The organism is Rhodoferax sp. (genome assembly GCF_034520025.1).
GTDB lineage: Bacteria > Pseudomonadota > Gammaproteobacteria > Burkholderiales > Burkholderiaceae_C > Allorhodoferax.
In genome coordinates, this window is the sequence record NZ_JAXHNZ010000002.1 from 915,430 (window position 1) to 1,142,652 (window position 227,223).

Consider the following 227,223-nt stretch of genomic DNA (forward strand, 5'->3'; position numbering starts at 1 on the left):
CGTCCAGCAGGCGCTCGTAGTCTTCGTTGGGGAACTTGGCGTCAATCGGCAGCCACAGCGGCTCGCCGTTCTCCGACTTGCCGGGCAGCTTGATGGCGAAATCCACCACGTTTTTGCTGCCGGGGCGCGTGGCGACCTGCGTGGCGTATTGGTCGGGCACAAACACCTGCTCCAAGAGAGATGCCAGCTGGGCTTCGCCGAACATGCCACGGGTTTTGACGTTGGTGAGCAAGTGCTTCAGGTCGCCCACGCCTTGCGCGAGCGACTGCATTTCGCCCAGACCTTTGTGCACCTGCTCCAGTCGCTCAGCCACCTGTTTGAAGCTCTCGCCTAAACGGGCTTGCAAGGTGGTCTGCAACTTCTCGTCCACCGTGGCGCGCATTTCGTCGAGCTTGGCAGCGTTAGTGGTTTGCAGCTGGGCCAATTGGGCCTCGAGGGTCTGGCGCACTTCGGCCATGCGGCGGGCGTTGGATTCGCTCAGGGCACTAAGTTGATTGGCCAGGGTGTCGGACAGGGTCTTCTGCAAGAGCGCGAGTTGCTGGCCGAAGGCGTCGATCTGGGTGTTCTGTGTGCGGGTGGCTTCGGCGGCTTGCTGTACCAAGCTTTTTTGAAACATGGCCAGGTTTTGCGCTAACTCTTGGCGACCACTGCGAGCGCTCTCCTGCACCTCGCGACGCAGCTCGCGCTCCACGCGTTCGCTGCTGGCTTGCAGGCGCGCCAGCAGCTCTTGGCGCTGGGCCTCGAGTTGTGCAATCTCCTGGGTCCGGGCCTGCGGATCATTGTCCGTGCGACTGCGCAACAACAGCAACAGCAACACGAGTTGCAAGATGCCTAAAACCAACCCCGCCACCACCATCCACTCCGCCATAGATTCCTTCTAGTTATGCATCATTTAGGCCACCAGCGCTCATTGAATATGCGCGAGTAGCTATGAATTCAATAGCAAACTGTCACACAAGGCCTATTGCGCACTTGCATGAACGTGCCCCTCCCGTAGCGCTTTAGCGCCGCACTGCGCCCAGTGTGTTCACGGGGGTGAGCACCTCGCCTGTCGCAAAAAAGCGCAGCAGGTTGTCAGCGGCCAACTGGGCCATGGCACGGCGCGTCGCCAGGGTCGCGCTGGCGATGTGCGGAGTCAGCACCACGTTGGGCACGGTCAGCAAGTCCGGGTGCACTTGGGGTTCGCCTTCAAACACGTCCAGCCCGGCCGCAGCAATCTGCCCGCTGCGCAGGGCGCGGGCCAGCGCCGCATCGTCCACAATGCCGCCGCGCGCAACATTGGTCAGGGTGGCGGTGGGCTTCATTTGCGCCAACTCCGCAGCACCGATGGTATGGTGCGACTCCGCCGAGTACGGCACCACCAGCACCAGATGGTCAGCCTGTGCGAGCAGCGTCGCTTTGTCTACATACTGCGCGCCACACGCCACTTCTAGCCCTGCATCGAGCCGGCTGCGGTTGTGATAGATCACCTTCATGCCGAAGCCATGGAAGCCGCGCCGCGCTATGCCCTGCCCGATGCGCCCCATGCCCAGAATGCCGAGCGTGGCGCCATGGATGTCGCCGCCGCAAAACATGTCGTGACTCCAGCGCTTCCACAAGCCGGCACGCAAAAAATGTTCACTCTCGGCCATGCGGCGGGCGGTGGCCATCATCAGCGCGAAGCCGAAATCGGCGGTGGTCTCGGTAAGCACATCCGGAGCATTGGTGCCCTGCACGCCGCTGGCGGTCATGGCCGGCACATCAAAGTTGTTAAAGCCCACGGCCATGTTGGCGCAGATTTTGAGCTGCGGGCAGGCCTGCAACAGCTCGGCACTGATGCGCTCGCCACCCGTGGTGAGCACGCCGTCTTTGCCTTGCAGGCGGGCGGTCAAGTCCTGAGGCGTCCACACGGCATCCGCTTGGTTGTGCTCGACCTCAAAGGCCGTCTCCAGCTGAGCGATCACCTCCGGGAAGATGGCCCGGCTGACCAGAACGCGAGGCTTGGTAGTTGATGTTGTCATGCTGAAGCAGAGGTTTGGGTGGAGGGCACAACAGATGTCTCCGCAGGGTTCGGAATTTCAAACACCTGGCGCAGATAGGCCAAATATTTCTCGTCATCGCACATGTTCTTGGATGGCGTGTCGGAGAGCTTGGCCACCGGCTGGCCGTTGCAACGCACCATTTTGATGACGATTTGCAGCGGCGTGTAGCCCAAGTCGTTGGTCAGATTCGTGCCAATGCCGAAGGCCAGTTGGCAGCGCCCACGGAACTGCTGGTACAGCTCGATGGTGCGCGGAATGGTCAGCCCGTCGCTAAAGATCAGTGTTTTTGTGCTCGGGTTCACCCGGTTGCTGAGGTAGTGCGCAATCATGCGCTCACCCCAGGTGAACGGGTCGCCGCTGTCATGGCGCGCGCCATCGAAGAGCTTGCAGAAGAACATGTCGAAGTCGCGCAGAAACACGTTCATGCCGTACACATCGCTGAGCGCAATGCCGAGGTCGCCGCGGTACTCCCGCGCCCATGACTCGAAGGCAAATATCTGGCTGTCCCGCAAACGCGGGCCCAAGGCCTGCGAGGCCTGCAGGTATTCGTGGGCCATGGTGCCCAGGGGCGTGAGCCCCAGCTTAATAGCCAGCAACACATTGCTGGTACCCGCCAGCTGGCCGGGGCGGCCTACGGCATTGCCTGGGCTTTGCACCGTGCCGAGCTTGGCGCTGAGCACTCGCAGCACTTCGTCGTGCCACGCTCGGGAAAACCGGCGGCGGGTGCCATAGTCGGCAATTTTCAGGTCCTCCAGGCCCTCTGCACGCAGCTGCTCAATCTTGGTTTCCAGACGCTTGCGCCCTTCCACAAAGTCCGGCACCCGCTGGGTGTTGCGGAAGTACACCTCGTTCACGATGGCCAACACCGGAATTTCAAACAAGATGGTGTGCAGCCACGGCCCGACGATGCTGATGTCCAGCTCGCCGTTGGCCAAGGGTGTGACGGTGATGTACTTTTCATTCAGGCGGAACAAGCCTAGAAAGTCCACGAAGTCGCTCTTGATAAAGCGCATAGACCGCAGGTAAGCCAGCTCGCTTTCCTGGAACTGCAGGCTGCAGAGGGAGCGGATTTCCTCGCGAATTTCCGCCGCATGCGCTGCCAGATTCATGCCCGGGTTGCGGCACTTGAAGCGGTACTCCACCTGCGCCCCCGGAAACTGGTGCAGCACCACCTGCATCATGGTGAATTTGTAAAGGTCGGTGTCCAGCAGGCTGGTGATGATCATGAGGCGTTCAGGCTGCCATGAAAGGCCGCCCAGGAAATTGCTATCAATTCAGGAGCTACTTGCGCTTATTTATAGAGCGCCAGCAGCCGTTTTCGTTCAAATGACGATCATTCCACCCAGCGGGTGAAGTCTGCCACAGGCACGCGCGGCGTGTGGAAGGTATTGACCGGCGCATCGGGGTCGGCATAGCCAAGCGACATGCCGCAGACCAGCATTTCGCCCTCGCCCGCGCCGATGTGCGGAAGGATGATGCTGGAGAAGCCGTTCCACGCCGCCTGCGGGCAGGTGTGAAGCCCACGCCCCCGCGCTGCCACCATGATGTTCTGCAGAAACGCGCCGTAATCCACCAACGAGCCGCGCCCCATGACCTTGTCAAGGGTGAACATCAGGCCGACCGGCGCATCAAAGAAGCGGAAATTGCGCTGGTGCTGCGCGTGCATTTTGTCCTTGTCGGCCTTGCCGATGCCCAACAAGCCATAGAGCCCCCAGCCGTTCTCGCGCCGGCGGTCGATATAGGGGCTGACCCATTGGGCGGGGTAGTAGTCGTATTCCTCTTGGTACTGCGCAGCCAGCTCGGGGTTGGCGCGAATGGCGCCATGCGCGGCACAGGTTTTGTCCACCAGAGCATCGCGGCTCGCACCTTGCAGTACATAGACCTTCCAGGGTTGGCAATTGGTACCGGAAGGAGCGCGGCTGGCTACGTCCAAGATGGCTTCAATGTCTTCCCGGGCAACTGCCTGGGGCAGAAAGGCCCGGGCGGACATGCGGGAGCGGATGGCGTCATCGACGATGGCTGCGGTCATTGCAAGGTCTCCAGTAGTTGTCTCAAGGCATCAGGGAGCGGGACCGGCTTGCGGGTGAGCCTGTCCACATAGACATGGATGAAGTGGCCTTTGGCGGCAGTGGTATCACCCTCGCCAAAGATACCGATCTCGTAGCGCACGCTCGAAGTGCCGAGTTTGGCAACCCGAATACCGGCCTGCACCACCTCGGGGAAGGACACAGAGGCGAAGTAATTGCACTGGGTTTCCACCACCAAGCCGATGGTGTCGCCGGCATGGATATCGAGCACGCCCTGCTCCATCAGGTAGGCGTTCACCGCGGTATCAAACCAGCTGTAATACACCACGTTGTTCACGTGACCGTAGACATCGTTGTCACTCCAGCGGGTGGGAATGGTGCGCAGTACCCGGTAGGCACTTCGCGGCTCGGCGTGGGGCTTCAGGGGCACGTTTTGCTGCATGCAAACTATTTTGCCAGCGATAGTGACACGGGCTAGCGGCACGCCCGATATAAGGGAGTGCGAAGTGGATTTATCTGAGTTGCCCCACTTGCGGTTGATGACACGCCTGCGAAAAACAGGCCTGTAGTCGCTGATTTAGGAAAAATACCTTAATTTGCTGCACCGCAACAAAAAGTGCTTGCATTGATACCAGGGCTGCCTATAATTCAATCCATGCTGCACTGCAACATAACGTCCACGGGGACAGATGATGACGGCGCAGATGGTGATTTTTACCTTAACTCTTGGAGATCTCTATGCTGACCGTTGAACAAGTTATCGCTTCCCACAAAGCCAACATCGAAACCCTGTTTGGTTTGACTACCAAGGCTTTCGAAGGCGTGGAAAAGATTGTCGAGCTGAACCTGACTGCATCTAAAGCAGCCATGGCCGAAGCCGCTACCCACACACAAACTTTGCTGAGCGTGAAAGACGCCCAAGAGCTGTTGGCCTTGCAATCCGGCCTGCTGCAGCCTTTGGCTGAGAAGACCGCTGCTTACAGCCGTCACCTCTATGACATCGCCACTTCCACTGGTGCTGAATTCACCAAAAACGCTGAAGCTCAAGCTGCTGAAGCCCAGAAGAAGTTTTCTGGTCTGGTCGACAGCGCTGCCAAGAACGCTCCTGCAGGTTCCGAATCTGTGGTCGCCATCATGAAGAGCTCTGTGGCTGCTGCTAACAATGCCCTGGAATCGGTGCAAAAAGCAGTGAAGCAAGCGACTGAAGTTGCCGAAGCTAACTTCAACGCTGTGGCTGCTACTGCAACCAACGCCACCAAGGCTGCGACTGCGAAAAAGCGCTAATTTGGGTACGGGGCACTAAAACAATTTTGGTTTTTTTGTCCCTACCACTAGCTACCAAGGGAAAACCCTGAGATAATTCCTTCAACAGAAACTTCCTTGTTTCTACCGTTTGTCTCCTCGGGTCCTTTCGAAACCTTCAGGTTCAGGGATCCCTTCAAGGCCTCGTTGTAAAACGGGGCCTTTTTTTACCTCTCTCGTGCGGCAAGTGCCGCCTTGAGCTCAGGAATCATCTTGAGCATAGCTTGCCGGCCTGCCTCGATGGAGCGTTTGCGGGCACTGAAATCTGAACTTCCAATCCCTTGCAACGCAGGGCGCACCACGACCTCAGCGTCCCGGAGTTCATAGCGGTTGATGCTTTTGCCCATGATCGAGAATGTTTGCATCAGGATATCCAGGGTGCCCCCAGTCAGACTGCCTTCAGGCGGGCTGGAAATGTCGACCGCGATTACAAAATCAGCCCCCATGCGGCGTGCTGCACCCACAGGCACCGGGGATACGAGGCCACCATCGACATACTCGCGCCCCGCGATTTTTACCGGCTGAAACACGGCCGGCACCGCGCTGGAGGCCCGCACCGCAGTACCGGTATCCCCTCTTTGGAACAACACGTCATTACCAGTGTTGAGGTCGGCAGCCACGATGCCCAAGGGCATGGGTAGGTCCTCGATCAATTTGCTGCTGACCTGCGCATTGACGTAGCGCGCCAAGGCATCACCGCGCAACATGCCACGGCTGAAGATGGGTAGGGTCCAGTCGGCAATAGCAGCTTCCTCCATCGTCTCCGCCACACGCTGCAGCTGGGCTCCATTCTTGCCACTCGCGTAAATCGCCGCAACCAGACTACCGGCGGATGTACCAGTCACCAAATTGGGTTTGATCCCGTTTTCTTCCAACACCTGAATCACGCCGACATGGGCAAAACCACGCGCAGCGCCACCACCCAAGGCCAAGCCGATTTTTGGAGGCGGCTTGGGTGCTGCGACTATCGGGGGCACGGACTCCAGCGCTGCGGAGCCACTGTTTTTCGACACGCCAGGTGCTGTAGAGCACGCCGCGATCAGCGCGGCTGCGGCGAGCACCAGTGGTCCTCGCACTAGATTCAAAAACTTCATCACCATCCCTATTAAAAAACTGTTGACTCTCAATGTCGCCTAGCCGTCACACACAAGTCAATCGCTCCAAACTTTGACCTACCATCTCCGCATGCAACATTCGCCCAAAGGAATATTCATGAAAACTTTATGGTTCGTCGGCCTGGTAGTGATACTGCTGCCTGCTGTGGTCTTCTTCGCAGGACAGTTCGGCATGCTCAAAGGCAAATCACCGGGTGACCTCGGCGTTCACAACGGTCGCCTCAAGCCCCCTTCCAGCACACCGAATAGTGTCAGCAGCCAGGCCGGGCTATACCCCGAACATCCTCAGCGCGAGTACGCTGATATTTCTCCCCTGCACTACCAAGGCGACGGCGCGTCTGCGCTGCGCAAGCTAGCCGATATTGTCCGCGCTTTGCCAGCGACTACGGTAGTCACGGAGACCAGCGACTACCTGTACGCTCAGAGTACAACTCCAACGCTGAAGTTCACAGACGACGTTGAGTTTTGGTTGAACCCTGCAGAACAGGTCATCCATGTCCGCTCGGCAAGTCGTATCGGACGCAAGGACTTCGCCGTCAACCGGGCCCGTGTAGAAAGCATAAGGGCCCAGTTCGAGAAGAACTGAGCCCTTGAAGGCCTGCAACACTTAGGAGTTGCAGGCTTGGTAGGCATTTCAATCAGCCTGCCGTGGCCTCTTCCGACTTGGACTTGCCTTCCTTTTTGGGGATAGGCTGGATATCCAAAGACACCTCATCCTTGTCGTCTAGGTCCACCGTCAGGCGACCACCGTCGACCAAGCGTCCAAACAACAACTCGTCGGCCAGTGCACGACGAATCGTGTCTTGGATCAAACGCTGCATGGGTCGGGCGCCCATCAAGGGGTCGAAGCCTTTCTTGCCCAGATGCTTGCGCAGCTTGTCAGTGAAAGTCACCTCGACCTTCTTCTCGGCCAATTGGGTTTCAAGCTGCAAGAGGAACTTGTCAACCACCCGCAAGATCACAACCTCGTCTAGAGCTTTGAAACCGACGATCGCGTCCAAACGGTTGCGGAACTCGGGGGTGAACAAGCGCTTGATGTCCGTCATCTCGTCACCGGCTTCCCGCGGATTGGTGAAACCAATCGTGGCCTTGTTCATCGTCTCGGCGCCGGCGTTGGTGGTCATGATGATGATCACGTTGCGGAAGTCGGCCTTGCGTCCGTTGTTATCGGTCAAAGATCCATGGTCCATCACCTGCAACAGCACATTGAAGATGTCCGGATGCGCTTTTTCGATCTCATCCAGTAACAACACAGCATGGGGCTTCTTCGTGATAGCTTCAGTCAGCAAACCACCCTGGTCAAAGCCCACATAGCCAGGAGGCGCACCAATCATGCGGCTCACCGCATGCCGCTCCATATACTCGCTCATATCGAAGCGAATCAGGTCGATGCCCATGATGTAGGCCAGCTGCTTCGCGGCTTCGGTCTTGCCGACACCGGTGGGGCCGCTGAACAGGAAAGAGCCGATCGGCTTGTCGCCTTTGCCCAAGCCTGAGCGAGCCATTTTGACCGCAGAGGCGAGCACATCAAGCGCTTTGTCCTGACCGAATACCACGCTCTTGAGATCGCGCTCCAGCGTTTTCAACTTGCTGCGGTCATCGTTGGAGACGTTGGCAGGGGGAATGCGTGCGATCTTCGCCACGATCTCCTCCACCTCGGTCTTGCTGATGGTCTTTTTGCGTTTGCTGGGCGCCAAGATGCGCTGTGCAGCACCCGCCTCATCGATCACATCGATGGCCTTGTCCGGCAGCTGCCGATCGTTGATGTACTTGGCACTCAACTCTGCTGCGGCCTGAAGTGCAGCAACCGCGTATTTCACGTTGTGGTGCTCTTCAAAGCGTGACTTCAATCCTTTCAGGATCTCAACCGTCTGGTCAATGGTGGGCTCCACCACATCCACTTTTTGGAAGCGCCGTGACAGCGCAGCGTCTTTTTCAAAAATGCCGCGATATTCAGTAAATGTCGTAGCACCAATGCATTTCAACTGGCCAGAGCTCAGGCTCGGCTTGAGCAAGTTTGACGCATCCAAGGTACCCCCAGAGGCTGCACCGGCTCCGATGAGCGTGTGAATCTCGTCAATGAACAAGACGGCATTGGGCTTTTCCTTCAAGGACTTGAGAACCGCTTTCAAGCGCTGTTCAAAGTCTCCGCGGTATTTGGTACCAGCCAAGAGGGCGCCCATGTCAAGCGAATACACCACCGAGTCGGCCAGAATCTCAGGCACGTTATTTTGAGAAATGCGCCATGCCAGTCCCTCCGCGATGGCAGTCTTGCCCACACCAGCTTCACCAACCAGCAAGGGATTGTTCTTGCGCCGGCGGCACAGGATTTGAATAACCCGCTCCACCTCATAATCACGACCGATCAGGGGATCAATCTTGCCCTCTTTGGCCAACTGATTCAGGTTCTGCGTGTACTGCTCCAGCGGAGACGCTTTTTCGTTCTTCTCGCTCACGCCCTCTTCGCCATCCGAAGGCGCTTCATTCGATTTGGCAGCTTCGGGCGGGTCGGTTTTCTTGATGCCATGCGCAATGAAGTTCACTACATCCAAGCGGGTCACGCCTTGCTGGTGGAGATAGTAGACCGCGTGAGAATCTTTTTCGCCAAAGATGGCTACCAGCACGTTGGCGCCAGTCACCTCTTTCTTGCCACTGCCTGTGCTCTGCACGTGCATGATGGCGCGCTGGATCACACGCTGAAAGCCAAGCGTCGGCTGCGTATCGACTTCATCAGACCCTGCCACTTGCGGCGTGTTGTCCTTGATAAAGTTGGTAAGAGATTTGCGCAAATCATCGATGTTGGCGGCGCAAGCTCTGAGCACTTCTGCCGCACTGGGGTTGTCCAACAGAGCCAACAACAAGTGCTCCACGGTGATGAATTCATGGCGCTGCTGACGGGCTTCCACGAATGCCATGTGCAAGCTGACTTCCAATTCTTGGGCAATCATGTGAATTCCTTTTTCTGCCTTGGTGATGAATGACTGTAATCCGATTTGATTGCTGAGTGACCGAAGTTTCAGCTTTCCCCTACAGATCTACGGGCTCACTGACACATTTCAATGGGTGACCTGCCTTGTGTGCAGCGTCCAGCACTTGGTCCACTTTGGTAGCGGCAATATCTTTCGGGTAAACGCCACACACTCCACGTCCATCCAAATGGATTTTGAGCATGATGGCTGTGGCAGCCTCCAGGTCTTTTCCAAAGAACTCCTGAATCACAACCACTACAAACTCCATCGGTGTGTAGTCGTCATTGAGCATGATGACTTGGTACATCGAAGGGGGTTGTACCTTCTGTGCCAGGCGTTCGAGGACGACAGTACCGTCGTCGCTGCCTGCGGGCGGTGGCTTGATTGCGGGTGGTTTGGGAGTATTTGTAGCCATGAAATGATTCTATCGGGAGGCACAAAGCCGCAAATGCGAAGATCAACTGGGGGACGATGCCTGAATTTCAAGCACCGCATAGAAAAAGCCGCACAAGCTTTCGCTTAGGTGCGGCTGGTTAACTCAAAACACGGGGTTTCAAGCGGCTACATGTTGTCGATCATGATCTGCCCAAAGCGTGAACAGCTGACCTGCTGAGCGCCATCCATCAGTCGCGCAAAATCGTAAGTGACCTTTTTGCTCGCGATCGACTTTTCCAAAGAGCGGATGATCAGGTCGGCGGCCTCTTTCCAGCCCATGTGACGCAACATCATTTCTGCGGACAAGATTTCGGAGCCGGGGTTGACGTAGTCTTTGCCGGCGTATTTGGGTGCCGTGCCATGGGTCGCCTCGAACATGGCAACCGTATCCGACAGGTTGGCTCCGGGCGCTATGCCGATGCCGCCCACTTGGGCAGCCAAGGCATCAGAAATGTAGTCCCCGTTCAAGTTCAAAGTGGCGATCACGCTGTACTCCATCGGGCGCAAGAGGATTTGCTGCAAAAACGCATCCGCGATGCTGTCTTTGATGATGATGTAGCGGCCCGTGTTGGGGTTTTTGAACTTGCACCATGGCCCACCGTCGATCAGCTCGGCCCCGAACTCTGCCATTGCCAAGTTGTAGGCCCAATCACGGAAGCTGCCTTCCGTGAACTTCATGATGTTGCCCTTGTGCACGATGGTGACATTGGGCTTGTCATTGTCGATAGCGTATTGAATGGCCTTGCGCACCAAACGCTCAGTGCCTTCGCGCGAAACGGGCTTGATACCCAGACCGGAGGTCTCCGGGAACCGGATTTTCTGAATCCCAAAATCGTCACGTAGCACCTGGATCAAGCGAATCGCTTTTTCAGAGCCGGCTTCAAACTCAATGCCCGCATAAATGTCTTCAGAGTTCTCGCGGAAAACGACCATGTTGGTCTTTTCCGGTTCCTTCAACGGGCTGGGAACGCCTTTGAAGTATTGGATCGGCCGCAAACAAACATAGAGGTCCAACTCCTGCCGAAGCGCCACATTCAAAGAGCGAATACCGCCACCTACCGGCGTCGTGAGAGGGCCTTTGATGGATACCAGATAGTCGCGCACCACATCCAGAGTTTCTTGTGGCAACCAGACATCAGGGCCGTACACCCGGGTAGCTTTTTCACCTGCAAAAATTTCCATCCATTGGATTTTTCGGACCCCGCCGTAGGCTTTCTCCACGGCTGCGTCAACGACCCTCAACATCACCGGCGTAATGTCTTGGCCAACGCCATCGCCTTCAATGAAAGGGATGATGGGCTGATCCGGAACATTCAATGATTTGTCCGGGTTGGCCGTTATTTTTTGGCCCTGCTGAGGTATTTGAATGTGCTGGTACATAGAAAAACAAAACTCCAATATCCAAAACGCACAACCGCAGAGTGTTGAAAAACTGTGGGCTCCGGCGCGGTATGCCTTGGAATCATTCTAGTTGTAAAGTCACAAGCTCCTACTTGCGAAGCGGTGACAATGCGCCTCGCAACCCGTTATCCCGCAAAGCTGCCCGCATGACTTATTTCAAAACACTGTTTCTTTCTGTTGTGCTCTTGGGAGTACCCTGGGCACACGCCCAAGAAAGCGCCCAGATGGACCTACCCAGGATCAAGATGAGTGCTGGCATGTACCAAATCGAAGCGCAGGTAGCCCGCACCCCCGACCAGCGATCCATCGGCTTGATGTTCCGCAAGGAAATGCCGACCCATGAAGGCATGCTATTTGTGTTTGAACAACCTTCCGGCTTGTGCTTTTGGATGAAAAACACACTCATCCCGCTGACTGCGGCCTTCATCAGCGACGATGGCACTGTTGTGAACCTTGCCGACATGAAACCACAAACGACCGACTCACACTGTGCGTTGCGCCCCGTTCGATACGTGCTGGAAATGAACCGGGGGTGGTTTGAAAAGCGAGGCATTAAGGCAGGTTCCAAGATCAGTGGAGCGCCTTTTGATTCGGCAAAATGAATACACTTGCACCATGTAAAAAGGGTTGCCGGAATCTCCGGCAACCCTTTTTTATGGGTCACAGCCCGAAGGCTGCGGTGCGTCTTTAGACAGCGACAGACCCCAAGGCAGCGTTCAAAGTTGCACTCGGGCGCATGATGGCCTCCAGCTTAGCGGTGTCTGGCAGGTAGTACCCACCGATGTCCACTGGCGCACCTTGCACTGCAGCGAGCTCGGCAACAATGGTTTGCTCTTTAGCAGCCAACTCCTTGGCCAATGGTGCGAACTGGGACGCCAACTGGGCGTCGTCTGTCTGGGCTGTAAGCGCTTCGGCCCAGTACAAGGACAAGTAAAACTGGCTGCCACGGTTGTCGAGTTGACCTGTTTTCGGAGATGGGTTCTTGTTGTTATCCAACAATTTTCCAGTCGCCGCATCCAATGTTTTCGCCAACACCTTGGCCTTGGCATTGCCGGTCTTCAGACCCAAGTCCTCCAACGACACTGCCAAAGCGAGGAACTCGCCCAACGAATCCCAACGCAAGTGGTTCTCTTCCACCAGCTGTTGAACGTGCTTCGGGGCAGAGCCGCCGGCACCGGTTTCGTACATGCCGCCACCGGCCATCAAAGGCACGATGGACAGCATCTTTGCAGAGGTGCCGAGTTCCATGATCGGGAACAAGTCCGTCAGGTAGTCGCGCAGAATGTTGCCCGTAGCGCTGATCGTGTCTTGACCGCGAATTACGCGCTCCAAGGTGTAGCGCATGGCGCGAACCTGACTCATGATCTGGATATCCAAGCCTGTGGTGTCATGCTCGTGCAAGTACATTCTGACTTTGGTGATCAGCTGCGCCTCGTGAGGGCGATAGGCGTCGAGCCAAAACACAACAGGCATTCCGGAGTTGCGGGCGCGGTTAACCGCCAGCTTCACCCAATCGCGAATCGCAGCATCCTTGACCTGGCACATGCGCCAGATATCACCCGCTTCCACGTTCTGGCTCAACAGCACTTCACCAGTGGCCAGGTCAGTAATGTTCGCAACGCCGTCTTCGGAAATTTCGAAGGTCTTGTCGTGCGAGCCATATTCTTCGGCCTGCTGAGCCATCAAACCTACGTTGGGCACGGTGCCCATGGTCTTGGGGTCAAAGTTGCCGTGCCATTTGCAGAAGTTGATCATCTCCTGGTAAATGCGGGCGAAAGTGGACTCAGGCATCACTGCCTTCACGTCTTTCAGACGGCCGTTAGCATCCCACATCTTGCCGCCGTTACGGATCATGGCGGGCATGGACGCATCCACAATGATGTCGTTGGGTGAGTGGAAATTGGTAATCCCCTTGGCGGAATCCACCATGGCCAGCTCAGGGCGGTGCTCATGGCAGGCGTGCAGGTCGCGCTTGATCTCGTCTTGTTTGGACTGGGGCAATGTCGCGATCTTGCCGTACAGATCCGCCATGCCGTTGTTCACGTTGACGCCCAATTCCTTGAACAAGGCACCGTGCTTTGCAAATGCGTCTTTATAGAAAATCTTGACGCAGTGGCCGAACACGATGGGGTGCGACACCTTCATCATGGTGGCCTTGACGTGCAAGGAGAACATCACGCCGGTTTTGCGAGCGTCTTCAATTTCCTTCTCGTAGAACTCCAGCAAGGCCTTTTTGCTCATGAACATGCTGTCGATCACTTCGCGGTCGAGCAAAGAAACCTTGGGCTTGAGCACCAGCGTCTGGCCGCTCTTGGTGATCAACTCCATCTTGACATCACGCGCACGGTCCAATGTGATGGACTTTTCGCCATGGTAGAAGTCACCAGCATGCATGTGAGACACATGCGAGCGAGAGGCTTGGCTCCACTCGGCCATGCTGTGCGGGTTCTTGCGGGCGTATTCCTTCACCGCCTTGGGTGCACGACGATCCGAGTTGCCTTCGCGCAAAACCGGGTTGACCGCGCTACCTGTGCACTTGGAGTAGCGGACGCGAATCGCCTTCTCTTCGTCAGTTTTGGGAGTCTCAGGATAGTCAGGGATCGCGTAGCCTTTGCTCTGCAGCTCTTTGATACAGGCAACCAACTGGCCTACCGAAGCACTGATGTTGGGCAGCTTGATGATGTTGGCGTCCGCTTGAAGCGTCTTTTTACCCAGCTCAGCCAAGGTATTGGGGACCTTTTGGTCTTCTGTGAGGAAGTCAGAAAACTCGCCCAACACACGCGCAGCCACCGAAATATCCGACTCCACTACGTTGATGCCTGCAGGCGCAGTGAATGTGCGGATCAAAGGCAGGAACGAAGCAGTGGCCAAACGGGGGGCCTCGTCGGTCAGTGTGTAAATAATCGTCGGTTGCTGGGTACTCATCGCTTATCTCCAAAAATGAGGTGTTGTTGACGCAGAACTGTTTCACGCACAGGCAGCGGTCTCCGGATAGTGCGTAATTGTGCTTTCAGTGGTCTGACCCGAAATGCATTTTTCTCAATGCATTACCGCAATATGAAATTTAAAACCACTTCAAGGAAATATTTTTATAGGTGCAGTGCAGCAAACGCATAAAAAAAGGCCCGGAGGTTGCCCGCCGAGCCTTTTTATTGCACCAAAACTCAGGCGAAGTTTGCTGCAGCGAAATCCCAGTTCACCAATTTATCGAGGAAGGTTTCCACGAACTTGGGGCGCATGTTGCGGTAGTCGATGTAGTACGCGTGCTCCCAGACGTCCACGGTCAACAAAGCCTTGTCAGCGGTTGTCAGAGGGGTACCTGCAGCGCCGGTGTTGACGATGTCGACAGAACCGTCAGCCTTCTTGACCAACCATGTCCATCCGGAACCAAAGTTGCCGACTGCCGACTTGACGAAGGCTTCCTTGAACGCCGCGTAAGAACCCCATTTCGCATTGATGGCATCAGCCAACGCACCAGTTGGCTCGCCGCCGCCTTGTGGCTTCATGCAGTTCCAGAAAAAAGTGTGGTTCCAGATTTGGGCTGCGTTGTTGTACACACCACCGCTGGACTTTTTGATGATTTCCTCGAGCGTCATGCTCTCGAACTCTGTGCCTTTTTGCAGGTTGTTCAGGTTCACCACGTACGCGTTGTGATGCTTGCCATGATGAAACTCCAGAGTTTCCTGAGAGTATGCGGGGGTCAATGCATCAATGGCGTAGGGCAGCGCGGGCAGGGTATGTTCCATGAGATCCTCGTAGTGGGTGGGTTGTTAACAAAACTTATTGTAGAAACTAATTTTCGTGGGCTGCGCACACGGCCATATCAACCGTACCGTCTGCGAGGGTGGCCGTGATCGCATCCCCGGGCCCGGCTTGTCGAACCGAGGTCACAGTGGCGCCTCGGGCATCCGCAAGCCAAGCGTAGCCCCGTTGCAGCACCAACGTAGGGTCAAGCAACCGCAATCTCAGGGCGGATTGATCCAAGCGCTCATGCGCTTGCCGCCCCAAGGTATGTACCCTACCCGAAAATTTAAGCACCAATGCCTCGTGCTGGCGGCGGGCCTCTAGCAAGCGGGCTTGTTGAGCCCCCTGTAGCTTATGCGCCACTTGCTGCAGCCGCAGGGAGTGCCCGACCACCACACCGGATGGGCGACCGGCTCTGGTGGCAACGCGGTCCAAACGTTGCGCCTGGGTATTCAGCTGACGCTGGACAGCAGCACTCAAACGCTCTTGCATCAAATCGATGGCAGCTAAGCAGGTGGTAGTGGGTGTCGCTACCAATTCAGCAGCGGCAGTTGGCGTCGGGGCGCGAACATCCGCCACAAAATCAGCAATCGTGAAGTCGGTCTCATGCCCGACGCCAGACACCACCGGAATGGGCGACTCACTCAACGCAATGGCCAGTGCCTCGTCATTGAAGGCCCACAGGTCCTCCATAGAACCGCCGCCGCGCACCAACACAATCACATCCAGAGGGGTGCCCGCGCCGTCTATATCAGCGGAGCGGGCCAGCAAGGCTTGCAAAGCGCGGGTGAGCTCGGCCGGCGCATTGCCACCCTGTACCGAAGCAGGAGCCAGCACCACAGGAATATGGGGCACACGGCGACGGAGCGCGGTGGCTACATCATGCAGCGCAGCCGCCCCCAAAGACGTAATCAGGCCGATTCCGCGGGGCATCAGGGGAAGCGCTCTTTTGCGCTCCTGCGCAAAGAGGCCGCGGGATTCAAGCCGATTTTTGAGGCGAACAAACTCTTCGAACAGATTGCCCTGCCCTTGCTTGCGCATGCTCTCCACAATCAGCTGCAGATCTCCGCGCGGACCATAAATATCCAGGCGCCCCGACACCTCAACCAACTCGCCGTCACGGGGAGCAAAGTCCAGCTGAGAGGCCGCGCGCTTAAACATGGCGCACCGGATCTGGGTATCGTGATCTTTGAGCGAAAAGTAGCAATGGCCGCTCGCAGCCCTGGAAAAGCCAGACAGTTCGCCAGTCACCCGCACGGCGTTAAAGCGTGCATTCAGGGTGTCTGCCAGCGCACGGCAGAGCGCGTCTACCCGCCAGACACGGGGCGCGGCCTCGTCATGGTTGATCATGGGGCTGTCCGGCTTGCAATGCTGCAAACACTGCCAAAAATTGCGGGGGAATCATTCGGTATCAAATCCTTTGGGGCGGAGTATGCCTCTTGCAAACGACCCATGCGGGGCTAACGGTTTGAAACGATTCCAGAGACGCCCGCGCGCCACCGGATAACCGGCAGTGGGCCATAATCCCTCTGCTTTTTAACTGCGCGGAGATCTGCATTTGTTTTCCATCATCCAAGCCGCCGGCTGGCCCATCTGGCCCCTGATTGCATGCTCCATTGTGACTCTGGCCATTGTCATTGAGCGGTTTATCAGCCTCAAGACCGCTAAAGTGGCGCCACCCCGCCTGCTGGATGAAGTCTTGAGCGTGACCAAAAGCACGGTCCCCGGCCCCGATGTGGTTGCGCAGCTCGAAAAGAACTCTGCACTGGGGCAGGTTTTGGCCTCCGGACTGCGTGCTGTGAACGCAAACCCGCATTGCACCGAAGATGATCTTCGCGCCACGATGGAAGGCAGCGGTCGCTTGGTTGCCCAGCGGCTCGAACAATACTTAAGCGCATTGGGCACCATCGCCTCAGCCGCGCCCATGTTGGGATTGTTTGGCACCGTGATCGGCATGATCGAAATTTTTGGCTCCCAAGCCCCTGGCAGCACAGGCGGAGGCAACCCGGCACAACTGGCCCACGGCATCTCGATTGCGCTGTACAACACGGCCTTCGGCTTGGTGGTCGCCATCCCCGCTTTAATTTTTTGGCGCTACTTCCGGGGCCGGGTCGACGCCTATCTGCTGACACTGGAGCTGAGCTCTGAGCATCTGGTGCGCCACCTCAAAGCACTGCGCAAGTGAAGAAGGACGCATCCATGAACTTCCGGCGTCGTCATCAGGAAGAGCCTGAGATCAACCTGATCCCCTTCATTGACGTGTTGTTGGTGATCCTTATTTTCTTGATGTTGTCGACCACCTACAGCAAGTTCACCGAGCTCCAACTCCAGCTGCCTGTTGCTGATGCAGATGCGCAGCGCGATTACCCCAAAGAACTGATCGTAGCGGTCAGCGCAGATGGCGCCTACAGCATCAACAAACAGGTGGTAGCAGGCCGCAGCACAGAGGCCCTCTCCATGGCCCTCATCGAGAATGCAAAGGCGGGCAAAGACACCGTCATCATCATCAGTGCGGATGCGAGTGCACGGCACCAAGCGGTAGTAACTGTGATGGAAGCCGCCCGCCGCTCGGGAATGAATCAGATCACCTTTGCCACCCAGTCGTCCGGAAACGGCGGCAAATAAAGCATGCTGCCCGCAGTCCAGGCGGCCATCACCCGGGCCTGGGTTTCCGGTGGCTGGGTGAGTGGGGCCCTGGTCCCTTTCTCCCTGATTTATGGCGTGCTCACGGGCCTACAGCGCTTCGCCTACCGCGCAGGCCTGCTCCAGAGCAGTGCGCTGCCCGTCCCGGTGATCGTGGTGGGTAACGTGATTGCGGGTGGCGCAGGCAAAACCCCCTCCGTGCTCGGAGTGGTAGCCCACCTGCTGGCGCAAGGACACCAGCCCGGCATTATTTCGCGGGGCTATGGTGGAAGCCTTCAGGAGCCAACGCCTGTCACCCCCAACAGCCCCGCAAAGCTCGTGGGCGACGAGCCTTTGCTGATGCACCGCAAAAGTGGCGTGCCAGTGGTGGTGGGCCGCGATCGCGTGGAGGCCGGGCGCCGCTTGCTCGACCTGTACCCCGACACGACCCACTTGGTGTGTGACGACGGATTGCAGCATTACCGCCTGCGCCGGGATATCGAAATCTGTGTGTTTGATGCCCGCGGCCTCGGAAACGGCGGCCTGCTGCCAGCGGGCCCGCTACGTCAGGCCTGGCCTCGCGCGTTGGTAGCCACTGCAGGTCAAACCGAGAGAAGGACACTGACGCTCCATACCGGTGCCAACACTCTGCCTGGTTTTTTGGCCCAGCGGTCTTTGGCGACCACGGCCATCAACGCCACCGGGCAGACAATGCCCCTGACTTCGCTGCAGCACAGTCAGCTGCCGTTGCATGCGGTGGCAGGCATTGCACAACCCGAGAATTTTTTCAGCATGCTGCGCGCCCAAGGGCTCACGCTGGCAAGTACTGACGCGCTGCCGGATCACTATGATTTTCATAGCGACTCGCGCAATAAATACGAGGGCAAAGTGCTTATTTGCACAGAAAAAGACGCCACCAAACTCTGGCAGCACTGGCCGGACGCGTGGTCAGTCCCGCTGATTCAAACCTTGCCTCCTGATTTTCTGGCTGCGCTGGACACAGCGCTCCAAGACATGACCCACGCCTCGGTATCATTCCCCCATGGACACACGACTCATTGAACTGCTGGTTTGCCCCGTCACCAAAGGGCCCCTTGAATTCGACCGCGAGAAACAAGAGCTGATTTCCCGGAGCGCTCGCCTTGCCTACCCAGTGCGGGACGGCATTCCGGTGTTGCTGGAAAACGAAGCCCGGGTGCTGAGCGACGCAGAACTGGAAGGCTAATATGGCCTACACAGTGCTGATTCCAGCGCGTCTGGCTTCCACCCGTCTGCCCAACAAGCCCTTGGTAGACATCGGCGGGCTGCCGATGGTGGTCCGCGTTGCGGAACGGGTAAAGGCCGGGTTATCGGCCGACGTGCGCGTGGTCGTTGCGGCTGACGACGCCAGCATCCTCAGTGCCTGCCAAGCGCATGGCATCGAGTGCCAGCTCACCCGGGTGGACCACCCCTCAGGCAGTGACCGTCTGGCAGAAGCCTGCAGTCTCTTGGGTCTGGCGGATGACGATATTGTGGTCAATGTGCAAGGGGATGAGCCCTTGATTGATACCTCGCTGGTGTCTGCGGTTGCAAGCCTGCTGGAAACCCACCCGGTTGCCACAATGGGCACCGCCGCACATCCCATCCATGAGGTGGCGGACTTTACGAACCCCAATGTGGTCAAAGTCGTCACCGATTCCGCCGGGTTGGCGATGTACTTCAGCCGCGCACCGATTGTTTGGTGGAGAGATGGATTTGCCCAAGGCATCCACACCCTGCCCGACCCGGCGCCGCTACGCCACGTCGGTATTTACTCCTACCGTGTAGGCTTCTTGCGGACATTTCCTTCCCTGCCACAAGCCCCCATCGAGGTCACCGAGGCCCTGGAGCAGCTCCGCGCCATGTGGCACGGTCACCGCATCGCGGTGCATGTCAGCAAAACTGCGCCAGGCCCCGGTGTTGACACCCCGGAAGACCTCGAACGCGTAAGACGCATCATCCTCGCCAACTGACCGCCCGATACGGTGGCGCGCTGTAAGTTCCGCACCGGTTAGGGCGTGATATTCTCCGAGGCTAATTGCCCGTCCATAAAAAGTGCGCTGACACAAGCGCCCACGGAGACGCGCTGGCTTTTCTTTCAATCCGAGGTATTCATGAGACTGATTCTGTTGGGCGCACCAGGCGCTGGTAAAGGTACGCAAGCGACTTTCATCTGCCAAAAGTACGGAATTCCCCAAATTTCCACCGGCGACATGCTGCGTGCTGCCGTGAAGGCCGGCACACCCTTGGGCCTGCAAGCCCAAGCGGTCATGGCATCCGGCAGACTGGTCAGCGACGAGCTCATCATCAACCTGGTGAAAGAGCGCCTGACCCAGCCCGATTGCGTCAACGGTTTCTTGTTTGACGGATTCCCACGGACCATCCCCCAGGCAGACGCCATGAAGGCCGCTGGCGTTGCTTTGGACTATGTGGTGGAAATCGATGTGCCGTTTGAGGCCATCATTGAGCGCATGAGCGGTCGCCGCTCGCATCCCGCCTCCGGACGTACCTACCACGTGAAGTTCAATCCGCCCAAAGTCGAAGGCCAGGACGACCTCACCGGCGAACCCCTGATCCAACGTGACGACGACAAGGAAGAAACCGTGAAAAAGCGCTTGGAGGTCTACAGCGCCCAAACCCGCCCACTGGTGGAGTACTACTCAACCTGGGCGCAGAACGAGCCTGCGACCGCGCCACGCTACCGTGCCATCAGCGGCATGGGCGATGTGTCCGACATCACCTCACGGGTGCTAGAAGCATTGTCCAAATAAGGGCCGCAAACCTCACGAAAAAGCCGCTTCAGCGGCTTTTTTTACGCCAGTAAGTCGCACATCAATTGCACGCGCGCCTTCACTGCCGAGAGGCCGGGATAAACACGCAAGCCAGTGCCCGGTGCCTCGCTGCGCACCACACCGCCCTGCGCACAGCGACTGGCCAACACAAGCTGCACGCCCAAGCCCGCAGCGCGCACCAGCGCGGCCTGTAGGGCTTCGTTCACTGTTCCGTTACCAGTGCCTGCCACTACCAAGCCTGCCAAGGGCACTGGATCGGTGTCACGGGCATTCAGCACCGCTTGGATCACGTGCGCGCCGGCACCTGCGTAGTTCATCACCACCTCCACTCGGGGGGGGGTGGCATCAACCCACACAGGCAAACGCTGAGCCAGCGAGCTGGATGAAGCGTCTGGCGCGAAAGTCCAACGCACGGCGCCCTCCTCCACCCATCCCATGGGGCCAGCATCGCCTGAGTCAAAGGCATCGACGCGGTAGGTGTGCGCTTTTTGTACATGTTGGGCCGCATGCACAGCTCCCGCACACACAACCATCACACCCCCGGCCGCAGGATGGAGGGCGACAGACACAGCATCCAGAACGTTCTGCGGTCCATCGGGTGTCGAGGCGCTGGCAGGGCGCATGGCACAGGTCAGCACTACGGGCTTGCCATTGAGGCAATCGGCCAGCGCGAGTTGCAAAAAGTAAGCCGTCTCCTCGATCGTATCGGTGCCATGGGTAATGACAATGCCCGCCACCTCATCGTCTTGAAGGTTGCGTTGACACGCATGGGCCAGTGATTGCCAAACACTCCAGTCCATATCCTTGCTATCGACTTGCGCAATCTGTTCGCTGCCTAACGCGGCCCCTTGGAGTCGCTCAGGCATACCGGCAATTGCGGCCAAGATATCTGCCACAGGAACCTCACCGGCACGGTACCCCACGTTATCGTTTGCATTGCCTGCGCGCCCTGCAATCGTTCCACCTGTGCCCAAAAAAACGACTCGCTTTGTTGCCATTTCCACTGCCCTTGCCAAATTCAAAAAACTGGTTGAAAATACAGTTACTGGATAAGAAAACAGTGTGTATGCACACACAGCCTCTACAGTTACCAAGGAGTCAGTATGCTTGAAAGTCCTAAACTCACAGCCCGGCAACAACAGATTTTTGATCTGATTCAAAGTGCCATTGCGCGTACAGGTGCGCCACCCACGCGGGCAGAAATCGCCAGTGAGCTAGGCTTCAAGTCTGCCAACGCAGCCGAAGAGCATCTGCAGGCCTTGGCCCGCAAAGAAGTTATCGAGTTGGTGAGCGGCACCTCCCGCGGGATTCGCCTCAAAAGCGATGCTCTTCGGTCTATTCAAGAGTCACGGATCAAGCAGTTCTCCCTCCCCCTGCCCGGCCTCGCACAGCTAGCCCTGCCCTTGGTCGGGCGTGTTGCCGCAGGCTCCCCGATCTTGGCGCAAGAACACGTGGACCAAACCTACTACGTAGAAAACAGCCTCTTTCAGCGGCAACCGGATTACTTGCTGAAAGTGCGCGGCATGTCGATGCGGGATGCAGGCATCATGGATGGAGACCTACTGGCGGTTCAGGCGACCAAAGATGCAAAAAATGGTCAGATCATCGTGGCCCGCTTGGGCGAAGAAGTCACCGTCAAGCGCTTTCGCCGCAACAAGCACTTGATCGAGTTGCATGCAGAGAACCCGGATTACCAGACCATTGTGGTGGAGCCCGGTGAGCCTTTCGAAGTCGAAGGTCTTGCCGTTGGCCTGATTCGTAACACGATGTTGATGTGAACAGGAGCACCGTATGACCATCAGCACGCTTGCACTCAGTCTCCTGAGCCAATGGGCTCCGAATCACTGGTTTTCTGCCCCTTCTACGTCACGCTGCATTACCAGCACAAGACGCCCCTTCGCGGCGTCATCCAAGGTGGCTAATACTATCAATTCGATAGCATCCACCGCAACCGTAGCGTGCGCCAGGGCTCCAAAACCTGCACAAACCAGACCATTGCGAATCGTGCGACTTGTCGAACAAGGTCAACCGAGAGCGCACGTCGGAAGAATGGTGATTTCGGGACGCATGGCAGACGTTTGCGCTGAGCTAGATCGGCTAGCAGCCGCTGAAGCTCCATAAATCACACGCTCAGCCGAGCGACTAGGCAGCGTGTCAACAAGGCACAATGTTGGGTATGAACATTGTGATTCTTGACGATTACCAAGATGCGGTTCGCAAATTGGATTGCGCTGCCAAGCTGGATGCCTATCAAGCAAAGGTTTACACCAACACCGTCAAAGGAATTGGCCAGCTCTCAGTGCGCCTCAAGGATGCGGATGTCATTGTTCTGGTGCGAGAACGCACCCAGATTACGCGTGCCCTGGTGGAGAAACTGCCTAGGCTGAAACTGATTGCCCAAACGGGCCGTGTGGGTGCGCACATCGATGTCCAAGCTTGCACTGAGAGAGGCATCGCTGTATGCGAAGGTGTAGGCTCGCCGGTTGCCCCTGCCGAGTTGACCTGGGCCTTGATCATGGCCTCGATGCGGCGCCTGCCCCAGTACATCGGTAACCTCAAACATGGCGCGTGGCAACAATCGGGGCTCAAGGCCGGATCGATGCCGCCGAGCTTTGGGCTCGGAAACGTATTGCGCGGCAAGACCTTGGGAATTTGGGGCTACGGGCGAATCGGCCAACTGGTCGCCGACTTCGGCAAAGCGTTTGGAATGCAGGTAAGCGTCTGGGGGAGCCAAGAGTCTCGAGACAAGGCGGTTCAAAATGGCTACTTGGCCGCCGCAGATAAAGAGTCGTTCTTTGCTGGCAGCGACGTTTTGTCCATCCACCTCCGGCTGTCTGATGCGACTCGGAACATCGTCACAGCGTCAGACTTGGCGAACATGAAGCCCACCGCATTGTTCGTGAACACCTCTAGGGCTGAGCTGGTTGAAACTGACGCACTCACTGGTGCTTTGAATCGAGGACGGCCCGGCCTGGCGGCGGTCGATGTGTTTGAGGCGGAACCCATCCTTCAAGGCCACGCATTGCTTCGGCTGGAAAACTGCATCTGCACCCCCCACATCGGTTATGTGGAGCAAGACAGCTACGAAATGTATTTCAGTGCAGCTTTTGACAACGTCATCAATTACATCAAAGGCACACCCAGCAATATCGTCAACCCGGGCGCCCTTCAAGTTCGACGCTGAACACCGCCCCTCACGACCGCGGGAGGGAAATCACGGACCGCTTTTTTTTCCATCCAGCGGAGGCAGATCAAAGTCGATTAAGTTGTCGACCTCTGAAGCAGCTGCCTTCTGAAAGTCCTCTGTGATGTCGAGCTCGAAATCTACAGAGTTGCCCGATTGATACGCCGAAGGAATGCCAAACGAAACGGGGCCCGGGCCCGTGGGAACTTCGAACGCATTTTCAGACGACAACCTGTTCGCACTGAATGATAGTGGAGCGCCATCCAACGCATGCACCAAGCGATTGCAGACAGCATGCAAGAGCAAGAGTTCTTTGAAGGCTTCCAACTCAAACCGCATATCTGCCTTTGAACCAGACGTGCGTACGAGGTAAGACTCGATGAGCGACAGTGCCTCTTTCGATGGCCAAAGCTTTACGAGCTGGTCACAAATTTCCGGGAAGTTTTCTAAACTGCCTTCGCCCTGATTGAATGACTGGTACTCGGGCACATAGCCTGTAAACACCGCATTGAACTCCCCTCGATAGTGATCGAACTTGTCCTTGCGGCTCAAGGTATGGAATATTTTCAGCAGGTCGATATGAACCATAGGGTTCAAATCAATGGAGTCATTGACGTGCCCCTCCAGCAGGGAGATGGCCTCCTCATACTGCCCAAGAGCCATGAAAAACTCCGCCTGCTGGCGAACGTCGATCATTTCATGGCTGTTCACCGCTCGCAGACTGGAGGGCATGCTCACCGAAAAATCACGCGGATCAGCATAAGCAGATGCTTGGTCTTTGTGCCCATACGCGCTCACCGGCTCGTTGGCGGAAGAAGGGTGTGCTCCAATGTCCAAATCAATATCGACACTGCTGACAGATCCCAGAGAGGTCTGGCTTTCCCCCTTTGGCAAGTGGGACTCGGCACGCTCTTGTTCCGACAAGGATTGGAGGAAGGACGGGGACACCTCCACCGTCTCTGGAATAACCTCAGTCGTCCCGTTGCCGCTCCACCATGCACTACCAGCGTTCGCTTGCTGCGCCTGCCGGCGGAAAAACCATCCGCCGCCTGCCAACAGAAGAAGCAATAGGCCAGAAAGTCCAATCACTACCGGGTTGATGTATTTTTCGCTTTCGGCTCGCTCGACTCGCATCACCAAATCTTGCATCTGCTTTTGGTTCGCCCCGGACGCGTTGCGCAGACTGAGAATGTCAGCCTCCATGCTTTTCAAGCGCGCAGCGTCCTTCAGGATATCTTCAGGCGTCAGGTTTAGAGCGCGCCAAAGAGCCACCGCCTCAGCCCTCTTTTGGGCATCTTCAGTGGGTGTACTCAAAAGCTCCTGCGAAGAGACGAGCACTGGATCACGCTCAACCGTGAGATCCAAGAGCGCCAATTTCAATCTCGGTTTGCTCTTTACAACAGGAGGCTCAAAGACCTGTTTGGCTTGAACAGACGGTGGCGTTCGCGGCGCCTTTGCAGGGCTATCTGCCTTTTTTTCTCTGCTCGGAACGGACCTGACGCTATCCGCATCTGGGATGGAGCCGAGCGCTCCTGGTCGGTTTAAAGCAGAGGGGGCAACCGGCGTCACTTGTGCTGCGACAACCTTGGCGGTTTCACTCACCACGTCCGCGAGTAATACATAGCGGCGTGATGTCTTGGCGCTACATACTGAACGCAAGTTGACGGTCACAACAGGCTCATCGACAGGCAAACGGGCTGCGATGCGCACTTGCCATGTGCGGCCGGCCGCAGGCTCCTCGGAGACCAGCGCTACCTTGCTTTGTTCAACCTTGTTTTCGCCATAAAAAACATCGGCCTCGAAGCAGACGTCGCTAACGTCTTCATCGGCGGCCGCTGAAACCGAAATTGACAAATTGAAGGGCTGCGAAATCAGCGCTGTACCACTCGCACGGCCCAACGTCAGGGCCTCGGAGCCCAGCGATGCAACAAGCAACATGGCGCCAAGCGCACAGCTTTTAATTTTGAAAACAGATTTCATTGTTACAAATGATTCTCGCACAAGTCCTACAAACGACGGAGGCCCGCTCCACCTGCTGAGTCGCTAGACACACAGGAGACAACGGCCACTCCAGCGATCGCAATGACAAACGACAATCTGACCCTCGGCATTCGCTCCCCTGCCCACTCAAGACACCTTATGGACGAACCCATTCTTACGATTGAAGAACGATCTGCCATCAATGCAGGCCGGTGGTTTTCGAGCCTCTCGCCTTCGCTCAAGCATGATATTTTGCGGTGCGCCTATGTAAAGCGCTACCGCGATGGGGATTTGATAGCGGCGCGCGGTGAGCCACCCGAGGAGTGGATCGCATGCGCCAAAGGCGCAGTGAGGGTCAGCTCCACCTCCATTTCTGGAAAGCAAATAACGCTCACCTACGTTGAGCCGGGCATCTGGTTCGGTGACGTTGCTATTTTTGATGGCGACCGCCGCACTCATGATGCCTATGCGCATGGAGACAGCACCGTGCTGTGCGTCGCCAAAGCGGATTTCAAGAAAATACTCGCCACGCATGTCGAACTCTACGAGGCAATGCTCCGCTTGCATGCCCGCCGCATCCGCCAACTCTACGGGCTTGTCGAAGACCTCAACACCCTGCCACTCCGCGCTCGCCTTGCCAAGCAGCTTCTACACCTCGTACGAAGCTACGGAGTTCCTTCGTTGAGCGATGGCAGCGAAGTTCGAATTGGCCTGCAACTGGCGCAAGAAGAGCTGGCCCAATTGCTTGGGGCATCCCGTCAGCGCGTCAACCAGGAACTCAAAGCGATGGAGCGTGAAGAAGCGATTCGCATTGAACCAGGTGGTTTGGTAATTCGCGACCGTGCGGCACTGATGCGCATCATTGATTCCGACCTATAGCCCGAAGGGAGCCATCCGCCATGACCCAGTTTGACCAATTTGTGGGAACACGAAGCGTGGGGGTAGCCCACACCATCGACGAAGCTGCGCTGGAACAGTGGCTGTTCGGCCATGTGGGTGGCTATCAAGGCCCGCTGAGGGTGGAAATGTTCAAAGGTGGGCAGTCCAACCCGACTTATAAGCTGATCACGCCCTCGCGAAGCTATGTCATGCGGGCCAAACCGGGTCCGGTGGCCAAACTCCTTCCCTCCGCCCATGCCATAGAGCGCGAGTTCGCCGTGATGCAGGGACTACGGGGTAGTGAAGTCCCCGTCCCCGAGATGATCTGTCTGTGCGAGGACGAAAGCATCATCGGCAGAGCCTTCTATGTCATGGAGTTCATCCAGGGTCGGGTCATGTGGGACCAGTCCTTACCCGGAATGACAACCGGCGAGCGGGCCGACATTTACGACGAAATGAACCGGGTGATTTCTGCCCTGCACACTGTCAAATTTCAAGAGCGCGGCTTGGCCGCGTATGGAAAGCCGGGTAACTACTTCGAGCGACAAATCGGACGCTGGAGCAAGCAATACATTGCTTCCGTCACCCAGGCAATTCCCGAAATGGACCGCCTGATGGAGTGGTTGCCAGCCAACATCCCGGCGATGGCGCGAAACGACAATATGGTGAGCGTGGTGCATGGAGACTATCGGCTCGACAACTTGATGTTCGAAAGCGACGCGCCCAAGGTCATTGGTGTACTCGACTGGGAACTGTCCACGCTCGGCCACCCCTTGGCGGACTTCAGCTACCACTGCATGGCTTGGCATATTCCACCGGGCGACTTCCGGGGAATAGGAGGTCTCGACCTGAAGGCTTTGGGCATCCCCTCTGAACATGATTACATCGCTAGGTACTGTGATCGAACGGGCTTGGCTACGCCTGCGCAGTTGCAGGACGACTGGAGCTTCTACATGGCCTACAACATGTTCCGCATCGCTGCCATCCTCCAAGGCATTGCCAAACGTGTCGAAGCGGGTACCGCATCCAGCCCTCAGGCCATGGCCTCTGCAGCCGGTGCGAGGCCCCTTGCACAAATGGCCTGGAAATTTGCGGCTCGCGCCTGATACCTGCCCCCAACTCACTCAGCCACAACCCAACGGAGAACCCCATGGACTTTGACTACTCGCCGAAAACCCAAGCGCTGCAAAAACGTCTGCTTCAGTTCATGGAGGACCACATCTATCCTGCTGAGACCGCGTACCACGAGGAAATCGCGGCCAATACGGCGGCAGGCAAGCGCTGGACGCCTCTGCAAACCATTGAGGCGCTGAAGCTCAAGGCTCAAGAGGCAGGCCTTTGGAATCTTTTCATGCCAGTTGATAGTGCCGAAGCGGCCGGCTTCCACGGTGCAGGACTAACCAACCAGGAATACGCACCACTTGCTGAGATCATGGGTCGGGTGATGTGGTCGAGTGAGGTATTCAACTGCTCAGCACCCGACACCGGCAACATGGAAACGATTGCACGCTACGGATCGGAAGAAGCCAAGCAACGGTGGCTAAAGCCGCTCATGGCAGGACACATCCGGTCCGCCTTTGCGATGACTGAACCCGCTGTTGCCTCGAGTGATGCCACCAACATTGAAACAAGCATCATGCGGGACGGCGATGATTACGTCATCAACGGTCGCAAATGGTGGATATCCGGCGCTGGTGATCCACGTTGCGCGGTCTACATCACCATGGGTAAGACTGACCCGACAGCGCCGCGCCATTCACAACAAAGCATGATTTTGGTACCGGCGGACACCCCTGGCATCAAAATCATCAGGCCATTGAACGTCTTTGGCTATGACGATGCACCACACGGCCATATGGAAATGGTCTTTGAGAATGTGCGAGTGCCCACAAGCAGCATCCTCTTGGGAGAAGGTCGCGGGTTTGAAATCGCACAGGGTCGCCTCGGCCCCGGCCGCATCCACCACTGCATGCGCCTCATCGGTCTTGCAGAGCGCGCCTTGGAGTTGATGTGCAAGCGGGCTAGTTCACGCATTGCATTTAGCAAACCCGTCGCTGCCCAAACGGTGACGCAAGAACGCATCGCGGAAGCCCGGTGCAAGATCGATATGGCGCGCCTGCTGACACTCAAAGCCGCGTGGATGATGGATATGGGCGGAAACAAGTTCGCAAAAACAGAGATCGCCATGATCAAGGTGGTAGCACCCAATATGGCCTGCGAAGTCATCGATTGGGCTATGCAGGCCCATGGCGGCGGCGGCATGTGCGACGATTTTCCGTTGGCTTACTCTTACACCTGTGCGCGTACGCTGCGGTTTGCCGATGGCCCAGATGAAGTCCACCGCAACGCCATCGCAAAGATGGAGCTGGGCAAGTACTCGGTTGCGAGCGCACCCGTAGAAATGCCGATCACTCGCGGCTGCTGATAACAACAGAGCGCGGCAACCGCCGCGCTCTGTTATTGATAGCAAGACCCGCAATATTTGCCAGAGCTAGGCACCGAAATTACGTAATTCTTAGTAGTTCCCTGATGTTCCCGACCAGAGCTCATCCAGATCAGCGAACTTCCATTTGGCAGGCTCTTCTCTGCTCACAATCTTCTCGGTAGTCCCGGGCCTCGACAGATCGACAACCTCTGGCAGGATGCGCATTTGGGACTTGGTTGAGTAAAAAACCTTCACGCAAGGGGTTGTCAACGATTTGGCGGTTTGCTCTACTACCACCCCTAAGCGCCCGGAGCTGAGCCTCACCAGCGACCCAATCGGATAGATACCAAGGCTTTTCACAAACGCCTGAAACACTTTGCCGTCAAAGTGCCCGCTCGCCCACTCCGCCATTTTTCGAAGTGACTCAGCAGGATCCCATCCCGCTTTGTAGGGACGGTTGGAAGTAATGGCGTCATACACATCACACACGGCGCCCATTTTTGCAAAAAGGCTGATTTCATCGCCTTTGAGGCCATGCGGATAACCAGATCCATCCATTTTTTCGTGATGGTGGAGACACACATCCATCACAACCGGGTCTGCCCCGCCACCGTTTTGCAATAAACGATAGCCCTCTTCGGGATGCGTTTTGATAATGGAAAACTCTGCCTCGGTCAGCTTGCCCGGCTTGTTCAACACGCTCATGGGCATGGCTGCCTTGCCGAGGTCGTGCATCAGGCCGGCAAGGCCTGCGGAGCGGGTCTCTTCTTCACTCAGGCCGAGCTGCTTTGCCAAGGCCACCATCATTGCGCAAACCGCCACCGAGTGCATGTAGGTGTAGTCATCGGCTGTCTTAAGGCGAGCCAAGCTGATCAGTGCATCTGGATTGCGCGACACCGAATCAGCAATCTCTTGTACGAGCTGCTTTGCACCGCCACTATCCACCGTCTTGCCCATACGGGCTTCCTCGAACATCGACAGGACAGCAGCCCGCGACTGGTTGCATATCTTCGCGGCCCGTGCTAACTCCTGCTGAGTAGACACCGGTGCGATGTCCCTGTGCACGGCTACTTCCTGCTGGAGTTCAGCATCTACGGCCTCCTCAGTCTCCACCTCAGAGGCGACCGACTCTCCGGGCGCCACATCCAGTCCTTTGCTGCAGTCAATCCAGACCTCACGGATGGCGCTCGCACGGATCGTAACCAAGTCCTTGGGGTCGGTGATAACAAACCCGGTGCGCCAAAAAGGATGGTCCATCCAAGAGCCGCAAAACTCTTTCAGATGCATGCCAATAACCAACTGATCGACTGTAATTTTTTTTAGCATAGGAACCTATAGCCTACCGCTTTCCAGCGAATCCAGTTGGGGAATTTAGGCGCCAAAAACAGTCACACCGCAGCGCGAAGTAAGCGCACCCAGAACCTCTAGCGTGGCCTGTTAATGCAAGTGCCGCGGCTTTCTGCCGCCCCCATGACCGGAGGATGAGCCTCCCGAGCCGCGGGGCGGTTTCCCGATTTCCAAAGAATTCACGAGATCATCGAACCTCTGGGCAAACAACTTGTCGATTTCAGAAACGACACCGCCCAATTCGGCGCCGTCAAAATGACGTTCCATCAAATTGACCATGTCCTGCACTAGGATGTCGCGCTGAACTTGCATGATGGCAGCAGGGTCCGGCCCCACAAAAAGCATCACAAAATCATCTCTCGACTCGGAGCCGGGCGGGCCCTCTTCCTCGTCGAACTCCGCATCATAAAAAGTAACCTCTATAGCCGCGCCGGCCGAGGCGAGGTCATTCAGATTCATGCACACCTCATCCAGAGTCTGCCGAAAATCATCATCACCAGGCACCGTCCAGCACATTTGCAAAATATGTTCGTGCGGATTGAGATGAATACCGGGCTCGTCCTCGTAGCTGCTCTTGGCAGCATCGGCGAGTGATTTTGAACCCGCGTAACGCCAAAGTGGCTTGAGAGCATCTTGGAGTTGGAGGTAAGTGACCTCCGGCCGCAACACGACTTGGCCGTGGACGTGAATTTCAAACGAGGCGTTGAATCGTGACATAAGACTTGAATGAAATGGTGCCTGAGACCGGAATCGAACCGGTACGCCCGTTATCCACGAAGCGGCGGATTTTAAGTCCGATGTGTCTACCTATTTCACCACTCAGGCACAGGTGTCTATTGTCAAACAAAAATGCCCTACCAACCGGGGTTGACAGGGCATTTTGACCAGATAAATCTGGAGGCGCGGTCCGGAGTCGAACCGGACTAACCGGATTTGCAATCCGGGGCATAACCGCTTTGCTACCGCGCCACTAACCGATTCTGCTGGCTAACAACAGAATAAAAAAGGGAAGCTTGTGCTTCCCTTTTTCGGAATTGGAGCGGGAAAAGAGTCTCGAACTCTCGACCTCAACCTTGGCAAGGTTGCGCTCTACCAACTGAGCTATTCCCGCGTTTCAAGCCTCAAATTATAGCGTGATTTTTTACATCAAGTCCAAAACCGAAAACTTTTTAAAGAGGAACTGCCTTCAATGCTTCACCGGAGTTGCCAGAGCATCATTTGACACTTCCGCAACCGCAGGGGACACAGGCTCTTCGTCCGGTAGCGGCACTGGTTGAGATACCAAGGCCAACTCAAGAACCTTATCAATCCATCGCACAGGCACGATTTCCAACCCGTCTTTGACATTCGCGGGAATATCCTGCAAGTCTTTAGCGTTTTGCTCTGGAATCAGCACGGTCCTAATTCCGCCGCGCAGTGCAGCAAGCAGTTTTTCTTTCAAGCCGCCGATCTCTGTCACTTCGCCGCGCAGTGTAATCTCGCCAGTCATGGCGACATCACCGCGGACGGGAATACCGGTCAACGCTGAAACAAAGGCAGTCGCCATGGCCGCTCCGGCGCTGGGCCCGTCCTTGGGAGTCGCTCCATCGGGTACATGGATGTGAATGTCTTTTTTCTCAAACGTTTCATCCTTGATACCCAACCTGCGTGCCCTGCTGCGAACCACCGTGCGAGCAGCTTCCACAGACTCCTTCATGACGTCACCGAGTGAACCCGTCCTAGTAATAATGCCCTTACCAGGTGTCAGTGCAGCCTCGATCGTCAACAAATCGCCACCGACCTCCGTCCAAGCAAGACCGACCACTTGACCCACTTGATCTTGCTCTTCGGCTCGACCGTAGGTGTAGCGACGAACACCTAGAAAATCGTTCAAGTTGTCGGCGGTTACGACGACTTGTGCTTCCATCTTCTTGAGCAAAAGACCCTTGACCACTTTGCGGCAAATCTTGGAGAGTTCGCGCTCCAAAGAACGCACCCCGGCCTCGCGGGTGTAGTACCGGACGATGTCGCGCACCGCACTCTCGGCCACCGAGAGCTCGGTCTCCTTCACACCATTGTTCTTCATCTGCTTTGGTAGCAGGTAAGTGATGGCAATATTGGTCTTTTCGTCTTCGGTATAGCCCGACAGTCGGATAACTTCCATTCGGTCCAGCAGAGCCGGAGGAATGTTCATGGAGTTAGACGTCGCGACAAACATCACGTCACTCAAGTCGTAGTCCACTTCGACATAGTGATCGCCAAATTTGCTGTTTTGCTCAGGATCCAACACCTCGAGCAAGGCGCTACTCGGGTCACCGCGGAAGTCAGTTCCCAGCTTATCGATCTCGTCAAGCAAGAACAAGGGATTGCGGGTTCCGACTTTGGAGAGGCTTTGCAGGACTTTCCCAGGCATCGCACCAATATAAGTCCGACGGTGACCGCGGATTTCGGCTTCGTCACGCATGCCACCCAAGGCCATACGAACGTACTTACGTCCTGTTGCTTTCGCAATACTCTGCCCCAGCGAGGTTTTACCGACCCCAGGAGGGCCTACCAAGCACAAAATCGGCGCCTTGACCTTGTCGACCCGTTGTTGAACTGCAAGATATTCCAGGATGCGGTCTTTGACCTTGTCGAGACCATAGTGGTCTTCGTTCAGCACATTCTCTGCATTGAGCAGGTTGTGCTTGATCTTTGTCTTTGCAGACCAAGGCAATCCTGTCAAAACCTCAATGTAGTTCCGGACTACCGTGGCCTCTGCGGACATAGGCGACATAAGCTTGAGCTTTTTGAGCTCAGCTTCTGCTTTCTTCAAAGCTTCTTTCGGCATTTTTGCCGATTTGATCTTCTTCTCGATCTCTTCGATGTCCGCACCGTCTTCGCCTTCTCCAAGTTCCTTTTGGATGGCTTTGACCTGCTCGTTCAGGTAGAAATCCCGCTGGTTTTTCTCCATTTGCCGCTTGACCCGGCCGCGGATCTTCTTGTCCACATTCAATATGTCGACCTCATGCTCGATTTGCTCGAACAAACTCTCCAAACGATCCTTGACCTCCGGCAAACCTAAAATGGCTTGTTTGCTATCCAGCTTTAACGGGAGATGAGCCGCAATCGTGTCAGCCAGACGCCCCGGGTCATCGATGCTGGAAATCGACGTGAGTATTTCGGGCGGAATTTTTTTGTTGAGCTTCACGTATTGGTCAAACTGCTGCATCACCGCGCGGCGCAGTGCCTCTACCTCACTGCCGGCTTTGCGGCTGGCGTCTGTCACTGCCGCAGGCATCTCTATGGGGGTGATGTTGGCGGTGAAGTGGGACTCACCTTCGGCAATGCTGTTTACCGTAGCACGTTGATGGCCTTCCACCAGCACTTTGACGGTGCCGTCGGGCAGCTTCAGCATCTGCAAAATAGTGGACACACAGCCCACATCGAACATATCCGACACTAACGGATCGTCTTTGGCGGCCGCTTTCTGGGCCACCAGCATGATGCGACGCTCTGCCTCCATAGCGGCCTCAAGCGCTTTGATACTTTTCGGGCGTCCTACAAATAGAGGGATCACCATGTGCGGGAAAACCACCACGTCCCGCAGAGGCAGGAGAGGAAGCTCTAGAGGGGAAGCAGGCAAGGGAATATGGCCAGACATAGGAAAACCTTTACGTTACCTGTTGAATATGGACCGGATTGCCCGGATTACAAGTACGAGCCCATTATGAAAACGCATTGCTCACACCAAGCGGTCTTGAATGCCCCCAAACACCTCACTTATCCGATGAATGGGGGCAGATTCCGGTTTACGCCTTCTTGGCAGTTTCGCGGTAGACCATCAACGGAGGTTTATTTTCTTCAATGGTCGATTCATCGACCACGACGCGCTCTACGTTGCCAGCATTGGGCAGTTCGTACATGGTGTCGATCAACGATTGCTCCAAGATGGAGCGCAGACCTCGGGCACCGGTTTTGCGCACCAGTGCACGCCTGGCAATCGCCTTCAAAGCAGCCGGGCGGATCTCCAACTCAGCACCTTCCATGGCCAGGAGCTTGGCATATTGCTTAACCAGCGCATTTTTGGGCTCAGTCAAAATCTGCACCAAGGCATCTTCCGTCAGTTCCGCGAGCGTCGCCACGACGGGCATCCGCCCCACTAGCTCAGGAATCAAACCAAACTTGATCAAATCTTCAGGTTCAACTTCCTTGAACACCTCAGTCAGGGAACGCTGCTGCTTGCTCTTCACTGCCGCTCCGAAACCGATACCCGAAGACTCAGTCCGGTTACCGATCACTTTTTCAAGCCCAGCAAACGCGCCGCCGCAAATAAACAGGATGTTGGTAGTGTCAATTTGCACAAAATCCTGGTTCGGATGCTTGCGTCCGCCCTGGGGAGGAACGCTTGCCATGGTGCCTTCAATCAGCTTCAGCAGCGCTTGCTGGACGCCTTCACCCGACACATCTCGCGTAATCGAAGGGTTGTCCGACTTGCGGGAAATCTTGTCGATCTCATCGATGTACACGATGCCACGCTGTGCCCGTTCGACGTCGTAATTGCAGCTTTGCAGCAACTTCAACACGATATTTTCAACGTCCTCACCGACATAGCCGGCTTCGGTGAGCGTGGTAGCGTCGGCCATAACGAAGGGCACATCCAACATACGAGCGAGCGTTTGCGCCAGCAGCGTCTTGCCGGAACCGGTAGGCCCAATCAGCAAGATGTTGCTTTTTGCGAGTTCGACATCGTCCTTTTTTGCCTTTTCTTTGTGCTTCAGACGTTTGTAGTGGTTGTAAACCGCCACTGCCAAGGTACGCTTTGCCGGCTCTTGACCGATAACATAGTTATCTAGGTTAGCTTTGATATCGGCCGGAGTGGGCAGATCAGACTTCGACTCTTTATTCTCAGTAGTCGCTGGCAACTCATCACGGATGATTTCATTGCAAAGGTCAATGCATTCGTCGCACACAAATACAGACGGTCCAGCAATGAGTTTCTTCACCTCATGCTGACTCTTCCCGCAAAAAGAGCAGTACAGGGTTTTTTCGCTGGTTGAGCCTTTTTTCTCGGCCATGGATGTGTGCCTTTTTTCGCTAAGTTAAGCAATGATAACCAAATGAAAACGGTGCATCTCCGCAGGAGAGGCACCGTCTTGGAGGGAACTGCGCCGGCCGTATCAGGGGCGCTTGGCGATCACTTGATCGACCAGGCCGTATTCCTTGGCCTCGTCTGCCGACAGGTAGTAGTCACGCTCTGTATCGCGCTCAATCTTCTCCAAGGGCTGACCGGTACGCTCGGCCAAAATCTTGTTCAACTGCTCGCGGGTCTTCAAAATCTCGCGGGCGTGAATCTCGATTTCCGTAGCTTGACCCTGGGTTCCACCCAAAGGTTGATGGATCATGACCTTGGAATTGGGCAAAGAGAAGCGCTTGCCTTTGGCACCAGCTGCCAACAGGAAGGCACCCATGCTCGCCGCCATGCCGGTACACAAGGTGGACACGTCAGGCTTGATGAAATTCATGGTGTCATAGATCGCCATACCGGCGCTCACAGAGCCGCCGGGGGAGTTGATGTAGAAAGAAATGTCCTTGTCAGGATTCTCGCTTTCCAGGAACAGCAACTGCGCCACTACCAAGTTGGCAGTCTGGTCATTGACCGGTCCGACCAGAAAAATAACGCGCTCTTTCAGCAGACGGGAATAAATGTCGTATGAACGCTCGCCACGTCCCGATTGCTCGATGACCATGGGCACCATACCCAAAGCCTGGGTTTCCATTGCGCCGGACATTCCGTATTTGACGTTCATAAGCTCTCCAAAATGTAGGGGGTAACTGTACCGAAAAAGACAAGCCCAAAAAGCAAATGGGGCTTAGCCGCAGGACTGCAAGTCCCGCGCAAGCCCCATTTCGCTGCGACGCACAGAATGCGCCTGCGCCTGCCCTTAGTTCTGGCCCATCAATTCGTCGAAGGACACAGCCTTGTCAGTCACTTTGGCCTTGGCCAAGATGTACTCGGTCACGTTGTTTTCAATCACAACCGCTTCCACTTCCGCCATACGACGGTTGTCGCCGTAATACCAACGGATCACGTCGGCTGGCTTCTCGTAGCTGGCTGCCAGTTCTTCGACGTGGGCCTTGATTTGCTCAGGCTTGGCGGCCAGGTCATTGGAGCGAACCAATTCAGCCACTACCAGACCCAAACGCACGCGACGCTCGGCTTGTGGTCGGAAGATGTCGTCAGGGATCGGCGCCTTGTCGGCATCCTTGATGCCGCGCTGCTTGAGGTCTGCACGAGCGCTTTCAACCATGCGGTCCAACTCAGCTTGCACGCTGGACTTGGGCAAATCGAGCTCAGCCTTGGCGACCAATGCGTCCATCGCGGCTTGCTTGTTGCGAGCCAGCAAGCGATGCTTGACTTCACGCTCAAGGTTCTTGCGGATGTCAGCGCGCAGCGCCTCCACGGTGCCTTCGGCGATACCCAAGGACTTGGCCAAGTCTGCGTTAACTTCAGGCAGGTTGGCGGCTTCGAGCTTCTTCAGGGTGACCAGGAAGTCGGCTGTCTTGCCAGCCACGTCTTTACCGTGGTAGTCCGCAGGGAAAGCCAAGGGGAAAGTCTTGCTTTCGCCGGACTTCATGCCACGGGTTGCGTCTTCAAATTCCTTCAGCATCTGGCCATCGCCCAGAATGAACTGGAAGTCAGAAGCCTTGCCGCCGGCGAAAGGTTCGCCGTCGATCTTGCCTTCGAAATCTACCGTCACGCGGTCTGTATCTTGGGCTGCGATGTCCTGTGCGCGCTGCGCAAAGGTACGACGCTGCTTGCGCAAAATTTCAATGGTCTTGTCGATGGCCTCGTCGGTCACATCGGCAGTCAGCTTTTCGACTTCGGCACCTGCCAAGTCAGCGATTTTGACTTCTGGGAAAACTTCGAAAATCGCGTCAAAAGCCATTTGGCCTTCAGGCGAAGTTTCGCTCTCAGAAATTTTGGGCTGGCCCGCAACGCGCAGCTTGGCTTCGTTAGCTGCGGTAGCAAATGCCTCGCCCACTTTGTCGTTCATCACTTCGTAGTGAACCGAGTAGCCGTAACGCTGGGACACCACGTTCATTGGCACTTTGCCAGAACGGAAACCATCCATCTTGACGGTGCGCGCCAACTTGCGAAGACGGCTGTCAACTTCGGTCTGGATCACGCCCACAGGCAGTGTCAGCGTGATCTTGCGCTCCAGCTTCTCCAGAGTCTCTACAGTAACGGCCATCGTCTACTCCTAATATTTGATTGGCAGGACTTTTACCTGCGGGCATCGCATCGATGCATTTCTAAGTTGGTGCGCGGGGGGGGACTCGAACCCCCACAGTGTTGCCACCGTCAGGACCTAAACCTGGTGCGTCTACCAATTTCGCCACCCGCGCAAAAAACAAAACTCGGGGGCCGGACTCATTCGTGAACATTGCTCACAACAACCCAGCCACCCGTTTGAAATCAGTAAGCCCGCTATTTTAACCTGCAAGCGGGCCCCACTTTCAGGTCAGCGCAGGATTCTCGCGTTTTACCCGGAACCACGCGGCATACATGGCGGGCAAAGCCAACAATGTCAGGACCGTTGCCACGATAAGGCCGCCCATGATCGCCACGGCCATCGGCCCCCAGAAAACCGAGCGAGACAGCGGGATCATAGCCAGCACAGCCGCCGCAGCGGTGAGCACAATGGGGCGCAACCGTCGCACCGCAGACTCCACAATCGCGTCCCACGCAGGAATGCCTGCCGCCCTGTCCTGCTCAATCTGGTCGATCAGGATCACCGAGTTGCGCTGGATCATTCCCATCAGGGCAATCACCCCCAGCAGCGCAACAAAACCAAAGGGCCGCCCCATAAGAATGAGTGCACCGGCCACACCGGCAATACCCAGGGGACCGGTAATGAATACCAGCAATGACCGGCTAAAGCTTTGCAATTGCAGCATCAACAAGGTGAACGTCAAGAACAACATCACAGGCACACCGGCCACGATGGACGCCGAGCCTTTGGAACTCTCTTCTACCGCGCCCGCCACTTCAATGCGGTAGCCGTTGATGCCCTTGGCGGCCCATTGCGCTTCCAGCTCTTTCATCTTGGGCTGCAGTTCGGCGGTCACAGTGGCGCCTTGCAAGCCTTCGACCATATCGCTTTGCACGGTGATGGCGTAGTCGCGGTTTTCACGCCACATCACGCCGGGCTCCCAGGTGAATACCGGTTTGGCGATCTGGGTGATCGGGATCGACTTGCCGCTGCTCGTTGGCAGATACGCATTGGCAATATCGGTGATGGCGTTGCGCTCATCCAAAGGCTGGCGCAACACAATGTCTATCAGTTTGTCGCCTTCGCGGTACTGCCCCACTGTGGTACCCATGGACAGGGTTTTGGCCGCTTGCGCAATGCTCTGGCTGCTAACGCCCAAGGCGCGTGCTTTGTCTTGGTCCACCTCCAAGCGGAGCACCTTGACTGACTCATTCCAGTTGTCGTTCACCCCGCGGGTGTTGCTACTCTGGCGCATGACGGCTTTGACCTCGTCTGCGCGGTCGCGCAAAACCAATGGATCCGAACCCACCACTCGGAACTGCACTGGGTAAGGCACCGGTGGCCCGTTCGGCAGGAGCTTGACGCGGCCCCGCACCTCGGGAAACTCTGCTGCCAGCAAGGCCGGGAGCTTTACACGCAAAGACTCACGCACCTTCAAGTCCACCGGCATGATGATGAACTGGGACACGTTGGTCTGCGGGAACACCTGGTCGAGTGGCAAGTAGAACCGCGGCACGCCGGACCCGATCCAGGTGCTCACCGCTGACACGCCGGGCTCTTGCATCAGGCGGGCTTCCACCCGTTGGGTCACGGCCTGGTTATTGGCAAAGGAGGTCCCTTCCGGGAACCAGATATCCACCAAGACCTCGGGTCGACTGGAATCCGGGAAAAACTGCTGCTGCACCTTGCCCATGCCCACGATACCAAGCGCGAACACCAGAATCGTCCCACCAATCGTCATCCATCGGTGCTGTACACACCAGTTCACCGTGCGGCGGAAGGTGTTGTAGAACGGCGTGTCAAAGTGCTCCTGGTGTGCGGATTCACCCCCATGGTGGTCGTGGCTCTTGAGCAGCAGGGTTCCCAAATAGGGCACAAAGTACACCGACACAAACCAGCTCAAAATCAGGGCCAGCACTGTCACCGCAAAAATGGCGTAGGTGTACTCGCCAGTCACTGACTTAGCCATACCGATAGGCAGAAAGCCCACGGCAGTGATAAGCGTACCGGTCAGCATCGGCATGGCGGTAACTTCGTAGGCAAAGGTCGCGGCCCGCACCTTGTCGTAGCCCTCTTCCATCTTGCGGACCATCATTTCCACCGCAATGATCGCGTCATCCACCAGCAAGCCCAGCGCAATGATGAGCGAGCCGAGTGAAATCTTGTGCAAGCCGATGCCCCAGTAATACATGCCCAAAAAGGTCACGGCCAACACCAGCGGAATCGTGATGCCGACCACCAGGCCAGGGCGCACATCCAGCGTCCAGCGCTTCCAGAAAGGCTGCCCGGCCTTGGTGTGCAGACCCAAGGCAATAAAGCTCACCGCCAGCACGATGACCACCGCTTCAATCAACACCTTGACGAACTCGTTGACCGAGCTGGACACCGATTTGGGTTGGTCTTGCAACTGCACCAACTTGATGCCCGCGGGAAGCGTTTTCTCAATACCAACAAAGGTTTTTTCTAGCGCGCGGCCCAAGGCAATGATGTCGCCGCCCTTGGCCATGGAGACCCCGAGTGCAATCACCTCTTTGCCCTGGTGGTGCACCTTCACGGACGGCGGATCCACATAGCCTTTACCGATCGTGGCAATGTCTTTCAGGCGGAACTGGTTGCCACTGGCGCCGCGAATCGGCATGTCTGCCAATTGCTGCACCGCATTGAACTGGCCACCCACCCGCACTTGCACGACGTCCAAGGGGGTTTGCACCGCACCCGCGGACTCCACCGCGTTCTGCTGGCCGAGCTGGGCCAGCACCTGGTTGAAATCCAGGCCCAACTGGGCCAAGCGCTTTTGCGAGATCTCGATGTACAGCTTTTCGTCTTGCGCGCCGAACAACTCCACTTTGGCCACGTCCGGCACCCGCAACAGGCGCTGGCGCACATCGTCGGCCAGCGTTTTGAGTTCCGCGTAGTTAAAGCCTTCGCCTTCCAGGGCATAGATCACGCCATACACATCGCCGAAGTCGTCGTTAAAGAATGGACCCACCACGCCTTGGGGCAAGGTGCCCCGCATGTCGCCGATCTTTTTGCGCACGCTGTACCAGACGTTGGGCACCTCGCTGCCCTTGCTGGAGTCTTTGATCTGGAAAATGATCTGCGACTCGCCGGGCTTGGAGTAGCTGCGGATTTTGTCGGCGTATTGCACCTCTTGCAGGGTGCGCTCCAACTTGTCGGTAACCTGCTCGGCCACCTGCTGGGCTGTCGCCCCCGGCCAATAGGTGCGGACCACCATGGCGCGGAAGGTAAAGGGCGGGTCTTCATCCTGCCCAAGCTGAAAGTAAGCCGCAGCCCCCAAGAGCATGAGCACGATCATCAGGTAGCGGGTCAGCGCCGAATGCTCCAGCGCCCATTTGGAGAGGTTAAACCCCTTGCTAGGTTCTTGCATCATGGTCGCCTCACTTGGCCACAGCGGCGCTGGCAGCTGCAGCAGCGGGCGCTACAGAATCCATAGCTGCTGGCGCAGACGCTACGGGCGCTACAGCACCTTTTGGCTGATAAACAGTGACCTTCTGGCCGGGCGACAGCACATGCACACCGGCAACTACCACCTGCATACCCGGGGTCAGGCCCTGGGTGATGACCGCATCGTTCCCGTCGGCCGTGGCTACCACCACCGGCTGGGACTTCACCGTCATGCTGGCGGTATCCAGCACCCAGACACTGCTACCGGAGCCAGACTTCAGCAAGGCGGTGGTTGGCAGCTTGATGACCTGCACCGCGCCACGATCGAGCGACTTGGGCACGACCGACACCGTCGTACCCAAGGGCAAAGCGTCTTTTCCATCCAGCGCCACCTTGACGGTAAAGGTGCGGGTCACCGGGTCGGCGCTGGCCGCGACTTCGCGCACCGAGCCCTCCAATACCGACCTGCTGGCCCAGACACGAACCTCCACTTTGGAGCCGGTCTTAATCATAGCCACCTTGTCTTCCGGCACCGAGAACACCACATCGCGCGGGCCGTCCTGGGCAATCTGCACCACCGGCGTACCGGCTGCCACCACCTGGCCGACCTCTGCAGTCACTGCAGTCACGACACCGGACACGTCTGCTACCAGCGTGGTGTAGCCGGCTTGATTGCCTTGGCTATTGAGCTGGGCTTGCGCTTGCTCCAGCTGGGCTTGGGCCGCTTTGAGGGCGGCATCGCGGCGCTCCAGCTCCGCACCACTGATGAAGTTTTGGTCGCGCAACTCCTTGTAGCGCTTGTGGTCCGCAGCTGCGAGATCGCGGTTGGTTTGGGCCGCAGCCACCTGGGCGCGGGCTGCATCGGCCGCGAGTTTGTAGTCTTGGGGGTCCAGCTGGGCGATCACTTGGCCCGCTTTGACTGTTTGGCCGAGATCGACCGCACGGCGCACTACCTTGCCACCCACCCGGAAGCCCAGGCGCGATTCCACGCGGGCGCGCACATCGGCTGAAAACTCCAGGCTCGACTGAATGCTGCCCGCCCCTACCGTCATCAACTTGACGGCGCGAACGGGCTCCTCAGGAGGCGCAGGTTTGGAGCACGCAGCCAGCAACAAGGCACTGAGCAAAACCGGCGTCGCTTTCAGGATGAATCGTGGAGACATGGTGACAGGGTGGGGGTAAGGTTGAAACGGAGAGGCCCCAACCCCGCGCACGAAGTTAATGACCAGTTGGTTAGTAATTTAAGCGGCACATGGACCTTTGTCAAGCCGTTACAGAAGAAGCCAGCACCGCCGCCGCACCGTGCGGAAGGCACAATGCCGCCCATGCCCTCACTGCACGACCCCGCCAACGCACCGCCCGCGGCCGCCCAGCCCATCACCCACTATGAGAATTTCCCGGTGGCATCGGTGCTGTGCCCACCCCACCTGCGCCCGCCGATCGCGGCGATCTACCACTTTGCCCGCACCGCAGACGACATCGCCGATGAGGGCAACGCCACACCCGAGGAGCGCCTGGCGGAGTTGGCGCTGTTTCGCACCGGCTTGAGCGCTGCACCGGAGGCCGTGGCCCGCTGGCCCCAGGTCTTCGGGCCCTTGCAGGTGCAGCGCCGGGCACATGCCTTGCCCGACCCGCTTTTGCATGCACTGCTGGACGCGTTCGTCCAAGACATCGAGAAAACCCGCACAGGCACCGGCTACCGCAGCCACACCGAGCTGCTGGACTACTGCAGCCGCTCCGCCAATCCGGTGGGGCGCCTGCTGCTGCACCTCTATAACGTGCACGACGCTCCCTCGCTGGCCATGAGCGACCACATCTGCTCGGCCTTACAACTCATCAACTTCTGGCAAGACCTGAGCACCGACATTCCCCGGGGCCGCTTTTACCTCCCCCAGGACGAATGTGTCCGTTTCGGCGTCAAGCAAGCCGACATCTTGGCGCAGCAAGACACCGAAAACACTCGCAAATTGATAGCAGCTTGCGCAAGCATCGCAAGGGCTAACATGCAAAATGGCATGGAATTGGTGCACCGCCTGCCCGGGCGTACCGGCTGGGAGCTCAGGCTAGTAGTGCAGGGCGGACTCCGGATTCTGGACAAGATTGCCGCACTGGACCACGCCACCCTCCAACGCCGTCCCAAACTCTATGCGTGGGACTATGCCGTCATGCTGTGGCGCGCGGTGTGGATGTAGCGACAATACCGCCCATGACCCCAGAGCAATACGTCCAGGAAAAAGCCGCTGCGTCCGGCAGCAGCTTTTACTACGCCTTTCTTTTTCTGCCCGCCCCGCGCCGCGCCGCTATCACCGCCTTTTATGCCTTTTGCCGCGAGGTGGACGATGTGGTGGACGACATGGTCGACGCTGGCGTAGCCGCCACCAAACTCGCCTGGTGGCGCAATGAGGTGCAGCAATCTTTCAAGGGCACCCCCAGCCACCCGGTGATGAAGGCGCTAATGACGCACGCCGCTACTTATGCCATCGAGGCCCGGCACCTGCTCGCGGTGATTGACGGCTGCCAGATGGACCTGGAGCAAACCCGCTACCTCGACTACCCCGGCCTGCAACGCTACTGCCATCTGGTGGCCGGCGTAGTGGGTGAAGTGGCGGCCGGCATCTTCGGCCAGACCGACCCGCAAACCACCCAATACGCCCACAAGCTAGGCCAAGCCCTGCAGCTCACCAACATCCTGCGCGATGTGGGCGAAGACGCGATGCGCGGCCGCATCTACCTGCCGGTCAACGAACTGCAGCAGTTCGATGTGAAGGCACACGAAATTCTCAAACGCACCTACTCCGACCGCTTTGTAGCGCTCATGCGCTTCCAGGCCCAGCGCGCTCAAGGCCTGTACGACGAGGCCCTGGCCTTGCTGCCCGCAGCCGACCGCCGTGCCCAGAAGCCCGGTCTGATGATGGCCAGCATCTACCGCGCCCTGCTCACCGAAATTGAGCGCGACAACTTCCAGGTGCTGCACCAGCGCGTCAGCCTCACCCCGCTGCGCAAATTCTGGCTCGCTTGGAAAGTGCAGGCGCTGGGTCGTTTGTGAGGGTCGCCATCGTCGGCGCCGGCTGGGCCGGAATGGCGGCTGCAGTGACGGCCACACGCGCCGGGCACTGCGCTATTGTTTTTGAAGCATCTCGCGCAGTTGGCGGGCGGGCTAGAGCCCTCCAGGGCACCTTGCCGGACGGCATACCGGTGGTGCTGGACAACGGCCAACATATCCTGATCGGCGCTTACACCCGCACGCTAGAGCTGATGCGCTCGGTGGGCGCCGACCCCGTAACCTGCCTGAAGCGCCTGCCGCTGGACCTGCGCCTGCCTGACGGAGCAGGCATCGCCCTGCCCCTGTGGCCCAGCCCCTTGGATGCGGTGGCCGGTATTGCCACCGCGCAGGGCTGGACCTGGGCGGACCGCTGGAGTCTGGTGCGAGCGTCCATCGGCTGGCAGGTAAGCCGCTTTCGCTGCGCGCCCGGCACCACGGTGACCGATTTATGCCATCACGTGAGCCCCACCGTCCAGTCCACCCTGATTGATCCCTTGTGCGTCTCGGCGCTCAATACCCCAGCGGACCGTGCCTGCGGCCGAGTGTTCCTGACAGTGCTGCGCGATTCGCTATTCGGCGGCCGCGGCAGCTCCAACCTGCTGCTGCCCACCACCGACATGGCGCGCCTGTTCCCGGCCACGGCGGCTACTTGGCTGCAGGCACGCGGAGCCGAGGTCCGCACCAGCGTGCGGGTCACGCGCTTAGAGGCCGCTGCACAGGGTAGCGCCGGCCGGTGGCAGGTCAACGGGGAAGTGTTTGACGCAGTGATCTGGGCCACTTCATCATCAAATGCGGCCTCTGCCCTCATGGAATATGCGCAACACGCTACTGAAACCATAGCAAACCATCTGCGTATCTGGGCGGCTACTGCGGGTGCACTGCAGTTTGAATCTATTGCCACCGTCTACGCCCATGGCCCAACAGCCCGCCTGGCGCGCCCCATGGTCGCTCTGCGCAGCGATGCCACCTACCCTGCCCAGTTTGTGTTTGACCGCGGCCAGCTCGACGGCACCCAAGGCCTCTTGGCGTTTGTGGTGAGTGCCAGCAGCGGCGACAAAGACACCATCGAACAACAGGTGTTGGCCCAAGCCCGCGCCCAACTGGGCCTGGAGTTGGTGGCGGTGCAAACCGTGATCGAAAAGCGCGCTACCTTTGCCTGCACCCCCGCGCTGCAGCGCCCGCCAGCGACGATTGCACCCGACTTGTGGGCTTGCGGCGACTATGTGGCTGGGCCTTACCCGGCGACACTGGAGGGTGCGGTGCGTAGCGGCACAGAGGCCGCGAGCCTGCTGGCAGCGCTAGACTGATATTCACGGTATTTGGAGACGAATTTGAAATTCATGGTCAAACTCATAGCGGGCCTGCTTGCTCTGGTTTTACTGGCGATCGCCGGCGTGGGCGGCTGGTACTTGTACAAAAAGCAACCGGTCCGCAGCGGCGTGGTGGAGCTGCAAAATCTGCAAGGGAGCGTCACCGTCCGGTATGACGAGCGCGGCGTTCCGCACATCACCGCAGACAACGAGGCAGACCTATACCGCGCCCTAGGCTATGTGCACGCGCAAGACCGGCTATTCCAACTGGAGATGGTCCGGCGACTGGCCAACGGCGAGTTGGCCGAAGTGCTCGGCCCTAAGCTACTGGAGGTAGACAAGCTATTTCGCACCCTGGGCTTGCGCGAACATGCCAAAAAGGTGGTTGCCGCCATGGACCGCAACGCACCGGAAAGCCAGGCCCTGCTGAACTACATCGACGGGATCAACCAGTGGCAAGACAGCCACCGCGCGCCTTTGGAATTTGACATTTTGGGTATCCCCCAGCAGCCGTTCACCCCCGAAGACACCTACGCCGTGGGCGGTTACCTCGCTTACAGCTTTGCCGCCGCCTTCCGCACCGAGCCGGTCTTGACGTTCATCCGGGACCGCCTGGGCGCAGACTATTTGCGGGCTTTCGATACCGAGTGGCACCCTGAGGGTGTCTTGACCCCGATCGCCGGCATGACACCGGACGCGTGGAACAGCCTCCAACGCGTGGCCGGCGTGAGCCTGCAGGCCCGTGAGCTGGGTGGCATCCCGCTACTCGAGGGGAGCAACGCCTGGGCGTTGTCGGGCAGGCGCACCGCGTCTGGCAGCCCGATGCTGGCCGGTGACCCGCATATCTCGTTTTCTGCACCGTCAGCTTGGTACGAGGCGCATCTGAGCACGCCGGAGTTTGAGCTTTTCGGGCACTTTCAGGCCCTGAACCCGATGGCGCTGCTGGGTCACAACCACGACTTCGGCTGGAGCCTGACGATGTTTCAGAACGACGACATCGACCTCATCGCCGAGCAGGTTAACCCCGACAACCCCCAACAAGTTTGGCACCAAGGCAACTGGGTAGACATGGCGAGCCGGACCGAGGTGATCGAGGTCAAGGGGGCGCCACCGGTGCGCATGACCGTGCGAACTACACCGCAAGGGCCCGTCATCAATGACGCGTTCAAAGAGAGCCTAGGCACACGGCCCATCTCCATGTGGTGGGCGTTTTACGCCACTGAGAACCCTGCAATCCAGAGCTTCTATGCGCTCAACCGGGCAGATACCTTGGACAAGGCCCGCGAAGCGTCCAGCAAAATTCACGCGCCCGGCCTCAATATCGTGTGGGCCAATGCAGAGGGCGACATCGGGTGGTGGGCCGCAGCCAAGCTCCCCTTGCGCCCGCAAGGCGTGAACCCGACGTTTATCCTGGATGCGGCCAAAGGCGAGGCGGATAAACCTGGCTTTTACGCCTTCCGGTTCAACCCTCAAGAAGAGAACCCGGCGCGCGGCTACATCGTATCGGCCAACCACCAGCCTTTACCCAAGAGTGGCGTGCCCGTACCGGGCTACTACAACCTGCCCGACCGGGCGCAACGGCTCGACGCCGTGCTCAAAAACCCCGACACAAAGTGGACCAGTGTCGAGACCCGTAAGCTGATGCTGGACGTCAACAACAACTACGGCCCCCGCATTTTGCGCAACCTTTTGCCGGCCTTGAATGCGGTCGTCACCGACCCCAACGAAAAAGCGTTCATGGAGCCCCTGACCAACTGGGACGGCACCTACGACGAAGGCAGCATTGCAGCAACACTCTTCACCCAAATGATGTACGAGTTGGCCAAAGCGGCGTTTGCCGACGAACTCGGTCCGGTGCAGTTTGAAAACTTGCTGGAAACCCGCGCCCTTGATTTCGCCCTGCCGCTCTTGGTGGCGGACAACAATTCACCGTGGTGGGATGATGTCAGTACGGCGGCCAAGGAAAGCCACTTCGAGACGACCCGCATCGCTTGGTCCAACACCTTGGCGCATTTACAAGGCCTGTATGGCACCAGCCTCTTGGACTGGCGCTGGGGTGTGGCCCACACCCTGACCCACAAACATCCGCTGGGGCTTCAAAAGCCACTGGACAAGATTTTCAATGTGGGGCCCTTTCAAGTGCCCGGCGGCCGTGAAACACCCAACAACCTGTCAGGCCCGCTGGGGCCCGCACCTTGGGCTGTCGTTTCCGGCCCCTCGACACGGCGGGTGATTGACTTTGCAGATGCGGGCAAGGCCGTAGGCATCAACCCGCTGGGGCAAAGTGGGGTTTGGCCGGATCAGCACTACGCCGATCAGTCTGAAAAATACGCCAAAGGTGAGTTCGTGCGCATGTGGCTGGACGAGGCCGACGTCACCGCCCGCACCAAGAGCACCCTTACGATGCGGCCGGCCCGCTGAGCACGTCTTGCAGCTCCCGCAAGCTGCCCACGGTGACGTGCGGGTGCTGCTCGAAAGACCACAGGTGCTCCTCCCGGTTCACCCACACGGTTTGCATGCCCACCCCGAGAGCTCCCAACACGTCCAGTGCTGCGTCATCCCCGATGTGCAACACCTCCTCGGCCTGGACGCCGACTGCCGCACAAGCCGCTGCAAAAATACGCGGATCCGGCTTGCCCACGCCAGCATCCCGCGCGCTCACACTGGCCGCAAAGTAGCGGCCAATGCCCACGCGGTGCACATCCGCATTGCCATTGCTCACTGCAACGATCGGCCAACGGGCCGCCATGGCGTCGAGCAAAGGAATCGCATCCTCAAACAGCTCCACCTGCATCCGGGCATCAAAAAACACCTCAAACGCCGGCTCCGCCAAAGCCGTGTCATCGCCACTGCGTTGCAGGGCCAGCCGGATGGATTCACGCCGCAGCACGCTGAGGTCATGGGCATGGTCTGCCCATTGCGCCTCAGTGTCTGCGCGTAGCAATTGGCGCTGATGGGGGTCGGCGTACATCACGGCAGTTCGGGGCGCATGGGCGGTGAGCCATTCGCGCAAAAGGTCTTCGGCCCGGTGAATCGCGGGCCACACGGGCCACAAGGTGTCGTCCAGATCAAGGGTGATGGCGCGGATACGGCTCAAGTTCAGCATGGGACAGTGCGCGACTCGCAGGAGCCACGAAAACAGGTAAGGAAGCTGTGAGGGTACACACAAACGACGCCGCATCGGTGCACGCGGGGCGCTACCATCGGGCCTGTTGTTTTCACTATCCACTCCCCATGCCTGCCATCACGCTTGATATGCCCAGCCCATCGGGCGAACGACTCAAGGCCGCCCGCTTGGCGGCCGGTCTGAATCAGGCCCAGGCCGCTGAACTGCTGGGCTACTCCTTGCAAGCCGGAAGCCGTGGCGGCCTGCAGTCCCGCACCTGGCAGGCGCTAGAGAGCCCGACCGACGACCGCAACATGCAGGGCCCGGTATTTGCCATGTTTTTGCTGCTCACCGGGCAACACCCCACACTCCAATTGGTAGACAAAGAGCTCAGCGATACGCCCCCGCCCTCCAGCACCGAAGCCGACTGACACTCACCGCGACTGAATACTTCCCTCATGGCACTCCCCTCCCCCTTTGCTCCCGAGCCCTCTTACACCCATGGTCAACCCGCACGCACCGCCGTGCTGTTGTGCAACCTGGGTACGCCGGATGAACCCACCACCCCGGCTGTGCGCCGCTACCTCGCCGAGTTTTTGAGTGACCACCGCGTGGTCGAGATTCCGCGGCTCCTGTGGTTGTTGATCCTGCACGGCATCATCCTGCGTTTCCGGCCGGCCAAGTCGGCCGCAAAATACGCCAGCATCTGGACGCCTGAGGGTTCGCCGCTCAAGGTGTGGACCGAGCGGCAGGCCAAAATGCTGCAGGGCTGGCTGGGCCAGCGCAACCACCACGTCAAGGTGGCGTGGGCCATGCGCTACGGCAGCACCAATATTGCCTCCCAGCTCACCGCCCTCAAGGCAGACGGAGTCACCCGCGTCCTGATCGTGCCGGCCTACCCGCAATACAGTGCCACTACGACTGCCAGTGTGTTTGATGCGGTCTACACCTGGGCCTCGAAAACCCGCTCGATTCCCGAGTTGCGTTTTGTCAACCACTACCACGACCACAGCGGCTATATCGCCGCGCTGGCTGCCAGCGTGCAGCGCTACTGGCGTGCCAATGGCCGGCCTGACAAGCTGGTGATGAGTTTTCATGGCGTGCCTGAGCGCACCCTGCACCTGGGCGACATTTACCACTGCGAGTGTTTCAAGACCGCACGGCTGCTGTCCGAAGCTTTGGGCCTGTCCAAAGACCAGTTCAAAGTGACTTTCCAGTCCCGGTTGGGCCGTGCCAAATGGCTGGAGCCCTACACCGAGCCCACCCTGATTGACATGGGCAAGGCCGGTGTGGAGAGGGTAGATGTGATCTGCCCGGGCTTCACCAGCGATTGCCTAGAAACCCTCGAGGAAATCAACATGGAAGCCCGCGAAGCGTTTTTGCATGCAGGCGGCAAAGAGTTTCACTACATCCCGTGCCTGAATGATGACCCGGAGTGGATTACCGCACTCTGCCAGCTCACGGAAACCCACCTCGGTGGCTGGCGGACCCAGGAAGCCCCCGACACCGCGGACCAACAGGTCTCGCGCGCCGCTGCGCTGGCACTGGGCGCGAAACAATGAGTACCCGCATGGAACAACGGCTCCATGACCTCGAGGTCAAGGCCAGCTACCTCGAAGACACGGTGGACCAGCTCGACAGCATCATCATCCGGCAACAAGCGCAAATTGAGCTGTTGATCCGGGAGGTGACCCACCTCAAGCAGCAGACCCCGGATGCCGGTGTTGCGCGGAATCTGCGTGACGATTTGCCACCCCACTATTGACTCCGGAAACTGATATGTCGCTTCACACCTGGTGGTTGTTTGTCATGATGACGTTTGTGGTGTCGGGCACGCCCGGCCCGAATATGCTGTTGGTCATGAGCACCAGCGCCCGTCAAGGCATGCGCGCGGCCATTGTCAACATGGCGGGATGCATGACCTCTTTGATGTTGATGCTGGGGCTTTCTGCCGCCGGCTTGGGTGCGCTGTTGCAGGCATTCCCGGCCGTGTTTGATACGCTGCGTTTGGCCGGTGCGGCTTATCTGGCCTACTTGGGTGTGCAGTGCTGGCGCGCGCCGGTCAAGGACACTGAAGACACCGCAAACAACCCCACAATACCGGCGGTCAGCCCTGGCACCAGCCTCTGGAGCCATTACCGCCAGGGCGCCCTTGTAGCGGCCAGTAACCCCAAGGCCATTTTGTTTGCGGCCGCTTTCTTTCCCCAGTTTCTGAACCCTGAAGCGGCGCAACTCACCCAGTTCGCGATTCTGCTGGGTACTTTTGCGGTCGTCGAAGTCGCTTGGTACTTTGTGTATGCAGCCAGTGGAAAGCAGCTCGCGACCTACCTGCGCCGTGCCACGGTGATGCGCGCTTTTAATCGCTTGACTGGCGGCGTTTTCGTGGGCTTCGCAGCACTGATGGCGGCTGCCAAAAGCTAGACCAACGCTCGCTGCCGCACCTCAAGCGAGGTCTTGGTAGCGGGAGTCTTTCTCGACGTACATCTGCAGATCGCAGCGGTGGAGCCAACTGGCGAGAGTGTCTTGGCTATCGGCCAGTGCAAGCCCAGCGCTGGCAGAGACGCTCAGCCCCGGGTGCACACTGTGCCAGTCAAATTCGTTCACCGCTTTGTGGATGCGCGCGACCACCGAGGTGCTGCTCTGAGCCTCCACGTGGCTGAAGAGGACCACAAACTCATCACCCCCGAGCCGGACGGACACATCGCCTTCCCGCACAAAACCACTCAGAATCCGCCCCACGGTCCTGAGCACCTCGTCACCCACCAAATGGGAAAAGCGATCGTTGATTTGCTTGAAGTGGTCGATATCGACAAACACCAAGGCAGGGGCACGCTGGCGCTCGGTGGCATCGCTCAGCAAAGCCGGCACGATTTGCTCTAAATAACGGCGGTTGTAGAGGCCGGTCAGGGCATCTTGCATGGCCAAGCGCTCCAGATGGCGCGTTTTTTCTTCCAAATGACGGCTGGCTTGGCGATCTGCCCGCACCCGCATTTGCCATTCCACACGTTCTTCGCGGCTGTGCAAGGCCTCTTTGCGAAGGTGCATTTCCTGCATTTTCCAGAGCCGTTGCTGCGCTTGTGCCTGCAGGTCTTTGCCCTGGGCAGAGTAGATCTGGATCAACAACAAATACGCAGTGGCCCGCAAATGCTCGTTTTCAGCCCGCGCCGCAGATTGCAGCAAGCGCTGGGCATGGGCCTCGGCGGACATCCAATCCTCGGCAGCCCATGCAATTTCGGTCCTCAGCCACATCTCAAGCAAGATCACCGCCGGTTGGCGCATGCCCTTGGCCACGCTGGCCGAAATCGTGTCTGCCCTGCGGCTAGCCTCGTCTAGGTCGCCCTGCCAGCACAACTCAAATGCATGTGTCAGGTCCAGCAGCGCGCGGGTTTTGCGATAAGGGCAGAGCAAGGAGCGCACACTCCCGGGTTGCGAGGTGACTTGTTCGGGCAGGCCTGCGATTTGCGTCAACCGGTCGAGCGACAAAAAAGTGCCGTGGTAATACCGGTCCAGAAAACAGCGGTGCATCTCGGCATACCGCTGGTGGTAGCGCGGCAAGCAGGATTCAGCCCACAGGCCCTGGGCTTCAAACATCCGGACGGAGCGCTCCAGTAACTCGGCCGCATTGTCAAAACTCTGACTGCAGGCATAGGCAACGCCGAGGTAGTTGCAGGCCATAGCCTCTGCAAGCGGCTGGCGGGCTGGGCTGGACTGGCTGAGCTTCAAGGCCAGCATGGCGGCCTCCAATCCATCGGCACTGTGGCCCATCAGGCTCAGCACGTTGGCCAGGGTGGTGAGGGCCTCGGCCTCGCCAGCGGCGTCTCCATGGGTTTGAAACATCTGGGCGGCGCGCTCCGCCGTCTCACGGGCACGGCGCAGGTGCGATAGCTGACGGTCTCCCTGCGCAAGGTACAACAGGGCGCGGGCCTGGCCTGCGGCGTCGTTCTGCCGTTGGGCATGCAGCAGTGCGCTTTTGGAGAGCGTCTGGCTGAAGTCCACATCGCCGCGCGTCAAGGCAGCCTGCGCTTGGAACAGCAGGGTGACGTGGGTCGGCTCAGAGGACAAAAGCGGCGCGTCGGGCATGGGAGGGAGACAAGTAATCAACCCCACAGGTTAGGCGGACGCACCGGCGCTGTCATCACCCGAACGGGTGAAATTTGCAAGTATTTGCAACACGTTTGCGTTACTGCGTGAGCGCCATGGCTTTCACTTGCGCCCAGACGTGCATGCCCGGCTGGAGTTGCAGCTGTTGCACTGCGCGCCTTGTCAGGCGGGCCCAAAGCGCTGTACCGCTCACATCCAAGCGCACCAGGGCCTGGGCGGGTTGCTGGTCGGGCAGGATTTGCGCCACGGTGCACGCCACGGTGTTTTGAATGCTGCTTCCCGATGGGGCTTGGGTTGCAATGCTGACATCGCGAGCCAACACCCGCAAACGCACCCACTGCCCGGTTTGCAACTTGGCATCAGGCACCCAGAAGGTGCCGCCATCAAACGCAATTTCGCTCAAATGCCACTGCGGATCGTGGGATATCACGCGCCCCGTCACCAAGCTGGCGGTTTCGCCACCGAGGCGGATCACAGGCTCTACTTGGGACAACACGGTATCCGCTGGGCCTATGGCCATGACACGCCCTTGTTCCAGGACCACCAAGGTATCGGCGAGGCGGGTAACCTCCTCGGTCGCGTGCGACACATAGACCATTGGAATTTGGAGCTCACTGCCGAGTTGCTCCAGCCACGGCAAAACCTCGCGCCGGCGGGCCTCGTCTAGAGACGCAAGGGGCTCGTCCAAAAGCAAAATCTGCGGGTTAGTCGCCAGCGCCCGTGCAATCGCCACACGTTGTCGCTCGCCACCGGAAAGGTCAGTAGTGCGCCGGTGCAAGAGCCTAGACAAGCCCAAGGTCTGGATGGCGAACTCAGGCGTCAACAACGGGCTGCCATCCACGCGGGGCGCAGCGCGCCGGCGGGCAAATTCAAGATTACCCGCCACGTCCAAATGGGCGAAGAGACTGGCCTCTTGAAACACATATCCCAAGGAGCGCCGGTAGGTCGGCAAAAAAACACCTGCGGACTCGTCTTGCCAGGTATGCCCGCCCACCTGCACCAGCGCTTGCGGCGAGCGCTCGAGACCTGCGATGCACCTCAAAACCGTCGTTTTGCCCGAGCCCGACGGCCCATGCAGAACCGTGATGCCCTTTGACGGCAGCTCCATATCCACCACCAGGCTGAAGCCAGGTTTGGAGACATTCAATTGGATGCGGTTGAAAATGCGGTTAACCATGGCGCTCAAGTCCGCAAACGGCTGCCACGCGGGTTGAGCCACCCCAGTGCTAGCAGTACCACAAAAGAAAACAGCACCATGCCCCCCGACAACCAGTGCGCCTGGGTGTATTCAAGTGCTTCCACATGGCCATAAATTTGGGTGGACACCACCCGGGTGCTCTCGGGGATATTGCCCCCCAGCATCAACACCACACCAAACTCGCCCACCGTGTGGGCAAAGCTCAGCACCGCAGCGCTCACCACCCCGGGGCGGCACAGCGGCAGGACCACATGCCAGAAGGTATCCCAAGGAGATGCCCGCAGTGTGGCGGCGACCTCCAGAGGGCGCGGCCCCAAGCTTTCAAACGCATTCTGCAATGGCTGCACCGCAAACGGCAGGGAGTAAATCACCGAGCCCAGCACCAGTCCCGCAAAAGTGAATGGCAGCAGACCGATACCCAACCACTGGGTGAACTGACCACCCCACCCCTGTGGCCCCAAGCTCACCAACAGGTAAAAACCCAATACCGTCGGTGGCAACACCAAAGGCATGGCCACCAGTGCCCCTACAGCGCGACTCCACCAAGAGCCGGACCGGGCCAGCCACCAGGCCAACGGGGTAGCCACACACAGCAACACAAGCGTGGTGACACTGGCCAGCTCCAAAGTGAGCCGGATGGCCGAAAAATCGTCCGCAGACAGCGGAAAGGCAGCCACTGGCATGCTGCTACTCATAGCCCACCGCACGCATCACCCGGCGGGCCGGCTCAGTGCGCAGGTAGGCCAAAAAAGCCAAGGCCGCTGCCTGGCCTTGCCCAGGGTTGAGGAGGACCGCATCCTGACGCAAAGCCTGGTGCAAGTGGACGGGCACCTGCCACGCAGAGCCATCCGCCAAACGCCCATCCCTCATCACTTGGGAGAGCGCAACAAACCCCATGGGCGCGTTACCACTTGCGACAAATTGGTAGGTCTGGGCGATGCTTTCACCCTGAATCAGCCGTCCTTGCAGGCCCTGCCACACCCCCCGCTGCTGCATCACCTGCATGGCGGCAGCGCCATAGGGCGCGGTTTTGGGGTCGGCCATGGCCACCCGCAAACCAGCAGCGCCGAGCACCGTGCCCGGCGCGTCGACTACACCGGGCTGCGGACTCCATAGAACCAAACGGCCGGTGGCATAGGTGAATTGGCTGTTCGCTAGGGCCGCACCCTCCTGCACTAGGCGTGAAGGCGTTTCGTCATCGGCGGATAAAAGCACCTGGTATGGCGCGCCGTTCTTGATCTGGGCGTATAGCTTGCCGGTGCCCCCCGGCACCAGGGTCACGGTGTGCCCGCTCATCCGCTTGAAGTCGCTGGCAATGGTTTGCGCCGTTCCGGAAAAATTGGCAGCCACGGCCACCAACGTAGTGTCCGCCCGCGCCGATGAGAGCACCCCGAGGCTGAGCAGACCCACGCCTAATCCCTGCCGCAGCACCCATGAAATCACTGAATTAGCCATACGAGAAGATTAGCATCCGCCGCAACAAAAAAAGGGGCGCCGGGGCGCCCCTTTTTTGCTACTAAAAGTATAGCTACACCCGCACGTTAAATTTGGGCTAGCACCCTTTTTTATACCGAAGCCAAGCGCTGGGCCTTGCCTTGAAAGTGCCTGAGCACCCGTGGCAAGACCAACACACTCAACACCACCACTAGCAGTGTCACCGACATGGGGCGCTGCAGGAAGATCATGGCACTGCCTTCGCCGATGGACATGGCGTTGCGCAGCTGCGCCTCTGCCAAAGGCCCGAGGATCATGCCCACAATCACCGGCGCCGTAGGAATATTGAACCGACGCATCACCAAGCCCATGACCCCCACCACATAGAGCAGCACCAAGTCAAAGGCGCTCTGGCGCATACCGTATGTGCCCACGGTGGCAAAAATCAGAATGCCGGCGTACAGCTGGGCCTTGGGCACCTTCAGCAACTTGACCCACAAGCCCACCATCGGCAAATTCAGCACCAACAGCATGACGTTACCGATGAACAATGACGCAATCAATGCCCAAACCAGAGCCGACGAGGAGGTGAACAGTTGTGGCCCGGGTTGGATACCGTAGTTCTGGAAAGCTCCCAGTAGCACTGCGGTGGTATTCGACACAGGAATGCCCAGCGTGAGCAAGGGAATCAAGGCGGTGGTCACCGTGGCATTGTTGGCAGCTTCTGGGCCAGCCACACCTTCGATGGCACCCTTGGTACCGAACTCCGCCAGGTCGTCGCCTTTGGCAAGCTTCTTTTCTGTGGCGTAACTCAAGAAAGTAGGAATCTCTGTGCCGCCGGCAGGAATACAGCCGAAAGGCGCACCAATCGCCGCGCCACGGATCCAGGCGGGGATCGAACGCTTCCAATCCCGCGCTGTCATGGTGACACGGCTGAGCTTGTTTTCAGTCTCGACCACCTTGCCCTCGAAGAGTACATAGTGCAGGGCCTCAGCCACCGCAAACAAACCAACCGCTACCAACACAATTTCAATGCCGTCGAGCAGCTCGGGCATGTTGCCGGTGTAACGGGTTTGGCCGGTGATCTGGTCCATGCCAATCAAGCCGATGGCCAAGCCCACAAACAAAGCGGTCAACCCGCGCAATGTGCTCTGCCCCAACACCGCACTGACGGTGGTGAACGCCAACAGCATCAAACAGAAATACTCGGGCGGGCCGAGCTTGACGGCGTATTCCGCTACCAGCGGCGCAAATAAAGTAACCACGACGGTTGCAATACTGCCAGCCACAAACGAGCCGATAGCGGCTGTTGCCAGCGCAGCGCCTGCACGCCCGCTCTTGGCCATCTTGTTGCCCTCCATGGCGGTCACCATGCTGGAGGTCTCGCCCGGCGTGTTGAGCAAAATGGAGGTGGTGGAGCCACCGTACATCGCACCGTAGTAAATGCCGGCAAAAAAGATCATGGAGGCAGTGGCCTCCACCTGGGTCGTAATAGGCAGCAACATCGCCACCGCCGTAGCAGGCCCGATGCCCGGCAACACGCCAATGGCAGTGCCGAGTGCACAACCTACAAATGCCCACAATAGGTTGACGGGGGTGCCCGCCGTCGCAAACCCCTGAAGAAGTTGATTCCAGATTTCCATTACAACCATCCGCTTTGCGTCAAACCTGGCAAGCTGATGGCCAGAAACTTGGTAAACATCCAGTACACGGGTGCCGAGATCAGCAGACCGACCACGATATCCGTGATCCAGGTGCGGGCACCGCCCAAGACCTGGCCTTGGGCCAGGCGCGCCCCCCGCGATGCCAACACAAAACACAGGGCGCAACTGAAGATGAACCCTATGGTGGTGATCAACGCTGCATTCACCAGCAAGCCCACCGACATCCAGATAAATCCGGGCCAGAAGGCGGGCTCGCTGTCTTCGTCATCTTCCATGTCGAGAAAGCCGCCCTTACGGACTTCCCACAGCAAGAAACCACTGCACAGCAGCAAAGCCACAGACACCACCCACGGAAGAAAGTCAGGGCCGATACCGGCGTAACCCGCTTCTGAGGGAATGACCCATGCGCCAGCACCCAGCCCAAGGGCCAGGAGCAGCACGCCCACTGCGACGGCGGCTTCTTGCCGCGCTTTCACGACCTGGCTCATCAAAGCATTCCGGAGAGGTGCATCACGCCGCGCAGGCTGGAAAACTCGTTGTCCACAAATTCGTCAAACGCTTTGCCGGTCAACACCGCAGGGGTCCACTGGTTTTTCTCCAGGGCGTCAGCCCAGCCCTTGGTCTTGGTGACCTTGATGATCAGGTCGGTCAGTGCAGCACGCTGCTCGGCGGTGATGCCAGGCGCGCCGTACACACCGCGCCAGTTGCCCAACACCACGTCATAGCCCTGCTCGCGCATGGTCGGCACATTGATGCCAGGCAGGCGTTTCTCGGATGTCACCCCGATAGCGCGCATCTTGCCCGCGGCAATGTACTCAGCGAACTCGCTGTAACCGCTCCCGCCAATCGTCACGTTACCGCCCAAAATAGCCGCAGTGGCTTCGCCGCCGCCACGGAACGCAACGTAGTTGACCTTTTTGGGGTCTACGTTGACCTTGGTCGCCAGCATGGAGGCACAAATGTGCTCTGTGGATCCACGCGAACCGCCACCCCACTTGACACTGCCAGGGTCTTTTTGCATTTGGGTGACCACGTCTTTCATGGTCTTGAGCGGAGAGTCGGCCGGCACCACGAACACGTTGTATTCGCTGGTGATACGGGCGATCGGGGTCACCTTGTCCAAGCCAACAGCAGGCTTGCTGGTGATGATGCCACCCAGCATCACCGCGCCCATCACCATCATGGCGTTCGGGTCGCCCTTGGCGGAGTTCACAAACTGGGCCAGACCGATCACGCCGGCTGCGCCACCCTTGTTTTCGTATTGCACAGTGTCCACCAGCTTGGCGTCGATCAGTGCTTTGCCCAAGGCGCGGCCTGTGCCGTCCCAACCGCCGCCGGGGTTAGCGGGGAGCATCATTTTCAGATTGGTGGCTGCACGTGCCGACAAAGGCAGAGCACCGGCAGCAGCCATCACGGCCATGGATTTGAGGAAAGTATCGCGACGCATGGAGGTCTCCTGTGGTTATTGGTAGGGCCTATGATGCGGGCCGTGGCTGTCAAACGGCTGTCCAAATTCCCTAGGGGAAACCCGTAATTCGCACCCTGCTCTAGCCATGCATTTACTCTTGATCGAAGACGATCCCGCCCTGTTCACCACCCTGCAACGCAGCCTGGTACGTGCACAAATGCGGGTGGATGTCTGCAGCGATGGTGCACAAGCGCTCACCCACTGGAACACGCTCCAGCCCGATGTGGTGGTGCTCGACCTGAGCCTTCCGGGCGTGGACGGGCTCGACGTTCTCAAGCATGCGCGCCGCAGCGGCCTGCGCACGCCGGTTTTGATTTTGACTGCGCGCGGAACGGTCGGCGACAAGGTACTGGGCCTGAATGCCGGTGCCGACGATTACCTGCCCAAACCGTTTGATCTCGACGAGCTGGAAGCCCGCATACGCGCCCTGCATCGCCGCAATGCCGACAACCCGACACCGCAGAGCAGTGACCTGCTGGTCGGAGAGTTGCGGCTGGACCGCAACAGCGGCGCCATCTATCACCGCTATGAGGTGTTGGACTTGACCCCTCGGGAGTTGGGCCTGATGACGGCCCTGATGCTGCGCCCGGGCCATGCGGTCAGCAAAGAACGCTTATTTGAAGTTGTGTTTCCCGGCCAAGTGGATGTTCAGTTTGAAGCGATCGAAGTGGTGGTGTACCGCCTGCGCAAGAAGCTCACCGCCATGCGGGTCAGCCTGGTTACCCTGCGCGGGCTTGGCTATTTGCTCAAGGCCGACTGAGATGGCGGCCCGCCGCTCTGCACCCTCACTGCGCAAGAGCCTGCTGCTGGGCATCTTGATTCCGATATTGTTGTTTGTCTTGGTCGACACCTACAGCCTTTACCGGCAGGCGCTGGCCGCCGTCAACACGGCCTATGACAGAACTCTGCTCGCCTCCGCAAAAGCCATCGGCGAACTGTTGGACATTGAGGGGCGAGGTGCGGATGCGCGGCTCAGAGCGCAAGTACCCTACTCTGCGCTCGAAGCGTTTGAGGCAGACAACCGCAGCCGCATGAGCTACCGGGTGTCTGACGCCAAAGGCCAATGGGTCGATGGCGAGCAAGACATCAAGGTCTGGACGGGTCAACTGCCCCAGCAGGGCCCCTATGCCGCTTTGGTAGATTTTTACGACGACACCTTCCGGGGCGATGCGGTGCGTGTAGCAGTGCTGCTGCAGCCAGTAGCCAGCGGGCGAGAGCGCACCATGGCCATGGTGCAGGTGGCAGAGACGCTTGAGCTGCGCCACACCCTGGCTCGGCAAATTTTGCTGGACACACTCCGGCGGCAGCTGATTCTGATCACGGTCATTACCGCGGTGGTGCTGCTGGTCGTAGACCGTGCCACACGCCCGGTGCGGCAGCTGAGCGAGGAGCTGGAGCAGCGCAGCGAAGATGACCTGACCGCCCTGCCTGCCGGCGAATTGCCGCTGGAAATTCAGCCGCTGGCAGTGGCGACCAACCATGTGATGCACAAGCTGCAACACTTGCTGGACCACCAGAAACGCTTTGTACGTGATGCGGCGCACCAACTCCGGACCCCATTGGCGGTGCTCAAGGTGCAGGTGCAATCCGCACTGCGGGGCGACATAGCCGCCCAGGACGGGCTGAAAGAAATTGCCTCAACGGTCGACAGGGCTACCCAACTGGCCAACCAGATGCTCTCGCTGGCCAAAGTGGAACAAGTGCGCCAACAACAAGACTTTGCGGCCATGGACTGGGCGGAACCGGTGCGGACCATTGCGCTGGATCTGTCGGCCTTGGTGGGTGAAAAAGACCTCGACTTCGAACTCGTGACCGAGCCCTGTCCGGTGATGGCCCACGAATGGATGCTGCGGGAAACCATTCGTAACCTGCTGCACAACGCCGTGCGCCTATCACCGCAGGGCGGCGACTTGATGATCCGCTTGCAGCGAGATGGTGACTGGGCACAACTCACGATCTCGGACAGCGGGCCCGGCATCAGTGATGCCCTGCGCATGCGGTTGTTTCAGCCATTTGCGGCCGGAAGCACCCACTCGGGGTCCGGCCTTGGGCTCACAATCACGCGGGAAATGGTGCTCGCGCTGGGGGGAACCATCCAGCTGAACAACCGGTATTCAGGGGACACCTGCACCGGACTGGATGCTTGTGTACGATTGCCGCTCTATCTCAGCTGAAGTTTTCGCATGCAAAGCACCCGGATCGACAAGTGGCTGTGGGCCGCACGTTTTTTCAAAACCCGCTCGCTGGCCACGGATGAAGTCCAACTCGGGCGGGTGCAGTGGGAAGGCCGGGACGTCAAACCCGCCAAAGAGGTCAAGGCCGGCGATACCCTGACGATCTGGCAAGGAAAGGTCAAGAAAGTCGTGCAAGTGCTGCTCATCAGTGAGCAACGCGGCCCGGCACCTGTGGCGCAACTGATGTATGCAGAAACCCCTGACAGCGTGCGCGACCGTCAAACGGTCGCAGAACAACAACGCTTAAGCCCGGAGCCCGCCCACACGATTGCAGGGGGCCGCCCTACCAAGCGCGACCGGCGTGCCCTGCAAACCGGCTGGAACGAGCGCTGGAGCGCCTCGCTGGACTGAAGTCCCTACTGCGGTTAGCCCCTGCGCCTGACCCGCAACCATCCGGTCGAAAGCGGCGATAATCGGGGGTTATTACTGAGGCACCGAGCATCCGGCAGGAGCGCCGCATCCCTCAGGGCCCCCGCCATAGAACGACATTTGGAAAGCCCTTCTGCATGACCGCCCTCACCCCCGTATCCATTTCCCCCGTTGAAGACATCGTGGCCGACATGCGCGCCGGCCGCATCGTGATTCTGGTGGATGAAGAGGACCGTGAAAACGAAGGCGATCTGGTTCTCGCCTCGGACCACGTTACGCCCGAAGCCATCAACTTCATGGCCCGCTTCGGCCGTGGCCTGATCTGCCTGACCCTGACCCGCGAACGCTGCGAGCACCTGAAGCTGCCCCCGATGGCGGCACGCAACGGCACCGTGTACAGCACCGCGTTTACCGTGTCGATTGAAGCCGCTGAAGGCGTGACCACCGGCATTTCTGCCGCAGACCGCGCAACAACCGTGCAAGCCGCGGTGGCGAAAAACGCGGTGGCGACCGATCTGGTGCAACCCGGCCACATTTTTCCGCTGCAGGCGGTGGACGGCGGCGTGCTGATGCGCGCAGGCCACACCGAAGCCGGTTGCGATCTGGCGGCCATGGCCGGCTGCAGCCCCTCGGCCGTGATCTGCGAGATCATGAAAGACGACGGCACCATGGCCCGTCTGCCCGACTTGCAGCTGTTCGCAGCCGAACACGGCCTGAAAATCGGCACGATCGCCGACCTGATTGAACACCGCAGCCGTGTCGAATCGCTGATCGAGCCCGTGGGCAGCCGTACCATGAAAACGGCGTACGGTGAATTCACCGCCCACGCATTCAAAGACAGCACCGGACAAGGCGTGCACCTCGCGCTCGTCAAGGGCGAGTGGGACGCCGGCACTGTGGTCCCTGCGCGTGTGCATGAGCCGCTCTCGGTGCTGGACGCATTGGAAGTCAACCGCAGCATGCACTCCTGGAGCCTGGATGCTGCTCTGGCTTATATCGCCGCTGAAGGCAAAGGCGTGGTGGTGCTCCTCAATTGCGGCGAAAGCGGCGAGCAGTTGCTGTGCCAATTTGAAGGCACCGCGCGCGCATCGCAAGCGCCCGAACGGGGCCGCATGGACCTGCGAACCTACGGCATCGGCGCCCAAATTCTGCTCAAGTGCGGTGTGCAGAAAATGCAACTCATGGGAAGCCCGCGCCGCATGCCCAGCATGACCGGCTACGGCCTCGAAATCACCGGCTACATCAGCAAATAACTCGAATAAAGGAATTACCCATGTTTGGCGCAGACAAAGGCACCGCAGCCTCTGACCGTTTGAACGGCAAGAAACTCAACATTGGCATCGTGCAGGCCCGCTTCAATGCGGACATCACCAATGCACTGGCCAACGCCTGCAAAACCGAATTGTTGGCTCTGGGCGTGTCTGAGAAAGACATTGACCATGTCACCGTACCCGGTGCCTTGGAAGTGCCGGTGGCGCTGCAAGCCATGGCTGAAAAAGGCACCTACGACGCGCTGATCGCGCTGGGCTGCATCATCCGCGGCGAAACCTACCACTTTGAGCTGGTAGCAAACGAATCCGGTTCCGCCGTGACCCGCGTATCGCTGGACTACCAGATCCCCGTGGCCAATGCGATTCTCACCACCGAGAACCTCGAACAAGCCGTAGCCCGCCAGACCGACAAGGGGCGCGACGCCGCCCAAGTCGCCGTCGAAATGGCCAACCTGTTGGAGAGCATCTGATGAGCGATACCCCCAGCACCTCCGCGGCCAAGCGCCCTCCCCGTCAGAGCCGCACCGGTCTGACCACTACTGGCGCCCGCAAAGCAGGTAGTAAATCCAACCGCACCCGCGCCCGCGAATTTGCGCTGCAAGGCCTTTACCAAAGCCTGGTGGGCCGCAATGCGGTCGACGATATTGACCCGTTCACCCGTGACCTGGCCGGTTTCGCGAAAGCGGACGCTGTGCATTTCGATGCCTTGCTGCACGGTTGCGTTGCCCAAGCGGAAGAGCTTGACGCCCTGATCATTCCGGCATTGGACCGTCCAATGGCCGAGATTTCGCCGGTCGAACACGCCATCATGTGGATTGGTGCTTACGAGTTGAAGCATTGCCTCGATGTGCCATGGCGCGTGGTGCTCAATGAGTGCATCGAGCTTGCCAAAGAATTCGGGGGCACCGATGGCCACAAATACGTGAACGGCGTGCTCAACGGCATTGCCCCCCAGCTGCGTGCCGTAGAAATCGACGCCGAACGCAACAAGAAACCCGCTGCCTGACCCCACAAACGCCACGATGCACATTTCCTCACGCGCACAGAACATTGAGCCGTTTTATGTGATGGAGGTTGCCAAGGCAGCTTCTGCCCTAGCTGCACAAGTGGCGCACAGCGATGCGCCTATGGTATTCCTCAATATCGGGGAACCCGACTTCACAGCGCCGCCCTTGGTGCAAGCGGCCGCCGAACAGGCGATTCGCGATGGCGTCACCCAATACACCGCGGCCACCGGCCTGCCTGCCCTGCGCGAGCGCATCAGTGCCTGGTACGCCAGCCGCTTTGGCGTGCAAGTGGCGCCGGAGCGCATCGTGGTCACGGCAGGAGCCTCAGCAGCCCTGCATCTGGCCTGTTTGGCCCTGATCGAGCCGGGCGACGAAGTCTTGATGCCGGACCCCAGCTACCCTTGCAATCGCCATTTTGTGAGTGCCGCCGAGGGCAAGGCTGTACTGATAGAAACATCGGCCGACGAGCGCTACCAGCTCAGCGCCGCGAAAGTGGAGGGTGCTTGGGGCCCGCGCACACGCGGTGTACTGCTGGCTTCGCCATCGAACCCCACAGGCACCTCGATTCACCCCGACGAGCTGGGCCGCATCCATGCGGTAGTGCAGGCCAAGGGTGGTATCACCATGATCGACGAGATCTATCTGGCACTCAGCCATGACGACCAGTTCGGTCACACTGCGCTGGCGCTGGATGACCAGGTCATCAGCATCAACAGCTTCAGCAAGTACTTCAACATGACGGGTTGGCGCTTGGGCTGGATGGTGGTTCCGCAAGACGTGGTGCCAGTCATTGAGCGCTTGGCCCAAAACCTGTTCATCTGCCCCAGCACCATCGCCCAGCATGCGGCACTGGCCTGCTTCGAGCCGGACAGCATTGCACTCTACGAGGCCCGCCGCGCCGAGTTCAAAGCGCGTCGCGACTATTTCATTCCGGCCCTGCGTGATTTGGGTTTCAGCATTGCGGTGGAGCCCGACGGAGCCTTTTATGTGTGGGCTGATTGCTCGGAACTTTGCGCGCGACTCGGACTCCAAAGCAGCTGGGAGTTTGCCTTTGAAGTCATGAACCGTGCCCATGTTGCAATCACGCCCGGTCGAGACTTCGGCACAGCGCAAACGGCCCAGTTTGTCCGCTTTTCGACCGCCAGCTCGATGCAACAATTAGAAACAGTCATCCAGCGTTTGCGTGCGATGCTCACATCCGTTTAAGCCCTCACACCATGAACCAAGACCTTTCCATCCTGCACCTGATCCTGAACGCGAGCATCGTGGTCCAGGCCGTCATGGCCTTGTTGATGCTGGTTTCGATCGCCAGCTGGGCCGCCATCTTCCGCAAGCTGTTTTCGCTCAAACGCATCAAAGCCCAAAACGAAGCTTTCGAGCGCGACTTCTGGTCAGGCTCCAGCCTCAATGATCTGTTCAACGCAGCGAGTCGCAATGCCCAGACCTGTGGCCCGATGGAGCGTATTTTTGCCAGCGGCATGCGCGAATTTCAAAAGCTGCGCGAGCGCCGTGTCAGCGATGTGGGCACCTTGATGGACGGCGCACGCCGTGCGATGCGCGCCAGCTTCCAGCGTGAGATGGACGAGGTCGAGAGCAACTTGTCCTTTCTGGCATCAGTCGGGTCGGTGTCGCCTTATGTGGGCCTGTTCGGCACCGTCTGGGGCATCATGCACGCCTTCACCGGCTTGGCCTCTTTGCAACAAGTGACCTTGTCGACCGTGGCGCCCGGTATTGCAGAGGCCTTGGTGGCGACTGCCATCGGCCTGTTTGCAGCCATTCCGGCGGTAGTGGCGTACAACCGCTTCGCCCGCGACCTGGACCGCATCGCCATCCAGCAAGAAACCTTCATCGAAGAGTTTTCGAACATCTTGCAACGCAACGTGAGCGCCCAGCCTGCGCCGGCAGCCCGCTAAGCCGCACAAGGAATCAACATGCCTGCTGTCGCCGGACGTGGCCGTGGTCGCCGCACGATCAACGAGATCAACATGGTGCCCTTCATCGATGTGATGTTGGTGCTCTTGATCATCTTCATGGTGACCGCACCCTTGATTACCCCCAGCGTGATTGACTTGCCCAGCGTGGGCAAGGCATCGCGCCAGCCTGACCAGATCATCCAGGTGACCCTGACCAAGACCGAGTCGCTCGAGGTCAAAGTGAAAGAGAAAACCTCGTCTGTGGCACTCAAAGACCTGGCCGCCACCGTTAAGCAGGCGCAAGGCACGGGCGACGGGGCTGGACCAGCCAACTCGGCAGTGGTAGTAAGTGCCGACAAGAACGTGAAATACGAGAGCGTGGTCAAAGTCATGGACACCTTGCAGCGCGCAGGCATTCAGCGGGTCGGCTTGTCCGTTCAGCTGGCCAACTGAGTCCCCAACCTGCACCATGCCCGCTGCTGATACCCGACAGGAATTTGCGCCGCCCCACACACCGGGCATGTTGCGCGCGCTGGTCATGGCCTTGGTGGCCCATGCGGCGCTGGTGGCGGTGCTGGCGATTGGTGTGGCCTGGAAACGCGAACTCCCGCCCGCCACCGTAGAGGCTGAGCTGTGGTCTGCGATTCCGCAAGAGGCGGCGCCGCCGCCGGAAGAGCCGCCAGAGCCTGAACCCGAGCCTGAGCCAGCCCCCAAGCCAACGCCGACTCCCCCGCCCCCCGTGGTGAAACCCGCAGAGCCGGAAGCCCCGAGCAAGGCTGACATCGCGTTGGCCAAAGAAAAAGAGCGACGTATCGCCGAAGAAAAGCAAAAGGAATTGCAAGCGCAAAAGGCAGAAGCACGCAAAGCCCAGGAAAAACGCGAGCTCGAAAAGCAGGCTCTGGAAAAAGCGGCCAAAGACAAGCAAGACAAAGCCCGTGCCCAGTTGCGCGAGAAAGAACAGCTGGAAAAGGAAAAGCTCGCCAAAGAGAAAGCGGCACGCGAGGCGAAAGAAAAAGCAGACAAAGCCAAACTGGCCGACGCCGCGAAACTGAAGGCGCAAAAAGCGGCCAAAGAAGATGCCAAGCGCACCGAAGAGCTGCGCCAGCAGCAAATCGCCCGCATGACCGGTCTGGCGGGAGCCAGCGGCAGCGGTGCGCCACGCTCCACCGGTACCGCTGCGAGGAGCTCAGGCCACGGGGCGAACTACAGGGGGCGCATTCAGGCGGCAGTCAAACCCAATATCACGTTCACCGACACGATTGTTGGCAACCCCAAAACTGAGATTGAAGTGAGCCTGAGCGCAAGCGGTGAAATCTTGAGCAAGCGCGTCATCAAACGCAGCGGCAACAAGGGCTGGGATGACGCGGCCGAAAATGCAATCGATAAAACCCGCAAGTTGCCGCTGGACGACGGCAAGGTTTGGTCGCCGATGATCATCATAATCTCGCCGCAGACCTTGGTCGGCCCTTAATCTGCTCAGTTCTGCTCTGATTTTGATAGCTACTGGCTCAATGATCTAGGGCGCCAGCAGCCTTTTTCACCAAAAATCAGTCGTAGGCGATCGCTGCCACTCCCCCATTGGCCTGTGCACGCCAGCTCGCAAGGGCCGCGTCTGTGGGGTAAAACTTGGCAGCTTCGCCCAGATGCAAATCAGCCGCTGCCTGCTCCACCGGATGGGCGCCAGCCGCACTGCACACCAATTGCAGCCGAACTGAAAGGCCGCGCACCGTTTCGCCATGTTCCGTGGTTTCGCGCACCGCCGGAAACTCCCGCACCAATGCCGCCACATCGGGCGCACGCCTCTGGGCATCGAGCTTCACCGGCACCCGCAGGTACTTGCCAAACTTGCAGCGTGCCTGCTCCAGGCTCCACACCTGCTGCACCGTCAGCTGCATGCCGCCCGAGAAGCGGTCCGGCATGGCCTTGCCTTCCACGATGATGAGCTCATCGTCCTTCAGCAAGTCTTTGTAGGTATTGAGCAGGGCCTCGCTGGCGCGCGCCTCGATCATGGCGGACTTGTCGTCGAGCTTGAACAGCGCAAGTTTGCCCCTCTGCCCGTTGATTACCCGCAACTCGGTCACGATGCCAGCCAGCAACTGGGGCTCGCGGGAGTCTTTGAGCTCTTCGATCGGCCGGCGGGCGAATTTGCGGACCTCGGTGGCAACTTCGTCGAACAAGTGACCAGACAAGTAGAAACCAACGGCAGTTTTCTCCTGGGTGAGCTGCTCCTTCACACCCCAAGGCGTGACCTTCACCAAATCAGGCTCTTGCGTGCTGGAGCCATGGTCATCGTCCCCACCCATGTCAAACAAGCCATGCTGGTTGGCATTGGCCGCGGATGCAGCGGCAAACTCAAACGCGCGATCCATAGAGGCGACCAACTCTGCTCGGTTCAGGTGCAGCGAGTCGAAAGCCCCCGCCTTGATCAGCGCTTCCACGCATCGCTTGTTCAGGCGGCTGCGGTCGACACGGCGGGCGAAGTCAAATAGGCTCTTGAACGGGCCGGCTTCTTCGGTCGGGCCCCTGCCCTCGCGCGCAGCCACGATGGCCAGAATGGCTTGCTCGCCGGTGCCCTTGATGGCACCCAGCCCGTAGCGAATCTCTTTGTTCGAAATCGGCTCGAAACGATAAAAACCGCGGTTGATGTTGGGCGGCTCAAAGCTCAGGCCCATCTTCTCGGCGTCTTCAAACAGCACCTTGAGTTTGTCGGTGTCATCCATTTCCACCGTCATGTTGGCGCAGAAGAACTCGGCGGTGTAGTGCACCTTGATCCAGCCGGTGTGGTAGGCCAGCAAGGAGTAAGCTGCCGCGTGCGACTTGTTGAAGCCGTAGCCCGCGAACTTTTCCATCAAGTCGAACACCTCATCGGCCTTCGCTTCGGGGATGCCGTGGGTCTTGAATGCACCGGCGCGGAAAATGCCCCGGTGCTCGTCCATCTCCTCTTTCTTCTTCTTGCCCATGGCGCGGCGCAGCAAGTCGGCGCCGCCGAGTGAGTAGCCGCCCAGAATCTGGGCGGTCTGCATCACCTGCTCTTGATACACCATGATCCCGTAGGTCTCGGACAGCATCTCGGCCACTGCCGGGTGCGGATACTCCACCACTTCGCGCCCGTGTTTACGCGCCACGAAACTCGGGATCAGATCCATAGGCCCCGGGCGGTACAAGGCGTTCAGGGCAATCAGGTCTTCCAGGCGGCTGGGCTTGGCGTCGCGCAACATGCCCTGCATGCCGCGGCTTTCAAACTGAAACACCGCCTCCGTTTTGCCTTCGCTGAACAGCTTGTAGACCTTGGCATCGTCCAGCGGCAGGTTTTCGTAGGCGAACTTTTCCTGACCCGGATGGCGCTTGCGGATGAACTCGGCCGCGATTTCCAAAATGGTGAGCGTGGCCAGGCCCAAAAAGTCGAATTTCACCAAGCCGATGGCTTCCACATCGTCCTTGTCATACTGGCTCACCGCGGACTCGCTGCCGGGCTGCTGGTAGAGCGGGCAGAAGTCGGTGAGCTTGCCCGGCGCGATCAACACGCCCCCGGCGTGCATGCCGATGTTGCGGGTCATGCCCTCGAGCTTGCGGGCCATCTCCAGCAGGGTTTTCACGTCCTCTTCTTTGGCCTCGCGCTCCGCCAGAATCGGCTCGGCCTCGGTGGCATAAACGTATTTATCGCTCTTCTTGCCATCGGTGGGCGGCAACTGCAGGGTCACGTTGGTGCCCGGCTTGTTGGGGATGAGCTTGCTGATGCCGTCGCAAAAGGTGTAGCTCATGTCCAGCACGCGCCCCACATCGCGCACCACACCGCGGGCAGCCATCGTACCGAAGGTGGCAATCTGGCTCACGGCGTCTTTGCCGTATTTGTCTTTCACATAGTCGATCACCAAATTCCGGTTAGTCTGGCAAAAGTCGATGTCGAAGTCGGGCATGGAGACCCGCTCAGGATTCAAAAATCGCTCAAACAGCAAGTTGTAGCGCAGGGGGTCCAGATCGGTAATCTTGAGCGCATACGCCACCAGCGAGCCGGCACCGGAGCCGCGCCCCGGGCCCACCGGACAGCCGTTGTTCTTGGCCCAGTTGATGAAGTCACCCACGATCAGGAAATAGCCCGGGAAACCCATTTTCAAAATGGTGCCCAACTCAAACTCCAAGCGCTCCACGTAGCGCGGCATCTCAGCCGCGCGCTCTTGCTCGTTGGGGTAGAGGTGCACCATACGCTCGTTCAACCCTTCAAACGAGGCGTAGCGGAAATACTCTTCGGGCGTCATGCGCTGCCCGTTGACTTCAGGGGTCGGGAAGGCAGGCAACTGCGGCTTGCCCAGCACCAGCGTCAGGCTGCAGCGCTTGGCGATCTCAATCGTGTTGGCGATTGCCGAGGGAATATCGGCAAACAGCGCCTCCATTTGGGCTGCGCTCTTGAAATATTGCTCGCGGGTGAAGCGGCGCACACGCTTGGGGTTACTCAGGATCTCGCCATCGGCAATACAGATACGTGCTTCGTGGGCTTCGAAGTCGTCCTGCTCCGCAAATTGAATGGGGTGGGTCGCCACTACCGGCAACTTCATGCGGGCGGCCAACTTGACGGCGGCGACCACATGCGCCTCGTCATCCGCGCGGCCTGCGCGCTGCAGCTCAATGTAAAAGCGGTGCGGAAAGACACCCGCCAACTGCAGTGCTACATCGTGCGCACGGGCGGTGTCGCCCTGCACCAGCGCTTGGCCCACTGGTCCGGCTTGTGCGCCTGAGAGCGCAATCAAGCCTTCGTTGAGCTCTTTGAGCCACGCCATCTTGATGACGGCCTGGTTCTTCACCACGTTCTGTGTGAACGCACGGGCAATCAGTTCCGAGATATTCAAATAGCCCTGCTTGTTTTGCACCAGCAAAATGATGCGGGTCACGGCGGTGGCATCGCCGCCCAAGCCCTCGAGAATGATTTCTGCGCCTATGACAGGCTTGACCCCCTTGCCACGGCCACCTTTGTAGAACTTGATCGCACCAAACAGGTTGTTCAGGTCGGTGATGGCCAGCGCGGGCTGCCCGTCTTTTGCCGCCATTTTGATGACATCGTCGATGCGGGTGGTTCCGTCAACGACAGAAAACTCAGTGTGAAGGCGCAGCTGTACAAACATCCGTTCATTGTAGTTTTCGATTGGCGGCAGACTTAGGGGAAGGGTCTGCATCTGCGCCACAATGCGGGCTACGCATCTCCAACCCGGGAAAAGTCCCTCAAACCCCGTGGGCCGCCGTCTATTCAGTCCGCATGGATCCGCTCTGGTAGAGCTAGCCCCTGGCATGCTGATTGCCCACATGCACGGCGACTGGAATGCCGAAATGCGGGCTCTGATAGCGGCCCAAATGAGGGCGCAAGTTCCCACCCTGAACGCGGCGGGCCCTTGGGGCATCATTAACCACATGCACGACACGCTGGTCTACGGGCCGGACATCTATGCCCAAACCCGCGCGGACTACGCCAACCGCCCGGCTGGCTCGAATCTCCAAGCAGTGGCCTTTGTGATTGCGCCGCACGTGGAAGGCGCTTCTTTACTGCGTAGCCGGTTTGAAAACTTGCTGGACGGTGTGATCGCCTCCCGCGTTTTTGCTGACAGCCAGAGCGCCAAACAGTGGATCAAAGTCCAGCTCCAACTGCCGGATGCGTAAGACCCGAACCCGGGCAATTAAAATCAGACGGTGAACACCGTACTGAACATCTCCACCTACAAATTCGTCCCGCTTCCGGATGCCTCGGCCTTGCGCGAGGTTTTACTGGCCCGGGCGCAGGCCTTGCAGCTCAAAGGCACTATTCTCCTGGCCGAGGAAGGGATCAATATGTTCCTCGCCGGTCCGGCAGACGATGTGCGCAATTTTGTCACCCAGCTCCAGCAAGACCCGCAGTTTGCAGATATTGCGCCCAAGGAGAGTTGGTCAGACACCCAGCCGTTCAAGAAGATGCTGGTCAAGGTAAAGGGTGAAATCATCCGCATGAACCACCCCACCATCAAGCCAGCTGACGGGCGCGCGCCCGCGGTAGCACCCGCTACTGTCAAGCGCTGGCTGGATCAGGGGCATGATGACAACGGTCGCCCGGTGGTCACACTGGATACGCGCAACGACTTTGAAGTCGATGAAGGCACTTTTGAGGGTGCGATCGACTGGCGTATCACCAAGTTCACCGAATTTCCGGACGCCGTCCGCGCCCATCTGGACGAACTCAAAGACAAAACCGTGGTGAGCTTTTGCACCGGGGGTATCCGCTGCGAAAAAGCGGCCATCCTGATGCGCGAAGAAGGTCTGGAACACGTCTACCAGCTCGAAGGCGGCATCCTCAAGTACTTTGAAGAGACCGACGGCAGCCACTACCAAGGCGGCTGCTTTGTGTTCGACGAGCGTCGGGCTCTGAGCGCGGATCTGCAGGCCACCGGCCTGCAAAGCAGCAGCGAAGCCTGAGCCGCTAGCGCTGCACCTGGGGGGCGCCAGCGGAGAGATTGGCGCGCTTGAGCCAAGCAAACACCGAGTCCACCGTGATGGTCTCGATACGGTCGGTATAGCGCTTTTCGTCCGGATGGTCGTCAAACGCCACGTTGGCTTTCGTCATGCGGGCTCCCAGGCGCACCAGTGGCGTGATGGTCAGGGTCGTCGGCTGATAGGCGGTGCGCTGCAGCCAAGCCTGCGCCTGCGTGCGGCTGGTCACAGGCTCGGTGCTGGCCGCCGTCATCGCAAGTGCGAGTGTTTCAATGGCCCACTGGTTGCTCTGCTGGTACTTCTGAGACCACGGGTAGCTCACCATGTTGTAACGCGGCTCGTGCAACACCAAGGACCGCGGCCCATCCAGCAACACTTTCAGCAATGACGCCTCTGCTTGCGGATTGAGCGCGACCCAGGCCGCCTCGTGTTGCCAGAGATCGTCCAGAAAAAACTCCCCGAGCCCTTGCCGGTAAATCGCCGACTCCGCCGTCCCGCACATATTGAGTTTGTGCAGCACGCGCCAGACATGCCCGCCATCGGGGGTATCTTGCCGGTACACAAACCCAAGATGCGAGTAGCGCACACCGTATTTGCTCAGGTCCTGCCCGGCGCGAGCCATGACCACCACCTTGGCACCGTTGGCATCCAACGCCTGCAGCGTTTTCCAGGCCAAGGTCATGGACTTGTCCACCTTGGCGGGCGTCAGGTCCTGGGGCTCATCACAAGTCCGGCCTGCCTGCGCTTGGCCGGCACACGACAGGGCGACCGCTCCTGCCGCCATCCATCGCTGCAGGTAAATAAGGCGGCTCACTGGCTCACGCGTTCGTTGTGCAGCAGTGCTTTGCCGATTTCGTTCGGGACAAATGCAATTGCCTTGCCCGCCACCGACAACACTACGCCGGTGCTGATCACGCTGACAAACACGGAAGTGCCCACGGCGGTGGAAGCGCCGGAGGCCGCTTTGCCTGACACCTCCACACTGGCGCGCGCGCCGTCCGACACCCGCTCGAGCAGATAAACCGTGCCTTTGGTCGAGGTCTCAACACTCTTCACCACCAACACCGCACCTGCGGTTGAAAACGCGACAGGAATGGCGATCACCGCGCCGGCGCTCGCACCGACGACTGAAGCCACTGGCATGGCGCTGATGGCGCTGAACGCCGAAGCGTCGGTCTGCGAATAAACATAAAAAGGCGCAATAGCGCCCGCAGATATTACGCAAGAAGCTATGAATTTCGTAGCAAAACGGATCATCAAAATGGAACTCCGATAGTCTGAGAGCCCACAGCTTACGCACTTTCCAAGCGCCCACAAAAAAGCCCGCTGAAGCGGGCTTTTTGCTCTCAGGCCGCGGAGGCCTGCAAGCGGCTTTATGCCTTCAACTTGGCAGCGATGGAAGCCACGCGTGCGCCGTAGGCCTTGGCAGTGTCCAAGTCGCCTTGGGGGATGTCTTCCGCTGGGCTGGTGGGGCCGACTTGGGCCATCACGCCGGAGTTGGAACCGATCCGGTTGATGGTGCCGTCGTTCATGGCAGGCTGGCCGACCCAGATCATGCCGTGCTGCTGGGACAGGGTGATGAAGTACTGGATAGTGGACAGCTTGTCGCCGCTAGGGCTGGCAGAAATCGTGAAGCCGCCAGCGACCTTGTCTTTCCAGGCGGAGGTGAACCAACGCTTGCTGGATGCATCAGCAAACTTCTTGAACTGCCAAGAGGCCATGCCCATGTAAGTGGGGGAGCCGAAGATGACGGCGTCTGCCGCATCCAGCGTGGCCCACTGGGCATCGGTGATGTCGCCATTGGCGTCGATGGTGATCAGCTCGGCGCTCGCGCCTTCAGCCACGAATTGCGCTACGCGCTGGGTGTGACCGTAACCAGAATGGAATACAACTGCTACTTTTGCCATTTTGTTAACTCCTAGGTAAAAAGACTCAAAGAAAGGCATCCGCACAGTGCGGACACCCGAAAAAATCAGGCTTCCAGATCAAAAACCAGGACTTCGGCGTCCCGCGCCGCGTCCAGCACCAAGGTGCTTTCAGCACTCAGCAAGGCGGCATCACCCGTCTGCAAGGGCGTGCCGTTCACCGACACCGAACCGCGCAGCACCTGCACATAGCCTTTGCGGGCGGGGTCTAGCGCCAAGGTTGCCGTTTCAGCACCGTCCAGCAAACCGTTGTACAACTTGGCGTCCGCATGGATCAGCACACTGCCCTCCGCACCATCGGGTGACGCCACCAGCTTCAAGGTGCCTTGCTTGTCCTCAGTAGCAAAGGTTTTTTGCTCGTAGCTGGGGGGAATGCCGGTCACATTGGGTTCGATCCAGATCTGGAAGAAGTGGGTGGTGTCGTTCGGCGCGTGGTTGAACTCGCTGTGCGTCACACCCGTACCGGCACTCATGCGCTGCACATCACCAGGCGGAATGCCTTTGACGTTGCCCATACTGTCTTTGTGCGCCAGGTTGCCGGACATCACGTAGCTGATGATCTCCATATCGCGGTGGCCGTGGGTACCGAAGCCGGTGCCAGGCGCGATGCGGTCTTCATTGATCACCCGCAGATTACCCCACCCCATGTGCGCGGGGTCGTAGTACCCGGCGAACGAAAAGCTGTGGAAAGACTTGAGCCAGCCGTGGTCGGCGTAGCCCCTGTCCTGCGATTTGCGTACGGTCAACATGTGAAGTGCCTCTGGTTTCGTATGGATTGAACTTTAGGCCTCGGCTAGGCCTTTTCCATCCATACCGTTTGATGGCATCATTCAAAAAAACTCAACTTAAGGGCATCGACCATGCAAACGGCACGCGACTTCCTCACCCCTGATGCGCTCTCTATGCTGCAGACGATTGCCGAGGCCGGCAGCTTCGCCGCTGCGGCCCGGGACATGGGCATGGTGCCCAGCGCCCTGACCTACCGGGTGCGACAGATTGAAGACGCGTTAGACGTGCTGCTGTATGACCGCAGCTCGCGCCAGGCCAAACTCACCGCCGCCGGAGCCGAGTTGCTGCGTGAGGGTGCACGCTTGCTGGAGGAGATCGATGCCGTCGCCAACCGGGTCAAGCGGGTCGCCACCGGTTGGGAGCCGCAGCTCACCATCGCCATCGACACAGTCATCTCCAAACCCATCATGATGGAACTGTGCGACAACTTTTTCAGCCAGTCGCCGCCGACCCGCATCCGCCTGCGGGAAGAAACTCTCTCCGGCACCTTGGAGGCACTCACCACCGGTCAAGCAGATCTGGCTATCGGCGTTGGGGCGGACTCGGCGCGCACGGCCGGTGTGCACAGCAAACCGCTGGGCAACTTGCATTTTGTGTATGCCGTCGCTCCACACCACCCGCTCGCGCAAACCCCGGAGCCCCTGAGTGATGAGCTGATTCAAAAACACCGGGCGGTTGCAGTGGCCGACTCGGTGCAACGCGGGGCGGGCCAAACCTTTGGACTGCTCAGCGGGCAGGACGTATTCACCGTACCCACCATGCACGCCAAACTCGATGCCCAATTGCGTGGCCTGGGTGGCGGCAATCTGCCCCGCTGCATGGCAGACGCCTACATCCAAACCGGTCGCTTGGTCGTGAAAAAAACCGAGCGCCCCCAACGCAATGTGCCGCTGCACTACGCATGGCGGCAAACCAAAACCATCAACCAAGGCAGGGCCTTGCAATGGTGGCTCAGCCAGCTCGAAAGTGACACCACCCGCAGCGCCCTGCTCGACGAGCATCGCAGCAGTTAAACGGTTTGCGCACGCGAGCCAGCGTGTATAAAGAGGCTATTACAACCAACGGAGACTGTGCCCATGACAACATCCCGACACATCGCCATCGTGGGGGGTGGCATGGCCGCCATCACCTGCGCACGCACTCTAGTGCAGGCCGGCCACAAGGTCACCGTTTTTGAAAAAAGCCGCGGACCCGGTGGCCGCATGTCGACCCGCGAAAGCGCCTTCGGCACGTTCGACCACGGGGCCCAGTACTTCACGGTGCGCGACCCCCGATTCACCCAAGCCCTGCAAACCACGCCCGGCCTTTGCCGCCCCTGGAGTGCGAACGCGGTACGCGTGCTCGACTCCCACGGCCGTGTGGCCGCTGCTGCCCTGCCCGGGCGCGATGCGCACTGGGTACCCACCCCCGGCATGAACGCGCTGGTGCGCGCGTGGGCACAGCCCCTGGCGGATGCCGGGCAACTGCTGGTCAACACCCGCGTCACTGCCCTCGAGCAAGACGCCCTGCACAAAAAGAAATGGCAACTGCGCACCTCAGGCGATGCGGGCAGCAGCCATGTTTATGGCGGCTTTGACGAGGTGGTGCTCGCCATCCCCCATCCCCAAGCCCAAGAGCTGCTGGCCACCACCCCCAAGGGCGCAGCGCTGGCCAAGAAAACTTCCAAAGTCTCTGTGGCGCCATGCTGGACCCTGATGCTGGCCTACCCCCAAGCAGTGCAGCCCGGCCTCACCACCCTAGGCCCGCAGTGGAACGCCGCCCGCAGCACCCACCACCGTGTGGCCTGGTTGTCGCGCGAGTCGAGCAAACCCGGCCGTGGCAAGGTCGAGCGCTGGACAGTGCAAGCCAGTGCGGCCTGGTCCCAAGAGCATTTGAACGACACGCCTGACCGCATCCAAGCCAAGTTAATCAAAGCCTTTGCCGAGATCACCGGCATTCGCGCAGAGCCCGCCCATGCCCAAGTGCACCGCTGGCTGTACGCCAAGACCGAAGCTCCCTTGGGCGAACACTTTTTGTGGGATAGCAAAGCCGGCATCGGCCTGTGCGGCGACTGGTGCATCGGCCACCGCGTGGAAGATGCCTTTGTGTCCGGCTTGGAACTCGCGCTGAAAGTTGCTTGAATCGAGTGAATTGAGCACCGCCGGATCGAAAAGCGTGGGGGCCCCATACAGGGGCCGCTTCGCTCCCTCCCCCACGGGCCCGCTGCATGCGGGCTCTTTGCTTGCTGCACTGGCCAGCTGGCTGGATGCCCGTGCCCACGGCGGACAGTGGCTGGTGCGGATTGAAGACGTCGACACCCCGCGTTGCATTGCAGGAGGCGGTGAGTTCATCCTGCATCAACTCGCCAGCGTGGGCTTGGTGCCCGACGAGCCACCCGCGTGGCAAAGCACCCGCCATAGCCTCTACCGGCAGGCACTCGACAACCTGATCGCGTCAGGAGATGCCTACCCCTGCGCCTGCTCCCGCAAAGACATCGTCCAGGCACTGGCGCGAATCGGCGCGGGCAAGGCGCGTAACGGCGAACTCGTCTACCCCGGCACTTGCCGCCACGGTTTGCAAGGGCGTGAAGGCCGTGCGTGGCGCCTGCGCCTGAGTGACGAGGGTCTTAGGACATGGCATGACCGGCGCCTGGGTGTGCAGCAGCAAGACCTAGCCCGCGAGGTAGGCGACTTCGTATTGTTGCGTGCAGACGGCTTGTGGGCCTACCAGTTGGCAGTGGTGGTGGACGATGCCGACCAGGGCATTACCCACATCGTGCGGGGCGAAGACTTGGCGGACAACACCGTGCGGCAAATAGCGCTGCAAACAGCCCTAGGGCTGCCTGCGTTGCGCTACCTGCACACCCCTTTGGTGCTGGGCCCCAACGGGGAAAAACTCAGCAAACAAAACGGCGCTGCAGCCCTCGACCTGAGCGAGCCGGATACGACCCTGGCCAGTGCCGCCGCCACGCTGGGACTATCATCGGTCAGCGGCACCATGGCGCACTGCCTCGCTGCCTGGACTGCAGAGTGGCGCAACCGTTACGGCCTCTGATCAGTCCGAAGATCGCTAAACGGAGCCGGCACCTTAGGTCAAGCGCGGTACCTCGTGCCCGCCTTCTACCGTGAATTGCGACATTTGACGCACCAGCTCCGACGCCTGGACCTTGAGGCTGCTTGCGGCTGCGGCAATTTCTTCCACTAGCGCAGCATTTTGTTGGGTGACTTGGTCCATCTGACTCACCGCTTCCCCGATTTGCGAGATCCCGCTGGACTGCTCGCGGCTCGCCGCGCTGATTTCTGTCAGCAAGGTGCTGACCTGTTGGGTCGAACGCAACATTTCGTCCATCGTGGCACCGGCTTGGTCGGCTAGTGTGGAGCCATGCGAGACACGGTCTACGCTGGCATCGATCAGGGCCTTGATTTCTTTGGCCGCCACTGCACTGCGGCCTGCCAGCGATCGCACCTCAGAAGCCACCACTGCAAAGCCGCGGCCTTGCTCACCGGCCCTGGCCGCCTCGACGGCGGCATTCAAAGCCAAGATGTTCGTTTGGAATGCAATCGCTTCGATCACACTCACAATGCCCGCGATTTCGCGGGACGAGTCGTTAATGCCCTTCATGGTCGCTACCACCTGCCCCACCGCAGTGCCGCCACGCTCAGCGACTTCTGCTGCTTGCTTCGCGAGCCGCTCGGCCTGCTGGGCCGCTTGGGCATTCTGGTTCACCACCGAGGTCAACTCTTCCATCGAGGCGGCGGTCTCCTCCAAAGCGCTTGCCTGGCTCTCGGTCCGGGCTGACAAGTCGTGGTTGCCTTGCGCAATCTCGGCGCTGGCGTTGGACACGTTGTCTGCCACCAAACGCACTGACGATACGGTGCTGTTGAGGCCTTCGCGCATGGTTTGCAGCGCCTCTTGCAGCGCTCCCAAGCTGTCTGTGCGCCCAGGGTCGAGGGCCACGTGGGTGGCCAAATCGCCCGCCGCAATCAATTTGGCGGCCTCGGTGCTACCGCGCACCGGTTTTTGGATGCTGGCCAGCACGAAGCGGTACACCACGAACACCACCGCCGCAGCCACCAATGCGGTCACTACCATGGCGGTCACGCTGAAAGCGTGCGTGGCGTCAAACTCTTGCATGGAACTGGCAGCGAACGCATTGGCGTCCACCACCGTGGCATCCACACCAGCCCGGTGCTGCTGGTACAGCACATGGACTGCAGGCATATTGGTGCGGGCCACATCCGCTTTGCCTGCAGCAAAAGGCTCCACCACTTGGCTGCGGGCGGCCGCCAAGAACGCCTGTGCCGCCTTGTGCTGTTCACCCAAAAGTTTGGCCTCCAGGCCGAAGGGCGGGTTCTTCTTCCAGAACTCCACCCGTTGGTCGTATTCGGTGGCCAGTTCGTCGAAGCGCTTTTTACCGTCTGCTGCAGACATGCTCCCGTCCAGCATGAGCGACAAAACCAGCCGGGTCTCGATCAAATACATCGGGGGTGGCAGGATGTCGGCCACCACATCTTTCGCCGCGTAGACCTTCAACGCCGAGACATCCAGCTTTTGAATGAAGTAGTACCCCTGTGCGGCGACAGCCAACGCGGCGACAACGCCGATAGCCCCCAAAAGCGACATTACCCAGCGCAAAGACTTGAACATCTCGTTTCCCTCTTGAGTACCACGCCGCGCGGACAGCCCGCGGCTGGGCGGAAATGGTGACTTTCGTCGGACCATTTGTTTAATTATATGTATATTTATCAAATTTGTTTGAAAACATTTTTGCGAGTAATTTGACATTTCGCAAATTACCGATATCGCGCCTGACTGCCTACAATGCAGGCCCTGCTTACGTGCTCTTGTTGCCATGACGAACCCTCAATCCCCCCAGCCCGAATCGGCTGAATCCCTCGCCCGCACTGACGACGCTGCCAAGCCCTTCATGCGCACCATCAAGAGCTTTGTGAAGCGCGCAGGCCGCATGGGCGGCGGACAAGAGCGCGCCATGGCGGAACTGGGCCCGCAGTTTCTGGTTCCTTACCAGGCTTCTGCTCTCAATTTCGGAGCAACTTTTGAAGGTGCAGCGGGCGCTGGAGCCCCTATAGATGCTCAACGCCCGGTCGTACTAGAAATTGGCTTCGGCATGGGCGAGGCCACCGCACAAATTGCGCTCACCCTGCCCGGTACCAATTTCTTGTGCTGTGAAGTGCACGAACCCGGGGTTGGCGCTTTGCTCAAGCGCATCGGTGAAAACAACATCCCCAACATCCGCATTTGCAACCACGATGCAGTGGAGGTGATTGACCATATGCTGCCGCTGGCTTGCCTCGATGGCGTGCACATCTTCTTCCCCGACCCTTGGCACAAAACCAAGCACAACAAGCGCCGCCTGATCCAAAGCCCGCTGGTCGCAAAGCTGGCGGCCCGCTTGAAACCCGGTGGCTATCTGCACGCCGCCACCGACTGGGAGCCCTATGCCCAGCAGATTCTGGAAGTGTTGAGCGCTGAGCCCAAACTCAAAAACCGCGCCCTTCCCACGCACCCCGAATTGGCAGGCTACTCGCCCAAGCCACACTACCGCCCCCTCACCAAGTTTGAGAACCGCGGCATCAAGCTCGGCCACGGGGTGTGGGACGTCGTGTTCGAACGCATCTAAGCCCGATCTGTCCTATGGCCCGCGCACGGCCTTTGGCTCCTGCGGCCCGGCACGGTGTGCGGCCTAGCAGCGTGGTGGTGGCTGGTGGCCCTTGGCCCGACCTGCTGGCTTTTATGACCCACCGCTTTCCTGATGTGCCGGCAGCGGTGTGGCGTCAGCGCCTGGATGCGGGTGACATCACCGATGGAGAGGGCCGCACCGCTTCTGCCAGCGATACCGCCACCCCGGGCCGCCGCCTGTACTACTACCGCGAGGTGCCGGACGAGCCCGTCATTCCGTTTCAAGAGGAGGTGATCTGGCAGGACGCACATTTGCTGGTGGTCGACAAGCCACACTTTCTGCCGGTGGTCCCCAGCGGCAAACATGTGCGTGAAACCCTGTTAGCCCGCTTGCAGCAACGTTTAGACCTGCCAGAACTCTCCCCCATCCACCGGATCGACAAAGACACGGCCGGGCTGGTGATGTTTTCGGTCCATGCAGCCAGTCGTAACGCCTACCAGGCCCTGTTCCGCGACCGGCTGATGCACAAGACCTACGAATGCATCGCCCCCTGGAACCCCAAGCTGCCCTGGCCGCTACACCGCGAAAGCCGTATTGGTGACGCCCTTCATTTCATGCAGCAGGCCGAGGTACCGGGCGAAGTCAACGCCATCACCGACATTACGCCGCTGGAAGTGGAAGGTGGCTGGGCCCGCTACCGCTTGCAGCCACTCACCGGCCAGCGCCACCAGCTGCGGGTGCATATGCACGCCTTAGGCCTGCCGATGTTGCATGACGGCATCTACCCCGTCCTCACGCCCGAGGGCGCCAACGATTTCCGGCGCCCCTTGCAGTTACTGGCCCGCACCCTGGAGTTCACAGATCCGCTAAGCGGCGCACCGCACAAATTCGACAGCCGGCGTACCCTCATGCCCTTGGCAGAAGCGCCTCCAGCGCCTTGAGATTTAACGTGTCTCGCTGGGGAGCTCTGCAGCCGGTAGCTCCGGCTTATTGCCTTGGCGCAGGGCATTGACCTGCTTCTGGGCTTGGGAGGCCTTTTGGGCGGCATAGGCCTGCAAGTTGGCCAGCGTGGCGGCTGAGGGCGCTGCACTCTCCGGGGAGACGCGCATCAAATCCTCAAAGCTCTGGCGATAGGGTTGCACTACTTCCGCATCCATCCGTCCGGCGATGGACTCAAACGACGCGCTGTTTTTCTGCACATCATTCAATATCGAATTCCAATGCTCATGGATGCGTTCATCGTCAGAAATGAAACGTTGAATGCTCTGGCGCGCTTTGACCTCTTCACCAAAGCGGTAGGCAGGCTCCGGCAACACCAGGCCTAACAGCACAACCGCAGCCAACAGCAACGCGGCCGACAGCCCGGGGCGCACCCCGGCGGCCGGGCTATTCGGCGTCCAGGGCCGCAGCAATAGCCCTGCCCACAACATGCCTGCCAGCAAACCGCCGCCATGCGCCGCGTTATCGATGCCCGGCATGAACCAACCCAAACCCAGCATCAGCACCGAGAAGCCCAGCGCCCCGCCGAATAACCAGCGGAATTCCCCAGCCTCTACTTGTTTTCGCTCCACCCACAGAAAGACCAGCAAGGCGCCATACAGGCCAAACACTGCGCCGGAAGCGCCGCCAGACACCGCACGGTTGCCCTGCACCACCAGAGACAACAAATTCCCGCAGACCCCGGCCCCGAGATAGAGCAAGGCAAACCGCCAGCGCCCAAGCAAACCTTCCAACAAGCGGCCGATATCCCACAAGGCCCACATGTTGAGCAAGAGATGCCAAATGCCAAAGTGAATAAACATGGCGCTGCCCAGACGCCACCACTGGCCGTCCTGGGTGGCTGGAGCAAAATTGGCGCCCCAATCAAGCTGCACGCCCCGCCCTGCATGCCACCAACCGCCGCCGGCGGCGGCCAGTGCCACAAACACCAGCAAGTTCAACACGATCAGCCCCGCAGTGACCGGAACACGTGCCGCAGGTGCCCGCATCAACTCGGTCAATGCCGGGGGCTGCGGGCCAGTGGTTTTGGCAGAGGGTTGTGCGGGTGTGTACATCAGGTTTATCGACCGAAGGGTGCCGCCAATGGTTCCCCGACAAACACACCTTGGGCGGGCCAAGCCACGCTGCGCCAATAGGCCTCCAGCGCGGTCGCGCCTTGCACATAGTGCAGCAAGAGCACTTGGGGGTGCGGGAACTTCTGCCAATGGTTGCAGGGTTCACTCACACTGCCGTAGCTCGCGGTGGCGCCAGCTTCCAACCATTCGAGCGCGGTCATTTGGCCGCTGGTGTTCAGCAATTGCCCGCCATACGAGGTCAGATGGTCCGCCAGCGCACCGGGTACCCAGTCAATGGCCGCCGGGTTGTCAGCCCGGACTGCGCCGGTCTGGAGCAGCACCACGCGCTCGGGGTTTTCTGCTGTGCTGTCTTGCACCCTTAGCTGCGCGCCCAAGGGCACGAGCGGATCGGGCTGACCCATCGCTGGCATAGGCGGGTACCAAGCGGCACGCACATTGCGCGCTGCATCCGTGGTGCGGAGCAGCACCACGCTGGCGGGCGCTACCCCCCGTTTGCCCAACTGGCGGTCGGCGGCCACACCGCGATCAATCAGCGCGGTGGCCTGGGCCACAGTGCGCCCGGCCAGCAACATGCTGGGGCGCACCCAGAGGTCCGTAAAGGGCCGGACCGTTGGGTGGTTGAACAGCACTGAGGGGCGGCTTGTGGCACAGGTCTGGCTGCACAACTCAGGCTGGTGCCCCAGAGTCAAGGCAGCCGTGATCGCGTTGCACTCCACCGCATAGGGTTGGGCCCATGCCAAGGCCAAGGCTTGCACCTGGGGCCCCATGGCGGCTTTGACCTGGGCGTTGAACGACTCGAACTCTGCCGCAGTCAGGATCGGGCGAACCGGCAGCATCACACGTAGCACGTGCTCGGGCGGGATGCCGCGCTGACGGGCGTAATACTCTCCCACCGCGACCGAATTCGGGTCGCTGCTGTTGATCACCAGCCCCACATCGGCTGCAACCATATGCCCCTGGATCCGTGGCACGCTAACCCAGGCCGGTTTGGCAGGTGCCGTCACCGCAGTACCGGGCTGCGCCGCAGCGTATCCAGCCCACCAACAAACAAACGCAGCCAGCGCAGCACCGCTACGCCTGAGCCAGTTGCCAGGGAACCGCAAAGAGCTAGACCAGCTCGGCATCCAGCCAGCCTCGCAGGCTGTTGATAAATGCCAAGCCCTGCGCCTCTGCCAGCTGGGCGGTGTGCACCACTTGCTCCGCCAAGCGGCCCTCGGCCAGCCAGACCTGCCGCCCGATACCGGGCAGCAAGCCAGAGGACAGCGGCGGGGTGACCCAACGGCCGCCCAGTTTGATGGCGATGTTGCCCCGGGTGCACTCGGTCACCTCGCCGGCGCTGTTGAACAGCACCGTGTCAAACACGGCCGGGTCTGCAGGGGTAAAGGCGTCGTAATGCGCACGGCGCGTGGTTTTGAAACGCACAAACTCGCCTTGTGCGTCGGCCATAGGCCGGTCGGCCAGTTGCAGGCGGACCGGCTGCGGGGAATCAGGCAGCGCAAACGCCTCGGCGGTACATCGCCCTCCGGGCTGCAGCAACAGGCGGACCCGCCAAGCACCGGTCGGGCGGGCTTGCGCCACAGCGACCAAGGCCTTCTGGGCCATGGCCTCGTCCCACGAATAGCCGAAATGCGCGGCCGCCTGCGCCATGCGCTGCAAGTGCAAAGGCAAGTGCTGGAAAACACCATCCCGCAGGGCCAAGGTCTCCAGCACCTCGAAGGGCTGGCTAGCGCGCTCCAAAAACATGCGCTTGCTGCGCCACTCTTGCCACTCGCCCTCAGCTTGCGCATCGAACGTAATACCGCTGCCGATGCCACAGCGCGCAGTCCCGCCACGCAGCGTGACGGTACGGATAGGCACATTGAAGGTGGCATGTCCGCCCGGCCGAACCACCCCCACGGCACCGCAGTAGACGCCACGGGCATCCGGCTCCAGTGCCTTGATCTGGCGCATAGCCTGCACCTTGGGGGCACCGGTGACCGAGCCACAGGGAAACAAAGCCTCAAACACATCCCACAGGCGCGTGCCTTGCCGGGTGGTGGCCACAACGTCTGAAGTCATCTGCCACACGGTGGGCAGCGCCTCCAAATGAAACAGCCGCGGCACTTTGACGCTGAATGGCTCCGCCACGCGAGAGAGGTCGTTGCGAATCAAATCCACAATCATCACGTTTTCGGCTTGCTCTTTGGGGGTGCTGCGCAAGCGCTCGGCGTTGGCTGCGTCGTCTTGCGGGTTAGCGCCGCGGGCGGCGGTGCCCTTCATCGGGCGGCCCAGGATTCGGGTGCCGTCCCAGTCGAAAAACAGCTCTGGCGAGACCGACAGGACCTGCTCTTCACCGGTGTCGATCAACGCGCCATAGCCCCGCGGTTGCGAGCGACGCAGGGCCGCAAAATACGCCAAGGCACTGCCCTCTAACGACGCGAACGGCGCTTCGAGCTGGGCGGTGTAGTTCAGCTGATAAAAGTCCCCGGCGGCAATAGCCGCGTGAATCCGCGCCATGTTGGCATCAAAGGCATCGCGGCTGATACGCGGAGTCCACTGCACATGCGGCTCGGGCGCGGTGGGCAACGCCACGTCCGCGTCAGACAGGGGCTGCGCATGGACACCAAACCACACCAAAGGCCCCTCGGCTGCGTGCACCTGCAGCGCCGCATCAAAAGCCGGCGCCGCCTCATAACGCACATAGCCCACACACCAAAGCCCCTTGCGGCTCAGAGCATCCACCTGTTCCAGCACCGACCGCACTTCACCGAGGGTGTGGGCCACCAGCACCTGCTGGGGCTCGTCAAAAGCCAATCGGGTAGCAGGCTGGCCACTGTGATGCGGATCACCGAACTCCAACAGTGCGCGGGGTATGGTCATAGGCAAAGGAGAGAAACGAGCAGTCGAGGTACCTGTTAGGCCGCCAGCTCTTTGGCGCTGATCTGGTACTTGAAGTCGTCCGGCGCGTAGGAGTCGAGGCGGCCGGCGGCTGTCTCGGCAGTGGGGTACATCAAAAAGCCCAGCTTAGAGCCGCTGGACTGGGGCAATGCCACGTCGTGAGCCATGTTGTAGGCCATCCAGTTGCCTTCCCAGCCGCCGAACAGGCCCTTGTTGACGGGCGCGACCAGCGGGTTGCTGGCGGACTTGATCCATTCCGGCGTTTCCTGGCGCATGACTTTGGCCACGTCGGCGGGGTCCATGCCCACCCAGCCATAGCCTTTGAGGTAGACCTCGGCACGGCAGTGCTGCGCACCCTTGAGGCTGGCGGAATTGCCGCCCAACTCCCGGTAGCCGAACGCACTGGGCGCCAGGCGCAGGCCATACACATCACGTGCAGGCACGCCTGCAGCGCGGCACAGGCCCACAAACAAGGCGTTCAAATCCGCACACTTGCCGCCCAGGTTGTTGGTTTCCAGCATGGTTTTGATGTCGCCCTCGCCGCAGCCGCGCACCGTGGGTTCGCGGAAGGTGTTGGTGACGATCCAGTCGTAAATCTTTTGCACCTTTTCCACATCGGTTTTGGCGCCGCGGGTGGCTTCCTGCGCGGTGGTGCGCACGATACCGTCCAGCGGCAGCAAATCAGTAGGCTGGGTCCAGTACTTCAGCGTCGCCGCGTCCTCTGCCACGGCGGTTTTCTGGCCCCAGTCCTGGGCACGGCTGCGGGTGCGGATGCGGCTGGTCAGCTCCACAAAGGGCTTGGCCTGGTCGGCGGCAAAGTCCACAAACAGCATGCGGGCGCCGGTGGTGTTGTCGTCTTCCATACGGGCGCTGCCGTTGCTGGAGTAGCTGCTCTCGAGGGACTGCTGCCACTCGCTATTGATAGAGGGCACGGGCAACCACAAACGGGTAGCGCCCTGAGGCTTGGCAATATCGACGCGGGTAGTCACTTCAAAGGTGCGCCATGCAGCGGGCTTGGGGCTGAAATGGCGTGCTGCCACAGGCGCTGTTTGTGCAAAATTGATAGCAGGCAGCGCAGCGCTAGCAAGGGCTACCGCCGAATTCTTCATAAATTGGCGACGTGCAGCCTGGGGCTGTTTGCCGGGGACGATAGTGCTCTGATCGGACATGTTGAATTCTCCCGTTGGATGATCGGGCCGCATTCTTTGCACAGCGTCGGTGGCTGTGTAGCGGCAATCCGTCGATTATCCCCTGCTGCCTGTATATTCAGCCCTCCTCTGCCGCAACGGCCCCACGCCCCTATCCCCTTGAGCTCCGATTTCTCTTCCCTGCCCCCTGCCAGCGCCGCCTTGGCCCAGCACGCTCTGCGCGCATTTGAGCAAGTAGTGGGCAGCACCAGCGGATTCAGGAGCCGCCCCGGCCAGCACCAGATGGCCGAAACCGTGGCCGCCACGCTGGCGCAGGCCGACATCGGCGAGCATCCCAACCCCACCAAAGCCATTGCGGTCATCCAAGCCGGCACGGGCGTGGGCAAGAGCGCGGCCTATGCCAGCACTGCGATTGCCATGGCGCTCGAGCGCAAAACCCGCGTCATCATCAGCACCGCTACCGTAGCGCTGCAAGAACAGCTGATGACCAAGGACCTGCCGGCCCTGGCTCGCAGCATGGACCAGCCTTTTGCCTACGCCCTGGCCAAGGGCCGCGGCCGGTATGTGTGCAAAGTCAAGCTCGAGCGTCTGGTGGGCAGCGGCGCGAGTGAAGAAGATTTGTTTGACGACGATCTACCCCAGCCCAAGGTGAGCGCCCTATCGCAAGAGGCCATCGAAGAGCGTCGCCAAGCCCTGTTTGAGGGCATGGCCCACAAGCTCGCTGTGGCCAGCTGGGATGGCGACCGCGATACCCTGGCCGACACCCCCGACCCGCGCGACTGGTCGGCCGTGGCCGCCGAGCGCCACACCTGCACCGCCCGCCACTGCCCGCGCTACAAAGAGTGCAGCTACTACAACGCCCGTACCAAGCTGGCAGAGGCCAACGTGATCGTGGCCAACCACGACCTGGTGCTCGCCAGCCTGGGCATGAAGACCCTGCCTGACCTGGACAACTGCTTGGTGGTGTTTGACGAAGGCCACCACCTGCCAGCGGTGGCGCTCGACCAGTTCTCGAACAGCATGGACCTGTCCAACCTGCGCTGGCTGGACAAACTGCCCAAAACCATGACCGAGGTGGCCGGCAAACTGGCCCTGCACTTGGGCGAAGACGTGCAGACGGTGACCAGCCAGCTCAAGGGCGCCCTCACCTCGGTGGCCCGCATGGCCATGGACTTGGTATGGGCCCACACCGGCCAGGATGTCCACGGTGGCGGCAAAGACGGCACCTTGCGCTTTGCCAACGGTGTGTTGCCCGAGGCCTTGCACGAACCGGTGCGCCAGACTCAGTCGCAGGCCACCGGCCTGTCCAAGGCGCTGGAAGCACTCGGCGTGGACGTGAAAGCCATCGCCAAAGACGACCCCAGCCAGGCGGTACTGTGCGCGCAGCTGTATGCCCAGTTGGGCGGCATTGCGCCGCGCTTGGGCAGCCTGGTGAGCACCGCCAATTTGCTACTGGAACATGGCGACCAGCCCTTGGCCAAGTGGCTGCAGGCTGAAAGCGCCAACGGCTACCTGACCATGACCGCGCACGCCTGCCCCATTGTGCCGGGCGATTTGTTGCGCCAGTTTTTGTGGAGCCAGGTGCGCGGTGCGATCGTCACCAGCGCCTCGCTCACCAGCTGCGGCAGCTTTGATTACTTTTTGAAAGAAGCGGGTCTGGCCAACAAGCCTTATGTGACTGCGCTGGAAGTGGCCAGCCCCTTCAACTACGCCAAACAAGGCAGCCTGACGGTGGTGCACACCGAGGCAGACCCCAAGCACGCAGACGCCTACACCGCCGAGGTGGTGCGCGTGCTCATGGAGGACATGGAACAAGTCAAGCGCGGTGCGCTGGTGCTCTTTACCAGCCGCGCCCAGATGCGCACCGCGTCTGAGGCTGTGCCCGGCCACATGATGGACATGGTGCTGGTGCAGGGCACCCAGTCCCGCACCCGGCTCCTGGCCGCGCACGCCGAACGGGTGGAGAACGGGTTGCCCTCGGTGCTGTTCGGCCTGCAAAGCTTTGGCGAAGGCTTGGATTTACCCGGTGCTCTGTGCGAAACCGTGTTCATCGCCAAGCTGCCCTTTGCCCCGCCCAGCGACCCGGTGGACGAAGCTCGGGCTGAATGGCTGCGCAGCGTGGGCCGCGACCCATTCAACGAACTGGTGATCCCCGCCACCGGGGTGAAGCTGCTGCAATGGACAGGCCGCGCTATCCGCACCGAAGAAGACCGCGCGCAGGTCATCTGCTACGACAAGCGACTCACCCAAACCAGCTACGGCAAGCGAATGCTGGCCGGATTACCGGCGTACAAGCTGGCAACGCGGGCGCTGGGCTAAGCAGCCCAAAACGGGAAGGCGCTTCACGCCCACTCAACACTTACCAACCGTTGCTGCCGGGTTCGCCTTTGAAGGGCCCGGTCAACTCTGGCGTGATCCAACCGCCATAAAAACCGCCCGGCTGCGCCAGCACCTTGGCGCCACCCACGGTGCAGCTGAGGTCGTGCGCGTAAAACGCGATGCACTCAGCCAAGGGCTCGGCCCCCTCCAAGGGCTGTGGGTAGCTCCACGCGACCCGCTCGAGGCTGCGCACACCATCGACCAGATCCCAATACCGTGCAGGGCCCTTCCACTCGCAGAACGAGCCACCACCTGCCGGACGCAACAACGACTGCTGAACATCCGCCAATGGCAGATAAAAAGTGGGCGGATGCGCGGTCTCCCTGACGGCCCATGCGGCGCGGGTTCGAGCGACCTCCAGACCACCCCAAAGCACCAGGACCTCGCGGGCTTCACGCACCAGCTCTGGTGGGCGAGGGAAATCCCATACCGAGGTTTGCCCCTGTGAGGGAATGTCGGCAAACGGTGGACGCTCCGCGCCTCGCCAGCGCCATTGAGCGCGGGCTCGCGCGAGGGTATCGGGATCTTTGTCAGTCATCGGGGCATCTTAAATGGCATGGTGCGCCTCAGCAGTGGGGCATGGCAAAGCCCTGCCGCTTAACACGCCCCCGAATTGACCTTTGTCACCGTTATTGCATGGTCATGTGCTCTACTCGTCCGCACCATGATCACTGTTGTTATCGCCTCTTTCAGGTACGGCCACCTTGCAGCGCACTGCATTGAGTCGCTGTTGTCCCAAACCCGCGCTCCGGCGCGGATTTTGTTTGTCGATGATGGCGCGATGGACTGCGACCATCTCCCTGCGCTGTACCCCAGTGTTGAATATGTGTTGCGGCCGGCCAACCTTGGGACGGTCGACAACTTCCAGGACATGCTGTCACGCGTGCAAACAGAATATGTGCTGTTCATAGGCGCTGACAACTGGCTGCGCTCGGATGCGATTGAACTGCTATCCGACGCCACGACCGATATCGTGACCTATGACATCGTGGTGACGGGCGAGCTCAAACACGAGATCCTGACCCGGGTGCCCGGTCAGACAACGCCGCACTGTGGCGACTTGTATTGGGATCGCCAAGCACAACACCATGGCTCCATGCTGTATCGCACGGCGTTTGGCCAGCGGATTGGTTACCAAAGAAGGTTCGAGGACGGTGAACACCCCCAGGAAGACTGGAATCTGTGGGACAAGATGCTGGAGCAACAAGCCACGGTGGCCAGCCTCAAAGAAGGCTTGCTGTTCTACCGGCGACACCGGGAAAACCATCTGAAATACCCCGGCAGTGAACGGCCTGCCCCAAAGCCCAGTCACGCGTAACAGGCTAGCCCAAGCGCCATGCTGGTTTGAGTTTAGATCCACAGACACCACTGACCTCATGGGCCGAATCAGGCGCCTTCTTCAGCAAGACCACGTTCGGGTTCTGCCCGCGGACCTGATATGTCCGCTGTGTGAACGCAAGATTCCACCCGGTCAGCGCGATGCACACCATTTGGTCCCCAAGTCCAAAGGGGGCAGGCATACAGAATACCTGCACCGGATCTGTCATCGACAGATCCACGCCCTTTTGACGGAAACCGAGTTGGCTCGGCAGTTCAACTCGGTAGACGCGTTACTGACGCACCCCGACGTGGCCTTGTTTGTGGCTTGGGTGAGAACCAAGCCCAACGACTTCATGGAGCGAACCCGCAAGAGTCAGCGTATCCGCCCCAAGTGATCCGCATCCAAGGTTTGCTGCTTGCGTGCTGCGTGATAGGCCGTCAACACCTGCGTGGCCACCATATCGAGTGCGGGGCGGGTGTTGCCTTGCTTGTCGGTCCATACCTTGGGGGTGAGGGCACCGGCTAGGGCAATGGCATCGCCATCATCCAGGGCCATGAGGGCGGCGCTGGCCTCGGAAGCAAAGGCGATCACGTGAACAATCAGGCTTTCGCCGTCGCCGGAGGTGGCTTTGACCTTAGCCAGTGCAAACCGGGTGCCGTTTTTCCCCTCACGGGTCTCTGCCAGGCCTACGAGGTGGCCGGCAATCAGTCCTTCGATCATGCTCACTCCTGGGGGCTCAGTTCCAAACGTTTCAGATCAAACCCCTGCTGCCCCAACCGGGTCAGCAAGGCCTGGTATGCCACCGTCTCCACCTTGGGGCTGCGGGACAGCACCCACAAATATTCGCGCTTAGGCTCGCTCACGGCCACCAGCTGGTACTGCGGATCCAGATCAATCACCCAGTAGTCACCCCAGACCATGGGCAGGAAAGACAGCCACGAGGGCGCAAAGCGCACTTGCAGCTTGGGCGAGTTGGCAGCGCCCACTTGGCGGGCGGCCCCCAAAGCCTCGGTCGTCTGGCCATCCGCCGTGACACAGCGGTTCAACACCTGCACAGAGCCGTCCGGCTGGGCTTGGTATTCGGCGCGGGTATTGCGCACGCATTTTTTTTGGAAGCTATTGGGGTACTTGGCAATCTCGAACCAGGTGCCCATATAGCGGGGCACATCGAGCGACGCAATCGGCTGCAAGGCCGTTGGCTGGGCGTGGGCCACCGCACTCCCCATGGCCAGGATTGCAGCACCACACCAATTAAGCAATAGGTTTTTCATGGGGGCAGTATGCACGGGTACGCGGCCGGCATCGGGGCCGCAGTGAACAGTTTCACAAGGCATATTCCCGAAGTTGCTCCAGACTGACCCGCTCTAGGGCTTTGGCGTGGGTCGCCTCGAGGTGCACGGGTGGCGCTACTCCGGCTTGGAGCGCTTCCAGCCAGCGGTTCACGCACAAGCACCAGCGGTCACCGGGGCGTAGCCCCACGAAGCGGTATTCTGGGCGCGGCGTGCTCAGGTCATTGCCGCGCTGCAGCGAATAGGCCAAAAAGTCTGCGGTGACCTTGGCACACACCACATGGGTGCCGTGGTCATGCGCATCGGTGTTGCAACAGCCATCGCGGAAGAACCCGGTTAGCGGGTCAAACGAGCAGGCTTGCAGGGCTGTACCCAAAACATTCAGGGCGGACATTCTCGACTCGCTTTCAGACAACAAACAATGGCCCCCAAGGACACGGGGGGGCGCCGATTCCCACAAAATACAGGGCTTTGAATGCTGCCACAGTGGCAGGCATTTTTTTGGATTTACGGCTATTCGGGACCCGACCATGGACAACGACGACGAACGCTGCTGCGGAACCGGCACCTGCATCATCAATGACGAGGGCCTCTGCTGGTGCGGCCAGCAATGGAATGGCACCGCCATGTGCCGCCCCGGGTCTGCAGAACAGGCAACCCCTGCCAGCCAACCGATAGCCCCAGACGCAGAGGACGGCGGACCATGACAGCAACAACCCCCTCGGCCCCCCTGCCCTTGCCACGATGGGCCGCCCGCTTGGGCTATGCCGGTGCATTGCCTTTCGTAGCGCTCGCCGCTGCAACGTGGCTGGCGCCCACCGCGTACCGTGGGCACGCCGCGTCAGCCTTGCTAGCCTACGGCGCCACCATCGCGAGCTTCATGGGTGCCATCCATTGGGGATTGGCGATGCGCGGGGCGCTGACGCCTCAACCGGGCCCGTTTGTGTGGGGGGTATTCCCCAGCCTGGTGGCATGGGTAGCCCTGCTGCTGCCTGCGGCGCAGGGCCTGGTCACACTGGCTCTGTTGTTGGGCATGTGTTTGGCAGTAGACCGCCGCAGCTACCCCGCCTATGGCTTGTCACCCTGGCTACCGATGCGCATGCACTTGACCTTGGCTGCGACTTTTAGCCTGCTAGCAGGGAGCTTGGCGGTATGAGCCGGCTCCACGTAGCCTTGAGCGAGTCTGACATTTCACGCATTGTGGAAATGGCGTGGGAGGACCGCACCGCGTTCGAGGCGATTGAAGCGCAGTTCGGCCTGAATGAGTCGGCGGTAGTGGATCTGATGCGCAAGCACATGAAAGCCAGCTCTTTCCGGATGTGGCGCAAGCGCATGGCAGGCCGCGCAACCAAACACCTCGCTTTGCGCTCACCAGCCGTGCAACGGCACCGCGCCAGCCATACGCGGCAGGCATAAAAAAAGGCCTGCAAGCAGGCCTTTTTTTCGACAGCGGGGCTCTTTGAGCCACCTGAACTTATTGTTCGACGAACGCGCGCTCCACCACGTAGTCGCCCGGGGTCGTCGTGTTGCCTTCCTTGAAACCTTTCGCATCCAGAATCTCGCGCATGTCTTTGTTCAAGCCAGGGCTGCCGCAAATCATGATGCGATCTGTTGCAGGGTCCAGCGGGGGCAAGCCCAGGTCGGCCGGCAACTGGTTGGATTCGATCAGCGTGGTGATGCGGCCTTGATGCTCAAACGCCTCACGCGTCACCGTGGGGTAGTAGAGCATTTGCTTGCTGACCATTTCACCCAGGAACTCGTGCTTGGGCAGCTCGTTCTTGAAATAGTCGTAATAGGCCAGCTCTTTGACCTCTCGCACACCGTGCACCACGATCACTTTTTCAAACTTTTCGTAGGTCTCAGGGTCACGGGCAACGCTCAAGAACGGTGCCAGTCCGGTACCGCTGCCCAGCAGGTACAGATTTTTGCCGGGCAAGAGGTAATCAATCAACAAAGTACCGGTGGGCTTGCGGCCGATCACGATCTTGTCGCCGACCTTGATGTGCTGGAGCTTGGAGGTCAGCGGGCCGTCTTGCACCTTGATGCTCAAAAACTCGAGGTGCTCTTCATAGTTGGCACTCACGATGGAATACGCGCGCAGCAGCGGTTTGCCGTTGTCTTGCATGAGCCCGATCATGGTGAAATGGCCATTCGAGAAGCGCAGCGCAGGGTCACGCGTGGTGGTAAAGCTGAACAGGCGGTCTGTCCAGTGGTGTACGCTTAAAACTGTTTCTTCCAGAAATGCACTCATGGGGGCCTTGCTTCAGGGTCGGAATGGAGAACACCGGTTCGGCCACAATGGCCTAGGGCGAAACCCTATATTGTAAAACTTCATACCCCTGCAGCCTGTTATATCGATATTGATTTGAGTCATTAGCCAGCGCATGTCATTTCCCACCGATCTCCCCACCGCCGACCTGCTGGTCGTTTGCCTGTGCGCCCAGTGGTGCGGCACCTGTACTGAATACCAACCGCTGTTCACCGCCCTGCAGTCCGAGTTTGCCGGGGCCAAGTTTGTATGGGTGGATGTCGAAGACCAGTCCGACCTGGTCGACCCGATCGAGGTCGAAAACTTCCCGACGCTTTTGGTGGCCCAAGGACAGATTGCCCGCTTTTTCGGAACCGTGACGCCCCACCTCGACACCTTGCGCAGACTCATCAGCTCGAGTGCTAGCGTAGATGCTGCCGCGGTGAAGGACGCTGAAGTGCAGGCTTTGGTTCAGCGTTTGCGCGCTGGCTGAAGCAGGGGGCGCCAGAGCGCCTCGCCCTCTGCGCCCGCCCAGTCCAGGGCTCCACGCACCGTGGCACGCGGAGCACCATCACGGCCGATGAGCACGGTTGACGGATAGATTCTCACGCTCCAGGCGCGGGCAGTATCGCCTTGCGGATCGCGCAACACGGGCAAGGTTAAGCCGCTGATTTGCACGAAGCGTGCAATCGCCTCCGGGCTCTCCTTGAGATTGATCGTCAACACCGCGAGCTGCGCCTGTTCACGTGCCGCAAGCACTTGCAAAGACGGCATCTCGGCGCGGCATGGCTCGCACCAACTGGCCCAGAAATTCAGCAACACGGCTTTGCCGCGTAGTGACGGCAGGCTCCACGGACGCCCTGCCTGATCAGCCGCAGGGATGGCTGGCACACCACTTTTTGCGGGCCAAGCCTGCACATCGAACCCGGGGCCTGTACCCGGCGCACCCCCTGCCCAAACCGGTGATGCACACACACCCGCCCCCACAATGAACAGTTGACGACGACGCATCGGTTTTTTCATAAAAAAGAGCTGCTAGCGCCCATAAAGTGTCCGCGAGCAGCTCTCATTTTGATAGCGGCTTAAACCGTGCTAGTTCAAAGTCGTTACAGCTTGGCGCTTACCCAGGCCTGCACGCTGGCCAGCGCGCCGGCCAGCTTGGCAGGCTCGGTGCCACCGGCCATGGCCATGTCGGCCTTGCCGCCACCCTTGCCACCCACTTGGCCCGCCACAAAGTTAGCCAGTTCACCGGCTTTGACTTTGCCTGTGGTGTCGTTGGTCACGCCGGCTGCGATCTGGACCTTGTCGCCATCCACCGCGCCGAGCACGATAACCGCAGTCTTGAGCTTGTCCTTGAGCTTGTCCATGGTGTCGCGCAAGGTCTTGGCGTCAGCGCCTTCGAGCTTGGCGGCCAGTACTTTGACACCGTTCACCTCTACCGCGCTGCTCACCAGCTCGTCGCCCTGAGCGGAAGCCAGCTTGCCTTTGAGTGCGGCGATTTCTTTTTCCAGCGCCTTGACCTGGTCCACCATCTGGCCCAAGCGGTTGCCCAGCTCAGCCACTGGCGTTTTGAGCGTTGCAGCGGCAGCGCTCACGGTGTCTTCCAAGTCCTGCAAGTAGTTCAGCGCGTTGGTGCCGGTCACCGCCTCGATACGGCGTACACCAGCGGCCACGCCGCTCTCACCCACCACCTTGAACAGGCCAATATCACCGGTGGCATGGACGTGCGTGCCACCGCAGAGCTCACGGCTGGAGCCGATGTCCAGCACGCGCACGGTTTCGCCGTATTTTTCGCCGAACAGCATCATGGCGCCGGTTTTCTGGGCCGACTCGATATCCATCACGCGGGCTTGGGCAGCAGCGTTGGCCAGCACCTCTGCATTCACGATAGCTTCGATCTGGCGGACCTGTTCGTCAGTGACTGGCGCGTTATGCGCGAAGTCAAAACGGGTGCGCTCGGCATTCACCAGCGAGCCCTTTTGCTGCACATGCTCGCCCAGCACTTCGCGCAGGGCTTTATGCATCAAGTGAGTAGCGCTGTGGTTGCGCACCGTGGCGGCGCGTTGGGCGGCGTCCACATGGGCGGTCACGGTATCTCCCACGCGCAAAACGCCGGTTTTGAGCGTGCCGTGGTGGCCGAACACATCGGCCTTAATCTTCTGGGTATCACCCACTTCAAACAGACCTGCATCAGAGAACACTGCGCCCTCGTCACCCACCTGGCCGCCGCTCTCGGCGTAGAACGGGGTGGTATCCAGCACCAACACGCCGTCTTGGCCCGCCTTTAGCTCGCCAACCGGCGTACCGTCTGCGTAGAGTGCTACAATTTTTGCAGCTTGGGTCAGGTGCTCGTAGCCCACAAAGGTGTTGCTACTCCCCGTGTACTCCAGCGCCTTGTCCATCTTGAACTTGCCGGCAGCACGGCCCTTGGCCTTTTGCTGCTCCATGGCGGCGGCAAAACCGGCGCTGTCGACTTCCACACCGTTTTCGCGGCACACGTCGGCGGACAGGTCGAGCGGAAAACCATAGGTGTCGTGCAGCTTGAAAGCGACTTCACCGGGCAGCACTTTCACACCACCTGCCAAAGCTTCGTCCAGGATCTGCATGCCGGTGGCCAAGGTTTCGAAGAAGCGCTCTTCTTCCACCCGCAGCACTTCGGTAATGCGGGCCTCTTGCGACGCCATGTGGGGGTAGGCCGCGCCCATGACCTGCACCAAGTCCTTGACCAGCTTGTGGAAGAACGGGGTCTTCTGGCCCAGCTTGTAACCGTGGCGGATGGCGCGGCGCACAATGCGGCGCTGCACATAGCCGCGGCCTTCATTGCTCGGGATCACGCCGTCGCTTACCAAGAACGCAGTGGCGCGGATGTGGTCGGCAATCACGCGCAGAGACTTGTTGCTCAAGTCGGTGCAGCCGGTTTCGCGGGATGCGGCTTTGATCAATGCATCGAACAAGTCGATTTCATAGTTACTGTGCACGTGCTGCAGGATGGCAGCCAAGCGCTCCAGGCCCATGCCGGTGTCCACGCAGGGTGCGGGCAACGGGGTCACCGCGCCGGTTTCGTCCATGTTGAACTGCATGAACACGTTGTTCCAGATTTCGATGAAACGGTCGCCGTCTTCGTCGGGGCTACCGGGCGGGCCGCCGGGAATGTGAGCACCGTGGTCGTAGAAGATTTCAGAGCAAGGGCCACAAGGGCCGGTATCGGCCATCATCCAGAAGTTGTCGCTCTTGTAGCGGCCACCCTTGTTGTCGCCGATGCGGATGATGCGTGTCTCAGCCTTGATCCGCTCGGGCGTCCAACCCGCCTTGACGAAAATATCTTCCCAGATGGCATAGGCCTCGTCGTCTTCCAGGTAGACGGTGGCATACAACTTTTCGGCTGGCAACTTGTAGACGGTCGTCAGCAGTTCCCACGCCCAATTCAAGCTTTCTTTCTTGAAGTAGTCGCCAAAGCTCCAGTTGCCCAGCATCTCGAAGAAGGTGTGGTGGCGGGCGGTGTAGCCCACGTTCTCCAGATCGTTGTGCTTGCCCCCAGCACGCAGGCAGGCCTGCACCGAGGCCGCGCGCACGTAACTGCGCTTGTCAGAGCCCAAAAACACGTCCTTGAACTGCACCATGCCCGAGTTGGTGAACATCAGGGTGGGGTCATTGCCCGGTACCAGCGGGCTGGACGCCACGACGGTGTGCCCCTTGGAGGCAAAGAAGTCGAGGAAGGTTTTGCGAATGTCGGCAACACTCATTACGGGCTGGGTCATGACGGAATTTCTTCGAGTGGTGGATCAATAGAACTCACTATTATCGCCGCCCTCGATGCGCTTTGGCGCGCCGGAGTCCGCCCTCAGGCGTGTTCGGCGCTTTGCCCCACCAAGATGCGCTGGTCCAGAAAGCGCCACAAGCGCTCGTCCGCGCAAAATGCCACATTGAAGCGCAGCCAACCGGTGGGCCGGGGTTCCACCAGAAACAATTGGCCCGGCCCTAGCATGATGCCTTCTTGGGTAGCCGACTGCGACAGCACGGCGCTGTCCGCAATGTCGGGGTGGCGGGCCCAGAGGTACATGCCGGCCTCGGGCTCATGAAATATCTCAAAGCCCAAACCCAACAACCGCCGACTGACGTGCCGATGGGCTTCACCCAGGCGGTCCCTCAGCGACTTCAGGTGCTTGCGCCAGCGGCCATCGGTAATCGCGCCAAAGGTAATGCGCTCGGCAATGTCAGAAGACGTCAGCCCGGCAATCATCTTGAGTTGTACGAACTGGGCTGACAAATCGGGCCGCGCAAGCAAGTAGCCCACGCGCAAATTCGGCGAAATGGTTTTGGAATAACTGCCCACGTACACCACACGCCGCAGCTGATCCAAACTGGCCAAAGTGGTGCGCGAGGTGGCATCCATGTCGGCATAGATGTCGTTTTCGACCAGCACGAAATCATGCATCTCGGCCAGTTGCAACAGGCGGTGCAGCTGGGCGACCGAAGCCACCGAGCAGGTGGGGCTCTGCAAACGCGGTTGCGTGAAAAAAGCCTTGGGCTTACGCGTGGTCAGGATGGACTCCAGCGCCGCAAGGTCATAACCCGTGCCGGTACGCGGAACCCCCACCACATCCACACCCCAGACGCGCAGCATGAACAAAAGGTTGGGGTATCCGGGGTCATCCACCAGCACGGTATCACCGGGCTTGAGCAGGCAGCGCGCCACCAGATCCAGCCCCTGGCTGGAGCCGTGCGTTAGCAGTACCTGGCCGGCGTCTGCCGAAATCTGGTGCTCGGCCAGCGACTCCGCAATGATCATGCGCAGGGCCATGTGGCCGTAAGGCAAGCCATAACCATCCATTTCGGAGCCGTCACTGGAGAGCTGGCGCATGCTGCGGCGCACCGCATCACCAAACAACCAGTCGTGCGGCAACCAGCCGCAACCAGGTTTGAGCGGCAGATTGCGGTTCTCGAAAATCTGTTTCAGGTACCAGCTCGCATCAAAACGGGGCGTTTCAGCCTCGCGAGCCGGCGCACCCATGCTGCCGCCCTCTTCCCGGCGCTTCACAAAAAAGCCGGAATGCGCCCGCGAAACCAGCCACCCTTGGGCAACCAAACGGTCATAGGCCTCGACCACTGTGAACACACTGACGTTGTGGGCGACCGCGAAAGCGCGAATCGAGGGGAGCTTGCTCCCGGGCTTGAGCACTTGACCCGCAATCAGCCCGCGCAGTCCGTCCACGATCTGGCTGACCAGAGGGGTTGCAATGTCGGGGCTGAGTGTAAGCATGGCGCGATCGTAAGGCAGGCGAGAGGGGCAGCAAAAATGCACCAATTTAGGGAAACTCTGTACAGGATTTTAGACCTGCACAGTGTCTCGAAACTTTCATCATTGTGTACATGGTTGTTTGTGTGAACGGTTCCTATAGTTCTGCCACCCGTTCAACTACACCGGACCCCATTTATGCAAGCTGATCGCCAAGTTCTCAATGCCGCCCTTTATGCCCGCCGCCAATCTGCCGTTGCACGCGGCGTCGGTCAGGCCCACGAGATTTTCATCAAGAACGCCCGCAATTCCGAGTTCTGGGATGTGGAAGGCCGCCGCTTCATCGACTTCGCCGGTGGTATTGCGGTGCTGAACACCGGCCACTTGCACCCTCAGGTGATTGAGGCGGTAAAGGCCCAGCTCGACCTGTACACCCACACCTGCTTTCAGGTGATTGCCTACGAACCCTATGTGGAAGTGTGCGAGCGCTTGAACGCCATGGCGCCCGGCAACTTTGCCAAGAAGAGCCTGCTGTTGACCACCGGCGCCGAGGCCGTAGAAAACGCTATCAAGATTGCCCGCGCTTACAACAAGCGCCCCGGCGTGATCGCCTTCACTGGCGGCTACCACGGCCGCACCAATTTCACGCTGGGTCTGACAGGCAAAGTGGCGCCTTACAAGCTGGGATTCGGTCCCTTCCCCGGTGAAGTGTTCCATGCTCTGTTCCCGAATGAACTGCATGGCGTGAGCGTGGCGGATGCCCTGCATTCCGTGGAGCTGATCTTCAAGAATGACATCGAAGCCGAGCGCGTAGCCGCCTTTATCGTCGAGCCGGTGCAGGGCGAAGGTGGTTTCTATGTCGCGCCTCCCGAGTTCATTTCCGGGCTCAAGGTGATCGCTGACAAGTACGGGATTTTGTTGATTGCCGACGAAGTCCAAACCGGCGCGGGCCGCACCGGCACCTGGTTTGCTTGCGAACAATGGCCTGTAGCACCTGATTTGATTACCACTGCCAAATCGTTGGCGGGTGGGTTCCCCTTGTCCGGTGTGGTCGGCCGTGCAGATGTGATTGACGCACCAGCGGCCGGCGGCTTGGGCGGTACGTATGCAGGTAGCCCGGTGGCTTGCGCGGCGGCACTGGCCGTGATGAAGGCCTTTGAAGAAGAAAAACTCCTGCAGCGCAGCCAAGACATGGGCGCCTCCCTGGTCGAAAAGCTCAAGGCCATTGCCACCAAGGTACCAGCCATCGGTGATGTGCGCGGTATGGGCGCCATGGTCGCCATCGAGTTGTTTGAAGGTGGCGATGTGCACCGCCCGGACGCGGTGTTGACCAAGAAGGTGGTGACCGAGGCTGCACGCCGCGGGCTGATCCTCCTGTCTTGCGGTACCTACGGCAACGTCATCCGCATCCTGGTGCCATTAACCGCTCCAGACGCGCTGCTCGAAGAAGGCTTGGCCATTCTGGCCGACAGCTTTGCTGCCGTGGCCTGATCGCCTTTTTTGAATCTGCTTCTCGAAGAACACATGTCCTCTACTGAACCCTTGGTGCGCTTTAGCGGCGTACAAAAAACGTACGACGGCGAACAGCTGGTGGTGCGGGAGCTGAACCTCGATATCCAGCGCGGTGAATTCCTGAGCCTGCTCGGTCCCTCGGGCTCCGGCAAGACCACCACTTTGATGATGCTGGCCGGGTTCGAGTCCCCCACGGCAGGCGACATCCTGCTCGACGGCAAGCAGATCACCCGCACCCCGCCGCACAAGCGCAACTTCGGTATGGTGTTCCAGAACTACGCGCTGTTCCCTCACATGACCGTGGCCCAGAACGTGGCCTACCCGCTGACGGTTCGCAAGGTGCCCAAAGATGAGCAAGACAAGCGGGTGCAAAAAGCCTTGGACATGGTTCGCCTGTCCGGCATGGGTGAGCGCCTGCCCACCCGACTTTCGGGTGGTCAGCAGCAGCGGGTGGCCCTAGCTCGTGCGCTGGTGTTTGAACCCCAACTCGTGCTGATGGACGAGCCCCTGGGCGCGCTGGATAAGCAGTTGCGCGAACACATGCAGCTCGAACTCAAAGAGCTGCACCGACAGCTGGGCGTGACATTTGTGTATGTGACCCACGACCAAGGCGAAGCCTTGACCATGAGCGACCGGGTTGCGGTGTTCAACGAAGGCGTGATCCAGCAGCTGGCCGATGCCCAAAGCCTCTACGAGGCTCCCAGCAACCGTTTTGTAGCCGGCTTTGTGGGCGACAGCACCGTGCTTCGCGGCACCTTGGGTGGTAGTGCTGATGCACCGTGGATTGAGCTCGGCCAAGGCCAAAAGCTGGCGGGTATTAATGTCAACCACGCAGCCACAGGCGCCATGGTCGAGGCCTGTGTGCGGCCTGAGCGGATTGCGCTGCACTTACAGGCGCAGGCCGGGCTGAACATGGTAGCCGCCCAAGTGGCCGGCATTGTGTATTACGGCGACCATGTGCGCTTGCAATGCGCACTGGGTGCCGGTCAGGCACAAGCCACGGTGAAACTGCCGCTCACCCATACGTGTGCCGTCACGCCGCCCGCTATGGGCAGCACGGTGTACCTCGAGTTCCCAACCCCGTTTACGCGCATTTACGCGCTCTGAAGTTTTCCCCCTGTCCCTTCCTCAACCTCTCTAAGAAATTTCTCGATGAAAAAAAGCCTGATCGCTGCTGCCTCCGTGGCCGCCTGTTTCGCGATGAATGTTCAAGCCCAAGACGCCATCACCGTGGTGAACTTCGGCGGCGCCAACGCCAATGCCCAAAAGGCCGCTTACTACGAGCCGGTTGCCAAAGAAGGCATCAAGGTCACTGCGGTGGAGTACAACGGCGAGCAAGCCAAGATCAAGGCCATGGTGGAAACCAAGAACGTGACCTGGGACCTGGTGGAAGTGGAGTCTCCTGACGTCGCACGTGGCTGCGACGAAGGCCTGTTTGAAAAGCTCGACTACAGCAAAATCGCCCCCAAAGCCGACCTGCTGCCATCTGCCGTGACAGAGTGCGGCGTGGGCCTGTTTGTCTGGTCCACCGTGATGGCCTACAACGGCGACAAGCTCAAAAAAGCCCCCACCAGCTGGGCTGACTTCTTTGACACCACCAAGATCCCCGGCAAGCGCGGCATGCGCAAGGGCGCCCGCTACAACCTCGAATTCGCCTTGCTGGCTGATGGCGTAAAGCCCGCTGACATCTACAAGGTACTGGCCACCAAAGACGGCGCCGAGCGCGCCTTCAAGAAGCTGACCGCCCTCAAGCCCAACATCCAATGGTGGGAAGCCGGTGCCCAGGCGCCCCAGTTCCTGGTGGCTGGCGATGTGGTCTTGTCCACCGTGTACAACGGCCGTATTGATGCCGCCAACCGCGAAGGCCGCAACCTGCAAATCTACTGGCCCGGTGGCATCTATGACCTGGACTACTGGGTCATCCCCAAGGGTACGGCCAAGAAAGACGCCGTCTACAAGTTCCTGAATTTCGCCATGAAGCCCGAGAACCAAGCGGTCTACGCCCAAAACATCGCCTACGGCCCGACCAACAAGAAGGCGCTGGCCAAGCTGAACGCCAAGGTACTTGCCGACTTGCCCACCTCGGACAAGAACGCCAAGGAAGCCTTGCAGTTCAACACCACCTTCTGGGCGGACCAAGGCGAAGCCTTGGAAAAACGCTTCGCAGCCTGGGCCACCCAGTAATCCGTAGACCCTCAGGAGCCTGAACCCATGACCATGCAAGCCAGTGCCATCCAGCCCCCGGGCGATCTCCGTGCGGCACTCTCCCGCGCTGAGTCCCGCCGTAAATGGCGGGCCTTCAGCCTGACACTGCCCTTGCTGGTGTTTTTGCTCCTGACCCTGCTGGTTCCTATCGCCGCGCTGTTGATGCGCGCGGTGGAAAACCCTGAAGTCGCCAAGGCTCTGCCGACCACGGTAGATGTCTTGGCCGACTGGGACCGCACGTCCCAACCCCAAGCGGCGGCGTACGCTGCCTTGGTCAAAGATTTATCGCAATTGCCTGACACGGCAGATGCCGGCGCCTTGGCGCGCCGCTTGAACTCCGAGGTTCCGGGAGCGCGCTCACTGATCATGGGAGCCTACAGGGCCTTGCCCATCGAGGGTGATGCCGATGCGGTGCGCCAGCAATTGCTGAACAAAGACGCACGCTGGGCCGAGCCCGAGTTTTGGCAGGCGATCGCCAAAAACGGCTCCCGCTGGACGCCCGATTACCTGCTCGCCTCAGTGGACCTGAAACGCGATGCGCAGGGCCACATCGAGCGTATGCCCGAAGACCAACGCGCCTACGGCGGCATTCTGGCGCGCACCTTCCAGATCAGTTTTGTCGTCACCTTGCTGTGCCTGCTGTTGGCCTACCCGCTGGCCTACTGGCTCTCCACCCTGCCCGAGCGCAAGGCCAACATTTTGATGATTTTGGTACTGGTGCCTTTTTGGACTTCCATCTTGGTGCGGGTGGCGGCATGGATTGTGTTGCTGCAGTCTGAAGGGCTGGTCAACGGTGCGCTGCTGGGCATCGGTGTGATCAGTGAGCCATTGGCGCTGCTGTTCAACCGCACCGGCGTGATCATCTCCATGGTGCATATCCTGCTGCCCTTCATGATCCTGCCGCTGTACAGCGTGATGAAGAGCGTGCCACCCACCTATGTGCGTGCAGCCGTTTCACTGGGCAGCGCACCGCTGGCTGCGTTCATGCGGGTCTATGTGCCACAAACATTCCCTGGGGTGGGCGCTGGTGCGCTGCTAGTGTTCATCTTGTCGATTGGCTATTACATCACCCCGGCCCTCTTGGGTGGCGCGGATGACCAGATGCTGAGCTACTACATCGCCCGCTACACCAACGTCGAAGTCAACTGGGGCATGGCCTGCGCCTTGGGTGCCTTGTTACTGGCCACCACGCTGGTGCTCTATGGCGTGTACCGCCGCATCGGCAAAGCCGACCTGGCCTTGGCATAAGGAAGACACCCATGTTCAAACTGCCTGAATTTCCCCTCTACTTCACGCTGGCCGACAAGGCCGGTTGGTGGCTGCTGCGCGTAGTCTGCGTGCTGGTGCTGGGCTACTTGCTCGCGCCGATTCTGGCGATCATTCCGCTGTCGTTTTCCAGCAGCTCGTTTTTGACTTACCCCATCCCCGGCTGGTCTACCAAGTGGTACAGCCACCTGCTCACCGCGCCCGAGTGGTCTAACGCCATGCACAACAGCTTCATCGTGGCACCGGCGGCCACCGTGATTGCCACCGTGCTGGGCACATTAGCCGCCGTGGGCTTGAGCCGCACCGAGTTCCGCTTCAAAGGCCTGCTCATGGCATTCCTGATCGCTCCCATGGTGGTGCCGGTGATCGTGATTGGTGTAGCCACCTACCTGTACTTCGCCCCCCTGGGCCTGAGCGACAGCTATGTAGGCCTGATTGCGGTGCACGCGGCCATGGGCGCGCCCTTTGTGCTGACCACCGTGCTGGCCACCCTGGCTAACTTCAACCACAACCTGGTGCGTGCCTCGCTGAGCTTGGGCGAAACACCGTTCAACACCTTCATGCGCGTCACATTGCCGGTGATTGCACCGGGTGTGATTTCGGGTGCGCTGTTCGCCTTTGCCACCTCGTTCGACGAAGTGGTGGTCACCCTGTTCCTCGCAGGTGCCGAGCAAACCACCCTGCCGCGCCAGATGTTCACCGGCATCCGCGAAAACATTTCGCCCACGATTGCGGCAGTGGCCACCTTGCTGATCCTGTTCACCACCGCCATGCTGCTGGTGCTGGAATGGCTGCGCGGCCGCAAAGCCTGACCCTGAGCCCTGTCCCTATGGAACTGAACCAACCTCTCTCCGGCAATGCCATGCCGCGCTTCGGCGGCATCGCCAGCATGATGCGCCTGCCGGTCGCCACATCCGCCCAAGGGCTGGATGCTGCTTTCATTGGCGTACCGCTGGACATAGGCACCAGCCACCGCCCGGGGGCGCGTTTCGGCCCCCGCCAGATCCGTGCCGAGTCCTGCCTGCTGCGCCCCTACAACATGGCCACCGGCGCTGCGCCGTTTGATGCCCTGCAAGTGGCGGATCTGGGCGATGTGCCCATCAACACCTACTCGTTGTTGAAGTCTGTCGACATCATCACCGCCTACTATGCCGAGGTGCTGGGCCACGGCTGCGTGCCGCTTACCTTGGGTGGGGACCACACCATTGCGCTACCCATTCTGCGGGCTATGGCCGCCCAACACGGCCCGGTGGCGATGGTGCATGTGGATGCGCATGCCGACGTGAATGAAGACATGTTCGGCGAGCGCATTGCGCACGGCACTCCCTTCCGCCGCGCTGTGGAAGAAGGCTTGCTCGATTGCCACAAGGTCACCCAAATCGGCTTGCGCGGCACCGGCTATGCTGCCAATGACTTTGACTGGCCGCGCAGGCAAGGCTTTACGTTAGTACCCGCCCACGAGGTGTGGCACCAGTCCTTGGCCCCCGTGATGGAGCAAGTGCGCCAGCGCGTGGGCAACACCCCCTGCTACCTGAGCTTTGACATTGACGGTATTGACCCTGCCTACGCCGGCGGCACCGGAACGCCCGAAATCGGCGGGCTCACCGTGCCGCAGGCGCTGGAAATCATCCGGGGGTGCCGCGGGCTTAATATTGTTGGAGCAGACTTGGTGGAGGTATCACCGCCCTACGACACCACGGGCAACACCGCTCTACTGGGGGCTAACCTTTTGTACGAAATGCTGTGTGTGCTGCCGGGTGTGCCGGTTCGGTGAATCCCTAGGCTCAGACCCTATTTGCTATGTTTTTCATAGCTACTAGCGCATACCACGTATGCGCTAGTGGCCATTTTTATTGATATTTTGAGGAGACACCTTGTCCACATCGCCACTTTCCCTGCTGAAAGACCCCAGCCTGCTCAAAACCGATGCACTCGTCAACGGCCAATGGGTCCAAGGTGCCAGCCGCTTTGCAGTCACCGACCCGTCCAACGGTCAGCACCTGGCCGATGTGGCCAACCTAGGCGCCGCAGATGCTGAAGCGGCCATCGCTGCCGCAAATGCAGCCTGGCCTGCCTGGAAAAGCAAGACTGCCAAAGAACGCAGCATCATCTTGCGCAAGTGGTTTGATCTGCTAATGGCCAATCAAGAAGACTTGGCCCGCATCATGACCGCGGAGCAAGGCAAGCCTTTTGCCGAGGCCAAGGGCGAAATTGCCTATGGCGCCAGCTTTGTGGAGTGGTTCGCCGAAGAGGCCAAGCGCGTTAACGGCGAAACCCTGCCCCAGTTCGACAACAACCGCCGCCTGATGGTCATCAAGCAGCCCATCGGCGTGTGCGCAGCCATCACGCCCTGGAACTTCCCACTGGCCATGATCACCCGCAAGGTGGCGCCTGCGCTGGCCGCCGGTTGCCCGGTGATCATCAAGCCCGCCGAGCTGACGCCCCTGACGGCGCTGGCTGCCGCCGAGCTGGCCATCCGCGCCGGCATTCCAGCCGGTGTGCTCAACATGATCACCGCCGACAGCGACCAGTCTATTGCCGTGGGCAAGGTCATTTGCGCGAGCGATGTTGTGCGGCACCTGAGCTTCACCGGTTCCACCGAAGTGGGCCGCATCCTGATGGCGCAAAGTGCGCCTACGGTCAAAAAGTTGTCGCTCGAACTGGGTGGGAATGCGCCCTTTATCGTGTTTGACGACGCCGATGTGGACTCTGCGGTCGAAGGCGCTTTAGCCAGCAAGTACCGCAATGCCGGCCAAACCTGCGTGTGCGCCAACCGCTTCTATGTGCAAGCCGGCGTGTACGACCAGTTTGTGGCCAAGTTCAGTGCCAAGGTCAAAGCCATGAAGGTCGGCAACGGCTTTGAGGACGGCGTGGTGCAAGGCCCGCTGATCGAAGATGCCGCCGTAGAAAAGGTCAAACGCCACGTGGCGGATGCCGTGGCCAAGGGTGGCAAAGTGGAAACCGGCGGTAACGCGCTGCAAGGCCAGTTCTTTGAGCCTACCGTGGTGTCCGGCGCTACGGCCGACATGCTGTGCGCCCGCGAAGAAACCTTCGGCCCCTTCGCCCCGGTATTCAAGTTCACCACCGAGCAGGAAGCCATTGACGCCGCTAACAATACCGAATTCGGCCTGGCCAGCTACTTCTACAGCCGCGATATCGGCCGCATCTACCGCGTTGGCGAGGCGCTGGAGTACGGCATGGTGGGCGTGAACGTGGGCATTCTGGCCACCGAACACGTGCCGTTTGGCGGCGTCAAACAGTCCGGCCTGGGCCGTGAAGGCTCGCACTTCGGCATGGACGACTACATCGAAGTCAAGTACCTCTGCCTGGGCGACATCCTGAAGTAACCCCTCTCAGCACCCCGCAGCAGCCCGCCTACGCGGGCTTTTTTTCGCCTCAACATTTGCCGCAACAAAAATAGCCCAAGCAATAACAGCCTTGACAATATTTGCTTAGGCAATTAATATTTCGCCATGTCTAAATCAACGACCCGCTTTTATCGCCCCGACAACTACCAGCCGGAAGCCAGCGTGGGCTACTTGATGCGCAACATCATCAACCACGTGGCCCAGGCCGTAGACCGGGAATTGGCCCACACCGACCTTACCAATGCGCAGTTGATTCCGCTGTTCAAGCTGTACACCAAGAAAGCGTCAACCGTGGCCGAACTGGCCCGCGCCTGCGAGATAGACAACGGCGCAACCACTCGCCTGCTCGACCGCATGGAAGCCAAAGGCCTGTGCCAGCGGGTGCGCTCCGAGCAAGACCGCCGGGTGGTCAACCTAGAGCTCACCGATGCTGGCAATGCAGCAGCCAGCGATATTCCGCGCATCCTGAGCGAGGTGCAAAACGCCCACCTCGAAGGCTTCAACCAAGAAGAGTTCGACGCCTTGCAGGGCTACCTGCGCCGCATTTTGGACAACGCCCAGCGCATGAAAGCCGCCAGCCAAACAGGCACCCCTGATTCCGTTACAGAAACACCCCATGATTAATCACACGCCCCCCTCCTTCAGCGCGCTGCGCTGGAGCTGCTTTGCGCTCAGCGCTGTAGCACTGGCCTCCCTGAGTGCATGCGCCAATTTCTCTGGCATCTTTTCTCAAGCAAAACCAGTCGCCCATGCGCAGGCGGGCTTGTCCACCCAAGCCATTCCCGCCGACAGCGTGGCGCTGGACAACCAGTGGTGGAAAGCCTATGGCGATGAGCAACTCAACCAGTTGGTCGCCCAAGCCTTGGCCAACAACCCCAACCTGCGCGTAGCCCAGGCCCGGGTGCAGCGTGTGCAGGCCGGCATCGACACCGCGCAAGCAGCAAACGCACCACAGCTCAACGCAGGCCTCGATGCCAGCCGCCAGCTTTACACCCGCAACGGCCTGGTGCCCGCGCCCATCGCGGGCAGCGAACGCGAGATCGCCACACTGCAAGCCTCCGGCAGCTGGGAGTTGGACCTGTTCGGCAAAAACCGCGCTGCGCTGGATGCCGCCATCGGCCAAAGCCGCGCCGCCCAAGCCGACGCCCAGGCCGCCCGTATGTTGCTGGCGAGTAATGTGGCGCGCAGTTACTTCCAGTGGCTGCGAGTGCAAGGCCAACTGGAGGTAGCTCAGCGCACCCTGGCCCAGCGCCAACAAACCCAACAACTCGTGAAAGACCGACTGCAAGCCGGCCTAGACACTCAGCTCGAACTCCAGCAAAGCGAAAGCGGACTGCCTGATGCCCGCTTCCAGATTGAGGCTCTGAAAGAGCAGGAAGCCCTGCTCCTCAATGCCCTCGCTGCCTTGACTGGGCAACAAAATACGCCTCTGGCGCTCACCAAATATGCGCTAGCAGCTATCAATTCCATAGCATCCGCACAAACCAAAGTGCAATCGGTGCCTATGGACCTGCTGGGCCGGCGTGCCGATGTGGTCGCCGCCCGCTGGCGTGTGGAAGCCGCGACCCGCGATGTGGACAGCGCCAAAACCCTGTTCTACCCCAACATCAACCTGACCGCGTTTGCAGGCTTCTCGAGCATCGGCTTTGACAAGCTAGTGCAAAGCAGCAGCGCCCAATGGGGCGTGGGCCCGGCCATTCGCTTGCCCTTGTTCGAAGGCGGCCGCCTGCGCGCCAACCTCAAGGGCAAAGCAGCCGACCTCGACGCCGCCATTGAGACCTACAACGCCGCGGTGGTCGACGCGGTGCACGATGTGGCCGACCAGCTCACCTCCACCAAAGCCATTGAGCGCCAGCAGGCCGAGCAACAAGCCGCCCAGCGATCTGCCGAAGCCGCTTACGCCATTGCCGTGCAACGCTACGAGGCTGGCTTGGGCAACTACCTAACCGTGCTCAACGCCGAGACCGCAGTATTGGCCCAACGCAAGCTGGCCGTGGACTTGGCGGCCCGCAGCATTGATACCCAGATCCAGCTGATCCGCGCACTCGGAGGTGGTTTCACCGACACCGGTACTGCTTCAGCCGCCGCACCAACAAGCGACACAGCAGCTCGCTAAGCGCTGACCACGGCCCCACCCAACACGCACCGAACCTGATTGAAAGACACACCATGAGCACTTCTTCCACCCCCACCGTCGCCCCGGCCGCCACTCCCGCCGGCAACCCCGCCCGTAAAAAAGCCCTGACCGCTGTGTCTTTGGTCGTGCTGTTGGGCTTGGCCTATGGTGGTTTTGAGTATTTCGGGGCACGCCACTCCGAAGAAACCGACAACGCCTATGTGCAAGGCAACGTGATCCAAATCACCCCGCAAGTGGGCGGCACAGTCACCGCCATCATGGCGGACGACACCGACTTCGTGAAAGCCGGGCAAGCGCTGGTGAAATTGGACCCTGCCGATGCCAAAGTGGCCTTGGACCAAGCCGAAGCCAACCTCGCCCAAGCGGTACGCCAAGTGCGCACCCTCTATGCCAACAACGGCACGCTGTCCGCCCAGGTCACGCTGCGCGAGTCCGACATCGACCGCGCCCAAACCGATATCGCCCGCGCCACCGACGATCTGAACCGCCGCCAGGCACTGGCCGGCAACGGCGCGGTGTCCAAGGAAGAGCTCAACCACGCCAAGTCGCAACTCACCAGCGCCCAAAACGCCCTGTCTGCGGCCCAAGCCGGCGTAGCCGCTGCGCGTGAACAGCTCTCCAGCAACCAAACCCTGACCGAAGGCACCAATGTGGAAAGCCACCCCAGCGTGGTGGCCGCATCTGCCAAAGTGCGTGAAGCTTTCCTCGCCCTGCACCGCGCCGAGCTGCCCGCGCCCGTGGACGGCTATGTCGCCAAGCGCACCGTCCAGCTGGGTCAGCGCGTAGCCGCTGGTGCCCCCTTGATGGCCATCATCCCGCTGAATCAGTTGTGGGTGGATGCCAACTTCAAGGAAGTGCAACTGCGCAACATCCGCATCGGCCAGCCAGTCAAGCTCACCGCAGACCTGTACGGCAAAAAGATGGAATACAAAGGCACGGTCGCCGGTTTGGGTGCGGGCACGGGTGCCGCCTTCTCGCTGCTGCCGGCCCAGAATGCCACCGGCAACTGGATCAAGGTGGTACAGCGCGTGCCGGTGCGGGTGGCGCTGGATGCTGAGCAGCTAGCCCAGAACCCGCTGCGCGTGGGCCTTTCGATGGAAGCCACGGTGGATGTGACCGACCAGACCGGCAAGTCCCTGGCCGATGCGCCCCGCGCCGCCTCAGTGACCCAGACCGATGTGTACACCGTGCTCGACCAGCAAGCCAACGACGAAGTCCGCAAGGTGATTGCCGCCAACCTCGGTCGTGGCGCCAAGGCCAATGCCCATGCCGCCGCCAAGGCCGGCCAAGGCGTGTGAGCCATCCATGAGCTCACCCGCCGCTTACTCTGCGCCCCCGCCCCTGGAGGGGTCAGCGCGCTTGTGGGGCACGATTGCACTCTCGGCTGCCACGTTCATGAACGTGCTGGATTCGTCGATTGCCAACGTGTCTTTGCCGGCCATTGCCGGTGACCTCGGGGTCAGCTCCAGCCAAGGCACTTGGGTCATTACCAGCTTTGGCGTGGCCAACGCGATTGCTTTGCCGCTCACCGGCTGGTTGTCCCAGCGATTCGGCCAAGTGCGTCTGTTTATCACCAGCGTGTTGTTGTTTGTACTCTCCAGCTGGCTCTGCGGCATTGCCCCCAACATGCCCTTCCTGATCGGTGCCCGTGCATTACAAGGATTTGTAGCTGGCCCGATGATGCCGCTGGCGCAAACGCTATTGCTCTCGAGCTACCCGCCGGCTCTTGCGGGCTTGGCCATGGCACTGTGGGCCATGACCACGCTGGTGGCGCCCGTGATGGGGCCGCTGTTGGGCGGCTGGATCACCGACAACGCGCACTGGGGATGGATCTTCTTCATCAACGTGCCGATCGGCATCGTGGCGGGCTTCATCACCTGGAGCATCTTCCACAAGCGCGAAACCCAGACACGCAAGCTGCCCATTGACACCGTGGGCCTCGCCTTGCTGGTGATTGCGGTTACTGCGATTCAGATGATGTTGGACCTGGGCAAGGAGCTCGACTGGTTCCACTCCAACGAGATCATTGCGCTGACCGTGCTCTCAGTGGTGGCCTTCGCGTTTTTGATTGTTTGGCAGCTGACCGATGACCACCCGGTGGTCGACTTGAAGCTCTTCAAGGTCCGCAACTTTTTGACCGGCACCATCGCTATGTCGATTGCATACGGCCTCTTCATGGGCAACATCGTGCTGCTGCCGCTGTGGCTGCAAAGTTTCATGGGCTACACCGCGACGCAGGCCGGCATGTTGATGGCACCGGTGGGATTGTTTGCGATCATCCTGTCGCCCATCATCGGCAAAAACATCACCAAGTTCGACACGCGCCGCTTGGCAACGCTGGCCTTCCTGGTGTTTGCGCTGGTGCTCTGGATGCGGTCGCACTTCAGCACGCTGTCCGACTTCAACACCATGATGATCCCGACGCTGATTCAGGGTATTGCGCTGGCACTGTTTTTCATCCCGCTGACCAGCATCATTTTGGGTGGCCTGCCGGGTGACAAGATCGCTTCGGCCTCGGGTTTGAGCAGCTTTTGCCGCGTGCTGTTCGGCTCATTTGGCACATCGATCTCGGTCACGGTGTGGCAAGACCGCACCACCTTGCACCACGCCCAGCTCACCGAGATGATCAACCGTGGCAGCACCGCTTCTAACAGTGCGTTGTCGGGCTTGAACGCCGCCGGTCTGAGCAACGAGCAGGCCCTGAGCCAGATCAACCGCATGATCGACCAGCAAGCCGCCACCCTGGCGGCCAATGATGTGTTCTACGCCTCGGCCGTCATCTTTGTGCTGTTAATTCCGCTGGTGTGGCTCTCCCGACCGGCCAAGGGGGGCGCAGGCGCCTCGGAAGCAGCGGCTGGTGCACACTAAACACGCATAAACTGAAGACGAAAAAAACGGGGCCTTGGCCCCGTTTACTATGCGGCACGCTGATCAGCTCAGCTCCGGCCCTTGCGGGTTGGTGGCGCGTGCACTGCGGTTCAAACCGTTGTTCACGGACCAGGGAATTGACGCAGCCCGATCCAAGGGCGCTACTTTGGTCAGCAAAGCCTGCCAGAAAAAACCACTCTGGATGGCGATCACCGCAAACAACATGTAGCTCTGTGAGCTCGAAGCCAACCACAGGTTGTACACCGGCATAAACACAAACGGCGAGACCAGCAGCGGCAAGCCAATGCGCAGGGCTTGCATGGACTTCAGCCCCTTGCCCATGTTGAACAAATCCCAGTAGTAGTTGGTAAACATACCCAGCACCATCCAGCAGCCCAAGTGCCATGCGTACACGATGGCGTGATTGCGCGCCAGCATCAGCACCCAGGGTTGGGAGCCTTCGTCGGCATTCATCACGAACACAATCAACACCCCGGTCGCAGCAAAGACCACGGCGTAAATGAACATCATCAACTTGAGCGCTCTGGACATAGTTTCCCTAGGGTGAAATGGTGCGCGCCATCTTACCCGCAGGCCCTCCCGCCTTAGAGCAGGGTCACGCCGGTTTTTGCCTGCACTGCCTCACGGGTAACACCCGGAGCCAACTCCACCAGCTTCAGGCCTTCAGGGGTGACGTCCATCACCGCCAGGTCGGTGATGATGCGGTCCACCACGCCCACGCCGGTCAATGGCAAGGTGCAGCTGGGCAGGATCTTCAGGTCTTCGGTGCCGTCTTTCTTCTTGGCCACATGTTCCATGAGCACGATTACGCGCTTCACGCCGGCGACCAAATCCATAGCGCCGCCCATACCCTTGACCATCTTGCCGGGGATCATCCAGTTGGCCAGATCGCCCTTTTCGGACACTTGCATGGCACCCAGAATGGACAGGTTGATCTTGCCGCCGCGGATCATGGCAAAGCTCTGGTCCGAGCCGAAAATACTGCTGCCCTTGATCGTAGTCACGGTTTGCTTGCCGGCGTTGATCAGGTCGGCATCCACCTCGTCTTCAGTCGGAAAGGGGCCGATGCCCAGCATGCCGTTTTCGCTTTGCAGCCACACTTCTTTGTCGGCGGGGACATGGTTGGCCACCAGAGTGGGAATGCCGATCCCCAGGTTCACATAAAAACCGTCTTCGAGTTCGTGGGCTGCGCGGGCAGCCATTTGGTCTTGGTTCCAGCTCATGGTCAGACTCCTGCTTTTTCAGTGATGGTGCGTTTTTCGATCCGTTTTTCGGGTCGGGTGTTCAGCACGATGCGGTGCACATAAATACCGGGCAAGTGGACTTGATCAGGGGCGATGTCGCCGGTCTCCACAATCTCTTCCACTTCCACCACCGTGAGCTTGCCGGCCATGGCCACGGCCGGGTTGAAGTTGCGCGCAGTAAAGCGGAACTGCAGGTTGCCTGATTTGTCTGCGCGGTGGGCTTTGACCAGAGATACATCCGGCACCAGCGAGCGCTCCATGACATAAGTCTCGCCATCAAACTCGCGCAACTCTTTGCCGTCTGCGACGATGGTGCCCACACCGGTTTTGGTGAAGAAAGCGGGAATGCCGGCGCCGCCGGCACGCAGCTTTTCAGCCAGAGTGCCTTGGGGGGTGAACTCCAGCTCCAGCTCGCCGGCCAGGTATTGACGCTCGAACTCTTTGTTTTCGCCCACATAGGAGCTGATCATTTTTTTGATCTGACGGGTCTCGAGCAGCTTGCCGAGGCCAAAGCCGTCCACGCCCGCGTTGTTGGAAATAGCGGTCAGGTTTTTGGCACCCGAATCGCGCAGGGCATCAATCAGCGCCTCGGGGATGCCGCACAAACCAAAGCCACCAACGGCCAGTAACTGGCCGTCCTGAATAATGCCTTCAAGCGCCTGCGCGGCGCTGGGGTAAATCTTGTTCACTGTGCGTATCTCCTATGTAGATAGAAACAACATGGGCGCTACGATACTACGTAACCACATACGTAGTTCCCCGTAAAGCCTTTCCCTCACCGTAATCTGCATGGATATTGACTACCGCCAAGCTTTTGACCTCGCGCCCGTCGGGCTGGCGCTATCGCGCAACCGCACCATGATCGATTGCAACCAGCAACTGTGCGACATGTTCGGGGCCGGTAAAGACCAACTGGTGGGCCAGTCATTCCAGGTGCTCTACCCCAGTGCCGACGAGTTTGAACGCCTCGGCGCACGCATGGCCCCCTTGCTCAACCGTAATGGAACCTACGCAGATGACCGCATCATGAAACGGCTGGATGGCCGCTTCAAGGGCGAAACTTTCTGGTGCCATGTCAGCGGCCGCGCCCTGAACCCCAGCGCCCCGCACGAGGCCGGCATCTGGACCTTTGAAGACCTGAGCGCTCTGCGCCCGGTGCGCGCAGAACTCACCCCGCGCGAGCGCGAGGTCGCGGCCTACCTGATGCAGGGCCAGACCTCGAAGCAGATCGGCAAAACACTAGAGATCAGCCACCGCACCGTCGAAATCTACCGTGCACGGTTGATGCGCAAGTACAAGGCCTCGACCACCGCAGACCTGGTGCACAAGCTCATGGCGGGGTGAGCGTCTACTTGGCTCCGGCGAGCCGTTGCAGAAGTTCAGCCTTTTCCATTTCCAACACCTGCGCCTTCTGCTCGGCCTGAGCTAGCCGCGACAAGGCTGATTGAAGCTCGGTCTCTAGCCGCTGCACCTGCACGGCCAGGGTATCGGCAGCCGCAGTCACCTTTTCGCGGGTGGCATCTCGCGTCACGGTCAAGCCCGATGTCACGCTGTCGAGCCACGCCAGAATTTGAACCCGGGTGGTGTCTTTATGCAGCGGCGTTTGCAGCGTGGCTTTTTTGACATCCGCCCTGCGGCACAGCTCACTCTGGGTCACCCGACCATGGTTGTAGGGGTAGACGCCCTGGTGCGCTGCGATGTCGGCTTCCATCTCTGCCATGGCTTTGCGCAGCCGCGCCAACGCTGCCTCGGTGCGGGGGTTGGCGTTTCCGGTAGCGGGCAGATAAGTACGGTCAGACATATAAGGATCTTCAAAGCCAAAGCTGCCGCAGTGTACTGAAGCTAGACTCCCCCACTTCCCAAAGGACACGCATGACGACCCCATTCACCCCCGCCTCCCATGAAACCGAAGCCTGGGCTGGCCTGAAGCAACTCGGCGATACCGCAGTGTCCACTGGCGGCCTGCAGGCTCTGCTGCAAATGTTCATCAGCGTGGTGACTTCGGCTGAAGAAGTAGCACGGGTGAGCGAAGAAGCCGGCCACCCGGACTCGATGACCACCCAAGTCATTGCTGAATGGGTCAGCACCCAGTACGTGCCGGACATGCAGGCCCAGCTGCAGGGATCCCGCGAGCCTTAAAGCAGGTTGCGCATGGCGCGTGCGGTTTCCTGCAACACAGGTAGCACGCGGCGAACCGCATCGTCGGTGCTCTCATTGCCCATGGGCATAGTGACATTGAGCGCGCCCATCAAGGCCCCATGGCGGTCGATCAGGGGCACCGCTACGCCGCGGTAATTCATTTCCAGCTGTTGCTCCGAGACGGCCCAGCCCTGCTGGCGAATGCGGGCCAGCTCGACCCGCATCCGGTCTTTGCTGGCAATCGTGTGCGAGGTATAGGCTTTGAAGGTTTGCTGCTGCAGCCAGTCTTCGAGCCAGATCGAGTCGCGCATCGCCAAAATCAACATGCCTGCCGACGTGACTTGTGCCTGCACCCGCGAGCCCAACACATAGCCGGTACTCATGGGCCGGTTGCTGCCATTGCGGGCGATGTAGACGATCTCGTCGCCGTCCAACACACTCACATAGGCAATCTCTTGGGTGCCGGCAGTCACCCGCTGCAAAAATGGCTGCACCACCCGGGGCAACCGGGCTGACTCCAGATACGACTGCCCGATGCGCAGCACGCGCGGCGTGAGCCAAAACAGTTTGCCATCGCTCGCCACATAGCCCAGGTACTGCAAGGTCAGCAGGTAGCGGCGGGCGGCGGTGCGTGTCATGCCACAGCGCTCGCCCGCCTGGCTGGCCGTCATGCGCTGGTGCGCGTCGTCAAACGCCTCGATCAGCCCCAAGCCCTTTTCCAGACCGGCAATCCAGTCTTTCTTCTCCAGAGCGGGCGCGTCAATGCCGGCAATGGGCGGGCGCATGGCAAGTTCAGTAGTCATGGGAGCTGATTTTGGCGGGCCGAAAACCGGGCAAGCCTAGTGCTTACCCGCAATACGAACGATCATCGATCACTTAAGTTCAATGAACGATCTTTTTACCCAATATTCACTTTCATTTACACAAGTGAGTCGCTAAAGTTGGCACCGAACCGCGCCATTCGTTCGACTAACGAACACACGGTCACACCCCACCCGAACGCCACACCAGGAGACAAACAATATGCAAAAACGGAACACTCTCAAATTGATAGCAGCTTGCGCAATGTTGATGAGCGCTAGCAGCGCTTTTAGCCAGGAAGTCATCAAGATCGCGAATATTGTGGAGCTCTCCGGCGGTGGCGCCTCGGCCGGAACCAACTTCAAAAACGGGGTGGAATTGGCAGTCAAGGAAATCAACGCCGCAGGCGGTGTGCTGGGTAAAAAGATCCAAACCATCACCTCCGACACCCAGTCCAACCCCGGCGTGGCCAAAGGTCTGACCCAAAAAGCGGTAGACGACGAGGTGTTTGCCATCTTCGGCCCGGTGTTCTCCGGCTCCATCATGGTGTCGATGGCTGAGAGCCGCAAAGCCGAGATCCCCAACTTCACCGGCGGTGAGGCAGCCAGCATCACCATGCAGGGCAACCCTTATATCTTCCGCACCAGCTTCACCCAAGCGACTGCCATGCCCAAAGTGGCCCGCTACATGAGCGAGCAAGCCAAGCTCAAGAACATCGCCATCATTTACGTGAACAACGATTTCGGCAAAGGCGGCCTGGACATGATCAGGAAGGCGCTGGCCACCTCCAGCACCAAGATTGCTGCTGAAATCTCGACAGATGCCGGCCAGGTGGACTTCTCCGCTGCCGTGCTCAAGGCCAAGCAAAGCAACGCCGACGGCGTGTTTGTGTACACCAACGAAGAAGAATCGGCCCGTGCCCTGCGCGAACTGCGCAAGCAAGGCTGGAACAAGCCCATCGTTGGCGAAACCACCCTCACCGGCCAAAAGGTGATCGAGCTGGCCGGTGAAGCCGCTAACGGTGCTGTTGCCCACGTGGGCTTGACGGTGGATGCGCCCATTCCTGCGGTGCGCGCCTTCCGCGCCAAGTTTGAGCGTGAGTACAAATACATCTCCGACCACAACGGCATGAAGGGCTACTCCGGCATTTACACCCTGAAGGCCGCGATTGAGAAGGTCGGCAAGCTCGACCGCAAGGCCGTGGCCAAGGCCATGCACAGCCTGGTGGTCACCACCGACAAAGAGCCCGGCATTCTGATGAACGTGGCCTTTGACAAAAACGGCGACCTGGACCGCGAAAGCTTCTTGGTGGAAGTGAAAAACGGCAAGCAAGAAGTGGTAGCCACCCTGCCCCCGCTGAACTCTATCGCGGTCAACAAGCCGGCGGCCGCACTTGCAGCCAAGCCTGCTGCACCCGCCAAGAAGTAATGGCTTGTGCCACTCTGGGCACGGCCAAACGGCTCCCCCAGAGTGGCATTGTTAGGCGCAGTCCCCAGCGGGCTCCGTGCCCCCGCATTCCGTAGTGCCCCCAAGGGACCCCCATGACAGATTTCCTCCAACTTTTTTTCAGCGGACTGGCCACAGGCGCCATCTATTCGCTGGCCGCGCTCGGCTTTACGCTCTTGTGGCAGGCCAGCGGCACCATCAACTTCGCCCAAGGCGAGTTTGTGATGCTGCCCGCCTTCATGATGCTGGGCTTCATGAGCATTGGTGCGCCGCTGGCGGTGAGCTTCACCATGACGGTGGTGCTCGCGGTGTTTGTGCTGGGTTGGGTGTTCAAGCGCGGTCTGGTAGACCCCTTGTTCAAGTTCGGCATGATGCCCATCGTGGTGGCCACCATCGGCCTGTCGATTGCCATGCGCAACGGCTTGCGCGCTGGCTACAGCGCCGAAGCCCACCCCTTCCCCAGCCTGTTTGCAGACAAGCTTTTCAACATTGCCGGTGTGACCATCACGCTAGCGGATGTGGGCACTTTTGCGGTGGCGCTGATTCTCGTCTTTGTGGTGCAGGCTTTCATGACCAAAACCGTGACCGGCCGCGCCATGCAGGCGGTGGCACAAAACACCGAGAGCGCCTCGGTGCTGGGCATCAATGTGCCCCGCATGATCTTTTATGCATTCGCCATCAATGCCGTACTGGCAGTGGCCGCTGCACTGCTGGTCACGCCCACCTATCTGGCCAAGTTCGACATGGGCGAGAGCTTGGGCACCAAGGCCTTCTTCGCCGCCATCATTGGCGGATTCAACAACTCACGCGGCGCCTTGTTGGGCGGGCTGATTGTGGGGGTGTGCGAGAACCTGGCCGCCGCCTATATCTCCCCCGCCTACAAAGACGCGGTGGCGCTGGTGATCTTCATGGTCGTGATTTTGTTCAAGCCGCAAGGGCTGCTGGGCAAAAAAGTGGAACGCAAAGTCTGAGTACCACCGGGACACCCTCATGAAAAAAATCACTCTCCTTTTGATAGCAGCTTGCGCAATCCTGCTGCTGGCTGCACCGCCTTTTCTTAAAAATTACGGCATCTACCTGCTGTCTTACTGGCTGGTGTTTGTCATCGCCACCATGGGCCTGAACCTCACCGTGGGTTACGCCGGACAAAAGTCGCTGGGCCACGCGGCTTTCTTCGGCATAGGCGCCTACACCATCGCCATCCTGATGAAGGTCGGTTTCAGCTTTTGGCTGGGACTGCCGCTGGCCGCACTGATTTGCTTTTTTGTGGGCATTGCCTTGGGCTTTCCGGCACTACGGGTGCAGACCATTTACCTCGCGTTTGCCACCCTAGGTTTCAACACGGCCGTCTGGCTGGTGATGCGCAACGAGGAATGGTTGACCGGCGGCACCTTTGGCATTAACAACATTGCCCGTCCTTCACTTTTCGGCTATTCCTTGGAAGGTAACCTCGCGTACTACTACTTTGTGCTGGGCACCGCCGTCATTCTGGGCGCGTTGCAATGGGGCCTGTTGCGCAGCCCTTGGGGCAAGGCCTTTACGGCCCTGCGTGACAACCCGATCCGCGCAGAAAGCCTGGGCATCAACACCCGCAGCTACACGCTGCTGAGCTTTGCCATCGGTGCAGTCTATGCAGGCATTGCCGGTGCCTTGTTCGCCTCTTTGGTCCAGTTCATCGAACCGGCGCCTTTCACCGTCGGTGCGTCCATCATGATGTATTTGATGGTCGTGGTCGGCGGCCCGGGCTACTTCCTGGGCCCGCTGCTGGGCTCTGCGGTGGGCGTGATCCTGCCGGAGTGGCTGCGCTTTGCGCAGGCCTGGTACCTGTTTGTCTTCGGCGGTGCTGTGGTGTTGCTGATGATCTGGCTGCCAGACGGACTGCTGAGCATTCCCGACCGCATCAAGGCCAAACGCCAGGCCCGTGAAGCCAGCGCTGCTCGCGTTGCTGCCGCCCAACAACAGGGAGCCCGATGATGAGCCAGCCCGCTACACAACAACCCGTTCTCAAAGTTACCAATATCAAAAAGGCCTACGGCGCCATTCAGGCCGTCGGAGGTGTGTCCTTCGAAGTTATGCCCGGTGAGATCTTCGGCGTCATCGGCCCGAACGGTTCAGGCAAGACCACCTTGTTCAACAGCATGCTGGGCCAGATCACGCCTGACGAGGGCAAGATCGAACTCAACGGCGAGGACGTGACCCAAGCAGGTCCGCTGGAGCTCAACCGGCGTGGTGTGGGCCGCACCTTTCAGACCCTGCAGGTCTTCGGCAAGATGACCGTGCGCGACAACCTGATCGTGGCCGCACAGGAGCACCAAGGCTCCATGCTGAGCCGCATGTTTGCCCCGTCCGACTCCGGATTGGGCGCCAAGGCCGATACACTGATCGACCAGTTCCGCATCCGCCATGTGGCCGACAAAAAGGCGGGCGAGCTCTCCTACGGCCAGCAGAAGCTGGTGGACATTGCCATGGCCTTCATGAGCGAACCCGATCTGGTGCTACTGGACGAACCTTGCGCAGGCGTGAACCCCAGCCTGGTGGGTGGCATCAGCACCCTGCTCAAAGAACTCAACCAGAACCCGAGGTTCGGCAAAAAGAGTTCCTTTGTGGTGATTGAGCACAACATGGACTTTGTGATGGATCTGTGCCACCGCATCATGGTGATGGTGGAAGGTCAGGTGCTGGCCATCGGTACTCCGGAAGAGATCCGCAATAACAAGCAGGTGCTGGACGCCTACCTGGGGAGCTGAAACATGAGCGCAGACACCTGCATTGAATTCAAAGACGTGGTGGCCGGCTACAAGGATTTCATGATCCTGAACAACCTGTCGTTCAAGGCCAAGCGCGGCACCATCACCCTGCTGCTCGGGCCCAACGGCGCGGGCAAATCCACCGTGCTGAAAACCCTGTTCGGCCTGCTCAAACCCCGCCAGGGCGAGATATTGCTCGACGGCGTGAGCGTGGCAGGCGCAACCCAAAAACAACTGCTTGCACAAGGCATTGCCTTTGTGCCGCAGGGGCGCAACCTGTTCGGGCAGCTCAGTGTGTTTGAGAACCTGGAGCTGGGCGGCATCACCCTGGGCATGAAGACCACGCATGAGCGCATCCCGGAAGTACTGGAGTTCTTTCCCCGTGTGAGCCAGCGCCTGCATTCACCGGCCTCCGCACTCTCAGGCGGGGAGCAAAAGCAGCTGGAGATCGGCCGCGCCCTGCTTTTGCGGCCCAAGGTGATATTGATTGACGAGCCCTCTATAGGCCTGTCGCCCATCGTCGTGGCAGACGTATTCAAGCTCTTGCGCAAGCTCGCCGATCAGGGCGCCACGGTGCTCATGGTGGAGCAGAACGTGAAGAGCGCGCTCAAAATCTCCGACGAGGCCATTGCCCTCGAATCCGGCCGCCTGGTGCTGCAAAAGCCCGCGTCCGAGCTCTTGGCCGACCCGAATATTGAGCGCCTGTTTTTGGGCGGTGCACACACCAGCGCAGCCACCGCAGCTGCGACAGCCGCCACCGCGTGACCCTCATTTTTACTGTTTGACGACCCGGAGAATCCATGGCCAATACCCTACGCCCCAGCGGCGCAGACCGCGAACAGATTGACGAAGGCCCCAACCCCTTGGGTCTGGAAGGCATTGAGTTCATTGAGTACGCCACCTCCAAACCGCAGGCGCTGGGCCAGGTGCTGGAGGCCATGGGCTTTCGCCCGATTGCCCGCCACCGCTCGCGCGAAGTGCTGCTCTACCGCCAGGGCGACATCAACGTCATCGTGAACGCCCACGGTCGCGGTGCTACGCTGACCGAAAAACCGGTGATTGCGGCCATTGCCTTGCGCGTGCAAGACGCATCTGCCGCCTACAAGCGCGCTCTCGCCCGCGGTGCGTGGGCGGTGCCAGTACAGGTCGAGGTGATGGAGTTGCACATTCCTGCCGTGCATGGCGTGGGCAACAGCCGCACTTACTTTGTGGACCGCCACCGCGAGTTCTCGATTTACGACGTGGACTTCACGCCTGTGCCCGCTGTCGACAAGAACCCGCCGGCCATCACCGGCCTGCACTTCTTCGGCGTGGTGCAGTACATCGGCAATGACCGCAGCGACGACTGGACCGAGTTCTACAGCGCCCTCTTCGGCTTCACCGCCCTGGAGCCCGAGACGCGCTTCGGCATCCTGCCCAAGGGGCGCATTCTGCAAAGCCCGTGCAAGACCTTTTACCTGCAGCTCATCGAACCCGAGCCAGGTGTGTTGGATGTAGAAGACGACGAATGCTTCCAGCGTGTAGGCCTGGGCACGCCGGATGTGCAGGCCACCGTGGCGGCCTTGCGCCAGCGCGGAGTGGACTTTGTGCCCAGCAAAGACCCGGCGCAGGACAGCAAGGGCGCACTCACCCGCCCCACCATGGGCAACGCCATGTTTGAGCTGGTTCACCACGTCCGGGGCTGAATACCATGAGCCAATTCGACGGCAAATTTGACGACTTCGGGATGGACACCATCACGCTGGCCGGGCCCCTGAAGGCCAAGCTGGAGGCCATGAAGGCGGCCGGCTTTACCCAAGTAATGCTGCTGGCCCGCGATCTGGTCGGCCACCCCGATGGCTGGCGCGCAGCGGTGCAAGAGGTCAAAGACAGTGGCTTGCGCGTGACCGGTTTTCAGGTGCTGCGTGACTTTGAAGGTTTGTCAGGCCACCTGCACGATTACAAGGTCGACATTGCCAAAAGCATGATGGAAATGTGCGCGGCTTTGGACTGCCGCGTCATGCTGGCCTGCTCCAGCACCTCCACCCACGCCACCGGTGACACGGACAAGCTGGTGCAGGACCTGCGCAAGCTGGCCATGCTGGCGATTCCGATGAACATCAAAATCGCGTTCGAAGCCCTGTCCTGGGGCCGCAACGTGAACGAGTTCCCCCAGGCGTGGGACCTCATTACCCAGGCCGACATGCCCAACCTAGGCTTGGGCTTTGACTCCTTCCACCTGTTTGCCACCAAGACCCCACTGGACGAGCTGGAGATCCTGGACCCCAGCAAGATCTTTCTGGTGCAGCTGGCGGACTTCATGTGGAACGAAATCAAAACGGTCGAGGAGCGCATCACCACGGCACGCACCTTCCGCGTGTTTCCCGGCGAAGGCGTGCACAGTGAGGCACTCGCCGAGCTGGTGCTCAAACTGCACCAGCTGGGATACCGCGGCGACTACAGCTTTGAGGTGTTCAACGACGACTACCAGCAAATGCCACTGGAAACGGTGGCCGCCCGCGCACGCCGAGCAGCCCTGTGGCTGGGCGAAGATGTGCTGCGCCGCTCGGTGCCGCTGCCTAACCAGATGCGGCTACGCCAGGCTATGCACAGTCACCCACGCTAGAGACAGGCCCTCGCATGAGCAGTGTGCTGGACGATTTTTTGTATGCGCCCGAGGTGCTGGAGTCCTTCGGGGCTCAGCGTTTTGTCGCCGCCATGTTGCGGGTGGAAGCCGCACTCGCCCAAGCCCAGGCGGAGCACGGCGTGATACCTGCGGACGCGGCGGTATCCATCGTGGACACCTGCAAGGTCGAGCTGTTTGACGCCGCCCGCATCGTGCGCGACAGCGCCAGCTGCGGCAGTTTGGCGGTTCCTTTGATCAAGAGCCTGCGCGATACGGTCGGGCTCTTCAACCCGGCGGCGGTTGCGTTTGTGCACTACGGGTGCACCAAACAAGACCTGATCGACACCACCATGGCGCTGATCACTCAGCAGGTGTTGGCAGTCACCCGTGGCTATGTGGAAACTTGCATGGCGGCGCTGGCGCAACAGCCTGAACTGGCCGTCACCCTAGCGCCCTTGCGCCGCGCACTCCAACGCCTGGATGCCAGCTCAGCCGCTGCGCTGGCAGTGCAACTGGGCGGCACCTTGAGCGCCCGGCCCGTGCACGGCCCTGCGGTGCAAGCGGCGCTGGCCCGGCACCTCAAATTGTCTATCCCTGATGCACCTTGGGATACCCAGCGCGACGCATGGGTGGCTTTAGGCTGCGATGTGGCTCTGTTGATCGGTAGCCTAGGCACGCTGGCAAGCGCAATGGTGCAGCGTGCGCCCAACACAGAGCCCTGCGCCGGGAGCTTGACCGCTCTGGCCATGGCGCGCCGCAGCCCGCAGCGGGTAGCGGGCTTGCTGAGCTCCATGCCCCATGCCTTCGAGCGCACCCTGGGCTTCTGGCAATCTGATCAAAGCGACTGGACCCAGTTGCTGATGTCGGCGCACGCCAGCGCCTGGGGCTTGGCCAAATCGCTACAAAAAACATAGCAATCCGCACAAATAGATCGTGGGCAAACGGCCCGATTCGCAACAAAAGACCTGCAAGCGAGCGTAGTCCATCAAGGCCCTTGGTGTGTGAACCTCAGGCCCTCGCGGCGGTGCCTACAACTGCCGGCAATGGCGGCATCGCAGCGCAAGCGGTTGCTACAAATTCCCTTAACAATCGCAAACCCGGGGTGAGCTGGCGCCGGTCGGGCAGGACCATGTAAACCGGCACCGGCTCGGTGTCCCAGTCGGTGCACAGCATCACCAAACGGCCCTCGGTCACGTCGTGGGCTACATCCAGCCAGGCTTTGTAGGCTACGCCCCGGCCGGCCACCGCCCAACGGCGCACCACATCCCCATCGTTACCGACATGCCCGCCTTGCACCCGCACCGTCAGGGCCTCACCGGCCCGGCGAAAGGTCCAGCGGTCATTCACATCCTCCCCCAACATGAAACACAGGCAGTCATGCCCGGCCAGGTCGTGGGGCGCAAGGGGCGTGGGGTGCTGCGCCAAATATGCGGGGGAAGCCACCAGCACCCGCCGGTTGTGGGGCGCCACTGGCAGGGCCACCAGATTCGAGTCCTGCGGCTTGCCGTAGCGGAAAGCGGCGTCCACCGGTTCGCTGAACATATTGGCCATGCGGTCTGACAGGGTGAGCCGGTAGCGCAGCTGCGGGTGCAGCGACTGAAAGTCATCCAGCCACGGCAACAGCAGGTTGCGCCCCATGTCGGACGAGGCCGCCAGGCGCAACACGCCTTGCACCTCGTGGCGGCCGGTGCCGAGTGCACGCACCCCTTCGCTCAGGGTGCTGAGGGCCAGCCGCGCGTGTTCCAGAAAAGCCGCGCCCTCCGGGGTCAGCCGCAGGCTGCGGGTCGAGCGCACCAGGAGCGGCACCTGCAGCTCGGTCTCCAGCCGCTTAAGGGCGGCACTGGCTGCCGCCGGGGTCATGTCCAGGGCCCGGGCTGTGGCCGAGAGACTGCCGGTTTCCACCGTTCTCACAAAGATATCGAGGGCTTGAAGCGCTTTCATTTTCAAATTTTATTTGAAGCTTAATTCAAAACAAGGCCTATTTTTCTTTGTAGGTAATAGAAAGAAGATGCAGGCCTTGCAGTTATTTCTTTGAGAGCCCGCCATGAAAGCTATTGGATACATCCAGCCCCACCCTCTTTCTGCCTCCACCGGCCTACAAGACATCACCCTGCCAGACCCGGTGGCACTGGGTCATGACCTGTTGGTAGACGTGCAGGCCGTGTCGGTCAACCCGGTCGACACCAAGTTGCGCAAAAGCGCTTCCCCTGCAGAGGGCGAGACCTATAAGGTGCTGGGCTTCGATGCCAGCGGTATCGTGCGAGCGGTCGGCCCCGATGTGACTCTGTTCCAACCCGGCGACCGGGTGTACTACGCAGGCGCCATTCAGCGCGCAGGTACCAACAGCACCCTGCACTTGGTGGATGAGCGCATCGTGGGCCATATGCCCACCAGCCTCGACTTTGCACAGGCTGCGGCGTTACCCCTGACCAGCATCACGGCATGGGAGCTGCTGTTTGACCGTATTGGGGTTCAGCCCGGTAAAAAACCGGTCGGTAAAAGTGTGTTGGTCATCGGCGCAGCCGGTGGTGTCGGTTCTGTTTTGGTGCAACTGACACGCCGCTTGACCAGCCTCACCATCATCGGCACCGCCTCGCGCCCCGAGACCCAAGAGTGGGTTCGCACCTTGGGCGCCCACCATGTGATTGACCACAGCCAGCCCATGGCTCCCCAGTTGGCGGCCCTTGGTTTGCCGCAGGTAGACATCGTCCTGGGCCTGACCCACACCGCACAACACCTCGCCCAGATCGTGGAGATATTGGCCCCCCAGGGTCAATTCGGCTTGATCGACGACCTGCCCGCGCTGGACATCATGCCCTTCAAGCGCAAAGCAGCCTCGGTGCATTGGGAGCTGATGTTCACCCGACCCTTGTTCGCAACCCCCGACATGATTGCCCAACACCACCTGCTCAATGAGGTGGCCCAGCTGGTTGATGCCGGCCTGTTGCGCACCACCTTGGCAGAGCACTATGGCGCCATCAATGCGGCCAACCTGCAGCGCGCGCACGCCTTTATTGAATCTGGTGCTGCCCGGGGCAAGGTAGTACTGGAGGGCTGGAACTAAGCCCTCCACCGGCCCGCTCCTAAAACAAGAGCTATCAGCCCGCATTTAGTGTGGGCTGGTGGCTCTTTTTACATCTAACTGGCGCTGCTCACGACCTCGTTGGCGCTACGGAAAGCCTCCACAGCGGTCGGGACGCCGCAATAGATGGCGGCGTGGAGCAATACCTCTTGGATTTCCTGTGCGGTAGCACCATTATTCAGAGCCCCACATACATGGCCCTTGAGCTCATTTTGTTTGCCCAGCGCGGTCAGCATGGCCACCGTAATCAGACTGCGGGTCTTGAGATCCAAACCCGGACGCTGCCACACGTCGCCCCAGGCAGCACGGCTGATGTGGTCTTGCATCGGTGCGGTGAAGGGCGTGGTGTTGGCTAAGGCCGCATCCACAAAGGCGTCCCCCATCACCTGCCTGCGGGTGGCAAGGCCTTGGGTGTAAGCATCGGTGTCGGCATCTGTGTCGGCCAAACAAGAAGCTGTGGGAATCGGCTCAGTCATCAGGAGCTCCCGAGGATAAAAGCCGGATGTTAGCCCGCGTGCCACTGGCCGAGTTGCGATAGCAAAGCAACCAGCCCCATGCCGTTGATCACAATGCCCAAGGTGGTTTTCATTTCTTTCATGATGCAGTTCTCCTGAAGGGTGCTTGCGAGACAGTTCGCAGTAGGATGAATACTAAAAACTGATCGCACTTATGTAAATTCAATTAGCTGAATTGCATCGATAGTTTTTATAAAACTCAGAACATTCCACCCCGACCCGACGGAGACCCTATGCAACCCAGCCCCCGCTACCCCTTGCCCGACCTCAACACCCTGCCCGACGACCTGAAGGCCAAGATACTCGAGGTTCAGGAAAAGTCCGGCTTTGTGCCGAATGTGTTTCTGGCCTTCGCCCGCCGCCCTGCCGAATGGCGTGCCTTTTTCGCCTACCACGACGCACTCATGCTGCGCGAGGGCTCTAGCCTGACCAAGGGCGAGCGCGAGATGATCATCACCGCCACCAGTGCCGCCAACCAATGCCTGTACTGCGTGGTGGCACACGGCGCGATTTTGCGGATTTACGAGAAAAAGCCGCTGGTGGCAGACCAGGTAGCCATCAATTACCGCAAGGCCGACATCACCCCGCGCCAACGCGCCATGCTCGACTTTGCGATGCAGGTCTGCCTGCAAAGCCATACCGTGGAAGACGCCGACTTTGCCACCCTGCACGCCCACGGTTTTGACGACGAAGACATCTGGGATATTGCCGGCATTACCGCTTTCTTCGGCCTTTCTAACCGCATGGCGAATGTGACCGGCATGCTGCCCAACCCCGAGTTCTACCTGCTGGGCCGGGTCCCTAAAACTAAATAGCCACTCGCCACACCCGCCATGACACACCACCCCCACCGCACTTTCAGCCTTGCCGTGACGGCGCTTTGTGCAGCGCTGCTGTCGGCGTGTGCCGTGTCGCCGCCGCCAACGGCACCGTCCGCGCTACCACCCCAGCCCGAAGCCGCAAGCGGCAGCACCGCCAAACCCGGCTGGGCGACCCGCCGCTATGCGGTAGCTGCGGCCAACCCGCTAGCCACCGATGCCGGACGCCAGGTGTTGGCAGCGGGCGGTAGCGCCGTCGATGCGGCGATTGCAGTGCAAATGGTGCTGAGCCTGGTTGAGCCGCAAAGCAGCGGCATTGGCGGGGGTGCTTTTCTGCTGCACTTCAATGGCACCACCACCCAGGCGTTTGACGGCCGCGAAACCGCGCCCGCAGCTGCTAGGCCGGCCCTATTTCTGAATGCATCAGGCCAAGCCATGAAGTTTGCCGATGCGGTAGTGGGCGGCCGCTCGGTGGGTGTGCCGGGCGCGGTCGCCATGTTGGCGCAGGCACATGCCCTGCACGGCAAACTGCCGTGGGCTCAGTTGTTTCAACCCGCTATCAACCTGGCCAACCAGGGTTTTGCTATCAGCCCGCGCATGGCCGCACTGCTGGCGGCAGATCCGCACCTGAAAAAAGACCCGGTAGCCGCTGCCTACTTTTATGACGCAGCAGGCAAGCCTTGGCCAGTCGGCCATGTGCTGCGCAACCCAGAACTCGCAGCGGTGTTGCAAGGCATAGCCACCCGCGGCCCCTCTGCCCTGCTGCGGGGGGAGGTCGGTGAAGCCATCGCCCGCAAAGTGCAAGGCCACCCCACCAACCCGGGCAGCCTGAGCACCCGCGACCTGGCGACCTACCGCCCGCTGGTGCGCGAACCGCTGTGCTTTGACTACGACACGGCACCCCGCCCGGTGCGCATTTGCGGCATGCCGCCGCCAAGCTCAGGGGCGATTGCCATTGGTCAAATTCTGCGCATGCTGGACCACACCCCCGCCCGCAGCCTGCCCCTGGTGCAAGGCCAACCCGGTGCCGACTGGTTGCACCTGTACACCGAGGCATCGCGCTTGGCGTTTGCAGACCGGGGCCAGTACCTCGGTGATCCGGCTTTTGTGCGGGCACCCGCGGGCAACTGGTACAGCTTGCTGGCACCGGACTACCTGCGCAGCCGTGCCGCGCAGATCGACAGCAGCCCCAGCGGGCAGAGCCTTCAGTTTGCCTTGCCGGGCCAGCCCGGCGGCACGCCACTGAGCTACGCGCCCATGCCTGACCAATTGGAGTACGGCACCTCGCACATCTCGGTGGTCGATCCCTATGGCAATGCGGTTGCCATGACCACCACGATTGAAGATGCCTGGGGCTCACGCCAGATGGTGAACCGGGGAGCCGGTCTCGCTGGCGGCTTTTTGCTCAATAACCAGCTCACCGATTTCAGCTTCAGCCCCACGGGGGGCGACGGCAGGCCGGTGGCCAACCGCGTAGAGCCGGGCAAGCGACCGCGCTCCAGCATGTCGCCCACGCTAGTCTTTGACAAGGCTACCGGCCAGCTGCTCATCAGTGGCGGCAGCCCGGGCGGCGCGCTCATCATTCACTTCACCGCAAAAACCCTCTATGGCATGTTGCACTGGGGCCTGAATGCGCAACAAGCGATCGACCTGCCCAACTTCGGCTCCCTGAATGGCCCTACCCTGTTGGAGGCGGGGCGCTTCAGCCCAGCGGTGGTGCAGGCACTGAAAAGCAGGGGCCACACCGTCGTGGAGGTTCCGATGGCCAGCGGCCTGCAAGCCATCGCGCGCACCCCCACGGGTTTCTTTGGGGGTGCGGATCCACGGCGAGAAGGTGTGGTGCTGGGTGATTGAATTTTTATTAAGGCATCAAATCGGCCTCCAGCCCTCTTAGAACCTGCGCAAGCAGCTCCTTATTTGATAGCAAATACTTTGCGCTAGCACAGCTGGGCTGCTCCAGCGATCGGCGCAGGCTGCCTACAATTGCCCCATGGCCATCCCCCAAAGCTTCATCCAGGAACTCATCGCGCGCACCGATGTGGTGGAGATCGTGGGCCGCTATGTGCAGCTCAAAAAGGGCGGGGCCAACTTCATGGGCTTGTGCCCGTTTCACGGGGAAAAGTCGCCCTCGTTCTCGGTGAGCCCCGCCAAACAGTTCTACCACTGCTTTGGCTGCGGCAAAAACGGTAACGCCATCAGCTTCTTGATGGACCACGCTGGCATGACATTCATCGAGGCCGTCAAAGACCTCGCCGGCCAATATGGCATGGTCATCCCCGAGGAAGAAGGTAGCCCCCAGGACAAAGCCCGCGCCCAAGCGCAGCGCGAGAAGCAAAACACCCTCACCAGCGTGCTTGAAAAAGCCGGCGAGGCTTACAAACGCGGACTCAAGGAGTCGCAACGCGCCATTCAGTATTTCAAAGGCCGCGGTCTGTCGGGCGAAATTGCCAAGCAATTCGGCCTGGGCTATGCCCCCGAGGGCTGGCGCAGCCTGGCCAGCATCTTCCCGCAGTACGATGACCCCTTGCTCGTCGAGAGCGGCTTGGTGATCCTGCACGAGGCCGAAAACGGGGGCGAAGAAAAGCGCTACGACCGGTTCCGCGACCGGGTGATGTTCCCGATTCGCAACATCAAGGGCGAGTGCATCGGCTTTGGTGGTCGGGTGCTGGGCGATGAAAAGCCCAAGTACCTCAACTCGCCGGAAACCCCGGTATTCAGCAAGGGGCGTGAGCTCTACGGCCTGTTTGAAGCCCGCAGCTCCCTGCGTGAGCATGGCTATGCGCTGGTGACCGAGGGCTATATGGACGTGGTGGCGCTGGCCCAGCTGGGCTTCCCCAACGCGGTGGCCACGCTGGGCACGGCCAGCACCAACGAGCATGTGCAAAAGCTGTTCCGCTTTACCGATGCGGTGGTCTTCAGCTTTGACGGCGATGCCGCCGGCCGCCGCGCGGCCCGCAAGGCGCTGGACGGCGCCCTGCCCTTTGCCACCGATGTGCGCAGCATCAAGTTTTTGTTTCTGCCCGCTGAGCACGACCCCGACAGCTTTATCCGCTCCTACGGCAAAGACGCCTTTGCCGACTATGTCAGCAAGGCCACGCCACTCAGCCGTTTTTTGATCGAAGCGGCGCAAGACGGCTGCGACCTCAGCTCCGCCGAGGGGCGGGCCCGCATGTCCAGCCAAGCCAAGCCCTTATGGAGCCAGTTGCCCGACGGTGCCCTCAAGCTGCAACTGCTGAGCGAAATCGCCCAGCTGGTGCAACTCCCCTCCGCCGAGCTCGGCAGTCTGTGGTCAGGCGCCGGCACCAAACCTGCAGCTGAAGCACCGCGCCGTAAGCGCGAAGCGGCGCCGGCCTCTGCGCCGAGCTTTGGCGATGGCATGGGCGACATTCCCTATTTCGATGACGACGAGCCTGCCGGATTCTCGGAACCGTGGGTGCCGCAAGAGGAGTGGAAAAAGAAGACCGAATGGAAGAAAGAGGGCTGGACGCCGCGCGGCAAAGGCGACGGCAAGTGGGAAGGTAAATGGCCAGGCAAAGGCGGCAAGTTCGGCAACCGTGAGGCTCGCCCCAGCGGCCCGCTGGCCAAACTCGATAGCCGTCCGGACCTTGCCGCCCGCATTTTGCTCAACCACAGTGAGCTCTGGGACATTCTCTCCAGCGAAGACCACGGCCTTTTGTGCGAACTGCCTGCCCCCCACGGCGAGCTGTTTACCTGGCTCGAGAGCCAGTTGCATGAGCATGGCCCGGTCTCGCGCGGCACCTTGAAAGAAGAAATTGTGGGTCACCCGGCAGAAGACTTGGTGCAGCGGCTCACCGCTGGCCCGGTGCTGGCGAGTGAGCCCCTGCGCGAATCCGGCCCCGAGTTGCGCGACTTGCTCAACCGGATGCTGCTAGACCGTATCGACGCACGGATGCGCGTGCTGGCGACCGACTCTGCTAACTTGGCCGAACTGCGGGTGCTGATGGACCGTAAAAAAGAACTGGGCAAATTGCTGGCAGCCAGCTCAATAGACGCCTGATGCCTGAACCCGGGCCACGGTGGCACACGGGCCTGCACCCCTCTGCTGTTTTCAGGCTAAGTTCGCCCGGCAAGTCATGGGCTTGTCAATAGCAACTATAATATCCGATCAGTTCGGCAAGAGCGACAGCAGCACCTCCGGGTCAGGCCACCGTGAATAGTTCATCACAACAGGCCACCTTACCGCAAGGACTGCATTCCAAATGATCGCCCTCCCATCTTGCCAATGGGGAATCTGATTCCCTGCCTAGCCACTACATCGCGTTTTGAGCGCAGCGTAGCCGGCACCTGTTCTATCGTTTGTTAGTTTTTTGTTGTCCCGAGGTTTCTGCATGCCCGCTTCAAAATCCGCCAAGCCTGTTCAGCCTGCCAGCAAGGCCGTTGCCAAAACCGAAAAGAAAGCACCCTCCGTGTCCGCACCCAAATCCAAAGCCACCCTGTTAAAAGAAGCCGCTGACGCGCTTTTGGCCGCTGCTGAAGCTCCTGCGAAAAAGAAAGCGGGTCGCCCCGCCAAGGCCGCAGCTGACGAATCTGCTGCTCCCGCCAAAGCCACCACCGGCGCCAAGCGCGGTCGCAAGCCCAAGGCTGCAGCTGCCGAATCCAGCGGCGATGACATGGATATGTCGGATATTGAAGCGGACTTGGTCGGCGAGCCCGAAGCCGCGGCAACCACGACGGCCACCGGCGAAAAGGTCAAGCCCCTGCGCATGAAGATCAGCAAGGCGAAAGAACGCGCCTTGATGAAAGAGTTCGGCCTGGACGAAACTGTGCTGTCCGAAGAAGACATGGCCAAGCGCCGCGCGCGCCTGAAGGCCCTGATCACGCTGGGCAAGACCCGCGGCTACCTGACCCACGGCGAAATCTCCGACCACTTGCCCGACAAGCTGGTCGACGCGGAAACTCTGGAAGTCGTGATCTCCATGTTGAACGACATGGGCGTGGCGGTGTACGAACAAACCCCTGACGCAGAAACCCTGCTGCTGAACAACAACGTGTCCACCGCGGCCACTGTGGAAGAAGCGGAAGAAGAAGCCGAAGCTGCTTTGTCCACCGTGGACTCGGAATTCGGCCGCACCACCGACCCGGTCCGCATGTACATGCGTGAAATGGGCACGGTCGAGTTGCTGACCCGCGAAGGCGAAATTGAAATTGCCAAGCGCATCGAAGGCGGCTTGATGGACATGATGGAGGCGATCTCCGCATCGCCCGCCACCATCGCCGAAATCCTGCGCCTCGGTGAAGATATCCGCGAGGGCAAAGTCGTCATCACCACCATCGTGGACGGCTTTTCCAACCCCAACGAGGCCGACGACTATGTGGCCGAAGAAGACTTCGACGAATTCGACGAAGCCGATGATGACGACGGCAAGGGCGGCTCCAAGGCGCTGACCAAGAAGCTGGAAGAGCTGAAAAAGCAAGCTCTCGAGCGCTTCGACAAAATGCGCGAGCTGTTCGAGAAGGTGCACAAGGTCTACGACAAGGAAGGCTACGGCACTCCTGCGTATGTGAAAGCGCAAAAGGCCCTCAGCGACGAGCTGATGACCATCCGCTTCACCGCCAAGGCGATCGAAAAGCTCTGCGACATGGTGCGCGCCCAGGTGGATGACGTGCGCAAGAAGGAACGCGAACTGCGCCGCATCATCGTGGACAAGTGCGGCTACCCGCAAGAACAGTTCATCGCGGAATTCAGCGGTCGCGACAAGGCCGGCAACAAGGCGGTCTCCAACCTGCTGAACCTGAAGTGGATTGAAAAGCAAGCCGCCTCCGGCAAGAGCTGGGCCGCTGTCATGGGCCGCAACATTCCGCCGGTGCAGGATTTGCAGCAAAAGCTGATCGACCTGCAGGCGCAGGTAGTGGTGCCTTTGGAGCAACTCAAAGACATCAACAAGCGCATGAATGCCGGCGAGTACGCCTCCCGCGCCGCCAAGAAAGAAATGATCGAGGCCAACTTGCGCTTGGTGATTTCGATCGCCAAGAAGTACACCAACCGCGGCCTGCAGTTCCTGGACCTGATCCAGGAAGGCAACATCGGTTTGATGAAAGCGGTGGACAAGTTTGAATACCGCCGCGGCTACAAGTTCTCGACCTACGCCACTTGGTGGATCCGTCAGGCGATTACCCGCTCGATCGCGGACCAGGCCCGCACCATCCGTATCCCGGTGCACATGATCGAAACCATCAACAAGATGAACCGGATCAGCCGCCAACACTTGCAAGAGTTTGGTTTTGAGCCGGATGCGTCTGTCTTGGCTGAGAAGATGGAGATCCCGGAAGACAAGATCCGCAAGATCATGAAGATCGCCAAAGAGCCGATCTCCATGGAAACACCGATCGGCGACGACGACGACAGCCACTTGGGCGACTTCATCGAAGACGGCGCCAACACCGCCCCTATGGAAGCAGCGATGCAGGCCGGTCTGCGCGATGTGGTCAAGGACATTCTCGACAGCCTCACCCCGCGCGAAGCCAAGGTGCTGCGTATGCGTTTCGGTATCGAAATGACATCCGACCACACCCTGGAAGAAGTGGGCAAGCAGTTCGACGTGACCCGCGAACGCATCCGCCAGATCGAAGCCAAAGCCCTGCGCAAGCTCAAGCACCCCAGCCGCTCGGACAAGCTGCGCAGCTTCACAGACACACTGTAAAGCCCGCCGGCTTCACTTCAAGCCATTTAGCGCCCCAGCCCACATGCAATGTGCGCGGGGCGCTATTTTTTTGATAGCATTATTTCCCAACAACCGATCAAGAACATCGCTTTGTCATTCGTATGGCTCACGACCTCTCCTACCAACTCGCTGGCGTGATGGGTTGGCCCGTCGCGCACTCGCGCTCCCCGGTCATCCATAACCATTGGATTGCCGAACATGGCCTGCGCGGCGCGTATGTCCTGCTACCTGTGCAGCCCGCCCGCCTGGAGCAAGCGCTGCGCGCCCTGCCCGTTCTCGGAATTGCCGGCTGCAACCTGACCATTCCGCACAAAGTCGATGCGATGTCCATCGTGGACCATGTGGATGCACTGGGCCAGCGTATCGGCGCAGTGAATACGATTGTGGTGAATGCCGATGGCTCGTTGAGCGGTCGTAACACCGATGCCTTCGGCTTTATCCAAAGTCTTTACGAGGCGGATAGCGCGTGGCAACCTGCCAGCGGGCCGGTTTGTGTGGTTGGGGCCGGCGGTGCGGCGCGTGCCGTTGTGGTGGGCCTGCTGGATGCAGGCGTCCCGCAAATCCGGCTCACCAACCGCAGCGATGGCAAAGCCACCGAGATGGCCGGTGAATTCGGTGACAAGGTCAAGGCAGTCGCCTGGTCAGAAAGGCACGCCTGCCTGGAAGGCTGTACGCTACTGGTCAACACCACCAACCAAGGCATGCACGGCCAGCTTGCACTGGACCTGCAACTGGACGCACTCCCCGTCACAGCACTGGTGTCGGATATTGTGTATGTCCCGATGGAAACGCCCTTGCTGACCGCGGCGGCGGCGCGGGGGAACCCCACCGTCAATGGGCTCGGCATGCTGCTGCATCAAGCCCGCCCGGCGTTTGAGGCATGGTTTGGAACCATGCCCTCCATCAGTCCGGAACTGCTGCAAAAGATCAAAGCGACCTTCTGAAGGTTGCAGGCGTCCGAACGGGGGCGGCTTTTAGCCGCCTGCCTTGGCGCTACGTTCGCCCACGAAACGGAACGCAAACAGCAAGGCTTCTTCAAGAGACAGGTCGATCGCCTGGCGCTCTTGTTCCGTTAAATAAAACATCAAATCCACGTCGTGGCGGACATAGCGCGCCGGCAAGCGGTTCAGCGCAACGCACGCCACATCGCCCAACATATCGTTGTTGAAAGCCGGAAACTCGGCAGCCCGGCGGACGACCTCCTCAAAAACCAGGCGCTCGTAGTAGTTATGGACCAGCTCAAAGTTGAAAGCCATGTGAAAAAACCTCCGGATCATGAATCACCGCACCTTAGCATCGTGGGCACGTAGTGGCAAGCCGGACACATAGGTATACGTTTGTAAGTACGGCGCCCTGTTTACCTGCGCCAACAGCTATGAAACTTGTAGCAAGCAGAAAACTGCGCTATAGTTTCTGCTCGTTTTAGGAATCCGGCCGCATGGCCGGCCCACCATCAAGATACATAAAAAGGGCAAGGTAATGAGTGCAAAAGAAACGGTCGCAGTGGGCCAATTGTTGGAACTCTTGGAATCCCGTTATGCGATACGCGTTTTGTGGGCCCTTCGCGATGGCCACGCACAAACCTTCCGTTTGCTGCAAGACAGCGTCGGCGGCATCACCCCCAACACCCTGAATACCCGGATCAAAGAATTGCGCGAAGCCGGCCTCCTGACCCACGGTACCGACGGCTATGTAGTGACATCCGCAGGTGCAGATTTGCTCAAGCGCTTGGGCGACTTGCAGGCGTTTGCCGTGAAGTGGTCTACCGCTCAGGCAAAAAAGGCGAAGTAAACCGCTGTCGGCCGTTTAACGGCTTGAACCCTGTAGACAGGCCTTGGCCTGTCTTTTTTTTGGGTCGGGCATAATTTATGGTTTTTCCGGCCGCCAACACCCAGTGCGTTTGCGCGACCTGCTCCTGTTTTTATAGCAAAAGGATTTGAATATGCCTACTACCGCCAGCGGACTCCAGTTTGAAGACACGATTGAAGGCACCGGCGACGAAGCCAAAAAAGGCCAAAGCGTCACCGTCCATTACACAGGCTGGCTCTACAACGATGGCGTGCAAGGCGCCAAGTTCGACTCCAGCAAAGACCGCAACGATCCGTTTGTGTTCCATTTGGGCGCCGGCATGGTGATCCGCGGTTGGGATGAAGGCGTGGCCGGCATGAAGGTCGGCGGTGCCCGCACCCTGATCATCCCTGCAGCACTGGGCTACGGCTCCCGCGGTGCGGGTGGCGTGATCCCCCCCAATGCGACCCTGAAGTTCGACGTGGAATTGCTGGGTGTGCGCGGCTAATTCCGCAGCCTCTCCGTGATACACCTTCCGGATGACCGCACGGCATCCGGAAACTCCCTCTTGAAACAAGGTTATGCGTCGCCATGTAGGGCGTAATCGCATTCAACCGGATTGAACAGCATGTCTGATACCCCAAGCCCATCCAGCCCCAACCCGGCCGCTGACGCGGCACAAAGCCCCGAAGAAATTCTCGCAGCGGCCGCTGCGAACGATGGAGACGCCTTGGCCCAAGCCCAAGCAGAGCTTGCCACGCTGAAAGCCAAAAGCAGTGAATTGGCTGACCAATTCTTGCGCGCCAAAGCCGAAGCCGAAAACGCCCGCCGCCGCGCTGAAGACGAAGTCTCTAAGGCCCGCAAGTTTGCGGTGGAAAGCTTTGCCGAGAGCATGCTGCCCGTGGCAGACAGCCTGGAGGCCGGTCTGGTGATCAAAGACGCCACCCCCGAACAAATCCGCGAAGGCGCCCAAGCCACCCTGCGCCAATTGACAGCTGCACTGGAGCGCAACAAGGTAATCGCCATCGCACCGGCTGCCGGCACCAAATTCGATCCGCATCATCACCAAGCCATCAGCGTGGTGCCTTCCGAGCAGGAAGCCAACACCGTGGTCAATGTGCTGCAAAAGGGCTACTCCATTGCTGATCGCGTGCTGCGCCCTGCTCTGGTCACCGTATCTGCACCGAAGTAAGCGCAACAGAACAGCACCAGCCGCTGGCACACATCGTATTTTTTGAGCATGTAGGCACTTGAAACGTTTTGAGTAGCCCACACCTCATCCACATCAGAATTTTAGAGTTTTAGGAGTACACCATGGGAAGAATCATCGGCATTGACTTGGGAACCACCAACAGCTGCGTCGCTGTGATGGAAGGCAACACCCCAAAAGTGATCGAAAACGCGGAAGGCGCACGCACCACCCCGTCCATCATTGCGTACCAGGAAGACGGCGAAGTGTTGGTGGGCGCATCCGCCAAGCGCCAATCGGTGACCAACCCCAAGAACACGCTTTACGCAGTGAAGCGCCTGATCGGCCGCAAGTTCACTGAAAAAGAAGTCCAGAAAGACATCGACCTGATGCCCTACACCATTGCCGCTGCCGACAACGGCGACGCATGGGTGGAAGTGCGTGGCAACCGCATGGCGCCGCAGCAGGTCAGCGCCGACATTCTGCGCAAGATGAAGAAGACCGCCGAAGACTACCTCGGCGAAGAAGTGACCGAGGCCGTGATCACCGTGCCCGCCTACTTCAACGATGCTCAGCGCCAAGCCACCAAAGACGCTGGCCGCATTGCCGGTCTGGATGTCAAGCGCATCATCAACGAACCTACCGCGGCTGCCTTGGCATTCGGTATGGACAAGAACGAAAAGGGCGACCGCAAGATCGCTGTTTACGACTTGGGTGGTGGCACCTTTGACGTGTCCATCATCGAAATCGCTGACGTCGATGGCGAAAAGCAATTCGAAGTGTTGTCCACCAACGGCGACACTTTCCTGGGCGGTGAAGACTTTGACCAACGCGTGATCGACTTCATCATCACCGAGTTCAAGAAAGAGCAAGGCGTCGACCTGTCCAAGGACGTTCTGGCCCTGCAACGCTTGAAGGAAGCTGCTGAAAAGGCCAAGATCGAACTGTCCAGCAGCTCGCAAACCGACATCAACCTGCCTTACATCACGGCAGATGCGTCCGGCCCTAAGCACTTAAACATCAAGCTGACCCGCGCCAAGCTGGAGTCGCTGGTGGATGAGTTGATCGAGCGCACCATTGCCCCTATCCGTACCGCCCTGAAAGATGCCGGCGTGTCGGCCTCCGACATCCACGACGTGATTCTGGTTGGCGGTATGACCCGCATGCCCAAGGTGCAAGAGAAGGTCAAAGAATTGTTCGGCAAAGAGCCACGCAAGGACGTGAACCCTGACGAAGCCGTGGCCGTGGGCGCCGCGATTCAAGGCCAGGTGTTGTCGGGCGACCGCAAGGACGTGTTGTTGTTGGACGTGACTCCCCTGTCCCTGGGTATTGAAACCCTGGGCGGAGTCATGACCAAGATGATCACCAAGAACACCACCATCCCTACCAAGTTCGCGCAGACCTTCTCTACCGCAGAAGACAACCAGCCTGCCGTGACCATCAAGGTGTTCCAGGGTGAGCGCGAAATCGCAGCCGTGAACAAGATGCTGGGTGAATTCAACCTCGAAGGCATTCCACCCGCAGCGCGCGGCACACCCCAGATCGAAGTGTCGTTTGACATTGACGCCAACGGCATCTTGCATGTGGGCGCCAAGGACAAAGGCACTGGCAAAGAAAACAAGATCACCATCAAGGCCAACTCCGGCTTGTCGGAAGACGAAATCCAGCAAATGGTGAAAGACGCTGAGCTGAATGCCGCTGACGACAAGAAGAAGCTGGAATTGGTGCAGGCCCGTAACGAAGCCGAAGCCAACGCCCACAGCGTCAAGAAGAGCCTGACCGAGTACGGCGATAAGCTGGACGCTGGCGAAAAGGAAAAGATCGAAGCGGCCATCAAGGACGTGGAAGACAGCCTGAAGTCTGACGATAAAGACGCGATCAAGGCCAAGAGCGAAGCCCTGATGGCCGCCAGCCAGAAGCTGGGCGAGAAGATGTACGCTGACATGCAAGCCAAGCAAGCCGCTGAAGGCGGTGAGCAGCCTGCTGGTGCAGAGCAAAGCGCACAGGGCTCCAGGCCAGCGGACGATGACAACATCGTGGACGCTGAAGTCAAAGAAGTCAAAAAAGGCTAAGCTGGCACACTAGCGCAGCACAAAGATGCCGCGTTGAACGCCACTTGGGGTTCAACGCGGCTTTTCTGTTGTTTACAGGCAAAAGAGACACATGGCCAAACGCGACTATTACGAAGTTCTGGGCGTCAGCAAGACCGCTACGGAAGAAGAGATCAAAAAGGCCTATCGCAAATTGGCGATGAAGCACCACCCTGACCGCAATCAGGGTGATGCCGCCAAAGCGGCAGAAGAAAAGTTCAAGGAAGGCAAAGAAGCCTACGAGATGCTTTCCGATGCCCAGAAGCGTGCGGCCTATGACCAGTACGGTCACGCTGGCGTGGACCCCAACCGGGGTGGCGGCGGTGGCGAGGGCTATGGCGGCTTTGCCGAAGCTTTCGGCGACATCTTCGGCGACATGTTCGGCCAGCAGCGCGGCGGTGCACGCGGCGGACGTCAGGTCTACCGTGGCAGCGATTTGAGCTACGCCATGGAAGTCACCCTGGAAGAAGCGGCACGCGGCAAAGACGCGCAGATCCGCATCCCCAGCTGGGACAACTGCGACACCTGCAAAGGCAGCGGCGCCAAACCCGGCACCCAAGTCAAAACCTGCGGCACCTGTAATGGAGCGGGCACGGTGCAGATGCGCCAGGGCTTCTTCAGCGTCCAGCAGACCTGCCCCACCTGCCGCGGCAATGGCAAGGTCATCCCAGACCCCTGCAATGCCTGCAGCGGTCAAGGCAAGATCAAGCGCCAGAAAACCCTGGAAGTCAAAATCCCGGCGGGTATCGACGGCGGCATGCGCATCCGCAGCGCCGGCAATGGCGAGCCCGGCTCCAATGGCGGCCCACCCGGCGACCTGTACATCGAAATCCGCCTCAAGAAGCACGACATCTTTGAGCGAGATGGCGATGACATCCATTGCTCGGTACCTATCAGCTTCATCACAGCGGCACTGGGTGGCGAGATTGATGTGCCGACGCTGGCTGGCAAAGCGGCGATCGACATTCCTGAAGGTACCCAGACCGGCAAGCAGTTCCGCTTGCGCGGCAAGGGCATCAAGGGCGTGCGCTCCAGCTACCCCGGCGACCTGTATTGCCACATCACGGTGGAGACACCGGTCAAGCTCACAGAGCACCAGCGTAAGCTGCTCAAGGAGCTGGATGAGTCGTTTAAAAAAGGCGGCAGCAAGCACTCGCCAACCGGCGACCGCTGGACAGATCGCCTGAAGAGCTTCTTTAGCTGATCAGCCATGCCCTAAGGGGCTGCCACCAGCCCGACCAAGCCGCCACGATCGCCCCGCGATCCGGCGGCTTTTTTACGCGTGTTGGTGCCATGCCCGCTCCGCCGTAGCCTCCCAAACCGCCGACAAGCGTGGCTGGGCAGGCACAATCGGGGGATGTCGAATCCTCAATATCTGACCGCTGCTTTTTACAAGTTTGTTGAACTGCCCGACTACGCCGAGCGCAAGGCCCCTCTGCTGGCATTTTGCGAAAGCCGCGGGGTCAAAGGCATGATCTTGCTGGCCGAAGAGGGCATCAACAGCACGATTGCCGGCTTGCCCGATGATGTGCATGCGGTACTGGCCTATTTGCGTGCGGACCCTTTGCTGGCGGACTTGCAGCACAAAGAATCTTTCTCGGAAAAAGCGCCCTTCTATCGCATGAAGGTCCGCCTGAAAAAAGAGATCGTGACAATGCAAGTGCCGGGCATCAGCCCCACCAAAATGGCGGGAACCTACGTCAAACCGCAGGACTGGAACGCCCTGATTTCCGACCCTGATGTCGTGGTTGTCGATACCCGCAACGACTACGAGGTGGAAATCGGCACTTTTGCCGGTGCCATTGACCCGCGCATCAAAAGTTTTGCCGAATTGCCCGCATGGGTCGCGCAAGCCCCTGTGTTGGCAGGATCAGGAAAAAAGCCCAAAGTCGCCATGTTCTGCACCGGCGGCATCCGCTGCGAAAAGTCGACCGCTTATATGCGCGAACAAGGCTTTGATGAGGTCTACCACCTCGAAGGCGGCATTCTCAAGTACCTTGAAACGGTCCCCCCTGAACAAAGCCTGTGGCAAGGCGAATGCTTTGTCTTTGATGAGCGTGTCTCCGTGGGCCATGGCCTCAAGCCGGGGAATCACGGGCTGTGTCGTGCCTGCCGCCACCCATTGGAGGCAGGTGCCACCGAGTCGCCACTCTTTGAAGCGGGCGTGAGCTGCCCGCGTTGCCATGCGCACACCAGTGATACCCAAAAAGCCAGCGCTCGTGAGCGCCAGCGCCAATGGGAGTTGGCCAAACAGCGCCAACAGGTGCACATAGGCGCGACCCTGCCCAAGCCCGAACACCCCTGAACAACGCTACCTTTTTGCGCCATGAGCCTGCCTATTCTGTACTCCTTCCGACGGTGCCCCTATGCCATGCGCGCCCGTATGGCGATTGGGGCTAGTGGAATACGGGTGCAATTGCGGGAAGTTGTGTTGCGCAGCAAGCCGGTAGCCCTGTTGGAGGCATCGCCCAAAGGGACTGTTCCGGTTTTGGTGCTGCCGGATGGCCGAGTGATCGAACAAAGCCTGGACATCATGCAATGGGCGCTGCAACAGCACGACCCCATGGGCTGGCTGCCCACTTCAGGCAACGCGGAAGCAGGGGCGAAGGCGCTGGTTCACCGGTGTGATGTGGAGTTCAAACCGCATCTCGATCGCTACAAATACCCCAACCGGTACCACCTGGCCGACGGGCAAGCCAGCCGAGCAGAGGGAGCTGCTTTTTTGAGAGCGCTTGACCACCGCTTGCAAGCGCCACCCTTCTTGCAGGGGCCAGCCTGGAGTTGGGCTGATGCGGCGATTGCACCGTTTGTCCGACAATTTGCCCACACCGACCCCACCTGGTTCGCGGCACAAGACTGGCAGGCCCTAGTGCACTGGCTGGCCTCGTTTGAGGCGTCGGATTTCTTCAAGGTTTGCATGGCCGTTTTTCCGCCCTGGCAGCCGGGGGACACTGCGGTTTTTTACCCAGCTACCTGAGTGTTTTTCGGTTGATGGCACGGGGTTACAACTTCCTACCAGAAACCCGCTGATCCCACGCACTCAGAGGGGCAAAGTGCCCTTGACCCCCTGCAACAAGACGCACGTCCGTGCGATCATTCCGCTCTGGTTACAACCCTATAAATGTGCATGCGGGCAAAACTGCCAGCCCCGTGCCAACGTTGGCTCATGAGCGCTTTTCAGTCATTAACTGCCGGCAACAGCACGCCTGAATCACGGGCCAGGGCTCAGCGCCTGGTGCGTGCCATGGTGGGAAGGACCTTGGGGTTTTTCGAGGAACGCGATACCGCCAACCTGAAGCACCTGCGCGGCCATCTGCTGGACCTCGCAGATGGAAAGCTACCGGTGATACAAGGGCAGAACTTGCGGGCCGCCTCGGTCTTGCTAGACCGGCAGCCAGAGCGGTTCTTGAAGTCTTACCGACACCAACTGCAGTTGGCATTGCAGGAAGAAGTGGCTGCCGTGTGGCCAGCCATAACCCAGCTTTCCGCCCCGCTAAAGCCAGCAGCAGACACCCTCGAAGGGATGTCGTTCAGCCTGATCGACGTGGATGAGGTGCACCGCATCCTGCTGCTGGACCGGGTAGCTCAGCGGTTTAATCTGCATTTCGAGCCATTACTGACCACCTTATCGACCCAACTGGCCGCCTTGATGGGGGAAGATTCCGCGTCGTTGTCGCAGAACCCCTTCCGCCCGCTCGTGTTGCTCAAAGGTTTCATGCTGGGTTGGGAAAAAGGCGAGCTTGACCCCCAGGTCACGGAGCACCTGGTGGATGCGCTGGAGCCTACGCACTTTGTGGATTTGGGCCCGCTATACACCGAGCTGATTGCCACGCTATCGCAGGCGGGGGTGCATGCCACCACGGTGCATCGCATCCGGAAATCCCCCAATGGATCGTCGCAGTTTGCGCCGCTGACCAGTGCAGCCGACCTGGGTCCGCGCAGCGCCGGCGCACCACTCGGCGCAACCACCGAAAGCAGTAGCTTCACCCAACGTGACACCCCACCGGCAGCACCCGAGGCAGACCGCTCTGTGTGGTCCCAGTGGGGGCCTGCGCGCCAGGAGTGGGTGCAACAGGCCCGTCACTTCTTGCGTCGCTTGGGTGTCGGACGCCCCTCTGTCGAGCAGGCTGGTGGCTTTGAACTTTCGGATGCCGACTCCGGCGGTACTCCGGGAGCGCACAACAGCCTGTCCATCCCCGCGGATCCTGCCTTGCTGCAGTACCTGAGTGCGATGCAAGCCGACACCGGACGCGGCTCCCGCTACCAGTTCTTGGAGTCTGACGACACCATCGACACTGCCGAGTCCCCGCACAACGTATTGCGCAGATTGGGGGATCAGCCGGCATTCCAACAGGCCCAAGACCTGGACCGCGGCACGGTCAATGCACTGGCCGAAGTGTTCGACTACGTGTTCACCGATGGCGCGATCCCGGCCGAACTGAAGGTGGTCATCGGGCGATTGCAAATTCCTGTTTTGCGCGCAGCCATGGTGGACCGCGATTTCTTCTTGAGTGCGGAGCATCCTGCCCGCAAACTGGTGGACACTCTGGCATCCGCCTCAGTCGCATGGACGCCAGACAAAGGCGAACAAGACCCCCTGTACCAACGGATCGAATCCACCGTCCAGCGGGTGTTGCACGAGTTCAATGACGACCTCACGCTGTTTGCGGCGCTCCTGGCCAACTTCACTGAATTCCTGTTTGAGTCCGAGCAGCAGGCTGACCAACACATCGAGCCATTTGCCTCACGAGAAAACGACGAGGAGCAGTTGGCGGCCGGGCTGGCACAGGCCGACGAGGCTGTGCACGCGCGCATCAGCGCGTTGCCCGAGCACCTTCCGCTGGCGCCGTTTCTCAAACCCTTCCTCACCACCCAATGGCGGCAGGTGATTGCGTTGGCATGGATGACCGAAGACACTCATCCGGGCCACTGGAGTCGCACACTGGCCACCATGGACCAGCTCATCTGGAGCACACAGCCCAAGACAAGGCCAGAAGAGCGGCAAGAATTGGTCGGCGTGCTTCCCGAGCTGGTTCGCACACTCAATGCCGAACTCGACTGCATTGGCTGGGACGGCGAAGACAGGGCGAACTTCACCCGCCGGCTGATTGCCACCCACATGCTGGCGATACGGATGAAGGCCGCGCCCCCGCTCGACACCCAAGGTGCTGCCCTCGAGGCACATGCCGCCGATGAGGCGATGCAGGCACTGGACGAGCGTAGGGCCGGCAAACTGGCCGAGCAAGATGCCGAGCAGATGGATGACTTTGATGCCAGTGCGCAGTTGCTGACCCGCGGTGTCTGGTTCGAAAAGGTGTCGCCGGAGTCACCGCCTTTCCGCTGCCGCCTGAGCTGGGTCAGCCCGATGCGCACCCGTTTTTTATTCACCAACCGCGAGGGCTTTGACGCTTTTGTGCTTTCCGAGCGCGAAGTTGCTGCCATGCTGCGACGCCAGGAGCTGCAAATGCTGGATCAGGCGCCCATCGTGGAGCGCGCCTTGAACCGGCTCATGGCCGACAACGAGCCCGAGCTGCGCCTGCAAGCCTGAGCATCGCGGGGCGTAGCCAGCCCCGACATTCGCACTATCAAAAAAATAGCGCCTCGCGCATAGAGCGCGGGCGCTAGTGGGCTAAATGCCTTAAAAATCAGGCGTAGTTGCGCGCCAGTAGTTCGGCTTTGGCAGCGGCGTATTCCCGCTTGAGCTGGGCCACAAACTCGCCGGCGGGCTGAATCTTGTCGACGGCACCGATGCCCTGTCCGCAGCCCCAGATGTCTTTCCACGCTTTGGCAGACGCGCCGCCAAAGTTCATCTTGCTCGGGTCGCTCTCCGGCAGGTTAGCCGGGTCCAGGCCGGCCGCACGGATGCTGGGCGCCAAGTAGTTGCCGTGCACACCGGTGAAGAGGTTGCTGTAAACAATCTCGTCCGAGTTGTTGTCCACGATGGCCTGTTTGTATTCCTGAGCGGCGCGGGCTTCTTCGGTCGCAATAAAGGCCGAGCCGATGTAGGCAAAGTCTGCCCCCATGGCTTGCGCCGCTAGCACTGAAGCACCGGTGGCAATGGAGCCGGACAAGGCCAATGGGCCATCAAACCATTGCCGGATTTCTTGCACCAGGGCAAACGGGCTCTTCACACCTGCATGGCCACCGGCACCAGCAGCCACAGCGATCAGGCCGTCCGCACCTTTTTCAATGGCTTTGTGCGCATGCTTGTTGTTGATGATGTCGTGCAACACCACGCCACCGTAAGAGTGGGCTGCGGCATTGATGTCTTCGCGCGCGCCCAGCGAGGTGATGATGATCGGCACCTTGTACTTCACGCACAGGGCCATGTCGTGCTCCAAGCGGTCGTTGCTCTTGTGCACGATCTGGTTGATCGCGAAGGGGGCGGCAGGCTTATCGGGGTGCGCTGCATTGTGGGCCGCCAAAGCCTCGGTGATTTCTTTCAGCCAGTCCTCCAGCAACTCGGCCGGGCGAGCATTGAGCGCCGGCATAGAACCCACCACACCCGCAATGCATTGGGCAATCACCAGCTTCGGGTTGCTGATGATGAACAGCGGCGAGCCGATCACAGGAAATGGCAGCTTATCCAGCGGTGCAGGCAGTTGGGACATGGGGTCTCCTCGGGTACTTTTTATAAAACAAATCGACCAGTAGCGCCCGCTGCATGTGCGCGAGCAGCTACCAAATTCATAGCATTAAATTCACTGGGCTTGCCAGCCTGCCTATCAGAATGCGTCGAGCGGCAGAGCGGTGACGCTATCGGCACCTTCGACAATGCTGTCGCGCAGACCACCGGCCTTGCTCAGCAAATGGTCGGCATAAAAGCGTGCGGTAGTGATCTTGGCCTGCATAAACGCCACATCGTCACCAGCAGCAATCGCCTTTTCGGCGACCAGCAGCGAGCGGGCCAATTGCCACCCGGCCATCAAGTTACCTGCGAGCATGAGGTACGGCACGCTGCCAGCGAACACGGCATTGGGGCTGGCTTTGGTGTTGCCGGCCACGAATTCGACTACGTCGATGAACGCCAAACGCGCTGCCTTCAGGCGCTTGGCCACCGCCACCGCATGGGCGGAGCCACTGGCCAGTAAGTCTGCTTCGGTCGCTTCCACTTGGCCGGCAATGCCCTTGGCAATCTGGCCACCATCACGGGCGGTTTTGCGTCCCACGAGGTCATTAGCCTGGATGGCAGTAGTACCCTCGTAAATGGTGAGGATCTTGGCATCGCGGTAGTACTGGGCTGCGCCGGTTTCTTCGATGAAACCCATGCCGCCGTGCACCTGCACACCCAGCGAAGTGACCTCCAGACTCATTTCGGTGCTGTAGCCCTTGACCAGCGGCACCATGAACTCATAGAAGGCTTGGTTTTGCTTGCGTGCCTCCATGTCGGTGTGGTGGTGTGCTGCGTCGTAAGCGCTGGCAGCCACGCTGGCCAACGCTCGGCAGCCTTCGGTGTAAGCGCGCATGGTCATCAACATGCGGCGGACATCGGGGTGGTGAATGATGGGTGCGCTGCCGGGTGTAGAGCCATCTACCGGGCGGCTTTGCACGCGGTCTTTGGAGAATTGCACCGCCTTTTGGTACGCGCGCTCGGCAATCGCAATGCCCTGCACACCCACGCCGTAACGGGCAGCGTTCATCATGATGAACATGTACTCGAGACCGCGGTTTTCCTGGCCTACGAGGTAGCCAATGGCGCCGCCCTTGTCACCGTACTGCAGCACCGCTGTCGGGCTGGCCTTGATACCCATCTTGTGCTCGATGGACACACAGTGCACATCGTTGCGGGCACCCAAAGAACCGTCTTTATTCACCATGAATTTGGGCACCACAAACAGGCTGATGCCCTTCACGCCTTCGGGCGCGCCGCTCACGCGGGCCAACACCAGATGGACGATGTTCTCGGCCATATCGTGCTCACCCCAGGTGATGTAAATCTTGGTACCGAACACCTTGTAGGTGCCGTCCGCCTGGGGCTCAGCGCGGCTGCGCACCAAGGCGAGGTCGGAGCCTGCCTGCGGCTCGGTAAGGTTCATGGTGCCGGTCCATTTGCCGCTCACCAGGTTTTCGAGGTAGGTGGCCTTAAGCTCGTCAGAGCCGGCGGTCAGCAGAGCCTCGATGGCACCGTCCGACAACAAGGGACATAGGGCGAAGCTCATGTTCGCACTATTGACCATTTCGCCGCAGGCCGCGCCAATCGTCTTGGGCAAACCTTGGCCGCCGAAATCGGTGGGGTGCTGCAGACCTTGCCAGCCACCATCGGTGAACTGCTTGAACGCTTCTTTGAAGCCGGGGGTGGAGGTGACCACGCCGTCTTTCAGGCTGGAGGGGTTTTTGTCGCCTTCCCAGTTCAAGGGGGCCAGCACGCCTTCGGTGAACTTGGCGGACTCTTCCAGCACGGCTTGGGCGGTGTCAAGGCCGGCATCTTCAAAGCCGGGCAGTTGCGCAATCTGTTCGATGTTGGCCAGGTGCTGGATATTGAACAGCATGTCCTTGAGGGGGGCGACGTAACTCATGGTGAGTCTCCAATTATTGTGGGGGTTACAGACAGGGTAGGTAACAGGCAGGACCAAAAAAAAGGGCACCGCAAGCGATGCCCCTTTTTCAGACCGGCATCAGAGTGCCGCGATCAGTTCCGGCACAGCGGCGAAGAGGTCGGCCTCCAAGCCGAAATCTGCCACGCTGAAAATGGGGGCTTCAGGGTCCTTGTTGATGGCCACAATGACCTTGGAATCCTTCATGCCGGCCAAGTGCTGGATGGCGCCGCTGATGCCGCAAGCGACATAAAGCTGGGGTGCCACGATCTTGCCAGTCTGGCCCACTTGCCAGTCGTTGGGCGCGTAACCCGCGTCCACCGCAGCACGGGATGCACCCAATGCAGCGCCGAGCTTGTCAGCCAGCGGGGTCATGACTTCGGAGAACTTCTCAGACGAACCCAAAGCGCGTCCGCCGGAGACGATGATCTTGGCGGCTGTCAGCTCAGGGCGGTCGTTTTTAGCGATCTCAGAACCCACGAAAGTCACGGCAGCGCTGGTGGCTGCAGCTGTCACGGTCTCAACGGCTGCACTGCCGCCAGTGGCAGCTGCGGGGTCGAAACCGGTGGTGCGCACGGTCAACACTTTCACAGAGTCAGTGGCTTGCACGGTAGCGATGGCGTTGCCGGCATAAATGGGTCGCTCGAAGGTGTCGGCGCTCACCACTTTGGTAATGTCCGATACCTGGCCGACATCCAGCTTGGCCGCCACACGGGGGGCGATGTTCTTGCCGGAGGCAGTGGCCGGGAAAACGATGTGGCTATAGGCACCGGCGATAGCCAAAACTTGGGCTGCCACGTTCTCGGCCAAGCCATGCTCGAAAGCAGCGCTGTCGGCATGGATCACTTTGGACACACCGGCGATTTGCGCAGCGGCAGCAGCAGCGGCACCCGCATTGCTGCCGGCAACCAATACGTGTACATCGCCACCCGCTTGGGCGGCAGCAGTCACGGTGTTCAGGGTGGCACCCTTGATGGATGCGTTGTCGTGTTCGGCGATAACAAGAGCGGTCATGATCAGATTACCTTTGCAACATTCTTCAGTTTGTCCACCAGGGTCGCCACATCGGGCACTTTGATACCGGCGCTGCGCTTGGCAGGTTCAGCCACGCTCAGAGTCTTGATGCGGGGAGCCACATTCACGCCCAGATCCTCAGGCTTGAAGGTATCGAGCTGCTTCTTCTTGGCCTTCATGATGTTGGGCAAGGTGACGTAGCGGGGCTCGTTCAGGCGCAAGTCGGTGGTGATGATGGCCGGGAGGGTGACTGCCAGGGTTTCCAGGCCGCCATCTACTTCACGGGTCACGTGGGCCTTGCCGTCCACCACTTCCACCTTGGAAGCGAACGTCGCTTGAGGCAAATCAGCCAGGGCTGCCAGCATCTGGCCGGTCTGGTTGCAATCGTCGTCAATGGCTTGCTTGCCGAGGATCACGAGGCCAGGCTGCTCTTTGTCGACCAGCGCCTTGAGCAACTTGGCCACAGCCAAGGGTTGCAGCTCCTCAGAAGTTTCCACCAAGATGCCGCGGTCGGCACCAATGGCCATGGCGGTACGCAGGGTTTCCTGGCACTGGGCCACGCCGCAGGACACGGCGATCACTTCAGTGACCACGCCCTTTTCCTTGAGGCGCACGGCTTCTTCCACGGCGATCTCGTCAAAGGGGTTCATGCTCATCTTGACGTTGGCGATGTCTACACCCGTGTTGTCCGACTTGACGCGAACCTTCACGTTGTAGTCCACCACACGTTTGACGGGTACCAGGACTTTCATTGCTGCGACTCCAGATAGTTAGAAATTTGGTCGTTTTAGTTGACGTGCACGTCAATCATCTGATTCTATGCCGTACCAAGCTCCCCAAGAATTTTCTCAAGGATTGCAGACAGGTTATCACAAAATAGAACGATCGTGCTTTTTTGAAATTATAGCGGGGCCAAACTGAGGTGCACGCGCTCGATGCCCCCTCTTTTAGGGGGGTGTATCAGAAATGGCCGCCTAGCGGCTATGGACCACCCGTTGGGGGTACGGAATATCGATCCCGTTATCGCGCAGCGCTTTGAGGATGGCCAAGTTGATCTCCGACCGGAGATTGCCCTGCCCATTCTCGATGTCGTTAATCCAATAGGTGAGCGTGAACTCGAGCCCGTCCGCCCCGAAGTTCGCCAACTGCGCCGCTGGGCCGGGCTCATGCAGTACCCGGGGCTGTGCCTGCGCAGCATTTGTCAGGAGCTGCATCACCTGATTAACGTCACTGTCATAGCCCACGGATACAGTCAGAATTTGATTCACCCGCGGATCTGCTAGCGACAGGTTTTCGACCCGCTGGGTAATCAGCATCTCGTTGGGAACAATCGACTCTCGCCCGGACATGCTCCGCACCACGGTGTAGCGGGCATTGATTTGCGTGATCAGGCCCTCAAAGCCATCGACCCGGACCACATCGCCTATGCGCATGCTGCGCTCGGTGAGGATCACAAAACCCGACACATAGTTGGCTGCCAGCTTTTGCAAACCCAAACCTATACCCACACCCACTGCACCGCCGAGCACCGATAAAGCTGTCAAATCAATGCCCACTGCCGACAAGGCCATCATCAGGCCGACGAACATCAGCAAGGCACGCACCGCATTGCTGGCAGCTTTGCGCAGCGACAACTCCCCGCCGGTCGCCGAGCGCAGCAAGCGGGACTCAATACCCGCAGAAATCCACAGCGTGATGATCAACACGCCGCCTGCCGTCACCATCCCTTCCAGGATGTTGCGCACGGATAGCACCGTGCCACCGACTTTCCAGGTGATTTGGTCCAGCTCGTTGAGGATAACAGGCAACAAACCGCTGACCCACAACACCATGGCCAGCCAGGCCACCCAGGAGATGGTCTGCTCCAAGGGCTTGATCCAGCGCGCCTCGGCAAAAGTCGCCTGCAACACTTTGACTCCCACCCGGATCACCACCAAAGACATCAGCACGGGAATTACCAGACGGAACACCGCAATGTTCACAAAGTGGCTGAGCAGCTCCAACATGGCGTAACCCAACACTAGCAGGGCGAATGGAAAAAACACCCCGTCCACGATCTTTTTACCAAACCAGATCGATTTGCCGCTGTCGTCCCCCAAGGCCCGGCGCAATGCAGCCACCAAGCCCCAAGCGAGAGCGACACTGAGGCCCAAGGCCGCAAGCTCTAAGATCACCGTGGGCTGTGTGAATGCCTGCAGCCAACCTGCGAAATCATCAATGGGCTGGGGCACTGGGGTCTGTTTCATAAAGTCGTCCGTCCAAAAAAATACCGTTGCCCTCATCAGGCAGGGCCATGGAGGATACAAAAGAATCGTTACGCGTCCGAAAGTGCCCGCAGATGGGCCTCGACGCTGCGGGCCAATGCGCCCAAGTCATACCCGCCCTCCAGGCACGACACGATGCGGCCCTGCGCATGCTCGTCTGCGACCGCGCGAACCTGGGCAGTCAACCAGTGGTAGTCGTCCTCCAACAAGCCCAACTGCCCGAGTTCATCGTCGCGGTGCGCATCAAACCCGGCGCTAATGAATACCACCTCCGGCCGGTAAGCATGCAACCGGGGCAACCAATGCTGGCTCACAAGCTCCCGCACGGCACCACCGCGGGTGTGGGCGGGCACCGGTACATTGAGCAAGTTACTGGCGCTAGAGCGTGCACCGCCCTCGGGGTAAAAAGGGTGCTGGTAAAAGCCCAGCATGAGGATGCGTTGGTCCCCGTCGATGATGTCCTCGGTGCCGTTTCCGTGGTGCACATCGAAATCCACAATCGCCACCCTGCGCAAACCATGCCGCTCCAGCGCATGTCGGGCCGCCACTGCCACGCTATTGAAGAAACAAAAGCCCATGCCTTCGTTTTTGCTAGCATGGTGTCCGGGCGGGCGCACTGCGCAAAAAGCGTTGCTCATATCGCCTGCCATCACGGCATCCGTAGCTGCCAACGCGGCCCCGACCGCCCGCAGCGCGGCATTCCACGTGTGCGCATTGAGGGATGTGTCGGGGTCTAGCCAGGCATGCGTCGCACCGGTGCCTGCTGGCTTGCCGCGCAAGCCGTCGGCCAAAGCCTGAAGCTGGGCGATGTACCGCGGGGTGTGTGCCAAGGCCAGATCGCTGAGCTGAGCTTGCGGAGCCTCCCGCGAGTCCAAGGCATGGACCAGTCCGGATTGCAGCAACTGCTCATGGATGGCACTCAGCCTTTCGGGGCATTCCGGGTGCCCTGCACCCATCTCATGCAAATGGCAATCTGGGTGGGTAAAGTATCCGGTCTTCTTCACCAGCGTTCTCGTCTCTTTGTGTTTTCGGGTAACGTCCTGTCATGGACATCCAAGACAAACTCAGATCCCTGCTCTCTCAGCTTAACACGGTGATCGTGGGCAAACCCGACCAGATCCGTGACTGCGTAGCCTGCCTGTTGGCCGGTGGCCACCTGCTGATTGATGATGTGCCCGGCGTCGGCAAAACCACCCTCGCGCATGCACTGTCACGCACCTTCGGCCTGCAGTTCTCCCGGGTGCAATTCACCTCGGACTTGATGCCCAGTGACCTGAGCGGCGTATCGGTCTACGAGCGCGCCAAGGAGGCCTTTGTTTTCCACCCAGGCCCCTTGTTTGCCCAAGTGCTGTTGGCTGACGAAATCAACCGTGCCAGCCCCAAAACCCAAAGCGCCTTGCTCGAGGCCATGGAAGAAAAACAGGTCACGATCGAAGGAGAAACCCGGGCCCTGCCCCGCCCTTTCTTTCTGATTGCCACTCAAAACCCCTTAGATCAGCTGGGTACCTATGCCCTGCCCGAGTCACAACTGGATAGGTTTTTGATGCGGATTTCCCTGGGCTACCCCGACAGGGCCGCCGAGCGCGCATTGTTGGCGGGCTCAGACCGCCGCAACATGGTCGATCATTTGCCCAGCTTGCTGGCAGGCGATGAACTGGCCACGCTGCAACAAGCCGTGATGGCGGTGCACACCGCAGACCCGCTGCTGGACTATGTGCAAGACCTGCTCACCGCCACCCGCAGCGGGCGCTGGTTTTTGCAAGGCCTGTCACCCCGCGCAGGTATTGCCTTGCTGCGCGCAGCCAAGGCGCAGGCCCTGCTCAGCGGGCGCGACTATGTGGCGCCGGACGACGTGCAGGCCGTGCTGCCTCAAACCGTTGCCCACCGCATGGTCTCGGTGGGCGATGCCGGTCGGGGCGCCGAAGAGCAGGTGCGCGCCATGATGCAAGCAGTGCCGCTGCCCTAATGACCCCCACCCGGAACCCGGTCACGCGCGTGCGGCGGCGCTTTCAGGCGTGGTTCGAGTCGCGTATGCCGCGCCAGGACAGCGCGGTGCTGACGCAACGCAACGTCTACATCCTGCCCACCCGCCCGGGGCTGATGCTGGGGCTGACACTATTGGTGTTGCTGATTGCCAGCATCAACTACCAGCTCAATTTGGGCTACTTGCTCACCTTCATGTTGACGGGGGCGGCCATCATCGGCATCCATGTGTGCCACGGAACATTGACAGGCCTCACTATGCATTTGATAGCGCCAGACGCATGTTTTGCGGGCGCTAGCGTGCCATTGGGCATTCAACTCAACAACCCCTCCAAGCGCACCCGCTATGGCATTGGCTTGGCTGCCTTGGGCAGCGGGCACTGGAGCTGGGCCGATGTCGGCCCCCAAGCCAGCAGCAAAGTGCACATCAGCTTTGTCGCCAACACCCGGGGCTTGCAACCCATTCCGACACTCACCGCCGAAACCCGTTTTCCGCTGGGCACCTTCCGTGTGTGGACCGTGTGGCGCCCAGCCACCCAGGTGCTGATCTACCCAGCACCGGAACCCCATCCGCCCCCTCTGCCCCCAGGGGAGCCCCGCACCGGAGGCGCCCCCACCGCCCAGCGCCACACCACCGGCGAGTTCGATGGGGTGCGCGCCTACCGCCGGGGCGACCCGCTGAAATTGATCGTCTGGAAAAAAGCCGCCAAAAGTGATGACCTGGTCAGCCGGGATGCCCAGCAGGCCCAGCGCCTCGAGTTGTGGCTGGACCTTGCCAGCGTTGAGCAAAGCTTGCGCAGCCGCGCAGCCAGCGCAGCCCGCGAGCAAGCCCTGTCCCGCCTGTGTGCCTGGGTGCTGCAAGCAGAGAGCCGCGGTTTGCGCTACGGCCTGCGCTTGGCCAGCCGCGAGCTGCAGCCGGATAGCGGCCCTGCCCACCAGAAAAACTGCCTGCAAGCGCTGGCACTCGCCTGAGCCCGACATGCTGCAACGTCTCCATAACCTGCCCCGCGACGCGCGCGACACCCTGTTTTTGCTGGGGGTGATTGCCTGGGTCATCCTGCCGCAAATCGATCGCCTGCCGCTTTGGTGCAGCCTGATGGCCGGCGCGGTGCTGCTGTGGCGCGGAGTGCTGGCGTGGGGTAGCCGCCCCCTGCCTTCGCGCTGGTGGCTCTTGGCGCTGCTGGCGCTGGCGACTGCCGGCACCTGGATGAGCTATCGCACCCTGCTGGGGCGGGATGCCGGGGTGACCTTTATCGTCGTGTTGCTGGCCTTGAAAACTCTGGAAATGCGTGCGCGGAGGGATGCGTTCGTCATCTTCTTTCTGGGCTTTTTCACCATGCTCAGCAACTTCTTCTTTTCACAAAGCCTGTTGACAGCAGCAGCCATGGTCGTGGCACTCTTGGGCCTGCTCACTGCGCTGGTCAACAGCCACATGCCCGTGGGGCGGCCGCCCTTGATGCAAGCAGCGCGCACCGCCGCCTGGATGGCGCTGGCCGGCGCGCCCATCATGGCGGCACTCTTCATGCTGTTTCCACGGATTGCTCCGCTATGGGGCTTGCCGGGCGATGCCATGAGCGGGCGCAGCGGCCTGTCGGGGCAGATGCAGGTGGGCACGATTGCCAGCCTCGCCCTGGACGACAGCATTGCCATGCGCATCCGCTTTGAGGGCGCCACACCACCCCAGCGCGACATGTATTTCCGCGGCCCGGTGTTCTCCAGCTTTGACGGCAAGGAGTGGCGCCCCTTGCGCTCGGCATTCCCCCAGCGCATGCAACTGCAACCGGATTTGGCGGTGCAGGGCCCCGCCTACAGCTACCAAGTCACACTGGCTGCCAACAACCGGCCCTGGCTGATGGTGCTGGACGCCACACCCCAAGCGCCGGAAATACGGGGCTACAGCGCCAGCATGGGCCCCGATCTGCAATGGCAGGCCAACCAGCCGATTGCTGACCTGGTGCGCTACCGCGCCACCAGCTACCCCGAGTACCGCCACGGCCCCAACCGTTTGGCTGTAGGGCTGCAAGACTATCTGGATCTGCCGCCCGGCTTCAATCCCCGCACCCTGCAGCTCGCGGCCGACCTACGCCGCCAGCCAGGTCTGGCCACCGCAGGTGCCCAGACCTTGGTTGATGCAGTGATGGACAAACTGCGAACCGGAGGCTATGAGTACACGCTGGAGCCCGGGGTCTACGGCACCCATACGGCCGATGAGTTCTGGTTTGACCGCAAGGCCGGCTTTTGCGAGCACATTGCGTCCAGTTTTGTTTTGCTGATGCGCGCACTCGATGTACCGGCCCGCATCGTCACCGGCTACCAAGGCGGGCAGGTCAACAACGTCGACAGCTTCTGGACCGTGCGGCAAAGCGATGCCCATGCATGGGCGGAGGTCTGGATGGCCGGCCGCGGCTGGGTGCGGGTGGACCCCACCTCTGCCGTATCGCCCGGCCGCACCGGGACCTTTCAGCGCCTCGCACCCCAGCCCGGCGTGCTGGCCCAAGCCTTGAACGCGGTGAGCCCGGGCTTCACCCTCAACCTCCGGGCCTTGTGGGAAGCCACCAACAACCGCTGGAACCAGTGGGTGCTCAACTACAGCCAGGCCAAGCAAATGGATTTGCTGCGCAACCTCGGCTTCAGCGCCCCGGACTGGCAAGACTTGAGCACCGTGTTGATCGGCCTGATCGTGGCGGCCAGTCTGACCGGAGCGGGCTGGAACTGGTGGAGTCGCCTGCGCCGGGACCCATGGTTGCAGGCGCTGGAGACCGCACGCGAGCAGGTCAAGGCTCTTGGCTTGCCGGTAGAGCCCGGGTGTACACCCCGCGCATTGGCCCTGTTGCTACAAACTGACCCAAGGGCTAACCCGCTGGCCGTGCAGTGGTTGCTGCAACTCGAAGCGCTCCGCTATGGCAAAGCCGATGTAGCGGGCGCGCTGCGCACTGCACGACTGCAATTGCGCACCATGCGCTGGCTCTCGCCTTGATGGTTAGACAGCTGGGGCCGGCATCGGCAACTCCGAGGGGGCGACCGCAGGCTCTTCCTCTTGCGGTAGCTCCAGGTTCTGGCCCGAGAAAAATGCGTTCAGCCACACATCAAGGCGCTGAAGGCCCAAGTTCAGTAGCGCGCTGTCCGCCGTCTTTTGGTTGAATTTGAGTACGCCGTCACAGTAGTCGAAGCCTGCTTTCACACCATCGGGCAGCGCCGTCGCATAGCCCGAGGACACGGCAAACTCTTTTTGGTCCGGTGGCATCAGCCCACCCCGGATTTGAATACTCCCTTGGGATGACAACTGCTCCGCAAGCTGGAGTTCGCGGGCCTTGGCGGGAGCCACCGTGAGCACTACGTCGGCGTCCAGGCTGCCGTCCCGCGTGCGCGCTTGGAGCTTGGTGATACCGACACTAACGCCAGACACCAGCAAGGCTTGCACAGCATCCCGCATCTTTTCACGTTGACCGGGCGTCAAGCTGCGCAAGCCGCAGGTCGCAGACAACACCTCGCCGGCCGAATGGACACTGGGCGCATGCAAGTTCGTTACACCCGCTTGCAACACCACGTCTTCCACCGCCATGTCGGCAGCCTTCAGCTCTTTCACCGATTGGGTAACACGCATGTCCATGCGGTCTGCGCGCTGCCGGGTCTCGGTGCTGAGGTGCAAGCCCCGCGCGTTGAAGCTCGATCCCTTGAGGGTCGCCACATCCAGCGCAAGCGCGCCCATGCCGGTTGCGTGGTTCTGCATATTAAAATGCAGGCCCAGCTGCTCCGCCTGCAAGACCTCGCCGCTGCCACGCAAGACCATGCGCGGCATGCTCCACCCCAGCTTCACCGCAGAACCACCTACCTCCAGGGTACCGCTGGAGGCTGCGGTCACCAGGCTGTGGCCTTTTCCCTTGAATTGCATTTCCGGCAAGCGCATATCCGAGCGCAACACGCCGTCGTAACCCGCGCTGCCGGTGCCACTCAACCGGCCCGCGCGCAAGCCTTCACCCGAGGGGCCGAGATCCGAGACGACAGCTGCCGACCAATTCATACGCGTCAGACTCTCGCGGTCAGGCACGTGCCGAGCGGTGTACTCCACATGCACCACCGCGGGCTGGTCGGGGTCCGTTGCACAGTCGCTGCGCCACTCCAGATCTAGGCTCCCCCGCGAATGCAGCCAGCCGGCCTCGTGCTCCAGCCGCGCAATCCGGAAATTGCCCTCCGCATGGGCAGCCGCCAAGCTGCGCAATTCGGCGCGCAGGGTGAGGCCGGCATACCACGGCACGGCCAACGCAGCCGTTGCGGCCAATGCCACCGCGCCCACCCCCATTTGAACTTTAGAAAACGAACGCATCAGTCAAGCAGCTCCAAACCCCTGTTTTACCCGTAGCAGGGCCTCGGTGAGACCAGCAATAGCATTTGATTGTCGCCGTGCCGCGCAGGGCCTACCTGCCACTCGCTACACTGACCCCAACCTCTTACCTCCAAGTTCCCACGTGTTCCTCAAAAAGTCTCTGTTCACTCTCGTTTTGATAGCGGCATGCGCAAGCGCCATGGCCGCTTCCAACCCAAAACATACAAAAAGCAAGCCTGCCCGCAATGCCGTGAAGCCGGCACTGCCCGAAGGCACCGCCTACGGTGATCGCGCCGACGTCATGCGGCTGGCCGATGACATTGCACAGCGCCGCAACCTGGATGCAGAGTGGGTCCGCAGCACCCTGTCCAAGGCGCGCATGTTGCCCTCGGTGGTCAGGGCCATTACCCCACCGGCCGTGGGCACTCCGAAAAACTGGGCGCTGTACCGCAGCCGCTTTGTCGAGCCGATCCGTATCCGTGCAGGCGTCAAGTTCTGGCTCGCCAACCAAGAAACATTGGCACGCGCCGAGGCGCAAACCGGTGTGCCCGCCAGCATCATCGTGGGCATCATCGGGGTGGAAACTATTTATGGCCAGCAGCTAGGCAACTACCGGGTGATCGATGCGCTCACCACCCTGGCACTGGACTTTCCAGACGCACACCCCCGCAAAACAGACCGGCAAGCGTATTTTTTGAGTGAGCTGGAAGCCTACCTCAGCCTCACCCAACGCACCGGCACCGACCCCACCGCCCTGCGTGGCAGCTATGCAGGGGCCATGGGCTGGCCCCAGTTCATGCCCTCGAGTTGGGTGAAATACGGTATCGACTTTGACAATGACAGCCGGGTTGACCTGTTTCACAGCCAGGCAGACGTCATAGGCTCGGTGGCCAATTATTTCCAAGCATTCAAATGGAAGCCGGGAATGCCCACCCATTACCCCGTGCAATTTGAGGTGGCCCGCCTAGATATGCCCACCCTCATGGCGCCCGACATATTGCCCACATTCACCCCTGCCGCCATGCAGGAAAAAGGAGTCATCCTCCCGGCCGCAGCCCTCAGCCACCCTGGCCCTCTGGCGCTGGTCGAACTGCAAAATGGCGCAGACGCCCCCACCTATGTGGCCGGCACCGAAAACTTTTACGCCATCACCCGCTACAACTGGAGCAGCTATTACGCGATGGTGGTGATTGACCTCGGACAGGCCGTGGCCCAAGCCTTGCAGGCGCAGACAGGCGTGCCAAAATAAGCCATGGCCACTGCCCCGACCACCGAACTGGACAACACTGACGAACACTCGACCACTGCGCTGTACCGCGCGGCCGTCGGGGACATTAGCAACAGCTACTACCTGCCCCGCTTCACCCGCTATGAGGCAGCCGACCGGCCTGGCCTGAGCTGGAACTGGGCCGCCGCGCTCAACACCCTGAACTGGCTTCTGTTCCGTCGGCTGTGGCAAGCAGCCTTGGTCTACAGCGGCAGCATCGTCGCGCTGGCCTTGCTGCTGTTTGGTATCGGCAAGCTGGTGTTCCAGTTTTCTGAGGGTACGCAGTGGGGCCTGCTCGCCGCGTTGGTGGCCCTGGCCTTTGTGGTGCCCGGACTCGGGGGAAATGCGCTTTATTACTTGGCAACGCGCCAGCGGGTGCAAGCCGCCCTTACCAAAAATCAGTCGGTATCCGAAGCTTGTGAGCAACTCAGCAAAGAGGCCAGCACCCGCAAGGGGCTGAACATCATCGCAACCTGCAACTTGGTAGCAGCCGCCATCGCAGCCCAGTCGTATGCCATGTTTACCGGGTTTGAGCCCCTGCCTGCTGGAACACCCGTAGCCGTAGGGGTGGTGTCAGAAGGCCGCAATGTCGTCAGCGGCCGCGCCATCGATGCAACGGCAGCGGACAGTGGCAAAGCTGCTGCCTCGGTACCCTTGGCGGCGTCTGCGACATCTGCCCCGTCGGCCCCCACTTCTGCATCAGCATCGACCGCTACAGCAGCCTCTGCATCCCTGCCCGCTTCTGCTCCGGCCCCGGCCCCTACCCCTGCCGTCAGCGCTGCTGCACTCGCAGCTCCGCCCCTCGTGACTGCAAGCGCTGTGGCCAGCAAGCCGGCTTCGACAAGCGCGAGTGCGCCGGTAGCTCCCGCATCAGCGCCGCGCGTGTTACCTGCTGTGTCGGCAACATTGCCCGCCATCTCCAAACCTGCTGCTGCAGCGAGTGCGGCCAGCCCTGCGCGGCCCGCCCCGGTGGCCCTGCGCTCAGCGGCCGCGGACTTGGCTGCGCGCGAAGTGGCCGCATCGCTAGGGCAGTCGGCGCCGGTACGGCCGCCAACTCAGGTCACTTCGCCCTCTGCTGCCGCTGCCGCTGCACCTGCAGAAGTACCCGAGGCCAACCGTTTCGTGGTGAATGTGGGGCTGTTTGCCGATGCGAACAACGCACGCAATGCGCTAGTCAAGCTGATGGACGCCGAGCTGCCCGTGGTGAGCAAAGAAATCCGCTTCCCCAAAGGCAACCGCACCCGTGTGCAAGTTGGCCCCTTTGACACCCTGGCAGAAGCCGATGCGGCGGCCGACAAGGTGCGCGCCTTGGAGCTTGAAGCCCGCGTGGCCCCGGTTCCATAGCTCGCCGGGCGGAGACTCGGTGGCTTAGAAACCAGCCGGGCCGGTGAACTGCTCGTGCAGCGCGTCTTGCCAATGCTCGATCTCTTCTTCGCTCACATGCAAGTGCGACCGACATGTTGCGCCGTGTAGCTCCCACTCGCGATTTTCTTGCGCTCCCTCATGGAGCGCTACCAAGTGTTCGGCGAGGGCAGCCATGGCGACCAAGGTACGCACTTTTGAAGAAATGTTCTCGTCTTTGAGTGCCGTGAAATCGTGATGCAGGCGCACAGCGTGGGCCACATCGGGGGAGAGGCGCCAGGTCTTGGCTACGATAGCCCCCACCACCGCATGGTCGGTGCGGTGGGCTTCGTTCTCCACCTCGGTCACTGTTTTTTCCGCTTGCGCCAGTGCATGGGACAAGGTGGCCTCGTAGCCCTTGATGCCCTGCAACATGACCGGAATACCCACGTTGCAAAACAGCCCGCAAGTGTGCGCAATGTCCGCATTCACGCCATACATCTGCCGGGCGATGTAGCCCATGGCATAGGCGCGGCGGGTCGAGGTCTCCCAGAAATGCTCCAAAAGCGGCGACTTGACCTGTATCGTATCGCGCAGCAAAAAGCCAGTGAGAATGGATACGGTTTGCGAAATGCCCAGCAAAGCCACAGCTTCAGCCACCGTGGCGGCAGGCCTTGAGCGGGCGTAGATGGGGCTGTTCGCCACCTTGATGAGCGCCGCCGCCATGGCTACATCACGTGAGGCAATGCGGGCAATCGTGGCTGGCTCGGGGTCTTCGCGGTTCACCTCAACCCGCAAGTCCGACAACAGCGCCGGACAAGGCTGAATGACGATGTCTTTGAGGGGGCCCTCGGTTCTAGCGGTCTCAATTTCCCGGTCAATATCGGCTACGCGCATAGGAGCTCCTTGGTCTGAACATTATGCTCAGTAGACCCCATAAAAAACGGCCCTCACGGGCCGTTTTTTATGGGTTTGTAGTTTTGCTTCAGGTCACTGGAACCAGAAATTCTCGGCTGATATGCGCACCCAGGTCATTCACCCGATCCAGGAACTGGGTTAGGTAGGCGTGCAGGCCGGTCGCCAAAATCTCATCAATTCGGCCGTATTGCAGCTCCGAGCGCAGCTTGCCGGCGCGGCGCAGGGTTTCGCTGTCGGGATTGCTGGCCGCGAGGGCCAGGTTACCCACTACTTCGTTCAGGCTGGCGTGCAGCGAGCGGGGCATATCTGGCTTGAGGATGAGCAATTCAGCCACGCGCTCGGGCTTGATGACATCGCGGTACACCTTGCGGTAGATCTCAAATGCCGACACGCTGCGCAAAATGGCGCTCCAGTGGTAGAAGTCGTACTCCTGATCCTTCTCGCTCGCAGCACCGAAAAAGTCGCTCTCCACCGCGTGGAACTTGACGTCGACCAAACGCGCAGTGTTGTCGGCCCGCTCCAGGAAGGTGCCCAAGCGCATGAAGTGCAAAGACTCGTCCATCAGCATGGTGCCCACGGTCACTCCGCGGGACAGGTGGGAGCGGAACTTCACCCACTCAAAAAACTGGGAAGGATCTTTTTCAAAGTCTCCGCTCTTGATCATGCGCTTGACTTCGAGCCAGGTGGTGTTTTGCGTCTCCCACACCTCGGTGGTCAGCGCTCCGCGCACCGCACGTGCGTTTTCGCGGGCAGCACTCAGGCAGGACATGATGGAGGACGGATTGCTCTCGTCCTTGACCATGAAGTCCATGACCTCGCGAGCCTGGATTTCGCCGTACTTTTCTTTGTAGGAATGCAGCAGCTCACTGATGGACAGCAGGCCCTGCCAGCCCATCTGGGCCACGGCTTGGGATTGGGGGAGCAGCGATGTCTGGTAGTTCACATCCAGCATGCGTGCGGTGTTTTCGGCCCGCTCGGTGTAGCGGGACATCCAGAAAAGGTGGTCAGCGGTGCGTGACAACATAGAAAGGTTTCCTCGTCCTTAAGCTGACTGTGTTTGCGACTGGGTGGCGGCTGTTACGGCAGGAGCCGCAGGCACGTCTTCCTCCAGAATCCAGGTATCTTTGGTACCGCCGCCCTGGCTGCTGTTGACGACCAGCGAGCCTTCTTTCAGGGCCACGCGGGTCAAACCGCCTGGCACCATCTGCACGGTCTTGCCCGACAGAACATAGGGGCGCAGGTCGATGTGGCGGGGTGCGATGCCACTTTCCACAAAGGTGGGGCAGCTCGACAAGCTCAATGTGGGCTGGGCGATATAGCCGGCGGGGTTGGCCAGCACCGCCTTGCGGAAGTCTTCAATCTCGGCCTTGGTAGCAGCAGGCCCCACCAGCATGCCGTAGCCGCCGGCGCCATGCACTTCTTTCACGACCAGGTCTTTCAAGTTGGCCAGGGTGTACGCCAAGTCGTCTTTGTTACGGCACATGTAGGTGGGCACGTTGTTCAGGATGGGTTTCTCACCCAAATAGAACTCGATCATCTTGGGCACATAAGGGTAGATGGACTTGTCGTCCGCAATACCGGTACCCACGGCGTTGCAGATGGTCACATTGCCCGCGCGGTAGGCGTTGATGAGGCCGGCGCAGCCCAAGGTTGACGTGGGGCGGAACACGGTGGGGTCGAGGAAATCATCGTCCACACGGCGGTAGATCACATCCACACGGCGTGGGCCGCGGGTGGTGCGCATGTAGACAAAGTTGTCTTTGACAAAGAGGTCCTGCCCTTCAACCAGCTCCACACCCATCTGCTGGGCCAGAAAGGCATGCTCAAAGTAGGCGCTGTTGTACATGCCGGGGGTGAGCACCACCACCGTGGGTTCGGCCGTCGTGGCCGGGCTGCTCTGGCGCAGGGTCTCGAGCAGCAAATCAGGGTAATGGGCCACAGGCGCCACGCGGTGCGCGCTGAACAGATCGGGGAAGAGCCGCATCATCATCTTGCGGTCTTCCAGCATGTAGCTCACGCCGCTGGGCACTCGCAGGTTGTCTTCAAGCACGTAGTACTCGCCGTTGCCCTTGGCGTCGGGAGCCCGCACGATGTCGATGCCGGAAATATGGGAGTAAATCTGGTGCGGCACATCCACACCCACCATCTCGGGGCGGAACTGGGCGTTGCCCTCAATCTGGTCGCGCGGCACGATGCCGGCTTTCAAAATCTCTTGGTCGTGGTAGATGTCGTGGATGAAACGGTTAAGCGCATTGACACGCTGCACCAAACCTTTTTCCATGCTGGACCACTCGTGGGCCGGGATGATGCGGGGAATCAGGTCAAACGGGATCAGGCGCTCGGTGCCGGAGCCGTCCTCGTCTTTTTCGCCGTACACGGCGAAGGTAATGCCCACGCGGCGGAAGATCATTTCCGCTTCTTCACGGCGTTTGGCCATCATGTCGCCGGGCTGGCGAGCGAGCCATTCGTCGTAAATCTTGTAGTGGTCTCTTATCTGGCTGCCCTTGCTGAAAAATTCATAAGGGAGCTGGGTGTACATCTCGTCGAATTTCTGCATGTAAAAGACCTCTCTGAATACCTCTTATGCAAACTTCGGGCCACAGCGCCGATGCACCACTATGGCACATCATGAGCCCAATAATGCCGCTCGTCTTCCCGCAGACACGCCACATTTTGGGGCTCCGCAGAGCGCCAGCGGGCCGCACCACAACGGGGCGATAACACCAAATGGGTGCCTAAGGCTTCATAGCGCGCGACGACCGATGCGGCGGGGTGCCCGTAGCGGTTGCGGTAGCCGGCCTGCACCAAGGCATAGCGTGGCTGCACGGCCTGCAAAAACTCCGGCGTGCTCGACGTTTTGCTGCCGTGGTGGGGCACCAGCAACACATCGGCCCGCAGCAGCGGCCGCATGGCAGGGTTGCCCACCAAGCGCTGCTCTTGCGCGGCCTCAATATCACCAGCGAGCAGTGCGGTTTGGCGCCCGTTGCTGATGCGCAGCACACACGACAGGGCGTTGGCTTTGGGGGCAGGTTCGGCCTCGTAGTCGGCTGCGTCAGGGTGCAAGACCTCAAAGTCCACACCGTCCCATTGCCAACGCATGCCCGCCTCACAACGTTGAGAAGCGCGCAGCTGCTGCAAGGTGTGCTGCGGCTCCAGCGAACTCAGTAAGGCGGCCTTCGGCTGCATCATGAGCACCGCAGGTGCGCCGCCGACATGGTCAATATCGCGGTGGCTGAGTACCACTGTGTCGAGCTGCACATCGAGCGCTTTGAGCAGAGGCAGCAAAACGCGGTTGCCCGCGTCACTCTCGAGGCTGTAGCGTGGGCCGGCATCAAACAGCAGGGCGTGCCGCGCGGTCTGCACCAGCACCGCATTGCCCTGCCCCACATCGGCGGCGAGCAAAGAAAACTCGCCGTGCTCCGGCACGGACGGGCGCCACAGGAGCAGCGCGAACACCGGCACCAAGCCCATCATCCGCAAGGCACGGGGCAGGGGCATCAACAAAAGCGCCGCGCCTAGGGCAGCCAAGACTCCGGGCACCAGCGGCGGCAAGGGCAAGCTCAACGCAGCGTAGGGCACGGCGGCAAGCGCATCCATCGCCGCATAAAGCAGCACGACCGCACCGGTAGCCGCCGTCCACAGCGCGGGCCAAACCACCCCTAACAAACCCAGCGGCGTCACCACCAGCGTGACCCACGGAATCGCCACCAGATTGGCCAGCAACCCGACCAGCGACACTTGCCCGAACCACAGCAGCACCAGCGGCGCCAAGGCCAAAGTAATCAGCCATTGCTCCCGCCACATCGCCACCGCGCCTGCGCGGAGCCGGGCCCAGCCGCGCTGCAATTTAGAGCTGTTTAGCCCTCTAGCCCCTTTGTCTAATACATTACTAGCTCCTGAATTAGTAGCATCTCCGACGGCAAACAGCAGCATGACCGCTACAAAGCTAAGCCAGAACCCCGGCTGCAACATGGCCCAAGGGTCCCACAGCAGCACCCCGACTGCAGCCCACAGTGCCACCCACGGCCAAGGCCATCTGGCGCCCTGCAATCGCAAGAGCACCACCATCGCCAGCATCAGGCAGGTGCGCTGTGCCGGCACGCCCCAGCCGGAAAACACCGCATATGCCGTAGCCAACAACAGGCCCATGCCCCACGCCGCGTGGGACGCAGGCACCCAGTTGCACAAACGCGACGATGTGCGCCAGCACCGCCGGACCAGCCAGGTGGCCGCCCAGGCAAACATGGTGATGTGTAAGCCTGAGATGCTGACCAAATGGCTAATACCTGTGGCGCGGAATACATCCCAGTCTGACCGCTCAATGGCCCGTTGATCGCCCACCACCAGCGCGGTGAGCAAGCCTGCCGAGCGAGGGTCCGTGACCCGGGTCTGTATCCGGTCACGGACCCATTGGCGCAGCTGTGCTACAGGCGCAGCGCTGGTCTGCTCCACCAACTGTGGTGACGGGCTACTCACGGTGGCACGGACATAGCCGGTGGCTTGCACCCCTTGGGTCCACAGATACAGCTCGTAGTCAAAACCATGGGGGTTGATGCTGCCGTGCGGCGCCTTCAGCCGCAGGGGCAGCGTCCATCGCTGACCGACTCTCAGAGCAGGTGGTGTGCGCTGCAGCTCCGGTGTTTGGGTCTGGAGATTAAAGCCAGTGGTGTACCACCCTACGTCCAACAAACGGGGCACGGAGACCGGTGTGCCGTCCAAGAGCGTGGTACCTGCCCCGCTCTCGCCCGCGTCCACCCGTAGCCGGAAACGGAGCCCCGATTCGGTGGCTTGGGGCATATCTGCAACGACGCCGGTCACCAGAACATCGCGCCCCTCCAGCGCAGGGGCTAGCGCTTGACTCATGAACAGCACAGCGCGCAAGCCGGTCACGCCCCAAGCCAGTGCCACTGCGGACAAGCCTGCCACACCATGACGCCACAGCCCCACTATCTTTTTGCTAGCAACCCACGCATAAGCCACAAGGGCCAGAAGCACAAACGCCGCATAAACCTCGGGTACTGACAAAGTGGTTTGCTGCAACTGCAACGCCATCCCCGCCAGCAGCCCCAACCCCACAGCACCGCCAGTGCGGGGCCAGACGGCAAGGCGGAGTGCGGTGGCGTACATGCGACCATGCTAACCGCGCAAAGTGGTCGAAAGATCATCAGCCACAGCGTCACTGGCGCGGACCTTGCTTTAAAAGTCTGTCAAACCCGATTGTTAGTATGGGGGCAGTGCGGCAACCGCTGCACGGCGTCCCCAGTGAGATTTACCGAGACCGGCCCATGTCCATTCACGCAGCGCTGAACCACGTCACCCACTACACGTACGACCGTCTGGTCAACCTCGGTCCCCAAGTCATCCGCCTGCGCCCTGCCCCGCACTGCCGCAGCAAAATCATCTCTTACTCGCTCAAGGTCGAGCCCACCACCCACTTCGTCAACTGGCAGCAAGACCCGTATGCCAACTACCAGGCCCGCTTGGTGTTCCCCGAGAAAACCAAGGAATTCAAAGTCACGGTCGACCTGGTGGTCGAAATGGCGGTGTACAACCCCTTTGACTTCTTCCTGGAACCCACGGCCGAAAACTTCCCGTTCAAGTACGACAAGCTGCTGGGCCAGGAGCTCGCCCCCTACCTGGTGGCCGAGTCACTGACCCCGGAGTTCAAAAAATTCCTGGCAGCTATCGACCTCAAGGAACGCCGCACCATCGACTTTCTGGTCTATATCAACCAGCTGGTGCACAAGGCCGTTAGCTACACCATCCGCATGGAGCCCGGTGTGCAAACGCCGGAAGAAACCCTGACGCTGGCCAGTGGGTCGTGCCGCGACTCCGGGTGGCTGCTGGTGCAACTGCTGCGCCATTGCGGGCTGGCCGCGCGCTTTGTGTCGGGCTACCTGATTCAGCTCGCCCCGGACGTTAAATCCTTGGACGGCCCCAGCGGCACTGAAGTCGATTTCACCGATCTGCACGCCTGGTGCGAGGTCTATCTGCCCGGCGCAGGCTGGATCGGGTTGGACGCGACCAGCGGCTTGCTGGCCGGCGAGGGCCATATCCCGCTAGCCTGTACCCCGCAGCCCAGCGGCGCAGCCCCGATTGAAGGCGGCGTGGACAAGTGCGAGGTGGAATTTGCCCACCATATGCAAGTCACCCGCATGTACGAGTCCCCCCGCGTCACCAAGCCTTACACGCCCGAGCAGTGGGCCGATGTGATGAAGCTCGGCAACGCGGTAGACGCCGAACTCGTGGCCGGCGATGTGCGCCTCACCATGGGCGGCGAGCCCACCTTTGTGGCGGTGAACGACCGCGACGCGCCCGAGTGGAACACCGACGCCCTGGGCCCCACCAAGCGCGGCTTCGCCACCGAGCTGGTGCACAAACTGCGCGACGAATATGGCCAGGGCGGCTTTCTGCACTTCGGCCAGGGCAAGTGGTACCCCGGCGAGCAGCTGCCGCGCTGGGCCCTCAACATTTACTGGCGTGCCGACAAACAAAAAGTGTGGAACAACCCCGCCCTGTTCACCGACGAGCGCAAGCCCACCCACTACACCGCAGAAGACGCGGGTTACTTCATCCGCAGCCTGGCGGGCAAGTTAGGTTTGACCGACAAATACGTGCAGGCCGGCTATGAAGACACCTGGTACTACCTGTGGCGTGAGCGCCGCCTGCCGGTGAATGTGGACCCCTTCAACAGCAAGCTCGACGACGAAATGGAGCGCGCCCGCCTGCGTCGCGTGTTCGAGCAAAAGCTGGACTCGGTGGTGGGCTATGTGCTGCCGCTCAAGGTGGGCGATGGCCCGCGCCTGACCGGCAAGGGCAGCAACCCAAGCCTAGCCGGCCCGTGGTGGACCACCGGCCCCTGGTTCTTCCGCGATGAGCGCATGTACCTCATGCCCGGCGACTCGCCCATGGGCCTGCGCCTGCCCCTGGACTCGCTGCCCTGGGTCAGCGAAGGTGACTACCCTTATCTGGTAGAGCGCGACCCGACTGTGGACCGCGGCGCGTTGCCAGCGCACGCGACCTTTGCGCAGCGCTACGCACCTAACGCCACGACCGCAACGACCGCCGGTCATACGGGGGCCGCCGCGGCCACTGGTACCAGTGCAGGCTCTATAGCAGCCAACGGCATGCCTTACCTGGCCGGCAACCTGGCTGTGCCGGAAGCCGGTCGCAAGATGCAGACTGCCATGGGCAGCGGCGACACCAGCATTGCCACCAGCGCCCAAAGCGCACTGCAACCGGAACCCGCCCGCTACGCAGAAGCGCCCAACCGCTTGGAGTCCGCTCATTGGATCACCCGCACCGCGCTGTGTGTGGAAGTGCGCGACCCGCGCCGCGCCAGCGGCCCCAAGGCCGAAGCTGTGGGCTCCAAATCGGGTGTGATGTATATCTTCATGCCCCCCTTGGAGCGACTGGAAGACTACCTGGACCTGCTGGCCGCTATCGAGGCGACAGCCACCGAGCTCAAGATGCAAGTCGTGCTGGAAGGCTACCCGCCTCCCCGCGATCCACGCCTCAAGCTCCTGCAAGTCACCCCCGACCCGGGTGTGATTGAAGTGAACGTGCATCCCGTCACCAACTGGAAAGAGCTGGTCTACAACACCGAGTTTTTGTACAACGCGGCCTTCGAGTCGCGTCTGTCGGCCGAGAAGTTCATGACCGATGGCCGCCACACCGGCACTGGCGGCGGCAACCACTTTGTGATGGGCGGCGCCACGCCGGCAGACAGCCCGTTTTTGCGCAAGCCGGAGCTGCTGGCCAGCCTGCTGCTGTACTGGCACAACCACCCGAGTTTGAGCTACCTGTTCAGCGGCATGTTTGTGGGCCCTACCAGTCAGGCCCCGCGCGTGGACGAGGCCCGTAACGACCAGCTCTACGAACTGGAAATCGCCATCGAGCAGATCTACAAAAACCGCGAGCTCTATGGCCAGACCATGCCGCCGTGGTTGGTAGACCGCACGCTGCGCAACATCCTGATTGACGTGACCGGCAACACCCACCGCAGCGAGTTCTCCATCGACAAGATGTACTCGCCGGACTCGTCCACAGGTCGTCTGGGCTTGCTGGAGTTGCGCGCCTTCGAGATGCCGCCGCATCCGCACATGAGCAGCGTGCAGCAACTCCTGCTGCGCGCACTGGTGGCCCGCTTCTGGAAGTCGCCATACAAGGCACCGGTCACCCGCTGGGGCACAGAGCTGCACGACCGCTACATGCTTCCCACCTTCATCAAAATGGACTTTGATGACGTGATCGCTGACATGAATATGGCCGGCTACGCGTTCGACACCAGCTGGTTCGCCCCGCACTACGAGTTCCGCTTCCCGATGGTGGGCTCAGTCAAGAGCATGGGCGTTGAGCTGACCCTGCGCAACGCGCTGGAGCCTTGGCATGTGATGGGCGAAGAAAGCTCCGCCGGCGGCACCGCCCGCTATGTGGACTCCAGCCTGGAACGACTGGAAGTGCGCGTCACCGGACTGAATGAGAGCCGCTATGTGGTCACCTGCAATGGCGAAGCCCTGCCCATGACCAGCACCGGCACCGTGGGTGAATTTGTCGCCGCCGTGCGCTACAAGGCCTGGAACCCGCCGAGCAGCCTGCACCCCACCATCGGTGTGCATGCCCCGCTGACGTTTGACATTGTGGATACCTGGATGAAGCGCTCGCTGGGCGGTTGCCAGTACTTTGTGGCCCACCCTGGCGGCCGCAATTACGACACCTTCCCGGTGAACAGCTACGAGGCAGAAAGCCGCCGCCTCTCGCGATTCAGTCCATTGGGTCACACCCCGGGCATGATGGTGGTGCCACCCGCCACCATCCATGTGCCGGGCAGCAAAGAGTTCCCGTTCACCAAAGACATGCGCAGGAACTGATCTGAAGCGTCACACGGCTCGCATCTAATCTGCTGATGCGAATGTCATTCCTTAGCCAGCAGCCCCGGCTGCACGGGCCGGCGTTGCTGCTGTGCAGCGCGCTGGCCAGTGCAGCTTTTCTGCTCATGGGTGTGACAGCGGGCATGTTGCTGGGTTGCATGCTGGCCGGTGTCCTGCTTGCCACGCAGGACATGAATGTGCAGGTCCCCGCACCGCTGTTTGCCATTGGCCAGTCGGTGATCGCCTGCCTGATGGCGCATAGCCTGCATTTCGAGGTGCTGCACCGCGTGGCCGGCGAATGGCCGCTGTTTCTAGGGATTGCTTTTGCGGTCATGGCGGCCAGCGCGCTGCTGGGTTACTGGCTGATGCGCAGCGGTTTACTGCCGGGCAGCACTGCCATCTGGGGCCTGGCACCGGGCGCGGCTTCCGCCATGGTGCTCATGGCGGGCGATTTCGGCGCGGACACCCGCTTGGTGGCATTCATGCAGTACCTGCGAGTTGCCATGGTCACGGCGATTGCTTCGCTGGTGGCTCACTTTGCAACAGGCGTTGCGGCCTCCCCCGAATACGTCGTGCCCGGTTGGGATGTCCAGCTGGCCCATTGGTTGCACATCCAGAACCCCTTGCATGCCGGGCTGACTCTTGTGCTGGTGCTGCTTGCTGCCTGGCTGGGCCGCATCCTCACATTCCCCGGCGGCCCGTTGTTGATTCCCATGGTGTTGGCGCTGGCGATGGACAACCTCAGCCCCCGGAAGCTGGAACTGCCGGGCCCACTGCTGGCGCTGGCTTATGCCGCACTGGGCTGGGGCATAGGTCTGCGCTTCAACCGCGAAATTCTAGAGCACGCTTGGCGGGTGTTGCCGCGGGTGCTGGTCGCCATCTTTGCCCTGATCGTGCTCGGTTTGCTGATTGCAGGTAGCCTCATGTTTTTTGCGGGCGTTGCCCCACTTACCGCCTATCTGGCCACCAGCCCCGGCGGCGCGGACTCAGTCGCGGTGATTGCCGTGGGCAGCGCGGTGGATGCAGGTTTTGTCATGGCCATGCAAATGGTCCGTTTTTTTATGGTGTTGCTGCTGGGCCCGCGCCTTTCGCGCTGGCTGGTGCAACGACTCACAAGCCGCAGTGCGGCCTAACGTGTTTCTTTTTTCAACTCAACCAGGATTTTTATGCCCTCTATCAACTTCATCGGCGGCGAAAAAGGCGGCGTCGGCAAATCGGTGCTGGCGCGCGTTTTAGCCCAGTACTTTATTGACAAGGGCCGCGCCTTCACGGGTTTTGACACCGACCGCTCGCACACGTCCTTCACCCGGTTTTACAGCGACTTCGCGTCGCCGGTCGTGGTGGACACCTACGAGGGTCTGGACCTCGTTGCCGCGGTCTACGAGGAAGAGCCCAGCGAAGGTCCGCCACCGAATGTGATCGTCGATCTAGCTGCGCAAACAGCCGCCCCGCTGGCCCGCTGGGTCAAAGACTCCGACCTGGTTGCGCTGATGGCAAGCATGGGCGTCACGGTGAATTTCTGGCACGTGGCGGATGCCGGCAGAGACTCTGTCGACCTGTTGGACCGCTTGGTTGCCACCTATGGCGCCGGGCCGAACTACATCGTGGTGAAAAATCTGGGCCGCGGCAGCGACTTCTCGCAACTCGAGGAGTCCGCAGCGCTCAAAAAAGCGTTGGCGCTGGGCGGTCACGTCACCACCTTGCCTCAGCTGCACGAGGCCAGCATGCGCAAGATCGACCGGCAAAACGCCAGCTTTTGGGCGGCAGTTCACCGCAAAGAGGGGGACGATGCACTGGGCATGCTGGAGCGCCAGCGTGTGAAAACCTGGCTCAAAAACTGTTACAGCACCTTCGACGCCCTGCCGCTGGGTTGAAACACACGCCAACACTGGAGTGGTTTAGCCGGGTATTGATGAAGATCAAGTGCTCGGTCTAGGGATTTCATAACAATTCAGACATGCCCCGCTATCGTGCGGGCATGTCTTTCACCCTAGGAAACCAAGCCATGACACAACGTCGCGAATTTATCGTTCAAGTCGCGCTCGGCAGCACCGCGCTGCTGGCAAGCCAGGTTCAAGCAGCAGGCCCCATGTTGGCTGAGACCGACGCACAGGCCGGTGCACTCGGCTACAAAGCAGATGCCACCAAGGTGGACAAAGCCAAGTTCCCCAAATACGCCGCTGGCCAACTGTGCAACAACTGCGCGCTTTATCAAGGTAAAGCTGCAGACGCCGCTGGTGGTTGCCCCTTGTTTGCTGGCAAGCAAGTCGCCGGCAAAGGCTGGTGCAGCGCGTGGGCCAAAAAGGCCTGATCGTTCTTGTAGCCTGAAGGCTGCGCCCATCTCGGCAGCCCTTAAGGCTGCGCCCATCGCGGCAGCCCTTAAGGCTGTAGCCGACAGCCACCGCAACGCGTGTTGCCGGTGGCTTTTTTTATTGGGGCCGGAACATCTTGAAGAGCTGCTCAGGCCCTACGCTGAAGTAATCCGCCGGCCCGCCGCCGCGCAAGACATGCCCGGCCGCAGCGGTGTCGTAAACCCCGTCCACCAGCAAGCGCCGGTCCAGGTGCACCCCGACCACCTCGCCCAGGACCAGCCAACTGGGCACCGTGGCACCAGCTGCCGTTTGTAGCTGAACGACTTGGGTGCAGCGGCACTCAAAACTAACCGGGCTCTCGAGCACCCGGGGCACTTGCACCAGGTTGGAATTCACGGGCGTCAGGCCTGCCAGGGCAAATTCATCGACCTCCGGGCCGACAGGCGCACAGGTCTGATTCATGGCTTCCGCTAGGGGTCGGGTAACCAAATTCCAGACAAACTCGCCGGTGGCCTCGATGTTGCGCACCGTGTCTTTGTAACCAATGCTCGAAAACCCCACGATGGGCGGCACGTAATTGAACGCATTGAAAAAACTATAGGGCGCAAGATTCAGCACCCCATCCGCGCTGCGGCTCGAAATCCAGCCAATGGGCCGGGGGCCCACGATGGCATTGAAAGGATCGTGGGACAAACCATGCCCCAAGCGGGGCTCGTAAAAATGGAAGTCAACAGTCATGGGGTGTATCCGGCGAGTGGGCTTGGCCGAAAGTATGACCGGCATAGTGATTGCTTGCAGACCGAAGAAATCAGCCCTTGCTGGCATACTTGGTCACAGTGACACATCCTGACGAATCCCGCCCCGACCCCAGCACCGAAAGCGCAGCCGACGTACTCCGCTTCGCGCGCGCCTGCCGCGCCCACGAAAGCCATTTCGACGAACTCCGAGGCGCTATTCATTCAGGAGCTACCGACGCACATTTGACTAGCGTTTGGCGGCAATTCTTTAACAATATGGAAGGCAGCAGCGAGGCCGCCCTCGACCAGCATATTGCCAGCCTCCAGCGACAAATTCGTGACAACGGCGTCACCTACAACGTGTATGCCGACGCCGAAGGCCCCCAACGCCCCTGGTCGCTGGACTTGTTTCCGCTGATCGTCGATGCACCGGATTGGGCCCATATCGAGGCAGGCGTGCAACAGCGCATGCAACTGCTCGAAGCAGTCATGGCTGACGTCTACGGCCCGCAGCAGCTCTTGCAGCGCGGTCTTTTGCCGCCCGCACTGGTACACGGCCACCCCGGCTACTTGCGCCCCATGGCCGGCGTGCAGCCGGTGGGCGGCGTGCATTTGCATGTGGCAGCCTTTGACCTCGCCCGCGGTCCGGACGGCAATTGGTGGGTGGTGAGCCAGCGGTGCCAGGCGCCGAGCGGGCTTGGCTACTTGCTGGAAAACCGGCTTGCTGTGTCTCGGCAGTTCCCACAGGCGTTTCAGGCGCTAAAGGTGCAGCGCTTGGCCAGCACCTACCGCGCCCTGATGGACAGCCTGAAAAACGCCAGCCCCGCGGGTGCCCAGGCCCACATCGCCCTGTTGACGCCCGGCCCTTACAACGAAACCTATTTTGAGCACGCCTACCTAGCCCGCTACCTCGGCCTGAGTCTGGTCGAAGGAAGCGATCTCTTGGTGCGCGATGAGCGCGTTTACCTCAAGACCCTGCGTGGCTTGGTGCCGGTACACGGCCTGCTCAAGCGGGTGGACGACCAGTACCTCGACCCGCTGGAGTTGCGGCCCGACTCCACCCTGGGTGTGCCGGGCCTGTTGCAAGCGATACGCGCCGGCAACGTGCTGGTCGCCAACACCCCCGGTTCTGCGTTTCTGGAGTCGCCCGCGCTGCTGGGCTTTTTGCCGGCCATCGCCCAAGCCTTGTTGGGTGAGCGCTTGAGTCTCCCCGCCTTGCCCACCTGGTGGTGCGGCGAGCGCAGCGCCATGGAAGCCGCCCTGCCCTTGCTCGGCGAGCGCACCATCAAGCCGACCTACCCCGGCTCCAGCATCCACCCCAGCTTTGATGCGATGCTGGGCCACACCCTGCAACAAAGTGCATTGGACCGCTTGGCCGGCCGCATCGTGCGCCAAAGCGAAGAGCACACGGTGCAAGCCTATATGCCCCTGTCGCAAATGCCAACCTGGCGCAACCATGCCGACGGCAAGGGCGGATCAGCAGGCATGGAGGCTCGCTCCGTCATGCTGCGGGTGTTCGCCGTGTCTGCCGGCCGCAACGCCCAAGGCCAACCGGCCTGGCAGGTACTGCCTGGCGGCTTGGCCCGGGTGGCGGGCACCAGCACAGACATTGCCTCCATGCAACGCGGCGGCAGCAGTGCCGACGTTTGGGCGCTCACCCGTGGTGAGGTCGACACCACCACGCTGCTTCCCACCACCCTCACCCCTGCCGTGTTGGCCCAGCGCAAGCGTTTGGTCACCAGCCGCGCTGCAGAAAACCTGTATTGGTTAGGCCGCTATACCGAGCGGGCTGACAACACCATCCGCCTGGCCCGCCTGGCGCTGGAGTACCTGGGCGGCGAGGAGCAGTCCAGCACGCCTTTGCTGCAATGGCTTACGCAGCTGGCGCAAATCAACACCCTCGTCCTCCCCGGGGTGCCGTCTGCGGTGCAGGCGCGGCGCGTTTTCGAGCGCTCCATCATCGCCAGCCTGGCCTCGCCCGATGGCGCGACCGGCGTGGGCTACAACATGCGCGCTTTGAAGATGGCAGCCGCCACGGTGCGCGAACGCTTGTCCCAGGAGCACTGGGCCACCATCGTGCGGGCCGAGGAAGAGGTGTTCCAGCGTTGCGCCCAATTGGCCGCGCAAGGCGACTACGCGCCCAACCAGGCCCTGCGGATTCTCAAGGACGCCAGTGACCACTTGGCCGCCATCACCGGCGCCCAAACCGACCGAATGACCCGGGACGATGGCTGGCGCCTGCTGAGCATCGGCCGGCATGTGGAACGGCTGAACTTTCTGGCCACTGCCCTGGACCAGTCACTGGAGACCGGCGCCGTCGACACCGATGGAGGGTTTGAGGCTTTGCTCGGATTGTTTGACAGCACCATCACGTTTCATGCGCAGTACCAGCAGAGCCGCGATGTGGCGGCGCTCATTGACCTGCTGGTGCTGGACCGCGACAACCCGCGCTCACTGGCGTGGGTCGCTCACACGCTGCGGGGCCGCCTGGCCAAACTCGCCCAGAGCCCCGCTCATGAACTCAGCGAAATGAGCTTGCAAGTGCCATCCCCAGACCGCTGGGACTTGGCCACTCTGTGTGAAAGCCCCGCCGATGGACCGCTGATGGGCCCGCTGCGGGAGCTCCTCAAGTCCCTATGCCAAGCCGCCTACACGGTGTCTGAGGACATCAGCACCACCTACTTCACCCACTCGGGCGAAACCAAACAAAGCGTGGGTACCTGATGCTGCTGCAAGTCACCCACGAAACCCGCTACGACTACCAACCTGCCGTCGAGACGGCGCAGCATGCGGCCTATTTGGAGCCGCGCGCCCACGGTAGCCAACACGTGCTGAGCCACAGCCTGATCATCAACCCGCAGCCGGCTCAGCAGCGGAGTGCACCGGATGTGTTCGGCAACCAGCGCTGTTTTTTCTCACTGCAGGTACCCCATAGCGTCTTGCAGGTGCGGGCTTGCAGTCTGATTTCCACGCGTGATCACGTCCGCCCCCAAAGCAGTCTGCCCTGGGAAACCCTGCGAGACCGACTGCGCTTTCAGGCCGGCGCTGCCTACGAAGCGGCGGCGGAGTTTGTATTTGCCAGCCCGTTCGTGCCCCGGCAGCTCGAATTCTCTGGCTATGCGCGCCCCAGCTTTGTCGCCGGTGCAAGCCTGATCGCGGTAGCCTGCGACCTGATGGAGCGGATCCACACCGACTTCACCTACGAGTCTCACAGCACCGAGATCAACACCCCTGCACTGCAAGCCCTGGAGCAGCGCAAAGGCGTCTGCCAGGACTTTGCCCACATCATGCTGGCCTGCTGGCGCAGCATGGGCCTGCCTGCCCGCTATGTCAGTGGCTATCTGTTGACCCAGCCTGCGCCCGGACAAGTCAAGCTCATCGGGAGCGACGCCTCCCACGCCTGGGTGAGCGTTTATGTGCCGGACCTTCCTGAGGGTGAGCGTTGGGTGGATTTCGACCCGACCAACAACCGCTGGGGCTGGCATGCGCCCGGGGTCGACTATGTCACCGTGGCTACCGGGCGGGATTTTGGCGATGTGTCGCCGCTGCGGGGCGTCATCCATGGAGGGTCACGGCACACGCTGACAGTGGGTGTCACCGTCGAAGAGATCCGCACCGACAGCCCACCAGCTGCGGCCCCTGCACACAATGATGCGCCGCAGACCCAAACCCAGACGCAAGGCTCTGCGGCGGGCATGTCTCAATCGCAATCACAATCGCCATAAGCAGAGCGACAGCAATCCGGTAAAGATGTTTTACCCGCCAGGGTATTGCTATACTTTTGATAGCTATAGGTGCTCAATTCATGAGCGCCAGATGCACTTTTTACTTATAAACCTGAGAGATTTCCCATGAGCATTTACGACAAACTCGCCGCACTCCAGATCACCTTGCCACCGGTTGCCATTCCTGCGGCAGCCTACGTACCCTTTGTGCAAACCGGCAAGCTCGTGTTCTTGAGCGGCCACATCGCAAAAAAAGACGGCAAGCCCTGGGTAGGCCAGTTGGGCAAAGACACCACCACCGAGCAAGGCAAAGCGGCAGCGCGTGCGATCGCGATCGATCTGATGGGTACCCTGCACGCTGCGGTGGGCGACCTGAACAAGGTCAAACGCATCGTCAAAGTAATGTCGCTGGTGAACTCCACCGGCGATTTCACCGAGCAACACTTGGTGACCAACAGCGCGAGCGAGCTCTTTGGTGAAGTCTTCGGCCCCGAAGTCGGCGCGCATGCCCGTAGCGCCTTCGGTGTCGCCCAGATCCCGATGGGTGCGTGCGTGGAAATCGAGCTGATTGCCGAAATCGCCTGATTGGCCACTCCGGTGAACCCATAAAAAAACGCTGCCTCGGCAGCGTTTTTTGTGGTCCCTAGCGCAGCCTCAGGTGAGGCGTATGGCCCGGCAATTGCGGTGCCATTGGGCGATTGCTGCCAGCATAAGCATCTACCTTGAACACGGCTACCGCCTGTGCCAACTGCGCCGCCTGATCGCGCAGGCTCTCGGCGGCGGCGGCGCTCTCTTCGACCAAGGCTGCGTTTTGCTGGGTCATCTGGTCGAGATTCGAAATGGCGTGATTCACGTCTGCAATGCCGCTGCTCTGCTCGCTCGAGGCGGCTGTGATCTCGCCAATCACATCCACCACCCGGCGCACGCTTTGCACAATCTCTTGCATCGTGGCGCCGGCTGTCGTCACCAGCTGGGTGCCGTGCTCGACCTTGTCGACCGAGGTGCCGATCAGCGTTTTGATTTCTTTGGCGGCCTCAGCGCTGCGCCCGGCAAGCGACCGCACTTCGGAGGCCACCACTGCAAAGCCCCGCCCTTGCTCACCGGCCCGGGCCGCCTCGACCGCAGCATTCAGGGCAAGGATGTTGGTCTGAAAGGCGATCCCATCAATGACACTGATGATGTCGGCAATTTTTTTGCTGCTGGCATCGATCTCTTGCATGGTCTGCACCACCTGGGTCACGACGTCGCCGCCACGCTGCGCGACACTAGAGGCGTTGGCAGCCAGGGTACCGGCCTGGCGGGCGTTGTCGGAGCTCATGCGCACAGCTTGGGTCAAGCTATCCATGCTGGACGCGGTAGACGCCAGGTTGCTCGAGGTTTCTTCGGTGCGGTGGGCCAAATCGTTATTGCCCGTGGCAATTTCGCTGCTGGCGGTGGCGATGCTGTCGGTGCTGTGGCGCACCTGGGCCACCATGAGCGACAAGGCCCGGTTCATCGCAGCCAGAGAGCGCATCAGGTCGCCGAATTCATCCGCCCTTGACTCGTCGACCGCAGAGCTCAAATCGCCTTCCGCAATACGGGCTGCCAAGGCATTGGCCTGCGACAAGGGTTGCTTGATCGAGCGGATCAAGAACCCTGCCCCCAGCAAAATCCCCGCGATCAGCATCACCAGCCCACCGGCAGACATGACGATCAGTTTGCGGCCTTCCGACTCAAAGTTCTCACGCAGGCCTTCGCTGGCCGCGTCTTGCATTGCTACAAATTCGGCATGGCCTTGCTGCAGCGCCATGACTGCGGGGCGGTATTGGGTCTCCACAAACACCGGCATTTCTGCCGGTTTGGTGACCTTGAGCAAGGCCGTCTGGCTGGTCAAATCCTGCAACGTCTTGCGCAACGACGCAATTTTGGCGAGCTGCTGCCGGTCTTTTTCGCTGAGGTCACTGGCTTCGATGGTCTTTTGCAGCTCTTCAATGCGGCTGTTGCTCGCGCTGATTTCATCTTTAAAGGCTTTGGCGACACCCGGGTCGGTGGACACCACCACGGCGTAGGCTCGGGTGGCATTGACATCTTCCAGCGCCGCCAGCTGGTTGGCGTGCTTGATTTGGGTGACCATGGTGGCATTTACCGCGCCATAGGCTTCACGCGACTTGCGCGACTGCAAAGCGGTAAACGCAATGATGAGCGCCAACGACACGACCATGACGGCCATGGCCGACCACAGCTTGGTGGCCAGCCGCATCCGGTTGAACTGCATTCCAATCTCCTTTAATTATTCTGTAATTTAACCACGGGGTAACCGGTTACAGAATAGAGAAAAGACGGGGATTTACCCTGCCAGCCGCCAGATACCTTGATCACGCACCGCGGCCAGCTGCGTGGCTGATACAAGGTCAGGGGCGATTTCGGCCAAGGGCATCAACACGAAGGCGCGCTCTGTCATGCGCGGGTGAGGCACCGTCAATACCGGCCCTGCCATGCGGGCACTACCGTAGAGCAGCACATCAAGGTCTAGGGTGCGGGGGGCATTGCGGTACGGGCGCTCACGGCCGGCCTGGTTCTCTTGCGCCTGCAGGGCCGATAGCAGCGCGGTCGCGGTCAAACGCGTGCGCACGCAGGCCACCGCATTCACATAGTCGGGCCCACTGGAGTCCACCGGCGTGCTGCCATACAGGCCGGACGCCCGCAGCACCTCTGTGTGGGGCAATTCAGCCAATCGACCCAAGGCCTGCCGCAAAACCGCCATGGGATCACCCAAATTGGCGCCAAGGCCAATATAGGCCTCGACAGGCTCGCGCTGCATGGCTGGGTTTATTCGGCCGCAGGTCCGGCACTGCCGGCGCCACGGCTGGCATTGCTGCGACGACGACGCTTGCGCTTGCGCGGGGCATCACCATCGGTATCAGCGGCTCCTTGGGGCGCATCTCCTGAGACGCCGCTGGGCGCTGTATCGGTACTGCGGGGCTCTCGGGGCGGTCTGGCAACGCGTGGGCCTTTGGGGGCTTGCTTGCGTTGCTGCTGTTGCTCGGCGCGGACCTGGTCCACCATGTCCTGGCGCACATCGTCGCTGGCCATGCTGAACTCTTGCCACCAGTCGGCCAGCACCTCGTCCACCTCGCCCGCATCCGCACGCAGGCGCATGAAATCAAAAGCGGCGCGGAACCGGGGTTGCTCGGCCATGCCAAAAGGCGTGCTGCCTACGCGCTTATCAAAGCGGGGCTGCATCAACCAGATTTCCCGCATGTCGCCAGCCAACTTGCCACGGCCGGAGACATCCCCGATGCGGGCGTTGAACACATCTTCAATCGCATCTTGCAAAGCCGGGTGGCTGTGTTCGCCGCGGGCCAAGCGCTGGTCCCAACCCTTGCGAACATCGTCCCACAGCACACAAGCCAACAAAAAGCTAGGCGCCACCGGCTTGCCTTCGCCGACACGGCGGTCGGTATCTTTCAGGGCGGCTTCCACGAAGCTCTGGCCCGCGCGCTCTACCACCACATCCAGCAGGGGGTAAATGCCAGTGGCCAAACCCAATTCTTTGAGTTGCGCAATGGAGGCCAACGCGTGTCCGGTTTGCAGCAGCTTGAGCATTTCGTCAAACAAGCGGCTTTGGGGCACGTCGTGCAACAGCTTCTGGCTTTTGACCAAGGGGCCGGCAGTTTTGGGCTCTAGCTTGAAACCCAGGGGGCTCAGCTTGGCGGCAAAGCGCACCGCGCGGATGATGCGGACCGGGTCTTCGCGATACCGGGTGGCCGCTTCGCCAATCATGCGCAAAGTACGGCTCTTGGAATCCTTCAGGCCATTGTGGTAATCCACGACGATCTGAGTTTCCGGGTCGTAATACATCGCGTTGATGGTGAAGTCACGGCGCACCGCGTCTTCTTCCTGGGGACCCCATACGTTGTCCCGCAGCACCCGGCCGGTGCTGTCTACCGCGTGCTTCATACCGGCAAGCTCGCTCTTGCTGGTGCGCTCATTGCCCGCCACTTGTTCGGCAGCGGCGTTGTCCAGATACGCGCGGAAGGTCGATACCTCGATCACCTCATGCTCACGCCCGCGGCCGTACACCACGTGCACGATGCGAAAGCGCCGCCCGATGATGAACGCACGGCGAAACAGTCCTTTGACTTGCTCGGGGGTGGCGTTGGTTGCCACATCGAAGTCTTTGGGACGCAGACCGACCAGCAGGTCGCGCACCGCCCCGCCCACCACATAGGCCTCAAAACCCGCTTGCTGCAGGGTGCGCACCACGTTGATAGCACGGTCGTCCACCAAGCTGGGGTCGATGCCGTGCACCGACACCGGGATTTCCATCCGTTTGCCAAAATTGGGCTTGCCACCCGGTGCAGCGGGGGATTTGCCCAGCAATTTATCGATAAATTTTTTGATCAAGTTCTTGTTCCTAACAGTCCTGCCCGCTGGTCAGGAGAAGAGCTCGAGTATGCGCCATCCACGCTGCTCGGCCAGTGCGCGCAAGCGCGGATCGGGGTTGGTGGCCACGGCCACATCGGCCTTTTCCATCAGCGGCACGTCGTTGATGGAGTCTGAATAAAAGGTGGTGTGGACGGTGTCCCAGCCCCAACCGCGGTCCGCCAGCCACTGGTTCACCCGTGTGACCTTGCCTTCGCGGAAAGACGGCACACCGGCAATTTCCCCCGTATACCAACCGGTGCCACCGGGGGCATCGTCTTTCACGAGATCGACTGCGATCAGCTCTTCAACGCCGAATGCAGTGGCAATCGGGCGTGTAACGAAGGCATTGGTGGCGGTGACGATGATGACGATATCGCCAGCGGCCTGATGGTCCTGCACCAGCTTCAAGGCTTGGGGTTGAATGGCTTTTTGGATGATAGCGCTCATGAAATCTGCGTGAGCAGCTATCGATTTGCTAGCACCTTGGCGGATCACCGCTGCAGTGGCAAACCGGATGTACGCGTGAATATCGAGCGTGCCGGCTTTGTAGTGCTCGTAAAACTCCTGGTTCTTTTGCTTAAAGACGTCGGCATCGGTCCATCCTAAAGCGGTGGTGAACTCGCCCCAGGCGTAGTCAGAGTCCAGCGGAATCAGGGTGTGGTCGAGGTCAAACAGGGCAATCTTTTTCACGGTCATGTGTTTTCCAGCATGGATTTGATCAACGGAATGGTGATGGCGCGCTGGGTCTGCAAGGCGTAGCCATCCATCAGGTCGAGGAGCTCCATCAGACTGCCGAGATCGCGGCTGAAGCGGTTGAGCATGAAGTCCATCACCTCATCACTCAAAAACACGCCGCGGGCATCTGCCGCTTGGCGCAAGACGCTGCGTCTCTCGGACTCGCTCAAGAGCTGCAAGCTAAAGATGTGCCCCCAACCCAGCCGGGTGCGCAAGTCGTCGCGCAGCTTGAGATCGATGGGGGCAAACTCGCCCGCCGCCAGCACCGGTTTGTGGTGGGTATGGGCGTTGACGAACCAGTTAAACGCGGTGTGCTGCTGCTCCGCGGTGAACAGGTGCACTTCATCCAGAACCACCGCCGCCCAACGCTCATCGAAATCAGCAGGCTCGTCGTTGGCGCTCAACCAGCCTACGCGGGCACCCTGCTCGCGCAATCCTTCGCGGGCAGCTTTGAGCAAGTGCGTTTTGCCACTGCCCTCCGGCCCCCAGATGTAGGTGGGCACCGGGGAGCGGGTCAAAGAGTGGCTCTCGTCACCGATCCACAACTCCAGGTGTCGGAGGGCGGCCTCATTGGGGCCGGCAAAAAAGTTGGCCACTGTCGGGCCAGTAGACAAACCGATATCCAACGCAATCTGTTTCATACGAAGGGGTCACCCCAGATACAAACGGCTGCCGAGGTAGCCCGAGCGCGCGCGGCGTATCGCCACCAGCAGCACCGCGCTGGCAGGCAAGGCCACCAGTACCCCCACAAAACCGAACAGCTGACCGAACGCCAGCAAGGCAAAGATCACAGCCAAGGGGTGCAGGCCGATGCGCTCGCCCACCAGGCGCGGCGTGAGCACAAAGCTCTCAATCACCTGACCCAAACCGTAGACCACCGCGACCATCACCAAGGAATAGCCGACACCATGCGCGCCCGAAAACTCCAGCAGGCCTGCGAACAAGGCCAGCACCAGCCCGACCCCGAAACCCAGATAGGGCACAAAGATCGCCAGCCCGGTAAACACCCCGATCGGCAAAGCCAAGTCCAAGCCGAACATAGCCAAGCCCAAGCTGTAGGCGAGGGCCAAAATGACCATCACCAGCAACTGGCCACGCAAGTACTGCCCCAGCACCTCATCTGCCTCCCGCAGAAAACTGTCGGTCGGGGCCCGAAGGCGTGGCGGCACCAATTGCCGCAACTGGCCCATGAAACGGGCCCAGTCCATGAGCAGGTAAAACAAAGCCACCGGGATCAGAATGGCGTTACCAATCAGGGCAAACGCCACACTCCCACCCAACTTGACCGAAGCCAGCACCGAGCCAAAGGCATCTTCCACGTTAGCGTTCAGGTACTTCATGACAAAGTTCTTGATGCTGCCCACATCCAGGTTGAGCTTGATTCCCCATTGGGCAAACAGTGGCTTCAGCGCCTCATTCAAACTGTCGAGCAGCACAGGAAACTGCTCCCGCAGCAGCGGCATTTCTTTGGCAAGAATCGGAACAATCAGCAACAGCACACTCAGCACCACAATCAAAAACAAGACCTCCACCAACACCACCGCCACGACGCGGGGGACGCGGCCCAGCCCGATGTCGTCGATCCAATTGACCACCGGCGTGAGCGCATAGGCCAGCACCGCCGCCACGGCAAATGGCGCCAACACAGGTGCCAACAGCCATAAAACGAGGACGGCAACGACTGCAATGGCAACCCATGCAGCGAAACTTTTTTGGGTGGGGGTGAGGGTCATAAGGGAAAGAGAAGGGGCAAACCCTTAAAATCTAGGCAAATTCTATCGGGGTCTGCCTCCGCTTCACCCCAAACGTTACCTCCAATGACCCAATCTTCTGCCTCCACTCCCCTTTCTTACAAAGACGCCGGTGTCGATATCGTTGCCGGTGACGCCTTGGTCGAACGCATCAAGCCCCTGGCCAAGAAAACCATGCGCGAAGGCGTGCTGGCCGGTATTGGCGGTTTCGGAGCCTTGTTTGAAGTGCCCAAGCGCTACAAAGAACCTGTACTGGTAAGCGGCACCGACGGCGTGGGCACGAAGCTCAAGCTGGCCTTTGAGTGGAACATGCACGACACCGTGGGTATCGACCTGGTCGGCATGAGTGTGAACGACGTGCTGGTGCAAGGCGCCGAGCCCCTGTTCTTCTTGGACTACTTTGCCTGCGGCAAACTGGATGTGGACACCGCAGCAGCGGTGGTCGGTGGTATTGCCAAAGGTTGCGAGTTGAGCGGCTGCGCCCTCATCGGTGGTGAAACCGCTGAAATGCCCGGCATGTACCCCGCTGGCGAATACGACCTGGCAGGTTTTTGTGTGGGCGCGGTAGAAAAATCCAAAATCTTGACCGGCGCTGACGTCAAGCCCGGCGACGTGGTACTGGGCTTGGCATCTGCCGGCGTGCACTCGAATGGTTTCAGCCTGGTCCGCAAATGCATCGAGCGTGCAGAGGCCGCCGGTACCGTGCCTGCCACCTTGGACGGCAAACCTTTCAAGCAAGCCATCATGGAGCCCACCCGCCTGTATGTGAAAAACGTGCTTGCTGCGCTGGCGGCCCACCCGATCAAGGCCCTGGCCCACATTACCGGTGGCGGCTTGCTAGAAAACATTCCCCGCGTGTTGCCCGAAGGCACCGCGGCCCATTTGGTCAAGGGCAGCTGGCCGCAGACTGAGCTGTTTGCCTGGCTGCAACAGACCGCTGGCATTGACGACATCGAAATGAACCGCACCTTCAACAACGGCATCGGCATGGTCGTGGTGGTGGACGCTGCCAACGCAGAAGCCACAGCTGCGACATTGCGCGCCAGCGGCGAAACCGTCTACACCGTGGGCACGATCGCCGCCCAAGGTGACGGTGCGCAAGTGGTGGTTCGCTAAGACTTAGGGTCCACCCACCGGGCAAGCGCTTGCCCGGCGCCTAGATGCCGGTTTGGATACGCAGAATTTTGACCTGCTCCACGATCTGCTCGGTATCCACCATACGGCTGGCATGCTCCAGATAAAGCTCCAAGTCCGACAGTGCCTGCCGTGAGTTGCCCAGCTCGGCATGCACCAAGCCACGATCGCGATACTCGGGCCAAGACTCCGGCAACAGCACTACCAAGCGCTCCTGTACCGCCAGCAAGCGCGGCCAATCCTGCTGTGAGCGGTAGATCTCTTTCAAGTTACGCAGCATGCGCGCCAGAATTTCACGGGGCGATGCGGCTTGCAAGTACAGGCCCAAAGGCGCTTCAAAGTCGTTCACCAAGCCGCTGCGACGGCGAAATGGTTCCAGCTTTTCAGACAATTCCTCTTTGCTGAGTGATCGGCCCGACATCGGGTCAATGACCGCCTGGCCCATCGGCAGATTCACCTTGACCATGAAATGCCCGGGGAAACTGACCCCTTGGGCGTCCAGCTTCAAACCTTGGGCCAACTCCATCCAAAGCACAGCCAACGAAATCGGGATGCCGCGGCGCGTGCGCAGCAGCTGTGACACAAAACTGTTGTCCGGGTCGTAATAGTTATTGACGTTGCCGGCGAAGCCAAGGTCTGTGAAGAAAAACTGGTTCAGCACCCGCACCCGCTGCAGCGCGGATGCGTCGTCGGCGAGGCGACGTTGCAGGCGGGCTATCAATTGATCCACTTCAGCCATGCTGGCTTGCAGATCGAGCTCCGGGTATTCGTCTTGGCCCAAGCTGAGAGCGGCTTCAAAGAGCGCCAAGTCACGGTCACTGCCGACCAAACTGGCGAAATACTCCAGCGCGGAGGGGACTGTCAGATCCAACTTCATGCTCATCCTCCTGGTTTAGCGCCTCAAGAAGTGGCGCACATTCAAACCCGCCGCCCACAAGGCTCCAAAATATACTGCGGCAGAGCCTGCCATCAAAAGGATCAGCCAACCGATGCGCAACCAGGGCTGGGCGCGCATGGCCACCCAATCCACCAGACCTGCGGCCCAGAGGAGGTAAACCACCAAGACCGCGGAGGATGCCACCACCTGAAGCAAAAAGCGCCCCCAGCCCGAAGAAGGCTGGAAACTGCCGCGGCGCAGCAAGCCAATCAAGAGCCATGTGGCATTGATCAAGGCACCCAGGCTGATCGACAGAGACAGGCCTGCGTGTTGAAACATCGGCACCAACGCCAGGTTCATCAACTGGGTAGCAATCAACACCACCACCGCAATCTTGACCGGCGTTTTGATGTCCTGGCTGGCGTAATAACCCGGGGCCAGCACTTTGATGGCAACGATCCCTACCAAGCCCGCACCCCAGCCCATCAGAGCCCAGGTGGTTTGCTGCACGTCCAATGCCGTAAATGCACCGTAGTGATACAGCACAGCTACCAAGGGTTTAGAGAACGTCAACAAGCCCACCGCACAGGGCACCGCCAACAAAACCACAATGCGCAGCCCCCAATCCAGCAAGGCGGAGTAGCCGGCACCATCATCTCTCGCTCGCGCGCCGGCCAGCTGCGGCATCAGCACCACCCCCAAGGCGACTCCCAGCATGGCAGTGGGAAATTCCATCAAGCGGTCGGCATAGGTCAGCCAGCTCACGCTGCCGGTCGGCAAGTGCGAAGCGATCTGGGTGTTGATCAACAGCGATATCTGGGCCACGCTCACACCCAGCAAGGCCGGCAACATCAACTTGCCGATTCGCCGCGTCTCAGGGTCGGCGCAGGCTTCCCGCAAAATGACCCACTGCAGGCTGAAGCGCGGCAGCATGCCCAAACGGCTCAGGGCCGGAACTTGCACCAAGAGTTGCAGCAGACCGCCGACCATTACCCCGACTGCCATGGCGTAAATCGGCTCAATACCCTGCCCTTTGAACCAGGGCACCAGCAACCAAGCGGCTCCAATCATGCTTATGTTCAAAAGAACGGGTGTGGCAGCTGGCACGGCAAAGCGCTTCCAAGTGTTCAATATTCCGGACGACAGAGCCACCAGCGACATAAAGCCGATGTAAGGAAACATGAAGCGGGTCATGAATACGGCCGCGTCGTAGCCGGCCGGATCTTTCTGCAATCCACTCGCCATGGCCCACACCAGCAGCGGCGAGGCGATCACACCTAAAACACACGTTACGACCAAAGCGCAGGCCAGCAGGGTGGCCACCCGGTCCACCAGCAGCTTAGTGGCGACATCACCATTTTTGGCCTTACTGGCGGCCAAGACCGGCACAAAGGCCTGGCTGAAGGCGCCTTCGGCAAACAAACGGCGAAACAGATTGGGGATGCGAAAAGCGACGTTGAAAGCGTCGGTCATTGCGCTGGCGCCAAACGCAGCTGCAACCAACAGCTCGCGGGCCAGGCCTGTGACCCGGGAGGCCAGTGTCCACAGGGACACGGTAGATACAGATTTGATGAGACTCACAGCCCGAAGTGTAGCGGCGCAAGGCAGGTGGAGAATCGACGCCAACACTCCGCTACGTGTCATTTCATGTTTGAATTAGGGGTCTGGCGCCCTATTTGGGGCCCTATCGTTGGATACTTTATGAAAACAAGTCTGCGCCATTCGTTCAGGCCCGCGCGTGCAGCATCCATGCCGCCCGGAAAAAGCTGTGTCTTGATCGTGGAAGACCAAAGAGCACTCTCCGAAATGCTCACCAGCATGGTCAAAAAGGCGTGGCAGTGCACGGTTCTTAACGCTGCAACACTGGCTGAGGCCAGCGCACTCCTCGAGCAACACGGCCACGAAATTTTTGCTGCAGTCTGCGATGCCAACCTGCCCGATGCCCCCTATGGGGAGGTTTTCGAGTTGATTGCGGCCAAACACATTCCTGCTATTGCCCTGACAGGAACGATCACCAAAGACATCCGCAACATGATGACGCAGGGGCTGATCGTCGACTATGTACTCAAAAAGGGGCTGCCCTCCTTTGAATACGCGGTGCAATGGCTGAGCCGGCTCATCCGGAATGCCGGGCTCAAGGTCTTGGTGGCCGACGACTCGCCCTCTTCGCTGGAGGTCATCCGCAGGATGCTCTCCATGCAGGGGTTGAATGTACAAATAGCCCATAACGGGCGTGAAGCCCTGGCCACACTCACTGCGCAGCCCGACATCAAGCTCGCTTTGGTGGACTACAACATGCCGGTGGTGGACGGTTTCGAGTTCGTTACCGAGGCACGCCGAACCATGGGCAAAGAGCGCCTCGCCATTATTGGCATTTCCGGAGAAAACCATTCGGACATCTCCGCACGCTTCTTGAAGCACGGGGCCAACGATTTCATATCCAAACCCTATTCATTTGAAGAAATGACCTGCCGGGTCAACCAAAACCTGGAGATGCTGGAGTTGGTGGACCGCTTGCACCACCTGGCCAACGTAGACGCGTTGACGGGCCTTTACAACCGGCGGCATTTTTTCGAGCAAGGCGGCTTGCGTCATGGTTCCGCCAAAACCGCAGCGCAACCTGTAGTGGTCGCCATGTTGGATATCGACCACTTTAAATCCATCAACGACCGCTTCGGCCATGCAAACGGAGACATCGTGATCCGTTTTGTTGCCGATTATTTGAAAAAGCACTTTCCGGATGCCCTGGTGGCCCGCATCGGCGGCGAAGAGTTCGCGCTATTTAGCGAATCCCACACTGTCGAGCTCTTGCGGCCCCGGCTCGATGCGTTCCGGGAGTTGCTACCTCTCAATACTGCGGAGGGTATGCCCGAAGAGATCAAGGTCACTATCAGTATAGGAATCCATGGCGGACACGATGAAGACTTGAACGCCCTCCTCCATGTGGCTGATCAACGCTTGTACGAGGCAAAGGCCCAAGGACGGAATCGCTTGGTTGGATGATTTGTGACAGCCGGTATATAATCGTCGGCTTTGCTGACAACATCCTCCAACACAAGGAATATTAATCATGGCATCTGGTAAACCCAAGAAAAAGAACCCACGCCTGGCGTCGGGCCGTAAACGCGTCCGTCAGGACATCAAAATCAATGCAGCAAACACTTCTTTGCGTTCCAAATACCGCACCGCGGTGAAGAACGTGGAAAAGGCAGTTGTGGCTGGTGACAAGACCAAAGCCGCAGAATTGTTTGCCAAGATGCAAGCCGTGGTGGACACCGTGGCTGACAAGGGCATCTTCCACAAGAACAAAGCAGCACGCGACAAGAGCCGTTTGGCTACCAAGGTGAAAGCCTTGGCACTCGCAGCCTAATCGCTTAGGCAATCGCACGGACCTTGGCAACAAGGTTCGCCGTTTGTAAGGGTGCGCTGTCAGCAAAAGCAAAAAAGCCGTTCATCTGATCGGCTTTTTTGTTTCTGTCGTCAGGACAAAAAATTATTCGGAGGCTGCCGGACGAGCAGCAGGCGCCTCAGGGCGGGTCTCACTGACCTGCAGATCGTTGTCACGGGCGAAGTTCAGGCAGAAGTCCCAAGCCATCACATCGTAGTCGCGCAAGTCGGGGTGCACGATGACGCATTTCACCTGCCCGATCGAGGTGGGCACGCACCATGGCGAGTAGCCCAGATGGCTACCGCGGGTGGCGCCGCCGGGGCGGAATTGGCTCATCACACCGGCCAGACGCTCCGCCCAGTCACTGGGGCGAAAGGTCTTGCCTTGCCGCGTGATTCCCAGGATGTAGAGTTCTTTTGGAGGAGTGGTGGCCATCAGTGCGTGGAAAATTTCAGGGGGTTCGCCCACCGGCTCATGACAGTGCTGCGACGCACAAGAATTCTACCCGCTCCGCTGTCAGGGAGATGACAAACCAGCTATGCCGACGCACATCAGTGTGATGTGGATTTGTCACGAAACCGCCATCGCCAGTGCGCCTAAAATCAGGCTTCAACGGCCCGACTGGCCTTTGCAGCAGTCGGGCCGATCTGTTTTTTAGCCAACCCCGGAGTTACCGCATGACCGCCGCCACCGTTACCACGCCGTCTTCACCCCACGTGATGAACACTTACGGCCGACTGCCCATCGCCCTGAGCCATGGACGAGGCTGCCGCGTGTGGGACGTGAACGGCAAGGAATACTTGGACGCGCTAGGCGGCATCGCGGTCAACACCTTGGGCCACAACCACCCGACACTGGTGCCCGCGCTGCAGGACCAGCTTACCCGGCTGATCCACACCTCCAACTACTACCACATTCCCTTGCAGGAAGAGCTGGCCCAACTGCTGGTGGAACGCTCGGGCATGCGCAATGTGTTTTTCTGCTCTACCGGCTTGGAAGCCAACGAAGCCGCGCTGAAACTGGCCCGCAAGTTCGGCCACGACAAGGGCATTGAGCGCCCTGAAGTGGTGGTGTACGAGAAGGCTTTCCACGGCCGCTCTATTGCCACCCTGAGTGCTACGGGCAACCCCAAAGTGCAGACCGGCTTCGGCCCGCTGGTGGAAGGCTTTATCCGCGTGCCGGTGAACAACATCGACGCCCTGAAAAAAGCCACCGAAGGCAACCCCAATGTGGTGGCCGTGTTCTTTGAAGCCATCCAAGGTGAAGGCGGCGTGAACCCCATGCACATGGACTACCTGCGCGAGGTGCGCGCCCTGTGCGACCAGCGCGACTGGCTCTTGATGATTGACGAAGTGCAGTGTGGCATGGGCCGCACCGGCAAGTGGTTTGCCCACCAGTGGGCCGGCATCCAGCCCGACGTGATGCCCCTGGCCAAGGGCTTGGGCTCCGGCGTGCCGGTGGGCGCCGTGGTGGTGGGCCCCAAAGCCGCCACCATCTTCCAACCCGGCAACCACGGCTCCACCTTCGGCGGCAACCCGCTCTCCATGCGCGCCGGGGTCGAAACCATCCGCATCATGGAAGCGGAAGGTCTGCTGGCCAATGCCGAGAAGGTGGGCGCCCACCTGAAAGCCGGGCTCGAAGCCGCCCTGAAAGCAGAGCTCGCCAACGGCGGCGTGAAAGAAGTGCGCGGCCTGGGTCTGATGCTGGGTGTGGACTTGTCCAAGCCCTGCGGCGCCCTGGTGCAACGCGCAGCCGATGCTGGCTTGTTGATGAGTGTGACGGCGGACAGCGTGGTGCGCTTGGTGCCCCCACTAATTCTGACCGCTGCCGAGGCCGATGAGATCGTCGCCATCATTGCACCCTTGATTTCTGCTTTCCTGAAGGAAACCGCATGAGCCCCCTGAACCACGGAATCCCCAGCACCCTGCCCCAAGGCGCGCCGCCCGTGCGGCACTACCTGCAGTTTGACGACTTCAGTGCCGACGAATACGCCTATCTGCTGGAGCGCACAGCTTTCATCAAAGCCAAATTCAAGCGCTTTGAGCGGCACCACACCTTGGTGGACCGCACGCTGGCCATGATCTTCGAGAAGGCATCCACCCGCACCCGTGTGAGTTTTGAGGCCGGCATGTACCAGCTGGGCGGCAGCGTGGTGCACCTAACCACCGGCGACAGCCAGCTCGGCCGCTCCGAGCCAATTGAGGACAGCGCCAAGGTCATCAGCCGCATGACCGACATCGTGATGATCCGCACCTACGAGCAAACCAAGCTGCAAGCTTTTGCGGCCAACTCGCGGGTGCCCGTCATCAACGGCCTGACCAACGAGTTCCACCCCTGCCAGATCCTGGCGGACATCTTCACCTACATCGAGCACCGCGGCCCTATCCAGGGCAAGACCGTGACCTGGGTGGGCGATGGCAACAACATGGCCAACACCTGGCTGCAGGCCGCCGCCAAGCTGGGCTTCCATCTGCGCGTGTCTACGCCCAGCGGCTATGAAGTCAATGAGAAATTGGCCGCTAGCGCAGGCGGAATGGGCGCGGGCAGCTATAAAACCTATAGCGATCCGATGGAAGCCTGTGAGGGCGCAGACCTGATCACCACGGATGTGTGGACAAGCATGGGCTACGAGGCTGAGAACGAAGTCCGCCGCAAAGCCTTTGCCGCCTGGTGCGTGGACCGCAAAATGATGGCCGTGGCCGCGCCCAACGCCATCTTCATGCACTGCCTGCCGGCACACCGTGGCGAAGAGGTGGAAGCCGAAGTCATCGACGGCCCGCAAAGCGTGGTCTGGGATGAAGCCGAAAACCGCATGCACGTGCAGAAGGCGCTCATGGAGTACCTGCTGCTCGGCAAGCTCTGAGCCGCCAGCCCGCTCAATCTAAGGGAACCGGCAGATCCGCCATCTGCCCCTTGAACTCCTGCAGCGAAAAGTGAGACTGCACCTGCCGCACGCCCGGCAGGCGGTGCAGCTTGCGTTGCAACAGCTCGGAATAGTGGTCCAGGTCGCGGGCCACAAGCCCCACCAAAAAATCCGCCTGCCCCGAGATCGCGTGGAATTGCACCACCTCGGGAATCTCGGACACTGCCTGCACAAAGGCCTGGGACGAGGCTTCGTTCTGGTGGTCAATGCCGATCAGCACAAAGGCCAGCACGCTGTAGCCCAGCGCCCGCCGGTCCAGTGCGGCGTGGTAGCCCTTGATGGTGCCCGTCTCTTCGAGCTGCTTGACGCGCCGCCACGTGGGCGACTGCGACAAATGGGCCATCTGCGCCAGCTCGCCGGAAGTCAGGCGGGCGTTGTCTTGCAGGGCCCGCAGCAGCAGGCGGTCGGCTTTATCGGTGACTTGCTGCATAAATAATTCTCCAAACTCACGTCAAAGACTAACTTAGTCCATTTAATGAATACCTAAGATTAAATATCAACATTTCAAAGGCGCCAACACATAATTTCGCAAAACCACCCTCCCTGAGACACCATGACCACTCCCCTCACCCTAAACGACTGCCGCGCCCGTGATGCGGCCGACACCCTGCGCCCGCTGCGCGACCTGTTTGACATCCCCGAAGGCGTGATTTACCTCGACGGCAACTCGCTGGGCGTGATGCCCAAAACCGCTGCCGCCCGCGCTGCGGAAGTCGTCACCCAGGAATGGGGCCAAGGCCTGATCCGCTCCTGGAACACCGCCGGTTGGTTCAACCTGCCGCAGCGCCTGGGCAACCGCATTGCCCCGCTGATTGGCGCGGATGCCGATGAAGTGGTGGCCACCGACAGCACGTCGATTAACCTGTTCAAGGTCTTATCTGCGGCCTTGTCCATCGCCGCGCAAGACGCGCCGCAGCGCAAGCTCATCGTGAGCGAGCGCAGCAACTTCCCCACCGACCTCTACATTGCAGAGGGCCTGTGCAAGGAACGTGGCTACACCCTCAAGCTGGTGGAGCCGGAAGAGATCGCGGGCGCACTGAATGCCGACGTGGCCGTTCTGATGCTCACCCACGTGAACTACCGCACCGGCGCCATGCACGACATGCCCGCCGTGACCGCTGCGGCCCACGCCGCCGGGGCGCTCATGGTGTGGGACCTGGCGCATAGCGCAGGCGCGGTGCCGGTGCCCCTTAAGGCGTCAGACGCCGACTTCTCGGTGGGCTGTGGCTACAAATACCTGAACGGCGGCCCCGGCGCGCCCGCCTTTGTGTGGGTGCACCCCAAGCATGCCGATCGCTTTTGGCAGCCCTTGGCCGGCTGGTGGGGCCACGCGGCGCCCTTTGCTTTCACCCCCGACTATCAACCCGCACCCGGCATCACCCGCTACCTGTGTGGCACCCAGCCCATCGTCAGCATGTCGCTGCTGGGCTGCGGGCTGGAAGCTTTTGAAGCTGCCGACAAGCTGGGCGGCATGGCGACTTTGCGCGCCAAGTCATTGGCCTTGACGGACCTGTTCATCCAGCTGGTGGAAGACCGCTGCCAAGGCTATGGCATTGGCCTGGCCACCCCACGTGCGCACGCCCAGCGCGGCTCGCAGGTGTGCCTGACCCGCGAGCACACCGCCGGTGGCTCCTTGGGCTCCGGCGCATTTGCCATGGTGCAGGCGCTGATTGCGCGTGGCGTGATTGGCGACTACCGCGCGGGCGATGGCGGCATCCACAAGGACATCTTGCGCTTTGGTTTTACGCCGCTGTACATCGGGTTTGAAGATGTGTGGAATGCGGTGGAGCACTTGCGCCAGGTGCTGGAGAGCGGCGAATGGCAAAAGCCCGAGTTCAACCAGAAGCATGCGGTGACCTGAACATCCTTGGCGCTTGCACGAGGCGGCCGGGCGGCACAGGCCGGGGCCTCATCAGACCCTGCGGGTCAGCAAATCGGCCCCCACCTGCGCCACCCGTCCACCTCTTGAGTTACCTATGACATCTAAAGAAAAAATTGTGGCTGACGAAAAAGCCCAGCTCGACTTCAGCAAAACCATGAGCTATGGCGACTACCTGCAGATCGACACCATCCTGTCGGCGCAGCACATGCTGTCGCCCACGCACGACGAGCTGCTCTTCATCATCCAGCACCAGACCAGCGAGTTGTGGATGAAGCTCATGCTGCATGAGCTCACCGCCGCCATGCGCCACATTGCGCAGGACGACCTGCCCCCCGCTTTCAAGATGCTGGCGCGTGTGAGCAAAATCATGGAGCAGCTGGTGCACGCCTGGGACGTGCTGGCCACCATGACGCCGCCCGAGTACACCGCCATGCGGCCTTACTTGGGCCAAAGCAGCGGATTTCAGAGTTTTCAGTACCGCTGCATTGAGTTCTCGCTGGGCAACAAAAACGCTGCCATGCTCAAGCCCCACGCCCATGCGCCCGAGCGGCTGGCCGTAGTGCAAGCGGCGTATGAAGCACCGTCCTTGTACGACGAAGCCCTCAAGCTCATGGCCCGCCGTGGCATAGCCGTGCCCGCCAGCCACCTGGAGCGCGACTGGACCCAGCCCTACACCGCCAGCCCCGAAGTCGAGGCCGCCTGGCTGCTGGTCTATCGCGACCCCAAAGCCCACTGGGACCTGTACCAACTGGCCGAAGAGCTGACCGACCTGGAAGACGCCTTCCGCCTCTGGCGCTTCCGCCACGTCACCACCGTGGAGCGCGTCATCGGCTTCAAGCGCGGCACCGGTGGCACCGGTGGCGTGAGCTACCTGCGCAAGATGCTGGACGTGGTGCTGTTCCCCGAGATTTGGACGCTGCGCACGGCGCTGTAGACCAGCTACAGGCCAAATAGGCTTCTAGCGCTCGTGGAATCAACGCGAGCAGCTATCAAATAAGTAGCAATCTGCTGCTCAAGCGGGCTGGCGCCGTGCCGGCTCGCGCTGATGCAAAAACTTGGTGAGCAAGTCACGCGGCGGCGCCATGCCTATGCCCTTGAGTACCTGCTCCACATTGCCACGGTGGTATGAGCCGTGGGCCAGCACGTGGAAGAGCACTTCCTCGCGCGTCATGCGGCCGGCGTCTCCGTCGGTGAACTGAAAGCTCAGGTTCTCGGCCAGCGCAGATTCACTCAGCTCCGCCACATAGGTTTCAAACCAGTGGTCCGTTTCGGCAGCGGCGAAATGCAAGTCGCGCAAGGCGGGCGTGTCGTCAGTATTGGTCTGGGTGTAGCCATGCGCCTCGCCCAACAAATGGGCGCGGAAGATGCGATCCACCACGTAAATGTGATTCAGCGTGCGGGTGGCCGTGTGCAACGGCTCAGCATGCTGCACCGGGTCCACCAGGTGCATGGCATCAAACAACTCGGCATTGGCCCACGTCTTTTGAGCGAACAGGGTTTTAAGGATGGCGAGGGACATGGCGGGCTCAGGAGTGGGGCTGGGGGGCAAACGGATTTTTGGATGGACACTTCGGGGCCGTGCTGCTCTTGAACTGGGCAACGGCCGGGAGTAAAGCTCCTAGGGCGGCTGTAGTTGCAGTATTTCCGCTCAACAAAAGCTCGGGAACGAACCCATTTCTTGCTGCTTAGGGCCAGGTGCAGCCGTTCACAAATTCTGAAACTACGACGCCTTCAGGCTGGTTGCTGTCATTCGAGCCTGACGTTTGAATGATCGCGAGATTTCCGTAACCGGGCATTAAAGATCGAACACGAACAAGAAACCTGTTCAGCGCGGCTGAAATGCAATGATCCCCATGCCCACCAAGGCCACGGCGGCACCCGTCACGTCCCAGGTCGAAGGCCGCACGCCATCCACCGCCCATAACCACGCGATGGCGGCGCCAATGTAGACACCCCCATAAGCCGCATACACCCGGCCAGAGGCGGCGTCATGCAAGGTCAGCAGCCAGGCGAACAGCGCCAGACTGGCCGCCGCTGGCAGCAAGAGCCATACCGTTGCACCCTGCCGCAACACCAGCCATGGCAGGTAGCAGCCGACGATCTCGGCCAGGGCGGTCGCCACGTACAACAGAAAAGTCTTCATGGCGGATCAGTGTGCAAGATGGGGATGGCAGGCACAGGCTTCACCGTGCGCGGCAGCCACGAGTTCCTTGAGGATGCCGCAATCGGCGCTGTCTTCATCGCACCGCCCGCAACTGGCCCTGAGCAGCAACAACTGCTTCTCCAGCGCACGCATACTCTTGAGCCGCGCCCGAACCCGCTCAATCTGCTCCTGCACGAGCCGGTCTACGTCGGGGTGAGGATTGCCCGGGGCATCCAGCGCACCCAGCAGGCGGCGGATATCGGCCAGCGGCATTTCCAGCGCGCGGCAGTGGCGGATAAAGGCGAGGCGCTCCAAGTGTGCGTTCGCGTAGTCGCGGTAACCATTGTCCTGCCGCGCGGGCAACAGCAGCAGGCCCTGCTTCTCGTAGTAGCGGACTGTTTCGACATCCACGCCGGTGGCTTGGGCTAGTTCTCTGATTCGCAAGCCGTTCTCCGTTAATTGGTGATGGGGGTTGACTCTGTAGCCACTACGGGGTTTCAAATCCCGAGATTGTGCACTTTTAGGAATTTCCATGTCTGCCCACTGCTGTGAACACGAAAACCCTACCCATGACCAATTGACCAACCCGGCGCGTTACCGCCGGGTGTTGTGGGTGGCCCTGCTAGTCAACGCTGCGATGTTTTTGGTCGAGCTGGGCGCTGGTTTCTCATCGGGCTCGCTGTCGTTGCTGGCTGACGCCATCGACTTCGCGGGTGATGCGCTGAACTATGGTGTCTCTCTTGCGGTGCTCGCGTCGGCGCTGGCGTGGCGCGCCCGGGCGGCCATGCTCAAAGCTTTCAGCATGATGGGCTTTGGTCTCTACGTGCTCGGGAGCACTATGTGGGCGGTCTGGAACGGCCGCGTGCCCGACGCGCCCACTATGGGCGCGGTGGCCCTGCTGGCGCTGATAGCCAATGTGTCGGTGGCTTGGCTGCTCTACGCGTTTCGCGAGGGTGACGCGAATATGCGCAGTGTCTGGCTGTGTTCGCGCAACGACGCTATCGGAAACGTAGCGGTGTTCTTTGCCGCGCTGGGGGTTTTCGGCACAAGCACCGCATGGCCCGACCTGGTGGTCGCTGCGCTGATGGCCGCGCTGGCGCTGCACGGCGGCTGGCAAGTGCTACGTCAGGCGCGGGGTGAGTTGGGCAGCGTCGATACACACACCGACGAACCGGACCACCATGGCCATGCACACTGAGAGCTCGATGCCGTTGTTATTCGATCCGCATATCTACGAGCGCCTGGTACAGGCTTACCACCGGATTGATCAACGTGATGTATTGCAAGCCTGGCATCTGCTTGAAGCCCTGCACGTGTTCGGGCAGACGCGCCTGCTTCCCCATGCGCACACGCACTGGCTCATGCTCGGTCTGGCATGGCGAACGAGAAATCTGGCCGAATGGCGCGGACAGATCTTGCGGCTGCTGTTGGTACCGCTGGGCCACCTGCTAACTCGGCTCCCGCTGGGCAACAACGGGCGTGCCCACGTCAGCGCGTTCCAGCCCATGGCGGTGACCCCGGAACTGATGGCCACCATTCGCCAGTTTCAGCAGCCAAACCCCCGAACGTCCTGAAGGCCACCGGGTGAACCGACGTCGCTTGCCGCCCCAACCCGCACCGACACCCTACAATAACTACCCATGCGCGCCTGCCTGCTAGCCCTCTTGTTGCTGTTCTGCTTACCCCTACAGTGGGCGGGCGCAGCGTCGGGCGTGCCATGCGTGCACGAGGCCTGCGCTCCGCTGCACACCAGCCTGACCGATGTCTCTACACCGGCCGTCACAGATGCCGCCGCTGGCGAAGCCCACGCTCAGCATCCGCATTGCGGCAGCTGCCACACCGGCGCCATGGCCATGACGGCCAGTGCACCGTTTCTTTCGACCGACGACACCTCCTGCTTGTTGCCAGGACCGAATCTCTGGACCGAAGTCCTTCTGATCGAGCGGCCCGAACGGCCGCAGTGGCCAGCCCTGTTCTGACCAGGGCTCGGTTTTCTTTGCGGCACCCTTCGTCGCTTCCCCGATCCCTGTCAAGCGCGCCAGCCCATGTGGCTAGCGATGTCCTTTTTTTCAGGGTAGTTTCATGTCTGCATTTCCGTGGCGGGGCCGTCCCCGCCTGACTTGGCTCGTTGCCGTGGCCCTTCTCGTCGCCGCGGACCAGTTGAGCAAAGCCTGGTTCGCTAGCACCATCCCCTTGGGCCAGGCTGTCGAGGTGACGCCTTGGTTCAACCTCGTCCATGTGCTCAACACCGGCGCCGCGTTTTCTCTGCTTGCCGATGCAGGCGGCTGGCAACGGGCGTTCCTCATCGTCGTGGGCGTGCTGGTGATCGTGCCCATCACCTTCGTCTGCCTAACGCGAAATGCTGAACCGCTGGACCGCCTGGCTGGGGCGTTGATCGTGGGCGGCGGCAGCGGCAACATCTTCGACCGGATCGCCAATGGCGCGGTCACCGACTTTCTCGACCTGCACTGGAGAGGCTTGCACTGGCCGGCGTTCAACCTGGCCGACGTGTTCATCGTGCTAGCGGCAGCCGCCTGGATTCTGATGTCCCTGCGCCCCTCCAAAGCCGCATCCGGGAGTCCCCCGTGAACCGCCCTTGGACCCTGTTGCTGCTGGCTTGGTTGATGGCGACAGCCGCCACTCTGGGCGCGCTGTTCCTGGGCGAAGTCATGGGCATGACGCCCTGTGTCCTGTGCTGGTACCAGCGCATCTTCATGTTCCCGCTGGCGATCGTGCTGGGCATCGCCGCCTACCTGGATGACCGCCGCGGTGCGATCTATGCGCTTTGGCTGACCTTGGGCGGACTGGCCATCGCGGGTTATCACACCCTGCTGGTGGCTGGCCTGATCCCCAAAGCCTGGGTACCTTGCAGCGCGGGGGTTTCTTGCGCCGATCAGAAGCTTGAAATCCTCAACGGTCTCCAGATTCCGTGGCTGTCACTGGCCGCTTTCATGGCACTGGCGCTCCTGCTTTTCGTTTACCTCAGAAAGACCTCCCGATGAACTCCAAAAAAATCACTGTCATCGCCCTCGTTGCCGTCGTCCTCATGTTCTTCGTTCTGGGCATGAACGCCTACCAAACGCGCGTGCAGAACTCCCAGGCCGAGAAGGTCAGCGAAGTGGTCAGCCAATTCAGCAATTCATCGGGTGGCCAGGCCAGCCAGGCAAACAACCGGCTGGTGCGCTTCCATTCTCCGGTCTTTGGTCCGAGCAATGCGCCGGTCACCATCGTCGAGTTCTTTGACCCGGCCTGCGAGACTTGCAGGGCGTTCTACCCCATCGTAAAGGACATCCTGAAGCAGTACCCGAACGATGTGCGCCTGGTGATCCGCTACGCCCCCTTCCATGCGGGCTCCGATAAGGTGGTCAAGTTGCTGGAGGCGTCCAAGCGGCAGAACAAATACCTGCCGGTTCTGGAGATGGTTCTGGCCGCCCAGCCGCAATGGGCCGATCACGCACAGCCCAACATCGAGCTGGCGTACCAAGCAGCCAAAGAGGCAGGCCTGGACATCGCCAAGGCACACAGCGACGCGCAAGGGGCAGAGATTGCTGCGGTGTTGCAGCAGGACATTGAAGACCTGACCGCGCTGGAAGTGACTAAGACTCCCACCTTCTTTGTCAATGGCCGTGGACTGCCGTCGTTTGGAGACCAGCAGTTGCGGGACCTTGTGGCGGAAGAAGTGGCCAAAGCGAGGAAATGACATGAATTCACGTTTTGCTTCTGCCCCGGACCATGCACCTACAGGTCGCCGCCGTTTTGTGCAACTGGCCCTCACCTGTTCGGTGCCTGCGCTGCTGCTGGCGTGCTCCCCCGACAAGCCTGCATTCAAAAGCACCGATGTGACCGGCGCATCCTTTGCTAAGGACTTCAGGCTCAAGGATCAGGACGGTAATCTGCGGACGATGCAGGACTTTAAGGACAAGATCGTGGCGGTCTTCTTCGGTTTCACGCAATGCCCGGATGTCTGCCCTACGGCCATGATCACCATGGCCGAAGTCAAGCGCTTGCTGGGTGCCCAGGGAGAGCGCTTGCAGGTTATCTTCATTACGGTGGACCCTGAGCGCGACTCCCAAACCTTGCTCAAGGAGTACATGGCCAGCTTCGACTCGGGTTTTATCGCCCTGCGGCCCGAACCTGATGAACTCAAGGGCGTGGCAGACGACTTCAAGATCTACTACAAGAAGGTCCCCGGGTCCACGCCGACCAGCTACACCATGGACCACTCGGCAGGAAAGTACATCTTCGACACCGGGGGGCGGGTTCGCCTGTTCTCAGCTTACGGAACCGAAGCCGCCACGATTGCGTCGGACATCAAGACCCTTTTGAACTCATCCTGAGGCCTTGTCCCCCAAGTTTTCCCAATCACTGCTCTATCATGAAACCCATCATCCCGATTCGCACTGTGCTTATACACATCCGCGACCACAGACGGCTAGTGTTGGCGGGCTTGGGCGCCTTGCTGCTGGGCACCGGCGCCGTGGCTTTTGGCGTCTCCACCACCTTGCCAGACGCCGCCGAATGGCCAGTCAGGCAAGTGGTGGAACCGGTGGAGTCGTCGCTTGCACCCGCCACTAAGACGTCAGCTAGCGCAGATTTTCTGATTCATCAATCGCAACTCATCCGACGCGACGACTCCCTGCAGACGCTGCTCCAACGACTGGGTGTCGAAGATCGAGATGCACGGGACTTTCTTGCGAGCGACGCCGCATCGCGCCAGGTGCTGTTGGGTGGGTCCGGCAGGCTCGCCACCGTCACCAGAACGCCTGAAGGCCAACTGCGAACCTTGACGGCGCGCTGGGTAGACACCAACAACCAGCGTGTCACCCGGCTCATGGTCCAGGCTGAGGACGGTGGGTACCGTTCCCGGCTCGAACAGCCCGAGCCTCGGCGCCTGGTGCAGTTCGGCGCGTTCACGCTTCACTCATCGTTCTACGCGGCCGCCGACAAGGCGAGCCTCCCGGATGCCGTCGCTGCCCAGACGGTAGAAGCTTTTTCTGGCGACATCGATTTTCAGCGCGACTTGAAGCGCGGTGCGCGTTTCAGCCTGGTTTACGAAGCGTTCGAGCTGGACGGCGAAGTCCTGTTCACCGGGCAGTTGCTCGGCGCCGAGGTTCAAAACGGCAGGGCGACCCATCAAGCCATGTGGTTTCAGGAGACGGGCAAGGCCGGTGAGTTTGTCAGCCTCGACGGTGAGAGTCAGCGTCGGGTGTTTCTGGCGTCTCCCTTGGCATTTTCCAGGGTTACCAGTTCGTACGGGCCGCGCATTCACCCGGTGTTCGGCGTGCAGAAGGAGCACAAGGGTACGGACTACGGGGCGCCAGCGGGGACGCCTGTCCGAAGCGTCGCGGACGGTGTGGTCAGCTTTGCTGGCCGGCAGGGTGGTTATGGCAACTACGTGGTCATCCGGCACCCCGACAACGCCGCCACCGCCTATGCGCACATGGAGCGTATCGCGGTCCGGGCGGGGCAGCGCGTGCAGCAAGGTCAGAACATCGGCACGGTCGGCTCCACGGGCACAGCGACAGGGCCGAATCTCCACTTTGAACACCTTGTCAAAGGCGTGCGCAGCAACCCGACCCGGATCGTTGGCGCGCCATCGTCCACAACCCAGTCAGTGGCCCAACTGCCGTCTTTCCTGAGCGAGGTCAAAGCCATGCGCGAACAGCTGGGCATGGCCTCCACTGTCTCGTTGGCCAGCGCGCAGTGATCCGACCGACCTCATTTCTTCCATTGACCGACCTGTGAGCGCTTCCTCTTTGACGACCAACCGGCGAACCCTACTTGCGCGTGGCGTGGCGACCCTTTCGTCGCTGGCAATTCCCGCCCCACCCGTCACTGCCCAACCAGCCCGCAACGCATCATCCAATGGCGCCTTGCTGGCGGGCAGCTTGCGCTCGTCGCCCGAGGCGCGGTTGATCGAGATCTACCGCGCCACTGCCGCCGGGGACAAACAGGCTTTGTCATTGGCGGCAGCGCTGGTGCGGGATGTGCCCGGTTTTCAGCTGGGGCAGCTCGTCTATGCGGACCTCCTTCTGGTCAGGAGCGGTGCTGCTCACCGTTTTTCCAACGTGACGGACGGTCCACCCGCCGTGCGTGAGCAACTGCAGAAACTGCGCTCGGAAGCCGAACGCCGACTGGCATCGTTCAAGGAAATGCCACCGGCCGGTCTGGTGCCTGAACAGGTCTTGCAACTGTCGCGCAATGTGCGGCATGTTGTTGTCGTGGACGCCAGCCATTCGAGGGTCTATGTCTTCGAGCATCAAGCAAACGGCCTGCAGCTGATACGCAGCTTTTACGCCTCCATCGGTCAGGCGGGATTCGACAAGCGGATCGAGGGCGACCTGCGCACCCCGCTGGGGATGTACTTCATCACCAGCCGTCTGGACGACAAACAGCTCGAGGAGCTTTACGGCATCGGCGCGCTACCGCTGAACTACCCCAACGAGCACGACCGTCGCCAAGGCCGCACCGGCAGCGGCATCTGGCTGCACGGCGTGCCCCGCGCCACCTATTCGCGCAGTCCCTACGCGACGGAGGGCTGTGTTGCCTTCGCCAACGACGACATGGCCTACCTCATGGAGGTTCTGCAGACGCGTCGCACGCCGGTGGTGATTGCAGACGAAGTGAACTGGGTTCGCCCGGTCGACCAGACCGCTCAGCGCCGCAGCTTCGAAACCCTTCTCAACCAATGGAAGCAAGCCCGAGCACGAGGTGACAGCGGCGTGTTGCAGGCACTGCAGACCGCCGACTACAACGCGCGCGACAGCAGTCCACTTCGCAGGGTGTCCACAGGACCGGAGAGTTCGCATTCCGTTCGCGATCCGGGTCTAGCATCCAAATGGCGCGATGTCTCAGTGTTTCGCTGGAAGCGCCAGTCAGAGGTCGCCATCGTCAACTACACCGCTGACGCTTCGAAGCCAGCACGCAGTACCGAACGCCGCCAGTACTGGGTGCAGGAGCAGGGGCGCTGGCGTCTGTTTTTCGATGGGGCAGTTTGATGGGTGCTGATCCGATTTGCAGTTGATCATTGCTGAGAAAGGGCTCGTCTTGGGTCAAACTAACTGGACCCCGACGAACTGCACTGCAGGGGGTTTTCATATTGGTTCTTCACCAATGCCATATTGGTAGACATGCGGCAATTGGTTATGCAGGCTATTAACATATGGTCTGCGGAGTGCTGCGAGTTAGGTGCTGGGTCAATGCTTTTTTGTTTCAACATCCTGTTAAGGAATGGATACAGCTATGCGCAAAGTTAGATTAAATGCCTTGAAGTCCTATGTCTGTTTTCGTACCGCTTTTACAGGCGTCCTGATGGCCACAGGAGCACTGTTTTTAGCCGCAAACGCCTCAGCCCAGCGTTACGATCTTGAAGAGCCCAAATTTCTGGTCATCAAAAAGGACGGCAACTTTGAACTCCGCGACTACAAGCCCATGATCGTTGCTGAGGTCATTGTCCAAGGCGACATCACTGCTGCAGGCAAGGAAGGTTCGCGCTTGGTCAAGGAATACATATTCCGTCAAGGGGCGAACGATCCTGCCAACCAGTCGAATCGAGATTCTGAGAAGGTGTCAATGACACTACCCGTGACGATGGAAAAAACGGCAGAAAAAATCTCCATGACATTGCCTGTGACGATGGAGCCCACAGCAACGTCGAGCTACAGGCTCCATTTTGTGATGCCGTCTCAGTACACGATACAGACCTTGCCCAAGTCGGCTGATCCGCGCGTCACGCTAAGAGAAGTCCCTGCTCAAAAAGTTGCTTCTATCCGCTTCTCCAGATTCAGCACCGAAGCCGTTATTGCGGAGCGAACAGCCCTGTTGCGAGAGTGGATGAACAAGCAAGAACTCAAAGCCGCTGGTCAGCCGCAATTCGCGCGATACGACCCGCCTTTTGTTCCTCCTCTCATTAGGCGCAGTGAAATCTTGATACCTGTGGAGTAGAGCTGCCCCTATGCGCTGAAGAAAAAACTGCTGCCGCCCGTGACCTGATGTGTTGATATCTGCACTGAGTGATCACTTGGGCCAATATCAGTTTCGCCTGAACGGCAGCTGTGTCACCGGCAAGCTGCCAGCGTTTGGGAATTTCACATGGCGGTTTAGGATCGACGGAGGGAATTTACCTATTTGATCGGCTGGCACTCAACCGCAAGATGGCGGTACACCCTGCGGCCCACCACCATTCTTACCGTAGCGCCCTCGATACCGGTCTTTGGTGCTGCCGCCACTGCCTGAAGATCCGATGACAGCTTCACGTCATGCTCTTTGACCTCAGCTTCTGGCCGCGACCGATGGCAATCGCTGCAAAGCCGACATCCGGCGAGGTGACGCTAGAGACCGCTTTGGGTCGAAAGTGAACACTTTCAACAACACAGAAATGTTTCACTGCATAAATTCAACGGCGAACCCTGCACTCGCCACCGAGTCCAGAACTTTGTGCCTCCGACCCAACACATCGCCAGCGATCAAAGCCCCCAAACTTTCCCCCACAGACTCCTTGGCATGACCAAGCAATGGCACCCACATAAAGATCACCTGCGTCATCCTCTACGAAATCGACTCGCTCCAGAAAGACCAGTTCACGACCTACGCCAACAATTGGGCACGCACCATCTCGCGCCGGGGTGGGGCCGACTTTGCGCAGAGAAAAGGCAGCAACTCAGAAAGCACCTAGAAAGTCAGCTACCTTCCACCAACGATTTATGAATGAAACTGGCCTCTAGCGCACACCAAATATGCGCGAGCAGCTATTCATTTGATAGCATGTAAGTCCTCCCCAAGCCCCCACAAGGACCCCACATGCAAGCCGTTGTCTACGAAGCCTTCTCCGCCCCACCCCGCCTGCAAACCGTGCCGGACCCGACGCCCGAGACGCACGGCGTGGTCGTCAAGGTGCAGGCCACGGGCGTGTGCCGCAGCGACTGGCATGGCTGGGTGGGGCATGACACCGACATCGTGCTGCCCCATGTGCCCGGCCACGAGCTGGCGGGCACGGTGGAGGCCGTGGGCAAAGACGTGACCCGCTGGAAGGTGGGCGACCGCGTCACCGTGCCTTTTGTGGGCGGCTGCGGCAGTTGCCCGGAATGCCACTCGGGCAACCAGCAGGTGTGCGAAAAGCAGTTTCAGCCTGGCTTCACGCATTGGGGCTCGTTTGCGCAATACGTGTCCATCCACAAGGCAGACCTGAACCTCGTGGCCCTGACCGAGAGCCTTGACTTTGCCACCGCGGCCAGCCTGGGCTGCCGCTTTGTGACCTCCTTCCGCGCGGTGGTGGATCAGGGCAAAACTTCGGCGGGCCAATGGGTGGCGGTGCACGGCTGTGGTGGCGTGGGCTTGTCGGCCATCATGATTGCCCACGCGGTTGGCGCCAATGTGGTGGCCATCGACATCGCAGAAGACAAGCTCGCCATGGCCCGTGCCATGGGTGCTGTGGCCACGGTCAACGCCACCCAGGTGGCCAACGTGGTGGAAGCGGTGATGGAGATCACCCAAGGCGGCGCGCATGTGTCGCTGGACGCGCTGGGCCACCCCACCACCTGCTTCAACTCCATCAGCAACCTGCGCCGGCGTGGCAAGCACATTCAGGTGGGGCTGATGCTGGCCGAGAACAGCACACCGGCCATTCCCATGGCCAAGGTCATCGCCCACGAGCTGGAGATTTTGGGCAGCCACGGCATGCAGGCCCACCGCTATGGGGCCATGCTCGACATGGTGCGCACCGGCAAGCTGGCGCCTGAAAAACTGGTGGGCAAAGAGATCAACCTGCAACAGTCCATAGCCGCGCTGATGAACATGGACAAGTTCGAGGTGGCCGGCGTGACGGTGATCACCGAGTTCTGAAGCGCCTCGCCGGTTAGGGGCTTACAAAATCTTGAGTTGCTTGGCCTGTGAGGTCAGCTCATCGCGGAATTTGGGGTGCGCAATGTTGATGAGCGCTTGCGTGCGTTGCTTCATGGACTTGCCGCGCAGCTGGGCTACGCCGTATTCGGTGACCACGTAGTTGATGTCGTTCTTGCTGGTGGTGACATGGGTGCACGGAGACAGCGAAGGCACGATGCGGGAGATAGTGTCGTCCTTGGCGGTGGACGGCAGCACGATGAAGGCCTTGCCACCCTTGGAGCGGTTGGCTGCGCGCACAAAGTCGGCCTGCCCGCCGGTGCCGGAATACGGCGCAGGTCCCAAGCTCTCCGAGCCGCACTGGCCCAAAAAGTCGATCTGCAAGGTGGCGTTGATAGCGACCAGGTTGTCGTTCAGGCCGGCAATGGCCGGGTCGTTGGTGAACTCGACCGGGTGCATCTCCAGCCCCGGGTTGCGGTGCATGAAGCGGTAGAGCTTGGCCGAGCCCAAGCCGAAGGTGGCCACCATTTTTCCGGGCATGAAGTTCTTGCGCCGGTTGGTTACGGCGCCGGCCTCCACCAGCGTCATGATGCCGTCGCCAATCATCTCGGTGTGGATACCCAGGTCTTTTTTGCCGGTAAGCTGCATCACCACCGCATCGGGAATGCCGCCATAGCCGATCTGCAGGGTGGAGCCATCGTCAATCAAATCGGCCACATACTTACCAATGGCCTGCTGCACCGGCCCGATTTTGGGCAGGCCCACTTCGAGTACCGGCGCATCGCTCTCCACCAGCGCCGCCACCTGCGAGATGTGCACATGGCAGTTGCCAAAAGCAAAGGGCACGTTGGGGTTGACCTCCAGTACCACGGCGCGGGCTTTTTTAACCGCCGCCATGGTGTAGTCCGCGCCCAGGCTCAGCGCAAAGAAGCCGTGCTCGTCCATGGGCGACGCCATCGCAAACACCACATCTGCCGCCATCTGCCCCCGCTCAATCTGCGCCGGAATCTCGGAGAAGTAGTTGGGAATGAAGCCGATCCAGCCCTCTCGCCCGCCGGCCCGTGTGGCCCCGCATAAGAAAAAGGCGACGTGGCGCACATGCTCGGTGGTGGTGGGGTCGATGTAACCGTACTTGCGCATGGCCAAAATCTGGCAGACCTTCACATCACGAAAGCTGCGCCGCTGCTCCGACAGCGCGGTCAGCAAACTGGGTGGCTCGCCCACACCGGTGGGGACGATGATGGTGTCGCCATCACGCACCAGCCGGATGGCTTGGTCTGCGGAGGTGCGCTTGTGTTCGTAAGACTGCTGGTACGTCATGGGGGCCTGCCTGAAGGGGTAAAGGTGTTGAATCAGCCCATTCTTCGCCCTGTAACTGACGCAGTGCTTGCCTCAGCCTCATTCACACCAATGACAAGCCAAATTGACCGCTAGCCCCTATAAAACCTGCGCAGCCAGCTATTTATTTGATAGCAATCAAGAGAAACAGCGGGTCGGCCCGTGCGCTGACGCAGAAACACCAGAGCCCCTCAGTTAGACTGGACCAAAGGAAACAACACTATGGCCGGCGTATTTGGTAAAGATCCCAACATGAAGCGAAAAGGAAGCAAGGAGGAACTCGACCGCATCATGGGCGAGCGAGCCCGCAACAAAGAAGCTGCGGCAGCCCTTTTCCGGCTCAGGAAACCGGCAACACCAGCTCCCAAAAAAGCGGAACCACCCAAGGCCTGACCCCACGCCTATGGATTGGGTACCCATTGTCTTTCTTGCGTTCAAGGTGCTGGTGTTCGGCACGGCCATGTTCTTTGCCATCAAATGGCATTACGGCCAGGGCGGATCGAAGAAGGAGATGCGCGTGGTGGTCCGCACGAGTGCGGCGCTCATCGTCGTGTTCGTGCTAGTGGCCGTCGGTTTTGTGTTCGCCACGTTCACCTTTGCCAAGTGGCTTGGTATGGACTTGAACTTGACGTAATCAGCGCCCTTTGGACGACACGCGGTTGGATGGCGCAAACCCCTTTGATGACACGCTGTTTACCGAGCGGAACTGAAAGATTGTGGACGTCCTCAAGCGAGTCGCCCAAGAGGCTGGTGAAACGCCGGCCCGTTTGGCATTGGCTTGGGTTACGCAGCGACCCGGTGTTTCGTCAACACTCATGGGAGTGAGTCGAGTTGCACAAGTGGCGGAGAACATCGCATCGCTAGATCTAGTTATTTCAGCGGAACACAGAGCGGCTCTTGACGCGGTGAGCGCGCCAGATCCACGAATGCTCTACACCCTGTTTACTTCGGAAGTGCGCCAATTTGCCGTATCCGGCGGGAGTCATGTGACGCCTTGGCGCTGATGCAGAAAAACCCTGCGGGGGAGCAGGAGCAGCTCCGCTGGGGGGCGACAGCCGCTGAAGGTCGCAAGACGACCACCCACGTTGGGTTATGACCCGGGTTCAAACGGTATTACGGCAAACTTTTTGCACACCTGAAGCCGATGTAGACAACCGCCGTAGAGGCCGGTTTCGTTTGTAGATGATCGCGATGCATCTGGGCCGCTCCGTACCACTAGGAGCCGCCGCGCGTCGGGCGATCGGTATTCGCGGCAGCGGACTTGCCGTCATCGGTCCACTCCCAAGCGTTGCCGCCCATGTCCCACAAGCCATTGACGCCTGCCCGCGTGGTTCCGGTCAACACATGGCCACCGCCTCTGGAGGTGACCAAACCCCCTGCATAAGCTGCAAGCGTGTTTGCGGTGCCGCAATCTCCCAGACAGTGGGCACCTTCAGGGCTGATTCCGGTCGGATACGGGTAGCGCATGTCTTTCACAAAACCAGCGGTTGGTGCAGCCCGTCGTTCAATGTAAGCTGCCTCCATCCATTCGGCGTCATTGGGAAGCCGCTTACCTGCCCATTGGCAAAATGCTTTGGCCTCATGGAACGTGATGTGCACTGCGGGCTCTCTGTTGTTTGCCGGGAGACCGAACGGAGTGCGCCAAGTCCACCCTTTGCGTTGCACCCACCCCCCCTCATAGGTGCTGCCGCCCCCTGCTTTTTCAGCACTGGTCACAAGCCCGGTGGCTTCAACATAGCGCGCAAACTGCGCGATGCTTACTTCAGTGCGGTCAATGGCAAACCCTCTGATCGTCTGCATGTCATCGTTTGCGGCCTTCGCCGCGGAACTGGCAAATATCCAAAACAGTGTGAGCACCCATAAGTTTTTCATGGGGCGATTCTGACGCCAGTCCAATCACCTGTGTTCCCCTCCGCCATCGGCGATAAGCAAGGGCTGATATTCTTGCGCCTCCCGGCCGTCACGGCGACGTGCCGTGCCCTCTCACCATTCGGAGCTTTCAAATATCTACTGCATCGGTTGACTCCGCCCCTCCTTCTACCGACCGTGGCACGGTGGAGCAAGAGTTGCTCCGCGTACAAGCCCTCATGCAACTGGAGCAAAAAGAAGACCTGGCGCAATTCAAGCTCAAAAGCGCAAAGGGCAGCATCCAGGAACGTCAAAAGCGTGGCCTCACCTGGTACCCCATCACTGTTGCGAGCGAAGACATAGGCTTCGGCGGCAAAGTGGTGCTGGAGCTGGAGCGCGCGCCTAGCCAGCAGGGCCTGCATTTGTTTCAAACAGGAAGCAATGCATCGCTGTTTGCCAACCTGCCGGGCCACTCGGTAGCCGACCAGCCCACGCTGCTTGGCGTGGTCACCGGCGTGCGGCGTAATAAGCTGCAACTCACCACCAACAAGTCCGACCTACCCGACTGGGTGCTCAATGGCAGCAAGCTGGGCATTGACCTGACCTTTGACGAGGTGAGTTACCGCGAGATGGAGCGCGCTTTGGCTGAGGTGATGCGCGCCCGTGGCGACCGGCTGGCCGAGCTACGCGATGTACTGCTGGGCGCGCCGCAGCCACGCTTTCGGGAGCCCAAGACCGACGACCTGCTCTACCCCAACCCGCTGAACGAGTCGCAGCTAGCGGCGGTGCGCCATGTTGTTGCGGCGCAAGATGTAGCCATCATTCACGGCCCACCAGGCACCGGCAAAACCACCACGCTGGTGCAAGCCATTTTGGAGACCACCCGGCGCGAGCGGCGGGTGTTGGTGTGCGCCCCCTCGAACACGGCGGTAGACCTGCTCACCGAAAAGCTGGCTGAGCGCGGGGTGAAGGTCGTCCGCTTGGGTAACCCTAGCCGCGTGTCAGAGCTGCTGCTGCAACACACGCTGGATGCGCGTGTCATAGCCCACCCGAGCTACAGCAAGATGCACGCGATGCGGCAAACCGCGAACCAATACCGCGAAACCGCCAGTGAGTACGTTCGCGACTTTGGCTTTGAGGAGCGGCAGCAACGCCGCCTGCTGAAAGACGAGGCGCGCGCGCTGTTTCAAGCGGCAGACGATCTGGAGCGCTTTATCACCGAAGACGTGGTCGACTCGGTGCAGGTCATCACCTGCACGCTGGTGGGTGCGGCAAACCGCAACATCCGGCACCTTATGTTCGATACGGTCTTCATCGACGAAGCCGCGCAAGCCCTGGAGCCCGGGTGCTGGATACCGATCGCCAAGGGCGAGCGGGTGATTCTGGCGGGCGACCACCACCAGCTGCCGCCCACCGTCAAAAGCGAAAAAGCCGCCCGCGAAGGGCTGCGTGAAACGCTGTTTGAAAAGTGCATCAAACGCCACCCGGCCTCAGCGCGCATGCTCACGGTGCAGTACCGCATGCATGAGCACATCATGGGGTTCAGCTCCGAGCATTTCTACGACGGCAAGCTGGTGGCGCACTCCAGCGTGCGCCACGCCGACCTAAGTGCATTCGACATGAGTTTCGCGCCCGACCAGCCTGTGGAGTTTCTCGACACAGCCGGCTTCGGCTTCTCTGAGCTGACCATTCCTGAAAGTCGCTCTACCGCCAACCCGGAAGAGGCCGATGTGTTGCTCAAGCGGCTCACCCAGTTACTAGCGCCGCACAACCCGGCCGGCGATGAGACAACACATCTTTCAATCGGCGTGATTGCGCCCTACCGTGCACAAATCAACTATTTGAAAGACGCCATCGAGGAGAGCGAGGCGCTTAGCGGCTTGTTGCAGCACCGCATCTTGAGCGTGGGCACGGTTGACTCGTTTCAGGGCCAAGAGCGCGACATCATTGCCATCTCACTCACGCGCAGCAACCACCACGGCGAGATTGGCTTCCTGGCTGACATTCGCCGCATGAACGTGGGCATGACCCGCGCTCGCCGCAAGCTGCTCTTGGTGGGAGACTCGTCAACGCTGAGTCGCCATCCTTTTTTCAAGGAGCTGCTGACCTACGTGAAGCGTATTGGTGGCTATCGCACAGCTTGGGAAATCGTGGACTAGCTGGGCGCAAGCGCTGGAATTACTTGGCTGAGCGCATGGCCTGCGCCAATTCCGCGTGCCCCTGGCGGACCAATTCTTCTGCCGCGTGGAGCCGGTCGCGATCCTCGCGGTTTTGGCTCAGCTTGGCTTTGCCCTCCATGCGGGTGATGGTGATCTCGATGCCCACAATCGCTTTGAGCATTCCGTCGATGAACTCGGGTGCGGAGTCCCCCATCTTCCAAGGCTTGGGCTCTGTGGCCTCGTGGGTGCGTGTCAGCCGGCCCACCACGCCGCGTACAAATTTCTCTTGGTCCTGCACGGCTAGTCGCCCGTGCACATGCACCACCTCATAGTTCCAGGTGGGCACTAAACGGTGTGTCTCGTGTTTGCTGGGGTACCAGTTGGGCGAAACATAACCCTCGTCCGCACGAAAAATCACCAGCACGTCAGCACCGTCTTTGCATTGCTGCCACACAGGGTTGGCGCGCGCCACATGGGCGGTGAGCACACCGCGCTCGGCATGGAGTTCAAACGGAATGTGGTTCGCATCCAGCCCCTCAGGCGTCATGGTGACCAGGACCCCGAGAGGGTGCGCCTGGATGATCTTGTGCATGACGTCAGCGCTTTTGATGGAAAAGTGATCGGGGATGTACATGGTGTGAACTCGACTCTCAAAAAAGTGGCATCCAAATCTCGGTAACAGACGAAAAAGACTAACGCAGCACCCGGTAACCAATTGGCCAACTAGCCAGTTGCAGTGAAGCCACGCTTGAGACTTTAAGTATCAAAAAGGCCTCTAGCGCCCTTTTAATAAGCGCAAGCAGCTACTCTTTTAATAGCAAATTGCGCTGTTAGCCGTGCTCAATCCCGGTCGCGGTCACGCGACCAGATGGCGGCAAAGGCCTTCAGCTTGGCCCAAGGGCCTACCCGCTCCTCGGACAACACATCCAGAAAATCCGACAAGCGCTTGGACTTGGCCATGGTGTACACCGTGAGCGCGATGGTGACCACAAACACCACCGCAAACACCAACACCTTGCGGGACACAGGGGCGTCCGCCTCGGCCAACAAGTTCATGCCCAGAAAGCCGGTGGTGATGGTGCCTATCAGGCCGAGGATAGTGACCACGGTCAGGCGCACCACCGTGTTGGCTTGGCGACGCAGGCTGTCGGCCTCGAGGTAGTTGTTCATGTCCGCAATGCGCTCTTTGACTTCCGAGTACAGCGGGTCCAGCCCGAGGTGCTGCGCGCACTTGGCAAACAGAGCACGGGTCTGCGCCTGCTCCGAGATTTCATGAAACCAGTAGCGGTGAGTAAAGCGCAAAAAGCTGGCAAAGGTGCTGCGAATGCTGCGCTTGAAGGTGCGCACGCTGCCGGGGTCGCTGATGTTGAGGTTGCGCAGCGTCTCAGCCAGCCGGTCTGAAAACATCAGGAGCGCCGCTTTCTGAAAGTGCGCAATCAAAAACAGCAAAAAATGCTGGTGCCTGAATTGCGCCAGCACACCCCGGTCCCGGCAACCGAAGAACTCGCTTTGGGCATCACCCACCACGACCAGCGAGTGGCCAGTGCAGAGGTAGCGGGTGTGGGGTGCGGCGCCACCGGCAGCCCAAAACCGGTCGTAGCAATAGCGCTCTTCAAAGTCCTGCAAGTGGTCGTCCGCAAAAGGCAGCGCGGCTTCGCCATCCGCACTGCCCGCACCGGTGACCAAACCCAGGCGCACAAAATCGCTGCGGCTTAGCGTCTGCGGGTCGTCCACCGCCAGATAGCCCAGCAGGGGCATGCGGTAGTACTCGATCTGCCGGTAGCGCAGTGCACCCACCTGGTCTGAGTGGTCGCTCACCAAGGGTTGCAGCAACCAATCCCAGTGGGCGGCAATGCGGGGCGCGCGGTGGCGGGCTACATGCGACATGAACAAATCAGGCTGGCCCGCATCCGACTGCGCCAGTACCTGCCCGTGCGCACCCAGCCACTCGGCCTGATGCAAGCAATGCTGCGCCTGCCCCTGCGTATCCCAGCCCGAGGGGTAGCCGCGGCCAAAGCGGTAAAGCAGTTCCTGCGCGTGGATGAGCGTCAGGTTGTCGCCCGCCACCTCCACATTGAGCAGCACCAGGTCCAGATCCAGAAAGAAATACAGATCGACGTGCACCACACTCAGGGTGATGGACTTGCCCCCCGGCCGCAACACCACCCGCACCGCATTCACGTCGTGCCGGCGGAATACCCGCATGGGCGAGCCGTGCACTTGCCCACCACCTTTTGCATGACCCTCGCCATACAGGAAGCGCTGCACATAGGGCAAAAAGGTCACGAACTCGTTGTAGTGCCGCTCGTGAAAGTTGCAGGCATCGCCGGTGTACTCGTCCACCACCTCGCGCCACGGACTGGCGTCGCCCAAGGCGGACAAGATTTCCCACGGTTTGGCGTGCCGGCCTTCGCCCCCTCGCACCGGCATCAGCCGCAAAGGCCACAACAAGATCTGACCAAAGTGACGAACGCAGTGCGGGGCTTCAGGCGTGTGCATGGAAATCAGTATCGCACCGGCTTCGGGCGTCTTACAAGGGGGCGAGTTGATGGGTGTGGCATGCATCTTCGTGAGTAGCGAGCTGAAACAATCATGCAACTACAATAGTTACATGAAACAAAACACCCAACTCTCTGACGTCTTGCACGTGCTGCTGCACATGGCCGAGGGCGATGGCCCCGCTACCTCTGAGGCGCTGGCCGCCGCCATGCAAACCAACCCGGTGGTGCTGCGCCGCCTGATGGGTGGGCTGCGCGACGCCGGGTTTGTGGTGTCGGCCAAGGGCCACGGCGGCGGCTGGGTGCTGGCCTGCGATATGGAGCGCATCACCTTGGGCGATGTGTACCAGGCGCTGGGCGCGCCGCCGCTGGTGTCGCTGGGGTTTAGAGAAGACCGCCCCACCTGCCTGGTGGCCCTGGCAGTGAACGAGGCCCTGGCTGGCGCCGCGCAAGAGGCCGAGGCGCTGCTGCTCAAGCGCTTTGGTGCCGTCACCCTGGCCACGCTCTCCAACGACTTTCACCGCCGTATGGCCCAGCACCACGCCTCAGGCCACGCCCATCCACACACCCACCAACTGAATGACCACACCCATGATCCGCATTGACTTTGCCATCATCGGCGGCAGCTACGCCGGCATGGCCGCCGCCCTGCAACTCGCCCGCGCGCGCCGCAACGTTCTGGTGGTGGACGCCGGCCAACGCCGCAACCGCTTTGTGGACGCAGCGGGCGGCACATCGCACGGCTACCTGAGCCAAGACGGCCGCGCCCCGGCCGAGATAGCTGCCGACGCCCGCGAGCAACTCATGAACTACCCCAGCGTGGAATGGCTGCACGGCAGCGCAGACCATGCGCGCGTGGCCGCGAATGGGCGGCTGGAATTTGAAGTGGGTAGCCAGACCATCAGCGCGCAGCGCCTCATCATCGCCACCGGCGTGCGCGACGAACTGCCACCCGTGCCCGGCCTGGCCGAGCGCTGGGGGCGCAGCGTCTTTCATTGCCCGTATTGCCATGGGTACGAGGCAGATGCCGGGGCCATCGGCATCTTCGCCGCGTCGCCCTTGGCGCTGCACCACGCCGTCATGCTGCCGGACTGGGGCAGCCCCACCCTGTTTTTGAACGGCGCCTACACGCCCAGCGCCGACGACCTGGCCGCCATCGCCCGCCGTGGCACGCAGATTGAACCGGTGCCCATCGCGCGCATCGACGGCTTTGCCGACGTGGTGCTGCAAGACGGCCGCACGCTCCGCATGAACGGCCTGTTTACCCAGCCCCACACGATGATGAGCAGCCCCGTGGCCGAGCAACTGGGCTGCGTGCTGGAAGACGGGCCCATGGGCCGCTTCATCAAGGTGGACGAAGGCAAGGCCACCAGCGTGCCGAATGTGTTTGCGTGCGGGGATGCCGCGCGGGCGGCGGGGAATGTGACGCTAGCGGTGGCGGATGGGGCGATGGCGGGGTTTGGGGCGCATCGCGCCTCCATGGGTTAGCGTAGCCTGTAACCAGGCGTGCCCCGTTCGGTGCAATGCCCTTGCAGGGCCTCCGGTTCAAGGCATCCCTAACGGTGCGAGCCGTGTTGCTTTGCCACAATGCGGGCACTTAGTTTGGCGGACTCGCGATGGATTCACTTTCACAACTGGTATTGGGCAGTGCCATTGGCGTTGCAGTGATGGGCAGGCGCACAGCTGTCTGGAAAGCTGCACTCTGGGGTGGAGTGGCCGGTACGTTGCCCGATCTGGACGCGCTCGTAGACTTCGGCGATGCGGTGAGCAACATGGTGCAACACCGTGCCCAGACGCACGGGCTCTTTTATCTCACGCTATTCGCACCGCTCTTGGCCTGGTGCGTGAGCCGCTTGCACCAGCAGCCTGCGCTATTCAAACGCTGGTGGTTAGCGCTATGGCTGGCTCTGTTTACCCACCCGGTACTGGACTACTTCACGATCTACGGCACCCAGCTGATGCAGCCTTTCTCCAGCTACCCGTTTGGGCTGGGCAGCATGTTTATTGCCGACCCCCTGTACACCTTGCCCTTGCTACTGGGGCTCGTGGTGGCCTTGGTTGCCAAGCCGCCAAAGGGTTTGCGCTGGAATGCGATTGCGCTGGCATTTTCTTGCCTCTACCTGGGTTGGAGCGTGACCGCGCAGCAAATGGTGAAAAGCGTAGTGCGCGACGACTTAGCTGCACGTGGCATCGCGTATTCTCAATTTCTGGTGACGCCCGCTCCCTTAAACACAGTGCTCTGGCGGGTGGTAGTAATGCGCGAGAACAGCTACGAAGAGGGCTTCTACTCGCTGCTCGACAAAGAGCGTCGCATTCAATGGGATACCTTCCCGCACGACGAGGCCCTGCGCCAAAATCTGAAAAACAACCCACATGTGAAGCGCCTGGCTGCCTTTACCCATGGGTTCTTCAAAATGCAACTGCAAGACGAACGCGCAGTGATCACCGACTTGCGCATGGGCCAGGAACCCGGCTACGTGTTTAGTTTTGAAGTAGCGCAGCAAGTACCCGCCACAGAGGACGCTGGCAGCCGCTGGGAAACGGTACAACCCATTGCTGCAGGCAGCCGGGGAGATCCGTCGCGCCTGCTGGCTTGGCTGTGGCCGCGCATGTTGGGGCAGCCCCTGCCGCCACCGCGTTGAACCCACACAGCCGTCAGGCGCTCGGCACGGCCACCTGTAGGAACTGTCCTGCCGTCGATGACGTACTCCGTTCCGGTGATGCAGGCGGCGCGCGGAGGGACCACGAAGGCGATCAAGTCCGCCACTTCTTTCGGCTTGGCGGGCCGCCCGACGGGGATGCCGCCCAGCGAATCCATGATGATTTGTTTGCCGCCTCCGTATTCGGTGCCCGCATCAGCCGCGAGGCGCTGCGCCAACCGCACAGATGCGGCGGTTTCTATCCAACCCGGCGACACGCGGACCACGCGAATGCCTTTGGGCGCTACTTCCTTCGACAGACTTTTGCTGTAGGCCGACATTGCGGCCTTGGCGGCGGCAACTCGCGTTGGATAGATCTGACGTAGATGACAACGCCTGAGCGATGAAGCCGCCCAGCCGCTGCACCCACACCCTTGGTACAGCCTGTGACTAGGGCCCTGCGCCCTTGAAGTTCAAGTTGGAAGCTCATAGCGTGATTTCCAAGGAGGCGATCTTGTTGCCTTCGAGGCAGAAGAAAAAGCGCAGGTCTACAGGGCTGCCGGGAAAGTTACCAGTCAGCCGGTTTGTGACGATGGTCTTGCCGTCTTTCTCGTCGATTGCCAGACGTTCGCTGGTGTAGGTGTATTTTTTCACGATTCGGTTTTCCATTGCTGAATGGCGGCCAAGCCCGTGTAGGTGTGGCCTTCGTCTTTGACAACAGCGTTGGCAGTGAAGCAGCGGGTAAAGGCATCCGGGTCACTTTGGTCGGCTGCGAAGTACTGGTCGATGGGGTTCATGGTGGGATTTCCTTGACGCTGGAGTTGATGAGCCCGCAGTATCGAAATAAGCTCCGTAAAGAACAAGTACGGACAAAAAAGTAAGGTACTTACTGAAAGGTTTGCTCAACATGGAAAAAGAATGGACCCCCACTACTGCCGCCGATGGGGTGGAGCAGGCGCTGAAGATTCTGGAGGGGCGCTGGAAGCTGGTGATCCTGTTCCATTTGTTTGGCGGCAAGCTGCAGCGGTTCTCAGACCTTGAACGCCTGATACCCGCTATCTCGCAAAAGATGCTAATTCAGCAGTTAAGGCAAATGGAGGCGGACGGTGTAGTGCGGCGCATCGTGCACCACCAAGTGCCGCCCAAGGTGGAATATGGGCTCACCGATTGGGGGCAGGCCCTATGCCCCGCCCTGGATGCGCTGCTGACTTGGGCCGCACTACGCGAGAGCCGCGCTGAAGTGGGCCCCGGCGGGGGCTGATAGCTGTACTCCATTTCGCACTTTTGCAGCGTCAGACCATCTCGCCCCGCTTTACAAGAACATGCCGCCAGATGCCTCAATACGCTGGGCATTCACCCACCCGTTCGCGGGGCTCAGCAACGACGCGATAACGCCGCCGATGTCGTCCGGCTCGCCAACACGGCCTAGCGCGGTGTTGCCAGCGATGACCGCGTTAAGCTGAGCGTTGTCACGCACTGCACCACCACCAAAGTCGGTAGCAATCGCACCGGGGGCTACAACATTGACGGCTATGCCGCGCGACCCCAACTCTTTGGCCATATAGCGGGTCAGCACCTCTACGGCGCCTTTCATGGATGCATAAGCCACGTAGCCTGGCAGCGCAAAACGGGTTAAGCCGCTGGACAGATTCACGATGCGGCCACCGTCGACCATCAGGGGCAGCAGCTTTGGGGTGAGAAAGAACACGCTTTTAAGGTGGATGGCCACCATCGCGTCAAACTGCGCTTCGGTGGTTTCCATCAGACCGGCGTGTTCGCCAGTGCCCGCGTTATTGACCAGCGCATCAAAGTGCATGCGGCCCCATGAATGCAAGGTGTCGCTGACCCGCTCTGCAAAAGCTGCAAAGCTGCTGCTTGTTCCCACATCCAGTTGCAGGGCGACCGCGCGGCGGCCCAAGGCCTCGATTTCGGCCACTACGGCGTGTGCAGTGGCAGCTTGTGAGTGATAGGTGATGATCACGTCGGTACCTTGACGCGCCAATGCCAAGGCTGTGTTTTTTCCCAAACCGCGGCTTGCACCGGTGACCAAAGCGATAGGGGTGGATGGGGTGGAGTGCATGGGTTTTTCCTTCGGGGGTTATCGATGAAGGGAAGTTTATTGAGCGATTAAAAATTAATAAACCAATAAATATTGATTTGTTTGTTCGCCATAATTGAACAATGAACACCCTTGAGCAAGCCAAAATATTCACCCGCGTGGCTGAGTTGGCCAGCTTCACCCAAGCCGCGGACTCACTAGGTTTACCGAAAGCCAGTGTCTCGACCGCGGTGCAACTGCTGGAAGCCACGCTGGGCACTCGGCTCTTGCACCGCACCACGCGCCGCGTGCAGCTCACTCAGGACGGACAGGCGTTTTACGAGCGCAGCAAAGACCTGCTGGCCGATATGGATGAGCTACAGACGATGTTTCAGCAGCAAGGTTCGCTGACCTTGCGAGGTCGGGTGCGGCTGAATATGTCCACCGGTATCGCGCGGCATGCTGTGATTCCCCATTTGCCAACCCTGCTGGCCGAGCATCCATTGTTGGAGCTGGAATTCAGCAGCACCGAACGAAAAGTCGATCTAGTGCGCGAGGGTTTTGACTGTGTGCTGCGCACGGGAGCCATTGTGGACACAGGGCTCATTGCACGGCCCCTAGGTCAGTTGCGCATGGTCAACTGCGCCAGCCCCGCTTACCTGCGGGCACATGGCACGCCGCACACCCTGTCAGATCTGGCCGACCCGGCTGCGGGCCATTGCCTGGTGCACTTTGTTAACACGCTGGGTTCAAGGCCCGCTGGATTTGAATATTTGGACGGCGACCGGGACTGCGCACTACCCTTGCCCGGCGCCATCACCGTGAACAACGCCGATGCCTACACTGCTGCCTGCGTGGCGGGGCTTGGGATCATCCAGGTGCCCTTGGTGGGCCTGCAGAGCCATATTGAGGAAGGGCGCTTGGTAACGCTGCTGCCGTCCCATGTGGCGCGCCCCATGCCAATCACCCTGCTCTACGCCAACCGGCGAAACTTGTCGAAGCGTGTGCGGGTGATGATGGATTGGTTGGCAGGTGTGATGACAACCTATCTGGCGGCGAGTTCGGCGTGAGATCAACCTCAAACCATACGCCTTGCGCAGCCTGCTACTCAAACAGGCCCTGCTGTGTTGATGTGAGCGTTGAAAAGCGCTCGCCCACGGGCACAAGGATCGCGTCTGCAATGGGTTGCAGTTGCTTGGTGACATAGTGCTCGTAGTCAATGACGGACTTGCGCGACTCCAGGGGTTCAGGCCCGTTCTGGGTCATCACATACTGAATCCACCCCCCATTCTGGTACTGCTTACTGCGGTTCAGGCGGCCGTTGTGCTCATCGGCCGTGCGGGCGGCGCGCACCTGCGGCGGCACGTTCACCACGTAAGCGTCCAGGCGGTGGCGCAAGCGTTTGCGGTAGATGAGCAGGTCATCCTTGTGGCCCGCCAATGTGGACTGCGTGTAGTCGATAACAAAAGCCTGGTGGGGCTCACCACGGAAGATGCGTGAGAGCAGTCCCTCTTGGAACTGCCGCGCCAACAGTGTCCAGTCGCTGCGCGCCATTTCCAGACCGCGGTAAATCATTTTCTCATTGCCAGCTCTATCCACACTCAAGCCGGCGTAACGCTTTTTGCTCCCGATCTCGGAGCCACGGATGGTGGGCATGAAGAACTTTCGGTAGTGCATATCGAATTCAATTTCCAAAAAGTTCTCAAGACCCTGTTCGTCGCGAAGCGTACGTGTCCACCACGCGTTGATGTCTCTTACCAAACCGGCCGCAACCGCATGCGCATCTTCGTTGCTATGAGTGCGCTTGAGCCAGATAAAGATGGAGTCGGTGTCGCCGTAGATCACCTGGTACCCACGGTCCTCCACGAAGGCTTTGGTGCGCTTCACGATTTCGTGCCCGCGCAGGGTGACTGCCGATACCACTTGGGGGTTGAAAAAGCGGCATTCGGTGGCGCCCAGTACCCCGGCGAATGAGTTCATCAGCAACTTGAGCGCTTGGGACAGGGGTTCGTTCTTTGTCCGTTTAGCCTCATCCCGCGCACGCCCCAGCGTGGTCACGATTTCTGGCAAGCAATGCTTATGGCGCGAGAACAGAGTGCCACCAGGCCCGCTCATGGCAAGGGCTGGATCCGTAGCGTGGGAGCCCTCCGCGAACCCCACCGGATCAACCAAAAAAGTGCGAATGATGGAGGGGTAGAGGCTCTTGTAGTCCAGCACGACCACTGAGTCGTAAAAGCCGGGCTGCGAGTCCAGCACATAGCCGCCGGGAACCGCTTTGCGCTGAATGTCACCTACGTTGGGCGCTACGTACCCTTGGCGGTGCATGCGCGGCAAATAGTGGTGACTGAATGCCGCGATCGAACCACCAAAGTGGTCCATCTGCAAACCGGTAGTACTGGCGCGCTCCATGACGAACTGCAGCAACTGGGCCTTCTCAAAGATGCGCAAGACGAGCTCGCAATCTTTGATGTTGTAGACCGCCAACGCAGGCTTGTCACCATGGAAGCGCCGGTTGATTTCGGCCATCTTGTCGTACTCGGTGCCAATGGCTTTGCCCTCGCCGAGTAGCGCTTGCGAGACGTACTCCAGACCATAGGACGGAAAGCTCCAGACCGCGGCCTTCAGCGCATCGATACCATCCATGATGATGCGGCCGGGTGCAGGCGCAAACCAATAGCCTTGTTTACGCGGGTGTGTGCGCCATGCAATAGGCCGGCCCTCGCGGCCCAGCAGCAGCGGCACGCTGCAAGCGTCTGCCGTTTTTGCAGCACCCGCAAGTCAAACTGAATGACGTTCCAGCCGATGACGACATCCGGGTCATGGCGCTCGAACCAAGCGTTTAGTTTTTCCAGCATAACCTTGCGGCTGGGGCAATAAATGAGTGCAAAGTCCAGCTCCAGTGCAGATCCCGGTGACGACTCTGCAGGCGGCTCACCCAGCATGAAGACAACGCGTTCGGCATTGCTGTCCAATGCAATGGAATAGAGTTCTTCGTGTTCGCTAGTCTCGATGTCGAGCGACACCACGCTGAGTGCTGGCCGGAAATCCGGCGCCGGTTTGAGTCTGCAGCCCACAATGGTGCTGCCTTCGGTGCGCCCTCCCTCCACCCACACACCTGCCGTGATGAAACGCTCCATCAGGTAGCGTTCATGAGGTCGAATATCAGCCTCCAGCAGCGCGATCTGTTGCGGCTGCAGAGCGCGGGCCAGCTGCCCGAGCTGACGAAACTGCTTGGCATAAATGCCGACGACAGGTGATTGCTGAAAGGTCTTGAGCGCGAGTGGCTTGAGCTCAAGGCCGGGCATCACAGCAATTTGCGCCTCAACTGCGGGTCGATGCCGCTCTTCAATAAAAGCTACCGAGTTTGGTGCCGTCAAGACTACTTTTCGGGGACCCAGCTCTGTAGCGAGCCAGTACTCCAGTTCAGTACCAGCTGGTGTGTCTCGCCAGTGGCGAGTCAGGATGAAACCCTTGAGTTTGGTAGGTGGCACGGGACGAGCGACATGAACACAGGCTGGCCGGCAATCGCCGGAGACATCCATTCTCGCTGACCCGGGCCAGAACCGGAGCCAACCAGCACCTCACAGTGGGGGGTAGCTGCCCGTGCCGCCGGGCCAGGCGGTCAAGACCTCATAGCCCGCTTCCGTCACCGCCACCATGTGCTCCCACTGGGCGGAAGGCGACCGGTCTTTGGTCACCACCGTCCAGCCATCAGCCAGCTCTTGCGTATTGCGCCCCCCGGCATTGAGCTAGGGTTAGCCATGAGCACGCTACGGCACCAGCAGTCATGTGTGGCATAGGCAGGCAAGTCTTTTGTTGCCGCCACTTTTACGCTCCCACCTACCTCACTTCACCACTACTCCGCGTGAAGACGGTACCAGCAGGAGACATAACGACATGAACCACACCATCGCCTTGGCGCGTATACCCACCTACTGCGGCGCCTGCCTTTTGTCGCTCACAGCGGGGCTCGTGTTTGCACAATCGCCAGCAGTGAATCAACCCGCCGGGTTGAATTTAGGGCTCACCAGCTTTTATGACGGCTTCTCCGGTGGCCCCGGCTGGGCGTGGCAAACCACCTTGCGCCATTCAGAAGCAAAGAAAATCACCGACTCCAACGGCAATGCCAATGCGGTGTTCAAAGAGCCGAGCATCCGAAGTGATGTGATGGTCAACCAGCTCTCCTACGCCGGTGCAGAAACCTATGGTGGCTGGCGGCCGGCACTGATGCTGATTGTTCCGGTGGTGTCGCTCAATACCAGCTTTGGCGCGGGCCCGTCGCTCAAAGGCGGCGGAACGGCTTTGGGGGATATATCGGTGGATGCCTCGCTGCAAGGCACACCGGTGACCAATACTGAGGGCACGCCCGTGTTTGCGCAGCGCTTTGCGGCTGCCGTCATCCTGCCGACCGGCGAGTACAAAAAAGACTCCGACATCAATCAGGGTTCGGGTTACGTGTCGTTTAACCCATATTGGGCGGCCACCCTGTTCCCCGCCCCCCGATGGGAAATGAGCTGGCGCGCGCACTACCTGTACAACTTCAAAAACGACTCCCCTGCAGCCAGCCGCACCCAGCAAATCAACGGACAAACCGTCACCAACACCCAAGCGGGTGAAGCCGCCTGGGTGAACTTTGGGGCTTCGTATGCCATCACCCCTGACGTGAGCATAGGCATCAATGGGTACTACTTTGAACAACTGAGCAACCACCGGGCCAATGGCGTGAAGCTTGCAGATTCGCGTGAGCGCGTGCTGGGCGTCGGCCCGGGGCTCATGTGACGCATCGACCCCAAAAAGGCACTGTGGGTCAACGCGTACACCGAGAGCATGGTGCGCAACCGCGCCGCGTCGGATTTGAATCTGCAGGTCCGCACCGTGTTTGCGTTTTGAGCAGGCAGACCTTGTCCAGCGCCCCCGACATCCAAAAGCCTGTCATGAAAAACAGTACTTTTATTGAGGCCCACGTGAGCCTCTCCGACACCACTCCCAAGCGGGAGTGGCACACACTGGCGCTGATGGCGCTGGGCTTTGCACTGGTGAACCTCGACCGCTTCATCATGTACCCCTTGCTGCCGGTCATGGCGAGCGAGCTCGGGTTCGACTATCAAGACCTCGGCCTCATCTCCGCGGCGGTCGCACTGACATGGGGCCTGTCCTCGATGCTCTTCGGCCGGCTTTCAGACCGGCTGGGACGCCGTGGCATTTTGGTCACTGCGGTGCTGGCTTTTTCCGTTCTCTGCGGCGCTACCGGACTGGCTATGGGCCTGGGCAGCTTGCTGATGATCCGCGCGATCATGGGCATTTTTGAGGGAGCGTTTGTACCCGTCAGCATTGCTGAAGTGGTGGAGGCTAGCCCACCTCAGCGTGTGGGACGTAACACCGGCATACAGCAATTGATGGCACCACTCGTCGGTAGTGCATTGGCGCCCGTCTTAGCCATCCAACTGCTGCACCTGCTGCCTTCTTGGCGTTGGGTGTTTGCGGTAACCGCATTGCCGGGACTGGTGTGTGCATGGCTCATCTATCGCCACCTCGAAAAGCGGCCGCGCGCGGCCCTCCACGGCATTGCGCCGCCCTCCCTGCCTTTACGCTCCGTGTTGGCAATGCCTAACGTTGCCTTGTGCAGTGCGGGCTTTTGCTTCTGGTTAGCTCCGGTGGTAGTTTTCAGCGCGCTGATGCCCAGCTATTTGACAGACCACCTGCACTTGAGCCTCCAGCAGATGGGCCTGGTGATGTCGATGATTGGCGTAGGGGGTGCGGCGGGCATGCTGGTGCTGCCAACACTCTCCGATCGCTGGGGCCGCAAGACCATGATGGTCATGTGCCTCGCAGTCTCCACTGTGCCTACGTGGATGTTCATGCAAGCCGGAGCCGACCCTGTACAGCTCGCGTTGCTGATGTTTGCGGCGGCGTTTTTCTTCTCCGGCAGTTTGGCCTTGGTGCATTCGGTGACAGCAGACAACGTCCCCGGGCCCTACGTTTCGACGGCTACCGGCTTCATCGTCGGCATCGGTGAAATCATGGGTGGAGCACTCGCACCCGCCATTGCCGGCGGCTTGGCCAAAGCATTCGGTATTCCCGTGATCCTTCCCTTCACCCTCTGCTGCTTGGCTCTCGGCCTAGTTTTTGCCGTGTCGCTGCGCAGCCCAACTCTAAGCCTGAAATGACTCTTACCTCTCTCTTCATCGACAACCACAATATCACCGCACAAGACCAGGGCACCTTTGAGCGCCGCAACCCGGTGAGTGGGCAGCTAGCCTCCACGGGTGTGTGCGCCTCGCCACAAGATGCCGTTCGGGCGGTGGAGGCTGCAAGCCGTGCCTTTCCTGCGTGGTCAGCCACTGGGCCCAATGAGCGCCGCAGCTTGTTGAACAAGGCGGCCGATGCCCTCGAGGCCTTGCGCCCGGCACTTGTACAGGCCATGCAAAGCGAGACCGGCGCTAGTACTTTGTGGTGCGAGTTCAATGTCTCCACCGCCGTGGGCATCGTGCGGGAGGCCGCTGCACTGACCACCCAGATTGCAGGGCAGGTCATCCCCTCTGATGTGCCGGGCAATATGGCGCTGGCCTTGCGTCAACCTGCGGGGGTGGTGCTGGGCATTGCCCCTTGGAACGCGCCGGCCATTCTGGGTATCCGGGCCATTGCCGTGCCATTGGCCTGCGGCAACACCGTGGTCCTGAAAGGCTCTGAGCTGTGCCCGGCCACCCACCGACTGTTAGTCGATGCATTTGCCCACGCCGGCTTTGCGCCCGGGGTGGTGAACTACATCATCCACGCACCCGAGAACGCAGGACCAGTGGTGCAAGCCATGATTGCACACAAGGCGGTAAGGCGGGTGAACTTCACCGGCTCCACCAAAGTCGGCCGAATCATTGCCTTGCAATGCGCAGAGCACCTCAAGCCTGCGCTCTTGGAGCTGGGCGGCAAAGCCCCCTTTGTAGTGCTCGACGATGCAGACCTCGACCAAGCCGCTGAGGCGGCTGCTTTTGGCGCGTTTCTGCATTCAGGGCAAATCTGCATGTCCACCGAGCGCCTGGTGGTGGACGAATCCGTGGCTGACGCATTTGCCGAGCGGCTCAAGGCTAAGGCCCGAGTACTGGTGGCACAGACCGCCGGTTCTCCGATCGCAGCCGTGGTGGACATGTCGACCGTCATTCGGTGCAACGCGCTGATTGAAGACGCTGTGGCCAAAGGCGCCACACTGCTGTGCGGTGGGAAAGCCTCGTCCACCTTGATGGCTCCGACCCTGCTAGACCATGTCACCCCTGATATGCGTATCTACCAGGAAGAATCGTTTGGCCCGGTCAAAGGCATTGTCCGGGTCCGGGGCGCGGATGAGGCGGTGCGCTGTGCCAACGACAACGACTACGGCTTATCGGCCGCTGTCTTTGGACGTGATGCAGCCCGCGCAATGCGTGTGGCCCAGCAGATCGAATCGGGCATTTGCCATATCAACGGCCCCACAGTGCACGACGAGCCACAGATGCATTTCGGTGGCGTCAAGCACAGCGGCATCGGGCACTTCGGCGGTCAGTCCGGCATTGATGCATTCACCGATTTGCGTTGGGTCACCTTGCAGACCACTCCACGCCACTTTCCCTTTTAAACCACTCTCAGTAACTCTGCTCCTCATTCACCGAAAGAAAATATTCCATGTGGTCTAACCGAAATCCTTTCCTGCAAGGCCCGTTCGAACCTTTGCGCAATGCCTATGTAATTGCTGACCTGCATGTAGAAGGCCAGATACCTGACGAACTCAACGGCTCGCTGTACCGCACCGGCTCCAACCAGCACTTTCGACCCAACGATGTGGACCATTTCCACTGGTTTGACGGCGATGGCATGGTGCACGCCTTCCATCTGCAAAACGGACGTGCCAGTTATTGCAACCGCTTGGTGGAGACTGATGGCCTGAAGGTCGAGCGTGCGGCGGGCCGCGCGCTGTACAACGGAATCAGCGGCCACTCGGACCAGCCACAAGGGCCCTTGCCGGAGGGGGCGCCGACGATCAAATCCGTCGCTGGCATCAACGTCATTTCGCTGGCGGGCAAGGTGTTAACCATGCACGAAGTGGACCCCTATTACTGGGACCTGGATCCGCTGACCCTGGAAACACGGGGAAAATTCGACTTTGGTGGCGACTTTGAAACCATGCTGACCGCCCACCCCCACATGGATCACCATACGGGCGAAATGCTGTTTTACGCGCACGACAACGAGGCGCAAACCCTGGATTGCTTTGCCACCGATCCGCAGGGCAAGGTACTATCGCGCCACAGGGTGGCACTGCCTTTCAAACCGTGGATACACGACTTTGCATTCACCGAGCATTACTATGTATTCGTATTCGGCCCGGTCCGTATCCAGCCCTACGCGCCCCACTTGGTACCTATGGGCAAAAGCGCACTAAGTTTCGAGCCCGGCGCGCACACGCACGTTTTGCTGGTGCACCGCCACACGGGTGAGGCGCTGTGGCTGGACAGCGATTTGTACCTGACACTGGGCCACTTCCTTAATGCACATGAGGTGGACGGCACCGTAGTGATTGATGCCTCCATCACCCGGACCCTGGAGCCCGGGTTCACCGGGAGGGTGGAGGATTTCTACCCCTTCCCACTGGTAGATGCGCCCTCCCCTTTCTCCGCCCCAGAGCTCCACCGCATGGTCGTCAACCTGAGCAGTGGTACGGTGCAGACCACGCGCATCGGAGATTTCAATGCAGAGTTTGGCCGGCCTAATGAGCGGTTCATGGGCCGTCCCTGCCGCTATGGCTACATGACGGGCATTCACCAACCCGGGCCCCAGACCCGGGGCTTTAACTGCATCGTCAAACACGACTACCAAACCGGTGTGAGCAGTTTCCAGCATCTGTCCACCGGCTATGACAGCACCCCGGGAGAGGCCATTTTTGTACCGAAGCAGGGAGCGGCCACTGAGGATGAAGGCTGGTTGATGGTGGTGTGGTGGGACCCCGTGCGCAACGCCAGTGAGCTAGTCATTCACGATGCCCGAGACATCTCCGGTGAGCCCGTGGCACGGATTCAGCTGGACCACCATATTCCGCTGGGCTTTCACGGCAATTGGATCGCCGCCTGAGCGTCAATGTTGAGTGCGATAGAGCTTGGGCGACACGCCCAGGCTCTGTTTGAAAGTCCGGCTGAAGTGCGACGAACTGGAAAAGCCCCAAGCCAGCGCGATCTCGGTGATTGATTGCTTATCGTTTGCCGGATTGCGCATTGCGCTTGCGCACTGAGCCACCCGACGGTGCCAGATGTGGTCCATGGGTGACCCCATGTGCTCCTCTGCAAAAGCCCGGTACACGCTGCGCACTGAGCACCCGCAACCCTGCGCCACCCGGTCTGGCGATAGCTCGGGATCAGCGAGATGGTTCTCGATAAATTGCTTGATACGCAGCAGGTGTGCGCTTTGGTGGAGATCGC

Annotated in this window: 213 protein-coding genes, 4 tRNA genes and 3 pseudogenes (2 of these 220 cut by a window edge); 124 read left to right on the plus strand and 96 right to left on the minus strand. The window is 60.2% G+C overall.

Translation table 11 applies throughout. The annotated features are described in order from the left end of the window. From rmuC to U5L73_RS12640, 5 genes are all read right to left on the minus strand, one after another. A protein-coding gene (gene rmuC / locus U5L73_RS12620; RefSeq protein ID WP_322562681.1) for a DNA recombination protein RmuC crosses the window boundary here: on the minus strand, positions 1 to 868 show its 5' portion. 536 nt of this gene lie to the left of the window's left edge; the window shows 868 of its 1,404 coding nt (coding positions 1-868); its start codon is at positions 866 to 868; the stop codon falls past the left edge of the window. 133 nt (positions 869 to 1,001) lie between these two features. Next, positions 1,002 to 2,000, minus strand: a complete 999-nt coding sequence (locus U5L73_RS12625) for a D-glycerate dehydrogenase (protein ID WP_322562682.1) — start codon at positions 1,998 to 2,000, stop codon at positions 1,002 to 1,004. Continuing rightward, positions 1,997 to 3,247 carry a nicotinate phosphoribosyltransferase gene (gene pncB, locus U5L73_RS12630; protein ID WP_322562683.1) on the minus strand — a complete coding sequence of 417 codons (1,251 nt, stop codon included), beginning with the start codon at positions 3,245 to 3,247 and terminating at the stop codon, positions 1,997 to 1,999. The genes U5L73_RS12625 and pncB overlap by 4 nt, the downstream gene beginning before the upstream one ends. A gap of 107 nt (positions 3,248 to 3,354) precedes the next feature. After that, positions 3,355 to 4,050 (minus strand): nitroreductase, encoded by a 696-nt coding sequence (locus tag U5L73_RS12635; protein ID WP_322562684.1) that lies wholly within the window; start codon positions 4,048 to 4,050, stop codon positions 3,355 to 3,357. Next, positions 4,047 to 4,490 carry a thioesterase family protein gene (locus U5L73_RS12640; protein WP_322562685.1) on the minus strand — a complete coding sequence of 148 codons (444 nt, stop codon included), beginning with the start codon at positions 4,488 to 4,490 and terminating at the stop codon, positions 4,047 to 4,049. Before U5L73_RS12640 ends, U5L73_RS12635 begins: the two co-directional genes overlap by 4 nt. Positions 4,491 to 4,786: 296 nt before the next feature. Between U5L73_RS12640 and U5L73_RS12645 the strand changes: the two genes are divergently transcribed. Further along, complete coding sequence (locus U5L73_RS12645; protein ID WP_313880365.1) at positions 4,787 to 5,332, plus strand: phasin family protein; 546 nt, start codon at positions 4,787 to 4,789, stop codon at positions 5,330 to 5,332. 185 nt (positions 5,333 to 5,517) lie between these two features. Here the strand turns inward: U5L73_RS12645 and U5L73_RS12650 are convergent, their stop codons facing one another. Then, positions 5,518 to 6,444: a patatin-like phospholipase family protein gene (locus U5L73_RS12650; protein WP_416221309.1), complete on the minus strand. Its 927-nt coding sequence runs from the start codon at positions 6,442 to 6,444 to the stop codon at positions 5,518 to 5,520. A 118-nt stretch (positions 6,445 to 6,562) separates the two neighbouring features. Between U5L73_RS12650 and U5L73_RS12655 the strand changes: the two genes are divergently transcribed. Next, positions 6,563 to 7,051 (plus strand): DUF1499 domain-containing protein, encoded by a 489-nt coding sequence (locus U5L73_RS12655; protein WP_322562686.1) that lies wholly within the window; start codon positions 6,563 to 6,565, stop codon positions 7,049 to 7,051. A 52-nt stretch (positions 7,052 to 7,103) separates the two neighbouring features. Here the strand turns inward: U5L73_RS12655 and clpA are convergent, their stop codons facing one another. The 3 genes from clpA to icd form a co-directional block, all read right to left on the minus strand. After that, on the minus strand, positions 7,104 to 9,413 hold the full coding sequence (clpA, locus tag U5L73_RS12660; RefSeq protein WP_322562687.1) for an ATP-dependent Clp protease ATP-binding subunit ClpA: 2,310 nt from the start codon (positions 9,411 to 9,413) through the stop codon (positions 7,104 to 7,106). Between the two features lie 79 nt (positions 9,414 to 9,492). Next, complete coding sequence (gene clpS / locus U5L73_RS12665) at positions 9,493 to 9,849, minus strand: ATP-dependent Clp protease adapter ClpS (protein ID WP_322562688.1); 357 nt, start codon at positions 9,847 to 9,849, stop codon at positions 9,493 to 9,495. A 146-nt stretch (positions 9,850 to 9,995) separates the two neighbouring features. Next, positions 9,996 to 11,249: an NADP-dependent isocitrate dehydrogenase gene (gene icd, locus U5L73_RS12670; protein WP_322562689.1), complete on the minus strand. Its 1,254-nt coding sequence runs from the start codon at positions 11,247 to 11,249 to the stop codon at positions 9,996 to 9,998. Between the two features lie 167 nt (positions 11,250 to 11,416). On the opposite strand from icd, the gene U5L73_RS12675 reads away from it, so the two are divergent. After that, positions 11,417 to 11,872: a DUF192 domain-containing protein gene (locus tag U5L73_RS12675; protein WP_322562690.1), complete on the plus strand. Its 456-nt coding sequence runs from the start codon at positions 11,417 to 11,419 to the stop codon at positions 11,870 to 11,872. 85 nt (positions 11,873 to 11,957) lie between these two features. Here the strand turns inward: U5L73_RS12675 and U5L73_RS12680 are convergent, their stop codons facing one another. From U5L73_RS12680 to xseA, 3 genes are all read right to left on the minus strand, one after another. Further along, positions 11,958 to 14,195 carry an NADP-dependent isocitrate dehydrogenase gene (locus tag U5L73_RS12680; protein WP_322562691.1) on the minus strand — a complete coding sequence of 746 codons (2,238 nt, stop codon included), beginning with the start codon at positions 14,193 to 14,195 and terminating at the stop codon, positions 11,958 to 11,960. A 239-nt stretch (positions 14,196 to 14,434) separates the two neighbouring features. Continuing rightward, positions 14,435 to 15,016 carry a superoxide dismutase gene (locus U5L73_RS12685; RefSeq protein ID WP_322562692.1) on the minus strand — a complete coding sequence of 194 codons (582 nt, stop codon included), beginning with the start codon at positions 15,014 to 15,016 and terminating at the stop codon, positions 14,435 to 14,437. 46 nt (positions 15,017 to 15,062) lie between these two features. Beyond that, positions 15,063 to 16,364 carry an exodeoxyribonuclease VII large subunit gene (xseA, locus tag U5L73_RS12690; RefSeq protein ID WP_322562693.1) on the minus strand — a complete coding sequence of 434 codons (1,302 nt, stop codon included), beginning with the start codon at positions 16,362 to 16,364 and terminating at the stop codon, positions 15,063 to 15,065. 208 nt (positions 16,365 to 16,572) lie between these two features. Between xseA and U5L73_RS12695 the strand changes: the two genes are divergently transcribed. The 6 genes from U5L73_RS12695 (at position 16,573) to adk (ending at position 20,425) form a co-directional block, all read left to right on the plus strand. After that, on the plus strand, positions 16,573 to 17,199 hold the full coding sequence (locus tag U5L73_RS12695; RefSeq protein ID WP_322562694.1) for a MotA/TolQ/ExbB proton channel family protein: 627 nt from the start codon (positions 16,573 to 16,575) through the stop codon (positions 17,197 to 17,199). Positions 17,200 to 17,213: 14 nt separating this feature from the next. Beyond that, positions 17,214 to 17,639, plus strand: coding sequence for a biopolymer transporter ExbD (locus U5L73_RS12700; RefSeq protein ID WP_322562695.1), 426 nt, complete (start codon positions 17,214 to 17,216; stop codon positions 17,637 to 17,639). 3 nt (positions 17,640 to 17,642) lie between these two features. Then, complete coding sequence (gene lpxK, locus U5L73_RS12705; RefSeq protein ID WP_322562696.1) at positions 17,643 to 18,698, plus strand: tetraacyldisaccharide 4'-kinase; 1,056 nt, start codon at positions 17,643 to 17,645, stop codon at positions 18,696 to 18,698. After that, positions 18,679 to 18,861: a Trm112 family protein gene (locus tag U5L73_RS12710; protein WP_322562697.1), complete on the plus strand. Its 183-nt coding sequence runs from the start codon at positions 18,679 to 18,681 to the stop codon at positions 18,859 to 18,861. The genes lpxK and U5L73_RS12710 overlap by 20 nt, the downstream gene beginning before the upstream one ends. Before the next feature lies 1 nt (position 18,862). Further along, on the plus strand, positions 18,863 to 19,627 hold the full coding sequence (gene kdsB / locus U5L73_RS12715; protein WP_322562698.1) for a 3-deoxy-manno-octulosonate cytidylyltransferase: 765 nt from the start codon (positions 18,863 to 18,865) through the stop codon (positions 19,625 to 19,627). A 141-nt stretch (positions 19,628 to 19,768) separates the two neighbouring features. Then, complete coding sequence (gene adk / locus U5L73_RS12720) at positions 19,769 to 20,425, plus strand: adenylate kinase (RefSeq protein WP_322562699.1); 657 nt, start codon at positions 19,769 to 19,771, stop codon at positions 20,423 to 20,425. A 41-nt stretch (positions 20,426 to 20,466) separates the two neighbouring features. Here adk and U5L73_RS12725 read toward each other — a convergent pair whose 3' ends face one another. Then, the gene (locus U5L73_RS12725) at positions 20,467 to 21,444 is read right to left on the minus strand and encodes an asparaginase (protein WP_322562700.1); all 978 of its coding nucleotides are present in this window, start codon (positions 21,442 to 21,444) and stop codon (positions 20,467 to 20,469) included. 105 nt (positions 21,445 to 21,549) lie between these two features. On the opposite strand from U5L73_RS12725, the gene lexA reads away from it, so the two are divergent. Together lexA and U5L73_RS12735 are read left to right on the plus strand one after the other, a co-directional pair. After that, positions 21,550 to 22,224, plus strand: coding sequence for a transcriptional repressor LexA (gene lexA, locus U5L73_RS12730; protein ID WP_322562701.1), 675 nt, complete (start codon positions 21,550 to 21,552; stop codon positions 22,222 to 22,224). Positions 22,225 to 22,622: 398 nt separating this feature from the next. Continuing rightward, the gene (locus U5L73_RS12735; protein WP_322562702.1) at positions 22,623 to 23,630 is read left to right on the plus strand and encodes a D-2-hydroxyacid dehydrogenase family protein; all 1,008 of its coding nucleotides are present in this window, start codon (positions 22,623 to 22,625) and stop codon (positions 23,628 to 23,630) included. A gap of 30 nt (positions 23,631 to 23,660) precedes the next feature. On the opposite strand, the gene U5L73_RS12740 is transcribed toward U5L73_RS12735, so the two are convergent. Further along, a complete protein-coding gene (locus U5L73_RS12740; protein ID WP_322562703.1) occupies positions 23,661 to 25,610 on the minus strand; it encodes a hypothetical protein in 1,950 nt (649 codons plus the stop codon). A 159-nt stretch (positions 25,611 to 25,769) separates the two neighbouring features. Here U5L73_RS12740 and U5L73_RS12745 point away from each other — a divergent pair, with 159 nt between their 5' ends. From U5L73_RS12745 to U5L73_RS12755, 3 genes are read left to right on the plus strand one after another with little or no spacing between them, the layout of a single operon-like run. Then, entirely contained in the window at positions 25,770 to 26,489 is a 720-nt protein-coding gene (locus U5L73_RS12745; protein ID WP_322563509.1) for a Crp/Fnr family transcriptional regulator, read from the plus strand. A 20-nt stretch (positions 26,490 to 26,509) separates the two neighbouring features. Continuing rightward, positions 26,510 to 27,595, plus strand: coding sequence for a phosphotransferase family protein (locus tag U5L73_RS12750; protein ID WP_322562704.1), 1,086 nt, complete (start codon positions 26,510 to 26,512; stop codon positions 27,593 to 27,595). Between the two features lie 44 nt (positions 27,596 to 27,639). Beyond that, on the plus strand, positions 27,640 to 28,914 hold the full coding sequence (locus U5L73_RS12755) for an acyl-CoA dehydrogenase family protein (protein WP_322562705.1): 1,275 nt from the start codon (positions 27,640 to 27,642) through the stop codon (positions 28,912 to 28,914). 90 nt (positions 28,915 to 29,004) lie between these two features. Here U5L73_RS12755 and U5L73_RS12760 read toward each other — a convergent pair whose 3' ends face one another. The 12 genes from U5L73_RS12760 to U5L73_RS12815 form a co-directional block, all read right to left on the minus strand. Next, positions 29,005 to 30,240 carry an HD-GYP domain-containing protein gene (locus tag U5L73_RS12760; RefSeq protein WP_322562706.1) on the minus strand — a complete coding sequence of 412 codons (1,236 nt, stop codon included), beginning with the start codon at positions 30,238 to 30,240 and terminating at the stop codon, positions 29,005 to 29,007. A gap of 111 nt (positions 30,241 to 30,351) precedes the next feature. Next, positions 30,352 to 30,978, minus strand: a complete 627-nt coding sequence (locus tag U5L73_RS12765; RefSeq protein ID WP_322562707.1) for a DUF6806 family protein — start codon at positions 30,976 to 30,978, stop codon at positions 30,352 to 30,354. A 15-nt stretch (positions 30,979 to 30,993) separates the two neighbouring features. Next, a tRNA-Leu gene (locus U5L73_RS12770) sits at positions 30,994 to 31,086 on the minus strand. Positions 31,087 to 31,156: 70 nt separating this feature from the next. Continuing rightward, positions 31,157 to 31,230: transfer RNA gene (locus U5L73_RS12775), tRNA-Cys, on the minus strand. A 66-nt stretch (positions 31,231 to 31,296) separates the two neighbouring features. Then, positions 31,297 to 31,372: transfer RNA gene (locus tag U5L73_RS12780), tRNA-Gly, on the minus strand. 75 nt (positions 31,373 to 31,447) lie between these two features. Continuing rightward, complete coding sequence (gene lon, locus U5L73_RS12785) at positions 31,448 to 33,883, minus strand: endopeptidase La (RefSeq protein ID WP_322562708.1); 2,436 nt, start codon at positions 33,881 to 33,883, stop codon at positions 31,448 to 31,450. Between the two features lie 148 nt (positions 33,884 to 34,031). Continuing rightward, positions 34,032 to 35,297, minus strand: a complete 1,266-nt coding sequence (gene clpX, locus U5L73_RS12790; protein ID WP_322562709.1) for an ATP-dependent Clp protease ATP-binding subunit ClpX — start codon at positions 35,295 to 35,297, stop codon at positions 34,032 to 34,034. A gap of 102 nt (positions 35,298 to 35,399) precedes the next feature. After that, the gene (clpP, locus tag U5L73_RS12795; RefSeq protein ID WP_255413700.1) at positions 35,400 to 36,029 is read right to left on the minus strand and encodes an ATP-dependent Clp endopeptidase proteolytic subunit ClpP; all 630 of its coding nucleotides are present in this window, start codon (positions 36,027 to 36,029) and stop codon (positions 35,400 to 35,402) included. Positions 36,030 to 36,164: 135 nt separating this feature from the next. Continuing rightward, entirely contained in the window at positions 36,165 to 37,475 is a 1,311-nt protein-coding gene (tig, locus tag U5L73_RS12800; RefSeq protein WP_322562710.1) for a trigger factor, read from the minus strand. A gap of 67 nt (positions 37,476 to 37,542) precedes the next feature. Beyond that, a tRNA-Leu gene (locus U5L73_RS12805) sits at positions 37,543 to 37,629 on the minus strand. 111 nt (positions 37,630 to 37,740) lie between these two features. Continuing rightward, the gene (locus U5L73_RS12810) at positions 37,741 to 40,887 is read right to left on the minus strand and encodes an efflux RND transporter permease subunit (RefSeq protein ID WP_322562711.1); all 3,147 of its coding nucleotides are present in this window, start codon (positions 40,885 to 40,887) and stop codon (positions 37,741 to 37,743) included. 7 nt (positions 40,888 to 40,894) lie between these two features. Further along, complete coding sequence (locus U5L73_RS12815) at positions 40,895 to 42,064, minus strand: efflux RND transporter periplasmic adaptor subunit (protein ID WP_322562712.1); 1,170 nt, start codon at positions 42,062 to 42,064, stop codon at positions 40,895 to 40,897. Positions 42,065 to 42,217: 153 nt separating this feature from the next. On the opposite strand from U5L73_RS12815, the gene hpnC reads away from it, so the two are divergent. Genes hpnC through U5L73_RS12835 form a run of 4 tightly spaced genes read left to right on the plus strand, consistent with a single transcriptional unit; the run spans position 42,218 to position 47,675 of the window. Then, positions 42,218 to 43,093, plus strand: coding sequence for a squalene synthase HpnC (gene hpnC / locus U5L73_RS12820; RefSeq protein ID WP_416221310.1), 876 nt, complete (start codon positions 42,218 to 42,220; stop codon positions 43,091 to 43,093). Positions 43,094 to 43,107: 14 nt separating this feature from the next. Continuing rightward, positions 43,108 to 43,947, plus strand: coding sequence for a presqualene diphosphate synthase HpnD (hpnD, locus tag U5L73_RS12825; RefSeq protein ID WP_322562713.1), 840 nt, complete (start codon positions 43,108 to 43,110; stop codon positions 43,945 to 43,947). Further along, positions 43,944 to 45,251: a hydroxysqualene dehydroxylase HpnE gene (gene hpnE, locus U5L73_RS12830; protein ID WP_322562714.1), complete on the plus strand. Its 1,308-nt coding sequence runs from the start codon at positions 43,944 to 43,946 to the stop codon at positions 45,249 to 45,251. Before hpnD ends, hpnE begins: the two co-directional genes overlap by 4 nt. A gap of 33 nt (positions 45,252 to 45,284) precedes the next feature. Next, a complete protein-coding gene (locus U5L73_RS12835; protein ID WP_322562715.1) occupies positions 45,285 to 47,675 on the plus strand; it encodes a penicillin acylase family protein in 2,391 nt (796 codons plus the stop codon). On the opposite strand, the gene U5L73_RS12840 is transcribed toward U5L73_RS12835, so the two are convergent. Continuing rightward, positions 47,653 to 48,360 (minus strand): HAD family hydrolase, encoded by a 708-nt coding sequence (locus U5L73_RS12840; RefSeq protein ID WP_322562716.1) that lies wholly within the window; start codon positions 48,358 to 48,360, stop codon positions 47,653 to 47,655. The two genes, U5L73_RS12835 and U5L73_RS12840, sit on opposite strands and share 23 nt — an antisense overlap. Positions 48,361 to 48,488: 128 nt before the next feature. Between U5L73_RS12840 and U5L73_RS12845 the strand changes: the two genes are divergently transcribed. The 4 genes from U5L73_RS12845 to U5L73_RS12860 are packed head-to-tail and all read left to right on the plus strand — an operon-like array spanning position 48,489 to position 50,781. After that, positions 48,489 to 48,791: a helix-turn-helix transcriptional regulator gene (locus tag U5L73_RS12845; RefSeq protein ID WP_322562717.1), complete on the plus strand. Its 303-nt coding sequence runs from the start codon at positions 48,489 to 48,491 to the stop codon at positions 48,789 to 48,791. A gap of 27 nt (positions 48,792 to 48,818) precedes the next feature. Then, a complete protein-coding gene (hemH, locus tag U5L73_RS12850; protein WP_322562718.1) occupies positions 48,819 to 49,922 on the plus strand; it encodes a ferrochelatase in 1,104 nt (367 codons plus the stop codon). 8 nt (positions 49,923 to 49,930) lie between these two features. After that, positions 49,931 to 50,125: a SlyX family protein gene (locus U5L73_RS12855; RefSeq protein ID WP_322562719.1), complete on the plus strand. Its 195-nt coding sequence runs from the start codon at positions 49,931 to 49,933 to the stop codon at positions 50,123 to 50,125. A gap of 14 nt (positions 50,126 to 50,139) precedes the next feature. Beyond that, the gene (locus U5L73_RS12860) at positions 50,140 to 50,781 is read left to right on the plus strand and encodes a LysE family translocator (RefSeq protein ID WP_322562720.1); all 642 of its coding nucleotides are present in this window, start codon (positions 50,140 to 50,142) and stop codon (positions 50,779 to 50,781) included. A gap of 21 nt (positions 50,782 to 50,802) precedes the next feature. On the opposite strand, the gene U5L73_RS12865 is transcribed toward U5L73_RS12860, so the two are convergent. The 7 genes from U5L73_RS12865 to U5L73_RS12895 all read right to left on the minus strand — a co-directional run bounded on the left by U5L73_RS12865 (position 50,803) and on the right by U5L73_RS12895 (position 58,204). Beyond that, the gene (locus U5L73_RS12865; RefSeq protein ID WP_322562721.1) at positions 50,803 to 52,440 is read right to left on the minus strand and encodes a GGDEF domain-containing protein; all 1,638 of its coding nucleotides are present in this window, start codon (positions 52,438 to 52,440) and stop codon (positions 50,803 to 50,805) included. 100 nt (positions 52,441 to 52,540) lie between these two features. Beyond that, positions 52,541 to 53,638, minus strand: a complete 1,098-nt coding sequence (gene modC, locus U5L73_RS12870) for a molybdenum ABC transporter ATP-binding protein (protein WP_322562722.1) — start codon at positions 53,636 to 53,638, stop codon at positions 52,541 to 52,543. Between the two features lie 5 nt (positions 53,639 to 53,643). Further along, positions 53,644 to 54,342 (minus strand): molybdate ABC transporter permease subunit, encoded by a 699-nt coding sequence (gene modB / locus U5L73_RS12875; protein WP_322562723.1) that lies wholly within the window; start codon positions 54,340 to 54,342, stop codon positions 53,644 to 53,646. A 4-nt stretch (positions 54,343 to 54,346) separates the two neighbouring features. Continuing rightward, positions 54,347 to 55,114 carry a molybdate ABC transporter substrate-binding protein gene (modA, locus tag U5L73_RS12880; protein WP_322562724.1) on the minus strand — a complete coding sequence of 256 codons (768 nt, stop codon included), beginning with the start codon at positions 55,112 to 55,114 and terminating at the stop codon, positions 54,347 to 54,349. 110 nt (positions 55,115 to 55,224) lie between these two features. Then, entirely contained in the window at positions 55,225 to 56,736 is a 1,512-nt protein-coding gene (locus U5L73_RS12885) for a tripartite tricarboxylate transporter permease (protein ID WP_322562725.1), read from the minus strand. Then, entirely contained in the window at positions 56,736 to 57,245 is a 510-nt protein-coding gene (locus tag U5L73_RS12890; protein ID WP_313880330.1) for a tripartite tricarboxylate transporter TctB family protein, read from the minus strand. Before U5L73_RS12890 ends, U5L73_RS12885 begins: the two co-directional genes overlap by 1 nt. Continuing rightward, a complete protein-coding gene (locus U5L73_RS12895) occupies positions 57,245 to 58,204 on the minus strand; it encodes a Bug family tripartite tricarboxylate transporter substrate binding protein (protein WP_322562726.1) in 960 nt (319 codons plus the stop codon). The genes U5L73_RS12890 and U5L73_RS12895 overlap by 1 nt, the downstream gene beginning before the upstream one ends. 106 nt (positions 58,205 to 58,310) lie before the next feature. On the opposite strand from U5L73_RS12895, the gene U5L73_RS12900 reads away from it, so the two are divergent. The 10 genes from U5L73_RS12900 to tolA all read left to right on the plus strand — a co-directional run bounded on the left by U5L73_RS12900 (position 58,311) and on the right by tolA (position 66,490). Next, positions 58,311 to 58,985 (plus strand): response regulator transcription factor, encoded by a 675-nt coding sequence (locus U5L73_RS12900; RefSeq protein WP_322562727.1) that lies wholly within the window; start codon positions 58,311 to 58,313, stop codon positions 58,983 to 58,985. A gap of 1 nt (position 58,986) precedes the next feature. Then, positions 58,987 to 60,399: a sensor histidine kinase gene (locus U5L73_RS12905; protein ID WP_322562728.1), complete on the plus strand. Its 1,413-nt coding sequence runs from the start codon at positions 58,987 to 58,989 to the stop codon at positions 60,397 to 60,399. A gap of 9 nt (positions 60,400 to 60,408) precedes the next feature. Then, positions 60,409 to 60,810 (plus strand): RNA-binding S4 domain-containing protein, encoded by a 402-nt coding sequence (locus U5L73_RS12910; RefSeq protein ID WP_322562729.1) that lies wholly within the window; start codon positions 60,409 to 60,411, stop codon positions 60,808 to 60,810. Between the two features lie 155 nt (positions 60,811 to 60,965). After that, positions 60,966 to 62,081 (plus strand): bifunctional 3,4-dihydroxy-2-butanone-4-phosphate synthase/GTP cyclohydrolase II, encoded by a 1,116-nt coding sequence (ribBA, locus tag U5L73_RS12915; RefSeq protein ID WP_313873354.1) that lies wholly within the window; start codon positions 60,966 to 60,968, stop codon positions 62,079 to 62,081. Positions 62,082 to 62,101: 20 nt separating this feature from the next. Next, a complete protein-coding gene (ribH, locus tag U5L73_RS12920) occupies positions 62,102 to 62,569 on the plus strand; it encodes a 6,7-dimethyl-8-ribityllumazine synthase (RefSeq protein WP_313873355.1) in 468 nt (155 codons plus the stop codon). After that, on the plus strand, positions 62,569 to 63,105 hold the full coding sequence (gene nusB / locus U5L73_RS12925) for a transcription antitermination factor NusB (protein WP_313873356.1): 537 nt from the start codon (positions 62,569 to 62,571) through the stop codon (positions 63,103 to 63,105). The genes ribH and nusB overlap by 1 nt, the downstream gene beginning before the upstream one ends. 16 nt (positions 63,106 to 63,121) lie before the next feature. Then, on the plus strand, positions 63,122 to 64,312 hold the full coding sequence (locus U5L73_RS12930; RefSeq protein ID WP_322562730.1) for a pyridoxal phosphate-dependent aminotransferase: 1,191 nt from the start codon (positions 63,122 to 63,124) through the stop codon (positions 64,310 to 64,312). Positions 64,313 to 64,323: 11 nt separating this feature from the next. Beyond that, complete coding sequence (tolQ, locus tag U5L73_RS12935) at positions 64,324 to 65,019, plus strand: protein TolQ (protein ID WP_322562731.1); 696 nt, start codon at positions 64,324 to 64,326, stop codon at positions 65,017 to 65,019. A gap of 18 nt (positions 65,020 to 65,037) precedes the next feature. After that, a complete protein-coding gene (locus U5L73_RS12940; protein WP_322562732.1) occupies positions 65,038 to 65,472 on the plus strand; it encodes an ExbD/TolR family protein in 435 nt (144 codons plus the stop codon). Between the two features lie 16 nt (positions 65,473 to 65,488). Next, entirely contained in the window at positions 65,489 to 66,490 is a 1,002-nt protein-coding gene (tolA, locus tag U5L73_RS12945) for a cell envelope integrity protein TolA (protein ID WP_322562733.1), read from the plus strand. 76 nt (positions 66,491 to 66,566) lie between these two features. Here the strand turns inward: tolA and dnaE are convergent, their stop codons facing one another. Further along, positions 66,567 to 70,136, minus strand: a complete 3,570-nt coding sequence (gene dnaE, locus U5L73_RS12950; RefSeq protein WP_322562734.1) for a DNA polymerase III subunit alpha — start codon at positions 70,134 to 70,136, stop codon at positions 66,567 to 66,569. 106 nt (positions 70,137 to 70,242) lie between these two features. Between dnaE and U5L73_RS12955 the strand changes: the two genes are divergently transcribed. Then, positions 70,243 to 70,665 carry a hypothetical protein gene (locus U5L73_RS12955; RefSeq protein ID WP_322562735.1) on the plus strand — a complete coding sequence of 141 codons (423 nt, stop codon included), beginning with the start codon at positions 70,243 to 70,245 and terminating at the stop codon, positions 70,663 to 70,665. A gap of 30 nt (positions 70,666 to 70,695) precedes the next feature. After that, entirely contained in the window at positions 70,696 to 71,451 is a 756-nt protein-coding gene (locus U5L73_RS12960) for a sulfurtransferase (protein WP_322562736.1), read from the plus strand. 4 nt (positions 71,452 to 71,455) lie between these two features. Here the strand turns inward: U5L73_RS12960 and U5L73_RS12965 are convergent, their stop codons facing one another. The 4 genes from U5L73_RS12965 to U5L73_RS12980 form a co-directional block, all read right to left on the minus strand. Then, positions 71,456 to 72,250 (minus strand): DUF2145 domain-containing protein, encoded by a 795-nt coding sequence (locus tag U5L73_RS12965; protein WP_322563511.1) that lies wholly within the window; start codon positions 72,248 to 72,250, stop codon positions 71,456 to 71,458. A gap of 26 nt (positions 72,251 to 72,276) precedes the next feature. Beyond that, a complete protein-coding gene (locus U5L73_RS12970; protein ID WP_322562737.1) occupies positions 72,277 to 72,723 on the minus strand; it encodes a hypothetical protein in 447 nt (148 codons plus the stop codon). Between the two features lie 116 nt (positions 72,724 to 72,839). Continuing rightward, positions 72,840 to 73,373, minus strand: coding sequence for a flavodoxin family protein (locus U5L73_RS12975; protein ID WP_313877766.1), 534 nt, complete (start codon positions 73,371 to 73,373; stop codon positions 72,840 to 72,842). A 65-nt stretch (positions 73,374 to 73,438) separates the two neighbouring features. Beyond that, positions 73,439 to 74,140 (minus strand): pirin family protein, encoded by a 702-nt coding sequence (locus tag U5L73_RS12980; protein ID WP_322562738.1) that lies wholly within the window; start codon positions 74,138 to 74,140, stop codon positions 73,439 to 73,441. A 111-nt stretch (positions 74,141 to 74,251) separates the two neighbouring features. Here U5L73_RS12980 and U5L73_RS12985 point away from each other — a divergent pair, with 111 nt between their 5' ends. The 3 genes from U5L73_RS12985 (at position 74,252) to gluQRS (ending at position 77,213) form a co-directional block, all read left to right on the plus strand. Beyond that, the gene (locus U5L73_RS12985; protein ID WP_322562739.1) at positions 74,252 to 75,193 is read left to right on the plus strand and encodes a LysR substrate-binding domain-containing protein; all 942 of its coding nucleotides are present in this window, start codon (positions 74,252 to 74,254) and stop codon (positions 75,191 to 75,193) included. A 63-nt stretch (positions 75,194 to 75,256) separates the two neighbouring features. After that, complete coding sequence (locus tag U5L73_RS12990; protein WP_322562740.1) at positions 75,257 to 76,300, plus strand: NAD(P)/FAD-dependent oxidoreductase; 1,044 nt, start codon at positions 75,257 to 75,259, stop codon at positions 76,298 to 76,300. A 34-nt stretch (positions 76,301 to 76,334) separates the two neighbouring features. Continuing rightward, positions 76,335 to 77,213, plus strand: coding sequence for a tRNA glutamyl-Q(34) synthetase GluQRS (gluQRS, locus tag U5L73_RS12995; protein ID WP_322562741.1), 879 nt, complete (start codon positions 76,335 to 76,337; stop codon positions 77,211 to 77,213). A gap of 33 nt (positions 77,214 to 77,246) precedes the next feature. Here gluQRS and U5L73_RS13000 read toward each other — a convergent pair whose 3' ends face one another. Beyond that, positions 77,247 to 78,806, minus strand: coding sequence for a methyl-accepting chemotaxis protein (locus U5L73_RS13000; RefSeq protein WP_322562742.1), 1,560 nt, complete (start codon positions 78,804 to 78,806; stop codon positions 77,247 to 77,249). 205 nt (positions 78,807 to 79,011) lie between these two features. On the opposite strand from U5L73_RS13000, the gene trmB reads away from it, so the two are divergent. Further along, positions 79,012 to 79,800 carry a tRNA (guanosine(46)-N7)-methyltransferase TrmB gene (trmB, locus tag U5L73_RS13005; protein WP_416221311.1) on the plus strand — a complete coding sequence of 263 codons (789 nt, stop codon included), beginning with the start codon at positions 79,012 to 79,014 and terminating at the stop codon, positions 79,798 to 79,800. A 14-nt stretch (positions 79,801 to 79,814) separates the two neighbouring features. After that, positions 79,815 to 80,741, plus strand: a complete 927-nt coding sequence (locus U5L73_RS13010) for a pseudouridine synthase (RefSeq protein WP_322562743.1) — start codon at positions 79,815 to 79,817, stop codon at positions 80,739 to 80,741. A gap of 3 nt (positions 80,742 to 80,744) precedes the next feature. Here U5L73_RS13010 and U5L73_RS13015 read toward each other — a convergent pair whose 3' ends face one another. From U5L73_RS13015 to U5L73_RS13030, 4 genes are read right to left on the minus strand one after another with little or no spacing between them, the layout of a single operon-like run. Next, positions 80,745 to 81,854, minus strand: a complete 1,110-nt coding sequence (locus U5L73_RS13015) for a rhomboid family intramembrane serine protease (protein WP_322562744.1) — start codon at positions 81,852 to 81,854, stop codon at positions 80,745 to 80,747. A gap of 5 nt (positions 81,855 to 81,859) precedes the next feature. After that, complete coding sequence (locus tag U5L73_RS13020; protein WP_322562745.1) at positions 81,860 to 82,999, minus strand: TIGR03790 family protein; 1,140 nt, start codon at positions 82,997 to 82,999, stop codon at positions 81,860 to 81,862. Beyond that, on the minus strand, positions 82,983 to 84,734 hold the full coding sequence (gene pabB / locus U5L73_RS13025) for an aminodeoxychorismate synthase component I (RefSeq protein ID WP_322562746.1): 1,752 nt from the start codon (positions 84,732 to 84,734) through the stop codon (positions 82,983 to 82,985). Before pabB ends, U5L73_RS13020 begins: the two co-directional genes overlap by 17 nt. Positions 84,735 to 84,769: 35 nt before the next feature. Next, positions 84,770 to 85,921 (minus strand): transglutaminase domain-containing protein, encoded by a 1,152-nt coding sequence (locus U5L73_RS13030; protein ID WP_322562747.1) that lies wholly within the window; start codon positions 85,919 to 85,921, stop codon positions 84,770 to 84,772. A gap of 138 nt (positions 85,922 to 86,059) precedes the next feature. Here U5L73_RS13030 and dinG point away from each other — a divergent pair, with 138 nt between their 5' ends. Beyond that, positions 86,060 to 88,219 carry an ATP-dependent DNA helicase DinG gene (gene dinG / locus U5L73_RS13035; protein WP_322562748.1) on the plus strand — a complete coding sequence of 720 codons (2,160 nt, stop codon included), beginning with the start codon at positions 86,060 to 86,062 and terminating at the stop codon, positions 88,217 to 88,219. Positions 88,220 to 88,259: 40 nt separating this feature from the next. On the opposite strand, the gene U5L73_RS13040 is transcribed toward dinG, so the two are convergent. Further along, positions 88,260 to 88,817, minus strand: a complete 558-nt coding sequence (locus U5L73_RS13040) for a DUF427 domain-containing protein (protein ID WP_322562749.1) — start codon at positions 88,815 to 88,817, stop codon at positions 88,260 to 88,262. Between the two features lie 126 nt (positions 88,818 to 88,943). Between U5L73_RS13040 and U5L73_RS13045 the strand changes: the two genes are divergently transcribed. Together U5L73_RS13045 and U5L73_RS13050 are read left to right on the plus strand one after the other, a co-directional pair. Beyond that, positions 88,944 to 89,597 carry a glycosyltransferase family 2 protein gene (locus U5L73_RS13045; RefSeq protein ID WP_322562750.1) on the plus strand — a complete coding sequence of 218 codons (654 nt, stop codon included), beginning with the start codon at positions 88,944 to 88,946 and terminating at the stop codon, positions 89,595 to 89,597. Positions 89,598 to 89,859: 262 nt separating this feature from the next. Further along, positions 89,860 to 89,994 carry a hypothetical protein gene (locus tag U5L73_RS13050; RefSeq protein WP_322562751.1) on the plus strand — a complete coding sequence of 45 codons (135 nt, stop codon included), beginning with the start codon at positions 89,860 to 89,862 and terminating at the stop codon, positions 89,992 to 89,994. Here U5L73_RS13050 and U5L73_RS13055 read toward each other — a convergent pair. The 3 genes from U5L73_RS13055 to U5L73_RS13065 are packed head-to-tail and all read right to left on the minus strand — an operon-like array spanning position 89,973 to position 91,283. Further along, positions 89,973 to 90,320, minus strand: a complete 348-nt coding sequence (locus U5L73_RS13055; protein WP_322562752.1) for a single-stranded DNA-binding protein — start codon at positions 90,318 to 90,320, stop codon at positions 89,973 to 89,975. The two genes, U5L73_RS13050 and U5L73_RS13055, sit on opposite strands and share 22 nt — an antisense overlap. 2 nt (positions 90,321 to 90,322) lie before the next feature. Continuing rightward, on the minus strand, positions 90,323 to 90,871 hold the full coding sequence (locus tag U5L73_RS13060) for a lipocalin family protein (protein WP_416221312.1): 549 nt from the start codon (positions 90,869 to 90,871) through the stop codon (positions 90,323 to 90,325). A gap of 52 nt (positions 90,872 to 90,923) precedes the next feature. Beyond that, positions 90,924 to 91,283, minus strand: coding sequence for a DUF2237 family protein (locus U5L73_RS13065; RefSeq protein ID WP_313873380.1), 360 nt, complete (start codon positions 91,281 to 91,283; stop codon positions 90,924 to 90,926). Between the two features lie 136 nt (positions 91,284 to 91,419). Here U5L73_RS13065 and U5L73_RS13070 point away from each other — a divergent pair, with 136 nt between their 5' ends. The 3 genes from U5L73_RS13070 to U5L73_RS13080 are packed head-to-tail and all read left to right on the plus strand — an operon-like array spanning position 91,420 to position 92,305. Next, positions 91,420 to 91,596, plus strand: a complete 177-nt coding sequence (locus U5L73_RS13070) for a hypothetical protein (protein WP_322562753.1) — start codon at positions 91,420 to 91,422, stop codon at positions 91,594 to 91,596. Then, on the plus strand, positions 91,593 to 92,045 hold the full coding sequence (locus tag U5L73_RS13075) for a DUF3429 domain-containing protein (RefSeq protein ID WP_322562754.1): 453 nt from the start codon (positions 91,593 to 91,595) through the stop codon (positions 92,043 to 92,045). Before U5L73_RS13070 ends, U5L73_RS13075 begins: the two co-directional genes overlap by 4 nt. After that, complete coding sequence (locus U5L73_RS13080) at positions 92,042 to 92,305, plus strand: TIGR03643 family protein (protein WP_322562755.1); 264 nt, start codon at positions 92,042 to 92,044, stop codon at positions 92,303 to 92,305. The genes U5L73_RS13075 and U5L73_RS13080 overlap by 4 nt, the downstream gene beginning before the upstream one ends. 58 nt (positions 92,306 to 92,363) lie before the next feature. Here the strand turns inward: U5L73_RS13080 and U5L73_RS13085 are convergent, their stop codons facing one another. Further along, the gene (locus tag U5L73_RS13085) at positions 92,364 to 93,140 is read right to left on the minus strand and encodes a ferredoxin--NADP reductase (protein ID WP_296507721.1); all 777 of its coding nucleotides are present in this window, start codon (positions 93,138 to 93,140) and stop codon (positions 92,364 to 92,366) included. Positions 93,141 to 93,273: 133 nt separating this feature from the next. Between U5L73_RS13085 and U5L73_RS13090 the strand changes: the two genes are divergently transcribed. Then, entirely contained in the window at positions 93,274 to 93,630 is a 357-nt protein-coding gene (locus tag U5L73_RS13090) for a thioredoxin family protein (protein ID WP_322562756.1), read from the plus strand. Here U5L73_RS13090 and U5L73_RS13095 read toward each other — a convergent pair. From U5L73_RS13095 to U5L73_RS13105, 3 genes are all read right to left on the minus strand, one after another. Next, positions 93,609 to 94,160, minus strand: a complete 552-nt coding sequence (locus U5L73_RS13095) for a TlpA disulfide reductase family protein (RefSeq protein ID WP_322562757.1) — start codon at positions 94,158 to 94,160, stop codon at positions 93,609 to 93,611. The two genes, U5L73_RS13090 and U5L73_RS13095, sit on opposite strands and share 22 nt — an antisense overlap. A gap of 83 nt (positions 94,161 to 94,243) precedes the next feature. Beyond that, the gene (alaS, locus tag U5L73_RS13100) at positions 94,244 to 96,895 is read right to left on the minus strand and encodes an alanine--tRNA ligase (RefSeq protein ID WP_322562758.1); all 2,652 of its coding nucleotides are present in this window, start codon (positions 96,893 to 96,895) and stop codon (positions 94,244 to 94,246) included. Positions 96,896 to 96,978: 83 nt separating this feature from the next. Beyond that, positions 96,979 to 98,397 carry a PLP-dependent aminotransferase family protein gene (locus U5L73_RS13105; protein ID WP_322562759.1) on the minus strand — a complete coding sequence of 473 codons (1,419 nt, stop codon included), beginning with the start codon at positions 98,395 to 98,397 and terminating at the stop codon, positions 96,979 to 96,981. 174 nt (positions 98,398 to 98,571) lie between these two features. Here U5L73_RS13105 and gabT point away from each other — a divergent pair, with 174 nt between their 5' ends. From gabT to U5L73_RS13160, 11 genes are all read left to right on the plus strand, one after another. Then, positions 98,572 to 99,864 carry a 4-aminobutyrate--2-oxoglutarate transaminase gene (gabT, locus tag U5L73_RS13110; protein ID WP_322562760.1) on the plus strand — a complete coding sequence of 431 codons (1,293 nt, stop codon included), beginning with the start codon at positions 98,572 to 98,574 and terminating at the stop codon, positions 99,862 to 99,864. Positions 99,865 to 99,897: 33 nt separating this feature from the next. Continuing rightward, entirely contained in the window at positions 99,898 to 100,992 is a 1,095-nt protein-coding gene (locus U5L73_RS13115) for an ABC transporter ATP-binding protein (protein ID WP_322562761.1), read from the plus strand. A 45-nt stretch (positions 100,993 to 101,037) separates the two neighbouring features. Next, the gene (locus U5L73_RS13120; RefSeq protein WP_313873391.1) at positions 101,038 to 102,069 is read left to right on the plus strand and encodes an ABC transporter substrate-binding protein; all 1,032 of its coding nucleotides are present in this window, start codon (positions 101,038 to 101,040) and stop codon (positions 102,067 to 102,069) included. A 33-nt stretch (positions 102,070 to 102,102) separates the two neighbouring features. Beyond that, positions 102,103 to 103,338, plus strand: coding sequence for an ABC transporter permease (locus U5L73_RS13125; RefSeq protein ID WP_322563514.1), 1,236 nt, complete (start codon positions 102,103 to 102,105; stop codon positions 103,336 to 103,338). An 11-nt stretch (positions 103,339 to 103,349) separates the two neighbouring features. Beyond that, positions 103,350 to 104,168 (plus strand): ABC transporter permease, encoded by an 819-nt coding sequence (locus U5L73_RS13130; RefSeq protein WP_322562762.1) that lies wholly within the window; start codon positions 103,350 to 103,352, stop codon positions 104,166 to 104,168. A 17-nt stretch (positions 104,169 to 104,185) separates the two neighbouring features. Beyond that, entirely contained in the window at positions 104,186 to 105,130 is a 945-nt protein-coding gene (gene speB / locus U5L73_RS13135; protein WP_322562763.1) for an agmatinase, read from the plus strand. Between the two features lie 100 nt (positions 105,131 to 105,230). Continuing rightward, positions 105,231 to 106,703, plus strand: a complete 1,473-nt coding sequence (locus tag U5L73_RS13140) for an NAD-dependent succinate-semialdehyde dehydrogenase (RefSeq protein WP_322562764.1) — start codon at positions 105,231 to 105,233, stop codon at positions 106,701 to 106,703. Positions 106,704 to 106,829: 126 nt separating this feature from the next. Continuing rightward, the gene (locus tag U5L73_RS13145) at positions 106,830 to 107,348 is read left to right on the plus strand and encodes a MarR family transcriptional regulator (RefSeq protein WP_322562765.1); all 519 of its coding nucleotides are present in this window, start codon (positions 106,830 to 106,832) and stop codon (positions 107,346 to 107,348) included. Further along, positions 107,341 to 108,840 carry an efflux transporter outer membrane subunit gene (locus U5L73_RS13150; protein ID WP_322562766.1) on the plus strand — a complete coding sequence of 500 codons (1,500 nt, stop codon included), beginning with the start codon at positions 107,341 to 107,343 and terminating at the stop codon, positions 108,838 to 108,840. Before U5L73_RS13145 ends, U5L73_RS13150 begins: the two co-directional genes overlap by 8 nt. Positions 108,841 to 108,893: 53 nt before the next feature. Beyond that, positions 108,894 to 110,159, plus strand: a complete 1,266-nt coding sequence (locus U5L73_RS13155; RefSeq protein WP_322562767.1) for an HlyD family efflux transporter periplasmic adaptor subunit — start codon at positions 108,894 to 108,896, stop codon at positions 110,157 to 110,159. Between the two features lie 7 nt (positions 110,160 to 110,166). After that, positions 110,167 to 111,729: a DHA2 family efflux MFS transporter permease subunit gene (locus U5L73_RS13160; RefSeq protein ID WP_322562768.1), complete on the plus strand. Its 1,563-nt coding sequence runs from the start codon at positions 110,167 to 110,169 to the stop codon at positions 111,727 to 111,729. A 63-nt stretch (positions 111,730 to 111,792) separates the two neighbouring features. On the opposite strand, the gene U5L73_RS13165 is transcribed toward U5L73_RS13160, so the two are convergent. From U5L73_RS13165 to U5L73_RS13175, 3 genes are read right to left on the minus strand one after another with little or no spacing between them, the layout of a single operon-like run. Beyond that, positions 111,793 to 112,281, minus strand: coding sequence for a hypothetical protein (locus tag U5L73_RS13165; protein WP_322562769.1), 489 nt, complete (start codon positions 112,279 to 112,281; stop codon positions 111,793 to 111,795). 53 nt (positions 112,282 to 112,334) lie between these two features. Beyond that, positions 112,335 to 112,973 (minus strand): CoA transferase subunit B, encoded by a 639-nt coding sequence (locus U5L73_RS13170; protein WP_313873400.1) that lies wholly within the window; start codon positions 112,971 to 112,973, stop codon positions 112,335 to 112,337. A gap of 2 nt (positions 112,974 to 112,975) precedes the next feature. After that, the gene (locus U5L73_RS13175) at positions 112,976 to 113,683 is read right to left on the minus strand and encodes a CoA transferase subunit A (protein WP_322562770.1); all 708 of its coding nucleotides are present in this window, start codon (positions 113,681 to 113,683) and stop codon (positions 112,976 to 112,978) included. A gap of 100 nt (positions 113,684 to 113,783) precedes the next feature. On the opposite strand from U5L73_RS13175, the gene U5L73_RS13180 reads away from it, so the two are divergent. Continuing rightward, entirely contained in the window at positions 113,784 to 114,338 is a 555-nt protein-coding gene (locus U5L73_RS13180; protein ID WP_322562771.1) for a PAS and helix-turn-helix domain-containing protein, read from the plus strand. A 4-nt stretch (positions 114,339 to 114,342) separates the two neighbouring features. Here U5L73_RS13180 and U5L73_RS13185 read toward each other — a convergent pair whose 3' ends face one another. Beyond that, positions 114,343 to 114,795, minus strand: a complete 453-nt coding sequence (locus U5L73_RS13185; protein ID WP_322562772.1) for a hypothetical protein — start codon at positions 114,793 to 114,795, stop codon at positions 114,343 to 114,345. Positions 114,796 to 114,866: 71 nt separating this feature from the next. Between U5L73_RS13185 and U5L73_RS13190 the strand changes: the two genes are divergently transcribed. Beyond that, the gene (locus U5L73_RS13190) at positions 114,867 to 115,133 is read left to right on the plus strand and encodes a hypothetical protein (RefSeq protein WP_322562773.1); all 267 of its coding nucleotides are present in this window, start codon (positions 114,867 to 114,869) and stop codon (positions 115,131 to 115,133) included. Here the strand turns inward: U5L73_RS13190 and U5L73_RS13195 are convergent. Continuing rightward, positions 115,130 to 115,936 (minus strand): IclR family transcriptional regulator domain-containing protein, encoded by an 807-nt coding sequence (locus tag U5L73_RS13195; protein ID WP_322562774.1) that lies wholly within the window; start codon positions 115,934 to 115,936, stop codon positions 115,130 to 115,132. The genes U5L73_RS13190 and U5L73_RS13195 overlap by 4 nt on opposite strands. A gap of 220 nt (positions 115,937 to 116,156) precedes the next feature. Here U5L73_RS13195 and U5L73_RS13200 point away from each other — a divergent pair, with 220 nt between their 5' ends. The 8 genes from U5L73_RS13200 (at position 116,157) to U5L73_RS13235 (ending at position 123,646) form a co-directional block, all read left to right on the plus strand. Further along, positions 116,157 to 117,362: an ABC transporter substrate-binding protein gene (locus U5L73_RS13200; RefSeq protein ID WP_322562775.1), complete on the plus strand. Its 1,206-nt coding sequence runs from the start codon at positions 116,157 to 116,159 to the stop codon at positions 117,360 to 117,362. A 113-nt stretch (positions 117,363 to 117,475) separates the two neighbouring features. After that, complete coding sequence (locus U5L73_RS13205) at positions 117,476 to 118,351, plus strand: branched-chain amino acid ABC transporter permease (RefSeq protein WP_313880285.1); 876 nt, start codon at positions 117,476 to 117,478, stop codon at positions 118,349 to 118,351. 19 nt (positions 118,352 to 118,370) lie between these two features. Then, entirely contained in the window at positions 118,371 to 119,354 is a 984-nt protein-coding gene (locus tag U5L73_RS13210; protein WP_322562776.1) for a branched-chain amino acid ABC transporter permease, read from the plus strand. Further along, a complete protein-coding gene (locus U5L73_RS13215) occupies positions 119,354 to 120,127 on the plus strand; it encodes an ABC transporter ATP-binding protein (protein WP_322562777.1) in 774 nt (257 codons plus the stop codon). The genes U5L73_RS13210 and U5L73_RS13215 overlap by 1 nt, the downstream gene beginning before the upstream one ends. Before the next feature lie 3 nt (positions 120,128 to 120,130). Then, complete coding sequence (locus tag U5L73_RS13220; RefSeq protein WP_322562778.1) at positions 120,131 to 120,892, plus strand: ABC transporter ATP-binding protein; 762 nt, start codon at positions 120,131 to 120,133, stop codon at positions 120,890 to 120,892. Positions 120,893 to 120,927: 35 nt separating this feature from the next. After that, positions 120,928 to 121,812, plus strand: coding sequence for a 4-hydroxyphenylpyruvate dioxygenase (locus tag U5L73_RS13225; RefSeq protein ID WP_322562779.1), 885 nt, complete (start codon positions 120,928 to 120,930; stop codon positions 121,810 to 121,812). Positions 121,813 to 121,817: 5 nt separating this feature from the next. Then, positions 121,818 to 122,732, plus strand: a complete 915-nt coding sequence (locus tag U5L73_RS13230; RefSeq protein ID WP_322562780.1) for a sugar phosphate isomerase/epimerase family protein — start codon at positions 121,818 to 121,820, stop codon at positions 122,730 to 122,732. A 14-nt stretch (positions 122,733 to 122,746) separates the two neighbouring features. Further along, positions 122,747 to 123,646: a 3-carboxy-cis,cis-muconate cycloisomerase gene (locus tag U5L73_RS13235; protein WP_322562781.1), complete on the plus strand. Its 900-nt coding sequence runs from the start codon at positions 122,747 to 122,749 to the stop codon at positions 123,644 to 123,646. Between the two features lie 94 nt (positions 123,647 to 123,740). Here U5L73_RS13235 and U5L73_RS13240 read toward each other — a convergent pair whose 3' ends face one another. Then, positions 123,741 to 124,673 (minus strand): LysR family transcriptional regulator, encoded by a 933-nt coding sequence (locus tag U5L73_RS13240; protein ID WP_322562782.1) that lies wholly within the window; start codon positions 124,671 to 124,673, stop codon positions 123,741 to 123,743. Between the two features lie 103 nt (positions 124,674 to 124,776). On the opposite strand from U5L73_RS13240, the gene U5L73_RS13245 reads away from it, so the two are divergent. Next, positions 124,777 to 125,796 (plus strand): zinc-binding alcohol dehydrogenase family protein, encoded by a 1,020-nt coding sequence (locus tag U5L73_RS13245; protein WP_322562783.1) that lies wholly within the window; start codon positions 124,777 to 124,779, stop codon positions 125,794 to 125,796. 74 nt (positions 125,797 to 125,870) lie between these two features. On the opposite strand, the gene pcaC is transcribed toward U5L73_RS13245, so the two are convergent. Further along, entirely contained in the window at positions 125,871 to 126,290 is a 420-nt protein-coding gene (gene pcaC, locus U5L73_RS13250) for a 4-carboxymuconolactone decarboxylase (protein WP_322562784.1), read from the minus strand. A gap of 272 nt (positions 126,291 to 126,562) precedes the next feature. Between pcaC and U5L73_RS13255 the strand changes: the two genes are divergently transcribed. The 5 genes from U5L73_RS13255 to U5L73_RS13275 all read left to right on the plus strand — a co-directional run bounded on the left by U5L73_RS13255 (position 126,563) and on the right by U5L73_RS13275 (position 134,774). After that, positions 126,563 to 127,144, plus strand: a complete 582-nt coding sequence (locus U5L73_RS13255) for a peroxidase-related enzyme (protein ID WP_322562785.1) — start codon at positions 126,563 to 126,565, stop codon at positions 127,142 to 127,144. Positions 127,145 to 127,162: 18 nt separating this feature from the next. Then, on the plus strand, positions 127,163 to 129,001 hold the full coding sequence (locus U5L73_RS13260) for a gamma-glutamyltransferase family protein (RefSeq protein WP_322562786.1): 1,839 nt from the start codon (positions 127,163 to 127,165) through the stop codon (positions 128,999 to 129,001). A gap of 136 nt (positions 129,002 to 129,137) precedes the next feature. Next, a complete protein-coding gene (dnaG, locus tag U5L73_RS13265) occupies positions 129,138 to 131,165 on the plus strand; it encodes a DNA primase (RefSeq protein ID WP_322562787.1) in 2,028 nt (675 codons plus the stop codon). A gap of 331 nt (positions 131,166 to 131,496) precedes the next feature. Beyond that, on the plus strand, positions 131,497 to 133,809 hold the full coding sequence (gene rpoD / locus U5L73_RS13270) for an RNA polymerase sigma factor RpoD (RefSeq protein WP_313880270.1): 2,313 nt from the start codon (positions 131,497 to 131,499) through the stop codon (positions 133,807 to 133,809). Between the two features lie 122 nt (positions 133,810 to 133,931). Further along, positions 133,932 to 134,774 carry a shikimate dehydrogenase gene (locus U5L73_RS13275; protein WP_322562788.1) on the plus strand — a complete coding sequence of 281 codons (843 nt, stop codon included), beginning with the start codon at positions 133,932 to 133,934 and terminating at the stop codon, positions 134,772 to 134,774. A 30-nt stretch (positions 134,775 to 134,804) separates the two neighbouring features. Here U5L73_RS13275 and U5L73_RS13280 read toward each other — a convergent pair whose 3' ends face one another. Continuing rightward, on the minus strand, positions 134,805 to 135,086 hold the full coding sequence (locus tag U5L73_RS13280) for a late competence development ComFB family protein (RefSeq protein WP_313880268.1): 282 nt from the start codon (positions 135,084 to 135,086) through the stop codon (positions 134,805 to 134,807). A gap of 223 nt (positions 135,087 to 135,309) precedes the next feature. Here U5L73_RS13280 and U5L73_RS13285 point away from each other — a divergent pair, with 223 nt between their 5' ends. The 8 genes from U5L73_RS13285 to U5L73_RS13320 all read left to right on the plus strand — a co-directional run bounded on the left by U5L73_RS13285 (position 135,310) and on the right by U5L73_RS13320 (position 144,445). Continuing rightward, positions 135,310 to 135,621, plus strand: a complete 312-nt coding sequence (locus U5L73_RS13285; RefSeq protein ID WP_313873421.1) for a winged helix-turn-helix transcriptional regulator — start codon at positions 135,310 to 135,312, stop codon at positions 135,619 to 135,621. Between the two features lie 151 nt (positions 135,622 to 135,772). Next, the gene (locus U5L73_RS13290) at positions 135,773 to 136,126 is read left to right on the plus strand and encodes an FKBP-type peptidyl-prolyl cis-trans isomerase (protein ID WP_416221313.1); all 354 of its coding nucleotides are present in this window, start codon (positions 135,773 to 135,775) and stop codon (positions 136,124 to 136,126) included. A gap of 120 nt (positions 136,127 to 136,246) precedes the next feature. Continuing rightward, positions 136,247 to 136,810, plus strand: coding sequence for a nucleotide exchange factor GrpE (gene grpE / locus U5L73_RS13295; RefSeq protein WP_322562789.1), 564 nt, complete (start codon positions 136,247 to 136,249; stop codon positions 136,808 to 136,810). A gap of 122 nt (positions 136,811 to 136,932) precedes the next feature. Next, entirely contained in the window at positions 136,933 to 138,879 is a 1,947-nt protein-coding gene (gene dnaK / locus U5L73_RS13300; protein WP_322562790.1) for a molecular chaperone DnaK, read from the plus strand. Positions 138,880 to 138,970: 91 nt separating this feature from the next. Continuing rightward, positions 138,971 to 140,101 carry a molecular chaperone DnaJ gene (gene dnaJ / locus U5L73_RS13305; RefSeq protein WP_322562791.1) on the plus strand — a complete coding sequence of 377 codons (1,131 nt, stop codon included), beginning with the start codon at positions 138,971 to 138,973 and terminating at the stop codon, positions 140,099 to 140,101. A gap of 153 nt (positions 140,102 to 140,254) precedes the next feature. Beyond that, complete coding sequence (locus U5L73_RS13310) at positions 140,255 to 141,202, plus strand: rhodanese-related sulfurtransferase (RefSeq protein WP_322562792.1); 948 nt, start codon at positions 140,255 to 140,257, stop codon at positions 141,200 to 141,202. 21 nt (positions 141,203 to 141,223) lie between these two features. Further along, positions 141,224 to 141,874: a glutathione S-transferase gene (locus tag U5L73_RS13315; RefSeq protein ID WP_322562793.1), complete on the plus strand. Its 651-nt coding sequence runs from the start codon at positions 141,224 to 141,226 to the stop codon at positions 141,872 to 141,874. Positions 141,875 to 142,063: 189 nt separating this feature from the next. Beyond that, positions 142,064 to 144,445 carry a DUF1631 family protein gene (locus U5L73_RS13320; protein WP_322562794.1) on the plus strand — a complete coding sequence of 794 codons (2,382 nt, stop codon included), beginning with the start codon at positions 142,064 to 142,066 and terminating at the stop codon, positions 144,443 to 144,445. Positions 144,446 to 144,542: 97 nt separating this feature from the next. Here U5L73_RS13320 and U5L73_RS13325 read toward each other — a convergent pair whose 3' ends face one another. The 6 genes from U5L73_RS13325 to U5L73_RS13350 form a co-directional block, all read right to left on the minus strand. Then, positions 144,543 to 145,508: a nitronate monooxygenase family protein gene (locus U5L73_RS13325; RefSeq protein ID WP_322562795.1), complete on the minus strand. Its 966-nt coding sequence runs from the start codon at positions 145,506 to 145,508 to the stop codon at positions 144,543 to 144,545. Positions 145,509 to 145,622: 114 nt separating this feature from the next. Further along, on the minus strand, positions 145,623 to 147,413 hold the full coding sequence (locus tag U5L73_RS13330) for an acyl-CoA dehydrogenase (protein ID WP_322562796.1): 1,791 nt from the start codon (positions 147,411 to 147,413) through the stop codon (positions 145,623 to 145,625). 99 nt (positions 147,414 to 147,512) lie between these two features. Continuing rightward, positions 147,513 to 148,445 (minus strand): electron transfer flavoprotein subunit alpha/FixB family protein, encoded by a 933-nt coding sequence (locus tag U5L73_RS13335; RefSeq protein WP_322562797.1) that lies wholly within the window; start codon positions 148,443 to 148,445, stop codon positions 147,513 to 147,515. A 2-nt stretch (positions 148,446 to 148,447) separates the two neighbouring features. Further along, complete coding sequence (locus U5L73_RS13340; protein WP_313873432.1) at positions 148,448 to 149,197, minus strand: electron transfer flavoprotein subunit beta/FixA family protein; 750 nt, start codon at positions 149,195 to 149,197, stop codon at positions 148,448 to 148,450. A gap of 222 nt (positions 149,198 to 149,419) precedes the next feature. After that, positions 149,420 to 150,691, minus strand: coding sequence for a mechanosensitive ion channel family protein (locus U5L73_RS13345; RefSeq protein ID WP_322562798.1), 1,272 nt, complete (start codon positions 150,689 to 150,691; stop codon positions 149,420 to 149,422). Between the two features lie 68 nt (positions 150,692 to 150,759). After that, positions 150,760 to 151,713: a histone deacetylase family protein gene (locus U5L73_RS13350; RefSeq protein ID WP_322562799.1), complete on the minus strand. Its 954-nt coding sequence runs from the start codon at positions 151,711 to 151,713 to the stop codon at positions 150,760 to 150,762. A gap of 41 nt (positions 151,714 to 151,754) precedes the next feature. On the opposite strand from U5L73_RS13350, the gene U5L73_RS13355 reads away from it, so the two are divergent. The 3 genes from U5L73_RS13355 to U5L73_RS13365 are packed head-to-tail and all read left to right on the plus strand — an operon-like array spanning position 151,755 to position 155,669. Further along, the gene (locus U5L73_RS13355; RefSeq protein WP_322562800.1) at positions 151,755 to 152,675 is read left to right on the plus strand and encodes a MoxR family ATPase; all 921 of its coding nucleotides are present in this window, start codon (positions 151,755 to 151,757) and stop codon (positions 152,673 to 152,675) included. After that, a complete protein-coding gene (locus tag U5L73_RS13360; RefSeq protein WP_322562801.1) occupies positions 152,675 to 153,664 on the plus strand; it encodes a DUF58 domain-containing protein in 990 nt (329 codons plus the stop codon). The genes U5L73_RS13355 and U5L73_RS13360 overlap by 1 nt, the downstream gene beginning before the upstream one ends. A gap of 7 nt (positions 153,665 to 153,671) precedes the next feature. Then, positions 153,672 to 155,669, plus strand: a complete 1,998-nt coding sequence (locus tag U5L73_RS13365) for a DUF3488 and transglutaminase-like domain-containing protein (RefSeq protein ID WP_322562802.1) — start codon at positions 153,672 to 153,674, stop codon at positions 155,667 to 155,669. Positions 155,670 to 155,672: 3 nt separating this feature from the next. Here U5L73_RS13365 and U5L73_RS13370 read toward each other — a convergent pair whose 3' ends face one another. Beyond that, a complete protein-coding gene (locus U5L73_RS13370; RefSeq protein ID WP_322562803.1) occupies positions 155,673 to 157,016 on the minus strand; it encodes a DUF945 family protein in 1,344 nt (447 codons plus the stop codon). Between the two features lie 199 nt (positions 157,017 to 157,215). Between U5L73_RS13370 and mltB the strand changes: the two genes are divergently transcribed. Further along, complete coding sequence (gene mltB / locus U5L73_RS13375; RefSeq protein ID WP_322562804.1) at positions 157,216 to 158,265, plus strand: lytic murein transglycosylase B; 1,050 nt, start codon at positions 157,216 to 157,218, stop codon at positions 158,263 to 158,265. A 3-nt stretch (positions 158,266 to 158,268) separates the two neighbouring features. Further along, positions 158,269 to 159,627, plus strand: a complete 1,359-nt coding sequence (locus U5L73_RS13380) for an SPOR domain-containing protein (protein ID WP_322562805.1) — start codon at positions 158,269 to 158,271, stop codon at positions 159,625 to 159,627. Positions 159,628 to 159,651: 24 nt separating this feature from the next. Here the strand turns inward: U5L73_RS13380 and U5L73_RS13385 are convergent, their stop codons facing one another. The 4 genes from U5L73_RS13385 to U5L73_RS13400 form a co-directional block, all read right to left on the minus strand. After that, positions 159,652 to 160,521 carry an HDOD domain-containing protein gene (locus U5L73_RS13385; RefSeq protein WP_322562806.1) on the minus strand — a complete coding sequence of 290 codons (870 nt, stop codon included), beginning with the start codon at positions 160,519 to 160,521 and terminating at the stop codon, positions 159,652 to 159,654. 88 nt (positions 160,522 to 160,609) lie between these two features. After that, positions 160,610 to 161,566 (minus strand): alpha-E domain-containing protein, encoded by a 957-nt coding sequence (locus U5L73_RS13390; RefSeq protein ID WP_322562807.1) that lies wholly within the window; start codon positions 161,564 to 161,566, stop codon positions 160,610 to 160,612. Positions 161,567 to 161,584: 18 nt separating this feature from the next. Then, on the minus strand, positions 161,585 to 163,099 hold the full coding sequence (locus U5L73_RS13395) for a circularly permuted type 2 ATP-grasp protein (RefSeq protein WP_322562808.1): 1,515 nt from the start codon (positions 163,097 to 163,099) through the stop codon (positions 161,585 to 161,587). 59 nt (positions 163,100 to 163,158) lie between these two features. Continuing rightward, positions 163,159 to 165,669: a DNA internalization-related competence protein ComEC/Rec2 gene (locus U5L73_RS13400; RefSeq protein ID WP_322562809.1), complete on the minus strand. Its 2,511-nt coding sequence runs from the start codon at positions 165,667 to 165,669 to the stop codon at positions 163,159 to 163,161. Positions 165,670 to 165,827: 158 nt separating this feature from the next. Between U5L73_RS13400 and U5L73_RS13405 the strand changes: the two genes are divergently transcribed. From U5L73_RS13405 to U5L73_RS13420, 4 genes are all read left to right on the plus strand, one after another. Continuing rightward, positions 165,828 to 169,412, plus strand: coding sequence for a transglutaminase family protein (locus tag U5L73_RS13405; RefSeq protein WP_322562810.1), 3,585 nt, complete (start codon positions 165,828 to 165,830; stop codon positions 169,410 to 169,412). A gap of 41 nt (positions 169,413 to 169,453) precedes the next feature. Then, on the plus strand, positions 169,454 to 170,545 hold the full coding sequence (locus tag U5L73_RS13410) for an AbrB family transcriptional regulator (protein WP_322562811.1): 1,092 nt from the start codon (positions 169,454 to 169,456) through the stop codon (positions 170,543 to 170,545). Positions 170,546 to 170,578: 33 nt separating this feature from the next. Next, entirely contained in the window at positions 170,579 to 171,286 is a 708-nt protein-coding gene (locus tag U5L73_RS13415) for a mobilization protein (protein ID WP_322562812.1), read from the plus strand. Positions 171,287 to 171,417: 131 nt separating this feature from the next. Then, entirely contained in the window at positions 171,418 to 171,723 is a 306-nt protein-coding gene (locus U5L73_RS13420; protein WP_313880244.1) for a high-potential iron-sulfur protein, read from the plus strand. 118 nt (positions 171,724 to 171,841) lie between these two features. Here U5L73_RS13420 and U5L73_RS13425 read toward each other — a convergent pair whose 3' ends face one another. After that, the gene (locus U5L73_RS13425) at positions 171,842 to 172,462 is read right to left on the minus strand and encodes a flavin reductase family protein (RefSeq protein WP_322562813.1); all 621 of its coding nucleotides are present in this window, start codon (positions 172,460 to 172,462) and stop codon (positions 171,842 to 171,844) included. 98 nt (positions 172,463 to 172,560) lie between these two features. Here U5L73_RS13425 and U5L73_RS13430 point away from each other — a divergent pair, with 98 nt between their 5' ends. From U5L73_RS13430 to U5L73_RS13440, 3 genes are all read left to right on the plus strand, one after another. Further along, entirely contained in the window at positions 172,561 to 175,185 is a 2,625-nt protein-coding gene (locus tag U5L73_RS13430) for a circularly permuted type 2 ATP-grasp protein (protein WP_322562814.1), read from the plus strand. Next, positions 175,185 to 176,186 carry a transglutaminase family protein gene (locus U5L73_RS13435; protein ID WP_322562815.1) on the plus strand — a complete coding sequence of 334 codons (1,002 nt, stop codon included), beginning with the start codon at positions 175,185 to 175,187 and terminating at the stop codon, positions 176,184 to 176,186. Before U5L73_RS13430 ends, U5L73_RS13435 begins: the two co-directional genes overlap by 1 nt. Positions 176,187 to 176,312: 126 nt before the next feature. Beyond that, on the plus strand, positions 176,313 to 176,771 hold the full coding sequence (locus tag U5L73_RS13440; protein WP_322562816.1) for a RidA family protein: 459 nt from the start codon (positions 176,313 to 176,315) through the stop codon (positions 176,769 to 176,771). A gap of 58 nt (positions 176,772 to 176,829) precedes the next feature. On the opposite strand, the gene U5L73_RS13445 is transcribed toward U5L73_RS13440, so the two are convergent. From U5L73_RS13445 to U5L73_RS13470, 6 genes are all read right to left on the minus strand, one after another. Next, positions 176,830 to 178,440, minus strand: coding sequence for a methyl-accepting chemotaxis protein (locus tag U5L73_RS13445; protein ID WP_322562817.1), 1,611 nt, complete (start codon positions 178,438 to 178,440; stop codon positions 176,830 to 176,832). A 72-nt stretch (positions 178,441 to 178,512) separates the two neighbouring features. Continuing rightward, positions 178,513 to 178,986: a 2-amino-4-hydroxy-6-hydroxymethyldihydropteridine diphosphokinase gene (gene folK, locus U5L73_RS13450; RefSeq protein ID WP_322562818.1), complete on the minus strand. Its 474-nt coding sequence runs from the start codon at positions 178,984 to 178,986 to the stop codon at positions 178,513 to 178,515. Positions 178,987 to 178,994: 8 nt separating this feature from the next. Beyond that, on the minus strand, positions 178,995 to 180,572 hold the full coding sequence (gene pcnB / locus U5L73_RS13455) for a polynucleotide adenylyltransferase PcnB (RefSeq protein ID WP_322562819.1): 1,578 nt from the start codon (positions 180,570 to 180,572) through the stop codon (positions 178,995 to 178,997). Between the two features lie 30 nt (positions 180,573 to 180,602). Beyond that, positions 180,603 to 181,289: an HAD family hydrolase gene (locus U5L73_RS13460; RefSeq protein WP_322562820.1), complete on the minus strand. Its 687-nt coding sequence runs from the start codon at positions 181,287 to 181,289 to the stop codon at positions 180,603 to 180,605. Then, a complete protein-coding gene (hda, locus tag U5L73_RS13465; protein ID WP_322562821.1) occupies positions 181,286 to 181,969 on the minus strand; it encodes a DnaA regulatory inactivator Hda in 684 nt (227 codons plus the stop codon). Before hda ends, U5L73_RS13460 begins: the two co-directional genes overlap by 4 nt. 9 nt (positions 181,970 to 181,978) lie before the next feature. Then, the gene (locus tag U5L73_RS13470; RefSeq protein ID WP_322562822.1) at positions 181,979 to 183,061 is read right to left on the minus strand and encodes an AI-2E family transporter; all 1,083 of its coding nucleotides are present in this window, start codon (positions 183,059 to 183,061) and stop codon (positions 181,979 to 181,981) included. A gap of 84 nt (positions 183,062 to 183,145) precedes the next feature. On the opposite strand from U5L73_RS13470, the gene purM reads away from it, so the two are divergent. Next, positions 183,146 to 184,195: a phosphoribosylformylglycinamidine cyclo-ligase gene (gene purM, locus U5L73_RS13475; RefSeq protein ID WP_313873458.1), complete on the plus strand. Its 1,050-nt coding sequence runs from the start codon at positions 183,146 to 183,148 to the stop codon at positions 184,193 to 184,195. A gap of 40 nt (positions 184,196 to 184,235) precedes the next feature. Here purM and U5L73_RS13480 read toward each other — a convergent pair whose 3' ends face one another. Further along, positions 184,236 to 185,090 carry a SirB1 family protein gene (locus tag U5L73_RS13480; protein ID WP_322562823.1) on the minus strand — a complete coding sequence of 285 codons (855 nt, stop codon included), beginning with the start codon at positions 185,088 to 185,090 and terminating at the stop codon, positions 184,236 to 184,238. A 15-nt stretch (positions 185,091 to 185,105) separates the two neighbouring features. After that, complete coding sequence (gene murJ / locus U5L73_RS13485) at positions 185,106 to 186,671, minus strand: murein biosynthesis integral membrane protein MurJ (RefSeq protein WP_322562824.1); 1,566 nt, start codon at positions 186,669 to 186,671, stop codon at positions 185,106 to 185,108. Between the two features lie 120 nt (positions 186,672 to 186,791). Between murJ and U5L73_RS13490 the strand changes: the two genes are divergently transcribed. Further along, positions 186,792 to 188,093 carry a diguanylate cyclase gene (locus U5L73_RS13490; protein WP_322562825.1) on the plus strand — a complete coding sequence of 434 codons (1,302 nt, stop codon included), beginning with the start codon at positions 186,792 to 186,794 and terminating at the stop codon, positions 188,091 to 188,093. Positions 188,094 to 188,160: 67 nt separating this feature from the next. After that, the gene (rpsT, locus tag U5L73_RS13495) at positions 188,161 to 188,460 is read left to right on the plus strand and encodes a 30S ribosomal protein S20 (protein ID WP_094478292.1); all 300 of its coding nucleotides are present in this window, start codon (positions 188,161 to 188,163) and stop codon (positions 188,458 to 188,460) included. Positions 188,461 to 188,583: 123 nt separating this feature from the next. Here the strand turns inward: rpsT and U5L73_RS13500 are convergent, their stop codons facing one another. After that, positions 188,584 to 188,913, minus strand: a complete 330-nt coding sequence (locus U5L73_RS13500) for a DUF3579 domain-containing protein (RefSeq protein WP_322562826.1) — start codon at positions 188,911 to 188,913, stop codon at positions 188,584 to 188,586. A 242-nt stretch (positions 188,914 to 189,155) separates the two neighbouring features. Between U5L73_RS13500 and U5L73_RS13505 the strand changes: the two genes are divergently transcribed. Further along, positions 189,156 to 190,373: an aspartate aminotransferase family protein gene (locus U5L73_RS13505; protein ID WP_322562827.1), complete on the plus strand. Its 1,218-nt coding sequence runs from the start codon at positions 189,156 to 189,158 to the stop codon at positions 190,371 to 190,373. Further along, positions 190,370 to 191,341, plus strand: a complete 972-nt coding sequence (gene argF / locus U5L73_RS13510) for an ornithine carbamoyltransferase (protein WP_322562828.1) — start codon at positions 190,370 to 190,372, stop codon at positions 191,339 to 191,341. Before U5L73_RS13505 ends, argF begins: the two co-directional genes overlap by 4 nt. A 13-nt stretch (positions 191,342 to 191,354) precedes the next feature. Here argF and U5L73_RS13515 read toward each other — a convergent pair whose 3' ends face one another. Beyond that, complete coding sequence (locus tag U5L73_RS13515) at positions 191,355 to 191,831, minus strand: Lrp/AsnC family transcriptional regulator (protein ID WP_322562829.1); 477 nt, start codon at positions 191,829 to 191,831, stop codon at positions 191,355 to 191,357. 123 nt (positions 191,832 to 191,954) lie between these two features. Between U5L73_RS13515 and kynU the strand changes: the two genes are divergently transcribed. Beyond that, the gene (kynU, locus tag U5L73_RS13520) at positions 191,955 to 193,262 is read left to right on the plus strand and encodes a kynureninase (protein ID WP_322562830.1); all 1,308 of its coding nucleotides are present in this window, start codon (positions 191,955 to 191,957) and stop codon (positions 193,260 to 193,262) included. 115 nt (positions 193,263 to 193,377) lie between these two features. After that, positions 193,378 to 194,217, plus strand: coding sequence for a tryptophan 2,3-dioxygenase (kynA, locus tag U5L73_RS13525; protein WP_322562831.1), 840 nt, complete (start codon positions 193,378 to 193,380; stop codon positions 194,215 to 194,217). Positions 194,218 to 194,295: 78 nt separating this feature from the next. Here kynA and U5L73_RS13530 read toward each other — a convergent pair whose 3' ends face one another. From U5L73_RS13530 to U5L73_RS13540, 3 genes are all read right to left on the minus strand, one after another. After that, complete coding sequence (locus U5L73_RS13530) at positions 194,296 to 194,802, minus strand: DinB family protein (protein WP_322562832.1); 507 nt, start codon at positions 194,800 to 194,802, stop codon at positions 194,296 to 194,298. A 306-nt stretch (positions 194,803 to 195,108) separates the two neighbouring features. Then, positions 195,109 to 195,426 carry a YnfA family protein gene (locus U5L73_RS13535; RefSeq protein WP_322562833.1) on the minus strand — a complete coding sequence of 106 codons (318 nt, stop codon included), beginning with the start codon at positions 195,424 to 195,426 and terminating at the stop codon, positions 195,109 to 195,111. Positions 195,427 to 195,432: 6 nt separating this feature from the next. After that, positions 195,433 to 195,870 (minus strand): Cd(II)/Pb(II)-responsive transcriptional regulator, encoded by a 438-nt coding sequence (locus U5L73_RS13540; protein ID WP_322562834.1) that lies wholly within the window; start codon positions 195,868 to 195,870, stop codon positions 195,433 to 195,435. Between the two features lie 88 nt (positions 195,871 to 195,958). On the opposite strand from U5L73_RS13540, the gene U5L73_RS13545 reads away from it, so the two are divergent. The 11 genes from U5L73_RS13545 to U5L73_RS13595 all read left to right on the plus strand — a co-directional run bounded on the left by U5L73_RS13545 (position 195,959) and on the right by U5L73_RS13595 (position 205,266). Next, complete coding sequence (locus tag U5L73_RS13545) at positions 195,959 to 196,624, plus strand: cation transporter (protein WP_322562835.1); 666 nt, start codon at positions 195,959 to 195,961, stop codon at positions 196,622 to 196,624. Then, on the plus strand, positions 196,608 to 197,000 hold the full coding sequence (locus U5L73_RS13550) for a DUF3703 domain-containing protein (protein WP_322562836.1): 393 nt from the start codon (positions 196,608 to 196,610) through the stop codon (positions 196,998 to 197,000). Before U5L73_RS13545 ends, U5L73_RS13550 begins: the two co-directional genes overlap by 17 nt. Positions 197,001 to 197,066: 66 nt before the next feature. Beyond that, positions 197,067 to 197,405: a hypothetical protein gene (locus tag U5L73_RS13555; protein ID WP_322562837.1), complete on the plus strand. Its 339-nt coding sequence runs from the start codon at positions 197,067 to 197,069 to the stop codon at positions 197,403 to 197,405. Positions 197,406 to 197,508: 103 nt separating this feature from the next. Next, entirely contained in the window at positions 197,509 to 198,015 is a 507-nt protein-coding gene (lspA, locus tag U5L73_RS13560) for a signal peptidase II (protein ID WP_322562838.1), read from the plus strand. Next, positions 198,012 to 198,428 carry a disulfide bond formation protein B gene (locus U5L73_RS13565; protein WP_322562839.1) on the plus strand — a complete coding sequence of 139 codons (417 nt, stop codon included), beginning with the start codon at positions 198,012 to 198,014 and terminating at the stop codon, positions 198,426 to 198,428. The genes lspA and U5L73_RS13565 overlap by 4 nt, the downstream gene beginning before the upstream one ends. Next, complete coding sequence (locus tag U5L73_RS13570; RefSeq protein ID WP_322562840.1) at positions 198,425 to 199,126, plus strand: DsbA family protein; 702 nt, start codon at positions 198,425 to 198,427, stop codon at positions 199,124 to 199,126. The genes U5L73_RS13565 and U5L73_RS13570 overlap by 4 nt, the downstream gene beginning before the upstream one ends. Position 199,127: 1 nt before the next feature. Continuing rightward, a complete protein-coding gene (locus tag U5L73_RS13575; protein ID WP_322562841.1) occupies positions 199,128 to 199,763 on the plus strand; it encodes an SCO family protein in 636 nt (211 codons plus the stop codon). A 65-nt stretch (positions 199,764 to 199,828) separates the two neighbouring features. After that, entirely contained in the window at positions 199,829 to 201,133 is a 1,305-nt protein-coding gene (locus U5L73_RS13580) for a M23 family metallopeptidase (protein WP_322562842.1), read from the plus strand. A 34-nt stretch (positions 201,134 to 201,167) separates the two neighbouring features. Next, positions 201,168 to 202,424, plus strand: a complete 1,257-nt coding sequence (locus U5L73_RS13585) for a L,D-transpeptidase (protein WP_322562843.1) — start codon at positions 201,168 to 201,170, stop codon at positions 202,422 to 202,424. 244 nt (positions 202,425 to 202,668) lie between these two features. Continuing rightward, positions 202,669 to 203,370: a heme-binding protein gene (locus U5L73_RS13590; protein WP_322562844.1), complete on the plus strand. Its 702-nt coding sequence runs from the start codon at positions 202,669 to 202,671 to the stop codon at positions 203,368 to 203,370. An 855-nt stretch (positions 203,371 to 204,225) separates the two neighbouring features. Continuing rightward, entirely contained in the window at positions 204,226 to 205,266 is a 1,041-nt protein-coding gene (locus U5L73_RS13595; RefSeq protein WP_322562845.1) for a zinc-dependent alcohol dehydrogenase family protein, read from the plus strand. 21 nt (positions 205,267 to 205,287) lie between these two features. On the opposite strand, the gene U5L73_RS13600 is transcribed toward U5L73_RS13595, so the two are convergent. Then, a complete protein-coding gene (locus tag U5L73_RS13600; protein WP_322562846.1) occupies positions 205,288 to 206,583 on the minus strand; it encodes an acetyl-CoA hydrolase/transferase family protein in 1,296 nt (431 codons plus the stop codon). A gap of 240 nt (positions 206,584 to 206,823) precedes the next feature. Between U5L73_RS13600 and U5L73_RS13605 the strand changes: the two genes are divergently transcribed. From U5L73_RS13605 to U5L73_RS17315, 3 genes are all read left to right on the plus strand, one after another. Then, entirely contained in the window at positions 206,824 to 206,994 is a 171-nt protein-coding gene (locus U5L73_RS13605) for a hypothetical protein (protein WP_322562847.1), read from the plus strand. Between the two features lie 10 nt (positions 206,995 to 207,004). Then, positions 207,005 to 207,235 (plus strand): hypothetical protein, encoded by a 231-nt coding sequence (locus tag U5L73_RS13610; RefSeq protein ID WP_322562848.1) that lies wholly within the window; start codon positions 207,005 to 207,007, stop codon positions 207,233 to 207,235. 82 nt (positions 207,236 to 207,317) lie between these two features. Further along, on the plus strand, positions 207,318 to 207,605 hold the full coding sequence (locus U5L73_RS17315; protein WP_416221314.1) for an aldo/keto reductase: 288 nt from the start codon (positions 207,318 to 207,320) through the stop codon (positions 207,603 to 207,605). 211 nt (positions 207,606 to 207,816) lie between these two features. Here U5L73_RS17315 and U5L73_RS13615 read toward each other — a convergent pair whose 3' ends face one another. Further along, on the minus strand, positions 207,817 to 208,473 hold the full coding sequence (locus U5L73_RS13615) for an SUMF1/EgtB/PvdO family nonheme iron enzyme (protein WP_322562849.1): 657 nt from the start codon (positions 208,471 to 208,473) through the stop codon (positions 207,817 to 207,819). Positions 208,474 to 208,667: 194 nt separating this feature from the next. Here U5L73_RS13615 and U5L73_RS13620 point away from each other — a divergent pair, with 194 nt between their 5' ends. Further along, on the plus strand, positions 208,668 to 210,608 hold the full coding sequence (locus U5L73_RS13620; RefSeq protein ID WP_322562850.1) for an AAA domain-containing protein: 1,941 nt from the start codon (positions 208,668 to 208,670) through the stop codon (positions 210,606 to 210,608). Between the two features lie 19 nt (positions 210,609 to 210,627). Here the strand turns inward: U5L73_RS13620 and U5L73_RS13625 are convergent, their stop codons facing one another. Both U5L73_RS13625 and U5L73_RS13630 read right to left on the minus strand, forming a co-directional pair. After that, the gene (locus tag U5L73_RS13625; RefSeq protein ID WP_322562851.1) at positions 210,628 to 211,242 is read right to left on the minus strand and encodes an FMN-binding negative transcriptional regulator; all 615 of its coding nucleotides are present in this window, start codon (positions 211,240 to 211,242) and stop codon (positions 210,628 to 210,630) included. Positions 211,243 to 211,448: 206 nt separating this feature from the next. Then, positions 211,449 to 213,107 (minus strand): hypothetical protein, encoded by a 1,659-nt coding sequence (locus U5L73_RS13630; protein ID WP_322562852.1) that lies wholly within the window; start codon positions 213,105 to 213,107, stop codon positions 211,449 to 211,451. A 112-nt stretch (positions 213,108 to 213,219) separates the two neighbouring features. Here U5L73_RS13630 and U5L73_RS13635 point away from each other — a divergent pair, with 112 nt between their 5' ends. From U5L73_RS13635 to U5L73_RS13645, 3 genes are all read left to right on the plus strand, one after another. Continuing rightward, on the plus strand, positions 213,220 to 213,711 hold the full coding sequence (locus U5L73_RS13635) for an Rrf2 family transcriptional regulator (RefSeq protein WP_322562853.1): 492 nt from the start codon (positions 213,220 to 213,222) through the stop codon (positions 213,709 to 213,711). Then, positions 213,698 to 214,594, plus strand: a complete 897-nt coding sequence (locus U5L73_RS13640; protein ID WP_322563515.1) for an NAD(P)/FAD-dependent oxidoreductase — start codon at positions 213,698 to 213,700, stop codon at positions 214,592 to 214,594. Before U5L73_RS13635 ends, U5L73_RS13640 begins: the two co-directional genes overlap by 14 nt. 128 nt (positions 214,595 to 214,722) lie before the next feature. Beyond that, the gene (locus tag U5L73_RS13645; RefSeq protein WP_322562854.1) at positions 214,723 to 215,748 is read left to right on the plus strand and encodes a metal-dependent hydrolase; all 1,026 of its coding nucleotides are present in this window, start codon (positions 214,723 to 214,725) and stop codon (positions 215,746 to 215,748) included. Positions 215,749 to 215,783: 35 nt separating this feature from the next. Here U5L73_RS13645 and U5L73_RS13650 read toward each other — a convergent pair. The 3 genes and pseudogenes from U5L73_RS13650 to U5L73_RS13660 form a co-directional block, all read right to left on the minus strand. Further along, positions 215,784 to 216,113, minus strand: a pseudogene (locus tag U5L73_RS13650) (SDR family oxidoreductase); the annotation flags it as partial. Positions 216,114 to 216,231: 118 nt separating this feature from the next. After that, complete coding sequence (locus U5L73_RS13655) at positions 216,232 to 216,399, minus strand: hypothetical protein (protein WP_322562855.1); 168 nt, start codon at positions 216,397 to 216,399, stop codon at positions 216,232 to 216,234. Beyond that, positions 216,396 to 216,542 (minus strand): nuclear transport factor 2 family protein, encoded by a 147-nt coding sequence (locus U5L73_RS13660; protein WP_322562856.1) that lies wholly within the window; start codon positions 216,540 to 216,542, stop codon positions 216,396 to 216,398. The genes U5L73_RS13655 and U5L73_RS13660 overlap by 4 nt, the downstream gene beginning before the upstream one ends. A 110-nt stretch (positions 216,543 to 216,652) precedes the next feature. On the opposite strand from U5L73_RS13660, the gene U5L73_RS13665 reads away from it, so the two are divergent. Continuing rightward, positions 216,653 to 217,006, plus strand: coding sequence for a helix-turn-helix domain-containing protein (locus tag U5L73_RS13665; protein WP_322562857.1), 354 nt, complete (start codon positions 216,653 to 216,655; stop codon positions 217,004 to 217,006). A 51-nt stretch (positions 217,007 to 217,057) separates the two neighbouring features. Here U5L73_RS13665 and U5L73_RS13670 read toward each other — a convergent pair whose 3' ends face one another. Then, positions 217,058 to 217,825 (minus strand): SDR family NAD(P)-dependent oxidoreductase, encoded by a 768-nt coding sequence (locus U5L73_RS13670; RefSeq protein ID WP_322562858.1) that lies wholly within the window; start codon positions 217,823 to 217,825, stop codon positions 217,058 to 217,060. A gap of 101 nt (positions 217,826 to 217,926) precedes the next feature. Here U5L73_RS13670 and U5L73_RS13675 point away from each other — a divergent pair, with 101 nt between their 5' ends. After that, a complete protein-coding gene (locus tag U5L73_RS13675) occupies positions 217,927 to 218,853 on the plus strand; it encodes a LysR family transcriptional regulator (RefSeq protein ID WP_322562859.1) in 927 nt (308 codons plus the stop codon). Positions 218,854 to 218,887: 34 nt separating this feature from the next. Here the strand turns inward: U5L73_RS13675 and U5L73_RS13680 are convergent. Both U5L73_RS13680 and U5L73_RS13685 read right to left on the minus strand, forming a co-directional pair. Next, positions 218,888 to 221,325: pseudogene (locus U5L73_RS13680) on the minus strand (DNA polymerase II). 39 nt (positions 221,326 to 221,364) lie between these two features. Further along, a pseudogene (locus U5L73_RS13685) lies at positions 221,365 to 221,532 on the minus strand (type I methionyl aminopeptidase); the annotation flags it as partial. A 148-nt stretch (positions 221,533 to 221,680) separates the two neighbouring features. On the opposite strand from U5L73_RS13685, the gene U5L73_RS13690 reads away from it, so the two are divergent. The 4 genes from U5L73_RS13690 to U5L73_RS13705 all read left to right on the plus strand — a co-directional run bounded on the left by U5L73_RS13690 (position 221,681) and on the right by U5L73_RS13705 (position 226,879). Further along, on the plus strand, positions 221,681 to 222,562 hold the full coding sequence (locus tag U5L73_RS13690) for a SphA family protein (protein WP_322562860.1): 882 nt from the start codon (positions 221,681 to 221,683) through the stop codon (positions 222,560 to 222,562). Between the two features lie 155 nt (positions 222,563 to 222,717). Beyond that, positions 222,718 to 223,950 (plus strand): MFS transporter, encoded by a 1,233-nt coding sequence (locus U5L73_RS13695; RefSeq protein WP_322562861.1) that lies wholly within the window; start codon positions 222,718 to 222,720, stop codon positions 223,948 to 223,950. After that, a complete protein-coding gene (locus U5L73_RS13700; RefSeq protein ID WP_322562862.1) occupies positions 223,947 to 225,389 on the plus strand; it encodes an aldehyde dehydrogenase in 1,443 nt (480 codons plus the stop codon). Before U5L73_RS13695 ends, U5L73_RS13700 begins: the two co-directional genes overlap by 4 nt. A gap of 47 nt (positions 225,390 to 225,436) precedes the next feature. Next, the gene (locus U5L73_RS13705; RefSeq protein ID WP_322562863.1) at positions 225,437 to 226,879 is read left to right on the plus strand and encodes a carotenoid oxygenase family protein; all 1,443 of its coding nucleotides are present in this window, start codon (positions 225,437 to 225,439) and stop codon (positions 226,877 to 226,879) included. A gap of 3 nt (positions 226,880 to 226,882) precedes the next feature. Here the strand turns inward: U5L73_RS13705 and U5L73_RS13710 are convergent, their stop codons facing one another. Next, positions 226,883 to 227,223 carry the final stretch of a helix-turn-helix domain-containing protein gene (locus tag U5L73_RS13710; protein ID WP_322562864.1) on the minus strand. Its footprint extends 640 nt past the window's final position, so 341 of the gene's 981 nt are visible here — the last part of the coding sequence; its start codon lies beyond the right edge, outside the window; it ends in the stop codon at positions 226,883 to 226,885.

Coding starts and splice junctions, on each gene's coding strand:
- U5L73_RS12625 (WP_322562682.1), bottom strand. CDS start 2,000: ATGACAACATCAACTACCAAGCCTCGCGTTCTGGTCAGCCGGGCCATC.
- pncB (WP_322562683.1), bottom strand. CDS start 3,247: ATGATCATCACCAGCCTGCTGGACACCGACCTTTACAAATTCACCATG.
- U5L73_RS12635 (WP_322562684.1), bottom strand. CDS start 4,050: ATGACCGCAGCCATCGTCGATGACGCCATCCGCTCCCGCATGTCCGCC.
- U5L73_RS12640 (WP_322562685.1), bottom strand. CDS start 4,490: ATGCAGCAAAACGTGCCCCTGAAGCCCCACGCCGAGCCGCGAAGTGCC.
- U5L73_RS12645 (WP_313880365.1), top strand. CDS start 4,787: ATGCTGACCGTTGAACAAGTTATCGCTTCCCACAAAGCCAACATCGAA.
- U5L73_RS12650 (WP_416221309.1), bottom strand. CDS start 6,444: ATGAAGTTTTTGAATCTAGTGCGAGGACCACTGGTGCTCGCCGCAGCC.
- U5L73_RS12655 (WP_322562686.1), top strand. CDS start 6,563: ATGAAAACTTTATGGTTCGTCGGCCTGGTAGTGATACTGCTGCCTGCT.
- clpA (WP_322562687.1), bottom strand. CDS start 9,413: ATGATTGCCCAAGAATTGGAAGTCAGCTTGCACATGGCATTCGTGGAA.
- clpS (WP_322562688.1), bottom strand. CDS start 9,849: ATGGCTACAAATACTCCCAAACCACCCGCAATCAAGCCACCGCCCGCA.
- icd (WP_322562689.1), bottom strand. CDS start 11,249: ATGTACCAGCACATTCAAATACCTCAGCAGGGCCAAAAAATAACGGCC.
- U5L73_RS12675 (WP_322562690.1), top strand. CDS start 11,417: ATGACTTATTTCAAAACACTGTTTCTTTCTGTTGTGCTCTTGGGAGTA.
- U5L73_RS12680 (WP_322562691.1), bottom strand. CDS start 14,195: ATGAGTACCCAGCAACCGACGATTATTTACACACTGACCGACGAGGCC.
- U5L73_RS12685 (WP_322562692.1), bottom strand. CDS start 15,016: ATGGAACATACCCTGCCCGCGCTGCCCTACGCCATTGATGCATTGACC.
- xseA (WP_322562693.1), bottom strand. CDS start 16,364: ATGATCAACCATGACGAGGCCGCGCCCCGTGTCTGGCGGGTAGACGCG.
- U5L73_RS12700 (WP_322562695.1), top strand. CDS start 17,214: ATGAACTTCCGGCGTCGTCATCAGGAAGAGCCTGAGATCAACCTGATC.
- lpxK (WP_322562696.1), top strand. CDS start 17,643: ATGCTGCCCGCAGTCCAGGCGGCCATCACCCGGGCCTGGGTTTCCGGT.
- U5L73_RS12710 (WP_322562697.1), top strand. CDS start 18,679: ATGGACACACGACTCATTGAACTGCTGGTTTGCCCCGTCACCAAAGGG.
- kdsB (WP_322562698.1), top strand. CDS start 18,863: ATGGCCTACACAGTGCTGATTCCAGCGCGTCTGGCTTCCACCCGTCTG.
- adk (WP_322562699.1), top strand. CDS start 19,769: ATGAGACTGATTCTGTTGGGCGCACCAGGCGCTGGTAAAGGTACGCAA.
- U5L73_RS12725 (WP_322562700.1), bottom strand. CDS start 21,444: ATGGCAACAAAGCGAGTCGTTTTTTTGGGCACAGGTGGAACGATTGCA.
- lexA (WP_322562701.1), top strand. CDS start 21,550: ATGCTTGAAAGTCCTAAACTCACAGCCCGGCAACAACAGATTTTTGAT.
- U5L73_RS12735 (WP_322562702.1), top strand. CDS start 22,623: ATGAACATTGTGATTCTTGACGATTACCAAGATGCGGTTCGCAAATTG.
- U5L73_RS12740 (WP_322562703.1), bottom strand. CDS start 25,610: ATGAAATCTGTTTTCAAAATTAAAAGCTGTGCGCTTGGCGCCATGTTG.
- U5L73_RS12745 (WP_322563509.1), top strand. CDS start 25,770: ATGGACGAACCCATTCTTACGATTGAAGAACGATCTGCCATCAATGCA.
- U5L73_RS12750 (WP_322562704.1), top strand. CDS start 26,510: ATGACCCAGTTTGACCAATTTGTGGGAACACGAAGCGTGGGGGTAGCC.
- U5L73_RS12755 (WP_322562705.1), top strand. CDS start 27,640: ATGGACTTTGACTACTCGCCGAAAACCCAAGCGCTGCAAAAACGTCTG.
- U5L73_RS12760 (WP_322562706.1), bottom strand. CDS start 30,240: ATGCTAAAAAAAATTACAGTCGATCAGTTGGTTATTGGCATGCATCTG.
- U5L73_RS12765 (WP_322562707.1), bottom strand. CDS start 30,978: ATGTCACGATTCAACGCCTCGTTTGAAATTCACGTCCACGGCCAAGTC.
- lon (WP_322562708.1), bottom strand. CDS start 33,883: ATGTCTGGCCATATTCCCTTGCCTGCTTCCCCTCTAGAGCTTCCTCTC.
- clpX (WP_322562709.1), bottom strand. CDS start 35,297: ATGGCCGAGAAAAAAGGCTCAACCAGCGAAAAAACCCTGTACTGCTCT.
- clpP (WP_255413700.1), bottom strand. CDS start 36,029: ATGAACGTCAAATACGGAATGTCCGGCGCAATGGAAACCCAGGCTTTG.
- tig (WP_322562710.1), bottom strand. CDS start 37,475: ATGGCCGTTACTGTAGAGACTCTGGAGAAGCTGGAGCGCAAGATCACG.
- U5L73_RS12810 (WP_322562711.1), bottom strand. CDS start 40,887: ATGATGCAAGAACCTAGCAAGGGGTTTAACCTCTCCAAATGGGCGCTG.
- U5L73_RS12815 (WP_322562712.1), bottom strand. CDS start 42,064: ATGTCTCCACGATTCATCCTGAAAGCGACGCCGGTTTTGCTCAGTGCC.
- hpnC (WP_416221310.1), top strand. CDS start 42,218: ATGCCGCCCATGCCCTCACTGCACGACCCCGCCAACGCACCGCCCGCG.
- hpnD (WP_322562713.1), top strand. CDS start 43,108: ATGACCCCAGAGCAATACGTCCAGGAAAAAGCCGCTGCGTCCGGCAGC.
- U5L73_RS12835 (WP_322562715.1), top strand. CDS start 45,285: ATGGTCAAACTCATAGCGGGCCTGCTTGCTCTGGTTTTACTGGCGATC.
- U5L73_RS12840 (WP_322562716.1), bottom strand. CDS start 48,360: ATGCTGAACTTGAGCCGTATCCGCGCCATCACCCTTGATCTGGACGAC.
- U5L73_RS12845 (WP_322562717.1), top strand. CDS start 48,489: ATGCCTGCCATCACGCTTGATATGCCCAGCCCATCGGGCGAACGACTC.
- hemH (WP_322562718.1), top strand. CDS start 48,819: ATGGCACTCCCCTCCCCCTTTGCTCCCGAGCCCTCTTACACCCATGGT.
- U5L73_RS12855 (WP_322562719.1), top strand. CDS start 49,931: ATGGAACAACGGCTCCATGACCTCGAGGTCAAGGCCAGCTACCTCGAA.
- U5L73_RS12860 (WP_322562720.1), top strand. CDS start 50,140: ATGTCGCTTCACACCTGGTGGTTGTTTGTCATGATGACGTTTGTGGTG.
- U5L73_RS12865 (WP_322562721.1), bottom strand. CDS start 52,440: ATGCCCGACGCGCCGCTTTTGTCCTCTGAGCCGACCCACGTCACCCTG.
- modC (WP_322562722.1), bottom strand. CDS start 53,638: ATGGTTAACCGCATTTTCAACCGCATCCAATTGAATGTCTCCAAACCT.
- modB (WP_322562723.1), bottom strand. CDS start 54,342: ATGCCAGTGGCTGCCTTTCCGCTGTCTGCGGACGATTTTTCGGCCATC.
- modA (WP_322562724.1), bottom strand. CDS start 55,114: ATGGCTAATTCAGTGATTTCATGGGTGCTGCGGCAGGGATTAGGCGTG.
- U5L73_RS12885 (WP_322562725.1), bottom strand. CDS start 56,736: ATGGAAATCTGGAATCAACTTCTTCAGGGGTTTGCGACGGCGGGCACC.
- U5L73_RS12890 (WP_313880330.1), bottom strand. CDS start 57,245: ATGAGCCAGGTCGTGAAAGCGCGGCAAGAAGCCGCCGTCGCAGTGGGC.
- U5L73_RS12895 (WP_322562726.1), bottom strand. CDS start 58,204: ATGCGTCGCGATACTTTCCTCAAATCCATGGCCGTGATGGCTGCTGCC.
- U5L73_RS12900 (WP_322562727.1), top strand. CDS start 58,311: ATGCATTTACTCTTGATCGAAGACGATCCCGCCCTGTTCACCACCCTG.
- U5L73_RS12905 (WP_322562728.1), top strand. CDS start 58,987: ATGGCGGCCCGCCGCTCTGCACCCTCACTGCGCAAGAGCCTGCTGCTG.
- U5L73_RS12910 (WP_322562729.1), top strand. CDS start 60,409: ATGCAAAGCACCCGGATCGACAAGTGGCTGTGGGCCGCACGTTTTTTC.
- ribBA (WP_313873354.1), top strand. CDS start 60,966: ATGACCGCCCTCACCCCCGTATCCATTTCCCCCGTTGAAGACATCGTG.
- ribH (WP_313873355.1), top strand. CDS start 62,102: ATGTTTGGCGCAGACAAAGGCACCGCAGCCTCTGACCGTTTGAACGGC.
- nusB (WP_313873356.1), top strand. CDS start 62,569: ATGAGCGATACCCCCAGCACCTCCGCGGCCAAGCGCCCTCCCCGTCAG.
- U5L73_RS12930 (WP_322562730.1), top strand. CDS start 63,122: ATGCACATTTCCTCACGCGCACAGAACATTGAGCCGTTTTATGTGATG.
- tolQ (WP_322562731.1), top strand. CDS start 64,324: ATGAACCAAGACCTTTCCATCCTGCACCTGATCCTGAACGCGAGCATC.
- U5L73_RS12940 (WP_322562732.1), top strand. CDS start 65,038: ATGCCTGCTGTCGCCGGACGTGGCCGTGGTCGCCGCACGATCAACGAG.
- tolA (WP_322562733.1), top strand. CDS start 65,489: ATGCCCGCTGCTGATACCCGACAGGAATTTGCGCCGCCCCACACACCG.
- dnaE (WP_322562734.1), bottom strand. CDS start 70,136: ATGTTTGTACAGCTGCGCCTTCACACTGAGTTTTCTGTCGTTGACGGA.
- U5L73_RS12965 (WP_322563511.1), bottom strand. CDS start 72,250: ATGGCGGCAGGAGCGGTCGCCCTGTCGTGTGCCGGCCAAGCGCAGGCA.
- U5L73_RS12970 (WP_322562737.1), bottom strand. CDS start 72,723: ATGATCCGTTTTGCTACGAAATTCATAGCTTCTTGCGTAATATCTGCG.
- U5L73_RS12975 (WP_313877766.1), bottom strand. CDS start 73,373: ATGGCAAAAGTAGCAGTTGTATTCCATTCTGGTTACGGTCACACCCAG.
- U5L73_RS12980 (WP_322562738.1), bottom strand. CDS start 74,140: ATGTTGACCGTACGCAAATCGCAGGACAGGGGCTACGCCGACCACGGC.
- U5L73_RS12985 (WP_322562739.1), top strand. CDS start 74,252: ATGCAAACGGCACGCGACTTCCTCACCCCTGATGCGCTCTCTATGCTG.
- U5L73_RS12990 (WP_322562740.1), top strand. CDS start 75,257: ATGACAACATCCCGACACATCGCCATCGTGGGGGGTGGCATGGCCGCC.
- U5L73_RS13000 (WP_322562742.1), bottom strand. CDS start 78,806: ATGTTCAAGTCTTTGCGCTGGGTAATGTCGCTTTTGGGGGCTATCGGC.
- trmB (WP_416221311.1), top strand. CDS start 79,012: ATGACGAACCCTCAATCCCCCCAGCCCGAATCGGCTGAATCCCTCGCC.
- U5L73_RS13010 (WP_322562743.1), top strand. CDS start 79,815: ATGGCCCGCGCACGGCCTTTGGCTCCTGCGGCCCGGCACGGTGTGCGG.
- U5L73_RS13015 (WP_322562744.1), bottom strand. CDS start 81,854: ATGTACACACCCGCACAACCCTCTGCCAAAACCACTGGCCCGCAGCCC.
- U5L73_RS13020 (WP_322562745.1), bottom strand. CDS start 82,999: ATGCCGAGCTGGTCTAGCTCTTTGCGGTTCCCTGGCAACTGGCTCAGG.
- pabB (WP_322562746.1), bottom strand. CDS start 84,734: ATGACCATACCCCGCGCACTGTTGGAGTTCGGTGATCCGCATCACAGT.
- U5L73_RS13030 (WP_322562747.1), bottom strand. CDS start 85,921: ATGTCCGATCAGAGCACTATCGTCCCCGGCAAACAGCCCCAGGCTGCA.
- U5L73_RS13040 (WP_322562749.1), bottom strand. CDS start 88,817: ATGACTGACAAAGATCCCGATACCCTCGCGCGAGCCCGCGCTCAATGG.
- U5L73_RS13045 (WP_322562750.1), top strand. CDS start 88,944: ATGATCACTGTTGTTATCGCCTCTTTCAGGTACGGCCACCTTGCAGCG.
- U5L73_RS13055 (WP_322562752.1), bottom strand. CDS start 90,320: ATGATCGAAGGACTGATTGCCGGCCACCTCGTAGGCCTGGCAGAGACC.
- U5L73_RS13060 (WP_416221312.1), bottom strand. CDS start 90,871: ATGAAAAACCTATTGCTTAATTGGTGTGGTGCTGCAATCCTGGCCATG.
- U5L73_RS13065 (WP_313873380.1), bottom strand. CDS start 91,283: ATGTCCGCCCTGAATGTTTTGGGTACAGCCCTGCAAGCCTGCTCGTTT.
- U5L73_RS13070 (WP_322562753.1), top strand. CDS start 91,420: ATGGACAACGACGACGAACGCTGCTGCGGAACCGGCACCTGCATCATC.
- U5L73_RS13075 (WP_322562754.1), top strand. CDS start 91,593: ATGACAGCAACAACCCCCTCGGCCCCCCTGCCCTTGCCACGATGGGCC.
- U5L73_RS13080 (WP_322562755.1), top strand. CDS start 92,042: ATGAGCCGGCTCCACGTAGCCTTGAGCGAGTCTGACATTTCACGCATT.
- U5L73_RS13085 (WP_296507721.1), bottom strand. CDS start 93,140: ATGAGTGCATTTCTGGAAGAAACAGTTTTAAGCGTACACCACTGGACA.
- U5L73_RS13090 (WP_322562756.1), top strand. CDS start 93,274: ATGTCATTTCCCACCGATCTCCCCACCGCCGACCTGCTGGTCGTTTGC.
- U5L73_RS13095 (WP_322562757.1), bottom strand. CDS start 94,160: ATGAAAAAACCGATGCGTCGTCGTCAACTGTTCATTGTGGGGGCGGGT.
- alaS (WP_322562758.1), bottom strand. CDS start 96,895: ATGACCCAGCCCGTAATGAGTGTTGCCGACATTCGCAAAACCTTCCTC.
- U5L73_RS13105 (WP_322562759.1), bottom strand. CDS start 98,397: ATGCTTACACTCAGCCCCGACATTGCAACCCCTCTGGTCAGCCAGATC.
- gabT (WP_322562760.1), top strand. CDS start 98,572: ATGCAAGCTGATCGCCAAGTTCTCAATGCCGCCCTTTATGCCCGCCGC.
- U5L73_RS13115 (WP_322562761.1), top strand. CDS start 99,898: ATGTCCTCTACTGAACCCTTGGTGCGCTTTAGCGGCGTACAAAAAACG.
- U5L73_RS13120 (WP_313873391.1), top strand. CDS start 101,038: ATGAAAAAAAGCCTGATCGCTGCTGCCTCCGTGGCCGCCTGTTTCGCG.
- U5L73_RS13125 (WP_322563514.1), top strand. CDS start 102,103: ATGCAAGCCAGTGCCATCCAGCCCCCGGGCGATCTCCGTGCGGCACTC.
- U5L73_RS13130 (WP_322562762.1), top strand. CDS start 103,350: ATGTTCAAACTGCCTGAATTTCCCCTCTACTTCACGCTGGCCGACAAG.
- speB (WP_322562763.1), top strand. CDS start 104,186: ATGGAACTGAACCAACCTCTCTCCGGCAATGCCATGCCGCGCTTCGGC.
- U5L73_RS13145 (WP_322562765.1), top strand. CDS start 106,830: ATGTCTAAATCAACGACCCGCTTTTATCGCCCCGACAACTACCAGCCG.
- U5L73_RS13150 (WP_322562766.1), top strand. CDS start 107,341: ATGATTAATCACACGCCCCCCTCCTTCAGCGCGCTGCGCTGGAGCTGC.
- U5L73_RS13155 (WP_322562767.1), top strand. CDS start 108,894: ATGAGCACTTCTTCCACCCCCACCGTCGCCCCGGCCGCCACTCCCGCC.
- U5L73_RS13160 (WP_322562768.1), top strand. CDS start 110,167: ATGAGCTCACCCGCCGCTTACTCTGCGCCCCCGCCCCTGGAGGGGTCA.
- U5L73_RS13165 (WP_322562769.1), bottom strand. CDS start 112,281: ATGTCCAGAGCGCTCAAGTTGATGATGTTCATTTACGCCGTGGTCTTT.
- U5L73_RS13170 (WP_313873400.1), bottom strand. CDS start 112,973: ATGAGCTGGAACCAAGACCAAATGGCTGCCCGCGCAGCCCACGAACTC.
- U5L73_RS13180 (WP_322562771.1), top strand. CDS start 113,784: ATGGATATTGACTACCGCCAAGCTTTTGACCTCGCGCCCGTCGGGCTG.
- U5L73_RS13185 (WP_322562772.1), bottom strand. CDS start 114,795: ATGTCTGACCGTACTTATCTGCCCGCTACCGGAAACGCCAACCCCCGC.
- U5L73_RS13190 (WP_322562773.1), top strand. CDS start 114,867: ATGACGACCCCATTCACCCCCGCCTCCCATGAAACCGAAGCCTGGGCT.
- U5L73_RS13195 (WP_322562774.1), bottom strand. CDS start 115,936: ATGACTACTGAACTTGCCATGCGCCCGCCCATTGCCGGCATTGACGCG.
- U5L73_RS13200 (WP_322562775.1), top strand. CDS start 116,157: ATGCAAAAACGGAACACTCTCAAATTGATAGCAGCTTGCGCAATGTTG.
- U5L73_RS13205 (WP_313880285.1), top strand. CDS start 117,476: ATGACAGATTTCCTCCAACTTTTTTTCAGCGGACTGGCCACAGGCGCC.
- U5L73_RS13210 (WP_322562776.1), top strand. CDS start 118,371: ATGAAAAAAATCACTCTCCTTTTGATAGCAGCTTGCGCAATCCTGCTG.
- U5L73_RS13215 (WP_322562777.1), top strand. CDS start 119,354: ATGAGCCAGCCCGCTACACAACAACCCGTTCTCAAAGTTACCAATATC.
- U5L73_RS13220 (WP_322562778.1), top strand. CDS start 120,131: ATGAGCGCAGACACCTGCATTGAATTCAAAGACGTGGTGGCCGGCTAC.
- U5L73_RS13225 (WP_322562779.1), top strand. CDS start 120,928: ATGGCCAATACCCTACGCCCCAGCGGCGCAGACCGCGAACAGATTGAC.
- U5L73_RS13230 (WP_322562780.1), top strand. CDS start 121,818: ATGAGCCAATTCGACGGCAAATTTGACGACTTCGGGATGGACACCATC.
- U5L73_RS13235 (WP_322562781.1), top strand. CDS start 122,747: ATGAGCAGTGTGCTGGACGATTTTTTGTATGCGCCCGAGGTGCTGGAG.
- U5L73_RS13240 (WP_322562782.1), bottom strand. CDS start 124,673: ATGAAAGCGCTTCAAGCCCTCGATATCTTTGTGAGAACGGTGGAAACC.
- U5L73_RS13245 (WP_322562783.1), top strand. CDS start 124,777: ATGAAAGCTATTGGATACATCCAGCCCCACCCTCTTTCTGCCTCCACC.
- pcaC (WP_322562784.1), bottom strand. CDS start 126,290: ATGACTGAGCCGATTCCCACAGCTTCTTGTTTGGCCGACACAGATGCC.
- U5L73_RS13255 (WP_322562785.1), top strand. CDS start 126,563: ATGCAACCCAGCCCCCGCTACCCCTTGCCCGACCTCAACACCCTGCCC.
- U5L73_RS13260 (WP_322562786.1), top strand. CDS start 127,163: ATGACACACCACCCCCACCGCACTTTCAGCCTTGCCGTGACGGCGCTT.
- dnaG (WP_322562787.1), top strand. CDS start 129,138: ATGGCCATCCCCCAAAGCTTCATCCAGGAACTCATCGCGCGCACCGAT.
- rpoD (WP_313880270.1), top strand. CDS start 131,497: ATGCCCGCTTCAAAATCCGCCAAGCCTGTTCAGCCTGCCAGCAAGGCC.
- U5L73_RS13275 (WP_322562788.1), top strand. CDS start 133,932: ATGGCTCACGACCTCTCCTACCAACTCGCTGGCGTGATGGGTTGGCCC.
- U5L73_RS13280 (WP_313880268.1), bottom strand. CDS start 135,086: ATGGCTTTCAACTTTGAGCTGGTCCATAACTACTACGAGCGCCTGGTT.
- U5L73_RS13285 (WP_313873421.1), top strand. CDS start 135,310: ATGAGTGCAAAAGAAACGGTCGCAGTGGGCCAATTGTTGGAACTCTTG.
- U5L73_RS13290 (WP_416221313.1), top strand. CDS start 135,773: ATGCCTACTACCGCCAGCGGACTCCAGTTTGAAGACACGATTGAAGGC.
- grpE (WP_322562789.1), top strand. CDS start 136,247: ATGTCTGATACCCCAAGCCCATCCAGCCCCAACCCGGCCGCTGACGCG.
- dnaK (WP_322562790.1), top strand. CDS start 136,933: ATGGGAAGAATCATCGGCATTGACTTGGGAACCACCAACAGCTGCGTC.
- dnaJ (WP_322562791.1), top strand. CDS start 138,971: ATGGCCAAACGCGACTATTACGAAGTTCTGGGCGTCAGCAAGACCGCT.
- U5L73_RS13310 (WP_322562792.1), top strand. CDS start 140,255: ATGTCGAATCCTCAATATCTGACCGCTGCTTTTTACAAGTTTGTTGAA.
- U5L73_RS13315 (WP_322562793.1), top strand. CDS start 141,224: ATGAGCCTGCCTATTCTGTACTCCTTCCGACGGTGCCCCTATGCCATG.
- U5L73_RS13320 (WP_322562794.1), top strand. CDS start 142,064: ATGAGCGCTTTTCAGTCATTAACTGCCGGCAACAGCACGCCTGAATCA.
- U5L73_RS13325 (WP_322562795.1), bottom strand. CDS start 145,508: ATGTCCCAACTGCCTGCACCGCTGGATAAGCTGCCATTTCCTGTGATC.
- U5L73_RS13330 (WP_322562796.1), bottom strand. CDS start 147,413: ATGAGTTACGTCGCCCCCCTCAAGGACATGCTGTTCAATATCCAGCAC.
- U5L73_RS13335 (WP_322562797.1), bottom strand. CDS start 148,445: ATGACCGCTCTTGTTATCGCCGAACACGACAACGCATCCATCAAGGGT.
- U5L73_RS13340 (WP_313873432.1), bottom strand. CDS start 149,197: ATGAAAGTCCTGGTACCCGTCAAACGTGTGGTGGACTACAACGTGAAG.
- U5L73_RS13345 (WP_322562798.1), bottom strand. CDS start 150,691: ATGAAACAGACCCCAGTGCCCCAGCCCATTGATGATTTCGCAGGTTGG.
- U5L73_RS13355 (WP_322562800.1), top strand. CDS start 151,755: ATGGACATCCAAGACAAACTCAGATCCCTGCTCTCTCAGCTTAACACG.
- U5L73_RS13360 (WP_322562801.1), top strand. CDS start 152,675: ATGACCCCCACCCGGAACCCGGTCACGCGCGTGCGGCGGCGCTTTCAG.
- U5L73_RS13365 (WP_322562802.1), top strand. CDS start 153,672: ATGCTGCAACGTCTCCATAACCTGCCCCGCGACGCGCGCGACACCCTG.
- U5L73_RS13370 (WP_322562803.1), bottom strand. CDS start 157,016: ATGCGTTCGTTTTCTAAAGTTCAAATGGGGGTGGGCGCGGTGGCATTG.
- mltB (WP_322562804.1), top strand. CDS start 157,216: ATGGCCGCTTCCAACCCAAAACATACAAAAAGCAAGCCTGCCCGCAAT.
- U5L73_RS13380 (WP_322562805.1), top strand. CDS start 158,269: ATGGCCACTGCCCCGACCACCGAACTGGACAACACTGACGAACACTCG.
- U5L73_RS13385 (WP_322562806.1), bottom strand. CDS start 160,521: ATGCGCGTAGCCGATATTGACCGGGAAATTGAGACCGCTAGAACCGAG.
- U5L73_RS13390 (WP_322562807.1), bottom strand. CDS start 161,566: ATGTTGTCACGCACCGCTGACCACCTTTTCTGGATGTCCCGCTACACC.
- U5L73_RS13395 (WP_322562808.1), bottom strand. CDS start 163,099: ATGCAGAAATTCGACGAGATGTACACCCAGCTCCCTTATGAATTTTTC.
- U5L73_RS13400 (WP_322562809.1), bottom strand. CDS start 165,669: ATGTACGCCACCGCACTCCGCCTTGCCGTCTGGCCCCGCACTGGCGGT.
- U5L73_RS13405 (WP_322562810.1), top strand. CDS start 165,828: ATGTCCATTCACGCAGCGCTGAACCACGTCACCCACTACACGTACGAC.
- U5L73_RS13410 (WP_322562811.1), top strand. CDS start 169,454: ATGTCATTCCTTAGCCAGCAGCCCCGGCTGCACGGGCCGGCGTTGCTG.
- U5L73_RS13415 (WP_322562812.1), top strand. CDS start 170,579: ATGCCCTCTATCAACTTCATCGGCGGCGAAAAAGGCGGCGTCGGCAAA.
- U5L73_RS13420 (WP_313880244.1), top strand. CDS start 171,418: ATGACACAACGTCGCGAATTTATCGTTCAAGTCGCGCTCGGCAGCACC.
- U5L73_RS13425 (WP_322562813.1), bottom strand. CDS start 172,462: ATGACTGTTGACTTCCATTTTTACGAGCCCCGCTTGGGGCATGGTTTG.
- U5L73_RS13435 (WP_322562815.1), top strand. CDS start 175,185: ATGCTGCTGCAAGTCACCCACGAAACCCGCTACGACTACCAACCTGCC.
- U5L73_RS13440 (WP_322562816.1), top strand. CDS start 176,313: ATGAGCATTTACGACAAACTCGCCGCACTCCAGATCACCTTGCCACCG.
- U5L73_RS13445 (WP_322562817.1), bottom strand. CDS start 178,440: ATGCAGTTCAACCGGATGCGGCTGGCCACCAAGCTGTGGTCGGCCATG.
- folK (WP_322562818.1), bottom strand. CDS start 178,986: ATGCAGCGCGAGCCTGTCGAGGCCTATATTGGCCTTGGCGCCAATTTG.
- U5L73_RS13460 (WP_322562820.1), bottom strand. CDS start 181,289: ATGACCGTGAAAAAGATTGCCCTGTTTGACCTCGACCACACCCTGATT.
- hda (WP_322562821.1), bottom strand. CDS start 181,969: ATGAAACAGATTGCGTTGGATATCGGTTTGTCTACTGGCCCGACAGTG.
- U5L73_RS13470 (WP_322562822.1), bottom strand. CDS start 183,061: ATGACCCTCACCCCCACCCAAAAAAGTTTCGCTGCATGGGTTGCCATT.
- purM (WP_313873458.1), top strand. CDS start 183,146: ATGACCCAATCTTCTGCCTCCACTCCCCTTTCTTACAAAGACGCCGGT.
- U5L73_RS13480 (WP_322562823.1), bottom strand. CDS start 185,090: ATGAAGTTGGATCTGACAGTCCCCTCCGCGCTGGAGTATTTCGCCAGT.
- U5L73_RS13490 (WP_322562825.1), top strand. CDS start 186,792: ATGAAAACAAGTCTGCGCCATTCGTTCAGGCCCGCGCGTGCAGCATCC.
- rpsT (WP_094478292.1), top strand. CDS start 188,161: ATGGCATCTGGTAAACCCAAGAAAAAGAACCCACGCCTGGCGTCGGGC.
- U5L73_RS13500 (WP_322562826.1), bottom strand. CDS start 188,913: ATGGCCACCACTCCTCCAAAAGAACTCTACATCCTGGGAATCACGCGG.
- U5L73_RS13505 (WP_322562827.1), top strand. CDS start 189,156: ATGACCGCCGCCACCGTTACCACGCCGTCTTCACCCCACGTGATGAAC.
- argF (WP_322562828.1), top strand. CDS start 190,370: ATGAGCCCCCTGAACCACGGAATCCCCAGCACCCTGCCCCAAGGCGCG.
- U5L73_RS13515 (WP_322562829.1), bottom strand. CDS start 191,831: ATGCAGCAAGTCACCGATAAAGCCGACCGCCTGCTGCTGCGGGCCCTG.
- kynU (WP_322562830.1), top strand. CDS start 191,955: ATGACCACTCCCCTCACCCTAAACGACTGCCGCGCCCGTGATGCGGCC.
- kynA (WP_322562831.1), top strand. CDS start 193,378: ATGACATCTAAAGAAAAAATTGTGGCTGACGAAAAAGCCCAGCTCGAC.
- U5L73_RS13530 (WP_322562832.1), bottom strand. CDS start 194,802: ATGTCCCTCGCCATCCTTAAAACCCTGTTCGCTCAAAAGACGTGGGCC.
- U5L73_RS13535 (WP_322562833.1), bottom strand. CDS start 195,426: ATGAAGACTTTTCTGTTGTACGTGGCGACCGCCCTGGCCGAGATCGTC.
- U5L73_RS13545 (WP_322562835.1), top strand. CDS start 195,959: ATGTCTGCCCACTGCTGTGAACACGAAAACCCTACCCATGACCAATTG.
- U5L73_RS13550 (WP_322562836.1), top strand. CDS start 196,608: ATGGCCATGCACACTGAGAGCTCGATGCCGTTGTTATTCGATCCGCAT.
- U5L73_RS13555 (WP_322562837.1), top strand. CDS start 197,067: ATGCGCGCCTGCCTGCTAGCCCTCTTGTTGCTGTTCTGCTTACCCCTA.
- lspA (WP_322562838.1), top strand. CDS start 197,509: ATGTCTGCATTTCCGTGGCGGGGCCGTCCCCGCCTGACTTGGCTCGTT.
- U5L73_RS13570 (WP_322562840.1), top strand. CDS start 198,425: ATGAACTCCAAAAAAATCACTGTCATCGCCCTCGTTGCCGTCGTCCTC.
- U5L73_RS13575 (WP_322562841.1), top strand. CDS start 199,128: ATGAATTCACGTTTTGCTTCTGCCCCGGACCATGCACCTACAGGTCGC.
- U5L73_RS13590 (WP_322562844.1), top strand. CDS start 202,669: ATGCGCAAAGTTAGATTAAATGCCTTGAAGTCCTATGTCTGTTTTCGT.
- U5L73_RS13595 (WP_322562845.1), top strand. CDS start 204,226: ATGCAAGCCGTTGTCTACGAAGCCTTCTCCGCCCCACCCCGCCTGCAA.
- U5L73_RS13600 (WP_322562846.1), bottom strand. CDS start 206,583: ATGACGTACCAGCAGTCTTACGAACACAAGCGCACCTCCGCAGACCAA.
- U5L73_RS13605 (WP_322562847.1), top strand. CDS start 206,824: ATGGCCGGCGTATTTGGTAAAGATCCCAACATGAAGCGAAAAGGAAGC.
- U5L73_RS13610 (WP_322562848.1), top strand. CDS start 207,005: ATGGATTGGGTACCCATTGTCTTTCTTGCGTTCAAGGTGCTGGTGTTC.
- U5L73_RS13615 (WP_322562849.1), bottom strand. CDS start 208,473: ATGAAAAACTTATGGGTGCTCACACTGTTTTGGATATTTGCCAGTTCC.
- U5L73_RS13625 (WP_322562851.1), bottom strand. CDS start 211,242: ATGTACATCCCCGATCACTTTTCCATCAAAAGCGCTGACGTCATGCAC.
- U5L73_RS13630 (WP_322562852.1), bottom strand. CDS start 213,107: ATGCACACGCCTGAAGCCCCGCACTGCGTTCGTCACTTTGGTCAGATC.
- U5L73_RS13635 (WP_322562853.1), top strand. CDS start 213,220: ATGAAACAAAACACCCAACTCTCTGACGTCTTGCACGTGCTGCTGCAC.
- U5L73_RS13640 (WP_322563515.1), top strand. CDS start 213,698: ATGATCCGCATTGACTTTGCCATCATCGGCGGCAGCTACGCCGGCATG.
- U5L73_RS13645 (WP_322562854.1), top strand. CDS start 214,723: ATGGATTCACTTTCACAACTGGTATTGGGCAGTGCCATTGGCGTTGCA.
- U5L73_RS13660 (WP_322562856.1), bottom strand. CDS start 216,542: ATGAACCCCATCGACCAGTACTTCGCAGCCGACCAAAGTGACCCGGAT.
- U5L73_RS13665 (WP_322562857.1), top strand. CDS start 216,653: ATGGAAAAAGAATGGACCCCCACTACTGCCGCCGATGGGGTGGAGCAG.
- U5L73_RS13670 (WP_322562858.1), bottom strand. CDS start 217,825: ATGCACTCCACCCCATCCACCCCTATCGCTTTGGTCACCGGTGCAAGC.
- U5L73_RS13675 (WP_322562859.1), top strand. CDS start 217,927: ATGAACACCCTTGAGCAAGCCAAAATATTCACCCGCGTGGCTGAGTTG.
- U5L73_RS13690 (WP_322562860.1), top strand. CDS start 221,681: ATGAACCACACCATCGCCTTGGCGCGTATACCCACCTACTGCGGCGCC.
- U5L73_RS13695 (WP_322562861.1), top strand. CDS start 222,718: ATGAAAAACAGTACTTTTATTGAGGCCCACGTGAGCCTCTCCGACACC.
- U5L73_RS13700 (WP_322562862.1), top strand. CDS start 223,947: ATGACTCTTACCTCTCTCTTCATCGACAACCACAATATCACCGCACAA.
- U5L73_RS13705 (WP_322562863.1), top strand. CDS start 225,437: ATGTGGTCTAACCGAAATCCTTTCCTGCAAGGCCCGTTCGAACCTTTG.